We start from the raw sequence: 230,686 nt of genomic DNA, 5'->3' as shown, positions 1-230,686 counted from the left end.
AAAAACTTTTTTGAATGTGCCTCGTCTATAATTATGAAGGGGGAAGGGTTGTGGATGAAATTACAGCGGAGATCAACGAAATAGAGAATGCTGAAGAGCTGATCGATGAGATCATGAATAAATATGGACAAGAAATTTTGCAGCTTGCTTTTTCATATGTGAAAAATAAACAAATTGCCGAGGATTTGACCCAGGAGATTTTTGTGAAATGCTATAAATCACTTCATACATACAAAGGGAAATCGAAATTCCGCACCTGGCTGTGGAGGATTGCATCCAATCATTGCAAGGATTATTTAAAAAGCTGGTATAACAAGAATGTCTTCACGACTGACTATCAGCCAATTTATGATTCGGTTCAAAGTGATAGTGTCGAGCAGACAGTCATCCAGGATGAAGAGGATGGCCAGCTGGCTGCAGCGGTTATGGAGCTGCCGATTGACTACCGTGAAGTCATCTATCTCTATTACTTCGAGGAAATGTCCATTAAAGAAATTTCGACAGTGACGGATGTTAAAGAGAACACAGTCAAGACACGGTTAAAGAGGGCAAAAGAACTCCTGAAGATCAGATTGGAGGCAATGTAAATGGAAGATCGTCTGAAGAAGATTCGCAGATCAATGGAGATGTCTGCTTTTAAAGAGTTGAGCTTTACAGAGAAGATGAGGAAAGAGATCCATAAAAGAATCAATACGTCGGAAGAGACTGAAGAAATAGTAATATTTTCAATCCTGCAGCTCCTCCTTCATGAAAAAACGGGTTACGAATTGACTGGACTCCTGAGAGCCAGGGGAATCAAAAAGTTCGAAGAGAATGAAGGCTCTTTGTACACAATGCTGCACAAGCTTGAACAAAACCGGTTGATTGCATCTTTGTGGAAAGAAGACGAAGCAAAATTTTATCAAATCAGCGACAGGGGCAAAAAGTTCCTAAGAAAGCAGGAGAAAAGCACATCTGCCAACTCGATCCAGATAAAAGGATTACTGGAGGAATGATTAGGTCATGAGTAAAAGAAAGGACATGTTTTTGATAGAAGTCACAAATCATATTCGCTCTAAGGAAGCTAAGAAGTTTGTCGCCTCGGAATTGGAATATCATTTAGACGAAGTAAAAAAGGAATGGATTGGCAGAGGCTTGAGTGACGCAGAGGCGGAAGAAAAAGCGGTCGCTCAAATGGGCAGCCCGACTAAGCTTGGCCACGAATTCAATAAACTCCATAAACCAAGAGTCGATTGGTGGCTGATCACTTTATTACTCATTACAATGGCAATGAGCTTCCTGCCATTGATTACATTGGGAGATTCAATAGATGAAAGTTATTTGTTGAAGAAGATGGTGCATGTAATACTCGGCGTGCTGATATCAATAGGTTTGATGTTCATTGATTACCGCAAGTTTGAAAAACATGGCTGGACTTTTTACCTTGCAGGGGTTTTATTGCTATTTTTCTTAATAAAGTTTCCAAATATCATGATTAATGGTGTGCCTTATTTTAAAATTGGCCCATTGGATATTGGAAGTTTCATTTCACTTCCGTTCATGTTCCTGGCGTGGACTTCATTTTTCAATAATCATAAAATCAAACTTTGGCAGTACTTTCTGCTCTTCATTCTGCCTTTGATGCTTCTGATGGCCGTCCCGAATATGTCAGCTGTCTTTATGTATCTGGCTATGGTCTTTATCATGATGTGGTGGAGCAGGATAACCAGAAAAACGGCCACCAACATCACGATTGGTTCAGGGGTTGGAGCAATTGTCTTCGGTGCGATTGCCTGGTTCAGCGCAAAAGAATATCAGCTTGCTAGAATATTGGGATTCCTGAATCCTGAAAAATATCCGGATAACTGGGGGTTTATGTACCTGCAGTTAAAAGAAAGACTATCCTCAGCAGGGTGGTTCGGTTCGGCTGAGAAAAGTGAAGCATTGCCGTTTGAACACACTGACCATGTTTTTGTGAATCTAACCTACCATTTTGGTTACTTTTTCGGAATCGCTTTGTTCATGATTTTGGCGCTATTCGCAGCAAGAATTTTTGTGATCTCATCTCAACTAAAAACGCGATTTGGGAATCTCTTGCTTGTAGGAGGAGTGGTGCTTTATCTGTTTCAATTCATTTACAATGTCGGGATGATGGTCGGACTGCTCCCGATTACTTCGATTTCCCTGCCTTTTATCAGCTACGGCCTGATGCCGATGATTTTCAATGCATTTATTATGGGCGTTGTGCTAAGTGTATATCGTAGGAAGGATTTTACCCTGGATCGAGCGTAATGATGAAGAAGAAAAGAGTAAGAGGGCCATTTTTAGGAATGAGTCCTCTTTTTATTTATTGGGTTCTGTTAAACTATATTTTTTGATAAACAGATAAATAATGGAGGGAACCTTAATTAAAGATTCCCTCCGTTGTGCTGAGTCAAATCGAAATCACAATCTATAAACCCTATTGCTTATTCAGTTATAAATCGAAGGTAAGATTGCTCGTTTGAAAATTGTTCATTCCGGATGAAATCTTCTGAAATGGTGTAGGTTCCATATAAGTTGCCTTTTTTAATAATGAAAAAGCACACTTCTTTTAAAATCGGACTTTTTTGGGGTTTTATCGTATCTCTTGCAATTTCTAACCACTCATCATGATTTTGATTTGTGTCTTGATGCGTTACTCTTTTTCCCCATATTTCCCCATCGCTCTTCACGATAATAGCTATATTATGTTTATGCAAATTACCTGGATTCATATGAGCCATAATTGGGTCTGCGTATGTGGCAATAAATCCGCCCACACAGTCTATCAGTTATCGGTCAATTACTTCCTGAATCATCATTACACCCCTCCCTTGAATTGTAATAATCATCTATATTAGCGTCTTTGTTCTTATATCCATTATACAAATATCTTGGGTAAGTATTAAAAATCTACGCTGACCTTTAACAGAGACATTTGTAAAGTAAAGGAAGCTATCTAGGTCTTTACAGAAAAAACACTACTATGCTTTTATCAATTGCTGCTTTTCTGAATAGGATTTTTTGAGGGTCAGCAGGCTGGCGAGAGGATCTTCTTCAGATGCGCCCATTTCATACACTGCATCGGTGATTTGTGTCAAGATGGGGATGTCGGATATGGTTTCAAGAAATAGTTTGAATTCGTGATGGATTTCCTGTTTTTGAAATTCTGGGAGGGTTGAATTTTCGTATAGCTCGTCCAATTCCATGTAGATGAAAGACCGTTGTGACTCAGCAATCTTATTTAATTGTTTGCTCACTTCAATCACCCCTAATAAGGTTTAATAACTAAATCTAGCATTTTGATTTCCTCTATTTCATTATATCGAACGTATGTTTTTGGGTCAACGGAATAAATAGAAGATTCAAATATTTTGGTTCCAGGGAATCATTGGATGTTATAATGGAAGCACCAAACGAATAATTTCAAACTTAATCTTCAAATTTGTGGGAGAAGAGATAGTGGAATGGATAAGCTAAAGACATTGGAATTGAATCGCAAGGCAAGGTTAGCTGAAATGGCGCAACAATAATTTGATTATCCAATGATTTGATTAAGAAAGGGTGCAGACATTTGGTAAAAGAGCGGAATGAAATATGGGAATGGATTAAAGCAATTCTAATCGCGATCGTGCTGGCATTTGTAATTCGTACTTTTCTTCTAACACCAATTGAAGTGGAAGGTGCATCCATGGAACCTACCTTACATAATCAGGAGCGGATGATTGTCACGAAAATAGGTGAACCGAAGAGGTTTGACATCATTGTATTCCACGCAACAGAGGATAAGGATTATATCAAAAGAGTCATCGGGCTGCCTGGGGATCGGATCGAATACAAAGATGATGTTCTCTATATCAATGGAAAACCATACGATGAACCGTACTTAGCGGAAAGCAAAAAACACTTAATCGAGGGACCACTGACAGGTTCCTTTACGTTAAAAGAAACACCTGTAGCGAATGAAGTAGTACCTGAGGGCCATGTATTTGTCATGGGGGATAATAGGCGGAACAGCATGGATAGCCGCCATATTGGAGCCGTGCCGTTGGACCAGATAGTAGGGACCACAAAGCTTGTTTTTTATCCGTTTAAAGATATTGGATTGATTGAGGAATAAATTCGTTACGTAGACGGGTGTTCCAGCGCAGTTTTTTTTAGGGGAAATAGGGAAAAACAATGTTGTATCCTGGCAATTAGTGTTGCTGGGAACTAAATAAATTGTAGGAGGCATGCACAATGAATGATATCACAGTTTACACTACCAATACTTGACCGTACTGCACAATGATGAAACAATTCCTTGAGGGTCAAGGATTAAACTACAAAGAAGTAAATGTACAAACAGATCAAGCTGCAGCTCAGAAGTTAGTTGAAGAGACTGGACAGATGGGCGTACCACAGACGAAAGTTAACGGCAACTGGGTTCTTGGGTTTGACCCGGAAACACTGATGCAGTATGTAAATAAGTAGGATATAGGAGATGGCCCCTATGTTTCGGATGAAACAGCGGGACCGTCTCTTATTTTTTCAAAAGTAATTTCAAGAATTTTTGAACTAGCATTGATTATTTACTGTTACAATAAAGGTAAAAATTTGGGGATGACGTAAACATGAAAAACTGGTTGTATACATTCTATTTTTTTGTACTTGGAGTCATTTCTTTTATTACTCGCGAAGTCGTTACCTTCATTATGTTAGGAATTATCTTAATAAGTCTTACTAATATTCATTCAACCTTAAAAGAAATTTTGCTTGCTACGAAGGAAAAATAGAAAGTGACAATTTAATGAAGGAAAAAGGTAAGGTTCTTCTTACTGTGGTGAGTAGTGGGTGTTTCCTTATTATAAGCTATCTTAAAAACGGGGACGTTCCACTTTTATTAAAAACGGCAAAAGTGGAACGTCCCCTTGTTTTTCTAATCAATCACCATCAAGCATTCTGAAAACTCCGCCGAGCACACTGCCTTCGCCTCTGTTTTGTCCGCCTGCTTGAGGGGCGGCTGCGAACACCCTGCTTGCCAAGCGGCTGAATGGAAGTGATTGGATCCATACAGTTCCCGGACCTCTTAATGTCGCAAAGAAAAGTCCTTCTCCGCCAAATAAGGCTGTTTTGATTCCTTTTACCATTTCAATGTTGTAATCCACATTGCTTGTCATCGCAACAAGACACCCAGTGTCCACCTTTATGACTTGCCCAGGAAGAAGCTCTCTCCTATGTATCGTACCGCCCGCGTGCACAAAAGCCATTCCATCTCCTTCTAGCTTCTGCATGATGAAGCCTTCTCCGCCGAAGAATCCTGCACCGATTTTCCTCTGGAACTCAATTCCAACAGAAACTCCTTTAGCTGCAGCTAGGAAAGCATCCTTTTGGCAGATGATCTTGCCTCCAAGTTGGGTTAAATCCATAGGGATGATTTTTCCTGGGTAAGGTGATGCAAAGGAGACATGCTTTTTGCCATGACCCGTATTGGTAAATGTGGTCATGAACAGACTTTCTCCAGTCAAAAGGCGCTTACCTGCACCGAACAGCTTGCCTACCATTCCACCGCCGCCACTGCTCGAGCCATCACCAAAGATCGTTTCCATCTGGATTTGGTCATCCATCATCATCAGACTGCCGGCTTCAGCCACCACTGTTTCATTAGGATCCAATTCTACTTCTACAAACTGCATGTCATCGCCATAAATTTTGTAATCAATTTCATGGTTTCTCAAAGCTTATTCCCTCCAAAAAACAGATTGACATTACATGTACATTGTACTATTTATGGCTCGGAAATGCGCGTATGTTTTGGGTGGCTTAGTTCGAAGATTTTTCAAAAAATGAACGGAGACACTGATTGTGCATTTTTTGTTTCCTGATGTACAACATATAAGAAAAAGATGGTAAGCAGGAGGATCCTTTGATGAATCTTGATGATATCATAATTGCAAGGGAGAAGATGAAAGGAATCGTTCACATGACTCCCTTGGATTACTCACAAACATTCAGTACACTTTCGCATAATGAAGTATATCTAAAGCTTGAAAACCTTCAAAAGACAGGCTCGTTTAAAGTAAGAGGTTCCTATAATAAACTCATTTCCTTATCGGAAGAAGAACTGAAGAAGGGGGTTGTAGCGGCGTCGGCAGGAAATCACGCCCAAGGAGTTGCTTATTCCAGCCAAATGCTTGGCATCCCATGTACAATTGTGATGCCAAAGGGTGCACCGCTCAGCAAGGTTCTGGCAACAAAGCGTTATGGTGCTGAAGTCATTCTGGAAGGAGCCGTATTTGATGAGGCTCTTTCCTATGCTTTGGAGCTCAAGGAAAGGATGGGGGCAAGCTTCATCCATGCTTTCGATGATGACGCAGTCATTGCCGGCCAGGGGACAGTTGGCCTGGAAATTCTCGATCAGCTGCCTGATGTGGATGCGATCGTTTGCCCAGTAGGTGGGGGCGGTCTCATAGCTGGTGTTGCATTGGCAGCAAAAGAGAAAAAGAAGAATATTTCTGTATACGGTGTCCAAACCCTTGCTTGTCCGAGCATGAAACAATCTTTACAGAAAAATATGCCCGTTGCAGTAGAGGCAGCTCCAACGATGGCAGATGGGATCGCTGTACAGAAACCGGGTCTGCAAACATTCGAGATTATCAAGAATTATGTCGATGATATCTTTTGTGTAGATGAAATGGAGATTGCGCGGACAATGCTTATGCTGCTGGAAAGAAATAAACTGCTTGTCGAGGGGTCAGGGGCCAGCCCTCTCGCAGCCCTTCTTTATGAAAAAGTTAAATTGAAAGACAAGAAAATAGCCGTCGTCCTAAGCGGGGGTAATGTAGATGTCAATTTCATTTCCCGGATTATTGAGCGCGGCCTAGTGGAATCAGGAAGGTTTGCCCACTTTAAACTCACATTAAAAGACAAACCAGGCGAACTCCAGAAAGTATTGAGCTTTATTACTGAATTGGAGGCAAACATACAATTTGTCAATCTCCATCACATAGGAAAACATATCTACCCAGGATATGCACAAGTAGAGATTTCCGTCGAGACCAAAAATCATCAACATATCGAACAGTTATTTCACTCACTAAATGAAAAAGGCTTTAAAGCGGATATCGATAGCTGAAACATGGGGACGGTTCTCATGTTTCTGTTTTTTGTGGGAAGGTTAATCCGAAACATAGGGACGGTTCTTATGTTTTTTTCGTTTGTGGAAAGGTTATCCTGTATCGATTTTAAGGAAAGGAATTAATGAGTACTTAAGGTTATGACCAAAAAGGATTAAGGCTCTTTTATGTGGAATTAGTAATCACAGAATCGAAAAATCTCTTGAATCAAACAAGGTGTTTTTAAATGAAGAAAAAGCTTAACGTTTGGTCATTTATTTTTTCAATACTATGCCTTTTCTTATTTGTACTGACGGCTTTTTCAGATCGGGTTGACCATTCAATTCTGGGCACTCACCCACTTATCTTAGTTTTATTTTTTACTATAGTCACACTGGTTTTAGGGTTGGCAGGTTTTTCAGGTGCTCAAAACTGGAAAGGGCTGGCGAGAAGCGTCATCACGGTTTTTACTACTTTAGGTTTAACAGCCATTTTGACTATCATTCTATTTTTTGGAAAGCGTTATACTTAGTTTTGAGGAGGTATAGGATGAAGCTGTTTTTACAGGCTGTACTTGGTTCATTGGCCATTCACATCGTCTACTTCATTTCATTGATGATAATCGGTTATATCAAAACAAGAAATTATAAGCCAGATGTTGCTGAAGGGTGGAACAATGTCGAGCACCTGCAGAGTGTAGTGGCATTTAGTTCAGTAGGTTCGCCAGTCGTTTATTTACTTACTTTTTTCGGGACTTCTTCCATATTGGGATTAATAATTTTTTTAACTAAGGAACTTTCTTCGGTCCGTTAAAAAATAATAAACGCGGCAGCGCACAGTCATTTAAGTTGAGGTGAAGTATGTATAGTGCAGATGATCGAAATACATTTTTTACGAATGCAGTTGAGAAAATCAGCGAGTATAGTGCTGTTGAAGGCATCATTCAGCTGGGATCTGGTGTAGTTGGATATAAGGATGATCTTTCAGATATTGATTTGATGGTGGCTGCCTATGACCTTGAAGATGTAAGGACAGTGAGAGATGTTGTCCGTCGTTCTCTCAGTGAGTTTTCTCCAGTCTATATCAAGGAAAAGCAGCTTCGGGAGAATATATTCCTTCTAATCGTTTTACTGGAGAATTCGTTAGAATTTAATGTCTCCATTGTTCCAAGGGAATTATTATCAGTAAAATCTCCGTTGTGGAGAGTGATTGTCGATAAAACTGGTTTAGTCTCAAAAAAAATGAACGAGAAAAATGCCCATTTTAATAGCAAACTTGAAAAATATGATGTGGATATGGATCTTGTTTTTGAGTTTGTGTACGCTGCCAAGAACTTCGATAAAGAGTTGAAGAGGGCAAACATCATTTATGCGCTGAGAATGCTTGAGGCGATGAGGAACATTACTTTGATGCTGCAATCATTGAACGAGAAAAAGAAATTTCATCAATTCAAAGCTTATGAAACATTAGAATCTGGGTTTATTAGTGATTATCTTTCCTCATATCCAGAAGGACTCACTGTTGAGCATTTGGTGGATTCTGCTAAGAAATTGAGAGTGCTTTTTACCAATACTTTGGAACATAGTAATACTTTTACCATGGATCGCGCTTTAAGCCAGCTTCTGAATGAATGCTTTGCTTATAATGGTCAAACGGCAGAGAAAGTCTAATTGGATTGAATAATAAGTAGTATTTTTCAAGAAGGTTGTAAAATAGTACCGTATGTAAAAATTTTGAAACAACTCGAAACATTCCTTTAAATCTTACGTCTCATTAGTAAAATAAAGGGGTGTTATTGATGAAAAAATTATTCTCTATGGTAGTAATTGTATTGGGTCTACTCCTGGCAGGCTGTGCAAGTGGTGCAAATGGCGGGTTATCTGGAGGGAAGCCTCCTGAGTTGTTTTTGAAAATCGGCAATGAAAAGTTTGAAACGACATTAGGTACTTATTGCTGGAAAGCAACATGCGCTGACACAGCCGGACCTGTTGAGCTATTAGAAGGTGAAAAACCGATCAGCGTGAAACCAGGTGAAACAATCTCGTTTGAAATGGACTTTGAACCAAAACCTAATGAACTTCATCTTGAACTCTTTACCGATCAAGAGCAAAAAGAAATCGAGCTAAAGGATAACAGCTTCACCGCACCAACAGAGCCAGGGATCTATTATTATTCCTATGGCGCATGGTGGATGGATGAAAAAGAAGAAAATGTGTCACACGGTGATGCTTTTTACGCATTCGTAATTGAAGTAAAGTAGGAGCGGATCGGGGGGACGGTTCTCATGTTTTCTTCGTTTTGCTAAACGAAAGAAACACAAGAACCGTCCCCATGTTTGCAAGAACCGTCCCCATGTTTGAAATGGAGTGAAAATACATGCTGCAAAATTTCAATTTGCCTTTGTTTGGCAAGGAACGAAAAGTTCGGGTATACATACCCTCTGATTTTAAAGAAACAGGCAAGAGATTTCCTGTGTTATACATGCATGATGGACAGAATGTGTTTGGGAATGAAGAAGCGATTGGCGGGGTAGCGCTTGAGCTTCACGATTATTTGGAGAAGAATCATGTGAATCTGATGGTGGTGGCGATTGACCAGGACCCGGCTGGTGAGGAGCGAGTGAATGATTATTGTCCGTGGAAGCACGGGGAGTTCAGCAATAAGCTGCTGTCAAAACCTGCTACTTCCGGTGGAAAAGGCAAGGAGTATGCAGATTTTATCGTGAACGTATTAAAGCCGTTGATCGACAGGGAGTATCCAACTCTAGTAAATGAAACCTATATGGCTGGCATATCGCTTGGAGCGCTGATCACGACTTATGCAGCGTGCACGTATCCGTATACTTTTAAAAGAATTGCAGGGCTTTCTTCCGGTTTTTACCGAAACCAGGAAGAAATTGAAATGTTGATGAAAAATACTAATCTATCCCAACTGGAAAAGCTTTATTTGGATTGTGGAACGATGGAAGCAGGGGATAATCATCAACTCAGTGAATTATTCCTGCAGTCGAATCATGCGATTTTTGACATTGTCCGTAAAAGTGGGGCAGAAGCGGAACTCAAGGTCATTGAAGGAGCTCTTCACAATTACGAGACGTTTAAAAAGCGTTTTCCTGAAGTTATTTCTTATTTAATTTAGAAGCTTGGAACTTGAAATTTATTCGTATAAATACAATGAAATGGGTGTGAAAATGGATAAGGTTTTTCAAATAATTACGAATATGATCAGCAGTGAGGATAATAGAATCACGATTGGGATTTCAGGTCATGGAGCATCTGGAAAGACCACTTTTGCCAAAAATCTTTTGAAGTTTCTGGGTAATGACGAGGTGAATTATATGAATACAGATCCTTACATCATAGGCTCTGATCTCAGGAAGTTCACCAGTATTGAATATGAATACAATAATGAACATCATGTGGATAAAATGACTGCCTGTCATCCAGCTGCACATAATATATACGCTTTAGAAAGAGACCTAAAAATGATAAGAGCGGGTTTGGATTTTTTCACAGTAGGCACGCCTTATACAAAGAGCGAGTTGATTTCTTCACAAAAGAAAATAAATATTGTTGAGGGCATGAGTGTTGCCTTCACAGATCCCGAGTTATATAATTTGAAAGTTTACTTATATACCGATGGAGAAACCGAGTTGATCAGAAGGAGCATCCGTGATGTTTCTGAAAGAGGAACTGATATAAATTATTTAAGGAAATCACATGAAGAGCGCAGAATTCAATATGAATTATTTATGCATCCCTATCATCGTAACTTTGATCTGGTGATAAAAAATTCAAATGAAGATTTTATTCTTGAAAAAGGTCCTTTTGAATACCTTGAGAACTAATGTACTTAAAGAAACGGTGCACGGCTGACATATAGGGACGGGCTTCTGTTAGAAACGCAAGAACCGTCCCCGTGTTTAAAAAATTGATATTGACTTAATAAACTGTAAGGATTAATATTACAGTATAGTCAACGTCAAACGGGGGGACGGTTCTCATGTTTCCTTCGTTTGGCTAAACGAAAAAATCACAAGAACCGTCCCCATGTTTTTTTATAATATAACTGTAATTTTTATTTTTACAGTTAAAAAGGAGCTGTTTCAATATGGTAACTTTGTTTCTTACACCGAGTTGTACGTCTTGCCGAAAGGCTAGGGCGTGGCTGGAGGAGCATCAAATTGAATATATTGAAAGAAATATTTTAACTGAGCCGCTTACAGTTAGTGAGATCAAATCGATTCTGCGGCTTACGGAAGAGGGTACTGATGAAATCATCTCAACAAACTCAAAGACGTACCAGCAGTTGAATGTAGACATTGATTCTCTGCCGCTTAAACAATTATATGACTTATTGATCGAAAACCCGCAAATGCTGCGCCGGCCAATTCTTCTCGACGATAAAAGATTGCAGGTTGGTTATAACGAAGAAGAGATTCGCCGTTTTCTGCCACGCAGGCTTCGGACATTTCCTGGCGTTGACTGGGAAAAACTTGCTTATTAATACATGAAGGAGGAAAAACAATTGATTGAGGTATTCCTAACCGTTCGTTTTAAAGGGAAAAATTATCAAACGAATGTAATCACAAAGAGAGAATTGAGCTGGGATAAAATTAAACGGCTTGCTAAGGAACAAGTATCAAAGCAATGGAGCATCTAATGTAAAAAGAACAGATATTTGACTAGTCAATCTGTAACATATAATATTACAGTATCAAGAGGGATAAGCATTTTCCTTTGTTAGGAGGCAGGCTATGAATAGTGATTTTACCCTTGCCATACACAGTTTAACGTATCTTGCCCTTCAGCCAGACCGAATGTCTACAAGCGATGCAATATCTGAAAGTGCCGGTGTCCACCCGGTACGAATCCGCAAGGTACTAAGTTTGTTAAAAAAACATGGGTTCATAAAGTCGAAAGAAGGAATTGGCGGCGGTTTTATTTTTGCTATCGATCTGAGCGAAGTGAACCTTTGGGATATATACAAATTGACCTCTGAGGGTGCCCTGCAGCCAAAATGCCCTGAGTCAAATGAACAATGTCTTGTTGGTGCGAATATGCATAAGGTGCTCTTTGCCATTTTCCTCGGAGCAGAAGAACATTTAGGTGAATACTTGAAGAACTATTCCCTGAAAGAAGTGGTTGATTTGATCAATCAAAAAAAGGAATGATTTGAAGAGAGCCTAACTTCTCTTCAGTAAAAATGTAATAAAAATTATTACAGATTATAGAAATAGAGGTGAACTGGATAATGTTCAATAACAATACCGTTTTAATGACTGGTGACTGGATTAAAGGAAAATCTCGCGATGGAGAGCTGATAATCGGTTATGTGGATTCCATCGATATTTTGGAAGGAAAAATTATGGTGACGGTTACTTCAAGTGATAATCAGGACCTGGCTGGGAAAATAATTCCTATGGCAAAAGAGCAAGTGAAAAAGCTCCCTGACCCACAGGTGAAAAATAAAGATCAAATCCAGTTCCTCATCGATTTGGCGCTTGCTACTGGAGATGAAGAGTGGTTTATGGAGCTTTCCGCCAAGTTGAATTCCATGAGGGAACTTGTTAAGGGTGTGTAGACGAACTTGGTGTATAATGAAGGTGAAATAAAATGGCTAGCATTTTTTATCATCAAAGGAGAATGAAATGTCAGTTAAGGTCACACCCACAGGCGAGAAATTAATCCTTCAACAGATAGCGGGTTTGGAACAGGAATTGAAGCAAGTACGGATTGATAAGAATATTGCCTTTAATGCTTGCGGCGATGACAAACTAGCAAATCCTAATGCACATAAACTGGAGCAGGATGAACGCATTTTGGAAGAGCGAATCCAGGAAATCCACCATGCGTATAAAACTGCTGAATTCATCAGCTTCGATGAGCGTAATACGGAAAAAGTGGAAATTGGCTCAATAGTAAAATGTTCATTTGAATATCCTGATTTTACCGAAGATGAAGTATATGAAATTGTCGGATACGGTGAATCCAATATAGATGACAATAAAATTTCCTATGATACACCTGTTGCAAAGAAGTTGATCGGTTTAAAAATTGGAGAAGAAACGGTATTGTCCGTTCCTTCTGGAAAAGTGAAATGCAAGGTATTAATGATGTATGGCTCATGGGCAGAAGTAGAGGAGTAGCTGGATAAGACCATGAAGAGATATAAGCTAAGGAATGATTTTAGAGGCTTGAAAAAAGGTACACAGTTCTATTTGATTGCTGACTCAGAATTCATAGGAATCAAAGAGTTTGTGTTACGCACCATAGATTTGAAGATCAGAATCGCTATTAATGAAAGGGAATTGCATAAAAATTTTACCTTAATGAACTAAGGTAGAAGTAACCTTCCTATTGTTTATTAGTGTAAAATTTCATGGTATAATGAAGCACCTAGGAACTTTACGACTATTGTTCGTAATTGAACGGATGCCAAAAACGCCTCCGACTAGCGACAAGATATGGAGGTTTAACAGAATGAATAAACGATGGACGATAGGAAAGATCAATGAATTTGTTGATAAGAATTCGGAGAGTAAGTTATTGACGACGGAATATCACGGTTTTTCTCAAAAGTTACTATTTAAATGTGCATGCGGCAGCAATTTTGAAAGAACATTTACGAAATTCAAAAATAATAATCAGCGTAAATGTGACGTATGCCAACCGCCGAAACCATCACGCTGACCTGTAGTGAAAAATGAAGATCCAATTTTTTTAAAAAAAGAACTTCACAGTTGCAAACCCGTAAAAACCTATGATGACAAAACAAGTATACAATGCGTAAGTGTGAGGCAATAAGCCTTGCGCTTTTTTTATTTCATGAGGATAAAAAAATTCTTGGGAAGAATTAGGCTTTTGTATCAGTAGCAACACCCATCCAGTTTACATAAATTGTTGGGGAGTATTCTCATTACCTAATGTATTTACCTTATATACAGAATTTTTTTTCAAGAAAGCTCGACTGTTTTTGTTTCTCGTTCCTGAGTCGTGTGAATTTGTAGAGGAGGTTATACAAAGATGATGAATGATTTCCAAAGTGAACTTCAAAGGTTGAATGTTGGTGATTTCCAGGCAACGCAGCCTGTAAGCTGGGATCAGAGCCAGTATTACACTGCTGGGGATGAACGGATTTTTCTAGGTTTTGGTGGAATTGGAAGCTGTTTTGGCTGTTTTAGTTGTTTCGGCTGCTTTGGTTGTTTTAGCTGCTTCCGCTGTGGAGGATGCGGACGTTGTGGCCGTTGTGGAGGCTGTGGCCGATGCGGTGGCTGTGGACGCTGCGGCGGACGCTGATATCGAGGCATTGAAGCTTAAAAAGTTAGACTACACTGGCCCCTGCGGTAATAATGCAGGGGTTTTTCTTCTATATGGTCTGACATATCGGACAAAATAGGCTACATACCATGATAGTGACGGTCATTTGTTAAAGGTAATTTAGGGCGGAGGAGGAGCGGGATGGAAAAATTGGACCCTTCGATGCGATTGAAGGTGAAGAGAGATACGTTTTATCTCCCTGAACAGAATAAGGGTGTTTATTTAAGGAACAATGCAGTTTCATTTCGCCTTGAAGGAAGCGGAATCGATTTATGGGTTGAAAAGCTGCTGCCTATGTTTAACGGAGAGTATACGCTTGAAAAATTAACAGATGGATTACCGGGACCATACAAGAAACGAGTGTATGAAATTGCCGAGGTTCTCTATCAGAATGGGTTTGTCCGGGATGTTAGCCAGGATCAGCCCCATGAATTACAGGAACGCGTTCTTAAAAAATTTGCGTCACAAATCGAGTTTGTTGACAATCTGGCAGGTTCAGGTGCTTTCAGGTTTGAGGCTTTCCGCCAGGCTAATGTGCTGGCAGTTGGCTCTGGTCCAATTTTACATTCATTGATTTCATCATTGCTGGAGTCTGGTGTCGCCAAGCTGAATGTTTTCATTACAGACGATGCTCCAACCAATAGAAAAAGGTTGAATGAGCTTGTAAACCATGCATGTAAAACAGACCCGGAAGTGGTATTCAAGGAAATCACGATGAAGGATAAAGGCTGGCGTGAGGTTCTGGAACCGTTTGATACGGTCCTTTATGTATCACAGGAGGGAAACCTGGAAGAACTAAGGTACCTTCACTCTGTATGCCGAGAGGAAAATAAATCGTTCATACCGGGCATTCTTCTCGAACAGGTGGGTATTGCTGGACCATGCGTTCACCCGGAATCTGATCTGTGCTGGGAGTCCGCATGGCGCCGATTGCATTCCTCTGTTTTGGAAAAAGAACAGCCAATACCTGCGAGGTCTGCAACAACGGGGGCTTTACTCGCAAATATCATCTCATTTGAATTATTAAAAGAAAAAACTGGTGTCACGAAAGCCGATCAGAATAATCGTGTTTTCCTGCTGGATTTAGAGACTCTTGAAGGAAGCTGGCATTCAGTTTTGCCGCATCCTCTGGTAACCGACGTGCCAACAGCTAAAAGAATAGAAGACATTGAAAGCAGGTTTGAACAAGACGCCAACAGCTCGAAGCCGGAAAAGCTTTTGCAATTCTTCAGTCATATGACATCTCAGGAATCAGGAATCTTACATCTATGGGAGGAAGGAGATTTAAAACAGCTTCCATTGGCTCAGTGCCGTGTCCAGGCAGTCGATCCGCTGTCAGATGGACCGGCGGAACTAATGGGAGAAAGGGTTTGTTCTGCTTTTACACATGAAGAGGCGCGAAGAGAAGCGGCATTAACAGGAATTGAACAATATTCTTCTCGATTGGCCAGCTTACTTCAAAGCGATGATTTTATTGGAGTTGGAGCAGGTGAGACATTTGTGGAAGGAGTGGGACGAGGACTACAGAAATGCCTGGCAGACCAATTCAGCAAACGAAGCAATAATCAAAGGGAGTTCATCACCTGTGTAGACCTGGAAACGGTCGGGGATGAATGGTGCCAGTATTATTTAAATGCCCTGGCAACTATGCATGGAGCACCGAACATTGGATTGGGAAAGGAAGTCTCCGGTTTTCCAGTGGTTTGGGTCGAAACGAGGTATGGGTGGCATGGCAGCGTAGATTTAAACGTGACTTTGGCGCTAAGAAGGTCTTTGCAGCAAGCATTGTTCACATATCAAAACCATTCAGTTCCATATGATGCCATTGTGCTGGATGAATCAGCACTGCAGCTTGATGATAGTGTCAGGCAAAGCTTTGACATTCCTGCATGTGCAGAGCGAATTCAACTGGAAACGCTGCAGGAAGCGACTGAAGTTCTAAATAGGAACGGAATGCAGATTTTCGTATACGAATTAAGGATTGAGCCATTTTTTAAACAGGAACTCGAAGGAGTGTTCGGGGTATTGCTGCGAGAGGAGGGAATGAATTGAGTTCTTTCGTAGTGATTGTTGGTGAGGGATGGCTGGCTGATCGTGTGAGCGAGGAATTGTCAGCGCGCTATCAAGTGTTCAGACGTAATGATTTTGAATACGGAATTCCCGTAAATTCCGATCTGTTATTGGTTTTATATGATGCCTGGAATCCCATTGCACACCGGAAGGCGGAAGAGGCGATAAAACTGACAGGCAGTCCTTGGCTGCGGGGCTTTGTTTCGTTTGGCGAGGGAGTAATTGGTCCACTGGTTCGACCAAATACTCCCGGATGCTCACAATGTGCTGACCTGAGACGCCTTCTCGGTGGTCAGGAACGAGGAGAAATGCGTGAGGTACAGCAAAAGCTATCTGCGGCCGGAGGAATGAAAGCTGATGCATGGGCATCGGGTACCGGTCTTTTGCAAATGGCTCATTTAATTGGCGCTGAGGCAGACAGGATTCTTGAAGGAAAGCAGGCTTATTCGGAAGGACGGATGTTTTTAACGGACTTAAAAACACTGAATGGTTCCTGGCATTCCTTTCTGCCTGATTCATTATGCCCGGTCTGCAGTCAAATACCTGAAGATTCACCGGAACTGGCTGAGATCTTTCTGCAGCCAAGCTTGAAGATCAATTCGGACAGCTATCGATGTAAGCCGCTGGACGATTTAAAAGCTGTGCTGGCAAAAGACTATCTGGACAATCGAACGGGACTTTTCAATAGTAAAATGTATGATTTGATCACCCCATTCGCAGACGCGAGTGTAAATCTGCCAATGATTTCTGGGGATGAGGGGACTGCGGGGCGGACTCAATGTTATGCTGACAGTGAATTGACAGCGATCATGGAAGGTCTGGAACGGCATTGCGGTCTTCAGCCGAGAGGAAAACGTACCGTCATCCATGACAGTTATCGAAATCTGGAGAACCAGGCGCTCAATCCTTGTAAGGTGGGGGTGCATGAAGACGAAGAGTATGAAAAGCCTGGTTTCCCATTTCAAAAATTTGACCCGGACGTACCGATGGATTGGGTTTGGGGCTACTCGTTAATGGAAGAGAGGCCAATCCTCGTTCCTGAGCTGCTTGCTTATTATAGTATGGGTTGCGGTTCCTCCGGTTTTGTTTATGAAACCTCCAATGGCTGTGCGCTTGGCGGAAGCAGGGAGGAGGCCATCTTTTACGGCATCATGGAAGTGGTGGAACGCGATTCCTTCCTAATGGCCTGGTATGCACGCCTCAATCTGCCTCGTCTTGACCCTCTTTCGGCCAATGATGAGGAACTTCAATTAATGACATCGCGCATGCGGGCAGTAGCTGGGTATGATTTGTATTTGTATAATGCAACGTTGGAACATGGAATTCCAAGTATCTGGGCTCTGGCTAAAAACAGGAAAAATAATGGAGTGAATATCATTTGTGCGGCAGGGGCACATCTTGATCCAGTAAAGGCTGCAAAGAGTGCGGTTCAGGAGCTCGCGGGCATGATGCTCAATCTGGATGAGAAATTTGAAGGTAACAAAGAGAAGTATTTACAGATGCTTGAGGATGATTCGCTTGTTGTGCAGATGGATGACCATGGCATGTTGTATGGGTTGCCGCAGGCAGAAGAACGGTTAGGATTTTTGCTGGATGATCATCGACCGTTGCGAAGCTTCGATGAGGAATTCAAGTGGAAGTCTAACCATGAGGACCTTACTGATGATCTGAAGGATATTCTCCAGGTATTTCGTCAATGTGAACTCGATGTCATTGTTGTTGACCAGACCACTCCGGAAACGAGGAAGAACGGGCTTTACTGTGTGAAAGTACTAATCCCGGGCATGCTGCCAATGACGTTTGGCCATCACCTGACTCGCCTGAAAGGACTAGACAGGGTACTAGAAGTCCCGATGAAGCTTGGCTATGTGAAAGAGCCGTTGGCATATGAACAGTTAAATCATTATCCGCACCCGTTCCCATAGGAGGTAGAAGGATGAGTCTGGAAGAATTTCTGGTCAATCTTCAATTTAACATTGATCGGGCTAATCAGCCAAACTGGGAACCTGATTGGAAGGATGCACCTCTTTCCTATAAGCTGTATCGAGGTCAGCCAGTATTTCCACTGTCTGCGGAGGTCCCGCTTTCTCTTATGCAAGATCAGCATCCTGTTAAGCCAGATCTTGATAAAATAGGCCACTTTCTATGGTATGTCTATGGAATGACGCAAGTAAGCCAGTCCGTTTTTCCGGATGATACTGAAGGAGAAGAAGCAGTCCTCATGCAATCGTTCAGAAGATTTGCACCTTCAGGCGGAGCGCTATATCCTAATGAACTTTACATGTACCTAAAGATTGATGGCTTGCCCGATGGAGTGTTTCATTACAACCCGTCCCACCACCGTCTTGTGTTGTTAAGGGAAGGAAACTTCGATGAATATATTTCAGAAGCCCTTGGCCACCGCTGTGATACTTCATCCTGCTTTGGCATTGCGTTCGTGTCGACGATGTTTTGGAAAAATTTCTTTAAATACAATAATTTCTCCTATCGCCTTCAGGGACTTGATGCCGGTGTCCTAATGGGGCAGTTACTTGAAACAGCAAAACGTTTTGGATTTGCCTCAGGAGTGTACTATCAGTTCCTGGATTCAGCGATGAATCATCTGCTAGGGCTATCTGAACAGGAGGAAAGTGTGTATTCGGTGGTGCCGCTTTCAGTGGAACCGACAAACTGGTCGACAATTCGAAAAGAACTAGGTACGAATATTACGGCAGAAGCATTAAAACGTAATTTGACATCAATCGACTGTGAACATCTGGAACGGTCACAAAGGGTTTTGGAGTTTCCGAAGTTAATAGCTATGAATGAAGCGTCCATGCTGAATTCTACCAAATCATTTAAGAGAATCCATCCGCAGTTTTTTTTGAAACCAGAGGGTCGGCTATTCAGTCTTCCTCAAATGGAGCCGCTGTCATATGATCTCGCTGAAACATGTAGAAACCGATTTTCTCCCGATATCGATTTTGTTTTAGGGAAGGTAAGCCAGGAACAGCTCGCCGTTTTGCTGAATGAGTCCATGACTTCATTTTCCTATCGGAATGATGTGGATGAAATCTATTATCGCAACGAACCCAGGGTATCAATCTATGGATGTTTTTATAATATTGATGGTATGCCAAATGGTGCTTATTATTATGACCACACCGAACATTCATTGCGGGAGATTCAACAGGGTGATCACCGCCTCCAGCTGCAGTCAGGAATGTCCATGGATAATGTGAATCTGCTGCAGGTACCACTGTGCCTGCATGTTTCGGGCAGCAGGGATTTTTATAAAAATGAACTAGGATATAGAGGTTATCGGATTTTGCAAATGGAAGCAGGGATGCTCGTTCAACGATTGCTTTTAACAGCTTCAGCACTTGGATTATGTGGACACCCGCTCCTTGGATTCGATGCAAACCTGGCTGATGACATTTATGGAATGAAGGAGAATACTAGTTTAATACAGATACCAATCGGACCGTTTAGGCCGCGGCCTTGGTTAAAAGGGAGCTTGCATAGCTAAATTTAGAGAAGAGCTTGGGGAAAAAACCAGGCTCTTTTATTGTAGGTATGGAACGAAGCGTAAGCTTTTTTTCTGCTGAACGAAGGAAACAGAAGAACCGTCCCCATGTTTTACCCATGTTTTAAATTCAGTCCTTCTTCCCATAATGGGTAGGGAAGGAGTGGGCGTGTTGAATCATTATGTTTCGATTGCTGTTGAACTTATTTGTGGCTTTGTTTTTTTATTTATTGTAACGAAAATGCAGGGGAAGACGCAGTTTTCGCAGATTACCCCGTTTGATTTTATTTCGGCGATTATCCTTGGTGAGTTGCTGGGGAATGCGATATATGACCATGAGGTGAAGCTTGGGGAAATTGTCTTTGCTGTGGGTTTGTGGGGAGCTCTTGTTTATTTTACCGAGATGGTGACGCAAAAGTTCATTGGGTCGCGAAAATTGCTTGAAGGCGAACCGAACATTGTGGTGCGCAAGGGGAAAATTAAATACGATGCTTTGAAAAAAGCCAAATTGGATATTAATCAGCTGCAAAGCCTGGTCAGGCAGCAGGGCTATTTCTCATTGAGAGAAGTAGAATATGCGATCATTGAAACGAACGGCATGGTCAGTGTCCTTCCGAAAGCGGACTATGATACACCTAAAAATAGTGATATGAATATCAAATCGGATGATCCGACTTTGCCGCTCAACTTGATCATCGACGGAAAAGTTGTGAGTGAAAACTTAAAGGTAGCCGGGTTCGACGAGCAATGGCTGAAAAGGGAATTAGAGAAGCAGAAGATTCATCACTATGAAGACGTGCTTTTTGCGGAATGGATGCAGAATGAACCGATTTATGTGATGAAATATGATCAAAAGGCGAATTAATCAGGAAAAGCTGAACCGGAGCTGGTTCAGCTTTTCGATTTTAACAGGGTGAAAAGAAGTGGATTCAGGACGGAAAATACCATTATGACAATGCTAGTGATTGTACTCACTGGATCACCGCCAAGTCCCATTTCATCCACAATGATGGCGTCGTAGTAGATCACTTGAACCGCCATAGCTTCGAAAACAATGGACAAACTGAATATAACAAAGCTATTAAGGAGCTTTTTTCGTGTTTTTGGAAGGAGAATGAGCAGAAATAGAATGATAGATAATCCTAGTAAAGTAAAGAAAACGGGACGTAATAATGTATATGCCCCATCTGTAACGAAAGTTTCGTATGTATACATGATTGCCTCCTGATAGAATGTATTACTTATTTTACCATATTGTTAGTTTCGTGAGTGGGGTGACCCTAATGGCAGCTTTCAATGGGGAATATATTTGGTTAGAACCGGGACTATGTTGCACGCAACGGGACAAAATGCCGAGACTGGGGTTTAGTTCAATGTAAATGCTAGAAACAGAAAAAAAAGTTGCAGCCACAGTGAAAAAATTCGCTGAAACCGTAGATAAATTGCTGGAAACCGTTTAATTGTTTCATGGAACCGTATAATTGTTTCGAGAAACCGTATAAATGTTTGGCGTTTGTTGAAATTTAATGTTGATAATTCCATAATACTAAGGGGGAAACACGTATTAATGGATTTCCCCCTTAGTTGAAAGAGTGAAACTATAGTCGAGTATTACCTTATACATTTATTACAATCTCTCTTTGGAATGAAAGATATTATTAATTACCATTCCAATGATAGATTATTTGTACAACTCCAGAGGAGAATGTTCTGGTATTAACCATTTTTAAATTTATCCTATGTTCTATATCAATAAATAGCGGTTTTCCTTCTCCCAAAACAACAGGGTGAATAGATAATCTAAATTCATCAACAAGCCCTAAATTTATAAGTGTTGTAATGAGACTTGCTCCACCATATAGCCAGATGTCTTTACCAGACTGTTTCTTCAATGAATTTACTTCTTCAAGAATGTTATCATTGATAAATTTCACTTGATTATCAATCTCTTTTTGTGTTCTGGAAAACACATATTTCTTTTTACTATGAATCAATTTCCAAATTTCCTTTTCGGTATCAGATTCTTCATTTTTGGGAAAATATTGTCCCCATAAATCGTAGCTTTTTCTACCATATAAAATAGTATCAATTTGATCCAAGAAATCAGTGAACTCCATATCAGGGTCCATAATGCACCAATCAACTTCTCCATTTTTCCCTTCTATAAAACCATCCAAAGTAACTGCTAAATCTAATATTATTTTTCTCTGTTTTACGTTATATGTCATAAACTTTCATCCTTTTATCATTTAGATTTAGATATTTCTGCTTCGTTGAATAAGGATTACACAACGAATTTAGATAATCGTAGGCAATTATAAGTATCTTTCATCTCAAATACAAATGATGTTAGCAGAAATTTTTTAATATGCTGTTTAGTGCTTTAGTTACTACGACTATCGAAAAATAAGAACCAAGCAATGTTATTATCAATGAGGACACTCAAATCCATCATTGAAGCGAGTTTCTCTCATTTCGTTGATTAGTCAACCACCAGCAGAGGAAGAAGGTTCAACATAACGTTTAATACATTGGTAAACTTGTTCTTTTTTTGTATGTGGTAAATTGTCGATATACTGAACAATTTGCTAAATGCTTTGCTCACCTTGACATCCCCGAAAAAAATGCTGAACCATTTAGTAGCTGGTTCAGCTTTTTCACATGTTCACCATGGGTAATCGATCTTTTCCGCCAAATCTGGGAAGTCTATGAACGGATTTCGGTTGCCCTGGATATAGTAAATGGCCTGATTTCGGTGCTTTTCGTAAAGGGTGGGCGGAAATTCATCGTTCCAGCGGATCAGCAGCGGGAGGTCGACCTTCATTTTGTATTCGTTCTTCACCATTTTCGGATACCTTAGGAAAAAATATAGCATTGCCCGCGCGGAGGTTCCTTTGCCGTGCTCGGGTTCGAACTGGAAGGCGGTCGTGACACCGCAATTGTTTTGAATGGGTTCATCTTCCGATTCGGGATTGTAGAAATCAAAGTCTGCGAATGGGTAGTTGGACCGGGCGATATTGCAGTCCGGCTGGCAGACGAAAAGGTGATGGAGGTCGCCCTTCATCGGTTCAGCGCCCTCGAACCAGGATTGAGGCACAATATGCTCGGTATTCATCTTGAAGTGATCCTCAAACACCTTCAATTCCTTCACCGAATCAAATCCATTCACCTGGATTTTCCTTGAGCGACGTCTGAATTCATCGTATTTTTGCCGCAGCGTATCGTAATCCTCGATAATCAATGATTCTGGATCTTTCTTCTCGCTGGAGTAAATACTTTTCGCCGAACCATCGGGATAAAGATCGACCCAAGTGTATAAATACAAATCTTTACTGAGGAAGTAGGGTAGTTGAGTCTTGTGAGTTTGGAATACAATAGTGTGAAATTTATAGAAAAGTGCCAGTCCGGTCATATCCAAATCCTGTGCACCGCGGTAATACTGTTTGATATCTGCAGCGTCCTGCTGCGGGTCATAATAAAGCTGCTGGTTATTCTGGATTTTCCGCCGGTTATCCCGCAAGATTGTCAGCAGCTTTTTCAAATCCAGTGAATCATGCTTATGTTTCCAGTCGTCATTTGGGTGATGATGCTTTTTATAATTAGACATACCGTACTCCTTATTAAGACATCATACATTTATTTTACCCTGTGATGGATTGTCCTTCAAATACGTTTGTTTTTTGATAATAGGATTTCCCCCTCAAAATAGAAGCCAGTTTTTACCTTGAAAAACTATTTTTTCTATGTTTTGTCCACAGAGTTTGATATACTTTAAACCAAATAATCTAAGGCAAGAGGTATGTGTTTTGACTAAATCTAAAGTTCAATTTTGGCTGATTCAGATTTTGCTTATTTTAACCATTATTTTTGTGTCTACGAAGATTTCCTTTATGTTTGAGCCTATCGGGGTTTTTACCTCGACTGTTTTCTTCCCGATTCTGATTACTGGCTTTCTGTATTTCCTTTTGAATCCGGTGGTGAATTTTCTTGAACGCAAGAAGCTCCCTAGAGCATTAGCAATATTGATTATTTATGTGCTGTTTGGGGGCCTTCTTGTTCTGGCAATTGGGAGTCTGGTTCCGGCGGTTTCCAAGCAGGCGACGGAGCTTGCGAATGATCTTCCGGTCTTTGCTGATAAGACGACTGAATTTATTTATGATGTGATCGAGTCTTCGGAGTTTAAGAGTTTCAGGGATGAGCAGCAGGAAATGATCGATACCGTCCAGGAACGCATTATGGAGTATGCCAATACTCTTCCGAACAAACTTACGAACGGACTCAGAGGCTTTTTTGGAATCGTCACTAATATTGCAATCATTCTTGTTACTGTCCCATTTTTGTTATTTTACATGTTCAAGGATGGACATAAGTTTCCACATGCTGTCTCGAAATTCATTCCAAAAGATTACCGGGATGAAGGTTTGAAGATTTTAAAAGAAACAGGGGAGACACTGTCAGCGTACATCCAGGGGCAGGTAACGGTCGCCTTAGTGGTTGGGATTTTAACTTTTATAGGGTATATGATCATCGATTTGCGCTATGCATTGATCATGGCGTTAATCGTAGCATTGACCAATATTATCCCGTATGTCGGGCCGATTATTGGCGGTGCGCCAGCCTTGCTGGTTGCATTCTTTGATTCACCAACAAAAGCTCTATTGGTTGTCGTGGTCATCCTGATTGCCCAGCAAATTGAAGGGAATTTATTATCACCGATGATCCTAGGGAAAACATTGGATACACACCCGGCAACGATTATTATTATCCTGCTGGCTGCCGGGAACCTGGCCGGAGTCCTGGGTATGGTACTGGCAGTTCCGACATATGCCGTATCAAAAACAATCATCTTAAATTTAGTCAGATTTTTAAGGGCAAGAAAAAGGGCGAATGATACTGCAGAGGGAACTTGAGTTTAACTCAAGTTTCTTTTTTTATTAAATTGAAACATTTTTCCAAAATATTTCGTAATAGTGTTAAGCAAAGAAACAAGAGGTGAAAATGGTGGGAAATAAAAATCAGAGTGACCATGAAACGGAACTTGAAAATCAAGTTAGTTTAAGGAAACTATTCAATTTAATAGGGTTATTCATTTTTGGTGGACTAGCATTAACCACTGTGACAAATCCGATTTCTTTTAAATATCTTCAGGAATTTTTACTTTTTATTGGTGGCAGTGCCATGGTCTATTACTTTTTAGTTAACATATATTTCTCAGGTCCGGTTTGGCGTAAAGTGGTTATTGCGTGTCTCATCCTGATATGTCTAATTTGTTTGTGTATGTTTTTTTATCTCTTAAACAACCCGATTGTCCACTAGAATAACAATAGAAGGATTTTAAACTGAATCTGGAGAAATAGAACCATCATACATATATGAAAGTGTCTAAAGATTAGAAGGAAGGAGATTTAAGTATGATTACACAAGTAACAACAAAATTTAAAATCTATAAGTCAGCGGATGAGGTTTTTGAAGCGATCGTGGACCCAGAGAAAATCGGGAATTTCTGGTTTTCATCCAGTTCTGAAAGATGGGAAAAAGGAAAAAGGGTTACTTTAAGATATGATGAATACAACGCTGAGGGCGTAATAAATATTTTGGAACTCAAGGATGATAAGGAAATTGTCTTTTCTTGGGGAGAGGAACACAATGAAGGAACGATCGTAAGAATAACACTAACTGAGTTGGATCACACGAGTACAATCATTGAAGTGAATGAATCAGGTTTTAAAGAAGACGACCCTGAACTGCATCAAAAATTGATGGGACAAAAAGAGGGTTGGGTGTATATGCTATCTTGTTTAAAGTGCTATTTAGAAAATGGCGTTAAAGATTTAAGGGCATCTTTAATTCATTAATGGTTCTTGTTTCGAAAATTCATTGTCAACGCACAACACCCCCACATCTTCGTGGGGGTGTTGTGATCATCTATAGACACCGTCACATGTATTGGCAATCGGTTCATAATAACAATGTTGTTTGAATTGTCCTGCAAATGGCTGATTATACCATGTAGGCGGACATGGGGCATACGGATTGAAATACCATAGTGCATACTTTGAGGGATGCTGTCTCCAGTAGTCTAAGTTTTGTTTGGCTAATCTTTTTTCTACACTTCTGGCTCTGTTATAAAAAACATTCCCTTTCTGTACTGCTTCAAAAGAATAATTTCCTCCCTGGATCTGAAAAATCACACTATAGATTGACCTTAAATCTTTAAAATCCAAACAATTTGCCGTTAGTCGATTGACAATGACGTTACCGACCATCAGCATTCCCATTTTCCCTTCTCCTTCAGCTTCTGCCCTCATCATCCTTGCCATCAAAGCGACGTCACTGTCGGTATATTTTACTCTTGGCATTTTTTATCACCTCTAATGGAATTGTATTAAGAAATCCTGTAAAAATGTTAACGGGTTCAGTTCCAAGAGAGAAAATATTAAATTGCGGCGATTTGAAAAGAGTTTGGATAAGTTGTAGGGTATTTCAAGCTATCTTAGTTGAAAATGATCCGGTTTTATCCAAGAATGCAGTGCTGTTGGGGAGGGGAGAGAACAGTCTTTATTTATTGAGGAAGTGAAGGATATTAAAAGGTAGTTAATTAGATATGGGTGAAATTCAGACAATGGAAAATTAGCTGAAATCAAACCAGCCTTTTTGTGGTTTGGTAATCATTGATCAGTTTATCTAGACTTTGACTTAAAAGTAATGTGTCTGGATGGGAAAAACCTTTTTTCATTCCCACTGAAATCATTTCTTCTCGATATTTTTCTATAATCATTAATAGTGATTCTTTTTTATTTTCCACACCTAATACCTCTTCACTCGTCATTTCAAAAAATTGACATCAGTAAGTCTTATTTTACCAATAGATGATTTGGAAAAAAACAAGAAGATTTTTCCTAATAATCTTCTTGTAATGGATTGAAAAGAATGTGGAAAGCTATTAGTAAAATATGTTAGTTGGTGATTTTAATGAATGATAAATCATTGATTCAAATGACGGCGGCGGAAATGGCGATGGTGTGGACGCAATACATAAACGATACCGCATCAATCTGTGCCCTCAGACATTTTTTAGAGAAGGTTGAGGACCAAGAGGTTGAACCTATACTTAAGTTTGCATTAGATGGCTCAAAACAGAACATAGCATTCTTAACGAAACTTTTTACAGCTGAAAATTTCCCTGTACCTATGGGTTTTACAGACCAGGACGTAAAAACCGGTGCTCCAAGGTTGTTTTCAGATACATTCACATTAATGTATGTAAGGAATATGTCTGTGCTCGGAATGGCTGCAGCCAGTTTAGCAATGGGATTGGTCACAAGACCGGATCTGGTGGAATTTTTTAAACAGGTGTACAATACAGCAACAGGATTGCAGGACATGACCAGAGAGTTGATGTTAAAGCAGGGTACATATATTAAGCCACCATACATATCGATACCTGACAAAGTGGACTTTGTGGAGAGCAAGAGGTTTTTGGCGGGTTTTTTGGGTGAGAAAAGGCCACTGACTGCCCATGAAGTCACGTTGTTATTTAATAATATCCAAACGAATGCCATTGGCAAAACGTTAATCATCGGCTTTGCACAGACAGCACAGCAAAAGGATGTAAAGCAATTTTTAATGAAGGGAAAACAGATTGCTCAAAAACATATTGATCTTTTCAGTGATAAATTAAAGAAAGAAGATCTTCCAGCCCCTATGGTTTGGGACACAGCAGTCACCGATTCAACCTCGATGGTATTTTCTGATAAATTGATGATGTTCCATGTAGCATCAATGAACGCAGCTGGAATCGGCAATTATGGATCATCCATGTCAGGAAGCCCCAGAAAGGATTTAGGGGTTTTATATGCTTCTTTAATTCCGGAGATTTCCTTTTACGCAGAGGATGGATCGAAAATCATGATTAAGCATGGCTGGCTGGAAGAGCCTCCTCAAGCGGATAGCAGGAATCAAATAATAAATGGAAAATAATCTAGATCGATATACATCAAAACATTTCAAACATGCTGAAAGGAGCAATTACAAAATAGTGAAACTTAGAAACTAGTCTAAATTATTTAACATAACCCGGTGCCCACTAAAAATGGAAACCGGGTTATTTTTATTATCTTTTAATCGGCTGCTCCAGGGTCAGGATTTCATCCTCAAGTGCTGAATACTGTTGCTGGGCAACATGTATAGCATCTAAAACGGCAGCATTGTAAAAATAGGATCCTAGGGATTCTTTGATGAAATCCAGGAATCGTTCGGCCGCAAACTCAGATATTTCTTCGTCTCTTTCCTCAGCAAAAAATTTCTGAATTTGTACAATCATTTCTTCTTTATGTTCCTTTTTCAATTGATAAAACATAAACAACACTCCTCTTATATACATCCAGATAAAACAATACACTCAAAAAAATTTACATTGAAGACTATATTTTTTTAAAAATTTATGTCAAGTTCACGAAGTGTGATTACGTCCCTTTTTCCTACACAATTAATTTCGGCAGCAAGGAAGCCTTTTAAAAAATTGGGGGAGGACTTGGCATAAATGTATCGAATTGTTACTATAATCGCAATCCCGAGAGGAGAGAGTATAGTTGAACAAATCACTTTTCAAAGGGATGGAAGGTGTATTTATCCCTGTTAAAGACCCTGAAGTGTCAGCAAAATGGTATGAAGATATACTTGGCTTTCAAGTAATTTATATTGAAGAAGATGCTGCTGTAATGAGGATCGGAGAAGAATCTCAAACAGTAGTATGTCTTGTTAAAACGTTAAACCATAAGCCAATGAAGTTTCCTGAAAACCATTTTGGAGTGGGGAAATACTATAATTTTATCCCTGAAAATATTGAAGAAACACATAAAACCCTAGTCGATAAAAGTGTGAAAGTAAATCCTATTGGTGGAGAAGGAACAACCAAATTCTTTACTTTTTATGACCCTGATGATAATCCACTGGGAGTCTGCCAATAAAATATTCATAATCTAGAGGTGTGACAGTGGCGAAGTTTATTGATGATCTTGCAGGAGCAATCAAGGATTTCATTAAGTTCATTTTTACCAGTACTGGTTATTTTCTGGCCGGTATGTTGATAGTCGGTGCACTGATGTACCTGATCACTTTTTTGTTTGTGAGATTTTATTGAATCTAATAAGGTGGTTGTTTGGTAATTTAAAAAGAAAGAAGTGAAGAGTTTGATAAAATATACATGCCTTCATCATGTAAGTTTATCGGTTACTGATTTGGAAAAAGCAAAGTTATTCTATGGAGAGATTTTATGTCTGAATGAAATAACTCGCCCTGATTTTGATTTTCCAGGTGCTTGGTATCAAATTGGTGGGCAACAGCTCCACTTGATTGTCGAACCTTCATCACAAACAATTCGGCGTGACCAATCCTTGTCCAGCAGAGAAGGTCATTTTGCACTTAGAGTTGAGAACTACTATGGCACTCTTGAATGGTTAAATAAGAATAAAGTTAAAATCCTAGAAAAACCAGCCTCGAAAAGTGGATTCGCGCAAATTTTTTGTGCAGACCCGGATGGTAATCTGATAGAGCTTAATGTTGATCAAAAAGATATAAACGAAACATAGGGACGGTTCTTCTGTTCTTAAATGATTATTAAATTTTTTATGAGAGCTATTTAGTGAACAGATTAAGGGTTAAAAACTCTTGACTGTGGCGGTAGCTCTTTTTTAAGAATAATTGGTAAAATTAAATGATTTATCTATATTTGTAATAAAATTCTATATAATGGATTTATGTAAAGGCACACTAAGATGGAGGCGGAAAAACAATGTCTAACGATCAAGAGGTTATTTTAGATAAAGGAAAACAGGAGCATTCTAAAATAAGAGTTGAAAGGAAAGAAGGGGAACCAACTTCAGCTTTTAAAGGGGCATCCTGGGGAGCTTTGTTAGTGGGAGTCTCAGCATATCTTATCGGCTTGTTCAATGCTGCGATGCAGCTGAATGAAAAAGGGTATTACTTTGCAGTTCTCATCTTCGGCCTTTATGCTGCCGTATCTTTACAGAAAGCGGTTAGAGATAAGGAAGAGGGGATCCCGGTTACGAATATTTATTACGGGATTAGCTGGTTTGCACTCATTGTATCAATTTCATTAATGGCCATCGGTTTGTATAATGCAGGGAGTATTGTGCTGAGTGAAAAAGGATTTTATGGAATGTCCTTTGTTCTTAGTATTTTTGCAGCTATCACTGTCCAGAAGAATATTCGAGATACACAAAGAGCTAGGGAAAGAGAATAGTATTCAGTAATGATGATGGTCCTTCAAAACGATGGACCGTTTTTTAATGGAAAATTATTGTGCAATTTCCAGTCTTTATGTTATATTTAGTGTAAAATTACACTAATGTTGAAAGGCTGTTGAGAGTATTGATTAAAAAGGCAATTATTGCAATAGTTCTGCTCACATATTGTTTTCCATATGTCTATTTTTCAATGTGTCTAGATTACGCGAATCATTCAATGATTGGCTATGTCATTATGATTGTAGTGACTTCTATTGCTGCCTATTTCAGCAAATCTAATGGGGGCTTGGCCCTGATTATCATTGGAAATGTACTATCCGGTCTTGTTTCGTTTTATTTTATAAAAGAAATGGCTGGAGTTGACAACTGGAATGGCTACTTTAAACCATTGATGCCTTCGACTTTGTTTATTATAGTTAGTGCGCTGAGTTTGATTCCACAGCTTTTTACCTATAAAGGTAGAAATAAGAGGAAATAAATAAACATTGGCGTTCTTCATGCAAAGGGAGATGAAAAATGAGTGACAAGAACCAAAAAACCAACGTTGGGTATACATTATACAAACCCACTGGATTGAAACATAAATATTCGCATGTTGATCTTGTTAATCAAAGGGTAATCTGTATTGTTACATACAAAGGGAAAACATATATGACCGTGACTGTTGATGTGAAAAACGATTCAGTAAACGTTCTGGGAGATGTTAAGGAATTAGGCGATTTAAGCATGGATAGAGATTCTTATATTGAGATGTTCAAACATCAGGCAATGTTTTTCATTGATAATAACATCTCTGATCCTGAAAAGTATTATGAAACTTTGATTGATGGGTAAGTTTTAAACGGAAAGTCATTGAGCGGATACAGGGAATATATCAGCAGAAACAGGGATTAAATTCAAGAAAACCTGAATTATATCGGTTTAAAAAGGGATTATATTCTCCAATTAAATTTCAAAACCCTATAAATAGGATGAGTAATACTATGTGTAACCGTCAATGTGATGTGGTTTTTATAACAAATAAATCATGAGAACAAGCCTCCGGTAAAAATAGGGAGGCTTTTTACTTTTTATTTTATCGATTATGGCGCCTCGGCCCATCTAAATGTTCATCACAATAAGGGGAATGGGGTGGTTATTGTATTTTTTAGAAACACCATATGCAGCTTTATTTGATGTAGAAGTGAATCACAGTATAAAACGAATAAAAAGATCAAATCTTAAAGAAATAATAACGAAGAATTTTTCTAGTGTGATTTCTTTGAAGCAGCTAGGAGGAATTTATAGTGATTTCAACTATTATTGGCATTATATTAGCATTGGGAAGTATATTGTTTATAGCTGTGTTGGTTTTTGGTTTTTTCCTGGACATTAAAAAAGGAAAAGTGAAAGTAAAAGAAGTATTACCTGCAATGATTTTCTCCGTAATTATAGCCAGTGCCCTTGGCTGGGGTTCTATTGCTTTTTTGTCAAAAAATGAAACGAAAGAGGAACCAGCAAAAGAAGAAGTGGTTAAAAAAGAAACAAAAGAGGAATCGGCAAAAGAAGAAGTGGTTAAAAAAGAAACTGTTACATCGGATAAGGACGAAGAAGCAAAAGCAAAAGAAAAAGCTCTGGATGAAAAAACTAAGAAGGAACAGCTAAAAGAAGCATATCTGAAAGAAATTCGGCCAAAAATTGATAATCACATGAAGGTATTCGATGATAACTGGAATAATATCTGGATCCCAACCTTCGATGCAATTGCAAATGGAAGTACGGATTATTACACCGCCTATAATAATCTCCAAGTTATTAAAGATAATTATCGAGGTGGCAGAAACCTCGTTGTTGAACCTATAAAAGGAATGGACAAAGCTGAAAAAAAGCTGTTAAATACGTATGAATCAAAAATGGGAGATGCTTTTACTTTTAGGACTATGGCAGTAGAGGTGGCACAAGAAGGTTTCAATGCTGGGGAAATGTCTCCAGAGGCTATAAATAAATTGCAATCATATTTTGATATGGCTGAGAGCAGCATGATCGAAGCGGTTGCTGCGATAACCACTATCGAAGTGGGACTAGGAATAAAAAAGTAAAAAGGTTAGATGCGATATTTGCAGGAAATAATGCTAATACAAAAGGCTGAACGATCTGGTCCAGCCTTTTTCTATCCTCGATTTCTTCACATGTCAATTCACCAGCTGCAAAATCATTTCCTTATTTCTCTCTGAAAATACTTTATTATGAGATGAAACCATCGCAGATGTCTCGGCTGAAGGCTCAATGTATTGTTTTGCCTTGTTGACAGCATTGGCTGCATCCTGGAAGGTGCCGGCAATCAAATTCAATTTTCCATCGTGCTTCAGGATATCTCCTGCGGCAAAAAGACCTGGCACAGAGGTTTCCCCGGTAGATGAACCTTCTATGTAGAAATTGTCAATACGGCGGACATCCAGCTCGCTATTCTCCAGCAAGGATGCATCTTGGTCAAATCCATGGTTGATCAATACTTCATCAACAGGAAGGGAGGAAATTTCACCAGTTTTATGGTTTGTCAGTTCAACTGTAGCAATGGATGTATGACTTTCATCGGCAACTAGATTCGAAATGGATGAATGAAAAATACACTCCACTGAACTGTTCATCATTTGTGTTACTTGTGATTCATGGCCAGAGAAGCAATCTCTTCTGTGAACCAAATAAATCTGTTTCGCGACTGGTTCGAGGGAATTGGCCCAATCAATAGCAGAGTTGCCGCCTCCAGAAATCACGACGGTTCGGTCCTTAAAATACTTAAGGGAATTAACCATGTAATGAAGATTGGAAACTTCATATTTTTCTGCTCCTTCAAGCTTAAGCTTCTGAGGCTTTAAAATTCCGCTGCCGATTGCGACAATGACTGACTTAGAGTAATGGATGGTACCAGATTCTGCTTTTAATAGGAACATGCCATCAACTCGGCTAATCGAGGAGATTTTCTCGTTTAATACCACTTCAGGGTTGAATGTCATTGCCTGTTCTTTTAGTTGCTGAATCAGCTTCGCTCCTGTAATAGGGCCCATACCGCCAACATCCCAGATCACTTTTTCCGGATAGACATGAATCTTTCCTCCTAGGTCTGGCTGGGCCTCGATGATTTTCGTTTTCATCTCTCGCAGTCCGCCATAAAAGGCTGAATACAGTCCAGCAGGTCCTCCACCAATAATGGTAAGGTCAAATACTTCAATATTTTCCATCGGAAGCACTCCTCATTATGTATAAGAAAAATTTCACAAATTCGTTATTGACTAAAAAAAATAATAGCTTTATAGTATTCATTGTAACCGATACTGATAATCATTATCAATGAAAAAATGAAAAACCTTGGAGGAATGATAATGGTTCGCCTATACACAAATGAATTGAAAGTGGGATACGGAGAACGGACAATCGTAAATGAATTGACTTTGGAAATTCCCGACAAAGAGATTACCATTATCATCGGCCCAAATGGATGCGGTAAATCGACTTTGTTGAAATCCATGTCCCGAATCATTCCGCACCAGTCCGGAGCGATCTTCCTGGATGGAATGAGCATCACGAAAGAAGATACAAAAAGCATGGCGAAAAAGATGGCCATTCTCCCTCAAACACCAGAGAGTGCCGCGGGCCTTACGGTGGGGGAGCTGGTATCATACGGCCGCTTTCCTTATCAAAAAGGTTTCGGCAGGCTGACGAAAAAGGATCTTGACGTCATCAACTGGGCTCTCGAGGTGACGGGAACCGCTAGTTATAAGTACGAACCAGTTGATTCCTTGTCCGGCGGGCAGAGGCAGCGAGTCTGGATTGCACTTGCTCTAGCGCAGGAGACAGAGATGATCTTCCTTGATGAACCAACGACTTATCTGGACATGGCTCATCAGCTGGAAATTCTTGAGCTTTTGCAAAAGCTTAACCAGGAGCAAGGCAGAACGATTGTCATGGTGCTGCATGATTTAAACCATGCTGCTCGTTTCGCTGATCATCTGGTCGCTATGAAAGCAGGGAATATTGTAAAAACTGGAACATGTGAAGAAGTGATCAACAAAGAAGTCCTTCGGGAAGTATTCCAAATCGATGCGGAGATCGGGAGAGATCCCCGTACAAGTAAACCGATTTGCATTACCTATAACTTACTTAAAGGAGAAGAAGAAAATGAAGAAATTAATCATGCCATTCCTGCTAATGCTAGTGCTCTTGCTTAGCGCCTGTGGCGGAGCAGATACTACAGAGAAATCAAGCGAGAAAAAGGAAGCAAATGAGCCTAAAACAATTACCTACCAATCTGAAGGTGGTGCTGTTGAAGTACCTGCGAATCCAGAAAGAGTCATCGTCCTTTCTTCTTTCGCCGGGAATGTGATGGCCCTTGATGTAAATATGGTGGGAGTTGACTCATGGTCAAAAATGAACCCGCGCTTTGAAAAATTGAAGGACGTGGAAGAAGTGACGGATGAAAATCTGGAGAAAATCATTGAATTAGATCCAGACTTGATTATTGGTCTTTCTACGATTAAAAATGTGGATAAACTGAAAGATATCGCGCCAACTGTAACTTTTACATACGGCAAGCTGGACTACCTGACTCAGCATCTTGAAGTCGGTAAGCTTTTGAATAAGGAAAAAGAAGCGCAAGAATGGATTGATAACTTCAAGGCAGATTCAAAAGCTGCTGGCGAAGAAATCAAAGCGAAAATCGGTGAAGATGCTACCGTTTCTGTTATCGAAAACTTCGACAAAGAACTATATGTGTTCGGAGACAACTGGGCAAGGGGTACAGAAATCCTTTACCAGGAAATGAAATTGAATATGCCTGAAAAAGTGAAGCAAGCCGCTCTTGAACCTGGTTACTATGCGATTTCTCCAGAAGTTTTGTCTGAATATGCTGGTGACTATGTGATTTTCAGCAAAAATGCAGAAGGAGATACATCTTTCCAGCAGACAGAAACATACAAGAATATCCCTGCAGTCAAGAATAATCAGGTATTCGAAGTGAATGCGAAAGAGTTCTATTTCAACGATCCACTAACACTTGAATATCAGCTTGAATTCTTTAAAAAATCATTTCTAGGAAAATAAAATAAGCAGGAGGAATTCTCAAACGGAATTCCTCTTCTTGCTATCAGAAAGATGAGATGCATATGAACAACCAAACTAGCTCGCTCTCCATGCTTATTATTAAGTTCGTGGCGGGGATCCTCGTTTTGATCGCCTGCTTCCTGACAGCCATGGTATTCGGGGCGGCTGATACTTCGGTAAAAGAAATCTGGCTGGCTCTTACTTCAACTGCGAAAACAGACACGATCACTATGATCAGGGAAATCCGGCTTCCACGAGAGGTCGCGGCCATTTTTGTCGGTGCAGCACTATCCATATCCGGAGCCATCATGCAGGGGTTGACAAGAAACCCACTGGCTGACCCTGGCTTGCTCGGCCTGACTGCCGGTGCAAACGCTGCTTTGGCATTAATCATGGCCCTCAGTCCAGGTGCCGGATATATCGCGATAACTGTTGTTTGTTTTGTCGGAGCAGCAGTTGGCGTGGTTCTTGTGTTTGGAATTGGGGCGATGAGGAAGGGGGGATTTTCCCCTTTACGGATTGTCCTGGCAGGGGCAGCCGTTTCCGCCTTTTTGTTTGCAGTTGGGGAAGGAATCGGACTGTATTTTAAAATTTCAAAAGATGTGTCGATGTGGACAGCCGGCGGCCTGATGGGCACTTCATGGACTCAGTTGAAGTTCATTCTTCCTTTTATCCTGGCAGGGATGCTCGTTGCTTTTTATTTTGCAAGACAATTGACAATTTTAAGCTTAAGTGAAGAGGTCGCAGTCGGACTAGGTCAGAAAACGACTTTAATCAAGCTGGTGTTATTTTTTGTGATCGTCCTTTTAGCTGGAGCATCTGTTGCGCTCGTTGGAAATATGGCGTTCATCGGGTTAATGGTTCCCCATATTGTCAGGATGATTGTTGGTACGGATTATCGATTTGTGCTGCCAATGTCAGCGCTGTTTGGAGCCTCATTCATGCTGATTGCTGATACAATCGGGCGAACTATCAATGCTCCATACGAGACGCCAATCTTTGCGATTATTTCCTTGCTGGGTTTGCCTTTCTTCCTGTTCATTGTCCATAAAGGAGGGAAGAGCTTCTCATGATACATCCGTCGATTATTAAAAAACAAAGACTTATTGTCACGATTTTGTTCATCTTAATCTTACTTACAATCGTTGGAAGCCTGGGCTTGGGCTATTCCTCCGTGTCATACGATCGGATTTTGCCGACGATATTTGGCGGAGGTACTTTTAAAGAAGAGTTTGTCCTGTTTTCGATCCGATTGCCGCGTATTGTTGTGACGCTTTTAGCAGGGATGGCCCTGGCGATTTCGGGTGCGATTTTGCAGGGATTAACGCGAAACGATTTAGCGGATCCGGGAATCATCGGAATTAACTCCGGAGCAGGAGTCGGAATCGCAGTATTCTTTCTGTTCTTCCCGATTGATGCCGCTGCGTTTGCCTATATGCTTCCAGTTGTCGCATTTTTTGGAGCACTGCTGACAGCGGTCCTTATTTACCTTTTTTCCTATAAAAAAGGTAGCGGACTGCAGCCCGTCAGGTTAATCCTAGTGGGTATCGGATTTTCGATGGCCCTGTCAGGAGCAATGATTGTCATCATCTCCGCAGCAGAAAGAGAGAAAGTCGATTTCATCGCTCGCTGGCTTGCGGGGAATATTTGGGGAACAGACTGGCCTTTCATTTGGGCGCTGTTGCCGTGGATTCTTGTTCTAATTCCATTCACGCTTTATAAAGCAAATCGATTGAACCTTCTTGGTTTGAGTGAACCTGTCGCCATTGGAGTCGGAGTATCCCTTGAAAAAGAAAGAATCGTCCTGCTTTTGACAGCTGTAGCTTTGGCTGCTTCAGCAGTGTCGGTCACAGGAGGAATTGCCTTCATCGGATTGATGGCCCCGCATCTCGCAAAAGCGTTGATCGGACCGCGAAACCAACTATTCCTGCCAATCGCAGTGCTGTTAGGCGGATGGCTCTTATTGTTCGCAGACACAATCGGACGTAACCTGCTAGAACCAGAAGGAATCCCGGCAGGAATTATGACAGCGTTGATTGGTGCGCCGTACTTTGTTTATTTGTTGCTTCGGAAATAAGTGATTTGGCTGTTGGGCCTTGTGCCCGCAGCTTTTTTTATTGTTGAGGCTGTTAGAGAGTAGGTTTGTGCCCGGAGTGGCGAGGAAATCTGGAAACCGGTCATATAAATACCGGTTATGTGCCCGGTGTTGGGCGGAAAACCGAATTAGGGTCACCTCAATTTCTTTTAAGTATAGGTGTAAATACCATTGGGGAAAATAACCAAAATCTTAATGAGGGTGATGAAATGAATAATGTGTTTTCAATCACATTGGTTGTTATCATTACGATTATCAATTGTGGACCAGTCCAAGCAGCCACCCATGAATCCCGTCCTTTAGAAGAAGTTTTCCCGGAACTTGGATACAAAACGGTCGAGGAGGCTGTAGTAGAATTTGAACAGCACATTAAACAGGATATAAAACTTCCAATGAGAGTTCCACCCTTAGTATTCACACATATATTTGGAAGGTTCAATGATTTAGAAGGAGAGATCAATGACTCTTTAAAAATCGTGTTCATAAATGAAGTCTCTCCAAAAAACCATTACAAAATGGATATTCGGCAGGTTCGTCACAAGATTCCAATGAGAGAAAGAAGCAATTTTAAACTAAAGAACGGTAACGAAGCAACGTATACCAATGTTTCTGGCTTTAACTTGTTGGTTTTTGAAAGTGATGGGTGGCAATATATTCTTAGTGTGGATAAAAGAGTATCCGAAATAGTTACACCAGAGGTATTAGTTGAAATTGCAAATTCTATACAGACTCCTAAATAAATCAAAGTTAAAAAATGCGTTTTCCTTTCCGGATTAACGCTTTTTTTGTGCCTTCCTACATATCACTCCCCAGTGTCTGTTCCATAACAAATAGGTAAATGATATATTAAATTCAGGAAATGATCGAAAAGAGGTGCTTTATGCAGTTAACGATTCGGGCTTTTGGGGAGAATGTCCAGGTTCTTTCACATTTGTTGGCGAAAAACCCTCATAATGTCTATGAACGACACCAAAAAGGCCATGCTGTGAGGCTGTTTTTCAGCATGTTTACTGATCGGGAGGTAGAAGCGACTGTGTTTGTTGCTCCAGACTCTCTTGAACTGGTGAAAAATCAAGGTAATCAATATGATATTACCCATTACATAAATGATCGGGAGTTTGCAGTGAGCAGTATTTTCATATCACTGATCAGAACTGCCCTTGGGACCGCGTTGAATGGGCAGCCGAAGGAGGATTACGTCGAGTGGGTAAAGCATCGATTCGACCTGGAATTAAGTTTCGGGCCGGTTTCTTCAGGCCTATCGGATCAGCAAATCCTTGAGCTATTTGAACCACTAGGATTCAACGTTGGTATCACACGCCCTGATATCAATTATGATTTCACACTTAAATCGAAAAGCTCCGCGAGGTTCATTGCACTTAAAGGCAAAACGACATTGCAGATGGCTTTGAGGCAGATATTTGTGCTCATCCCGGTGCTGGACAATTACAAGCATTATTATATAGATGAAAAAGAGATTGAGAAACTCGAACGCTATGGAGAAGGCTGGCTTGATGACCACCCTCAGAAATCCTTTATCATGAAACATGCGTTGCGATTCAAAGTTGTGTACGAACTGGTTGAAAGTCAGGATAAAGATACTAAAGATAAAAACGCTCTGGTTGAAGGCCAGGAAAAAGCCGCTGCCATTCAGGAAAAGAAAAAAATCCGACTTAACGACATGCGCTATGAAAAAATAGTGGACACGGTGAGGGAACTTGCAGATAAGGAAAGCATCGTCGACCTCGGTTCTGGTGAGGGCAAGCTGAGCGCCAGATTAGGCTTCATCAACGGAGTCAAAGAAATTCTCGCTGTCGAACCTTCAGAAGAAGCTTCGATCCGTGCGATGGAACGGTTCGCTCAGGCAGATGACAAGGCCGATTTAATCAAGCCGACCCAGCTATGGGGTTCGCTTTTTTACTATGACGAGCGGTTGAAGGGCAAGGATGTCATGATTTTATGCGAAGTGATTGAACATATCGACGAGGCTCGGCTTCCAAAGGTTTTTGGGACCATCCTTCATGAATACCGTCCAAAGAATCTTCTTGTGACCACTCCGAATAAGGAATACAATGCCCTTTATGGAATGGATACGGAATTCAGGCATGATGATCACCGTTTTGAGTGGACAAGGGCAGAGTTCACGGAATGGTGCAATGCGAGAAATAGCGAAGGTGAGTACGAGTTGACTTTTAGCGGTATAGGCGACGAGCACGAAGAATTCGGCTTTCCTACGCAAATGTGTATTTTTAAGAGAAAGGAGGCAAAAGAATGAGAATCGCATTGCCTCATGCAGGTATTGTTTTGCTCGTTGGACCATCAAACAGCGGCAAAACGACGTTGCTTAATAAATGGCAGGAGGAAGGTAAAATCTCTCCTTCTGAGGTGGTCAGTTCCGATCAATTCCGCATGCTTGTCAGTGATAAGGAATTCGTGGATTTTCGGAATGTGCCAAAGCAAGAAGCAGACATTCTATTTGATGAATACAGCATGATTTCAAAGGAAGCTTTTGACATGATGGACAGTATGATTCGGGCAAGGTGCAGGCTGAACAAGCTTACCTTTGTGGATGCGACCCACCTGCAGCCTGACGATCGAAAGAGGTATATCGCGATGGCCAGGGATCATCATGTCCCAATCATGTCAATCGTTCTTGATGTACCTGAAAAAGTATTGCTTGAAAGGGACGAACAACGCGATAATCCGCGCGGCAGACGACGTATCAAGCAGCAATACCAGGTTTTCACTCGGGAAAAGCGTTTCATGAAAAAAGAAGGCATAAGGTCATTACATTTTATAAAAGAAATCGACGATATTGAGTTGACTAGACGCACCAATCCGCTGGAACTGGAAGTTGGTACTGGAATTGACATCATCGGCGATATCCATGGCTGCTATGATGAAATGATTGAACTGCTGGAAAAACTCGGCTATGAAAAAAATGGTGAAGAGTATTATCTGCACCCTGAAGGCAGGAAGTTCCTGTCGATTGGGGATGTGATGAGCAGGGGGCCAGAATCCCTTAAGAGCATGATGTTCTTTTACAGGCATGTTGAAAAAGAACTGGCATATATGATTGACAGCAACCATGGCTGGAAGATTGCCAGATGGCTTGATGGCCGGAAAGTAACCATTTCACATGGAGATGAAAAGGTTGAGAAGGAATTTTTGCAGTATGAACAAGAGCATGGAGCTGAAGCGGCAGCAGAGTGGAAAAGTAAGCTGAAGGATTTCCTCCTTGAGTCGCCTTCCCATTATATTCTGAAAAAGAATGGCATTCCTGCAGTAGTATGTGCACATGCTGGAATCAAGGATGAATATATAGGCAAACAATCGGATGATGTCAGTGATTTTTGCCGCTATGGAGATACTGATGGATTTGATGAAAAAGGAAAACCGGTGCGGAAAGACTGGTTCATCGGACACCGGACTAACCAGCTGATTGTCTGGGGTCATGACCCTAAGCCACAGCCGCTGAAAATGAATAATACCCTCAACATTGATCAGGGCGTCGTGTTCGGCGGGAAGCTTACTGCCCTCCGTTACCCGGAAACCCAGATTGTCGCTGTACAGGCGAAAGCAGATTATTCAGGAGTACCTGATAATCCGCTTCTTGAGTGGGAGCAAAAGCGTCTGAATCAGCCGAATATCGGCAAATTCCTTCATGGATATTCCGTGCTAACCGAGGAGTTTGGCGAGGTAGCGGTTCCGGCAGAAACAGTCAAGCCAGCGATTGATACGGTTTCTCACCATACAATCCCGATTGAACAGCTGCTTTATATTCCGCCAACCATGAGTCCGACACCGTCGCCATCCTCCAAGGAAATATACCTGGAACATCCTTTGGAGGCAATTGAGTATTATCGAAGCAACGGCATTGAAAAAATGGTCGCGGAAAAAAAGCATATGGGGAGCCGCGGCATTCTGTTCTTGTTCAAGGACCATGCCTCAGCGAAAAAACACATTGGAATAGAGACGTTAGGTACGATTTATACAAGAACCGGCAGGCAGTTTTTCGAGAACCATCTTGAGCTGGAGATTGTCCGCAAACTGAATGATGATTTGCACAACAATGATTATTTTACCAAGCATCAGACCGATTACGTTCTGCTCGATGCCGAAATCATGCCATGGAACTTGAAGGCAAAGGACCTGATCAGCAAACAGTATGCCCATGTTGCCGAGAATGCGATGATGGATCGGGCTATGTTGCAGGATAAATTAGCTGATGCAGCTAAGGATAATCCTGCTCTGTCTGGATGGCTTGAAGAATACAATGAAAAATTGAACAATGCCAAAGAGTTCGCAGAGGTTTTTCAAGGGTATTGCTGGGATGTCGTCAATCTTGACGATATCCAAATCGCTCCTTTCCATGTGCTGGCCCATAGCAACAGGACGTTCTTCGATGAAACGCATGAATGGCATATGAAAATGAACCATGAGTTCGCCAGCTATTCAAGCTTGTTTGTCGCCACCGAATACAAAATCATCGACAACTCATCGAGTGAGGCGGAAGTGATCAAGTGGTGGGAAGAGACGACCGAGGACGGGCACGAAGGAATCGTCATCAAACCTGAGCATTATATCACGAGAAGCAAGGGGAAACTGCTCCAGCCAGCGATCAAAGTCAGAGGCAGAAAATACCTGAGAATCATTTACGGCATGGACTATTTGCACCCCGAAAACCTAAGCAGGCTGAAAAAACGCAATACAGGCAAAAAGCAGAAGCTCGCGCTGAAGGAATTTGCGCTGGGAATCGAAGGCATCCGCCGCTTCGTAAATGGAGAATCCATCGAGAGAGTACATGAATGCGTCCTTGCCACCCTGGCAATGGAAAAAGACCCTGTCGACCCGCGGTTGTAGGGAGAACGAGGCTGTTGGGACTTGTGCCCGGCAGCTTTTTTGTTTGGATTTGGTTGTGGGTGGGAGAGCGAATGAGCGGTTAAAAGGGGGGATTATTGATATGGGCAAATATGACAAGGTGGATGTACCCGAAGTCATGAGGAAACCCGGGATGTCGGTCATATAAAATGAAATTATATGCCCGAAGTCTCGAGGAAACCCGGATGACGGTAACATAAAATGAAATTATGTGCCCGAAGTCAGAAGGAAGCCCGATGTACGGTCACATTAAAAGAATATATGTGCTCGAAGAAGATTGGAAACTTGAAGGTTAAGAGTACTGTCATATTATAAGATTTGATGTAATACGTTTAAGGTTAAACTCTATCGTTCAAAAGATAATTGTCAAATAGGATGAATTTCATGAGAGAAGAAATGACGGCAAGGTATGAACTGGATTTGCGTATGTATCACAGTTTATAAGTGTTGTTCTGATTTTTCTAAAAACATATTGCTATTTATGATATATTGGTTATAATGAATTCTAAGTTTATTTTATTTTTATGTTACTAATGTAAAAAACTACATAATGGATTTCCTTATCAAGAGAGGCAGAGGGACTGGCCCTATGACGCCCGGCAACCGCTATTACCAAAATAGAATGGTGCCAAATCCTGCAGAACACATTGTTCTGAAAGATGAGGAAGAGTGCTGGTTTATTTACCTCTTCCTATTTCCCTGGGAAGAGGTTTTTTAATTGCAGGAAACAACAAAAACACGAACATTGTTGGTGGTATTGAAATTAATATACGTTTTTTGTTGTATTCAAGCTAAGAATCAATTAATCTAGTAATGTAGAAAATATAATAAGCGAACATTAATTTTAGGGGGATCATCATGAAAAAACTTTTGGCGTTGTTTACAATTTTAGCAGTTCTTCTAGTGGCAGGCTGTGGAGCTGACGAGTCTTCCAAAAAGGCGGATGGAGAAGGAAAAGAAAGCAAAAAGAGAATCGCGCTTGTTCTGCCAGAGAAAATTGGTGTGAACCCTTTCTTCCAGCAGATGGATGAGGGAGCAAAAAAAGCAGCAAAAGAGTTTGGCGTGGAAGTAAAGACAATTGAATCGACTGATCACTCAGCAATTGAAGAAAACCTTCGTGTAGCTGTTGCGGAAAATTATGACCTGATCATCACTTCTTCTTTCGAATCGGAGGATGCATTGAAAAAGGTAGCGGCTGAAAACCCGGAGCGACAGTTTGCGATTATTGATACGATTGTAGATTTACCGAACGTACAAAGTGTCAACTTCCGAGAATATGAGGCAGCTTACTTGCTTGGTGCAGCGGCTGGTCTGTCAACTAAAACAGATAAAGTAGGAATGGTAGCTGCAATGGACATTCCGCTTTTAAAGAAATGGACAGTGGCTTTTGAAGAAGGCTTGAAAGAGACAAATCCGGATGCTGAGTTTCTTGTAAACTATGTTGGCAGCTTCACAGATCCTGCAAAAGCGAAGGAATTAGCCTTCCTTCAGGCTTCAAGAGGAGCAGATTTCATTGCAGGAGCAGCTGCTGTAGGTGACCTTGGAGTATTTGAAGCAGCGAAAGAAAAAGGATTCTTCACAGCAGGCCAGGACGTAGACCGCACAGAAGTAGACCCTGAGCATGTCGTACTTTCACAGCTGAAGGGTACGGACGCAGCAGCTTACGAAACGGTAAAAGCATTTACAGAAGGTACTTTTAAAGCTGGAATCGTTGAGTATGGTCTTAAAGATAAGGGTGTGGGTTTGACTTATGTGACTCATGAAAGCAAGACACCTTTGAACGCATTCGTTGGCCAGGAAGTCATCGACAAAGTCAAAGCTCTTCATGATGAAATCATATCTGGTAAAAAAGTAATTAAAAATCCATTAAACAATTAATTTGAGAAAAAAATGAACCGACTGCGCTTGTAGTCGGTTTCCATTTGTACCGGGGAGGGAAGGCAATGACCTATCGCTTAGAAATGAAATCTATGACCAAGAAATATGGTGATTTCCTTGCTAACGACGACGTATCAATTAAGCTAAAAAAAGGGGAAGTACTCGCAATTGTTGGGGAGAACGGCGCTGGTAAAACGACGTTGATGCGAATGCTCTATGGACTCGAACAGCCGACGAGCGGAGACATTCTGCTTGATGGGAAATCAGTAAGATTTTCAGGCCCCCAGGATGGGATTGCGCATGGAATTGGCATGGTTCATCAGCACTTCATGCTTTACCCCGATTTTACAGTGACAGAGAATATCGTCATTAGCCGCGAGCCGCGCACCTTTGGGTTTTTCAACCGAAAGGGAGCAGCTGAAGCTGTCCGTCAGCTTGCAGAAAAACACAGGATTTCGGTTAACCCTTCACGTAAAACAGGCGAGTGTTCTATCGGGGAGCAGCAGCGGATTGAAATCCTCAAGGTTCTATATCAGGGCGCAGATATTATCATCCTCGATGAGCCGACCGCTGTCCTGACACCATTGGAAGTGGATGAACTGTTAGCGACCATTCGTTTCCTTGCCAATCAAGGGAAAAGCATCATCCTGATTACCCATAAGCTGCGAGAAGTCATGAAGGTGGCGGACCAGATCACGGTTCTCAGGAACGGAAGGGTAGCAGGTCATGTTCAAATATCAGCAACAACTGTCGATGAACTGGCAAAGTTAATGGTGGGCAGAGAGATTAAGGAGCTTGCTGACAGGTCTAAGGTGAAAGGGGAAATTCTCCTTGAAGTAAAGGAACTGACCATAGGTGCGAAAGGTTCCAAACCTGTTTTGGATAATGTCAGCTTAAGTGTACATAGAGGGGAAGTCCTTGGAATCGCAGGGGTTTCTGGAAATGGACAGTCCGAGCTAATCCAGGCTATCTCCGGTTTAAAAAATGTTGATCATGGCTCGATTCTTTTAGGAAGTCAGGATGTAACAGGTACATCCGTAGCTTTCAGACGCGATGCAGGATTATCCCATATTCCTGAGGATCGATATCTGTGGGGAGCGGCAAAGGAAGCCACAATTGTAGACACTGGATTCATGGGCTACTACAAGCAAAAAAAGTTCAACCGACGTTCTATTTTGAATAAAAAGGCTTTCCGCAGCTTTGTCAGTGAATGGATTTCAAAGTATGAAATCAAGACATCCTCAATGGATGAAAAGGCAGCGAATTTATCAGGCGGAAATTTGCAGAAATTGATCGTCGCAAGGGAATTAGGTTTTGATACGGATTTCTTGATTGCTGCTGAGCCAACACGAGGAGTGGATATTGGTGCAATGGAATATATCCATGAAGCAATTTTAGCCAAGCGAAATAATGGGGATGGCATCCTGCTCGTATCATCCGAATTATCTGAGATTTTAGCATTATCTGACCGGATCGCTGTCATGTATGAGGGGAAAATCGTGGGAATGCTCGATCGAAAGGATGCAACAGAAGAAAAGCTGAGTGTGCTTATGGCAGGAGGGAAAGTCAATGAAGGTTCAGAGAAAACTGCAACAGTCGTTTAGAGGATTGGTTCAGCCGCTGTTCGCGGTGATGATCGGGATCCTTACCGGAGCGCTGGCCATCAGCCTGATAGGTGAGTCAGTTGCAGAAACATACAAAGTGATGTGGAATGGAGCGTTTGGAAGCTTTTATTTCGTAACGGCGACCTTTGCACGTGCGACTCCAATTATTCTTATTGGAGTCGGTCTTGCATTGGCTTTTCGCGCTGGGGTTTTCAACCTGGGTGCAGAAGGTCAGATGGTATTAGGAGCTATTGCCGCAGCTTTAACTGCACTCTATGTACCAGGCCCAGGTTTTTTAAAAATGATTTTGGCATTAGTCGCCGGTATATCTGCAGGCGGGCTCTGGGCTTTATTTGCAGCCTGGATGGAAGCGAAGTTCAAGGTTCAGCTCCTCATATCGACGCTGCTATTAAACTACGTTGCTGTTTTGTTTACAGGCTTTCTTGTAGCTAAGCCGTTTCAGGATAAATCGGGCTCAGCAGCTCTGGCACAAACACCAATGGTTGATCAGTCAGCATGGCTGCCAAAGCTGTTCCCGGGCATGAGCCTTCATTTTGGGTTTATCCTTGCAATTTTTTGTGCAGCCATTTTGTATTTTGTGCTTAAATACACATCAGCTGGTTACGAGGTCCGGATGCTCGGCCACAATCCGTTCTTTGCAGAATATGGCGGAATCAATAAAACGAAGGTACTATTTTTCAGTATGTTTTTCAGTGGTGGGATTTCGGGGCTGGCAGGTTCGGCAGAGGTCCTTGGTTCTCAATACCGCTATGTAGAAGGAGCTTTAACAGTCCCGGGGTATGCTTGGACTGGTTTGATGGCAGCCCTTTTGGCGAATTCGAATCCACTCGGGACAGCAGTCGCTGCGATATTGCTGGCAGCCTTGCAGACCGGTGCAATGGGCATGGAACGCAACACGGAAGTGCCTTTGGAAATTGCCAGTGTCATACAGGGTGTCTTGATCCTATTCATTTCAGCCAGGTTTGCGTTTAAATGGTGGAATTTAAGAAAGAAAGCAGGTGCAGCCAATGGATCTCTTTGATTATTCGCTGTTTGTATCAGCTATCCGCATGGTAAGTCCGATATTGCTGGCGGCACTTGGAGGCGCGCTATGTGCCAGGGTTGGGATATTTAACGTAGGACTGGAAGGACTAGTCCTTGCAGGAGCCTTTTCAGCTATTGCCGGAAATTATTACAGCGGGAGCATATTTGTAGCAGTACTGTCCGGAATTGCCGGCTCCGTCTTTGTTTCACTGCTCTTTGGTGTAGTGACAATTAAATTTGAGGGAAACCCTATCGTGGCGGGAATCGCCATCAATTTCCTTGTACTAGGATTGACGACTTTTTTACTAAGGGCGCTATTTGATGTAAAAGGAGCCTTTTACGATAAAAACATGGAGGGTCTGCCAAAATGGGACATTCCGCTGATAGAGAATATTCCAGTGATCGGGAAGGTGCTTTCTGGCCACTCTCCACTTGTGTACATTGCGTTCTTAGCCGCCATTCTTCTTTATATTTTCATGTATAAAACGGTTGCTGGATTCCGTTTATTAGCAGTAGGCAAGAATTTATCCGCTTCAAAAAGCCTGGGCCTGAAAGTGACAGGTATTCAATTTGGGGCGATCGTAATGAGCGGTGTGCTTTGCGGTTTAGCTGGGACACAGCTGTCCCTTGGCCAGGTGACGATGTTCACGGAAGGGATGACTGCAGGCCGCGGCTTTATCGCATTAGTCGCGATGATGCTCGGACAGTCCCATCCAATTGGCATACTTGGTTCTAGTCTGTTGTTCGGACTTACCGACGCATTGAGCATAAGAATGCAGGGATTCTCGATGCCAACTCAGCTGACCGCCATGCTTCCTTATATCATCACGATTGTGGCGATGTTCTTTTTGAAGGATAAAGGAGCAGCATCACAGCTGTCAGGACAGCAAAGTACAAGATAGGGGGATGACGATGAACTTGAACAAAGCAGAACGAATCAAACGAACGAGAGTACCGGCTGTTGACCCGACTCTTGCCAAAAGACTGCCGCCTGGTCAGGCATTAACCGAACGCTTTCCAATTCTCCATGAAGGGGAAGTGCCTGTTTATGACTTGAAAACATGGAATATGAAGGTTTTCGGTGCTGTCGAGAAAGAGGCGGTCGTAACGTACGACCAGATGCTGAACATGCCGCAAACCTCTGTAACCGTTGATATCCATTGTGTGACACGCTGGTCCCGCTTCGATAATACTTTTACAGGAGTGAGGTTCACCGATTTCATCAAGGAGCTCGGAATTCAGCCGAACAGTCAGTATGTCATGCTGCATGCAGACCAAGACTATACCGCGAATCTTCAACTGAGTGATCTTGTGCGCGACGATGTGCTTCTCGCCCATTCCTTTGAAGGAAGTCCGCTGACAGACAAGCATGGCTGGCCGTTAAGGCTCATTGTTCCACATCTCTATTTCTGGAAAAGTGTGAAGTGGATTCGCGGGATTGAATTCATCGATGAAAATAAACCAGGCTTCTGGGAGCAAAACGGGTTCCATATCAATGCTGACCCATTTAAAGAGGAACGCTTCTCAGGGGAGGACCTGCCGATACCAGAGGACGAATGGGAGAGAAAAGACTTTGACTAAACAACTGCCAAATTTGAAAATTGATTCAGAAATGCTTCCTGAAAGAGTCATTGTTTGCGGTGATCCATCCCGTGCTAAAAAAATTGCTTCGACACTTGCTGAACCAAGCTTATTAGCTGAGAATCGGGAATACCACAGCTACATAGGAAAATGGAAAGGAAAGGATGTCGCTGTCGTTAGTCATGGCGTCGGTGCACCTGGGGCGGCAGTCTGCTTCGAAGAGTTGATTATGGGTGGAGCAAAAGCCATCATCCGCGTTGGCACTGCAGGCTCTTATCAAAAGGAAATCGCGCCAGGAAGTCTTGTCATTAGTACCGGTTCCGTAAGTTGTGATGGGCTTACAAAGCAAATTGTGCCACCGGGTTTCCCTGCTGTAGCAGATCGAACGATTGTTGAAGCACTATCCCGAGCGACGTCCAATATTGCGGATAAAATTAAGGTGAGCGAGGGCATTACTTTGACACTCGATGCCTTTTACTCAGGAGTAATCGAATTCCCGCACCAGCTCTACAAAAAAGCTGGAGTCATTGCTGTAGAAATGGAAAACTCGGCCTTGTTTGTCATCTCGGCATTAAAAGGCGTGAAAAGCGGTTCGATTTTGGCAATCGACGGATTTGCTGATGCCGAGCTTAGAGAGGAATACAACCCGCATACTGAGCTAGTAACAAGTGCGGTTGAAGCAGAAGCTGAAATAGCGTTGAATGCAATCATCAGTTTATAACGTATAGATTTTATAGCCCCCATACCGAACAGGAATGGGGGCTATTCGAGTAGAATCACTTAAAAGTGTATATGTGCCCGAAGTCGCGAAGAAATCTGGATGACGGTCACATAAATGAGGAATATGTGACCGAAGTCGGTAGGAAATCCGGTTATCGGACATATAAGTGAAGGTGCCCGGAGTCGCAATGAGATCCGAAAACCGGTCACATAAAAAGGGATTATGTGACCGGTTTGTATCCAATATTATTTAATGTTGTTTATCCAAAGCAAGCTTCAATCCAAATCCGACCAAGACAAGCCCGGTTGCTTTATCCATTATACTTTGTACTTTTGGCGACATTAGCCATTCGCGTAAATAGTTAATGAAGAAGACGTAAACGAAAAACCAGGTGATGGATAGCACTGTATAAATGACACCCATCATAATTAGCTGTTGGGTTGCGTCTGATCCATTTTTAACAAATTGGGGCAGAAATGTTAAAAAGAACATAGCAACCTTGGGATTTAGCACATTAGATAACACCCCTTGTTTAAATGCTGACTTTTTTATTTCGGGATTAGTTGGTATTTCCTCACTGATCTTATTCTTGTTTTTCCTGGTGATAAATGAGGATACTCCAAGGTAAATCAAGTAGAGGGCACCAAGGTATTTAATGATTTCGAAGGCAACTGCAGACTGCATTAAAATCGCTGAAAGTCCAAAGGCTGCTGCAAATGTATGCACCAGAGAGCCGGTTGTTATACCGAGGGCCATTTTATAACCGTCGTTTCTTCCATCTGAAATCGTCCTTTTTGTGATGAGTGCTGTATCGATGCCTGGACTCATCACAACGAACAATGAAAGAATTATAAACGTAAAGAAATCACTCATTTTCTCCACTCCTCACTGACTTGTAAAATGACCGATAATAAAATATAGTTGTAAATTATTAAATACAGTTTAACATAGGTCTAGAATGTTTTTAAATGTGATTTAATTAAGTTTAATAAATTTTAATTAAGGAGTACGATCATGGAAAATATAGATATCGGCAAAAAAGTTGAGAAACATAGAAAAGCTAAAGGATTAACGAGTAAAGAGTTAGCCCAAATAGCTGAAATAACGCCTTCAATGTTAAGTCAAATTGAGCGAGGGCTGGCTAATCCATCAATCCAAACTCTAAAGGTCTTAGCGAAAGCACTTGATGTGCCGACCTTCAGTTTTTTTCTTGAAGAAACGAATACTAAAGATTTAGTAGTTAGGTCAAATGAACGCAAGAAAATGGTTGTTGACAACATTTCTTTCGAGTTGTTGTCCCCTGATTTTACTGGAACAATGGCGACAGCGATTATGCATCTCCCTCCAAATACATCATCATCCGAGAGTCCATTGGAGCACAAAGGGGAGGAAGTGGCGTTGGTTTTAGAGGGGAAAATTAAAGTGATTTTAAAAGAAGAAGAATACATATTAAATGCAGGAGATAGTGTCAAAATTCCAGCACATATGAAGCATAAATGGGAAAATAATTCTAAGGAAAAGGCTTCGATACTTTTTTCAGTCACGCCACCTGCATTTTAATTGCTTTGTGATTTTTCAGGAGGTGGTCCAGCAATGATCAAGGCTGTAATGTTCGATTTGGACGGTACTTTATTAAATAGAGATGAATCTGTAAAAGTGTTCATAGAGAAACAGTATGACAGATTGAATAGAGTAATAGAGCATGTGCAAAAAGAGGAGTACGTGAGAAGGTTTATTGAATTAGATAATCGTGGGTATGTTTGGAAAGATGAAGTGTATCGCCAACTGGTTAATGAATTCGAGATTACGGATCTATCATGGGAGGAATTACTTCAAGATTACATATCACATTTCAAGAATAGTTGTATCCCTTTCCCAAATCTTATTACTATGTTAGAAGCGTTGCGTGCAAAGAACCTGGTGCTGGGGTTGATATCCAATGGAAAAGGGCAATTTCAAATGGATAATCTAAAAGCGTTGGGAATTGAAAGGTATTTTGATACTATTTTAATTTCTGAATGGGAAGGGATTAAAAAACCTGACCTTGATATATTCATTAGAGCTCTGAACCAACTTAATGTTTCACCTAACCAAAGTATATTTGTTGGAGATCATCCTGAAAACGATGTGAAAGCTGCCCAGAATGCAGGGATGAAAGGGATTTGGAAGAAGAATGATCAGTGGGAAAATGTCCAGGCGGATTTTATTATTGATGATCTGATGGAATTGCCTTTGATTATTGAACAATTAAACCAACAAAAATCAATTATAGAATGCGTTGGTCCATGAAGGGTTGACGCATTTTTTGTTGAATTTCTTATTATGCTAACATCACAAACAGTGCTGTTTTTGGGTTGTATTTAATGGAATAATAAGGGGGCGAATTTTATTAAAAGAATAGGTAAAATACTTCAGTGGGTTGGCTCCATTATCGGATATGTAGTACTGCTCTTAGCGGCTAGTTACTATCCTATATCAAAAAGCACACTGGCAATCATAATGATCATATCTATCACTTTGGCAATCATTGGTGTTCTTTTGGGTGATTGGAATAAAATGGCCATTGTTTCCCTAATTCTTGCATTACTTGCAGTGCTAATTTATTTCTTCATTAGTAATGGGATATTATTTAAATTATGCGTGTCTACTAGTCTACTATTGGTGGCTGTTCATTTTGTGAAAAAATGGTCCAGACCTTGATGATTCTTGAACTTACTTCTTAATTAAAATCGAAAAAGAATCCAATCCAGAATCACCCTCCAATAACAGGACATCCTATGCAAAGGAGGGATGTCCTTGAGAACCAGGAACTTTTTACTGTTGATTTTCTTTAGTTTTCTTATATCTATGGATGTGAATGCTGAAACCCCGCTTATTGCTGCTTTTGTCCGTGATCATCAGCTATGGATCAAAACGGGTGAACAGGAAATGCAAGTGACAAAGAACCGTTATGTCCATTCTCCGAAATGGTCTTATGATGGCCGCTTTATTGCCTATATTGACGGTGATGCACAGGGAGAGAAATCGGACTTATGGATTTATGATACGAAGGAAAAAGAAAACTACCAGCCCTACATACAAGTTGAAACTGCTGACTTTAAATGGTCACCGATTAAGAATCAGTTGGCCTACAATGTGCATGGTGTATTGAACGTCACGAAAATGAAGAATGGCAGGCCGGAGGGGTTTGAGAATGTTTCCTTAGGGGTCAGCGGGTTTGAATGGTTCCCGAATGGCAGAGAGTTTATCGTTTCCTCTCAATCCAGCTTACGTCCAACTGGTTGGGGACCAATTCCGCTTTATAAAATTCCCGTGAACGCAAACCTTGATAAGGATAAAATGGAATCATTTTATACTATTGAAACAGATGAATCTAATTTGTTTGGGATCGATGCCGACTTTTTTAAGTGGAGTCATGATGGGAAATGGGTTGCGTTTATCGTAATTCCAACTGCTTCCTGGGCAATGGATAGCAATTCATTATGTGTCCTTTCAGACAAGGGAGAACAATTCCAGGAAGTGGGGAAAATGCTTGGATACAAAGACTGGATGAAATGGGCACCATCTGCCAACCAGCTTGCCTATATTTCTGGAGAAGGCAGATTTTTGGTAGAAAACAAGAAGACGACAATCGCAGATATGCCAACATCCATCCAACAAAAGCAGTACACTCCAGAAGGCTATGTTGATTTGGATTTATCATGGTACTCTCCAGACAAAGTGATCGTAGCCCGAGCGAAAGAGAACAAAGAATGGAGTGAAGGTCCGGTACCGACGATGTATACAGCGCTATACGCCATTAATCTAAAAACAGAAGATCAAATACAAATTTCTCATCCAAAGAACAATGAAATAGATATTCAACCTCAAGCAGTTGGCTCCTACATTACTTGGTTACGAACAAATGATACTCAGAGCAATTTATGGGTAAAAGATGGTTTGAGTGGGCGAGAATATAAATGGATTGAGGATATTGAGACAGCTCCGGCGTTTTTAAAATTAACAGCACACCTTTGATCGCGCAGTCCTGCTTATCAATAGAAGAAAAGTTGGCAGCTTTTTTTAATAATACAGGTTAAGCGTTGATCCTTGGAGGGATTAACGCTATTTTTGTGGAATTAGTTTATTTTGCAATTAAAAATAATGCTTTATGGCAAAGGAACCCTTTGTTGCATATCGATTGCATCGAGTTTTAAAAACATAGATATAGTTCGTTATGTTAGTAAACAGCTAGTTAATAAAGGGTATGTTCAAACATATGATTGGACCAAAAATGAACGAGCTTTAACGTTTGAAGATTTGAGAGAAATTGGGCAACAAGAAAAAGAGGCTGTTTTGGAAGCAGATTTCATCATTATTTTATTACCAGCAGGAAAAGGAAGCCACATAGAATTTGGAATTGCCCTTGGACAAGGAAAAAGGATTTATCTATATTCACCAGATGACGAAGTAAACAGATTTGAAACAACGAGTACGTTTTATCATTTACCGGAAGTTTATAAATGTATTGGTACTATTGAGGAGTTAATTTTGACAGTCACAACTGAGCAGAAATCTGGAGGGGCTTTAAGTGATAGATGTAGAAATTAGAAGGCCAAAACTTGAAGACGTTGAACAATTAAAAGCATTTTTTAGAATCGTGATCGTTGATACATTCACCAAGGAAGGTATTGGGGATCTGGTCGATGATCTTGCGAAGGAAATTGAAATAAAAGAAAAGTACTTAGAAGAGGATCTTGAAAACAATGGTGAGGAAAGGTTTTTTTTGATCGCCTTGGATGGTGATAAAATCATTGGCTCTATTGAATATGGGCCAGCAAGTGATTTAATTAGGGATCATACAAATGGGAATCTGGAAAAGCTAATTGAGGTTGGTACAGTCTTTGTTCATCCTGACCACCAGAGAAATGGCGTAGGGAATTTGTTATTGATGAACATGTTTTTAACTTTAAAGGATAAAGGAATCGATGAATTTTACCTGGATAGTGGATATAGAAATGCCCAAAAAATATGGCGAAAGAAATTTGGTGAACCTGATTGCTGGTTAAAGGATTACTGGGGAAAAGATTTTGACCATATGATTTGGAAAATCAAAGTTAGCGATTGGGTTTAACGGGGGTTAGGTTGGATTGAAGAAACTTGAAAAAATAATTTCGTGGGTTGAGGATATAAAAGAAAAGAATAAGAGTAGTGCTTCATCATTATACATTCTGAAAGATAATGAAGTAATTCTAGAACACTATAATGGTAATCACTCTAATACTGAAGACGCAGCTCCAATCACGTCATCCTCCCAATTCAACGTAGCCTCTGCAAGGAAAAGCTATCTTGGGTTAGCGATTGCATATGCGATTTATGAAGGGAAAATCAACAGCCTGGATGACTATGCAATTGATTATTTTGAAGAGATGGATGAAGAATTGCTTGGAAAAACAACAATACGCCATTTAGTCACTCATTCACATGGTTTACATGTAAAAGAGGATGGTACTATTTTTCGCGAGTTTGATCCAGGTCAAGGCTGGGCTTATAGAGGGATCAATGTGTTAATGATGACCAGGCTGATTAATCGACTATATAACAAGAGTTTTCCGGAACTTTTAAGAGAAAGAGTATTTTCACCTCTAGGTTTTAAGGAAACAGCCTGGCAAACGGTAGGGAATGCTTCATTAGTTAAACAAATTGATGATCCGGAAGAAGAAGGAACATACAATATTGGGCGTCTTGACGATGGAATGGAATCAAACTTACATACTTCAGCCAGGGAGTTTGCACAATGGGGAAATCTTCATTTGAATAAAGGGTTTGCAATGGGGAAGCAGATTGTTCCAAAAGAAGTAATAGAAATGGCCACACAAGTTCAATGCCCCCTCTATAAAAATAATAAACTGCCACAAAACGGTTTGTTCTGGTTTGTGCAAGGACGGCCAGCAGCTTATAGTGAGCTTGGCGATCGAGTGCCAGAAGGTTCCTATCAGATTTTAGGGGTAACTGGTCCCACCCTTCTAGTCATTCCAAAATACAATCTGGTTGTTGCGAAAATGTATAACAAGCGCTACAACTATGGCGGAGACAATTATCTTTATTATTTAAGAGAATTCAGTAATTTAGTGGCGGATACATTTAGAAAGTAAGTGCTTGAAAAAACTGTGCGTTAATCCTGGAAGGGATTAACGCTATTTTTGTGGAAATACTTTATTTAACAGGCGGGGCAGGATAGTGTTTAAAGAAAAGATACGAGAAAAAGGTGGGGGAATATCATCAATAAACCAATTGTTTTATTTCTATTTACGATTGCGTTCTTCAGTATTCTGACTGGCTGTAGCGCTGATGGCGGGAAAGTGACTGCAGGGGATGTTCTTAAGCGAAATAAAGATGCGGATGTCTTAAAATATAATGGTTTTATGTATAATAATGTCACTGACCTTGAATGGTTTGCTGAAGATATTGATAGATTTCAAAAAAACAATAAGATTGGGGAAATCAAGAAAGTAACGACTTCCAGTTGGTTCTTTACCAATTTTTCAGCGACAAAGTTACCAAAAGGTACGGTCTTGTATGATACGAATGATGGGAAAACCGGGATTATTATAGTAGAAACAGAGGATGGTGAATTCTTATATTATATGCAATTACTCGAGGGCTGAGTTCAGCTCGATAAAGGTGGATACCAGGATGATAAGAAAAAAAATCAACGATATTTTAGATAGTTTACCAGAAGAGGAGTTAAATGAGGTTTATTGTTCAATCTTGCCAATTCAGGAGAATTATCTGTTTACAAAGAATTTAACTGATAAAGGTGTATTGATCAATGAGATCATAGAGGAAGCAGAGGATATTTTAGTGACCTGGGAACAGAGTTTTGCAAGAGATATCAGTGAGGAGATGAAAGAGTCCATTTATTACGAGCAGTATAAATGGCATCTATTTAGCTATGAAAAACTAGATTGCTTGAAGGAAAGCGATGCAAGGGAAGCATTTAATCATGTATCATAGGATGAATTGTATGTGATGTACGAGAATTCCCCTTGGGTCTACCTATACAGGAACGCAGGCAAAGTTGTGGCAGAGGATTTTGATTCTCAGGAAGACATCTATATATTGGATAAAAACTTCACCTGGACATATGTTCATACACATGAATCAATGTGTGGTCCATATTTTTATAGTTTATCTCGCTAGTTGGTATGTTTTTTTAGGAGGACTTGTTTGATGAAAAATCGTGTCATTGGAAAATTTGGATTGAGGATACGTTCAATGAGTGAGGTTGAAGATTCATTCAGTTCAACAGTCTTTAAGTGTACTTTAGAAAATGGTGAAAATGTTTTTGTGAAAATCCCATATACCAAATTGAAATTCCAGCAGGAGTTAGAAGCCTATGAGATTTTATAAGGTAATGTTTCCATTCCTGAAATGCTGGATTATTGGTCTGGTGATGAAGAGTGTCCTGGGGCTTTTTTGTTGTCTGAATTAAAGGGAAAACCGTTAACGACTGAGGCTTCGCCAACTATAGCGTTTGAAATTGGAGTACTTCATGCTAAGATGCATTCGATTCAGCCGCCTGCTGGGCAAGAACTAGCGGGCATTCAAAATGAATTTCCGAATTGGTCTGGTTTTATTGAAACCCAATTTAATAGTTTTGCTGAAGATGTAAAGGACGTTTTGGAAGAGGGATTATATAAACAGGCCATTGGAAAATTTGAAGATATGAAGAAACAGCTACCTCCACCAGATGGACCAAGCTTTGTACATATGGATTTTCGTCCAGCAAATATCATTGTAGATGAAAATAGCGTTTCAGGCATGATCGATTTTGAAAGCGTGCGGTTTGGTTCAACAGAAATTGACCTCACCAAGCTGAATCGTGATTTTCTAAGCTTCGATCCTGCCTTGTATGAAGCCTATCAAGAGGGCTATAACACTATCAGACCACTAATTAATCTAGAAGTCGTATTGCCTTTTTATCAATTTACAGACGCCTTCAACAGTATTGGATGGTGTAAGCGGCGAGGACTTGAAAAAAACGCATTATTTTTAGAGAGAAATTTAGAGATTTTAAAGGCTTTTCTACAATAAAATCTGGCTAGATTACGCATTATGGAAAAATGGATTTAAGGAGTGGGATTATGTCTGAGAAAGTAAGAGAACGATTAAAATCAAAAGAGCAGCATAAAAATCCAGGAGCTGCCTTAAATAATGCGTGGGCACAAGCCACTACTGGGGTACCAAATAAGGGTTGCTTAGTAAATGTCATTTCCATCCTTATTGTCATAGGCTTTATTTTATTAATAAGAGCGTGCACAAACTGATAGTAGATAAGTAGGCAAGAACTTTTACACCAGGACTCACTAATGATTTGATTTTTGCCATTAGTCCTTAACAAAATGGCAAAACAGCATTTGTATATGTCACGCATTTAAATTAAGGAGGGAAAGCCTTGAATAAGTCCAATATTATTTTCTTTGAGCGAAAATTTCCTAGTGCCAACATGATCCTCATCAAAGATCAGCTTCCGATCCTGATTGATACAGGGTTTGGAAGTAATGTAAAGGAAACTGAGCAATTAATAAAAGAAGCAGGCGTTTCACCAGAGGAATTACACCTAATTGTGAACACCCACTATCATAGTGACCATGTAGGCGGGAATTATCATCTACAAAAAAATTATGGTGTTAAAATTGCTGCTCATAAGTGGGAAGCCAATTTAATAAATTCTTTGGACCCTGAAGCCTGCAGTGCGGAATGGTTAGATCAGCCTGTAGAACCTTATCGAGTCGATAAAATGCTTTCAGATCAAGATGAAATTCATACAGGATGCAGAACCTTGAAAGTTTTACATACTCCGGGCCATACTTTAGGTCATATTTCGTTATATGAACCTGAAGAACAGATATTGATTTGCGGGGATCTTTTTCATAAAAATGATATCGGATGGCTGAATATCTTCCGAGAGGGAGTTTCATCTATCCAACGATCTTTAGAAAGCTTGGATCGATTGTCGACTCTTCAGATCCAACAGGCCTATTCAGGGCATGGACCGCAAATGGGGAATCCAATGGCCGCCATTGATGCAGCAAGGAAACGGTTTGAAAAGTGGCTAACAATGCCGGAAAAAATTTCATGGCATGCTATCAAACGGATTTTTTCCTTCACATTAATCATAAAAAACGGATTGGCAAAAGAAGATATTGATAATTATTTGCTAGGATGTGGCTGGTTCCAGGATTTTGCACGCCACTCTTTCCAGCATCAATCTGAAGAATTTATTCCAGTTTTACTGAATGAAATGATACGTTCCGGAGCAGCAAGCTGGCACAATGACTATTTGATTGCTGCAACCCCATACCAGGCTCCAGAAGAGGAATGGATGAAAAAGAACATTAAGCCGAAAGATTGGCAAGCACACAATTTCCTCGTGTAACATCCGAACATTACTTAGCCATATATTATTTTTTTGCAATATTCGGATTTCTAAAACCTTAAGGGAGAGATTGTTATGTCATTAAAAGTAGGGGACATCATTACTTTTGAACGGACTTTTACGGAAAGGGATGTTGAATTATTCACAGAGATATCAGGGGATGAGGGGATTCATCATAAAACTCCCGATGAACAGGGGAGACTTGTCATTCAGGGGTTATTAACAGCCACACTGCCAACAAAAGTAGGTGGGGATCATAATGTATTGGCCCGATATATGAATTTTGAGTTTTTACGACCTGTTTTTACAGGAGATACAATCCTTTGCGAAGTTACAATACAAAAATATGCAAAGCAAGAAAATGATAGAACAGCAATCAGTACAACCTTCTCATGTACAAATCAGAATGAAAAAGAAGTGTTAAAAGGTAGTTTTTCTGGTGTGATACTTTGAATTTCTTATAACTTATTCAACTAACTTCTCAGATCCCCAAGGAAAGATAAGGCCAGCCCCGAGTTAGATAAGTGGGGCTGGCCTTGCTTTTTATAAACCTAATGAAATGTATTTTACTTCTAAAAATTCCTCGATGCCATAATGGCCACCTTCGCGTCCAAGGCCGCTTTGTTTGAAGCCCCCGAATGGTACTTGCGGCGTGGAAGGGAGACCGTCATTTAGGCCGATGATTCCATATTCCAATGCCTCTGTGATTCGGATCCCGCGTGATATGTTCTCTGTGAATACATACGCAGCAAGGCCGAAGATGGAGTCGTTGGCACGGGCGATTGCTTCTTCTTCAGAGCTGAAGGTTGTAATAGGTGCGACTGGGCCAAAGGTTTCTTCTGTCATACAAAGCATTTCATCAGTGACATTCGTGATGATCGTGGGGGAGTAGAATTGGTCTTTCACCAGTTCGCCTCCAGTTGCAATCTTAGCCCCTTTTTGAATCGCATCTTCAATATGGCGCTGCACCTTTGCGACTGCTGCATCATCGATCAACGGACCTAAATCGACACCTTCTTCAAGACCGTTTCCTACGCGGAGAAGCTGAACTTTTTCAACAAATTTGCTGGTGAATTCTTCGGCAATATTCTCATGTACATAGATTCTGTTGGAGCAGACACAGGTCTGGCCCGCATTCCGGAATTTAGCTGCAATCACACCATTTACTGCTTTTTCGATATTCGCATCATCCATAACAATAACAGGTGCATGCCCGCCAAGTTCAAGAGAGACCTTTTTGACCGTATCTGCAGAGCCACGCATCAACAGTTTGCCAACTTCTGTTGAACCGGTAAACGTCAGCTTTCTGACCCGTGTGTCTTCAAGCCATACCTTTCCAATCTCCTGTGCATTTCCTGTTACAATGTTGATCACTCCCTTAGGGAAGCCTGCTTTTTCAGCAAGCTCAGCAAGCTTGAAGGCAGTGAGGGGACTTTGTTCTGCCGGTTTTACTACAACTGTACAGCCTGCAGCTAAAGCTGGCCCTACCTTCCTTGTAATCATCGCAGCAGGGAAATTCCAAGGTGTAATGGCTGCAACCACACCGACTGGCTGCTTCTGGACAAATAGACGCTTGTCTCTTCCTGTGGCAGGGATGGTCTCGCCATATATTCTTTTTCCTTCTTCTGCATACCAGGAAAAGAATCCATTAGCATAAGTTATTTCTCCTAGTGCTTCTTTAAATGGCTTTCCCTGTTCCATGGTAAGTGTCCTGGCAAGGTCTTCTTTATTCTCATTGATCAGATGGTGCCATTTCCAAATGAGTTCCGCTCTTTCATATGCGGAGTACTGGGACCAGGTCTTGAAGGCTTCAGCTGCTGCATCTGCTGCCTGTTTCGCTTCCTCAGCGCCTCCGTTAGGGACTGTTGCAATCTTTTCCAAAGTAGCAGGATTGATGACGTCAAAAGTCTCCAGTTCTTTTCCTGTCCATTCTCCATTTATAAATAATGAATATTTTTCCAATGTAATGCCTCCTTATGGCTCAATTAAAGCAACGTTAAAATACGCTTCATTGCTCTAGCGTAAAAAAATATTTATGAAACGTTCTTCAAATCTGATTCTCCTGCATCTTTCGTAAAGGTTTGATCGTTTTCTCCAGTGAAGAAACGCTTTCCATAAATCAGCAGACATAACAGGATTCCGACTGCAAACGCCCATGTTGCACCTTTAGTAGCCAGAACAGCCCCTGTTATCCCGGCGATGCCAAGATCACGCTGGCTGCGAGCCTCAAGAATACCAATCTTGACACTGACATATCCCTGGATCAATAACGTCAATGCAAGAGCAATCCCAAGAATTGGCTGAACAAGGCTGACGATTGGCAGCAATAACAGACCGGTGTTTGTTCCCCAACGGAAAGAACCTGAGCCGCCAAAAATAGAGTTCATCGCTTTTTTGCCTTCTTTAAAACGCTCTACAACTACAACCTGCATGGCAGCCCACATAGGCCCGCACATCGTTACATCAGGCCCGAGAATGCTCATTAAAGCGTTACGTCCACCAAAAATTAAATGTGCCCTGTTTGGATTATAATCGATTTTTTCATCCTTACGGGTATCTGCTGCTTCATCGACTAATGCCTTGCTTTGGAGGACATCCCCAAAAAGGACAATATAGGTAGCCAAAACGGTTGGCAATCCTGTTACAAACATCATTAAAGGAGGAAAGCCTAATCCAAAGACTGTATATTCATTCCAAAGGGTAGCAAAATCAGGAGTACTGATTCCCCATTCAATTTTCGGCCATGGTGCTTCTCCAAAAATAGGTGCGATAATAATGGCTAAAACAATGATTGGAAAAATACCAAGCTTCGAAAAGAGCATCCAGAATTTGCTCCGTAATTTTAGTTCTTGAAAATGCTGAGAGAAAATTAAATAAAATGCAATACCAATAGCAATTGAAATTGTCCAGGGGAATGACTCAAATCTGCCGCCTACCTGGAAGACAGAAATAACGGCTGCAAAACCAGCTCCCATGATAATTCCTGATTTCAAAGCGGGAGGAACAAGATTGACCACTTTTTTTGCCATCCCTGTAATACCCAGCAGGATTGAAAAGAGTCCCAGTGTCAATTGGAAACCAACGAGGGCATACACTCTTTGATCGCCTTCTGGGAAAGTGGAGACGTAGGTCATGATTAAGGGAATGGCAGGTGTGATCCAACCTGGAACGACCGGGTCGCCGAGCAAGTGGTGGGTAAGATAAAGCAATCCATTCAGCATGACAACAGCCAGGGCAACTTCAAACGGCATTCCTAGCAATTCGGTCATCAAAGGGATGGCTGCTAAATCAACAGCACACAATAATAACCCTTGTACATAATCAGGCCACTCAAAACGATAGTGTATAAATGGCAGCCTCAGTTTAAAAGGACCGAAAGGGATATATGGTGATTCTTGCATATCTTCACGTTTTTTCCACATAAGTGATTCTCCTTATAGTTTAATAGGCAGATTGATAGATTGCCTCTATATCATCTGTTGATAAAACTCTTGGGTTGTTCTTTAATAGTCTGGTAATTTCAGAGGCATCCTCTGCCATGGAACGGATGTCTTCCTCAGGTATGTCGAAAGCTTTCATGCCTTTTGGAATATTGACCATTTCACATAATTGGCGCATTCTCTTTACGGCTAAATCCGCTGCCTCTTTATCGGAAAGCCCGGTCGTATTCTCTCCAAGTGCGTCAGCGATATCGCGGAATCGCTCCGGACATGCGATTTTATTCCAATCCATCACAAAAGGAAGCAGAAGGGCATTGCTTACACCATGCGGAATATGGTACCGGCCGCCAAGAGGGTAGGCGAGTGCGTGTACAGCGGCAACCCCGGCATTGCCAAAAGCCATGCCCGCCATCAGGCTTGCTGTCGCCATAGACTCTCTGGCCTGAATGTTATTTGGATTTGCATAGGCTTTGGGAAGATCTTTGGCAATCATTTTCATCGCACCGATAGCCAATGCATCTGTAATCGGGGAAGCGTTGATAGAAATATAGGCCTCAATGGCATGGACTAGCGCATCAATCCCGCTCGCTGCTGTCACGGACTTCGGCATCGTAAGGGTCATTTCCGGTGAAACGATTGCCACATCTGGAAGTAGGTAATCGCTTACAATTCCCTTTTTTAATTGTGCTTCTGTGTCTGATAAAATAGCAATATTGGTCACCTCTGAGCCAGTGCCTGCTGTAGTCGGTATGGCGATAATAGGAACGCCTTTTTTAGGTACAAGATCGGTTCCAATTAAGTCCTGGAGCGGTCCTTCAAATCCAGCAAATGCTGAAACGGCTTTTGCGATATCAATCGCGCTTCCCCCACCAAGAGCTATCAGCCCATCATGGTTTCCAGTAACAAATACATCCTTACACTCCTCTACTAGCGCAAGCTCTGGTTCAGGCTTCACTCCTGTATAAACACCACAAGAAAGCCCTTCCAAAAGATGGGTAACTTTTTCAGTCACACCTATTTTTTCTAAAATTTCATCGGTAACAATCAGAGGATTTTTCATATTCAGTCTTGCTACTTCCTCAGGAAGTTTTGTCGTTGCCCCATTTCCTGTAATCAATTTGTTTGCAATCTTAAATGTAGAGATCGAATTCATGCTTACATCTGCTCCTTTCCTTCTTTTTAGATACATGCAAGTTGCGTGCCAATATTTAAACATTCAGAAAAAAGCCTTAAAATAGACACATTTTAAGGCAACAGAAGGTTCATATTCAATATGATTGATTAGAAAAATAATCAAGAGAAGGGTTTTGATTAAATATTTAATCAGACAAATTCCATTTCTTCATTTTCTGTACAATTGTACCCTGGCTAACCTGCAAAGCCTCAGCTGCTTTTCTAGTCGTTTTGTATTTTATTAGGGCTCGCTTGATTAATTCCCTTTCCACTTGTTCGACCGCTGATTTTAAAGGCATAATGTTAGATTTATGAACAGGGTGGTGAGGAGGGTAATTTCTTAATTCTTCCGGCAAATCGCGACCCTTAATTTCATCGTCCATCGTTGTGACGACAAGCCGCTCCAGGATATTCATCAATTGCCTGATGTTCCCGGGCCAATCATAATCAATCAAGGAATCAATGGCTTCAATCGTGAGCGTCTTACTGGATTGATATTTTTGATTGAAAAATGCTAAGTAGTGATCAATTAAGGGAACCAATTCCTTTTTTCGTTCTCTTAGAGCAGGAATGGTAATCGGGACGACACTCAGGCGATAATACAAGTCTTCGCGGAAGGTGCCTTCAATCACCATCTGCTTCAGATCTTTGTGAGTAGCTGCGATAAACCTTACATCCACTTCTTTTGTTTTTGTTGATCCGACCGGAATGAATTTTTGCTCTTCTATGACCTTAAGCAATTTGACCTGAAGCTCAAGCGAGAGATCACCGATTTCATCGAGAAATAAAGTTCCATGGTCTGCAATTTCGAGCAATCCTTTCTTGCCTTTAGCCGAAGCTCCAGTAAAGGCACCAGGTTCGTAGCCAAATAGCTCAGCTTCGATGAGGTTAGGCGGGAATGCACCACAGTTCACTTCAATAAAGCTGCCATCGGAGCGTGAGCTGTTTTTATGGATAAATTTAGCGATCAATGTTTTTCCCACACCGGTTTCGCCAAAAAGCAAGACCTTTACATCGGTTTTAGCGACATGCTTAGCAAGATCATAAACTTTCTTCGTTTCTTCAGTTTGTATGATTGAATCAAGATTATAGCCAGTATTGTTCAGGTCCCTCGATGACTGCCGCAAGTCCCTGATTTCCTGCAAATCCTCAATTTCATGCTTTAAATGAAGCAGTTCGGTAATGTCCCGCACATTATTAATGACATATTGCACCTGCTTGTTTTGATTGAGGATCGGAGTTCCGGAAACAATGACATTCCTTTTATTATGTAGTGTTTGCATCATTGTAATTGGACGCTTTTCTTTGATCACTTGAGTGGAAACGGATTTAGAAATATAACCGGCTTTGACGAGTTCATCCATATGGTACCCGACCAGCTGCTGCTGTTTAATTCCGGTAATCCGTTCATATGCTTTATTCACCTTAATCGTCATACCTGTACCATCCGTAATATAAATTCCGTCATATGAGGAATTGATAATCTCCGTGAAGGCATCACTTGAAATCAGATGTGTATATTCTGTATCTGAACTGTTTGAGAATTCGTTTTGAGTTCCCATAAATGCAGGAGAGCTCATTAACTCAGAGATAGGTTCATTGATCTTGCCTTTTTCGATTGCTTCATGCAAATGATTAATAGTGAACAACCCGGTTGATTCACCGTTTTCGTTCACGACCTCAAGGACATCACTTCCTGAAGAAATAAACAATCGCATAGCTTGCTGGACAGAATCAGTCGTCTTCAAATTCATTACGTTCACCATCTTCTTTTAAATCATAATTTATAAATATAGCATTTCTTTATTGTAGACAAGATCCTGTTCCCTGGCAAAGCATGGACCAAGTCTAATAAAAGAAATTGTTGGTCAAGAGAGGGGAGAAGCTTCTAATTCAAAACGGTTGGGATTGACGAAACTTTTTCTTAAAGAAATAGGTAGAGGGAATCAGATGGGGATTAAAGAGAATGATAAAGAAGGAGATTAAGAAGCAAGTGAAGAAGCAAATAACAAGGAAAGCTGGAAAGACTGCTGAAAACATAATCATAAAGTGATGATAAAGTTTTAGATTTTGTGAGAAAAGATGAGGGTATTCCGCAAAATAAACAAACAGCTTCGTACGTTAAGAGCAGGGAGTTAATGTGGCTCTTTCTTATTAAACGGTGCAATTAATTAAGTAATGGATTGGAGGTGTGAAAATTGACTACTACATATGTAAATTGGGGAGAAGCAAGAGTTAAATTAATGTGGAAATGTACCAACAAGCTGCCGCAAATTGATCTCGTAACAAGTGTGCACGGTTTTTGTTTTAAGGATAACCAATTATTATTAGTTGATTTAAACCATCGAGGATGGGATTTTCCAGGAGGACATATTGAATACGGTGAAACACCAGAGGAATGCTTTATGCGAGAAGCCATGGAAGAAGGATATGTTGAGGGGAAATGCGGACTGCTGGGATACATAATTGTTGATCACAGTGATAATCCACACTGGAACGAAAACAGCCCCTATCCTAAAGTTGGATTTCAGGTATTTTACAAAATGAATATAACCAAATTACATCAATTTGAAGGTAAATATGAATCTGGAAAACGCATTTTTATAACCCCTGATAAAGTATCTTCATATTATTCTGATTGGCATAATCTCTATCAGGAAATACTAGATTACGCATTAACAAAAACATTTTGATACATAACCGTAGGCAAAAGCCTGTGAATCTGCATACTTAAACAGGTGCGTTGATCCAGAGATTTTTGTGGAATTTCAGTATCGAAAAGGGGAAGCACTTTTTTTTGAAGAAGGAAATTTTTTACTTTATGTAGAAAAAATAATGTACATGAATAAGGATGTGATTGTTATTAAAGCAGTTATTTTTGACTTTGATGGTACACTTGCGGATACATTACCGATGTGTTTCTTAGCATTTGAATCTGTGTTTAAGAAATTTGATAATCGTATGGTAACCTCAGAAGAAATTAAGGCTATGTTCGGTCCCTCGGAGACTGGTATTATCCGTGAAAATCTTAAGAATAATAAATATGAGGATGCCATTGAGTTATATTATGAAATATATAAGGAACGACATGAGAATACGGTTCAAAATAATGAGGAAATAAACACCTTGCTTAGACTGTTAAAAACAAAGGAGTATAAACTTGGAATAGTGACCGGAAAAGCCAAAAGAAGTCTAGACATATCTTTAGATTGTCTTGGGTTAAATAACATTTTTGATGTAGTAATTACGGGCGACGACGTTGAGCTTCCAAAACCCCATCCAGAGGGAATCAACAAAGCATTAGAATATCTAAATGTGACACCCAAAGAGGCTGTTTTCCTCGGAGATAGTGACGCGGATATCATGGCTGGTAAACAAGCGAATGTACATACAATTGGAGTACATTGGCTGCCGAATTATCAGACAAGTGATTTTAGTGTTCAACCAGATGAAGTATATAGCGATATTAATGACTTTTTAGCGACCCTTTTAGATAATAAGTTAAACGTGGTTTAAAATCTAATCTGCTGCCAAAATTAGGCGGCGTTTTTTCTGTACTAAGGATGCAGATAGTTTTGATCTTACCAAAGCAGGAATGAAACTTTTTGTGATAAAAACCGTAAAATTATTGACCATCCATTAAAGTTACTAAATAGGAAGAGGGAATAAGATGGGATTAAAGAGCATGATAAAGAAGGAGATTAAGAAGCAAGTAAAGAAGCAAGTAACGAAGAAAGCTGGAAAGTCGGCCGGAAAAATAATTGGAAAAATAATGAAAAAGTTTTAGATCTGTGTGAAACGATGAGGTTTTTCAAACAGCTTCGTTTGTTTAGAACAGGGAGTTGCTGTGGCAGCTCTCTTACTTATTTGGTATATGAAGAAGAACACCTATATGGAAATTTTGATACTTATGCTATGCATTGAATGTACTTGATAGAAATGGGAGAGGAAAATTTGAGGAGACTGTTTGAATGAAATATTTAGTAGATGATGATCAACGGGATGTAATTGGCTATGCTCAAATATTATAATTAGAAAAATAAAGACTTAGTATTGTACTTAAAGTAACGGTAGCGTTGATCCAGGTAGGATAATCGCATTTTTTGTGGAACATACATATTGAACAAGGTGGCAGAAAAAAAACTTTGATAAGTAGGAGTTTTAAAATTATCATTCTAGATTTTTTGTTTTTCTACAAAAACTTACTTTTGAGGAATTTTATGTATTATAATTAAATTCAAATAATACACAGGAGATTTATCGGATATGATTATATGTGCATCTGAATCGCCACTTATCAATTGTATAAATAAAATGAAGTCTAAAATGATTGAGTCTGCTACAATTAATGGTTATGGTAGTGAAGAGACGATAAAATACAGTCAAAATCTGGATGAATTAATTATCAAACATATGAGATTCTGCTGCAATAACGATATACACACAATGATAAATGCCTCTTGAGAATTATAGAAGAGCCAGGAGTTTCCTGACTTATATAGGGTGGTCATTTCGGTGCTTCACTTTTTTTATTGACATTTCTATTTGTACATTTGGCCAAGGGTTTAAGTTTTATTTTTTTAATTGGCAGACAGGACTTTAAGTAGGAAAAACTTAATTAAAGGAAAGTGACTGACGTTGATCCATGAGGATTAACGTTTTTTCTATACGGAGAAACTACTCAAGTTAATTTAATTTATAAATAGAGGATATCTAGGTTCTTGTGAAGAAGTCCTATTTATCTACAATAAAACATAAAATATAGTAAAAATTATTGGGAAGTGATGTACATATGAAAAAAATTGCATTACCTCTTCTTATCTTATTCATGAGTGGACTTTATATCTTTTTTATCCCCGAAGATCCTGCACCTCTGAAAATCACTTTTAAGCTCATTCCTATGGTATTAATCATAACTTATGCCTACCTGCGTTGCGATACTAAACCTAAACCTACTCAATGGATTATACTAACTGGATTGTTTATCTGTATGTTGGGAGATGGTTTAATTGCAGGTTCTTTTATTTTTGGATTAGCTGCATTTTTGACAGGGCATTTATTTTACGTATTGGGATTCACTAGAATATGGACGTTCTCTAAAACACGTTTTGCAATGATCATTCTTATTTTTGGTTACTCTTTCTTAATTGGGAACGAACTGGTGAAATCTTTGGTAGAAAACGGAAACAGTAATCTCGTTATTCCTGTTATTGCTTATGTTTTTGTGATTTCTCTTATGGCCTGGTCAGCCATTATGACAGGTAATAAATGGGCAATTGCAGGAAGTTTTTTATTTGTCCTTTCCGATTCTATATTATCTTGGAATATGTTTGTAGCTGATGTACCACAATCAAGTTTACTCATCATGTCTACTTATTACACGGCTCAGTTTTTAATTGCCCATAGTCTAGGTTCCTTATTTAACAATTCTAGTAAAGAAGGATTATAAAGTATTCTTACAAAAAAAGTTTAGCAATAGGAGTTGTAGTAGGTTTAGTTGTTTTTTGTAAGGTTGGAGTTGGGGAGTTTGCAGCAAATATAACAAAGTAACATTTTGTAAGATATTGTGTTGATTGAAAGGGGAAAATCATTTTGAATCAAATATTGTTAATTATTGATGCCCAACAAGAATTAATTGATGGAAATCAAGAAGAGAGTGCTGTTTTTAAAAAGGAACAACTTATCAGGAATATCAATTTAGTAATTGAAAAAGCAATAAAATCCAGTGTACCAGTTGTCTTTGTAAGGGATTTAGATGTTGCAGAAGGGAAAGGTAAAGGATTTCAGGTTCACGAAGAAATTAATGTGCCTGCGGATTCGAAGATTTTTGATAAATCTGCAACAAATTCTTTCCATGGAACAGGACTACTGGATCATCTAAAATCTCAAAAGATTGAGCATGTTGTTATAATGGGGTGTAAAACCCAGCACTGTATAGACAGTGCGGTCAGAACAGCCACTATTAGTGGGGTGGATGTCACCTTAGTAGGTGATGGACATTCAACAACGGACAGCCGTGCTTTAAGCGCAGAACAAATTATCAAGCATCATAATGAAACTCTTCATGGCCATTACAATGTGGAACACTTTTCAGTTGTCAGAAAAGCAGTGGAAGACTTGTTCCATCCAATTCATGATTCATATAGGTAATTGAAAATATTGTATTGAAATATTCCGTATCTATGAATGAACAATGGTTTTATGATTAGGTATGGTTTTATGAATTGACGTCTATTAAGCTCCTGAAAAAGTGAATAGCACACTTAAAATCTTAAAATACTAAATTTAGATAAGGAAGATAAAAGGATAAATGAGTAATATCGATAAAAGGAATCGTTTAGGTGAAGAACCTTTTAATTTTCGCGTGACAAAAGATAACACTGTCTTTTTAGATTATTATGGTAGACAGGTTAAAATCTTAAAAGGAAAAGAAGCTGAGAAATTTCTAAAGAGAATGAAAGTTGCCGAAAATTCAACGGAAGCACAATTAATCATGGCGAAGATCACTGGAAATTTCAAAAGAGGTAATGAACGAAAAACTGAAGGATAACCATTATTATTTGTTTTTGATTCAACCTATTAAAACCTTCGAATACAATGGAATAATTATGAAAGTCGCTGATATATATCCATAGAGAAATTCCAAATGTAGAATAGACTAAGTTAGAATCAAGGTAGATATTTTTTTCGCCAAAATGTTGCGGTGCTTTAAGAAGCATCGCATTTTGTTTTATAATTATGGATTTTGTGAACAATGCTTCCTGAACGTTATATTCTCGTTAATTTATCCGTTCTGTATGAAGTCCAAGTCGGTACTCTTTATTAAGTCCATAAAAGTCTTTCCTAGAATAAATTCCTTATGTTCTTGAGGAATGTCTAAAGATTCGACCCAACTCCTTTTATCCGAGTAATCGTACTCATTAAATTTTTTCATTCCATATGGTCCATCGCAGCCATACAATACTTTACGATATCCAAGTGCCTGAACAACATTTCTTACGATAGTGGGGGTAAGGTAATCACTTGATGTGTCCACGTAAACATTGGGTTTTTCCTTTGCATATTTCCACATGCTTTTCCAAAAAGGAAGTCCTGCATGAGCATAAATAACTTTGAGTTTGGGATATCTGTCAGGTAAGTATTTGTAGGAATCTGGTTCTGAAGATAGATGAATAATCATTGGGATACCTCTGTTTTGGCATAAGGCTCCAATGGAATCAAGTTCTTTAATACTATACTTATGCATAAATGGATGGGCCTTTACTCCAATAAAACCAGGTAGGTTAAGGTATGTCTCTAATGTCTCGACAGATTCTGGAACAGTTGGGTTAACTGCAGCCCAGCCTAGAAAACGATCAGGATAGCGTTTTATCGCATTTGCTACCATGTCATTATTGGGCTCGGTAAAAATCTTAAAGCTTCCATTGACTTTAAAGTAACCTTCTTTAACTAATCCGTCATAAATTTTATTGCCTATTTTGGGGAAATTCATGATTAAAAAGCGGAATAAGTGGTGTAGGTTATGCTGGTATTTACTTTCTTTTTCATACATGGTTTCATTAAAAGGTGGAATTAATGCGGTTTTCTCAACATTGTTTTTATCCATCTCTTGAATCATTTTTTCTAGCGTTAACATCGTTTCATCAACATGAAAATGGCAATCAATAATCATTTGTAATCTCAGTCATCCTTTCCTATTAAGGTTAAAAGTGTAAAAATTTGAATATTTATTATATAAAGCTTATGACTTTCCTGTTCAAGTTACAACAAACCGGATTAGGTCTAATTAGAAAATTGTCATTAGGTTAATGTGCAGTAAAGAGATACTCCGCATTTAATAGCCAGCTTTTTGTGCCAACTTTGTGCCAGAATGTACTTAAAGTAACGGGTGCTGGTTTAGAGTGAAAGTAGTAAAAAAGACCATCAACCAGCTATAGATATGATCCGCTATCTAATAGGTATACTGAAAATCTTTTCACTAAAAAAGCAAAGGGAAGAGAACATCCCTTTGCTTCCATATCATTCAAATCGCTTTTCGCCATTCTCAATAACAAATTCCTTTTTATCCTTGGTCCGAACGATGATTTTATAGGGATCTTCCTTAACAAATGGCCATATTTCGTCTGACTTGATAAATTCTTCGGCCATGGTGTATAGGTCGTTGGCGTGTTCGGCTGCTCCATCGTCGGTGCTCTTCATTTTCATTGTGATGAAGATTCGCATCAATCCTTCTTTACTTTGATAGCCGACACCGGACACTTTATATTTTTTATAGGTTTTAAATTCATGGGCGATGCCTGAGACTGCATTGCTCCAGCGTGCGTATTGCTCTCGTTTGGCCAGGTTGAACTTCCTGATTTTGACCTCTACATTATCCTTGCCGTTCTCAGCAAGAGCATCCTCTACGGCCTTCTTTATTTCGTCCACTTTTTCCTTCTTTTCAGTGCTAGGGATTTCAAGTTCAACCGAATCAGAACTATAACCAATGCTGTTAGTAAAACCAAATGGTTCCAGGGCAGCATGGACGATTTGGAACACTTCTTCACTTTCCTTTTCGATTTGAGCTTGCTCCTGTTTCCATTTTTCAGAGGGTTCTTTATGTTGTCTAACTTTTATGAAATAATCCTCGATCCTTGTTCCTTCAAACTCCTTGCTCTGGACCATGGAAAACCCTATTTTTTTTACACCAGCTTCCATATCTTTGACCTGCTTTTCAGATGCATCCAATGTTACGGTGATTCCTTCGTTTTTGCTCCCGACAAACTGGTTTACTTGCTTGACTGGGTATCCTTCTTTTTTCAAAGCCTGAGTTAAGCGCTCCGTCAGATTTTGTTCTGGACTTTCAAAAATCGAGCTTAACGGGGGAATCTTCGCGACCATCTTTGCCATTGTTGGGGATACAAACCCTGAACCGATAAATAACAAGAAGCTGGCAGCTACTGCAGCTGTTGCCAGTCCTGCCTTTTTCCAAACTGTCCAATGCTTTTTCATGGCTTTATTAAAGCCTGCAAGTTCAATGGCAACCCGATCCATCCTCGCTTCGTCAAATTCTCCAGCTGCGAATCGTTCGGGTAAATTCTTTGTGAAATTCTCAAGCGTCACAGGGATTAGCTGTTCATCCTTTTCATATCCCATAAGATTTTTCCTCCATTTGAAAGTGGCTTTGTTTTTTCATCAGTTCACCTAGCTTTTTCCTGCCGCGGGCTAACCTGGTTTTTACAGTATTGCTATTTTCATTGAGAACCAGGCTGATTTCCTTGACAGATAAGTTTTCAAAATAAAACAGCAGGAGAGGGAGTCGCTGTTCATCCTTTAAATTGGTAATCAACTTCATCAGTTCATTCTTTGTTTCTTTTTCAACTGCTTTTTCCTGGGCAGACTCGGACATCATCTTGGCGATCGCCTCTGGATTATCCTCAATATCAGTAAACTGATTTCGCTTTTGCTTCCGATAAACATCAATTGAACGGGTATAGACGAGCCGGTAAAACCATGCCTTAAAATGGCGAATTTCCATGTTTCGCATAATACTTAGATAACAGTCCTCCAAAGCGATCTGGATAGCATCCTCAGCCAGTTCCCTTGAACCAAGTATGAGATAAGCTGTCTTATAGGCTGAAGAAAGCAGATCTTCAACCAGATGGCTGAACGCTTCTCCATTTCCTGCCCGGATTTGATTTAATAATTTCTGTTCCTCACTCAACTGGGCAACCTCCATTTGTTATTTTCACTAGTATGTCGTTCCGAAAGGGTATGTTGGTTTCATTTTTTAAAAAAAATATGTAAATCCATCCCATTAACCATAATCCATTATAATCCAATTAACCTTTAATAATTTTAAAATATTCTTTTTTTCTAGAATAAGGACATATGTCCTTCCGGAAATCTACCGTCCTGTCTTTTAATGGATTTATAGATTAAGGATTGGGGAGAAAAGGAATGAAAGGTTTTGTCTTCGCTTTTTTAGGGGGAGCATTTATAACGCTGCAGGGTGTAGCAAATTCGAAAATCAGTGAGGACATTGGTACATGGCAGACTGCTACGATTACTCAGTTCACTGGGTTTTTAGCTGCTCTAGTCATCATGATGTTTGCCGGAAGCGGAAGTTGGCAAGGGCTAAGGAAAGTGAACCCGCTGTATTTAATTGGCGGCACGTTTGGGGCGATGGTTGTTTTCGGTAATGTTACGGCGATTCATTTAATCGGTGTCACCCTTACTGTTTCAGCGATGCTGATTTCGCAACTTGGGATGACTGTCCTGATTGACGGTAACGGATGGTTCGGCATCAAAAAGCAAAAAATGAGGATGCCGCAGCTGATTGGGATTACAATGATGATAGCAGGTGTAATGATTCTTGGTTTATAATCGTCCTGTGTAAAGTGTGAAAAGAGGCAGGGAATTCTATATGAAAGAAATGAGAGAATCAAAACAGATAGAAGAGTATTTACGGTCTTATAAAATTGAATCGTTGTTTAAGGAAGAAATCATGCCGTATTTGTCACTATACGAGTTTGATAAAGGGGAGCAGATCTGTTCTCAGGGAGAAGCAGTCGAGAACTTATACCTTCTGGTCAAGGGGAAAGTGAAGATTTTCACTACTTCCGAAGAGGGAAAGACGCTGATTCTTTCATTTAAAACACCACTTGAGGTTATTGGGGATATTGAATATGTACAAAAAATCGACACGATCAATACCGTCGAGGCCGTTTCCCCTGTAGTAATGATAGGAGTCCGGCAAAATGTTGTGAGGGAATACTTAAAGGAACACTCGCCATTCCTGCAATTTTTGCTTGAAATTATCACAAGGAAATTCTATATCAAATCGCAGTTTATGCGTCATAACATTATGTACCCTGTGGAAACACGGTTAGCGAGTTATCTTGTATCGGTTGCCTATGATGAAAATGAAAAACTGGTAAATGGAAATGTTAGTGCATCGAACCTTACCGACATTGCCAATTTAATCGGAACAAGCTACAGGCATCTTAACCGGGTCATAAAGGAATTCTGTACAAATGGATTGGTTGTGCGCGCGAAAGGTGCGATCATCATTAAGGATTTAGAAGGGCTCAAGTTGGTCGCTAAGGAAGATCTCTATGAGTAAGTTAAATGGTTTGGAGGAAATCGTATGATTCTTGGGCTTATATTTGCAATCATGGCTGGGACGCTTGTCAGCCTACAAAATATTTTTAACAGCAAGGTCAATGAGAAAGCAGGGTCATGGACGACTACGACTTTGGTACTGGGGCTGGGTTTTCTCGCTTCGTTCATCCTGGGCCTAACGGTTGAAGGCGCACAGCTTTTTAATCTGGAAAAAATGCAATGGTGGTACTGGCTGAGCGGATTGCTAGGAATCGGCGTCATTACAGGCATCGTTCAAGGAATCAGATACCTGGGTCCAACGTTTGCAATTTCAATCGTGTTGACCTCACAGCTGGGATTCGCGGTATTGTGGGACTCAATGGGCTGGCTGGGATTAGAGCAAGTTCCTTTTACGCTAAAACAATTCGTGGGTGTTATGGTTATTTTAGGCGGTGTGATTGTTTTTAAGTGGAGTGAAGGACGGGGAGAGGAAGCGGAACTTTTAGAGGCTGGGCATGATAAAAGGGTGGAAGCATCTTAAAATAGGTATAAACGAACTTTGGCAGTTCCTTAATAACCAATAAAAGAGCATTTGCCCGAAATGGGGTAGGATTCAGGATGACGGTAACAAGAAGAGTGAATTTTTGCCCGTAAAAGAGTGAAACCAGGCATGACGGTAACAAGAAGTGGAAGTATGTGCCCGTAAAATAGTGAAACCATCGATGACGGTAACAAGAAGAGGAAATTTGTGCCCGTAAAAGAGTGAAACCAGGAATGACGGTAACAAGAAGAGGAAATATGTGCCCGTAAAAGAGTGAAACCAGGCATGACGGGAACAAGAAGAGGAAACATGTGCCCGTAAAAGAGTGAAACCATCTATGACGGTAACAATAAGAGGAAATATGTGCCCGTAAAATAGTGAAACCAGGCATGACGGGAACAAGAAGAGAAAACATGTGCCCGTAAAATAGTGAAACCATCGATGACGGTAACAAGAAGAGGAAATTTGTGCCCGTAAAAGAGTGAAACCAGGCATGACGGTAACAAGAAGAGGAAACATGTGCCCGTAAAAGAGTGAAACCAAGAATGACGGGAACAAAATGAGGAAACATGTGACCGTTAAAGAGTAGAACCAGGAATAACGGGAACAAGAAGTGACCGAAAAAGAGTGAAATCAGAGAAAACGGGAACAAATAAGAGATTTCTGAGTCTTAAAGAGAGCAGGAATGTAAATTTTGATAATAAGGATCAAAATATAAAGACCAACAGTTTGCAACGTTGGTCTTCTCCGATCAGTTTTGCATTTCACGTTCCAATCGTAAAATCTTTTGTTGGATTTTAATCAGGTTTTCTTCGGATTCACGAATTTGTTGTTGAATCTTCAATTCTTGTTGCTTCATCATCTCAATCCGTTGTGGATTCGTATCTTTCCCGACCATTGACATTTCTACAAACTGTTTTATTTCCTTGATCGGCATGCCAGTATCTTTTAAGCATAGGATAAATTCCAGAAATTTAAGGGCGTCATCGTCAAAAACCCGATCACCTTTTTCCGTTCTTTTTAGAAAAGGGAAGAGCCCCTGATTATCATAGTAGCGTAATTGAGAAATGGATAAATCATTCATTTTTGCGACTTGGCCAATTGTATAGTTCATAGTGGTTTCCTTATCTGATTACCATGGAATGATTCCATTGTTATTAAGAATTTTACCATTATAATTATTCTCACTTACTGCATATTTAACAATGATTTGAGCACCTTCTGCCGTCGTTTTGCCGCCTGGAGCATTACCATTAAGATCCGTAGTGGTAAAGCCTGGTGTTACACTGAAAATTTCCTGACCGTGAATGCCAAATTCTTTTCCAAAGGACAGTGTTAAGGCATTTGCAGCTGTTTTTGATGAATTGTAGCCTAATAAATTCAGGTGCCCGGCCTGGCCATTGTCAAACATTGTTTGCGAAGCCATATCAGTTGTAACATTTACAATTTTCCCGCGTTGAGAATTTTTTATGAGCGGTAAAAACGTTTGAATCATCTGGAACGTTCCAAAGAAGTTCACATTGAATTCATCGCGCAGCGTTTCAATTTTTAATTCAGTGGGGGACATGCCAAAATCGAGTGCAATCCCAGCGTTGTTAATTAACAAGTCTAAGTGATCTGTTACTTCAAGGACCTTATTTTTTGCGTTTTGAATGGATTCCGTGTCTGTTACATCTATTTGTACAAACGAAATATTGGATAAGCTTAATGATTCTACAGCTTTGTTCCCGAGTTCTTCATTTCTTGCTCCTAAAAATACAGTGTATTTTTCCTCTGCCAGTTGGCGGACAACCTCATAGCCAATTCCTTTATTGGCCCCAGTTACAAAAGCAAATTTTTTCATACTCTTTTCCTCCGATATTCTTTTTATTAGGTTCAAATAAAAAGATACAACCTCAACCTAAGTTGAGGTCAAGGTTTTTTTATGAATTTTTATCGCTGTTCGATCGTTGATCGCTGAAGAACGTATTCAACATAATTCTTAGCATTTTCAGCAAGCTCCTGATCTGAAACATGCATAACTCCATTGAGGACAAATAAAGGTAAAAACTTCGTGCCGATGAGATTGCTTGTTTGCTGTAATGGAGTAGTTAAGGTCTCCATCGTAAAATGATTGTAGCCAGTAGTCTGGTAAGAATCTTCCGGTCCGAAGGTTGAAATCGCAAGGCCTAGTTCTTTGCCGTGAAGCTTGTCACCGCCTGGACCATATGCCCATCCGTAAGAGAGAACTTCATCCTGCCATTGTTTTAACAAAGCAGGCGTGCTGTACCAGTAGAATGGGAATTGTAGAATAATGCGGTCATGCGATTCCAGCAGGCTTTGTTCATGCGCTACGTCTATTTTTCCGTCCGGGTAAGCTTGCTGAAGAGTATGAATTGTAATTTCTTCGTGTTTTTTCAGTTCTTCCATCCAGGTGCGGTTAACGCGAGATTGTTCCAAGTTTGGGTGAGTGATGATGACAAGAGTTTTCATAAATTATTCTCCTCTAATTTTTCAAATTTTTTTTAAAAAGAAACATTTGTACATACAAATGAAATACGAAAAAAATTTACTTTTCTTCATATATCATTTCTGTTTCCATTCGATTAACGTACATGTCATAAAATGCTTTCGCTATATTTTCAGCAGAAAAATAAGTGCCTTCTTGTACAAATCCATTAATCGTCAATGTTCCAACATATATCCCTTTAGGACTCAATTCTTGGTGCAAGCTGTAAGTCAAATTACGAATTGCCGCTTTTCCAATGGCCAATGAAGCATAGTCAGCATAGGGGTGAAGGGCTAATCCGCCGCCTGTTAACAAAATTGTTCCATTTTCCATATGGGGAATCACTGCTTGAACACTGGCAAGCGCTCCAGCTACACTGATTTTAAAATCATTCACTAATTGATCCACGTTTATAGTTGTTGGTTTTCCTGGGTTTACTGCAGCAGCATTGTATAAGAGTACATCGATTTTGCCATGAGCTTTAATTACCTGATTAATAGCTGCTATTAAAAATTCTTCTGAAGAGGCATCTGCTTGGAAACCTTCTGCTGCAATCCCGTCATTTTTAAGTTCACTTACATGTTTCTGTAATGACTCCGTACTTCGGGAAATCAGGGCAACCTTAAAGCCTTCTTTTCCGAATTTCTTTGCGGTGTTCAAGCTAATCCCTGGTCCTGCACCGACAATAAGTATTAATTTATCAGACAAAATATCAGCCTCCTTGCTTATTTGTATATGCAAATGAATGGTTAAAAAAAATTAAAGATCTTTTTCCAGCTTATTGCTCGCTTCGTGCAGCATTTTGCTTAAATCCATACTGAATTCTCTTCCTAATACGCTCGAATAGCTAGTAAACATTTCTTTTAAATTAACCCGGAATTGATGATAGACTTTTTCTCCTTCATCAGTTAAAGAGATTAATGATTGTTTTCCATCCATTTTTCTAGTGACCAGTTTTAGTTTCTCTAGTTTATCAATAAACCTTGTACTGGTCGAAGGGGCAATGGATAGCTTGTGGCATAGCTCCTTTTGTGTAATATCAGGATGGAACTTCACAATCATAATCATGTAAAGATAGGAAGGGGCAAGGTCATCAAATTCAAATGTCTTTTCGGCTAATTTCGTAATGTTACGAGCAAAGCGGCTAGCTGTAAAATAAAGACAATGGATTAATACCTGTTCTTCTTCATTCATTTGATCAAATCCTTTTATTCATTTGCATATACAAATTAACATGTAATTGTTTTCAAGTCAAATTAAACAAATTTTTTCCCCTTCAGGTTGATTGTATCTCAAATTTTGGCTAAGAAAAATGTATCTCGATTTTAAACCAGTGAAAAAACGGACAGGGGCTTGCTATTGGAAATCTTCCATTTCGCGGTTTGGCATCGACCAAAACATGATTTTATTTCTAGTTATTAACCTAACCGTGGTATAATCTAGTAAAAATAAAATAGAGGAATTTTTACAGGAGCTGACAACGTGAATCCAGTCGAAAGATTTGCAAACCACCTAATTGAAAATGCAGAATCAATCAGTAAAGAAATCGTAGATTATAATATAAGGAAGCTGGAAATCGAGCTTCCAGCCGAAATTATTGAACAGTCAATCCAAACAAACATACAATTCCTGGGGTTCCTTGGGAAAACACTGAACCTTACTAAAGAGGAAGTGGCTGAGAAGTTTCTGGAATGGTTTAAGGTAGTACAGGCAGATCAACCGAAGTATCAATTCGGTTACGAGGAAATAGCCAGTATTCTTAAGCCATATGCCGAAACACGCCTTCAGCTGATCGAAATGCTGACAAAGGAATCGATTGGAGAGGGGCTTACGACAGAGGAAGTGGTTCAGGTCAATAACCGATTGAGCTACTTGCTTGATTTAAGCATCACCGAGACGATGATCGATCGTGAAAGGCAAGCGAACGAACTGCACAAAAAGAACGAGAAAATCATCACTGAGCTTTCATCTCCAGTCGTTCCGATTGAACAAGGAATGGCCATCCTGCCATTGATTGGTGAATTCGATTATGAACGAAGTGACCATATCATGAACCATGTCATTCCAAAGATCAGTGAACTGAGGATCAAGACACTTATTATTGATTTCTCCGGTATCGCCACGATCGATGCTGAAGTCGCAGCGCGAATTTTCAATATCCATAAAGTCCTGAAGCTGATCGGATTAGAGACGATGCTAACAGGCATACGCCCTGATCTGGCAATCGATGTCATCAATACAGGTATTGATTTCTCGAAGTTAAACACTTACGGAACGGTACAGCAGGCTATAGTTGCGAATGCGAAATAATACAAAAAGCTAATCTCATATCAAGTAACAAGTAAAAAGCACTGCTACCGCAGTGCTTTTAACATTCTTAGGCTTGTTTTGAAATTGCTTGAAATCTTGCGTCATATAGCGGAATATACAATTTATTCTCGTTCCTTTGGCCAAGAGCCTTGTTGTTTGCGGATTAAGACAATTTGCCCGATATGGTATACGTTGTGTAAAATTTGACGAGCCAGACCGCCAACAAGTTCCTCGTCCAGCTGACTGTCATTAACTTTTGCCAGTGAATTACGCAAGTTTTCACAAATTAGGTGAGTTTCTGCCAGGACTGCTTTCCATTTTTCAGAATCTGCGGGATCCCCGATCTCTCCAAATGTATTCACTGCCAGGACTTCCTTCCATTCAGAATCTGCTGGTTTCCCTATATCTCCAAATGAAGGCTTGTGGTTAGATGCCTTATCTCTAGGCGTTGTGTCATTGATTTTTCTAACAAGTAGGGCGTTGTAATAGTTTAGATGGTTCACAGTTTGCCAAACTGTATTCCCTCCACCAGGCGGCTGCCAGTTTGCATCTGTGGCATTCAAACCCTCAAGAGCAGATTCTAAAGGGGCAAACCAAGTTTCAGTATCCCAGCTAAAGTCATATTCCATGCGGAAAATATCCATCAGTTCTAGTTTCATTTGCTTTCTCTCCTCGTCTAAAGTTAATAATATTCAGATGTTGAGAATAGCTAAAACATGATCACAGGGACCGGTCAATTTTTCAATACAAGATAAAGCACTACCAACACTCTTTTATTTTTTAATTGATTGGTTTAATAATAAAACAACTCCAGATGATTTTCATCTTACCTGTAGTTAGCAGCACTGGAGTGCTAAATTCGAACAAAAAACCAAACGTTGATATACCGACAAAAATAAGCCAGCTTATTCATATGCGAATTAGCTGGCTATTTGGATTGCTTTTTCTGTTTTGTATTCGTTTTATCTAGTAAAAATATAATAAATAACGTATAACCAACTAAAGAACCCGTGAATTATGGCCCAGAGAACGGATTTATGAATACTCCAAGATATTGTAATGGCTAAAGCAGATCCAAAAGTAATGGCACTTTTAGAACCCATTGGAACATTTACTCTTTTTTCTTTCCTTTCTTTCACACCCTAAACCCCCTCTGAATCTATGTTTACTTTTCTTTATGTTAATATTTATTCTTAATTGAAAAGGTTATTCCTATTAGTATTCTCCAATGACTTCTGTAACTCTGCCAATAAGGGAGAATAGGGGGCTTATTCATCTTGGTTAAAAACCCATTAATATCAACTAAAAAAAGCAGTCCCATCAATAGTGATTGGACTGCTTCTTTTATGTTAATTAAGTTTTAGTTATCCAAAACCGAACCGCCGTTTTTTGAAAGGAAAATCCAGAGAATATTTCCGTTTATAAATCAATTAAGATAGGGTCACTTGCCCGAAGCCATTTATCTATCTTCCATCATTCCCAAAATTCATATGCTCATAGCGTCCACGGATGATCTGATAGACCCCATATAAAATCAGGCCAACTGCCACGATCGCCAGCAGAAACTGTCCGAATGGCTGGTCTGCTAATTCTGTCAGAGCACCGCCAAGTCCTTTTGATTCATTGGGATTGTTTGTGTAGGCTGTGCGAATGAAGAAAAAACCGACCATACTGAGAACAATCCCTCGTGATATCAGTCCTATTTTACCTGACCATCGTGCGATCTTGCGTTCTTTTTCGTTCATTTCATAGGTTTTGAATTTAGACATGAATTTCTCTTTTGCACCGCTATAAAGTTCGTAAACACCGTACCCAATAATAATGGCTCCCACTATTCCAACCAACCATTCGCCAAAAGGCTGTTCCATTAACTTGGCCGATATCGTTTTCTCCGAGTTTCCACCACCAGCGGAACCGGTGTTGCTGGCTAATTTTATGGCACCAAATGCTAAATTCGCATAAATCAGGCCACTGATGAAATAACCAGTTCTCTTAACAAGACCTTTAGCATCATTTCCTTCATTCTCAGGATCCTTAATCGCTTTTATAAAATCCCATAAGATATAGCCGATTAATCCAATTCCGATGATCCATAAGACGACTTCACCAAATGGCATTTCGGCGATTGATTGGAGAGCACCATGTGTCCCAGTTGTTTCGCCTTTGGGCCCAAAAGCCGCTAAAGCTGCGAGGATCCCAATCATCACATATACAAGACCTTTAGCGATATAACCCAATCGGCCAAAACGACGCACCCATGGTTTCACTTCTCTCATTTTTTCGTTCACTTTTACAGCTGACGTCGAATTCATCTCATGTACACTTCCTCTACAATTCTCTTACTATATGAAGTTCCCGTTTTTCAGCTAAAAGAAACAAGTTTTATCTTCCAGCTAATGTAATAGAATAATCAGTTAAAATGATGGAGGGGGTTACAGTGTCATCATGCAATATGGCACCTGATTGTGATCACAGCTTCGATTATGCACTTTTTTGCAGTGTTGACTTTGTTGCCTAGAATGGTTACATACCATTAAAATAAGACCTTTAATAAGGTCTTGTATAGTTGGGTATAAATTTTTAAGTAATGTTCATTTTTGTTTAGCCTTTAATCGTTTTATTTCCTTTTATGTGTTCTTATGGCTGTTTGCTTATCTTTTAAGCTAGTGGTAATGACTCCATTACTTTCTACCACCACCAAATTATTCAGGTCCGCCTTGATGATTTCGATAGGAAATAACCAGAAATATCATCCTTCCTTTTTGAATAATATTTGCTTTTCCTTAATTTTTTTTAATGTTTAACACCAACTGAATGCTTACGATTATTCTAGCTTTTATTTTTTAAGATAAAATTAAGAACCAATTACGTTTTCTTTAATTTATATATTTTTAGATCCTAGTCCTGTGACTCAAAATTAAACAAGGGAATTAGAAACATATGTCTCTAAAAAGAGACTAGTGAATTTTCATATGAACCCCTGCAAGTTTATTTACAGTCAATCAGGGAATAAACTAAATGAACAAATACTGCAAAAGGAGATGACAGAATATGAAGTTCAAGAATGCACTATTGTCTATCCCGTTAGGTGCAGGAATTATATTGGCCGGTTGTGCTGCAGAGGAAGATGCGCCGCCGGAAGATGAAAATAACATGGAAAATATAGAAGAGCAGGAAGATAACCAAGAACCAGATATGACGGAAGAGCCTAATGAAGAAAAACCTGATGAAGAAGAACCTGATTTAGATGAAGAGCCGAGTGAAGAGAATAACAATTAGTAAATGATCAGCTTATTCGAAGAACGCCTGTAGTTGAATACAGGCGTTTTTTGTGGTCACGAAACAAAGGATTTGTTCGAGTTTTGCTCTTTATTAAAAGTAAAAACTGGAAATTGGATTATTGCACTAGTTTCATATAGAATTAAACTAATTCAGATCATTAAGGGAGAATAAGAATGCCCAATTCCAGCCATAAGTTTCAATTGAACAAAAATGAGTTTATATGGGACAACAAGGAAGGACAACTGACGTTTGATGGAGCTCCTGCATTGCTTTTTTGGGATTCAGCGATCGAGTTGTTCCTAAAAACGATTGAAGAAATATCCGGTAGTGACGTTTCAAAGACGGTCTATGAAGTGACCGGTTATCGCATGGGTCATCTTGTAAGCTCCTATTACGAAGGCAGGACCGATGTGATACAGCTAATGGAGGAATACAAGGATATCTATAAAAACGCGGGCTGGGGAATATTTGAGATTCATGAGTACTCCTTTGAAGAGAAAAGGGCAGTTGTGCGAATCCGCAATAGCTGGGAACACCGCATTTTCAAAATTGCTGATAAAAATAAAGCTGGCGTGCTGCTGCCGAGCCATTGGGCAGGCATATTCGGCGGACTCTTCAAGCAAAATATGTGGTATAAAATGTTGAAAAGCCAGTTGGAAGGCCATGATTATGATGAATTGGAGATTTTCCCATCCAATCTGACAATCTCGCACAATATCCATGAATTAGCGAGAAAGAAAGAGCAGGAAAGCATTTTGGAATTAGAAAAAAAGGTAGAGGCACGGACGGGAGAACTTTCCTCTATGATTCAGGAGCTGTCCTCCCCAATCATCCCAGTTTTAAATGGGATCCTCGTCATCCCCTTGATTGGCAAATACAATGAAGAGCGGCTCAGCAACATGGTCGAAAAAGCTTTGGTTGAAATCACCAGACTGAAGGCTAAATACTTATTAATCGATTTAACGGGAATTAAGCAAGTCGATTCCTACACAATACATGGCATCCAAAAAATGATTCAATCGATCCGCCTGATCGGAGCTCAATGTTTCATCGTCGGCGTATCAGCTGAACTGAGCATCCAAATCTTACATTCAGGCGTGAACCTTGAAGGAATCCACTCGTTCTCAAATCTGCAGCAAGGGGTGGAATTTGCCATCCAGCAGAATGGGTATGAATTGGTCAAAAAGAAATAATCTAGAGGCTGAACAGGAAAATTGCCTGTTTCAGCCTTTATTTATTTTTGCTCAAACAACCTTTTTTCCTGAAAGGAAAATAAACATTCAGCACAACTTTCCTTTACCATTTTACAGATTGGCAAGAAACGAATTAAAGGTATTTATCATCGGAAAGTAGAATGAATAATAAGTCATCCAAAGAGGAGGCACTAAATGGACTTTTTTCAAAAACTAAAAAGCAAGAAAATACAAGTCAGCATTACAGACGAATTCGGATACGATATAAGAAAGAAGTGGGAAGAAGAATTTGCCTCCCATTTAAGTCCTTTGGATAAAAGGAAAATTAACCTGCATTCTTATAGTGGAGCAAGCGGCTACCTTTGGCATGTGTTCAGTTATGAAAAAAGGAAATGCGAGAAGGAAGAACAAGCAGCGCTGGCGTTCGATAAACAATACAAAGATACTTGCCTGATTTTCTTTCAGCATGCCGATGACGTATGGCTCGTAGAGGATGCATCGGATTTGAAGGCAAAAGACCTGCTGCTGGCTGATGGCGAGTATGCTGATTTATACGTAGTCGACCAAATGTTTAAATGGACATATGTCGTCACCCATGAAAGAGGGTGGATCGGACCGTTTTTTTGTAAAAGGTAAATCCTGGTGAGGGGGAATGGAAATGTTTCTAAGAAAATTAATCTCTGCTTTTGGCGCAACGGTGTTGATGGTCATGCTGTTTTCAGTACTTGAGGAATTCGGGGTAGGGCTCTTTTTGGGCATGTACATCCTGCCAATTGTATTAATCTATGGAATTCCATCCTCCATATTATCTGATTTTCTTACCAGGAGAACAGCTGGGCTAAAAAGACTTGCAGCTGCAGGATTTCTTCATGTTGTCCTCGGGACTTTATTTGTTGCAGTGCCAACACTCGTGCAGGATGTAGAACAGGGGAACTGGCTCACCAGTCTACGGAATAATGGTTTCTTCTTTTTCAGTTCAATCGTGTCTGCTTTCTTCTTTTGGTGCTCTGATGAAGTACTCAAAAGTGAGTGGTTGGATGGACTAAGAAGAAAATGTCTTGGTGTATGTAAAAGGATTGGGAATTTGAGGATTTAGCCAGAAGCAGGGGCAATGCCGTCTTCTTTTTTTGTCAGGTGAACAATGATTGTATATCAGAATGAATCTCTATTATTGGGGGAGTTAGTTTGTAGACGTAACAAAAAAACACCAACCCTTTATAAATGGAGTCAGTGTCTTGATTCTTTATTATTTCCGCAAAATCTTCTCCATTGCTTTACCCTTTGCTAACTCATCGATCAGCTTGTCCAGGTAGCGAATTTCCCTCATCGTTGGTTCTTCGATGTCTTCGATTCTGACACCGCAGATCACACCTTTGATCAAAGCCCTCGAAGGATTCAGTTGGGGAGCTTCCGCAAAGAAGGTCTCAAAGTCTGTCCGTTTTTCCAAAAGTGCTTCCAGCTCTTCCTGGCTATACCCTGTCAGCCAAGTGATGATTTCATCGACTTCTGTTTTCGTACGTCCTTTTTTCTCCGCCTTCGTCACATAATGTGGATAGACACTTGCGACACTCATTGAATAGATCTTATGTTTGCCCATGATCCATGCTCCCTTATAAGATTTTCTTCATTATAATACGAAAAATAAGCCGGTTCAAACTTGTAATTTATTAAAGAAATCAAAGGAAATTGACCCAAAGGGAAGAATATTAAAGTATATGACATTGTGAATCGGGAGAAAAGGGGTGTGGTTGATGGCTGAGACAGGGCTTTCCAACAAGGGAAGAAGATATCGCAAATCCCTTTTTGGAGAAATCACTTTTTTACGGATCATCCGCTTTGTATTCGTTCTTTCTCTTTCCTTATTAATGGTGTACATCTACTATCTCCATCTTAGAGGCAACCTTCAAAAAACGATTCTTGATATTTGGATAAATCATCAGAAGAGCATCATAGCTCTTTCGATTTTCATTTTATATTCAGCGGTTATTTTTCAAATAGGTGTCTGGAGAGGGAGAAGAAAGTAGGACAATGAGAATGATTAATCTATGAAAGCAGGGGGGTAGCACTCTCTGCTTATTTTTATTTGTTGGGCCAAGGAGAGATTTATTTACTTAATGGATTTTTAATGCCGCTAATTAATGCTAGAATACATTCCTGTTTTCATATGAGGAGTAAGATCTTTCAGGTATTATCATTCTTTTATCCTAGCCATTTCCGAGCCTTCTTTACCCCTTTGGCAAAAACAGATAGTATAAAAGATTCAAAATTAAGATAATTCTGTTAAATATTTGCTATTACGCTTCTTTTTCCCCTACCATAATATTGAAATCAAATTTGAACAGGAGGGATTCATTTGAAAAACTTCTTACGAACCGGGCTATTTGCTATGCTTAGTATTCTGTTGCTGGCCGGCACAATGCCTGCAGCAGGACAAGCTAAAAAACCGCAATTCAGCTATGATCAGTACAGCCAGGTCGATGTGGGCGAGGATGGAATGGTAGCGACTGCCCACCCGCTGGCATCCGAGATCGGTGCCGAGGTCCTTCGCAAGGGCGGGAACGCGATTGATGCTTCCGTTGCCATCCAGTTAGCACTGAACGTAGTAGAGCCGATGATGTCAGGAATCGGCGGCGGCGGTTTCATGATGGTTTATGACGGAAAAACAAAGGAAACCACCATTGTGAACAGCCGTGAGCGTGCTCCTGAGGGTGCGACTCCAGACATGTTCCTGGATGAAAACGGGAAGCCTATTCCTTTTTCAGAACGGTCAACAGGGGGAACTGCAGTAGGAGTGCCCGGCACATTGAAAGGTCTTGAAACAGCGCTGGAAATGTGGGGAACACGACCACTGCAGCAGCTGATCGGTCCAGCCATTAAGCTCGCTGACAAAGGATTCCCAATCGATTCTGTCCTGGCAGACGCGATTGCCGATAATCAGGACATGTTATCAAGATCAGCAGCCGGGGAGGTTTTCGTGCCTGATGGCAAGCCGCTAAAAGAGGGAGATGTCCTAGTTCAGGACGACCTGGCCAAAACCTTCAAGCTGATCCGTTCAAATGGTGCTGATGCACTGTATAAAGGAGAGATTGCAGAAGCAGTTGCAGATGTTGTCCAGGATTTCGGTGGATCGATGACTCCCGAGGATTTGGCAAAGTATGATGTAACAATTGATGAGCCAGTATGGGGAGACTATCAAGGTTACGAAATTGCCAGCATGCCTCCGCCAAGCTCAGGTGGTGTCTTCCTACTGCAAATGCTGAAAATACTGGACGGTTTCAATCTTTCCCAGTATGATGTCAAATCTACAGAAAAATATCATCTTTTAGCCGAAGCGATGCATCTTGCCTATGCTGACCGTGCGGCATACGCTGGGGATCCTGAATTTGTCAATGTTCCTGTAAATGGACTGCTGCATCCTGATTACATCAATGAGCGACAGGAATTGATCAGTCTGGATTCGGTCAATCAGAATCCAACAGCCGGTGACCCTTGGAAATATGAGAACACCGAAGCCAATTATTCAGCGACTAGCCAGCCAAATGACAGGAAATATGGCGAAACAACCCACTTTACTGTTGCTGACAGATGGGGAAATGTGGTCAGCTACACAACAACCATTGAACAAGTGTTTGGAACGGGCATCATGGTGCCTGGTTATGGATTCATGCTGAACAATGAATTGACCGACTTTGATGCAGTGCCTGGCGGCGCCAATGAGGTTCAGCCAAACAAGCGTCCGTTGAGCAGCATGACACCGACCATTGTATTTGAAAACGGCGAACCAGTCTTGACTGTTGGCTCGCCAGGAGGTCCAACCATCATTACCTCAGTGCTGCAAACCATCCTCCATGCCATCGAGTATGATATGGAGCTCAAGGAAGCAGTTGAGGAGCCAAGAATATACACCAATAATCTTAATTCCTATCGCTATGAAGACGGGATAAGCTCTGAAACGCTAAGCGAACTGAATGCCATGGGCCATAAATTTGGTCTGAGCCCGACGACCATCGGTAACGTCCAAAGTATCCTGATTGACCGTGAAAACGGTACTTTTAAGGGAGTCGCCGATTCAAGCCGAAATGGCGCAGCCATTGGAGTAAATCTAAAAGGCAACCGAAAATAGACATTAAGAAAGGAGCGGGATATTTCCGCTCCTTTTTCATATGATGCTTTTATCTTTGCTACAAATCCTTTTAGATATTAAAGTCATAAGTGATATACTAATGTTCTAATATAATAGAAGAAACGGATCAGGAACTCCGTTTGTCATATAGAGCAAAGGAGTCAACAGTATGGCGGATGTACATATATTTACGAAAAGAGAAGAAATCGCAAATGCGATTATCCATGGAATCGGGGGTTTATTAAGTATCGCAGCCCTCGTCATCCTGATCGTATTTGCTTCACTGTACGGAACAGCGTGGCATGTCGTGAGTTTCACCTTATTCGGTACTACCATGGTTCTGTTATACACCTCCTCAACCCTCGTCCACAGTTTTCCACCCGGCAAAGCAAAGGACGTCTTTGAAATCATGGATCACTCATCCATCTATTTCTTCATTGCCGGCACCTACACACCATTCCTATTCATTGCGGTAAAAGGAGCATTAGGATGGACACTGTTCGGTATCGTCTGGGGCCTATCCATCGCAGGAACAGTATTTAAATCCTTGTTCGTCAAACGCTTCCTGCATACATCCACAGGGTTATATGTCCTAATGGGCTGGCTGATCGTCTTTGCGTGGGGACCACTGACACAAAATGTTTCCTCAAAGGGATTGCTGTTTCTGGTGACCGGAGGAGTCCTGTATACAGTAGGAGCAATCTTTTACGTCTGGCGCGGGTTCCATTACCACCATGCAATCTGGCATCTGTTTGTTATTGCTGCTTCCATTATGCACTTTTTTGCGGTGTTGAGCTTGCTGCCTTGATTTAATGCATACAGAAGCTGCAGTTATAGTAAGTTGTTCTTTAAGGTGAATGCGACAAAATGATTATAAAAACACCTCTGATTTCGTATGGTAAAACCTATACGAAATAGAGGTGTTTAATCTTTTTTTCGAAAGCCTAAAGGAAAACAGTTTTGCAAGAGTACTATTTTTCTGTCTGTACTTGTAGTGTTGCTCTCCGAACTAGCGCAAAATAGGAAAGGAGAGCGAGTAAGCTTGCTGATAGAATCACCACACCCATTGGTATCGCTGAATATTCTCCTGCAATCCCTACTAATGGTGACGTAAGTGAACCAAGAACAAATGGCAGTAAACCTAATAGTGCTGAGGCACTTCCGGCAATATGTCCCTGAGTCTCAATTGCTAATGCGAAGGAAGTGGTTGAAATAATCCCAATGGAACACACTAAAAAGAAAATCGGTATTGCAACTGCTAGAAGTGGTGCTTTTAACAGAAGAGCTACCAGTAAAAAAGTGCCGGCGATCGTGGAAAGAAATAAGCCGAATTTCAAGAACGTTTTTTCCGGAATAATATCTGCTAAACGGCCAACCAACTGGGTTCCGATTATCAAAGCCAGGCCATTTACTCCAAAAAGTAAACTAAATACTTGAGGAGATACCCCATAAATATTCTGATACACAAAAGGGATGCCGGACACGTATGCAAAGATACCTGCTATAATAAATCCTTGTGTAAGTGCATAGCCAAGGAATTCTCGGTCTTTGAATAAAGATCCAAAATTCTTTAACACTTGAGTTAGGTTGCTTGGAACCCGCTTTTCCATCGGTAATGATTCTTCAAGTTTGACGGAAACCGTAAGAACCAATACCAAGCCGACAAGTGCTAGAACAAAAAACACTCCATTCCAATCCGTAACAGCAAGGACTCCACCACCCACAATCGGTGCCACAATAGGACCAAGGTTGCCAACTAACATTAATAAAGAAAAAAACTTGGTCAATTCCCTGCCATTATAAATGTCCCGGACAATCGCTCGGGAAATTACGAGACCACCCGCTGCTGCAAATCCTTGCAGGAATCGAGCTGCAATAAAAAGATAAATAGAGGGGGCAAGGGCACATGTAACAGAAGCTATTAAATATAAGGTGAGAAATATAAGCAAGGGCTTTCGTCGACCTTGTACATCACTCATTGGACCGATAATTAATTGTCCCAATCCTAGTCCTAACAGACATGTTGTTAAACTGATTTGAACCAAGGATGCAGTGGTTCCATAGTCTTTAACAATCGTAGGAAACGATGGTAAATACATATCAATCGTGAATGGTCCAAGGAGTCCGAGTGATCCTAAAAGTAATGCAAGTTGTAATCGTTTTGTTCCTGAAAGTTTATTCAAGTCGTTCTCACCTTTCTGAAAATCTTTAAAACAAGAAACTGTTCCTTAGTATCTTACTTGAAAACTGCCCCTTTACTCCAGCAAAGTACTTCGGCTCCCTAAATGATTTAAAAGAGTAAAAGGCTTTTTAATTCTCAATGATACATATGAACCGTCCCTATTTCTCCTATTCGTGATCTTCAATACGCATATAGTTAGGAAAGATGATTTACTGTATATGGAACGCATATTCAGTAGTCCACTTAAAAGCTATTGAAACATTGTCATAATCACTAGCCTTATCCTTGAGGGATAAGGCTTATTTTATTATGACCCTAGATTTACTGTTTCTTTTAGGCTACTCCCAAGTTATAACCCACAGGATAATATTGGGTCTTTTGATTCGTTTTTCTTTCTATGGAATAATCTTGAAGGAATGCGAATTTTTATGCAGAAATAGAAAGTATTAATATTTCGGAATACGTAATAGATTAAAACGCAGTTTTAGGGATACATTTGCTGTGAAGATATGTAAAACACGCAAACTAATTTCGGAATATTCGCAAATATTGCAGGAGAAATGTCAACAAAATTTCATGGAATCTATTAAATCCTTTATGGAATCATCAATAGAATTCCCCACCTTGCAAACTTCCGATTTAAGATTCTTTTATTTTTAAAATCCAAACAGAGTCATATTTTGTAAGACTTATCAGATTTAATCGCGGTTAATGAATTTGAAGGAGGTGATAAACCCAGGTACGGCATCAAGCTGTGAATGGAGGCGATAAAAGGGCTTTTAACAATAAGGAAAATGTCGACATAACGAAATCTTCAAGGTAATTAAAAATTAAAACCTACATAAAAAGGTAGGGACTTTTACTAAATGGGAGGAGAATACATTTGAAGTTTAGAGGTAAAATTGCAGCCGCCACTACCACAATAATGATAGCGTTTTCTTCAACAGCCACTTTTGCTGCGGAACCAGGTCTGGAAAAAATGCCTGACCCAGTGGATTCCCAGTCATGGGTGAATCCAGATGATATGACCTGGAATGATTATAATCCGATACCAGGTATGGACTGGAATTCAACGAATATTCAACCCGAAACAGAACTTAAAGGTGCCTTGATTCTAGTCGACTTTCCAGATCAGGAATTTATCTTGACTCAACCAAAGGGTTCAGAGATTGCCGGCAATCCACAAGTGGATGCTGTTCCTCGTGAAGAACTTGGGGAATGGTGGGAGGATTTTCTGAATGTCCCTAGCAAACTCAACAACTATCAGACGATTGATAGCTTTTGGAAAGAGAACTCCCAAGGAAAATGGGGCGTATCCCTTGATTCTTATGGTCCCTACCGCTTAGATAAAAACGAATTTCAGTATGGACTGAACTATATGAATCCTGGTTCACTTCCACCTCAATATAGTGGTGGTAACCTTTTTCAGGATGGGGTAAATGCAGCAGCAGCAGACATTGCTGCAGCTGGAAAAGAATATGACTTTGCATTCATCGTACATGCTGGTTATGACGAATCAACTGTATGGCAAGAATTCGGCGAAATGATGTTTCTTAATCAAGACTCGGTTTCTGATGAATTTGGTCCGCCGGATTTACCTGGATTTGAAAACATGCCGAACTGGGCAAAAACTCGTTATGTTCCCTGGACTTCCTGGTATGCAGGCAAAACGATCTGGTCGGCGGCATCTAGTGCAGACATAAATGGCAAAAGGATTCGTGTCTCTATCCAAGGCGAAAGCGATGGCATGGGTACATTCGCTCACGAATTTGGCCATCTCCGCGGTCTTGGGGATAATTACAATAATGCAAGTCTTGACCCTAGAACCTATTCGGGTTATTGGGAGACGATGAGCCGTGGCTCATTCAATGGACCTGGCGGAACGCACACTCGCTGGATGATTCCATCAACCCTTGGTGCTTCTATACCGGCACCACATATGCTTCGGAATAAGATGAAACAGGGATTTGTATCAGATGATGAAGTCTTGAAGCTAAACCGTGATGAATTAAAGGAATCAGGACCGGTGTTTGCGGATATTACCGCACGTCAAGCACCAATTGGCAGTCAATTCGGCCGGACTGGGGTCCATGGTATCAATATCAGCATGGACGATTCTACTCCAACAGATTACCTGGCCGGTGACTGGCGGAACGATATTCATTCCAACAGATTGTACAATAACTACACCCTTGAAGTGGTTGACCGCGTTGGTTCGGATTCCTTCGCAGCTGATTCTGGCGTCTTGATTGCCAAGACAAGAAATGCAGAGACTGCCCCGAATATCTGGGTAGTTGATTCACATCCTGAAGATATCAATCTGAAGGACTTTACTAGACCTGACGGCACCACAGCGATGGTTGCCAAAGGTGATCCACGGCAAACCCTGGATGCTTTATTCAAAGCTGGTAATGGGACAAGTTTGGTTGCCGGACAATTTGATGGTTCTATTGACAAAGACACGGTTGTCAGTGAGTACATCGATCCTTATAATAAACTTCATTTCTACATTTTAGGGAAACAAAAAGACAATGATGGGGTGCTCCGCTATCAGGTTGCCGTCCGAAACACGGAAGGCGCAGGTGCATTCGAGCGAGGAGTAAATGTTAGCGCAACCACTGTAGAGCCCGCTGTACAGGATAAGGTGGCAGTCTACCAATTTAATGTCACTAATACCGGTGAAGCAAAAGACCTTATTCGTGTCAATGCTTCTGCAGGTGATGATTGGAAAGTTCAACTTGAACACAACGTAATTGCGGTGGAACCAGGTGGAACTATCGCTGTTCCAGTTTATGTGAAAATCCCGAAAGGAAAGACAGCGCCTACCAAACTTACCTTTACGGCCACTTCAGAGACAGACGCTAATCAAAGCTTTACAGATTACAATTTCTTACCTGGCAGCCTAAGTTCAGCAGGTATAAGTTCTGTTATTGATAGCTTTGCAAATGATGGATCTATAAAAGTAGGTACAGCGCAAGCATTGAAGGCACATATGAAAACTGTAGAGCAATTTGAAAAGAAAGGTTCTGCTGATAAGGTTATCAAACACATCAATGATTTTAAAAGATTCCTAGAACTCAAAAAAGAAGCTGATCAGATTTCTGACAAAGCATATACCAGTTTGAAAGCATATGCTGATTCAATGATTGAACTTTGGGAATAGGCTAGGTCCATAGATCACTATACTTTCCAATGCCTGGGATGGAATTAGAATATGGGGAAAATAAAAGGCTGGGACAGTTATCAGACTGTCCCGCCTCTTTAAAGCTGGTTCATAATCAGGCATTAACTATAAGGTAGGGTGCAAGGAGCAATGATTTTAGGAAGTTGTCAAAAATAGGAGTGAAGATAATTGAAGAGTATAAACAAAATTGCTGCCGTTTTTTCATTGTTGCTTTTACTTGGTGCCTGTTCGACTCTAACTTCTGGAGAAGAACCCGAGTTACTTGTTAAAACGGAATACGGAAATATCTCAAAAGATGATCTATTTAACGAAGTGGCAAATTCCGAGCGGGGAAAAGAATTGATTCAGAAGTTGGTTTATATGCAAATATTAAAAGGCAAATATAAGGTATCTGATACTGAAGTGAACCAGCGGCTGGACGAAATAAAGAAACAGGTCGGTGGTGAAGAAGCATATACAATGTTCCTACAAAAACAGGGCTTTAATAACGAAGAAGAGTTAAAGGACTATATCGAACAATCCCTTTATTTCTTTAAAGCAACAACAGAAGGGGTGGAAGTCTCAGATAAACAAATAAAGGATTACTATGAACAGCATAAAGATCAATACACGGAGGTTAGAACCAGCCATATTCTCGTGGATGATGAGTCAACTGCTAAAGGAATAGAGAAGGAACTAAAGAATGGAGCCGATTTTGCAGAATTGGCCAAGAAACAATCAACTGATCAAGTGTCTGCAGAAGAAGGCGGGGATTTGGGTTATCTTTCCGGGCGAAGCAAGGAAATGGATCCTACATTTCTTGCAGCGGCTCTGAAATTGAAAAAAGGTGAAGTGAGTGAGTCGATCAAAACAGTATTTGGTTATCACATCATTAAAGTAATGGATAAAAAGGAGACGCCATTAAGTCAGGTGAAAGATCAAATTAAACAAACGCTAATGGAAAAAGAGGCAAAACCGGTACAGGAGATATTAAATAAATTGAATAAAGAAATTGAGATAGAAGAAGATGCTTTTAAAGAAGCATTTAAGGATGTAGAACCAAAATAACCAAATACTTTTCCTCTAGGTTAAAATGTAAAACTCTAGTGTAGAAGTTGGTATGCTTAACGTCGAACTTTATACTAAATACATAGTTATATGCCATCACGACTATGGTGAGAACTAGACGAAACCGGAGTCTTTAACCAGCTTCCAGGTTTCCTGGTATTCTTTGATCAATAAGATATAAACGATACTACCTATAATAGCAGTAGATAGAAAAGGCAAGCCTCATGTTGTATAAAAAGGCTTGTCTTTTTTTGCAGTAGTAATTCTTACTGAAGAAAACCCACTGGTGTAACTAGAATATATAGCAACCATTAGTAAGTTATTGTAAAAGAGAAAAGGGTATCTAACTTATAAGAAAGCTTCCCAATAAAAAAACAGAAAGGATAATGTGCAGTAGCTATAGCGAGAGATTTTTTCATAGCGTTGTCAAAAAATCAGTTATTAAATGCTAGTGCAAAAAAATGGGGATTCAAACTCGGGGCGGAAAGGTTGTTGCAGGAACGGACACAGATGGAATGATTCAATCGGTGAAGAATCTAAACTCTCATGGTATTAGTGCAACAGTAGACCATCTTGGTGAATTTGTTTCTTCTGAGCATGAAGCAATAGAAGCCAAAGAGAATGTCCTAAAAACTTTGCAAGCCATTAAACAATCAGATGTAGACGCACATCTATCAATTAAATTAACACAACTGGGATTAGATGTTGATCAAGAATTTTGCCTGAAAAATATGCAGGATATAATGAAAGCAGCAAAAGAATACGGAATATTTGTAAATATAGATATGGAAGATTACAGTCATCTCCAAATGACCTTTGATATATTAGAAGAGTTGCGTTACGAATACGACAACATCGGAACGGTTATCCAGGCATACCTTTACCGTTCAGAAAACGATCTTGAAAGACTGAAGCATACGCGCTTAAGACTCGTAAAAGGTGCTTATAAGGAAAATGACCAAGTCTCTCTGCAAAAAAAGGAAGAGATTGATGCCAACTAAACTGATCAAAAAACGACTGGAACATCCAGGCTTCACATCAATCGCGACACATGATCATAATATTATAAATGAAGTAAAAAAATTTGTGATGGAGAATGATATTCCGAGAGATAAGTTTGAATTCCAAATGCTATATGGTTTCCGAACAGATATGCAGCTAGAACAAGTAGAAGAAGGATATTCCTTCTGTACCTATGTACCATTTGGGCATGACTGGTATGGATATTTTATGAGAAGACTAGCAGAACGTCCACAAAATTTGAATCTCGTTTTGAAGAGTTTAGTGCCGAAGTAAAATGCTTGTGGATTGAAAGGAAGATGGGGAGAAGCAAGGGGACGTATCCCTTACATTTTGTTTAGTTATGTAAAAAGAGGATGATTTCCAACATTGGAACATGGCATGGAAGTACTGCTGTTATTCTGTTTGGAAGCATTAGGTACGTCCCTTTGCTCCCCTTAAAGAGGTGCATAATGAGTATTAATAAATCTGCTATTGAAACGATGAAATATCGTCAATCTATCAGAACATATGATACAAAAAAGCTTTCTGAAACTGATTACGAAAGGATCAAAGAATACATAGCATCTGATGATAATTTAATAGGACCTTTTGGCAATAAAGGCCGAATTGAGCTTATTCAGATTACCAACAATGTATCAGAAAAAGGAATCAAGCTTGGAACTTATGGATTTATTAAAAATCCGCAGGTCTACCTGGTCGGTCTGTGTGAAAATAAGAAATACTCCTTGCTGGAATTCGCTTTTACATTTCATAAGCTGGTGATTTATTTGACAGAGCTTGGACTGGGAACATGCTGGATGGGAGGCACCTTCAGCAGGAATTCCTTTGAAAGAGAAATTCAGCTTGCAGAAGGAGAGTTTATTCCATGTATCACGCCATCGGGCTATCCTCTACAAAAACAAAGAGTATTTGATAAAGCGCTTCGGTATGTAGTGAAAGCTGATAACAAAAAAACGTGGGATCAGTTGTTTTTCGACAGAAGTTTTGCAGATCCGCTTGAGAAAGCAAATGCCGGACAATTTGAGATTCCCATCGAAATGGTGAGGCTGGGTCCTTCAGCATCAAACAAACAGCCATGGAGACTAGTATTGTCGGAAGATCGGGAAAAGTGCCATTTTTATATAGAACATACCCCGAATTACAGTACAAGGCTTGGATATGATATGCAAATACTGGATATTGGCATTGCGATGGCTCAGTTTGAGTTAGCTTGCGATGAACTTGAAATCAAAGGCCGATGGAAAGTTGAAGACCCCGGACTAGAGCTCCCGGATAGTGTGACAGAGTATATGGTTAGCTGGACACAGGATTAAAAGTAAAAATACCGGGACTTGCCAGGATTTATAAAATCTTTGCTATTAAATTTGAGCTGAAGAAATCACTGAGAAAGCATGTATTGTCCTTGTTACATAAAAAGACCATTTATAATGCATAGCTTGATGGGATACTGATTAAATTTTTATGAAACACAGGGACGTGTTATGGTTAAGGAACTTTCCCATTAATCATTTGGATATGATCAATCAGAGACGGCAATTTAATCACTGCCGTCTTTTTGCATGAACACAAAAATTAAGCAAATGAAGCATTATGTAAAATGTTAAACGAACTTCTAGCGTAAACCTTCCCGAAATTTAAGATAATAGAAGACACTAATCGAAAAGAGCATCTATACTGATGTTTCTGATCATAATGTAAGTTCGAACTTATTCAGAGCGAACATGGTCCTGCTCTGCACATCCTCAACACTCGTTCACAGCTGTCCTCCCGGCATAGCAAGGGACACCTTTGAGATATTAGACCATTCTTGTAGCTATTTCTTTATAGCTGGTACATTTATATCATTTCTATTCATTGCTGTAAAACTAGCCCTGGGATAGACTCTTTTCGGAATAGTATGGGGCCTTTCTATCGAGAAGAGTTCTTGAAGGATTACAGATTTTTTTATGGAATATTATTAACTTAATGGATACCTTGGAAAACCATTACGCTGATTCCACATGGAGTTGCTGGGAAAAATGAAATCAAACTAATCACAACTGCCATTCAATGGAGGCTTGTCATGAATAATGAAAGTATAGTAGATGTAAAAGGTTTGAAAAAACGATACGGCAGCTTTACTGCTGTTAAAGGAGTTTCTTTTCAGGTGAAAAAAGGAGAAATCTTCGGTCTGCTTGGTCCGAATGGTGCTGGCAAGACGACCACCATTGAAATGTTAGTCGGCCTGAGAAAGCCAGATGAAGGAACGGCAACACTATCGGGCTTCGATGTAATTAAAGAAGTGAACAAAGTTAAAGAGGTAATCGGGGTACAGCTTCAGTCCACCTCGTTGTTCGAATTGTTAAAAGTAGAAGAAATTTTGCATTTGTACGGAAGCTTTTATCCGAGTCACGTGGATATCGATGATCTAATCGGTGATATGCTGCTGACAGAGAAGCGGACTGACAGAATTAAAGGACTATCAGGGGGGCAAAAGCAGCGACTTGCTATTGCACTTGCGCTGATCCACGACCCGGACATTGTATTCCTCGACGAACCAACGACCGGGCTTGATCCACAGGCAAGAAGGACTCTTTGGGACATCGTCCTCCGATTGAAAGAGCGGGGAAAAACCATCATTCTCTCGACACATTATATGGACGAAGCCCATGTGCTCTGTGACCGAATCGGAATCATGGATCAAGGAGAACTGATTGCCCTTGATACGCCAATGAATCTAGTGAAAAAACTGCAGTCTACAAGTTCAGTGGAATTCCATCTGAGCAATCCGCCAGAGCGAGGCTGGTTTCTGAAAATGGAGGGAGTAGAGGAAGTGTCGATCAAAGACAACTTTGTCCAGTTATATACGGATGATGTTCAAGTCACCCTGACCTCCTTGATTCATGCATCAGCAGAACATCAGTTCAAAATTGAGGATTTGCAGACTCGATCAGCGACATTGGAGGATGTATTCATCCATATGACTGGAAGGAGCATCAGGGAATCATGAGAGCTTATTGGCAATTAACACTGGCACAATTAAGGATTTTTGCACGAAATAAACAGGTTTTGTTTTTTACCTTGCTTTTTCCGATCATTCTTATGCTTGCACTTGGAACTTTTGCAGGAAATGACAGCAATCTATCTTTATCAGTAGGGCTGATCGACCTCGATCAAACAGCTGCTTCAAAAAACTTAACAGAACGCTTTTACAAAAATGAGGGCCTTGAGGCTAAAAAATTCAAAAGTATTAAAGGCGGGAAAGAAGCCCTGAAAAATGGAGACATCCAGCTGTTCATGGAGATTCCAAAAGGATATGAAGCAAAACTGGAGGAGCAGAAAGAACCCTCTAAACTTCCAGTCTATTATAATGAAAAAAATCTCACGACGTCAGAGCTCGGCCTCACTGTTGTGAACGGAATCATTGATCAGTACAGCAAGGAGCTTGCAGACTACGAGCCGGTCGTAACCATTGAAAAAGTGGGAATAAAAGCACTCACCATCCGCTATGTTGACTTCCTCGTTCCAGGAATCGTCGCCATGATGATCATGAGCAACAACATGAACGGAGTCGCCGGCCAAATTTCTGCCTGGCGTGAAAGAGGAATTTTGCGAAGAATGCAAGGAACGAGACTAAAAGCCTCCACCTTCATCGCGGCACAAATCACCGCCCGCCTGCTGCTTAATGGAACCCAGGCACTGCTCGTCGTCCTCATCGCTCATTTCGTCTTTAGCATTCATGTCGCTGGTTCCTGGCTTGCCTTAATCTTCTTCATCATCCTTGGCACACTAGCTTTCATGGCACTCGGTTTCATTATTGCCGGAATCGCGAAAAACCCAGAAAGCGCAGGCCCGATTGCCGGATTCATCACATTCCCGATGCTGTTCCTTGGAGGAGTGTTCTTCCCGATTAACAATATGCCAGATCTCATCCAGCCAATCGTGAAAATCCTGCCAATCGCCCATTTGAGTTCCGCATTGAGGGAGACAATGAATCTCGGTACACCATTCCTCCAATTAGGTACAGAAACACTAATCCTGGGTTCTTGGTTAATCGGCGGGTTTATTGTGGCAAGTTATGTTTTTAAGTGGGAGTAGGGCAGGGATGTGTGGACTGAGACCTCTATCACAATACAACCAAGCATCTCACTGAATTTTGCGTGTTGGCAGGGAAATCATCATTTGCTTTCTTGGAAAAATAATATTGAAAGTTATGCGACAGTTAAGAATTTGCAGGTTTTTCTAGTTGAGTTTAAAAATTTCAATAATTGCAATGATTCCCGAATGAAATAAAAGAATCGTCCCTGTGTCTCTTCCTGAAGTAAAAAATAATTTGATAAAATACGCCTATTGTCAATTCAGTATGTTATACTGGAAACAAACCTTTTTATCTTTAAACCTTTTTACATTACCGGTTCCATCTCCCTGCTCAAATTTTGATCAGGGTTTTTTATTGAGAATTATTTTATTTTAAGCAATATAAAAAACAGGCTCTATATATAGAGCCTGTTCGTATGAATGATTTAAGATTAAGCTTTTTGAACGTTAGCAGCTTGAGCTCCACGAGCACCTTGCTCAACGTCAAATGTAACTTTTTGACCTTCGTCTAAAGATTTGAAACCTTCACTTTGGATAGCTGAGAAGTGTACGAATACGTCGTCTCCACCTTCGCGCTCGATGAATCCGAAGCCTTTTTCTGCATTAAACCATTTAACTGTACCTTGTTCCATTTTTGTTGCCTCCTAGTGCGTTATCGCACAACGTATTACTATCCTTGCCCAAAGTGATCATCAAGACGAAAAGTTGATACTTATACTATCCTTTACACCGAACAAAAATAATTCTTATTCATCATAACAGGAAACGTAAGATATAGCAAATCATCTCTGCCTCAACTTGAATAGTACATTATTAACTGTGACCATGCTAGGCTGCTTTAATGGTTCTTGAACGAACATATGCTTTAAACCAGGACGGATTAACATTTTTTGTAGATTACCTTCTTAACATAAGTAGTAGGAAAGTTGAAGAAGGATTAATTTTCAAAAGCTATAAAAAGAGAATAATGTAATCTCTCCAAGTGAGAAGGGTCAAGTAGTTGGTTGGAACGGTTTCAGTCGATTTTTTATGTCTGGCGCAGGTTCCATTACCATTGTGCAATATTGCATGTTTTTTATTAGCTAGAACAGTCATGCATTTTTTGGGATTCTGAAATTGTTTCCATAATTTTATATTTTTAGATATGAAAATGGAAAGCGGCAGTTAGTATATTCTGTTGCTTTTTTGTTTGAGAATAATTGGTTTTTTTAATTAAATTAAATGTAAAATAAAAGAAGGTTGATAATCTACTAGGGAGAGAATACTATGGCTAGTTCAATTACTATTTTAAAGAATGATAAGCTTCAATTCGAAGCGGAGAGTATTCAAGAAGCGGCAAGATATTTGGCAGAGCACTTTAAAACTTCCAAATATAAATTTTATGATCATATAGAAAGAGGGTATGTTTATAATATTCCTTTTTATATTGAGGAAGATGAATATCGCTTTGTTGCACCTGAAAAAATTGCAGTTAAACGACGTAAAGAACTTGAGGAAACTGGTCATAAAAATGCTCGTCGCATTTGGTTAATACCAGCTAATCCAAATGATTATGATGTTGATGGAGCATTTGGTTATTATGATACCATTGACTGGAAACGCTCCTATAACTATGAAAATGGCGATATTATTTTTATCTATATCTCAGGTAATATTAAGAAAGTCCGTTATAAGGTGGAAGTTATCGAAGGGTTAGTTACAGATCATGATATTATATATGATAATTCTTTTTGGAAAGATGAAGAAAAATTTAAGCAATCACTAGAATACGATCGTGCACGTATTCGACTATTAGATACAGTAGATACTCCTGAATTATCTCTTACTAGATTACGTGATAATGGTCTGAAAGGGAATATACAAGGTGCAATGAAACTCAATGGAGAACTCCTAGATTATATAATGTCCTTCTTTAAACACGACTTGACGGAAGGATACTTTCCAAATGAAGTTCCGGAATCGTTAATAGAAGGAAAGAGTAGAACCGTCACAGTTAATATTTATGAGAGAAATCCAATTGCCCGTAAGCTCTGCATGAATCATTTCGGTGTCCAATGTCAAATTTGCAATATGAACTTCGAAGACATATATGGGGAAGTTGGAAGAGATTTTATACATATCCATCACATTGTTCCGCTTCATGAGATACAGCGTGACTATGTAGTGGATCCGGTAAAAGATTTAATCCCAGTTTGTCCTAATTGCCATGCGATGCTTCATCGGAAAGAAAACGGTGTCTATTTGTCTGTAGAAGAGTTAAGAAACCGTATTTCTGCTAATGATTTAAAGAATCACAAAATACATTCTTAATCTTGGAGTAAGGAAGGTGGTAGGTTATGGAGTTTAAGGATTTTTTAATGAAAGAATATAAGATTGGCGAAAAATCAGCTAGAGATTATGTCGGCCGTTTTAATGGAATAGTGGAAAGAGGAATTTATAAAGGGGAAAGTGAAATTACTTCTCGAATGAGAATGGATATAGAAAAGGAATTTCCTAATTCAGTAAATCACTACCTCCTTACCCTTGAAAGATACATAGATTTTAAACAGAAAAATGGATAGGTAGTTGGATATGTTTATTCGTGTAAAGTTTGATTTATTATTTGGTTCACCAAAAACATAGTTATATCTCACTTGCTTGTAAACTACATAAATAAATATAAATATAAATACACTAGCGACAGTCATAGACTGCCGCTTTTTAGTATGAGTTTTAAAAAGTTGCATAAAGGAAACAAATGTCTAATTATATACGTGTTCCAATTTAATCAATAGTTATCTAATGGTCTTAAAAAGGAGTTTTCCCTTGGATCACGAAAAGACCAAACAGATCATTGTGGTAGGTAAGATTATTGAAAAGCTGCGAAGAGAACAACTACTTAATCAAGAAGACTTAGCTGACTTAAGCAATAAAGACCGCAGAACCATTAGCAATTTAGAAAGAGATCAATATAAACCATCACTTGAGACTTTCTTTAATTTGGCAGCTTCTTTAGAATTGAAACCATATGAACTAATGAAAGTAATTTATGAATTAAAAGAGAACCAAGAATACTACAATGCAGCTCTCAAGGAAGTAATACAGAAGAAAGTTATTCTTAAAAAGAAACGGAATACTAAAAAGACGAGTAAATAATAGGTTGGAGGAACCGAAATGTATTCAATAGAATATATCGGTCGAAGGGTTAATAGGTTCACCAATGAATACAATGATGAAATTGAAATGGAAATCATTAAGTATCAGGATCATTATAAAGTAGTTGTGACGATATGCCAGGAAGGGGCACCTTATAAGGATTATATTGGGGTAGGGATGGATAAAAGGAGTGCGAGGAGTGCGGCTAGGAAAGCTTTAAAAGGTTTATATTTGGAAGCTTATAGTGAGGAAAAAAATCACTGACCTATCTATCCAATGAGAATAAATTTTTTTCTGTTGTATACATTCCTCGTACTGTGAAGCCAATCCCAAGATTATAAGATCAAAAATATTAAAGCCTTATTCGTTGATGGATCAAGCTTCTTTAGTAAAGAGTTTTCACAAGATTTATATCCTTTAAATCTATAGAAACTTACTTTTATGGAGAAAGTATTAATGAAACTTATAGATCAAGTGGTAGTGTAGCAAGAAGATTATACATAGATTTTATTACATTCTGGTTAAGGTATGATAAAAATAATATTATTTTTATTTCAGATGCAGATATGAAGAAACTCGAAGACGCATGAGCATCAGACTATTAAATGTGCAAAGAGGAGCCAAAAAAAGGGCTCCTTTTTTGTATAGACAAGTTTTGTCTATATATTTTACTTAATACCATAATAGGCGGTACTTTTATCAAAACAAGAAGTGAACTTTCAAAAGTGCTTTTAAGAATTTACTATATACATATTAAAACGTTAAGAAAAGCTAATAAAAAAATCACAGAAACAAATGTAACTGTTACATTTGTTTGATATACTATAGTAAATGTGATTTTTGGAGGCGAAAAAATGGATGAAATTACATTGCAGGTAATAAAAACTATTCAAAAGCAAACTACTACATATATCGGCTATTTAACTAAAGAGGAAGCAAGTGTCTTGTTATATTCAGATCATTATCCACCACAAAATGATAGATTGGGATACCAAAGACCACCTGATCTAAAAAGAGCAGAGTCTTTCGCGAAATATCTTAAGGACAGTGATTCAGCATTTTCAACACCAATATTACTTAATGCTAAAACCAAGTTGCGTTTTGAAGAGATATCAAACGATTTTGGATATATTAAATTTCCGATTAATGAATGTTTATCAATTGTTGATGGACAACATAGAAGTCTAGGTATTATTAAATTTTATGATGATGACATCAAAATACCATTTATGCTTTTTGACAACATTAAGGACGACCTAGAACAAGAATTGTTCATTACTATCAATCGTGAGCAAAAAAAAGTTTCTATGAGTCATGTTCATTTCATTGGAAGGAAAAATGATGCGTATTCCCAAATTGCGATTAAGTTGGAATCTGATAAAGAAAGCCCTTGGTATCAAAAAGTAAATCTAGTAGGAGCAAGAGGAACTAAGAGGCCAGTTTCTTTGCAGTCATTGAGGAGTTCACTAATAGAACTTTTTCAGGCTGGTGAAGTAAAAGTTCTAGGGTTTCAGCAGAAGTACCGTATTGCGTTAGATTTTTGGAATGTTGTGGCAGAAATTTGGCCAGAAGCTTGGGTAGGAAAAAAAAATTCATTATTAACTAAAGCAATTGGTACCTTGGCCTTAAGTAAGTTAGGGGGATTTCTAATTCCTAATTGTCTAAACGAGAAAAAAGATGGTTTGGATAGAGATAAGTTAAAAAAATATTTAGTTAAAACTCAAAAAGTGAATTGGATGAGTGATGGTGATTTTAAAGGTTATTCAGGAAGGCATGGTGCAGACCTAATTAAAACTGAACTGGATTCTATAATTTTTAGGGACTGATGAACATTGCAATTAGAAGAAGTCTGGAAAGGTGAATTTCCAAAATACTGGGATATCTCTGGTTGGGCAGAAATTCACGAGGATAATTTATTCTCACTAACTAAAACTGATGGTAAACGTAAACTTTATGTTAGGAATTTAGTTAATTCAAAGATATCTGAGTTTAATACTACGGCTAATATATTATTGGGTTTTTATAAAAATTCAATTATACTAGGTAGGTTACAAGATGCCAGATCACACATTAGCCTAACTAACTTATATGCATTCGACTATGTAAATAATGAGATAAAGTGGAAAAATAAAAACAATTATCTTTTCGAAAAATATAAGATCCCAGTAGCTGAAAATACATCTTTTATTAATGTAGGAAAGGATTATATTAACCTTGATACTGGCGAGACGACACAGTCACCATTAAATACTACTCCTCAAAAAAGTATATCAGATGATTTCAAAGATCGATTAAATAAAAATTGGTACTTAGGTTCAATTAATAATACCTTGTACTTTTATGACAGAGTCAATTCGATTTATATGCTAAACACAAAAACTGGTGTAGAACAAAGAGTCGACCTTGAAGATTTAAAAATAGTTTCTAGTAAAGCGAGCGGGACATTTACAGAACGAAAATATTCCTTTAAGGACAGAACCTTGTTTGATGCAGTTATAAATAATGAATACATCGTTTGGACAAATAACGAGAATAATTTAGTGATTTACTCACAAACTCAAAATTCTTCAATAGTAATACAAAACACCAAAACAGACCTGGATTTATGCTTAGGGTCTATTACTAATAATTACATATTGCTATATGGAATAAAAAATTCCAGTGAAGGGTCAATTTTTATTATAAAGTTGGGGGATTCAAATGAAAAATACAGTCAGTAAAACAAATCGTGGAACAAGGTTTGGAGGAATTAGCCCATCTGTATTAAGGGAATTATCTGGTGTATATCAGCCATTCGTCAAAGCTGTTAAAGAGATCGTCTCTAATTCTTACGATGCAGATGCTAAAGAGGTACACTTGAATTTTATTGAGGATTATAAACATTTATTAATTGAAGACAACGGACATGGAATGAATCCTCTAGAGTTTATTCGAGAGTATATTAGAATAGGAAAAAGTACCTCTAAGAGTGAATTCACAAAATTCGGGAGGCCGCGAATAGGAGGGAAGGGAATTGGATTCCTTGCTCCAGCAAGATATTGTGAAAAATTAGAGGTAGTTACCAAAAGGACAGGGGAAGTTCATTCCTACTTAAATATTTATTTGTTTAATGAAACAAAAGTAGACTTCTCAGAGTTAATACTTGATAAACTGGGTGACTCAAAAGTTTTACAATATATTGAAATTAATAAGGTAACTGATGTTCTTGGTAATAAAATTGAAGCAGAAATAAATGATTTAACTATTCATTTACCTAATCCAATGAATGAGTTAAAAGTAGAATATACATTTGATTCTTCAATGATAGAGCTTCAAGCCGTTATTGATTTTGACCGCTTATTTTCACTCGATTCAGCGAAAAGCTTAGAGGATATTGAGAATTTTTGTGAAATTTCAATTAGTGAAGTAGTGGCCGAAGATAAAGGAAAATCATATACAAAGATAATACTAACTAACATAAAAGAATTTGTTAGAAATGAGCTCCAAAAGAGAGGGAAAAAAGGTGCTCGTAATATTGAGAGCTATAAAGGAATCGACCAATTCCTTTGGAGTTTAAGTCGAATTATCCCAATAAGATCTGATATACATGAAAACATACCAATAGAGTTGGCAGATTTTATAAGAAACGAAATTGATGGAGAAGAAAAGGGGCACGTTTTAAATGTAACTTATAATATAGATGACCTTTTAATTAAGCCCTTGGAAAGACAAATAATCCAACCAATTGAAAAGCTTTTCTTAAACTACGATAAGGATATAATTAAAAAACTAGATATTTCAGATGAAAGATATGAAATTAAAGGATTTCTAATTGGACAATCATCAACAATTTATCCAGCTGAGTCCCGAGGGATTCTAATTAGAGTTAAAGGTGTAGCGATTGGTGAGCCTACATTTTTTGATTTGGATAAAAAACTAACTGGATCTTCAAAGGTGGCTTTAAGTCAAATCTCTGGTGAGATAAACATTTTACGCGGTACTAATGCTATTGAAGATATAAACCCTGGTAGAGAAGGTTTTTATAAAGAAAGTAAAATCTATAATTATCTAAAAGAATACCTTATTGGAGAAGATCCTGATCGTTTAGTTGGACCCCTAAAAGATGTAATTGATTCTATAATAATGCGAAGTGAAATAAATGCTAGTATTAATAATTTTGTAAAAAAATACGAAGGGCAGAGAACAGCTATAAGAGAAGCTGCCATGACAATCGGAGAAATGGGGATATCAGATCCAAATATAGAAGGTAGGTTTTTTGAAGAAAAGAAATCATATGAAATGGCTCTTTCTAAAGCAGTTCAATATAAGGCTGAGGGTAAACTAGCATCTTATGAAGTGAATCTAGTTGATAATATTGAAGGTACTCACAAGATAGATAATGCCAACAAAAGAATACTTTTAAATAAAAATGCTGACATATGGAAGCGAAATATCAATATTCGAGGGTTAAACTTTGATATTGTTTACAAACACGCAAGAAATTCTAATTTATTCTGTGAAGTTAATCCTAAAGCTAAAAAAATATTTCTGAATTGGGACCATCCAATGAGGTCCAGCATGGGAGATAATACGTATATTAAACATTGTTTAGCTACAGTTGCATCAGATTTGCCTCAAGAGAATTTAAATACTTATATACATCTACTTACAAAGAAAATTTAAGAGGGTGAACCGCTTTGATAACTATATCACCTAACGAATGGTTAAATTCCATAAGTTCAGAAGATAGCATCCTGTTAGTGAATCCACCAGTATCTGAAGTTAGATATGCCTGGTTAAAATGGAATCAGCCAACTGACCTACTCCTACTAAGCGATTTATTGAAAAATATAATAGGGTGTAAAGTGGAACTATTGGATTTTATGTTACCAGATGAAAATGGCCGTGTATCAAATCGTGAATTGAGTCGTAAAAAAATTAATAATGATGAATACAAAACAAGGTTATACGGAGCTTCTTTAGATAACATTTCTAAAAATCTAGATGAAGTATCTTCTATTTGGAAACCAAAGTACATTGTAATAACCTCATTAACTTCTTATTGGTATGAGTCAATTATCAGGTTAATACCATATTTTAAAACTTACTTCCCTGAGGTTAAAATTGTTCTAATGGGATCTTTCCCAAAGGTTGAAACGGAAGAAGCACTAAAAATTGGTGCTGATATTGTTATTAAAGACTTTTTTGATTTCTCAAACAATGTACCTGATTTTAACATTTATTCCCAGGGCATTACAAAAGTTCTTAATGACAAAAAGGTATTAAGTTTTGGGGGTATTAAATTCACCCCAAAAAACACTTTAGATAACATTCAAGGTCAAATCAAAACATTGATAGAGAATAAAGTTAAAAATATAGTAATTTTTGAAGGTGATTTATTTAAAGACGATTCTTCAATTCTTAACGAAATGATTCAATACATCGAAAGAGAGAATATTAATATTAACTTTCATGGTATTTGTGGAATAAATCCATCGAAGGCTCGAGGGGATATATATCATAGGATGTTAAGAGCTGGTTTCAGATCGTTTTTTCTAGAATACGACCTATTCGGAAACGAACTTAATATAGATAGTTATAAGAAAGTATATTATGAACTGATTAAAAATAATCCTGTTAGGAAAGTAGCTTCCGGTAGTTTAGCAGGATTTCTAATGATCGGTACACCACAGGATAACCTTGAAAAAATGTTTAAACACAGCTTTAATATATTGGAAACATGCGGATCATTAATACCAAAACCATACACACCTGTTCCAGGTACACAAGAGTACAAAAAGTACTCTAACGATTTAGGCTTAGATAAATTATCACCACACTTGTTTCCATTAGCAGAGACCAATGGGATAACAAGAAATGACTATAAAGAGTTTTATCAACACGCAGCTTTTTTAAATGAAAAACGAAGTGGTAATTCATTTAATTACTTCGATAACTCGCATACTAGCATTTCTTTAAGAAAGAGTTTGGGAAAGAAAGTTGGAGTGTTATGAAAAAGAGAAATAAATTAGGTATCCTTATCAATCCTCCAGTTTATGATACTCAATATTGGGCAAGATGGAGTATGCCGCATGGTTTATTAAAGATTGCTACCTGGCTACGTGAGGAAGGATATGAGTTAAAACTATTTGATTGTTTAAATCCATATGGCGAAGATAGTGGAATCTCTGGTAAGGATATTGATTTTGAGAGTTACGATGCTGTAAGAAAAGAAAAGAAATCAGTGGTTGTTCTTGGAACAAATATTGAACGGAATGAGCCAAGTACTTATAAGTTAAATAGTAATGAAAAGTGGAAATATATATTTGGTATGCCTACTTTTATACTCGAGCAACGTTTAGAAGAGTTGAAAGAAGATATTAAGCACAAAGAATATCGAGAAATAGAAATTTGGGTTACTTCGATAATGACATATTGGTGGGAAAGTACCAGGGATGTTATTCAAGCAGCACTTAATATTTTTCCGAATGCAAAGGTAAGGGTAGGAGGAATATATCCTACCTTGACCCATAAATATAACCATCCTCAGACAAAGCTTGGAATTAACCCTTTGGTTATTAAAGGAGACCAAATCGATCTAGATAATGATGAACAAATGGCTAATCATCTAGTTGTATATAATGAAATTACCGATGCTTCAAATAGATGTTTAGCTCTGGACCTTTACCCAGATGGGGAAAAGCCTCCATACACTATATTAACTACTTCTAGAGGCTGCCCACATATTTGTGCTTATTGTGCTTCTAACATATTGAATGACGGTACTAAAGTAAGAAATAGAACACTAGATGATGTAATGACAGAAATAAAAGAGTTATTCCGTCATGGTACTAGAGTTTTCTGTTTCTATGAAGATAATTTATTAATGAAAATGCAAGAATTTAAGAATATAATTAGGGCGGTAATGGCTGATAAGTCTTTGCATGGAATAAAATTGTTTGCACCAGAAGGAATTGAAATAGGAGTCGCAATGGGAGACCGAAAAAGATTTCTCTTAAAACTTCGTGATGAGGATAGAATAATTGCGACTTTAACAGTAGAAAGTGAGTTCAAGTTAAAACTAGATAAAGGGTTACCGACCAATAGTAGTGTCGATAAAAAAATTCTAAAAGTAAGTATAGATGAAGATTTAACTCAAGGTGCAGTAGAGTTACTTGAAGAAAATGATGAATACGTTAAGCTTCTAGTAGCAGATACGGACGAGTTATTATTAAGTAAAGTATATAAAGATAGTGGAAGGCACGAGTTGGTATACGAAAATAATACAGATAGTAGTCTAGGGCTCTATTTAGTAGGTGTTCCTGAAGTTATATACCTAATGCATCAAGCCGGTTTTGAAAGGATATACCTCCCTCTAGAAACTATAAAAAAGGAAACAAACGCTCGTTGGAATAGATCGTGGAATAGTAATCTAGAGAGGTTTGAAGCGCTTTTACAAGCTCTTACAGAAGTTGGGTATGATCCGAGAAGGCAAAACATTAATGCATTTGTAATGTTTGGTTTACCTGGTGAAGACATAGAAGAAATATATGACACAGCTTTATATGCATCCGAAAGAGTTGGCTCTGTAATACCAATGCTGTTCACACCAGTACCATCTACCCAAGTATTCGATATGTATAAGGATTATATAAACGAAAATGGCTTTGACTTACAACACTTAAATGGAAAACTCTTACCGTTTTATAACTATCTAAGGGATCAATTAAAAGAAAAAGATCCGGACCGAGAATTAAAAGTAGAAGATTATACTAGACTTGAAAGCTTTATGCAACGTATTAACACTAAAGTATTGGGCGGCTCGGTTAATATTTATGGAGATTCAAAAGTATCGAATACATTTAGAAAAGTTTATGGTGATTATCAATCAATTTTATAAAATGCCTTCAACCTGTAGACAAACACGATGAATATCGTGTATGTTTACAGGTTTTTAATTTTGTTAGAATGATACATGGGAGTGACCATTATTTTAATGAAATTTGCCTTTGGACAGAGGAGAGACATGCTCGGATAAATTAAGGTCTATTGGCTACACGAAAAGACGCTGGAATTAGCAAAGTAAATAATTTATTGAAATTTGCTGGACATCCCTTTAGAGACCCATAAACGCGTTGTTTACTTTAGAAGTGATGAATTTGCATTATGGCTAATTGACCCAAAAAGGCCCTGTAAGAGGCTTGGTTTAAAGCACTCTTGGTCAAATTAAAAATAGAATATAAGGGTATTCCGAACGCCTTACGTCGAAAGCTTGACATAAAGAGTTCTTTCTTCCATATTTTTATAATTAAATTTTTTCCGTGATAATGTGATAGAAAACAAATAAATACGTTCTATTGTTATTGCAAGAGGGATGTACTCTTTAATATATCTTTGGTAGTATTTAAAATGTAAGGATTTAACTTTTAATATGGGAGTGAAAGCATGACATCACCTATAAACATATTGGCTCAATTAAATTTTGGCTCTGCTTCAGCAATAAGTGAAAATATAGATGAACAACTAAGAAATCACCTTTATGTGGAAACACAATTAGATACGAAATTATTAAAAGAAATAGAAGAAGATAAGTACGACTTAGTTCTAATTTCGGGTAATGCAGGAGATGGAAAAACTGCTTTCCTTAAACAGTTAGAAAATAAAACCAATATGGTCACAAAAAGCGGAAAACAAATAGTTATTGATTTTGATGCAACTGAATCTTCGTCCCCTTTAGAAACTCAAGCTCAAAAGTTAACAGGGTTACTAGCAGATTTTTCAGATGAGGCTTTCGAAAGAGGAACCCAATTACAGGGAGTTTATGTAATTGCAATTAATACAGGGATGATAATGCACTTTTTTAATAACTCGGAAAAATTCTCCCAGTTAAGAGAAGTAATCATAGGAAAACTTAAAATAAAGACTTCTGATTCTGAATTAAGTCCCGATGCAAATCCATGGAAAGTTTTGTTGATTGACCTTAATAACAGATCTTTGATTAATACCTATAATCCGACTATTAATAAGGACTCTCAATTAAATTCAATGTACGATAAAATAGTTGATAAATTATACGACCCTAATAATTTCATTTGGGAGAAGTGTGAAGAATGTACCATAAAGGATAAATGCTTTGTTCAGTTTAATGCAAGAAGTTTAAATAACAATTTAGTATCCGAAAGATTAAAATTACTCCTGAATTTTGTTCATTTTGATAGTGAATTTCATGTTACGACCAGGAATTTATTAAATATTTTAAGTTATTTAACGATAAGCCATTATTCTTATTATTATACGAAGAATTTTTGTGATCAGATTAATAAAGAAGTGAGTGAACTACTTAGTTTTAAAAGCCTTTTGGATAATGGAACACTAAATTTTTTATCTTCTGAAAAAGGTGTCATTTATAAAAAGACATTAAATCACTTAGCTAACTTCACACAAAAGCTCTACTATAATTTAGCTATGAATGACCAAGAATTATTTTCTGAAGTAAAGCTTCTTAATAACACCTCCTATGAACTAGGTGGTCAACTAATAAAGTTATTGAATGGCGAAAATTTTATTAATGATTTTGCAAATCGGAGTAATCAAAAAGTGGATAATATTTCATCAGACATTTTCTTTAATCTTGATTCAATTTTATTAGGCCATACTGAAATGGAATTTGCCCCATTTGAAAGTTTTGTGTTTGAAATATATGGTAAAGTGTTAGAGCAAATAAAAATAGAATTGTCTACTATGGCTACAGATGTAAATGAAGATATAGAAAATGAAATATTAGACGAACTTAAAAAAATATCTTTGCAATTATTTAAAGTTCTGAAAAGAAGGGAGTTTTTTACTAACCAAAAGTTAGAAATTGGTGACCTTTCTCGTTATAACTACTTTTCGGAGTATGTTGAACTTATAGAAAAGATGTCTCGCCTGTTTACACCAGAGGGTGAGGAAGATGATGATTTGTTTGATGATATTAATGAACAGATATATACGAAAATAAGCGCGTATCTAAGAAAAATAATTCATAAACATCAGGGCTTACAAAATTGGGAGGATGAGAGTAATTCTTTTTACCTCATTAAAGATAAAAATACTGATCGAAGTCTTTACCGAGCATATCAAGAGGCCGAATTTAATATAGGGCCAGAACCTTCCTTTGAGCCAAGTCAATCAATTTATATGGACACTTTATTAAGATATCTTACATTAAACGTTAATGATGGCTTGGTTACTTTTACGGTTAACTTAGGCTTTTATGAATACTTACGATCAATTTCCATTGGTTATGAACCTATGGAATCTGAGTTACAGTCTTTTAGCCAAGTTAAAATTCTTGTTGAAGCGTTAAAGAAAGTTCCTGTAAACGTGAAAAATATGAATGAATTATTTATAATGGATGATTCTATGAAGGAAAATTACAAAGTATATTACCGGACTGCATTGAATCGAAAAACTCTTATGGTAGAAAAAAATCGCTAGGTAGGTCTTAAATGATGAATAAACAAAATGTCAATAGCTATTTTGATAACTATAAAAATCTCGTTGACTCTAGAGTGTTAGAATTGAAGGATAATGTAGTTTATTACCCAAGTGGATTGAAATTTACAATTCCCATGAATTCTAGCAACATGGGTGCTTATCATTCAACAACAGAGCAGGATATTATCCCATTATCGATACGTGCAAACCATATTGAGGATATATTTAATCTATTTTGCCAAGAGCTTATTACCGGGGGTGCAAGATTATTAGGAACTAAAGGCAAAAAGAATTCTGAAAGTACTCAAGAAGAGAAAGTCCTTCCAGAAACGTATTATGAATTATTTAATGAAGTAAGCGAGTTTCACCGTTTAAAAGGTGATGAAGAAATTAAGGATGTACTATCTCTCTGGTTCAGTGAAAACTATAATGTGATTACTGATAAAAGCTTAGAAGGTGCGCTAAATGAAATTTTTTCAGAAAAGAAAAGATATGAAGAGTTGGATAGATATGAACGAATTCACCTTTTTAAAAACCAAAATATTGATATATTGGAACCATCGCATTTACTTTTAGTTAAAGCCTATCCAAGTAAGAATGGACAAAGGTATGGCAAGTTTTTATTTTCTTTATTAACAACGATGTATGAAGAGAATTTGGATGTTTCATTACTTGAAAAAATTAGAGATTACTTTATAGAAGAGGAACATTTGGGATTCGAAACAAGGTTAATTTTGGATTATTTGAAAAGTAAAATTGGTATGGACATTGAGCAATTTGATAACTTTAAAAAATCATATGTTCCTCCTTTTTGTCCAGCTCATGCAAAGTTATTAAGAGAAGATTTAAATTCGTTATTTGAAATGGAAAAAAGTTACAAAGAAGTTATTTTATTCGTCTTTTATATCAGGTGCTATCATTACATCTTATTACCTATGTAGTAAGAGTACTGAAAGCACTCAGGTATTGGGTAAAAGAAAGTAGGCAACAATTATTAGACGGAACTAGTCCTCAAAAAGATGTATTGAATGGGTTTCGTACAGAGAATTATAATTTAACTTTGTGTGGTTTTTCACCACAGATAAGATTATTTTGTGGTCCAATAGCAGAATTAAAAACAACAGACCCTATTTTTGAGGATTTTGAAAGGGATTTAGATTTATTACAAGCTTCTGGTATGGACTTTGTTTTTATAGCTCTCACCAGAAATTTGTTAAGAGAAGCAAATATTATTAGTAAACAAGAATCTCCGAACATATCCGTTTTTATAAATGCTTATCAAAAAAATGAAGACTTTAAAGAATTCGTTGAGCTATCTTCAGGGTTCATGGCTGCATTTTATATTGATTGGATGACACAACAAAATAATAGAAAAAAAAGTAAATATCCTCATGGGAATTCATCATACTGGAAAGTATTAGAAAAAAACTTTTGGAATGATATTAACAATCCTGAGGTAAGCAATCTCGAAGTACTATTATCTTTAATTGAAAAACATAATGCTACGCGAAAAAGCGACCGTGAAACGTCATTTTCCTGGAAAAGTGCTTATTATCGTCAATTTAAAGAAGCTGGAAGTATAATACAAGAAATTAAAAGAGGAAGACGATCTGCAATTGGTTATTTAGCAACAGATGAATTTATAACATTATCTGTTCACTTAGCGGCAATACAAAACAATAGAGTGCTTACTTTAGAACAATACGAAAGTTACTTGAATAAAAGAGGTATTTATATATCTAATAATAAAAAGGATTCAGATATTAATCGTTTACATTTGAAAAAAAGACTTAAGGAATTGGGAATGTTTGAAACAGTTTCTGATTCCAAAGAAGCTCAGTTCATAAGAACTATATATATTTAAGGGTGGGAATTAAATGGATGTTGAAAATCAAGTTGCTTCTATAGTAATAGAAGACCTCTTTGAAAGGATAAGTAAAACTAAGGTCAATGAAAATCAGGTATTAATAATATCAGACTTGTCTTTTAATGTACTTGAAGCTATATATAATAAATTAATTAATTCATCGAAATCAAGTATTAATGTAAAAGGCAATAATGTACCGACAATTATCTATAAAAATAGTGAAATAATACCTTATCTAATTAATGAAAGAGAGGGACATGTTAAAAGGTCTCAAGCATTTGCGGGTAAACTCAGAAACTCACTGGAAACAAAAGACGATATTGTAAAGTGGCTGGTTATAATTGGGGAGCCAGAATATGTAGAAATAGATACCTTCACAACAACTGGTCGATCAATAGTTGAAAAGGTTAATAATAAAAAGTCGTATTTTGATTTCTTATTCGAAAAATATATTAAGTCATCTACCCTAAGTGATTCTTTAAAGATTAAAGCCCAAGAGCTAAGAAGTACGATCTTTGCAAACAGTTTAGATGAACATTCTCTAAAATTATTAATAAATTACTTTCAGAATGTAATTTCTAATGGTAACAATGAGACAGCAATGTCTAGAAATTTATCTGATCTTAAGTTATTACCAAGTGAAAATGAAGATGCATTAAAATCGTATAATATTAAAAGGAATTTAGAGTTTTGTTCAGAATTAACGAGCCAATTAAATAAGTTAGAAGATTTAGATTTTTGGGTTGAAGAAAATGTCAACTCTGATGAACGAGAAAATTTTAGAAGCTTACTTAGAAACCATCGAAATGACACTCAAGAAATATTAGGTAAAATTTCTCAGGAGATGAAGCTTGAGCGTCTAATTAATTTAGATCAACCTGATGAATCACCATTGTTTTTTGTGAAAAATATTGGAATAAACATTGTTAATGGTGTAAAGCCCTTTATACCAGGGAATACTAACGTTTTAGAACTTATAGATGAGAAAATAGTTATAAATTATTCTTTTACAAGGTTACCGGACCCTGAAACAAACCAGATAGGAATTAGCATAAATGATAGTGAGTGTATCAGTATTTCGGGGTTTGATAATAAGGAAGGTATTGTTGAACTTGATTTAAAGACATTAAATATTTTAGAAGAAATTGAGGATTCAAGAATTCATAAGTTGACTATAGGCATAGTAAATCCAGAAAAACCTTATTCATTTAAAAAAAATGACAGAGGAAAAGTATCGCGATTTGAATTTGTTATATACCCTAACTTGCAACATCGTTCTTGGAATATATATGAGGTAAATGAAGCTTATACAGTTAAAAATAAGCAATGCATATTTCAATGGAATGAACAATTAATTTTTAATATTATAGGTGACTCTGAAAAGTTAAAAGCAGAGTTATATGTTGAATCTGAAAATATAGTCAATGAATCTGATGAAGGTGAAAATTCACGTAAGTTGATTTCTACTATGGATATTCATGATAATCAAGTGATTATTGGACCATCTGAATTGAAACAAATTAGAAAAATTGCATTCTCAAAAGAATCTGAAAAACAAGAGGCCATTGTCGATTTAGAAGTCTCTGATTCTGTAGGAAACCTTTTGATCATGTCGTTTTTAGTTGGACCAGAGTCAGATCTAAAGAGTAGTACACAAGTAAAGAGTATTCAGGAAGGAATTATAAGGTACTTACACCAAGACAATAAGGTTCAAATGGAGAAAGACCAAATCTTAAAAAAGTACCCTTCCTCATTTGAAATTAAGATTCTTGGTACTTTTGGTAACCATATTAGATTCAGACTTTTACAGAAAGAAAACGAAGATAACAATTCTCATGTTTATTCTATATATTATCCTCTTGTAATAAGAGATATTGAGAAAGACTTTTTAAATAACCCACTTGATCCTTTCCCGAGGACTTATGATGCTACAAATAACGAGTTATTTAAAAAAAATAATCCAAATTGGGATAAGAATTTTACAGGAATAATTAATGAGAAACTTGAGTTGTTTTTAAATACACGGAAAAAGATATTTGAAACCATTATAGAATCATCAAAAAATTTTAAAGGTCTAATATCTGTCGACTTACTATCAATTGAAGAACTGGTAGATGATTATTTAAATGATTTTTACTCATTAATGAGTGCAATTGCCAGGGATAAGGTTCTGGAACAACATAGCAACATTCTTATGATTGATACTGTATTTGTTAGCGATGAAAAAGTGATATTACTATCTCCTACTCATCCTTTAAAGCTAAAAGCAGCCCTCTTATTGCAAAAACATTGTTTACCGTTACAGAATAACGAACAGAAACCAAGAAATTTTGCCTATACTTTAGGAAATATTCAATTATGGAATCATCAATATACCCCACCGTTTTTAAAATTGAAAAGCAATTATTATAAGGCTTCACCTTCTTCATTATTATTCTGGGGAATCTATGAAAGAACTGATGGGGAACCTGTAAATTTTGAACAAAACAAATTGCTAAGTTTATTTAATATTTCAGCAAATGCTAATATTGGTTCAAGATTTACAGAGGCTATAAGAAATAGAATAGAAATATTTCTCACAAGTTATCCATTTTTAGAACAAATGCACTTACCAATAAGTATAAATTGTTTCTTAACAAATGAAAGTACCAATGTAATAGAGGCTATTTATAATTTAGCTAAGAACAAAGGGAATTTAGCATGGAAGATAAATTTTATTATTCCTAAAGCATTTGACTCCCATAATTTAAAAGAAAGGCTGAAAAATAAAATTAATAGTTTTAGGGAAAGTATATCTATTAATGATGAAGAATTATCTGTTTTGAAAAAAATTGATTACACAATTCAGGAGGTTGACCTTGAATTGTGTAACCAACATGATATTCCCTATGCTCATATTTCTTTATTATCAAACCTATTTGAAACTACTATAACTCAAAGAGCTGTTAATTCATTTACTTCCTCTTTAAAAAACGAAAGTCTAACTGCTATACCCAAGACATTTTATGCTTATGAAGAGAAAAGTTACTACACTGGTATAAGTCTTAATAATTCTGAAAACTTATTCGAAAAAACTTTAGCTAAATATCTAAGTGTCATTGCTTGCTATGATTTACCTTATCAAGAGGGGTTAGCCCTTTTTTCAAGGACAAATCTTCAACCTAATGAAATGAAGAAGGTTGACAAAATTGTACAACGATCAATTTGGGTTTGTTTTTTAGAAAAAGAAATTGGGATTGAAAAATTTGATAATATTAATGATATAAAGAATTCCTACTATCTTGTAGATTATTTAAATAAATATAGTTCAAAAATCGAGGGTTATGACTTACTTACCATAACTAACAAACGTTCAGAGATAATCTCTTTAATTAAAAATCATCTAGTAAGAGAAAAATATAATCTTGAAGCTCGTACGGATGTAGCAGAGGAACTTTTAAATGCAGTTAACTGTTTGTCAGGAAGATGGGCAATGAAGTTAATTGGTGGAGGACACTCAGAAGTTAGTGGATTAATTGGCAGCCTGCAGGTATTTATGTTTTATAAAAAAATCATAAAAATGTTTGAACCAATCTTCAATGAAGATAATAAAGTGGTATCAGTCATGGTACCATTAGATGAATATATGGCAGTATCACCAAGAAGACGTGATGGTTGGTTCGAGGAAAATAAAGAAGAAAATTTTAAGTCTTGCTCAGATGATTTTCTATTAATCAAGATTGAAGAAAAAACTAGCAAGGTATTTATTACAGGTAAAATAATAGAAGTAAAGTTTTCTAAGGAGCAAATTAGTGGTCCAATAATTACTAAGGCAAAGGAACAACTATATAATTCAAAAAGGATCTTAGAAAATCGCTTTATTATGAATAAGTTTAATAAAACCTTCAAACAATCAGAATTGGCTGAACTCATTTATTTCCACGTTATGAAATTTATGCGTAATGACATTTATGGAAAGGATGAAAGAATTAAAAATAATGTAAAGGACTTTATCCAGGGTATTTTTGGGAAAATTCTTGAAAACAATTATAGTATAGACTTTTCTTACCAAGAGGGAAGCGAGATTTTAGAAGGGGAAATTGTTGCTGTTAGCCCTGGAACCCACCATTCTGAAGGCTATGCCATGTATGTATCTGACAATCGTAGGATAATTTATTTATATGATAAAATTATTAAAGCAATATTTAACCAGGATGAAGTTAATACTGGACGTTTTAATAATATCAAAAGCTTGATTAATCCTATTCAGATTGAATCACCAGCTACTTTTCATAATACTACTAATCTCAATAATAATATTAGCAATAACGATATTGATGAGACGACTGATGAAGTTAATAATAACAGAGAAGATATAGGTGAAGTACCGAACCAAGAAGCCAAAAACTCTAATAATAAACTCATAGGAATTTACACTGAAAGAGAAAGTGATGGATTCAGTAATAATCCTGAAATAGCTCAACAGCAAACCGAAAAAGAGAAGAACTATATCGAAAATGAAAAGTTACTTTGGATAGGCACAGACAATAAAGGTGATAGGGTTCTAATTCCTCCCCAAATATTAACAAAACATATGGCAGTATTGGGATCTACTGGATCCGGAAAAACAAGGTTTGCAAAGTCTTTTATTGAAGAACTAACAAGGCAGGATATACCTTCACTAATAATTGACCCTCAAGGTGATATCGCAAGATTAATTGAATTTAAAAATAGTGAAACTCCAGAAGCACTTAAATTTTTCGAGAAAGCGGAAGTTCGTATTTTTACTCCTGCTTCCAATAAAGGTATCCAGTTTTCTTTTAACCCTATCCAGATGCCCAAAGAGGATATTTTATCAAAACTAAAAGACTCATTTGAACGTGAGGAATATCTAATAACTGTGTTTGATAGTACTGCAACAAACCTTCTAGCAGTTTTATCTAAACAAGACGATCAAGCACACGCATTCCTTGTTATGGTACTTGAAAAGCTATTTAGAGTAGGTATTAGTGACCTTACGATAGAAAATTTAGCTAATTATATCTATAACAATGATCATTTCCCATTAGAAATGCCAGATGATGAGTTAGAAATGTTTATTTCTAAAGGAAATAAATTAAACTTAGTTAGAGAATTAAACAAGTTAACCATTGGGACAAATCGTTCATTATTTAATTTAGGCTTTAAGTTTAATATTGACCAACTATTAAAACCTGTACATCCTGGAAAGGTTCCTGTAAATATAATTTATTTAAATTCACTTGATACTGATCAAAAAAAGCAATTTTGTGTAAGTGTTATTTGTAACGAATTATATAAATGGATGTTGAAGAATCCTTCTCCAAATTTGCAACTTGCCTTTTATATCGATGAAGTAGGACCTTATATGCCTCCTCAAAATGTTAAAAAACCAGCATCTAAGGATATACTAATGAGGCTATATAAAGAAAGTCGAAAATATGGTATAGGTTGTATATTATGCACACAACAACCGGGGGATGTTGATAGCAAAATTTTAAACAATGCAAACACTTGGGCTATTGGAAAAATACTTCCTAAACATTTTGAAAGTATAAAAAAATTAATTAACGACTCAGGGTCAAAAGAAGTGCCCGGAATATCAGAGGTATCAAATTTTCCATCTGGGGAATTTATAGTTTTATCAGGTGAGGCTTTTCCCGAAACCCAGTTTGAAAAATTTAAGGTGAGAGACTTGTATACCGAGCATAAATCACCTTATACATTGGAAGATTTGGAAGATGTTATTCCTATTGAATTCAGAGAGTTTTTTGCTAAATAAATAGACAGTTTGCTAAGAGTTATATCGTTTCTGTCCAAATAAAAACCCTCCATTATAAACTGTACCCCAGATGTTAGACATATAGTCTAACATCTGGAGGTGCAGTTTTTATTAAGGCTAGGTTTACTCCGAAGGAGAAAATACAAACTGTAAAAAAGTATATAAATGGAACAGAAGGACATAAAACAATTGCGAAGGACTTCGGAGATTCCCGTGGGGGGTTTTTTCCATGGGTCCAATAGTATCAACAGGAACAAGCTTTTGAAAAAGAATATACAACTTATACTGTAAAAAATAAACTGGAAGTAATTCAATATATGGTGGGATGTCTGTAAGGGAAACAGCTGCGACCTTTAATATTCCAACGCATTCTTCACTTTAAATGTGGCATGAACATTTTGAGCTGGGAGGAGTAGACGCCCTGAAGCCAACCTAAAGAGGAACAGCTGGTAAAATATAGGTTTAAATTATGTGTGCTAAATTCTTATACATCATACAGTGGAATTTTATTGTTCAAAACGCAGGCAATTCTATATATGGTTTTCGGAAAAGGTAATTTTTTGCAGCTGATAGGTATATATCTAATTTTAACCTTCCTTTTATCGGAGGTTTATTTTTGTTGTAAGAATTTGTTAAGATATAAATAAATTAATTGTACTAAGTGGGGGTGAGTTAATGATAGAAGATTTAATTATTAATCTTACTAATAGGATATCCAACTTTAGAATTATTGGGTCAAACAAGCTAATTAAGATTGTTTATAGAGATGAAAAAGGAATTTATTTAGTTCCAGCAAATAATTTTAATAATAGTCAAAAGGATGGCACTTATGAGCTCGTTTCATTTCATTCTATTCTACAATTTTGGAAAGAATTTAATATTGCTAGTCAAGCAATTTCAAATACCAACCATAGAACGAATGAACAGTCATCAGTTATTATTTCTCTATTCTCAAATTTACCTTTTACCGAGGTTGTTAATCTTAATAATAGTATAGGAATAAAATTAAAGGAATATCAAACTGACGATTTACCAAGTGAGCAGTACCAGAAAGTGAAGATATTCTTAGACGAAGTGTTAGAAGGTAAATATGACCCTAAAAATTTAAGTGAGCAGATAGATGGAAATTTATATAGAGTGAAGTCTAGAGGGAGACAAGATTCAAGGTTATTAGGATTTGTGGATGAAAACAACAATATTAACAATATTCAACTTGACTTGTACAAGGACGCTGATAATAAGGATGAGTACATAAAGAGCATTTTAATTAAAATAAATTACTTTAAAATGACTTTAATGATTTTAGATCTTTTAAGGGACTTGCCGAAAAGAGAAAAGAAGGCTGCCATTGAAGAGATAGGGATGTTAATTGTTAGGAACTCCCGGGGAGATAATATGATGGTTGAATCAGTTGCTAAAGAAAGAACACATAATCTTCTCATGTGGCTGGAGAGTACAAATTTAATAGACGAAAATTGGACTCCATATGAATGGTACTTTGACGTTTTTAATAAGAGGGAGAACGGCATGGATAGTAAATTAAGAGAAGGCTTAAAAAAAATATTGAATGATTACTTGCAAGCAAAAAGAGAGCCTTTTGGAAGTCATCCACTCGGAACGTTTGTAAGAAATGACGTACCAGTAGAGTTTACTCGATTACCTTTTGTACCTCCAACTGATTATGTTGTCACTGGCTCTGTAGGACAAGGTGTATGGGCTCATGTACCTTGGATTGCAATAATGAATAGGTCTGTCACAGTGTCAACCCAAAGAGGCTATTATATTGTTTACCTCTTCAGTGAGGATATGAGTAGTGTATATCTGACTCTTGCACAAGGTGTTACCGAAACTTCACGAGAGGCCATGTATAAAATAAAAGAAGAAATTCGTGAATCTGTTCCCCTTTCCAGCAAAGTAAGGAAGGATGATGATCTTTATTTAGGCAATAGCCCAAGGGCAAAGGCTTACGCGCAATCTACTGCACTTTATATTCCTTATGATTATGAAAACATGCCGGATGAGAGTGAACTAGTGGCAGACCTAGAAGAAATGATTAATATTTACGAAAACTTTATTTCGATTAAGAATGGCAGTGTGCCTTCTAGGTATGAAGGAGATATTATGAGCGAAAATCCACATGATGTAACTAGAGAAAAATTCGAATATCTCTCGTATAATGATCTAGTTTCTCATATTTATTCTTTTATTAAGGGAAAGGGTTTCTATTACGAAAAGGACGAAATCATTAATCTATTCTTATCCCTAAAAACCAAACCTTTCGTCATTATCTCAGGTATTTCTGGCACAGGTAAAACAAAAATTGTTCAATGGTTTGCTGAAAGCGTGGGAGCGACAGAAAAGAATGGGCAATTTAGTTTAATCCCTATCCGTCCGGATTGGAATGATGGATCTGATCTGCTTGGATATGTTGACATAAAGGGTGAGTTTAAAGAGGGGCCATTAACTAAGGTAATCAAGAACGCCCATCAAAATCCTTATTTGCCTTATTTTGTTCTTCTGGATGAGATGAACCTGGCACGTGTTGAGTATTATTTTAGTGATATTTTAAGTGTGATGGAGAGCCGTAAGCGGGAGAATGATGTTGTAGTTTCTTCAACACTTCTCTCAAGTGATGTTTATGGGGAGGATCTTACTCTTCCAAATAATCTTTATATCATCGGAACGGTTAATATGGATGAAACGACGCATCCGTTCAGTAAGAAGGTATTGGATCGGGCAAATACGATTGAATTTAACCGTGTTAATCTTGGTAACCTGGCCTTTTTAACAGAGCAGGAAGAAGTGGAGCCGAAAGTCATTGGTCAGGATCGATTTGCTTCTGGATATCTTCATTTGAAGGATGTATATAAAGAGAATCAAGAGATAGTGGCCAGGGCTACGGATGAACTGGTTAGGATTAATGAATCTCTTCAGTTGATTAATGCACATGTGGGTTACCGCGTCCGGGATGAGATTTGTTTTTATCTTGCATACAATGAAGAATCAAGTTTAATGAAGTTTGAACCTGCATTTGACCACTGCATTTTGCAGAAGGTCCTCCCGCGAATTGCAGGCAGCGACACAAGAGTGGAACAATTGCTCAGGGGACTTTATAGTCTGTTTGCGAATCAAGACTATGAAGAAGATGGTCAAAATGACATTCAAAGTGCCAAGTATCCACGAAGCGCAGCAAAGGTTGCTGAAATGCTTGGGAGGTTAAAAAACGATGGCTTTACTTCCTTCTGGATCTCGTGATGACGTTGAATTAGTTAAAATTGAGACTGATGATCTCTCATTAGTGATAAAGGGAAAACCTTATCATGAGCGGTATGAGGGGTTACGGCAGTATAAGGCTATGGATCGCCATGATGTGATGGATTTTACGGTAACTGGAGATGGAATTCAGGAGATCAAGGTTTATGATATCGCCAATCAAGAACTGGTAACTCCCTCTAAGCAAAGGCCAATCTTCTTTGAAAATGGGGTCTATCAGCTGATTGTCGTTCCGAAGGATGATCGAGAGTTCACTTTTTATCACGAGTACCCTCTTATCAGACAAGCCGTCTCGCCTGTACCAATTGGCAGCCAATCGATTCTAATGGGGAATCTGCAGTTCCAAAACGAGGTTGGTTTTACAACGTTTGAGATAAGGGCGGATGGTAAGGCAATCCTTGAGGTTACACTTGAGATCTTTCCTGTAAAGCTTGATTATAAAAAGGATTATCAAAAACTATTAGAAGAAGTAAACGATGAAATTTATAACCTTGCTTTTCACTTTATCCGAAAAACGTATTTGGGTGCCAGGTTAAAGCTGGAGGGAAGTCCGTCGAAAGCGGAATTTTACCGGCTGATCAGTGAACATTTTCATCAATTTCTCCAGGCTGTTGCGAGAATTGAATTTCAACCTCATCATAAATTGGAGAAGACGTATGAAAGAGCACGCGGAGACCAGTTGAGGAAGCAAGACTCTGTCAGTAGGAATTTTTTGCGGAAGCGTTCGAATGTCTTTGTCGATGTATCAAAAGGGATTGCTGTTCATGGCAGGACTGTCATGCCTACTGAAGGATTAAAAATCAAAAAAGAGCTTACATATGATACATTGGAGAACCGCTATGTTAAGTGGATGATTGAGCGAATTAAACAAAAGCTTGATGATTTATTGGACTCTATTGTGAGCAAGAACAGGTGGAACAGAGAGAATCTAGATTATGATTTAGTTGAGAAAATTAAATCGATGTCCAAACAGTTAAAATCAAAGCTTAGCAGTCCATTCTGGAAGTCTATTGGCAATCTGGACCGATCGGTTATGAGTCTTGTTCTGCAAATGGCACCTGGTTATCGGGATGCTTTTCAAATTTATTTAACTGTGTCTAAAGGGTTGATGCTGCAAGGGAAGCTGTACCGAATGTCAGTGAAGGATGTTGCCACCCTCTATGAATATTGGACTTTCTTGAAGCTGGGTCAAATTCTTGGCCGCAAGTATAAGCTCATCAGCCAGGATATTGTACAGGTTAACAAGGAAGGGTTGTTTGTAAATCTGGAAGCAAATAAAACGGCAAGGAGAATATTCAGGCACCCTGTTACGAATGAGGAAATCATCTTAGCTTATCAAAAGCGGGAAAGTAGCCTGCCCACTGTTTCGCAAATCCCTGATATGATGCTGAGCATTGAGAAAAAGGGAAAGGGTTATAAGTACCATTATATTTTTGATGCTAAGTATCGGATCGATTATGCTCAGGAAGACAGCTATTATAAGAAACGATATAAAACATCCGGACCGATGGAAGATGACATTAATACAATGCACCGTTATCGGGATTCAATTGTTGCGACAAGTGGGGGGCCATTTGAGAGAACCGCTTTTGGAGCTTATGTGCTATTCCCATGGTTTGACGAAACCATCTATGAAGAGCACCATTTTTACAAGAGTATCGATAAAGTGAATATTGGCGGGCTGCCGTTTCTGCCGAATGCCACGACTATGGTTGAACGGTTTGTAGAAAGATTGATCGATAAGAGCCCAAAAGAGATTCAAAATGAAGGTATCCTGCCAAGGGGTGCACATGAAGAATGGAAGTCGAGCCTAGATCAAATGGTGATGGTTGGTCTTGTTTCCGATCAAGAGAGCTACGGTCAATTCATCAAGGAAGCCTATTATCAAATTCCTGTAAAGCAATTGAGGAAAGGCTGGCAGGACGCTGAGTATATAGCTTTGTATGTTAAAAATAGCTTGAATACTGAAAATGGCGTTCAGCTTTACGCAAAGATTAAAGATGTCAGGCCTGATCATGATGGTACTAATGAATATATGCTTTTTCATGTAGAAACTTGGTCTAGGCTGAAGCAGAACGTAAGGCCTGTAAATTACGGCATATCAACCTATGTGATGACGACTTTAAATACTCTAAAGGAAGCGCAGGAACTTCCTGAATTATTTTTGAAGTCCAGGGAAGAGATGGCGATTTGGCGAATGCTTAGAAGGGTCTCTGATCAAATCATGATTGATTTGGATCACGAAAATCTTGATCGCGCTTCTAGAATTTTAGAGTATAAGATAAATGATATCAAAGTGATCATGGATAAGCAGGAGAGGGAAATTCGGTTTATTCAAAATGGCGCAGAAGAAGCAATTTCAATAGATCGATTAGAGAGGAATCCTTCAGGGGTTTTTAAGAAGTTGATGGAGATGCTTCAAAAATAACAATTGTATTGATATAATTTTGTCGAAAATTAACATCTCCTTTTATTTGTGTTCTTTTAATCATAATATTCATACGGAAGGAGAGTGTAGTATGCCCATTTACAATAAGCTGGTTCGGGACCGAATACCAGAGATAATCACCGTTACCGGGGTGAAGTTTTCATCCGCAATTCTAGAGCAGGATGAATTTTTAATAGAATTAAGGAAAAAAGCCTACGAGGAATTTAAGGAATACTTGAATACTGAAACAAAGGAAGAGGCTATTGAGGAACTCGCGGATATACTGGAAATTATCCATTCATTAGCAAAGTCTCATGGATCATCCTATGATGAGATCGAAAATGTCCGAAAAGAAAAGGTTAGGAAACGGGGCGCCTACAATAACAAGATATTTTTAATTGAGGTTGAAGGTGAGTAATCAGTATAGGAATCCGTCTACTTATGACGTGATACTAATACTAAAGAAGCCCCAAAATGGGGCTTCTTTGCAATTTTAAACTCTCTCCAAAACTTCCTGCGGCACCCTGCCAAGGAAGTAATCCTCAATGTTTTCCCAGAATTCGTCTGTTTTCACTTCGTTTTCGAACAAGTAAGAAAGCATTTCTACCGATATTTTGTGTCGTTTATGGACATTGTTCAAAATTGTATTCTGGTAGTTTTCTGCATTCTTTATTGTGTTCTCGATTTGCAGCTTGGAGTTGATCCTGACGAAAATTTCTGGGTTGTCTCCACCCTTAACTTCATATAGAAGAAGGTCAAACATTTCAAATAGGCCGAGCGAAATGAATGATTTTTCCGCTTCGAAACGGTTTGCTTTTGTTAAATAGACCTCTTTGCTGTTGTTTATAGGGTTGGTTACTGACATCTGGACTAGTTTTTTGACATGTGTGCTAAGGAAATTGGTGAATTCATTGATACCCGGGTAAACCTGATACTTAGTGTTTTTCTGATTTTCTCTTTCAGAGATCATTTTTATTCGGTGATTCCGATTCACATTTACTGTGCTCTGATAGCTTATTATACTCTGAATAATTTGGTTAGCTATTGCTTCTGATTGGTATTTTGATCTGTTAAATAATTGCTGAACAGAAACTACGAGATCGTTAACGGTAAATTGTGTTTGATTTCTGACGTAAGGACTGAATAGCTTTTCAATCTTTGCTACAACATCATCCACTTTCCAAAGGAAGTTATGTTCTTTCTCTTCTTGGATATTCAGGTCAAGAATGAAAACAGATTCCATAAATTCAATGTATTTAAACTTTAAAGAATCGTCCTTTTGATACATTAGGTATTTGAACTTAGGGAAGGAAAGATCTTTATACTTTTCTTCCCATAAATTCTTAAGATTGAATTTGTATATGCCTCCAAAGTATACATCATTTAGTGTCTTAATTTTTTCTACAAAAGGACCGTAACGAGAAACGAATTCCTTTTCAATTTCCTTCTTAACCTTTACGTACTCAATGGAGAAAACACTTCTTGGACGCGCAATAATCGGCGAGTATCCAATTCTGTTAATAAAATCCTTCTCAATAATAAGCAAAGCTGTCTTCAGCTTATTATCAAGATCATCATCCACATCTGACTTGCGGTTGCGGTCGAATATATACCTAAATTCTTCTGAACTGATCAATAGATTACGAGCCTGTTTTTTATTTAAGTCCTTTTTATAAAGTTGCAGGATCTTGTCCATTACCTGAATCAACTGTGTTTTTCTGATAGTGCTGATTCCATGCAGTCGTTTTACATGGTTGAAGTCCTGAGGCAGGAAGTCAAAGAATGCTTTTCCTTCTGGCAAATCTCGCGCTGCACGGCCGATTTCCTGGATATAATCACAGACATTCCCAGTAGGTGCAAAGTGTATGATGGTACTGATATCAGAAATATCAATTCCCATTCCGAATGCCTTTGTTGCAAGCATGATCTTAGAATCATTTCGCTTATATTTCAGGAAGCTTTCGTTTTTCTCTTCTTTTTTCAACGTCCCGTAATACATTGAAATCATTGATGCAAGTTCTTGGTCAGCATTCAGTTGCATAAATTCATTGAATTGCTTTAGAAGTGAAACAAATGGGAAGTAAATTAGCACTTTTTTATTTTTGGCATAAAGTCTTTTTAGTCGTTCATGTAAAAGGGCGTACTTCTGCTGCCTGTATTCCTGGTCACGCTTAGCTGCTGATTTTATATGATTAAGCGATACCTTGATATCATCCCTTTTCACATAACCAAAGTAATTGATTGGGCTTGTCAGCATAAGGCTGTCTCTAGTTTCAGAGTACATATCCTCCACACCACCGTAAATTGCTGTTGCCGTGAAGGTTGCGATTGGGAACTGCATTTCCTTGCGCAGTTTTTGAAGATAGCTGCCAAGATACCAATAATCCGAGCGGAACGCTTTTCCCCAGGTGGTTACAATGTGTGCTTCGTCAATAACGAACAGTCCAACTCTTCTCTCACCTATCAAGATCTTAATGTCAGACCTGCTTAATAGTGTTTCTGGTGAGATATACAGTATAGAGATCTCTCCATCAGCAATGCGCTTTGTAATATTCATTTTTTCAACAGGGGAAACCTCAGAGTTAATCGTTGCAGAGAAATGAACGTTCTTTTCCTGCAATCCATATACCTGGTCCTTCATCAGACCGATCAGAGGAGAAATAACAATCGTTAAAAGATTATATTTCTCTGCGAGGTATATGGCTGGAACCTGGAACATGACCGATTTACCTGCACCAGTAGGAGAGGTTACAAAGATATCTCTATATGATTCTTCATCTTTTGCAGCCTCAGCTTGAATAACAAGGTCATTGATGATTTGTGCTTGAGATATATAGGTGATTTCCTTCGGATTATTATAATCATCCACGTTTTTGTACATTTTCAATGGTCGGAAATCATCATACTTCCAATACGTTTTCAGAATCTCTTTATATTCCTGCTCGCGTTCATTCTTTACTTCCACCGTCTTTTTTTGGTGTTCGTAAATTGTCACATCTGGATACAGAGATTGAATGAGTTTGATCCTGTCCAGGTAGTTTTGGCTGAATCGCTGGAGATTCCCTTTCCACGAAAAGTAAATACTTTGCTGATTATATCTATCGTTCAAAAGCTCATTCAACAAATCGAGGAATGGTTCTTCCACATCCGATAATTCGATAAAGCTGACAGCTTCAGTGTCGATTGGCATTTGATACAATTCATCAGGAACAGGGAAGAGATCGATAGAATGATTTTCGTCTATATAGGATACGAAGAAATCACCATTACTTGTTTTTATTATATTGCCATAGTATGCGGTGATGTACTGTATTTCATCAGGTACCTGGCTATGCTTATCGATTTCATCAAAGTATTCACTATAGATTGAATCAATATTAAGAATCTCATAGTTCAATGGATAATAATGCTGATACAAATTATTATTCACGATTGTAACCTTACTGAAGGGTTCGATTGTCGTTGTTGAAACGGTTGCCAATTCTTCAAAGGTACACCAATAAACTCCGGGTGATTGATTAAAATTCATGACAGCTTCTGTAATTAACGTTGTTGTGCTATTGTTTAATTCCACAAGCGAGACATCTAATCCGCTGCTGAATAGCTTCTTGATTTTAAGGTCGGTAAGCCATTTTGACGGGAACCCTTTAAAGACGATCAATTGGTTTTTGTCTGTATTTTGCGTAGTAATTAAATGGTCAATTTGAAATACCAAATTTTCAAACAAAAAAATCACTTCCATTCTGTTTCCATTGTGATAAATTAATACTAAAATAGAATTAATAAAGTTTCAACAGGAAGTGAGATTATGCATAAAGAACTAGCTGCGACTATAGCAAACTACCTAGGCAAATATTCAAAATCCGATCAAATAAATGTTCAATGGCTTCAAAGGATTATTGAAGTCAATATAAACCGGGCTGTGCCAGAGAAATTCATAATCGATTACCTCAAGGAAAAGGGATATCAGAACTATATTCTTAACGAACAAAAGAAAGCGGAAACAAAAAAGCCGATTGAAACAGTGGTACCAGTAAAAACAGTAATCGCAATGGATGACGATGATGACGATGACGACTTTGACCCGAACCAATTCTTGGAGGACAACAAGGAGAAAATCCTGAATGCTGCGCTTCCGACTAATAACTTCGGCGACAATATTTGGCTGATTGAAAAATACCAATCTACTAAGAGCGATGAATTTTTATCCCAGATTGTAAGGCTTAATCAAGGCCTTGTTGAAAAAGTTGCTGGTAAATACCAGAACACCAGCCGTCATAAGCTTGATTTTGATGACTTGGTTAGCATCGGTAAATTCGGCCTTTTAAAAGCGATCGATCGATTCGACCCTAATATGGGATATCAGTTTTCTACCTATGCAACATGGTGGATAAGACAGAAAATAACAAGGGCGATTTGCGATGAAGGGACAACGGTTCGAATACCTGTACATATGCACGAGAAGATAAAGAAGGTAATCAGGCTGGAGAATGAGTGCTTTTGGGAAAAAAGCTACCTGGACATAGAGTGGGTTTGTGAGCAAATGGATATTACTGAAGAACAATATTACGAATTGAAGCAGGTAGATGAAAAGTTCATAGGGATGAAATCTTTACATAGCATTGTTTCTCAAGAAGATGAGGATAGCTTGTTAATTGACTTCATTGAATACAGCCCTGACCATGTTCTCGGTGAAATCAGCATCGATCTGCGGGATCCCTATGAAAATATGGTATCAACAAATCTGAGGTATCAATTAGAAGTCGTACTAGATGGGTTAAAGGAAAGAGAAAGCGATGTAATCAAGCATCGAGTAGGATTTGACGGAGGTAAGCCTAAAACATTAGAAGAGATTGGGCAAATATATGGGCTGACAAGGGAACGGATTCGTCAAATTGAAACAAAAGCCATTAATCGATTGAGAGCAAAATTCCGCAAGCTGAAAATCAAATATGAAGATGTATCTTTGGAAGCTTAACTGTTTTAAAAATAGCAAACGGTTGTTTTTTTGAGAAAATATCAAAAATATATTAAAAATCCTGCATTCGGATAATAGTAATTGTAGTGGGATAAAACGTAATTTAATTGGTGGGATAAGCAATCCTTTATGGAAAACAAATGATTAAGCATACCCATTTAGAAAGGGGTATGCTTATTTATAAATTGACAGGCGTCTAATTTTTAAATCATATTGTTGTGCAATAAAGTCTCAAACAATAACACTGTCTCGAACGTAGCCAAATAATCAACTATTTCGTAGTCAGTATGCTCATGTTGATATCCTGCTGACAAGTTGACTGAGGGTATGCCATATTGGGCAAACACTTTAGCATCGCTTACTCCACCTGGGGTTGTCTGCCAATCTTCCATGCCAGCTAGTTTGCCTGCCTGTTCGAATAGTTTCCCGAAATCTTCAGAGCAGAATGCGAAACCTGCATTAGAAGTCACGATATCTCTATTGCCTCTTCGGTCAATCACTATCGCTGCATCAACATCCTCAATGAAATCCATGTTGATTTCACGTGATCCGCGGCATCCGATTTCTTCTTCCACTGTGAATGCAACTTTTATCGTTCCATGGAAATTGGTTTTTCGCACTCTTTTCAAAATGGATAGGATAGCGGCGATTCCTGCACGGTCGTCTGCACCTAGGATTCCTTCCGAGCTGCTTAAAGTGGTGCCTTCTTCCATAATATTTCGATCAGCTGAAATTTTCTCCACTGTATCCATATGAGCAGAAAGGAGGATGGTTGGGCCGGTTCCGCACTCCATATACCCTAGTAGATTTCCTTTTTTATCAATGAATGAATGGTCGAGAACACGATGTAATTTGTTTTTTAATGTTAAGCGAATGGCCCTTTCATCTGTACTTGCACCTGGAATATTGAGTAATTCGATCAAATCAGTTTTAAAGTGTGCGGCTTGAAGTTCCTTGATATAGCAGGGATTTTTATGAAGTCGATAAAGATTCTCTGCTAACTCAAGTAAGAGTATTTGATTGCCTTGATGATAATCAAAGCGTACATTCTTTCCGTCAATTCTGCATTTCAAACTTGGTGGAACTGCAGCCTTTAATAGGTCAATTTGATTGCTGTTCGGGAATTTTTTAAGAAAAATGTGTGCAGGTCTTTTCCCGTGTCCATCACATGAACCAAACGTATGAATGCCTAACTCATTTAACCAGCGAACGACTCCGCGGATATAAGGGTCAATGTCCGTTAGCGGCAATTCTCCTCCGGCCGGGTCAATCAGCATTCCTGGACCAGGAGAGTTAATCTCTTGGCTGGCATCATGTATTGCTTTAATCATGTCTAAATCGTTCATTTCTTCTTTTAATGATTGTGCCGCGGTTTTAAGATTGATTAATAATTGTGCAGCAGTTCCTTGAGGTGAGTTGTAGAAATCGTCCTTTTGTAAACCATGTCTTGCTAATAAAATGTTATTCTTCATTCAAAATCATCTCCCATTTGTTTTTGTAAGCTTAGTTTAGCAAGCGTACTGTGACACGGTGTCACAGCAGGAAAGAAGGATTTTGGATACATAAGTGGAAATTTATATTGAGGTGAAACACGATGAACGGAAGAGAGAGGGATGTGCATCCTCTGGATGAAGAAATGCGGTTAAAGAACGATTTAATGGAGGCAAGGAAGGAGAGAGATCGAGAAAGGCAAAGATTGATTGAAAAGAAAATCGTCAAGCTCTATGTCTCCCAGGCAGAATACTTCAAAATGGCCGAAAAGCCGGATCCTTATATAGCAACAAAGTATCTGAAGAAAGCTATCCGGATTCGGGCTGACCATCCTGTTGCCAATTACCGGCTGGGTTATCTGTTTTACCGGAAGAGGGAGTACACTAAAGCCATCCTTCACTTTGGAAAGGCACTGGACGGAAGCGAGACAGAGGGACTAAATGATACGCAAACCCTTCTTGCGAATATGTTTTTGGTGAATTGCGGCATAAGAATCGCGAAAGAATCTATCCTGGAAGTTCAGAGTATCGAAGAGAATCTGTATTCCGATCTGGAAAAAGACAGGATCGAAAAATATCGGAAAGAAATTCTTGTTTTAGATGAAGATGTATTTGAGAGAATGTTTTATAAAAAAATTGAAGATGGAATTGCTTCCAGAATTAATGAAGATGAATTTAGTTCTTATCATCCAATGAGAAAGCAGATTGTATTGAAAATCTCGGACCAAGGCAGGGAAATCATTTTTCCGGGCGGATTGAAATATAGTTTGAGCCCAGTTGCTTTCAATATTTTTTACGCATTATTAACAACAAGCGAGTTTTTAACCTATCGAGATTTAAAACAAAAAAGCGAGCTGGAAGTGAATGAAGACAATATACGCCAACTAATCAGCCGTTACTCCAGAAATATTCCTGTATGGAATGAATATTTTCAATCTGCAAGTGTAGTGAATCCGGAAACGAGCAGGCAAGTGGCAGCCTATAAGTTAGCTGAAGGGGTCCGATCCTCCATTTTATGCAGAGGGGATGAGGAGCTGCCGGGGGTTTATGCATGAGGAATGAAAATCAAATAATATAAGGACGTTTCATAAAATTATGCAAAAAATGGTACTCGATACCACACTATCCAAAACGAGAGGGAAGAAAAATCCTTTGCATATTCTTCTCTTAACGGAGGATCTTGCTTAATAGCTAACAATATGAATACAAACGGCTCGGCCTATCTTCCATTTTGAGGTGACAATTATTGGATAATGTAGAAACGATTAATTTAGTACCTAATTTTTTATCTTTTTATCAAATGGCAAATAACCTGATATTGATAATGAGAGAAGATGGGCTCTCTGGAAGGAATATTATAACTTTGCTGCTGTTCCTCCTGGAGAGTAGGAGAGAACACTAGCGAGGAATTTGCTGGACTCAACTTGGGAAAATTATGCTGGTCATTTGTCGTTTATTGAGGCATGGAAACCAAATGAGGAGAAAGTTAGTCATTACTTAAAAGAAGTTAAAAAGTTGTTTGGGTATGAGCAACCGATTCATTTAGTTGTTGTTTATTTCGTAGGGGGATTCGAACATAATCCTTTTGTTGCACCCTATGACGAGAAACGTTTGGCACTTTGTCTTCCAATTGAGAATGGAGATTCAGATATTTTTCTTTCACGCGAACTGACACATATCGTACATAAACAAACCGCAGAGAGGGAACGAACGATTGCCTCAACGATCTTACAGGAAGGATTAGCGACTCAAGTAAGCAAGTATTTTGTTCCTGGACATCCAGATGAATTATATCTTGAACATAAAAAAGGTTGGCTTCAATCTTGTAAAGAAAACAGAGTGAAAATCATGAATGGAATCGTTCCTTTTTAGAAGATAGTTCTTCAAAAGCGGTAACAAAGTTTACATTCGGGAATGGAACCACTAACTATGAGAGGGAAGCATATTATGTTGGTTGGGAATTTGTTGGATTGCTATTAGCACAAGGGGTAACTTTTAAGGATATGGCTAGTATTCAAGAAAAGGATATTCTAAGTTATGTACGAGAATTTTTCCATGTTAACTCTAAAAGATAGAGCCTGTAAATGCGTAGGCTCTATGTCATTTATCATCTTTCACAAGCATAAATTATCCTTATCCCGGTCGTCTTTGATTGATAAGCCAGGTGGGTGGAAGGTACACCGTTAGGGTACACTTTCCTTAATTCAATGAAGTTTGTGAAGTATTATGGCTGGCTGTTTGATGAAGGTGCGGTTGTGTTTTGAGCCGGCAAAATTACCTTGCATTCAAGTCGTAGTGATATGAGGATCCCCCATAATCAGGTGAAGAATCTCAAAATGGCTACCTAAAAGCTAAATAAAGTAATAATCCCACCTGGGGAAACTTTTCCATCGGTGAGTTGATTACCATTCCACATAAAAATTTTTCGGGAATTTTATACAAATCATTCCTTCTGTCGACATTGTTTGTGTATAATGAAATTCAGCGGAAAATTTTATACATTAAGAATCTGGTGTCTTATAAACGGCTTGGCCGTTTATAGACTTAATAGGGAAGTTGGTTAAAATCCAACGCGGTCCCGCCACTGTAAATGGGAGCTTCAAGCAAATGCCACTGTACTAAGTATGGGAAGGTGCTTGAAAGCTATGACCATGAGCCAGGAGACCTGCCTGATTCTTCGCGCCACAACCTACGAGGATAGGAGGTGTTTGGAAGGATTCTGGCTTTTTGTTAGAGGAACCGATACAAACATCTCCATGTACATTATGGAGGTGTTTTTTTAGTTTGATAGACTGATAGTTCATAGGATACGCGTAATGAAAGTGTTTGCAGACAAGCATGAGTGTAATGATTAATTAAGATTTGAAAAGATGATTCGGAGGAATGAGAGATGAAGAAGTTTAATGCATTTTTAGTTGCGCTTTTATTAACAGTTTTTGCGCTGGCAGGATGCAGTAGCCCTGATCAGCAAAAGGTAGATACTGCATCGAAGAATGAAACAGCAAAGCAGGTAGAAACGAAATTCCCTGTCACAGTCACTGACGCTATGGAACAAAAAGTCAACATTGAAGCGAAGCCTGAAAAAATCGTTTCCCTGATGCCGAGTAACACGGAAATTGCTTATGGGTTGGATTTGGGAGAACAAATTGTTGGCGTCTCTGATTTTGATAATTATCCAGAAGAAGCAACAAAAAAAGAGAAGATTGGCGGAATGGAATTCAATGTTGAGAAGATTATTTCTTTAAAGCCTGATCTTGTCCTGGCACATGAATCCAGTGCGCAAACTGGCAAAGCTGGACTACAGCAGCTAAGAGATGCGGGGATTGCGGTTCTTGTCATTAACGATGCTGCAAAATTCGAGGAAGTATATGAAACAATCAGTTTGATTGGTACCGCTACAGGTAAGCAGGAAAAAGCGGAAACGTTAATAGCTGATATGAAGAAGAAAGTGGAAGACATCAAAACAAAAGCCCAGGCTATTCAAGAGAAAGACAAAAAAACGGTGTTTGTTGAAGTATCACCAGCGCCAGAACTTTATGCCCCTGGCAAAAATACCTTCATTGATGAAATGCTTCAGATCATCAATGCAAAAAACACGGTAACAGAGGAAGGCTGGCCAAAGATGGAAACAGAGGCGATCATTAAAAGCAATCCACAGGTGATCGTCACGACTCATGGATACTATACGCCAGACCCTGTTGAAAATGTAACAAGCCGTGAAGGCTGGCAGAATATCACCGCTGTAAAAGAAAATCGTGTAGTCGATGTCCATTCTGATAAGGTTACGCGTACGGGACCGAGGCTGACAGAGGGAGTAGAGGAGCTTGCAAAAGCTGTTTACCCGGACATTTTTAAATAATGAGTTCTTCGCCAGTGAAATTCCCGCTTCCCAGTCAACGTTGTTTCCTGAAATTCTTTCAGAAGGAGCAGAGCAAGTGATTATTGGTCAAGGGCTTCTACAAAGTTCTGAAGAGTTCGTTGTTTTAGAATCTCCTATACTATTAAAAACGATGTCTTCAGGTGTAGTCGGCTCGGGAACCGGATGGTACAGTACCTTCGAAAATCGGCATGTGAACAAGGATTATGACTGCAGCGACCACCGGGAAGATATGGTGCAATATCTAAAGCAGCATGGATTCGACCCGGTCAAAACAGTGGGGATGATGACAGCGGTGATATTGGAGGATGTCAGCTTTAAGCTGTACCAGGAAAATGGGTTCTCGGTTTTTATCGTTGTTACCGCAGGTGTAGGAAATGCTGTTGAAGCGTCTAGAAGCGGTCAGAATTCTTATGAAAAGTCGCCTGGAACCGATCAATACCTGGGTATTCGTGAACGGTGAGCTGACAGAGGAAGCCTTTATCCAGAGTATTATGACGGCGCCGAAATCATTTCTTTAATCGGCCGGATGTTTGCAGGGAAAAAGGCGGTCATTGTCCAGCCAACATTCTCTGAATATGAAGAAGCGTGCCTGGTGAATGGGTGCCAGGTCCAGAACCAGAACCATCAATTGCAGTCAGACAGGTGGGAATGGACGGATGATGGTTTAAGTGGAAAACTTCAAAACGCGGATGCTTTATTTCTTTGCAATCCTGATAATCCGACCGGTGTCTACTATCCCAAATCTGTTATTCAACACTTGTTGGAGGAGTGCAGAAGGCACCAATGTCTTTTGATTGTCGATGAGGCTTTTTACGATTTTCTCCCGGAAAATGAACCTATTGCCCAGTACATAAATGATTATCCCAATTTACTAATTATCAGGTCGATGACAAAAATGTTTGCCATCCCTGGCCTGCGACTAGGCTATTTGCTGGCTGATCCAACTGTGATCAAGAGGGTTGCTGCGTTCCAGCCTCATTAGAGCACGAATGCCATTGCACTAAAGGCAGGTGAATGGTGTCTCGATAGTGAATCATACATAACGGAAACCATTACTTTAATCGAACAAGAAAGACAGCGACTATTTCAGTTTTATCAAGAGCGGAACCTGCAGGTTTCACCTTCCCGGATCAATTTTTATTTACTGAAGGACTTTTCTATTAATGATCAGCTTCCTTTTTTGCAATACCTGATTAAAAGAGGGGTTATCCCGAGACACACTATGAATTTTCCAGGACTTGAGGGAAGATGGCTCCGATTTGCCATCAAGGGACGCAGCGATAATGACAAATTGATGGAGGCGGTTGATGAATGGCTGAGAAGTCGTCTTTAATTTTTATTAGCGGTGGTGTCCGGAGCGGAAAAAGCCGTTTTGCCGAAATACTTGCAGGTATTTGGAAAGAGCAAATATCCGGGCAGCTGCACTATGTCGCTGCAGGCCAGCCAAGCGATCAGGAAATGAAGGAAAGAATCATGCGCCACCAACAGGACCGTGAATACAGCGGTTTACATTGGAGGACTTGGGAGATTCCCAGGAATCTCTCCCCGCTTTCAAGTGTACTTTCGAAAAAGGATATCGTTCTGCTCGACTGCCTGACAACCTTATTGAATAACGAATTTTTTCATGAGGAAGGCCGGTGGAAGGACAAGGACTTCACGGAAACTATTTACCATAAGATTTTAGGTGAGATTAAACAAGTAGTGAACCAGGCCAGAGCGACAATTGTAGTCAGCAATGAGCTCCTTTGGGAACCAATGGCGGATCAAGGGCTGGTTTTTTCTTATTCAAAGGTACTTGGCCTGCTTCATCAAGCACTCGTAAAAGAGTGCGATGATGCTTATTTAGTGGAGGCAGGAATTCCGATTTTGATGAAGGGCGAGAGTAGACTATGAAAGGAATCATGATACTTGGTACAGCTTCAGATGTGGGTAAGAGCCTGATTGCGACAGCTATTTGCCGTGCATATGCCAATGAAGTTATTCTGGTCGCGCCGTTCAAGTCACAGAACATGTCCAATAATTCCTATGTAACCATAGAAGGGAAAGAAATCGGCAGAGCACAGGGAATTCAGGCCGAGGCTGCAAAGACAGCAGCAACTGTCATGATGAATCCGATCCTGCTGAAGCCCAGGCCGGACCAGCAGGCAGAAATTATCCTTTTTGGGAAAGCAATCGATACGATGTCAGAAAAGACGTATCGGGATGCTTTTTACGAACAGGGACTTCAGGCAATTCATACGGCTATTGAAATACTTGCTCAAGAGTTTGAGCTGATTGTCATGGAGGGGGCAGGGAGCCCGGCAGAAGTCAATTTGAAGGATCGGGAGCTTGTCAACATGAAGGTGGCCGAAATTGCTGACGCACCTGCAATACTGGTGGCTGATATTGACAGAGGAGGGGTATTTGCCAGCATCATCGGCACTCTAGAACTTCTGACGCCTGAAGAAAAGTCACGTGTGCAAGGGCTGATCATCAATAAATTTCGCGGGGACGTGGCCTTGTTCGAGGATGGCGTAAAATGGCTGGAGTCTAAGACGGGCATTCCCGTTCTTGGTGTCCTTCCGCACCTCGAGAACCATATGATTGACGGAGAAGATTCTTTATCCATACCTGCTTCAATGTACAAGTCTGGTCTGGATATTGTGGTGATCAAGCCTCCTTACCTTTCAAACTTCAGTGATATCGAACCTTTGTATTTTGAACCGGATGTCTCGATCCGCTGGGTTAGCAGAATGGATGAAATGGGTGACCCGGATGCCGTCATCCTGCCTGGTACAAAGAGCACGATCCGGGATCTTCAGTATTTCAAGACAGCAGGGGTTAACAGCTGGCTCGTTCATTATGCGGCTAAAGGCGGTTTTATAGCTGGTATTTGCGGCGGCTATCAAATGCTCGGCCAGAAGCTCTTTGATCCTTATGGAAGTGATACTGGTTTGGTCTCTACCCAAGAAGAGGGACTGGGAATCATCCCGGCAGAGACGACTTTTTTACCAAACAAGACAACGGTTCAAACAAAAGCGGCAGTTCACCCGGGAACAGGATTAAATCTGTCAGTTGAAGGCTATGAAATCCATCTGGGTGAAACCGTGCTCTCATCGGAATGTCAGCGATTTCTATTGCTAAAGGATGGCAAGGAGGAAGGCTATTATGGACAAGATGGACGCATCATTGGCACCTACCTGCACCATCTTTTCCACAATGATGAATGGAGAAATCACTGGCTCAATTCAATTCACAAGGCTAAAGGCCTGCCTGATCGCGAACCCGTATTTATCAGCAGGCTAAAGGAGCAGAAGTACGATGAATTGGCGGCCCATTTTAAGCGTCACGTCGATTGGGACAAGCTGAAGGAAATATCCGAAAAATGGAGAACGAGACATGAGTTGGATTAAGGGATTTTTAATTAACCTGCAATTTTTTACAACGATTCCAATTCGGTTCGTTTTGCCGATGGACAAAAAGCACCTAGAGAAAGCGATTCAGACATTTCCATTGCTAGGTTTGCTGCAGGGAGGGATATACGCAGGAATCCTTTATGCCATGGTTGAATGGACACCCTTTTCCGCTCTGGCGGCTGCATTCGCACTTTGGCTTGCAACCATCATCGTAACCGGTGGAATCCATCTCGACGGCTGGATTGATTCCAGTGATGCGTTTTTCTCATACGGTGATAAAGATAAACGGCTGGAAATCATGAAAGATCCGAGGACAGGTGCGTTTGGAGTCTTATCTGTAATAGTCCTGTTAAGTACAAAATTCTTCTTTATATATGAAATTATTACAAAATTCCAGAGTGCTACGTACCTGCTAGCAATTGCTATCCCTTTTGTTAGCAAGATGTTAATGGGCATCCTGCTCGTCTTGGTAAACCCGGCTAAAAATGAAGGGCTTGGGGCTTTGTTCAGAAATGCTTCATCAATAAGGACTTTATGGATCTACCCTGTTTATCTTCTGCTTTTTGCCGTAACTTCATTTTTAACAGGATTATCTATTTGCTTTGCCAGCTATGTCCTTGCTGCCATTCTCATTTTCCTGTTCCTTCGGAAGAAAATTATGGAATGGTTTGGAGGGATGACGGGTGATACCCTTGGCGCAAGTGTCGAATTGACGGAGGTTTTGCTGTGGATGACAATGTGGTTATTACATTATTTCGCCATGGGGTGACAGAAGAAAATAAACGCCAGGCATATCTTGGATGGACGGACTCTCCTTTGATCCCAGGGCAAGTTTTTCCTGAGGTTCCTGTTTGTTATGAGCAGGTCTATTCAAGTGACCTTGGCAGATGCAGGGAAACCGTGAAGGCTCTTTTTCCTCAAAGCGTTCCAGTGATTGTGCCAGAGTTCAGGGAACTGCATTTCGGCGATTGGGAAGGACATACTTATGAACAACTCAAAGACCAGGCAATGTTTCAAAATTGGCTTTCCGAACCTTTCAAGGTCATCCCACCGAATGGAGAATCGTTTTCTGAGTTTTCTCACCGGGTGGAAGATGGTTGGCGTAAAATAGCCCAGGACATCGTTGAACGCGGATTAAAAGCGTCAGCGGTAGTAACCCATGGCGGTGTGATCCGATATTTATTAGCCCGATACGCAGTGGAAAAGAAAGATTTTTGGGAATGGAGAATTCCTCATGGTCATGGCTATGATCTACTTTGGAAAATTGAGGGATTAAGGAGGGGAGAACGGTGCATTTCGTTACAGGAGGTGCCTTTAATGGAAAATCTAAATGGGTCAGGGAGCAATATGGACTAGACGAAAATGAGCATTTATGGAATTCAGCATATAAAAATGATCCCATTCCTTCCCCAGACAATGTGAAAATAGTTGTTTTCGAAGGGTTGGAAGTCTGGCTTAGGGAATGGACTGGCAGCATGGAATCGGTCGAAATCAGGCAAAAATGGCGGTCATTAGTACGTGAATGGATTGAGTGGGAAGGTCAGTATCCCAAGCGAAAAATCATTTTAATAGGCTGTGACATATCAAAAGGGATTGTTCCGATGGCTTCAGAGGATCGCAGCTGGCGGGACATGACCGGATGGGTCTACCAGGATCTTATGTCTGTTGCTGAGCGGGCAGATGTCATATGGTATGGAATCAGCCAAAAACTAAAATAGAGGGGTTTTGAAAATGAGATTATATACAAGGACTGGCGATAAAGGCCAAACGAGTATTATCGGTGGCAGAGTGGAAAAAGATGATATTCGGGTTGAAGCGTATGGAACCGTGGATGAAGTCAACTGTTTTGTAGGCCAGGCTGTAACCCAGCTGGACCCTTTAATTTTTCAAGATGTATTGGAGGACCTTGAGAAAATCCAGCATGAACTTTTTGACTGCGGCGGAGATTTAGCCAATGTGACAAAGACAAGGGAACAGAAACTGACAAAGGATTCGGTTGAGTATCTTGAAAAGAAAATCGATGAACTGATTGCTGAAGCTCCTAAGCTTGAAAAATTCATTTTACCAGGAGGAGCTCTTGCTGCCGCTTCGATTCACATTGCCCGTACGGTTACGAGAAGAGCAGAGAGATTAGTTGTTTCATTGCTGAAGGCTGACCCGGAAGTTTCAGAAACGGCACTTCAATATTTAAATAGATTGTCTGATTACTTCTTTGCCCTTGGCAGAGTGATCAATTTCCGTCTCAACCTCAAGGATGTTGAATACGTCCGCAGCGCCAAGGTTTTCAGAGGAGGGAAGCGCAAGGAGGAAAAACAGGGTGAAGAGTAGGAAGATGTCCTGGACCGCCATGCTTATCGCCCTTTCTGCGGTAGGGGCTTCTATCAAAATACCAGCGCATATCGGTAGCGTGGCATTGGATTCGTTCCCTGCATTGCTGGCTGCTGGCTTGTTTGGAGGACCTGCAGGAGTGGCAGCAGGCAGTCTTGGCCATTTGCTTTCAGCTATGATTGGCGGAATGCCGCTCGGCCCTTTTCATATATTGATTGCTGGCGAGATGGCCCTGTTGGCCTATCTGTTTGCTTTGCTGTATAAAAATGATAAACGCTGGTATGCCGGAATTCTATTTATCATTGGGAACAGCTTTGCCGCGCTGCTTCCATTTATCGTATTCATGGGAAAGGCTTTTTATCTCGCGATTGTGCCCTCCCTTTTTGCAGGTTCTGTTTTAAATATAGTGCTAGCTTTCCTTGTATTACCGAGGATCGCCAAAGTGTTGGAACACTCACAGCCCTTCTCAAGGGAGACATAGGCAGAGCTTGCGAAGCTGAAACTTACTTGAAAGGAGGGTTTTCGATTGCGGGATGTATTAATGATTCCGTTTAATGAAGATGAAAACCTCGTTATTGCCAGTGATAATAGTGGTTCAATCGGATTGAAGGAGATGGATGCACTACGAGTGCCTTATGAAACCGTTGCTTACTATTCTTTCAGGGTCGCTGTCATGGAGTGCATGAGTGCTGGTGCCGAGCCATTTGCTGTCACCATGCAGAACTTCTGTGGTGATGATGCCTGGAAGGCTCTCTTTAAAGGAATTGAACAAGGCATAGCGGAGCTTGGGAAGTCGAATTTAAGCATAACGGGAAGCACGGAGAGCAATTTTTCCTTACACCAGTCTGCTGTTGGTATAACCGTACTCGGGAAAACGAGAGGAAGAAAAGCAATCGATAAGCTGACGTACAACAATCAAACCAAAATAGCAGTAATTGGCCTCCCGCTTGTAGGACCAGAAGTGGTCGAAATAGAAGGTGGAGTTGTCTCATTAGCAGTTTTCGAACAGATTTGCGGGCTTGAAAATGTTGTGACGATTCCGGTTGGCTCGAAAGGTATTCTCTTTGAACTTAATGGCCTTTTTGCAGATTTACAGTTTACGAAGGAGAATCTGGAAACGACCCTGGATATGACCAAATCCTCAGGCCCTTCAACCTGTTTTATTGCCGTCTATCCCGAATCTATCTATGCGAAGTTGACTTCCTTAGCAGGGCGGCACTTTCATGAAATCAACTTTTTGGGGTGAGACCGTGCTTCATTTGTATGTAATCAGACATGGTGAAACAGAATGGAATAAAGAGAAGAGGAGTCAGGGACGCCTGGATTCTGCACTTACAACAAAAGGGGAAGAAGATGCCCGCTTATTGGGAGAAAGACTAAAATATACAGAATTTCTGCAAATCATCTCTTCCCCAAGCAGCCGAACGTTGGAAACAGCAAGATTGGTAAAAAGAGAGCGGCCAACCCCTATAACAACAGATGACAGGCTGATGGAGATTGATCTCGGTCCGTGGCAGGGGAAAACGGAGGCGGAGATTAAAGTTCAATATCCAAAAGCCTTCGATGCCTACTGGAACCAGCCTGAATCATATATTAGTGAAGGTGGAGAAACATTTTTACAAGTACAGCAAAGACTTAAGCAGTTCCTGGAGGATCTTGAAGAAACAATCAAGGATGGAAATGTGCTCATTGTTACTCACGGAGTCGTAATCAAGACGCTTTATCTCCTGTGCCGAAACGCTTCGATCAAGCAAGTATGGGATCCGCCGTTTATCTACGGCACGAGCTTAACCATTTTAACAATCGGCGATGGAAAAAAAGAGCTGAAGCTTGAAGCATGTATATCGCATTGTTCCTGATTGTGAATTATGAGTGTGTTAGGGAATTATATGAGATGTTCCTATACTTCGTCTAAGGATGGACAAAAGGTGCTTGAATAGAATTGTAGTTTCACAAATGGAAGATGTGGTTGGAATATTGAAAGACTAGAAGAAAACAGAATGAGAAGCTGATTATCTAAACAACTTAGTGACAGAAAAGGAAAAACTGTTATTACATCTGGAGAAAAGAATACAAAAGAAATTAACCGTCTTTTAAGTAAATTAAGAAAACTGACAACGGAGATATAAATATCTTTCTTCGATTTAGTTAGACAAAAAGAGAGCCTCAGGCTCTCTATTATGATCATCTTTCACAAGCATAATTATCCTTATCCCGGTCCATCTTTGATTGATAAGCCGCGTGCGTGGAAGGTACACCGTTAGGGTGCACTTTCCTTAATTCAGTGCAGTTAGCAAAGTATTCTGGCTGGCTGCTTGATGCTGGTGATGTTGTGCTTGGAGCCGGCTGGGAAGTACTTGCTGCTGGCTTGCTAGTAGTTGTTGTTGCAGGTTTACTGGCTGTTGTCCAATTTTTAGCAGACGCTTTTGTGTCCAGGTCACCTTTGGTTGTTCCTTCTGTTCCAAATGCCCATAGTCCTTTTTCAGCTTCACTTGCTTCTCTTGCGAACTTCACGAAGTACTCGCTGTATTTTACATCAGGCGGGAAGGTGGATGGTTCTGCATATCCGTTCAGGACGAGGTCTGCATTGAACATTTTTGAACGAATTTCGTATTCGTTCATATCGTTTGTTGGAATGGCGAGCCAGATGATCCGAAGCTGACGGCCGTAACGGTCGGTGTCACTGACATCTTTTTGCATCCAGATTTTTTTGCCGCTTAGTTTTGAGTTCGTGTAATTGCTGGCTTCTTTTCCATACGTCTCTTTTCTTGTTGTGGATTCTGGTGTATTTACGCCAACGAATCGTACTTTACGGCCATCGGTTGTTTCAATCGTGTCACCATCAACGACACGGCTAACTGTTACTGCTTCCAAACCAAGATTGGCGAGTAATGCTTCCTCTTTTTCCTTCGCTTCAGGTTCAGCCTTAGCCTTGGCTTCTTCTTCGGCTTTTGCTTTTGCCTCAGCCTCTAATTTCGCTTTTTCCTCTGTTTCTTCTTTAGCCTTCTTCTCGGCTAATTCTTTTGCCTTTTCTTCTTCTTTCTCTTTTTCAATTTGCTCATTTTTCATTTTCTCAGCATCTTTCTTAGCATGCTGCTCTGATTTTAAATCAGCGGTTTTATCTTCAGGAACTGGCTCAACAAAGATCATAACCAGGACAATGGTCGTGATGGCGCCAAGGGTCAGGAACATCCAAGGCTTTTCAGCGTAACTTTTTCCTTTGTTCTTTTGGTTATTGAGCCACATACCGGCAATATAGATGGCAACACCGATTAAACCGATCGGAGCGGCTAGTGATGAAATCAGCAGTAATAACAGAACTGCAATGATAAGAATCAATTTAACCAGTTTCATTTTTTATCCCCCTTAGTATTTCCATATGGTATTATACCAGTTAGCTGGAAAAAGAGGGGCGGATAATTGATTTTTCTCGTAAAGTCTGATTATAAAAAATGATTATTAGATTATGCAAAAGCTCATTTCAAAAAGCTCGCCAAAATATATATCCTGGAACTTCTTGTTCAGGATGCCAGTATAGTAAGCGACAGGATTTTTTACCTTAACCGTTGATTTAAGTTTACGGACAAGCTGTTTGAATGATTCCAGGGAGACGGACAGTATGGTGTCTGTCTCGGTCTCCTGGTTATTTTTATAGGCTGCGATCGTCGTCATTCTCCAGAATTCCTCGATTGTTTTTGCAGCTGGGAAGAAGCATTTCACCAGTTCCACGAATGGCGTTGGGATTCTGTCGCTGACGAATTGATGGTCTTCTGGTGTGTAGGTAAGGTTTGCTTCTGAATTTTGGTCATACAGATTGCTTGATTGTGAATTTTCACTAGAGGCTGTTTCTTCACGTTTATTACTCTTTAAATTATTAGTTTCAGAAGGAATGATAGTTTTATTATGGTGGTTCAATTTTTCCTTCTTCGGTGGTTCATTATTGGGAAAACGATTGAATACATACAGATTGCTAGACTGTGAACCGTTCTTACGTGATGTCTCATGTACGGTGAAGATTCCTAGATCTCTTGCTTTGATGATCATCCTTTTAAATGTGGAACGGGAAATGCCGAGCTCGTGGTACTCTTCATGAATCGCTTTCAGCATCGTCCCAATTTTTGCGTTGCTGACGCCAGAAACTTTAGCAGCAAACCTGGACAGTCTCTTTAATCCAACCAACTCTCCCTTTGAAAAATCACGCTTGTACGCAGCCATCCACATCTCCAAATGGTGGTTGAACTCCTCCAGCGAACTAAATTGCGAATACCCTTCAAATTCTTCAATGACCCCTGATTTAATCGTCATTATTTTGCACCGCCCTTTCACTGTCTATATACAGATGGGGTAGGATTAAAGGACAGGTTGGTTAAGGGATTAATGTGTCCGTTTTGTGACGATTATCCATAGGGAAAAGTATGTACCTTCCCTTGAATAGTAAATTAGATTATCTTTCAAATATTTACCGTAATATTCCATCACGTTGGTATAATAGAACTAGATGGAGAGAATGGAAATGCGTTAGCAAGCATATGTATGAGAACAGATTGAATCATTTCCAGACGCCTTACCTGTATTTTTTTTTGATTTATTAGGGGGAGTTCGTGTGAAGGTTTTTTTGAAGGTGGCGGCAGCGGTATTGATTGGTTTAGGCTTTTATTTGTTTTGGAGCACTTCTCAAGCTGACTTGGAAGAATTCATTGATCGAAAAGCAGCCGATGTAAATTTAAACGGAACGATTCTTGTAGCGAAAGGCGATGAAATACTTTTTCAAAAAGCTTACGGATTTGCAAACAAAGAAGAAAACATTAAACACACCATAGACACCGTATTTCCGATTGGATCCCTAACAAAATCGTTTACAGCAATTAGTATTCTTCAACTAGAAGAAGAGGGGAAACTATCGATCGAACAGCCAATATCAGCCTATGTTCAGGGTCTTCCGAACGGAGATGAAATTACCATTCATCATTTACTTACTCATAGTTCCGGGATCCCAGAGCTCTTAAAAGTGGTTGACAATGAAAAAGAACAAACACCGAGTGAAATAATCGCACAGATTAAAAATAAAGAATTGGAATTTAAACCAGGTGAAAAATATGCTTATTCTAATTCCAATTATCTTCTTTTAGGATCAATCATTGAAAGTGTTTCCGGTCAAAGCTATCAGGATTATGTTGAAAAGAATATTTTTGATAAAGCCAATATGAATAGCAGTGGATTCTTGAACAGATCTGCTGATTATGCAGTTGGATATGAAAATATGGAAAAACCAACAAGGACCTTCCACGACAGCTTAACATTTGCAGCAGGCGATGTTACTAGTACTGTCAGTGACATGGAGAGATACAATCAAGCAATTAACAATCACGTGTTATTAAGTAAAGTGGCAACCGACAAAATGCAGACGGGATACATGAAGAGTGCTCCATTAGGCGCCGCTAATTATGGATACGGGTGGAATGTTATCGATAATAAGATTAGTTTTGATCATAAAATGATTCAGCATTCTGGTGGGCTTGCAGGACACAAAGCTGAGTTCGCTCGATTTATTGACGGTGATCTTACCATCATTATTTTGACTAACAATCAAGGGAAGACAAAATTAGGCACATTTTCACGCGAGATTGCATCGATTGTTTTTGGGAAAAGATTTTTTAATTGGCAGAGGTTAATTTAAGATTTGAACCTGAGGATTAGGGATATTTAAAGTTTTATAGAAAAGGTTCATATGAAAGATGATGAAATTTTATTTAACGGTGAGAGAGGTGGCTAAGACTCAGTTAATTGACGGCAGACTCGGCACCTGATTGCCAGGCAGGACATGACGATTTCCAAGACAGTCGGTGAGTATAAGAAAATAGCGGTTCCGCTACCAATCGACTCCTTATTCGATCGAGATCGTATAGCTGCTGATAGAAATGAAGACATAATTTATGTAGTCAATTAAATTGTAACAAGGAGCATTCTATGATTTCTTATAAAAGGAAGCTAAGGTTGAAAGATTTAGAAATCTTCATGCTGTTTAAGAATAATGTTTCGTTAGGGTATTTGATTATTGAAGATTTAAGAAGACCTTTATCCTTGGAAGATGTTGAAACAACATTCCAGTACATGACAGAAGAAGACGTTGGGGTATATAAAAACATTATTAAAGTGGATATTCTTTCAGATGAAAAACTGAGCAAGGAAGATGCGTTGGTATTTGAAAAATTCGCTGACGACTTAGTTGATACCAAAGATTTTTGTACTACAATCTATAACTTTACAGTGGATCCGGATTTATTCGAGAAATTGCCTTTGGAAGAGGAGATTGAAGGGTATAAAAGGATCCTTGGAGCAGTTCAATCCACTTATGATATATCCCATATTAATTTGAATAACTTAATGTATCTTTCACAGGATTGATTTCAGGAGACAGTTAAGGAATCATTTTTTGTACTTATGATGTAATCTATAGAAAAAATAAAAAGCCAGAAGGGACCAAGTTTTGAATGAAACTTGGTCCTTTTAGTCTTTTTTAATTCACGTTAAGTAATATGTGTTTTCGTGAAAAGTTTGTTTTCTTTTGATACTGTGTATTTTCGTCGTTAAATGTATAAATTAATGACAAACAACTAAAGATGGTGACTAAAATGAAAACGGTATGGCTGTTTCTTGCTTTAGCTATTTTATCTCTTATTTCCTTGTACATCTTGAAAAAGAAAATGAACGTCACTAACTTCTTGGGATGTTATTTTTTCTCCAATATTCTTATTACAAATTCAGGTGTGATCATTAATTTAAATTTAGAACTGACAAAGCAAGATCCATCAAGTCAATTAATTTTTTGGACCCAAAAAATTCCTGAGTTAACACTCAAGCCAGCGTTACTATTATGGATCATTTATATTTTGTTCTCTAATAGAACTATTTTAAGTAAATGTATTCATTATTTCATCTTCTTAACAGCACTTATTTTAATTGAAATCTATTTCGTTCATATTGAATATTTACAATGGGTAAAATGGAATGTATTTTATTCATATCTGAGATACAGTCTAATTATTTTGTTATTGGCTATTTATTATTTTTGTTTAGAAAAACTTATTTTTAAGGACAAAGAGGTGAATACGATATGATTTTACCTCTTCCTGACAAATTTGATGCAAATGAAATATTCATTATTTCTTCCACAGTAGTTACTTTGACCCTAATGGTTATTTTACCTAGACGCTTGTCTGCTGTCACCATCACGATTATTTGGACATTTAATATCTTTCTTGCTTTGTTAGCTGATATTACTATCAGTGTGAAACCTTATGACTTTTACTATACGATTGATCATAAAACGCATGAACTATTTGATGTAATCGTGCACTTTGCAACTTACCCTACGCTGCCTTACTTTGTAGTAAACTTCTATCAATATAAGCAACCCAAAGGTCTAAAGCTTGTAACTTATGTAATTTTTTGGGCTGGCGTAGCGATCGCCATCGAATGGATTTCGGTGAAATTTCATGTTTTTACATATACGGGCTGGAAATTGTATTTATCCTTTTTGGTTTATTTGGTTGTATTTGCTCCTAACATTTGGCTTTCGACCTTTATTGAAAAGAGACACCCATACAAAATGGTTGATTCTAAGAAAATATAAAGGTTTTACGGCATTAAGGTAAGGATCGTTAAGTAAAAAACTCACTCTCAATAAAATAGAAATTCTTCATTTAGATCCTTCACAGTAATTCGTATCAAAAGTTAAGCATATAACAACTGTTGTATTTTCTTGTTATTCAGCATTTGGGCGCGTTGATCCAGAAGGATAACGGCCTTTTTTGTTGAATCCATTATTAAACAAACGATGCAAGATCGTTAAAGAAGGAATATACATCATTAAACAAGAATGATAGAAGCTAGGTATTTAATTTTTCAATTTTAGAGGTGATACTCGTGAAATTTCATATATCAGGCGATGATACCAAAATAGAGATTGAAGTAATTTCTAGAAGTCACCCTAATTTTACTGATTATTGGGATGGTAATTGGATCACGTCAACAATAAAAATAGAAATCCCAGGTTATAAAGCTCAATTCAATGCAGATCTAAGAACAGACGAATTAAAGGATTTTGTCAATGAGCTAAAAATGATGGATGAAAAGTTAAAAGGAAAAGCTAGCCTTATCAATATGGATGGGTATCTTGAACTCGAAGGTGAACTTGATAAAAAAGGCAGAATTTTTTGGCAAGGTGAAACTTGCTTTCCAGCAGGGATTGGGGCTGTTTTAAAATTTGATTTCAGTTCAGACCAATCCTATTTAACAGGAATAATAAATGAAATAGAATCCATTCTATCTGTCTATCCCGTACTCGGGAAACCATAATTCATACTGTTTGGCGTATTCCATTATAATCTTAGGTACGAAGGTTTATTATGAAATTAGAAATGCCACTCAATATAGGTATGCAGAAGTATCAAAAGAAATAGACAGAATTTATCGCTGTAAGCAATATTTTTAAAAAAATAAGTAGAATTTTTACCTAAATATCGGTGCCACGCTATTTGGATATTGAGGGGGTTAATTTTATTAAAGTAACGGGTGCGTTGATCAAGGAAGGATTAGCCGCCTTTTTTTTAATTTCCTTATTAAACAAACGAAGCAGTTTAGTTCAATAAGAAAAAGGCTGCGTTTAAAATTTAATGAACAAACTACTACAGCAAAACAAAGAAACCGCTTAAAAAGAGGTTTCATCTATATCATTTTCAATGACTTTATTAATAGCTGAAAGAGTAGAGTTAATATCATGATATGCTTAACCCCTGGTATTATTGAAATAAGTTAGTGTAAGAAAGGAGTTAGCTATGACAGAAAATATGAATGAAAAATTATATAAAGCAATGATTGAGAATAAAACGGCTCTAGCTGATCAATGGCTACAGATGAGAGAGAAGAGGTCTAACTCCATCTACTCAGCTGATGCTGATGAAAAGTATGAAAAGCTTTTGAGAGAGCAGAATGCTTTGACAACAAAAGCAATTGCCAGCTCGTTATTGGATGATAAGAAAGAATATCATAAGAATCTTGAGCAATGGGCAACCATTGTAGCCCAGAGCAGGGCAGATTTGGGTACTCCCATTTATGAAGTGCTTGAAGCTGTCCATCAATTCCGAACAGTCATTATGGACTTTTTGGATACCTATGTTGCGGAGCAGGAAGTTTCCATTACCAAGCAGCATATACTGAAGTGGAATCATTCCATTCATTCTGCGTTTGATTTTTTAATCCAGGAATTTTCTAAAATGTACTATCAAATTACAAGGGATCATATGAAAGCTCAGCATGAATTAATCACTGAATTAGGTGCGCCGATTATTCCTGTAGGAGATACTATTGCTGTTCTGCCGCTGATAGGGGATATTGATACGGAACGGGCAAAAAGGATCATGGAAACTGTGCCAGCCAAATGTATGGAGAAGCAAGTGGACAAGATATGCATCGACCTATCCGGTGTCCCCGTTGTCGATACCATGGTTGCACAGCAAATTTATTCCATCATTCAGACGTTATCCCTACTTGGCATCCAAACGGCTCTATCAGGAATTAGGCCGGAAGTGGCAATGACATCTGTCCAGCTTGGTATTGATTTCAAAGGTATCAACACTTTTAACACATTGCAGCACGCCCTGCAAAAGATGGGTCGGTAGATATGTTCTTAGCTAGTCAAGATAAAAAGTAACGTATTCAGTAATCAAGGAGAAAGCTGAAATAACACATAATCGCAGGACGAATTCTCTTTGTATTTCGTTAAATTGCAATGTTAAAATAAATAAATATTAAAAATGATTATATTTTGTAAAGTGGTGAATTAATGAATATTTTAGAAAAGTTTGCTGATGTACCTAAAATAGAAACGGAACGCCTCATCCTTAGAAAAATCACATTAGATGATGCAGAAGATATGTATTTATATGCTTCGAATGAAGAAGTAACGAGATATGTAACTTGGGATACTCATTCCTCATTATCAGATACAATTGAATTTATAAATACGTTTATATCTCAATATGATGCTCCATGGGGGATTGAGCTTAAAGAAAATGGTAAATTCATTGGAACAGTTCACTTTGTTTGGTGGCAGCCAGAACACAACAATAGTGCTGAAATTGGATATGTTCTATCTAAAGAATACTGGGGAAAAGGGTTAATTACCGAAGCAACAATGGCAATCATTTCTTTTGGATTCGAAAGTATGAACTTAGTTCGTATTCAGGCGAGATGTTTTTTAGAAAACAAGGGTTCAGAGCGTGTTATGGAAAAGTTAGGTATGTCTTTTGAAGGTATAAGTAGAAAAGTAATGTATGTTAAAGGGGAACATAAAGACTTAAAGGTGTACTCTATATTAAAGTTTTAATTATTTTATCAAATATTTAATGCAGTAAAACAAGTTATGTACTGCGTTTTATTTTTTATGTTTTTACATATTTCAAATGATAACTGTTATTTTATAAAATTGGATTATGTGTTTAATAGATTTGTGAAGATTTACACTTAAACGAATGGGTTTGAAGAGTACAAAGCAACGCTTATTGGACGTTGCTTTTTCTCTTTATTAAAAATACTTCTGGTAAAACTCCAGTCTAAGCCTTCCGCTCAGATGAGTATATATCCTTTCACCTATAATGTTGAACTCCTTATTTAACAAACCGGGCCGGCAGCTTAATAAGAATGAAATTTTAACCGTATAAAAAATTAGGTCGAGGAGTGATGTTCTTGGTGTTCGTGAAGTATTTCCTGGTAATATGTTTATCCATAATCGGTATGTTAATATCAATAACTCTTTAGGGAATTGAAAAAGTGTACTTAGTAGCTGGAACTTTAGGTTTTCTTTTTATCGGCATTTCAATGGTAATGTCAGGATCAACAGTAAGCGGAGACAGAATGAGGGCAAATTTCGCTACTGAATCAGTTGAAGACAGAAAGAACCGAAACAAAACAACATTAATCTCCTTGCTACTGGGCTTACCCAGCCTTTTAACCCCAGTTTTACTTTATTATTTGAGTACCTGACGTTTAACAATCCCATTATGCTACAGAATTAACGTATGCACTTACTGCCAGTCCATAGCAATACTTTTGTTGTTTGGTACAGTTTAGTTGAAGAACTAAATCAAAAAAATCGACAAAATATTTATGTGCAAAATATATTAGAGAAATTAAAAAATAGCGGTGAGAATTGTATGATTTATTTATTGGTTTCCGTTCTTATTTTTAATTTAATAGCTTATTATGTTCCAAAAAATATTAAGAAACAAGAAATCTATGCTACTGCTTGGTTTTCTTTAACATTAGGACTCATCTCTGATATTACGCTTGATTTAAAGCATAACTTATATGGATACTTTGAAAAAGGGCTCCAATTAAAAGGATTTCTTCCAATAGTTGGTTTTTTTCCTGCCTCTGGTATTCTTTTTCTGAACTTTTATCCAAAAGAAAAATCTCTTTTTAAAAGAATAATCTATATATTTTTTTGGACTATGTTTAGCTTATTTTATGAATGGACTGCAATAAAAAGTGGGTTCTTTTATCACAATAAGTGGAACTTTTTGTATTCGGCACTAATATATCCTGTTCTTTTATGGATGCATTTACTTCACTTGGCTTTGTTCAGGTACTTAAAAGAATAATAACCAACAATATAAGTGGGCGGTTAGTAATTGAACTAACGGATGCAAGAGTACAAAAGCAACGCTTGATCAGCGTTGCTTCTTCTCATTTGTAAGAAATACTTCTTATAAAACTCCTGTCTGGGCATTCCACTTAATTGAGCATATTTCGGAGTAGTTTCGCTTTTCTAGAGGCCCAAAAGGTTTTGAATGACTTCTACTGGTGCTCCATTGTTTCATAAGTGGGTGGCATAGCGGTGTCAAATTTGTTGGATGGATTTCCCTATTTATGCCAGCACGAGCTGAGATTTTCTTTATGCTGTTTCTAATCTGGGCAATACTCTCCTGTGTGGCTTCTTCTCCATTAAAAAAATGGCTGGAGCCTTTTTTGGCGGCTATCTAAGTATAGTGATAGCCAGAGCTCAGCTCGAAGATATTAACAAATGTAAGAGAGTTGACCTGTTTATTCTTGAAAGATATGGTGTAGATAAAAAGTGACTATAGGGATATTAGTTAGCATAACTAATTCAATCGCTATTCAATTAAAGAATAAGAGGTAAATGGCGTATCAATCGTTTTCAAATTTCCATTTTCCAACAGTTAGTCCCCAGTGAGATTAAATTGAAATACTAGGAGTTTTCAACCGCTAAAGGATAAAGGACTGAATAGAGTAATTGGTTACCTGAATTACTTTCAAAGGCATAGATATTAGTACCACTTTCTGCTTTTCTTCTTTCTGCTTCTCTTCTTTCTGATTCGTTTCTTAACTAAGTTACTGTTTTCAATGAATGTTTCAAAGTTTCCCGTATAAGTGACTAAGTGGCCATTACTCATTAATTCCTCATCAGAAATCTTCCAAGAATGATTATCTATGCTATGCCTTACAACTACAAAATGTTGATCATCAAGTGCATGAATTGGATAACCATATTTTTTGGCTTGGTCAATAAAAAAGTAATCCTCTGCACGGTTTACTTTTTCGAATCGTACTTCCTTAAATATCTCCTTCCTAAACACTAAAGTTGCTCCAGCAACAGTTTCTGTAACACTATTTACTTCCCCAGGCACAAAAAATAATGCTTTTTTATTGTTGAAGTAGATATAGTAAGAACTTTTCCCTGCTATCATAACTTCCTTATTTTCAAAAGCAATCATAGCATTAGATAAATATTGTGAACCATAATAGTCGTCGTCATCAAATTTAGCGATTATATCATAATTGGATTGAAGAATTCCAAAATTTAAGCAGTCGCCTAAGGTCGCTTGTTCATGAAGTTGGTATACTCTTATATTGGAATAATAACTAGCCTTTTCTATCCATTTATCTATATTCATAGAGTCTTTATTCAGCACAATAATCAGTTCTTTATGATCCAAATTTTGCTGAAGAAAATTCTTAAATACATTTTCGATGAATTCTTCTCTCATAGTGCAGGTTATTACTGAAATCAATTTTTATCCCCTCCTTATGATTTAATTAATTTTTCTATAAATTCTATTAGATTTATATATTCATTAGATTTTTTTAACGATTGAATGTCTTTTACCAGCTTATTTACTTTGTCTTTGCCATAACCAGCTGCTTCTAAAATTTTTATATGCCTTATATCGATTTGAAGTAAGAGGTTTATCGCTGTTAGGAGATCTACTAAATTTTCTTTAAATCCGTTTAACTCGTTGTTTCTTATAAGCTGGTTATATTCATATAGAATAATATTCATTGTGTAAAAATCAGTAATTTGTGCTAGTTCTATACCTAGGATCATTACTTCTACATCTTTATGCTTAGATGTGAATAATTGAAAATTTTCTATTGCCTCATTCCATTTACTTTCGCCAATCGGATGTTCTTGATGATAAGTTATCAAATTATCCCCAGCAAAATACTTGGCCCCCATTTTATATAGACGATAGCCTAATTCCCAGTCTTCATACCCATATTTAATAAAATCTTCATCAAACATTCCTGCTTTAACAATAAAGTCCTTAGTAATTGACACATTACCAGTTAAAAATGCCATCCAAGGAAACTGAAATCCTTCTAAGTCGTTTCCATAATTTTGGACAATGCGTTGATACCAGCCTTCTCTTAAAATGATGCAATCTTTATAAGATTGATCTGAGATATCTAACTTATCTAGGAGTGGGTAGGGTAAATCTGAGGAAAGATCATAATTTTTTATAAGATTAGTAATTTTGGGGTTTGTGTTAGCTGCAAGCATTTCAAATGTAGAAGATTTCGTTTGTGGAAAAATACAGGAAATTATATTTTTAGAATGCATGACTCCCGTTACTATTGCCTTTTTATTTTCTTGGTGGTAATGATAATGATTAATTACAAAATCTGGTTCGCAAATCATTTCCGCATCCAAAAAGATAAGGATATTCCCTTTAGCTGATTGAATTCCTAGATTCCGAACCCTTGCTCTTCCCAAGTTTTGTTTATTTCTAATGTACCTAAAATGGTATGAAGGTTGGTAGATTCCGAGTACTTCCTGAGTTTGATCAGTTGAAGCATCATCAATGAAGATTACTTCCAATTTGGAATGGTCAAATGTCTGGTTCTCAAGGGAATAGAGAGTAAGTAAATTTAAAGGATATCGATTATAAGAAGGTATAATAATACTTACCTCAATGTTTTGTTCGCTGTTTAACAAAGTATCACCTCATTTAATAATTCTGATTTCTTAAGTTGTCCTGTCGTACCTTTTACAGTATGAGATGTCTCCCAATGTTGACAAGGCTTGTGTCCAAATTATTATCAAATTGATTAATATGCTCACAAATAAGCTGTTTTTTAAAACATATGGAGGAGTTATTACTAAGAGGAATTTTTCGAGGGATTTGGAAACAACTTCTGAAATGATAATACATTAGATTCATGTATAGCTGACATGGGGACTTTTATGAATTTACAATGATTGTTTCAGCTAGTGATTCTATCGTGAATCGTGGCTACAAGTAGAAAGCAATGTGTTTTTCGAATGGGGGAGTATTATTTAAGAACTAATTTTTCGAGCTACAACATCATTTTCTTAAGTGGTGGCTAAACGGGTGCGTTGATCCAGGCCTTTTTTATTCATTCCATTATTGAACAAACGGGTTAGGCTTAGTGAAAAAGTGTCTAATTATATGGCGGTGTAATATGAATAAAATTATTGATACCAAATCTTAATTTGAAATATAAAAAAGCAGTATTTTACGTTGAAATCGTAAAATACTGCTTTTTTTTATACATCTAGATTCACAGAATCCGATTGAAAAAAATCAAATCCTGTGTTAAATTTATATAGATATGCATTGTATATTTATTATTAGTTATAATTATCCTTATTTTAATTATACAATGAAATCAGTTCGTTAGTCAACTCTTATATAAAAAAATTTTAGGGGTGTTGCTATGAATAGGGAACTCAAGCAGGAGCAAGGCCGGTTGGACATTGTAATGGAGACCATTAAGGATGATATCAACCGTTTGGAGGAGGAAACTGCCAAGCGCAGGAATGAGGTTGTTCAGATCCGCAGGCACTTTTGGGATGAAGTCAGGGTGAACACGGATACCTTTGATGATTTCCTTGAGACCATCATTGGCTTAAGGCAAGAGGCACAAGCTCTGTCCGTAAGCCAAAGTACTCACAGACATGCATCCAAGCGTTTGTCTACGCTCCGTCGAATGCGGGAGATTCCTTACTTCGGACGAATCGATTTTAAGGAAGAAGGTACTTCCACTCCGGAACAAATCTATATTGGTATCTCCTCGCTAACTGATGCTGAAGGCGAAGATTTCTTGATCTACGACTGGAGGGCTCCAATTTCAAGTGTTTACTACGATTACCAGCCAGGTCCGGCTGAGTATCCAACACCAGAAGGTATAATCCAGGGGAAATTAGAGAAAAAGTGGCAATATCTTATTCGTGGCGGCGTTCTTCAATCTATGTTCGATACGAGCGTGACAATTGGTGACGAGATTTTACAGCAGGTTCTCGGCAAAGGGACTGACAAACAAATGCATAATATAGTCGCTACCATTCAGCAGGAGCAGAACCGGATTATCCGCCATGATCACGGCAAGCTGCTGATTGTTCACGGTGCGGCCGGCAGCGGCAAGACATCGGCTGCCATGCAAAGGATTGCTTATTTGCTTTACAAATATCGAGAACAACTGAATGCTGATCAAATCATTTTGTTTTCGCCGAATTCGATGTTTAACAGTTACGTGTCTAATGTGCTGCCGGAGCTCGGGGAAGAGAATATGCAGCAGGTCACATTTCAGGAATATTTGGATCATCGGCTGAGTAAAGAGTTTGAAGTCGAAAATCCATATGACCAATTGGAATATGTTTTAACGGCAGAGGATACTCCGTCTTACAGGTCAAGGGTTGCGAGTATCCGGTTCAAGGCATCTGCCCAGTTTTTTGAGGCGATTCATTCATACAGGAAGTCGCTGGAGTTATCTGGAATGGTTTTCAAGAGCATTAGCTTTAGGGGAGAACCGATTGTTACCTCTGAACAAATAGCAGACAGATTTTATGGCAGCGACTCCTCATTACGCTTCCATAGCCGCCTTGAAAAATTGAAGGAGTGGCTCACCAAGCAAATCGATGAAGCTGAGAAGCGCGAACGGACGAAGCCTTGGGTACAGGAGGAAATTGAACTGCTTAGTAATGAGGAGTACCATAAGGCATATACCCATTTAGCGAAAAAACGCGGCTTTACAGGGGAGTCGATTCATGATTATGAAATCGAAGATGATGCCCTAGCCCGCTTGATTGTTCGCCAGAAATTAAAGCCCTTGCGAAAACGGATCAACGCATACCGTTTCGTCAACATTAAGGGAATTTACAAGCGGTTTTTTACTGATTCCGTCATGATCAAACAGTGGATCGACGGGGATATACCTGAGGAGTGGCCGGAGATTTGCCGATCGACTGTGGAGATGCTGGATGAAGGTAAACTGTTTTACGAAGATGCCACTCCGTTTCTGCTGATGAAAGAGCTGATTCAAGGTTTTCAGACGAACAGTTCAATCAAACACATCGTTGTTGATGAGGCACAGGATTATTCACCATTCCAATTCGAGTTTTTAAAACGTTTGTTTCCTGCAGCAAGGATGACCGTGCTGGGCGACTTTAACCAGGCAATTTTCGCTCATGCCAGCGAAATGGTTGATTTTCAAACACTTACCAGCCTATACGGACCTGATGAAACCGAAGTGATCAATATGGCAAGGAGCTATCGGTCGACAAAACCGATTATCGAATTTACCCGAAGACTCGTACCGAACGGCGAAAGGATTATTCCTTTTGAACGCGACGGCGAGCGCCCTATGCTGACAAAATTAGAACATCACGCAGAACTGCACAGCTGCATTGCCTCCAAGGTCGAAGAATTGCGAAGTCTTGGTTACCAAAGCATTGCAATTATATGCAAATCTGCTGAGGAAAGTATCAGTGCTTATGAGTCCCTGTCCGGCATTGAGGATCTTAAACTCATAAAAAGCGGCTCGCTTGAATATGAGCAGGGAATCGTTGTCATCCCGTCGTATTTATCTAAGGGAATCGAATTTGACGCCGTCATCATTTATGATGCATCTGAGAATGTATACGGTGATGAAAGCCTGAGGAGAACATTCTACACCGCCTGCACCAGAGCGATGCATTATTTGCAGCTCTACAGTGTAGGTGAACCGAGCCCGTTTTTGCGGAATGGTTTGCGGGAAGGGTTTATCAGTGAGTGAGTTTTATTAAATCCTTGAGAGGACTGTTTTGCTTCGTTTTCAGGTACTTGGCTTTATTATAAAGTGGAGTAGTAGTCTTTCAGCTGGAGATTTTCATTGAAGCTTAAGATATGCAATGGTCAATGTCTGCATATCTTAAGCTATTACTGTGTCAGTGGTGGTTTGCCATTTGTGGAGGTTCTTCTGGGAATTCATGTTTAATTCTGATGTTGACACCTTTCAAGGGTATGTGAAAAGGTGTTTTTCGCAAAAATAGTCATCTTGGTTCTGCATCAAGGATATTTATTGAGTCAGAACAAAGTTAAGAAATCTAGTTTATTTTCCAGTTGATATGGGGGCATCTAGATGTTTGGGAATTTCAATTTTGACATTATTTATGCTGAAAGAAATATTCATACCCCGCTAGTTGTCATGATGTGTGGGGTGGCTGGGTCCGGGAAAACGACCTTTTCACAGCAATTAGAAAAACAAGGTTTTGTCCGCCTTTCTATTGATGAAGAAATATGGAAAACTCATGGCCGTTATGGAATTGACTTCCCTTGTGAAAAGATTGAGGAATACAAGAGGGAAGCAGAAAGCAAATTGCGCAACCTTTTAGTGGAATTGATCCGCGATAAGAAACAAGTGATTATTGACTTCAGTTTTTGGGAGCAAGCAAGAAGGGTGGAATATAAACAACTAATTGAACAAGCCGGCGGAAAGTGGAAACTCATTTATCTAAAAGTTCATCCCGATAATTTGCGTGAACGGCTCAGGATTCGAAACAAACGTCTAGATGCGAATGCTTTTCCTGTAACGGAAGAGTTGTTACATTCCTATCTTAATGGTTTTGAAACACCAAAAGGTGAAGGGGAAATCGTGATTGAAAATTAGATTAGATTTACCAATGCACATATGCAATAATGTTTCTTTTTTAAAAGCAACAATCATTTACTAACATACTTGAGGTGATCCAGTGTCGATAAAAGGGATTAATCATTTGTTATTTTCGGTTTCCAATTTAGAAAATTCTATGAAGTTTTACAAAAATGTATTTGATGCTAAATTGTTAGTAAAAGGCAGAAGCACGGCTTACTTTGATTTAGATGGAATGTGGCTGGCTCTAAATGAAGAGAAAGATATACCCCGTAATGAAATAAATAATTCTTACACACATATCGCTTTCTCGATAGAGGAAGCTGACTTCGATCCTATGTACGAAAAATTAAGAAACTTGAATGTTAACATCCTCTCAGGTCGTCCTAGAGATGAAAAAGATAAAAAGTCCATTTACTTTACGGACCCAGATGGTCATAAGTTTGAATTTCATACAGGTACGTTACAAGATCGACTGGATTATTATAGGCAAGAGAAAAAACATATGGAGTTTTTTGAATAAGTGATTCCTATTTAACAAGGCGTTGATCAAGGGAGGATTAACGCCTTGTTAAAATCGGGCCATATTTCGATGTTAAATAGTCGTTATTAGTACACCAGGTTCTATACAATAAGCCTTCAGGGGGAAGCATATCTTAAGGTTTGCTATAATAACCTCTATGCAGTCTTGATTTTTAGGGAGGAATTATGGAAAATAACGTTTTTGAACAGATGGCAAAAAGATATGATACTGAGGAACGGATTGATTTAGCGAAAGTGATCGTGAAGGAAGTTAGATTGGAATTACAAAATAGTAAATCGAAATCTTTAATAGACTATGGGAGTGGTACTGGCCTTATCAGTTTGGAACTATCCGATTTGGTAGATTCGATTTTGTTGGTAGATTCATCACAACAAATGTTGGATGTTGCGGAAGCTAAAATTTCCCGCAAAGGAATGACCAATGCAAAAGTTCTTTATTCAGATTTTACTCAAGAGACTCCTGAACTAAAGGCCGACATTGTTTTGATGTCACTAGTGCTTCTTCATATTCCGGATACTGAAAAAATTCTACAAGAATTGTTCACCCTTTTAAACGATGGCGGCAAGCTGATTATTGTTGATTTTGACAAAAACGATCAAATCGATCATCCGAAAGTTCATAATGGGTTTCTGCATGAAGAACTGAAGAAAAGGTTATCCGAAGTTGGATTTACCTCCATTGAAATAAAGACATTCCATCATGGAAATCGGATTTTTATGAATCAGGATGCTTCAATGTTCATTTCCAGTAGTGTAAAGTGATTTCTGATTCTATATATACATGCAGCGGGGTGAAGGCTTGAAACGTTTTCATTATAGTTGGGTTATTTTATTCATCGCTTTCCTTTCCATTCTTATTGCAGGTATTATTCGGTCATCATCAGGGGTCTTTATCGTGCCTTTTGAAGCTGAATTTGGATGGGCACGCTCAACAATCTCATTTGCTTTTGCGATCAGCCTTCTTCTATACGGAATATCTGGTCCTTTTATGGCCGCTTTAATAGAGGTAACAGGCTTAAAGAAAATGATGATTTTAGCAATGACGACATTATTGGTCGGGGTATTGTTGACCTTTTTTATGGTTAAACCCTGGCAATTAATTTTGATTTGGGGAGTTATCATAGGTTTAGGTTCTGGTTTATTCCTGACGGTACTGGGCCCCTACATAGCAAATACATGGTTTGAAAAAGGAAAAGGACTGGCACTTGGTATATTAACAGCGAGTACGGCAACTGGACAATTAGTCCTCCTGCCAATGCTTGCGATCATTGTAGAAACGCATTCATGGAAATGGGCCATGGCTCTTATTCTTGTTCTCAGTGTCATTATGCTGGCAGTCATCCTATTATTTATGAAAAACTCACCAAAAGAAATAGGACTCCTTCCGTATGGGATAGTAGAGGAATTGAGTATAACGGAAGAAGTTCAAAAGAAAAATCCTGTCATTATTGCCTTTGGAACCTTATTTGAGGTGGTAAAAGTCAAGGAATTCTGGCTGCTGGCAGCAAGCTTTTTTATCTGTGGACTATCAACTAGTGGATTAATCGGTACCCACTTTATTTCTTACTGTATAGGCTTTGGCTTTACTGCTGTTGCGGCAGCATCCATGCTTTCATTGATGGGCGTGTTTGATTTAATCGGAGCTACTCTTTCTGGTTGGCTATCCGATCGATTTGATAATCGATGGCTGTTGTTTTGGTATTACGGGTTGAGAGGAGCTTCACTTGTATTTCTTCCTTTTGCTCTTTCTGAGGGATCAATGACACTGCTTATCATATTTTCAGTCTTTTATGGATTAGATTGGATCGCAACTGTCCCACCAACTGTCAACATCTCAAGGCAAATTTTCGGAAAAGAAAAAAGTGGAATTGTATATGGGTGGATCTTTGCATCTCACCAATTAGGTGCAGCGGTTGCAGCTGGCGGAGCAGGGGTCCTATATAACTTATTCAATTCCTATTCATGGGCATTTACTCTAGCTGGAATGTTCTGTGTAGTTGCGAGTCTATTTGTAATCGTGATAAAGAAGCAACGTATTGAAGTAGCGGTTCAAACTCATGCAGCGAATTAATTTATATGTGGAATAGAAGAAGGGAACATATGCAGCTTTTATGAAAAATGAAATGCTTACGTTCCCTGTTAAAGTAGATAGCTATCACCAAATGGATGAATTTATTGAAACCGATTATTTTATCAATGTGACAGCCATCTATGCTAAAGCATTAAATGAATTAAGCCACTTATAAAATTAAAGGCCAGGTATGTCGTATAGCCAACAGGTCAACCAGAAAAAGTAAAAGTACCCTATAGAGTAGACACTAAAATGAGTCTGCCCCATAGGGTACTTTTTTGTCATGATGAAGGAATAAATGCTGAATGACCCGAATAAGTCATAGTGTTCATGGTTTTGTTGTATTGTGAAAGTAAATGATTGGAGTATTTTATTGAGAATGTTTATTCGTTATATATCCGACAGTCGAAAATGAAGGATATTTTATGCGTATGAAAGATTACACTAAACAGTGAGGAGATTGGTTGTATGAAAATTGTAACCGAAATGTTTTTAGAACAACTCGACATGCATTGGCATGAGAATGATTGGTTTGCATCCATGGATCAGGCGCTTGATGGAGTCACCGCAGCTGAGGCAGCATGGACAAGTTCGGGAATGAGCAATTCGATTTGGCAGATTGTCAACCACTTGACATTTTGGAATGAAGACGTAATCCACAGAATTAAGGGCACAGAGAATCCGCATAAGGCAGAAGACAATGAAGAAACCTTTGGGAATCCGGGGAATTCAGAAGACGAATTTGGGTGGGCCCAGACAGTGCAGCGCCTTAATGAAGTCATGAATAAATTAAAAACGGTCATTACGGACCTTGACGATGAAAAGTTAAAAGCTCCGTATGCAGCTAACAGGTCATCTATTGAGTGTTTACTCAGCCATATCATGATGCACGATACTTATCATCTCGGGCAAATCGTTCTGTTGCGAAAGTTGCAATCCACTTGGGCTGGTGTTGATTGGTCCTAAACCACCATCATTCAGCGACCTTCCTCGCCCGGCCGAAGAAGCGGTCTAGGCGGTGTGAAGCTTCTTCATTCTCTATTTGTGAAGATGGTGATTTTCCTGCTTATATTTGAAATGTATGAAAAAAGTAGAACAGAAAAATGGCGTGTCAAAACTGTTGTCAGTTTACACGCCATTTTCATTGATATGCATCCTAAAACGGAATGGGTCATCCTAACATAAGTACTGGATTTTTTTAAAAAAAACACGTTCTTTGAAAAGCACTGTGAGTTAATCCAGGAAGGATTAAATGGATTTTTATTGAATAATAAATTGAAGCAATTAGTAAAAAATGCGGAGGCAAAAGCTTTGAAACTAGAGAAACAACGTATTGGTAAAGTCAAAGAAATCTATAGGTTTCCTGTGAAATCAATTTTGGGAGAATCTTTATCCTCTGTTTATTTTGGTGATCGAGGTATCATTGGAGATCGTTTATGGGCCATTCAAAATGAGCATGGGAAATTTGGCAGTGGTAAGACTACCAGGCGCTTTCAACATATGGAAGGCTTATTTAACTATAAAGCTAGATATGAAGGGGATACTCCAATTCTAACCATGTCCGATGGAACAGTATTTCGGGGGGACGATGAGAAAGTAAATGAAGCATTATCTGAGCTGTTAGGGTATCAGGTGACTTTGGTAAAAGAAGCATCAATCTCACATTTTGATGAAGGGCCGGTAAGCATCATTACCACATCTGCTCTAAGAACGTTAAGCCAGGAAATAGGAGAAACTGTAGACCCTCGTCGCTTTCGAGCCAATTTGTTAATCGAAACAGAAGAAAACACGTATCGAGAAGATGAGTGGGTGGACCGACTCATTCAAGTAGGACCAAGTGTTTCTTTGAGGATTGTTGCACAGCTTCCAAGGTGCGTCATGGTAAACAATTCTCAAGAGGAACTCAAACAGGATCATCGCATTTTAAGAACTTTAGTAAATAAACATGATGCAATGTTTGGAGTTTGGGCAAAAGTAGAACGGTCTGGTGAGGTATGTGTCGGGGATGGGATGATGGTGCTGGAATAATTGTAATAAGTGTTTGTTGTGAAAGAATATGAAATTATTAAATTATTAAATGAAATAGAGAGGTGGCTTCTGTGCTTTTTCATTATCATTATTGGACTCCATATGTAGAAGAAACAGAAAGATTTTATCTGAATAATGGCTTTCGTATTTCTCAACGGATCGGAAAATACCAGGGAGAATTTCAGGATTTTGATCCGCCCTTACAGTGTGATGATTTCCGGGAAAAAAACATTCTTTTTCGCATTATCGAAGCAAGAAAAGGAGCTTTGAATATCACTTTTGGATACGGGAAGAAGGTTATTTTCGACCATGTTGGATTTCTGGTATTAGAAAATGAACAAGATACCATTTGTGATAATGCAGTTCAACTGGATTGGAAAGTTGATCGTGGAGAACGAAGAACTTTTATTACAACACCTTATGGTTTTAGAATCGAACTGCAAACAAACAAAGACATGGTAGATTCGATGGCGGATAACACAAGAATTCAAGAATTACATATAGAAACAAAGATAAAAGGGTTAGAAAATGACATAGACATTTTATTTGGAAAATCTGTTAACACAATTAAAACAGTGATAGGTGATACTGTTCGAATCAGGGAAGCAGTGCTAAAGGATTTCCCGCTAAAACAGCTAGAGGACCCCAATGGCGTAAAAATATTGGGTTGAAGTTTTCAGTTGTGGGCTGCCAAATAAGGGCAGCTTTTCTTGTTGTGTTGAAGGGGGAAAATCGTTGAAGAAGGATTATCTTATATATCGTAATTATTTCAAAAAGGAGAGTAAATAAAATGAATCAATATCTGATAGGGATTTATAAAGGTCATTTACCAAATTCTCTACACAATAAACTAATGGAATTAACCTCCAATTTCACAAAAATAACTTCGATACCAATCTCATCCCCGCAAAATTTGACCTTAATTGTAGCAGAAGAAGAGACACAACTTTCTGCGGGTCATACAGACCAATATTTCTTACTAACTAAGGAACTCCAAAAACTGAAACAATATGAAGATGAATTCTATTTTGTTTATGATTATAGGAATAGAAAGTTAATCGAAAACCCCATGGCTAAATGTTTTCCTTTAATAAAAGTATCAATTAGTGGTTCCAAGTTAGCTGACCTAATTCAAACAGTTAAAGACATAAAACAAGATGTTTTTGCAGGTTTCAAAATAAACTCTGGAAAATCAGGCTTACTCATCGTTGAAGTTCTTCTTACCTCTACGATGTTAGAAATAATCCATAGGGGTGAAATCATACCTGAATCCTCACGAAGCGATCAACATTATTGTTATTTAAGCAAATTAACAGAATTACTTTCTGATTCTGCAATATGTCACTCGATCCTAACAAAGGCAATAAGAGGTAGAGAATTATTTGAAGAAAAAAGAATTGACTGAATCTTTAATGGATTAAAAACGTATTACTTTTAAAAGGGGAGGGAAGTGTAATGCCTAAAAAGAAGAAAAAAATAATATCCATACTATTTTTGGGGTTAATGTTAATCACATCAGTGCTTTTCATGGCTGCTTGCTCAAAATCTGAGGAAACAAACAAAGAAGCAATTAATAAAGTTCTTGAGCATGAGTTCAATGGTCCAGATGAGAAGTTAATGGATCTAATGTGGAATCCTAAATATAGAACTGTTGATAATGATATAGAAGAAAATAAAGAACTTGATCAGTATTTAGAAAAGATATACGGGCCGTACTTTACAGATTCTGGACTTCATTCTTTCATAGCAGCGTTTGGAGGCACTCAATACCAAACTTTTGCTCACAATGCTGGTTACGCGTTAAGTTTTAAGGGCGTGACATATGAGCAAATGGAGAATGACCCTGATAAGTATACTTTTGTTGCAAAGGTCGGATATAAGAAAAGTGGAGAAGAAGAAAAAACGGCAAATGTAGAAGGTGAAGTCCGTTTTTCTACAAAAGAAGAAGAAAAAATCGGTACATTCAAGTACGGAAATGATGGCGGTTTGTCGGATTTATTGAGAAAATAAACAATTCGTTGAGGCGGTATATAATAGATAAGTATTGCTAGTGCTGAAAATCACCTTGCTTATAGGGTTGGAGATAGTAATAAGGCTATTCAATAAGTCTGAAATCTGAAAGGACATAACTTTTTAGTCATATAAAAATGTTATGTCCTTTACTTTATTTATATTTTGTTAATTATAGTTTTTGATAAAAATATGCTCCTACTCTTTTTACTTATTGATATAAACTATAACGGATTCAACAAAGAAAGTCTTATAGCCTGGATCAGGATTTTTATTTCATTGTATTAGTTTAGAGCAGAAGGGTCATAGTATTTTTGTTGAGAAAAATAGGGTAATTAGATCATTTACAATTAAACCCAATTTCTTTAAGCTTTAATTGAGGTGGTAAAGATGATTTGGTTGGTAATTGGAGCACCGTTAATTGTTTTGATCATTATTGCTTTGATATTGGAAAAGAAAACAGGGGCTGTTCCCCCAGAGCCACGCCACAACCACGGTATTGAATCTGATACAATTCAAAATCAGTATTATAACACTCCACATAGTGGAGGAAGTGAAGGTAACCCCCCTCAAGGATAAGATAAACCCTCAATGAAGATATTTGATTGGATGTATTTTTTACTGCCAATTAATGAATTCGGAAATAAGGTTATTGTTAGTGATAGAAAAAATATTATGGGGGTTATTGAATTGAGAAAGTATTTAGTAGGTTTATTTGCTTTATTTTTAATTTTTAGTTTAGTTGCTTGTTCATCTGAAAGTTCGAATACCACAAAAGCAGAGGTTAAGAATGAGGAGAAGAATTCTGAGGACAAAGTAAAGGCAGAAACAGAAGCCAAAGCGAAGGCAAAAGCAGATGCTAAAGCGAAGGCAGAAGCCAAGGCGAAGGCAGATGCAGAAGCCAAAGCGAAGGCAGAAGCAGAAGCGAGGGCGAAGGCAGAAGCAGAGGCCAAAGCGAAGGCAGAAGCAGAGGCCAAGGCGAAGGCAGAAGCAGAAGCCAAGGCGAAGGCAGAAGCAGAGGCCAAAGCAAAGGCAGAAGCAGAAGCCAAAGCAAAGGCAGAAGCAGAAGCCAAAGCAAAGGCAGAAGCAGAAGCAGCTGCAGCTTCAAGTGGAGGATCAGAGTTCTTTGAAAATTGTACTGAATTAAGAAAGAAATATCCAAATGGCGTTCCATCTGATCATCCAGCCTATCAAAAAAAAATGGATAGAGATAAAGATAATTTTGCTTGTGAAAGATAGTGTATAATCACTTAGTAGACCTTTTTAGGTATTGAATTATGAATAATCCCTTCTCATCTAATGAGATGGGATTTATTTTTTGTAGTTCCTTATCAATCCTTAACCCCTAATTGATATGTCCGAATGTAGATTAGAGTCGTATGTTATAGAAAAGTAGAGAACAATTTGAAACTATTATTGGAGAGTCCTAAAATGAAAATAAAAATTTTAATGAACTATTTAATCTTACTTTTAACGATCATCATTATGGTTGGTTGTAGCGACGTAGAAGATGAATCTATTACAGATGGAGAAACAGATCCACAAGAAGTTACCACAGTTAATACAAATGAAAATAGTGAAAAAGAAAAAACTAACACTACAGTTGTTGATGAACCAGTAGTAGAGGAAACACCAACCCAATCAAATAAAAAATTGTTCTCAGGATACAAACTAATTGAAGTTGATGGTGGTGATTTGTCTGGTTATCGTGAACCTAATGTCGTCGTTGACATAGGTTATGGAGACCGTGAATATTGGGCATTTACTAATGAATACGGGCAACTAGTACGTGTCATTGCTGACGAAATCATTCTACAAGATGACAGTAACGAACCAGTATTATCTTCTGGAAGATACTATGCAGATGAGGCAAAGGTTCCCGGTGTCGTAAGTGACGTTTTAGATGAAGGACATATCATTGCTGATTCTCTCGGAGGGGTATCGAATGCTTATAATATTACCCCACAAGATAGTACGCTCAACCGACATGGTGATCAAGCTTATATGGAAAACGTGATCCGCAGCGCAGGTGGAGCCACTAATTTTGAGGCAATTATCACATATCCGAATACGGAAACGCAGATTCCTTCAAGTTATAAGTATACCTATACTTTAATGGGTAACGAAATCGTAGATACATTTGACAATGGCAACCCTGATGAAATAAACGCATCACTCGGTATAACAGGCAGTGAGCCTTCCGATTCAACTGGTTCAAACACTAACGGTGATATTTCTAGTGTTGATACAAACGGTAATGGACAGGTGACGATTAAAGAAGCAAAAGCAGCAGGTTTCAGTATGCCAATAACAAGTGATCATTGGTTATACCCATATATGGACGATCGTGATAACGACGGTATGGTTGGTGAGTAAAGCCCTTGAACTATTAGGCAAAATAAATGGACCAAAGAACATTTTCCTCGGCGGACGATTTATAACAATCCGTAAATGAGTGTCTGTACAGGAACAACTGAAGTTAATGGTCATATCATCTAAAATGATGAAATTACAGTTATCCTTAAATAACGAATGCGTATCCCGCAGGATTAACGGCCTTTTTTGTTGAAATATACCCCTCGCTAAAGAGGGGTACATCTTATTTATCTTGTGCAAGTTCTTTTCTATTGGGAGCAAGTGGCGGCTGTTCTAACCACTTGTTTTTCACCATAAGATCGAACCAGTTTTTGGTGATTCCCAGTACTTTTAGAACTGCTTTTTCATAAGCAATTGCTAGGTCTGTTCGCATGGCTCCTGCTAGACCTGTCCCGTAATATACTTGTGCAGTTTGAGCCAGGAAACCCATATGATACAACATTAGTTTATCTGAAAACGGAGAGTCTGTTGACGTTGTAATCTCTGATTCCCATGACATCGGAACTGGTAAATTATCCTTGTGCATAATCTTTGAGAGGGCTTGCAGGTTTTCATCTGCGGTTCTTCCTAAATCCTCAAGAAACTTTCTTGCTTCTTTCGATTCTGTGACTTGACTGAAACCGATTGAAAGAGCCTTTGCCATAACTCCTTTTTTAATGTTAAGAGAAATACTGATTATTTCTGTAGCAGATAAAACTCTCCCTTTACCGAAAAATCCATCAGTAAAATTTTTGGTAGAAATGATATCAGGGTTCTCATCAGGATAGAAATAGGGGTCTCTTTGGAATTTCCCTTTTTCAAGCAATAACTCAATAGTTAAGTCGTACATATTTTTAGCATCATTATCACATGAATTGTAAAAATCCCGTAAGTCCTTTCTGACCGAAACACTGAATGCAGTCGTATGACCTAATAGCCCGTGTATGGTCATAATATGTAAATAATTCAAACAGAATGTGTCGGAAAACAATCTCTTTGCACCTTTATTAAGGTCGGACTCAGTAAATCCAATCGGAACTGGAAATCCATCCTTCTCAATGAATGAAACAATCTGTTTCTTTTGCTTCTCCCAAATCTCAATGGCCCTTTCAAAAACATTTTTAATTGATTCGTCTTCTATAATAGAAATCATATACCTATTTACGATCTCGGCCATTGTTCCGTTTACATATTCACCCCATAGTGTCCCTATTTCGGAAGATGTAAGTTTTAAATGATCATTTTCCATTTGAATTCACCTCTTCCGTATTTTTTACTAACACAGAAATAGGTATGCATTTCTTTGGACTTTTACCTCTCAAGATTTATCTCCTTTAAAAATGGAAAAATAATAACTCTCCTGATTTCTTTGTGTTAAAATAAGAATATACGTTCGGTTCAGGAGGATGCTATATGTTAAAGAATAAAGATGATGTCATAAAACTAATTGAAGCTGATGATAAAATGTTGGATATTATCAAGGCTGCAAGCACGCTTAATTTGCATGACTGGTGGATCTGCGCAGGGTTTGTCCGCTCGAAAATCTGGGATGCTTTGCATGGTTTCAAGGAGCGAACGGCAATTCCGGATGTCGATGTGATTTACTTTGATCCCGCTAATATCGATGAGGAGTACGAAAAGGTCTTAGAGGGAAAATTGAAGAGTCTATTTCCTGATATCCCATGGTCAGTTAAAAACCAGGCAAGGATGCATGTCATAAATAATATTGCTCCCTATACTTCCTCAAAAGATGCTATTTCAAAATTCCCGGAAACAGCCACGGCACTTGGGGTGAAAATGGACAAGGAAAATAATTTGGTTCTTGCCGCTCCCTGTGGAATAGAGGATGCCATTAATCTGGAATTGAAGCCGACACCTTTTTTTACAGAAACAAGGGAACGTGCAGCCATCTATGAGGACAGGCTGATCAAAAAGAATTGGAAAGCTATTTGGTATGAGGTTAAAGTCCATCAAATTTAAACTACTTATAGTGTCAGCATACGGTAGAAAATGAATTGTTGGAATCGTTTCTTTCAATTACGTATTCAATTATCCCTAAAATAGCGAAAGATAAATAAGATCCCGCACTGATGTATTTCTGTTTTTAAAGAAACAATGAATGAGTTACTTATTTTCCATTAGAAGAATACTGTCTACTAACAATTTATAAGAGTTAATGGTCACTAAATAACAAATGAGTAATAAATAAAATCACCACATTTTGCAAATAATGCAATATAGAAGTATAAGGTGGTGTGAATATCATGTCCAATAAGCTGATTTTATGGTTATTATTTATTATTCCATGGTTAACAATATTTTTAATGAAAAAAGAGGATATCAAAAGGTACATGCCAGTAGCAATATTTACTGCATTATTAGTAACCATCGTCTATGAAATAGGATATACATATAAGTTGTGGGAAATCAAAGAAGCGATTGTGCCCTGGGGATACATAACAAATGTGAGCTTTGCGTATGGAGCATTCTTCATAACTACATTATGGATTTTTTATTTTACATTCAAGAACTTTTGGTTATATCTTGCAACAAATATTGTTATTGATACATTGGGTGCTTGGGTGATACTTAAATTTGTTGAAGCAAGAAAAATGACTTACTTTACAATAAGTAGTTTAAATATATTTTTAATTTTTGTTACATTAGCCTTAATCGCTTATCTTTTTCAAAGATGGTATGAAAAAATTTAAAATATTGAATAACAGTGTGTACATTACATAAAGCAGAAGAGTTATTGTGAGGTCTTTATTTTTTTAATGATAACCCTTCTTCTTCTAAGGAAGTTCTCATAATTGGTAAGGAAGCTGGTCCAATACCATGAATTTTTAATATTTCTTTTTCAGTGTATGTTGATAGTTTTTTCAACGTGTCTATTCCTTCGTGAACCAATGCATTCCTTGCAGGAGCGCTGAGTTTCGAAAGGAAGCCGCTTTTAGGATTAATTTTTTTATCACAGGTAGGGCAGCTTTTACACTCACTGCTTTTGTAAAACGTATGTCCCTTTTCACAAATCCTTAAACTTTGATCTGCTGTCAAAATAATTCCTCCAAACAAATTCTAATCCTGTACTATATATTATTAATTGTATTTTATATATATAAACCCGATAAAAACTTTGAATGTCACCATTCAACCAACCTACCTTTTCTTAATGAGGTACTCAATAAAAAGATGACTCAACCCTTTCTGGATTAACGCAGCGGTTAGTGGACTATATAACTTCAATTAACGTGCTGTTGTGTTACCTCTTAACTTAAAAAAAGTTTGATCAACAAGTGTAAGGCCATTCACTAAAGTAATAAAACTTGCAACAAAGAAACCAATTGCATATCTAGGAATATGCGCTTCTTGTACTTGGTCATTTATTTCTATTCCTAAAAAGTATACTCCAATGCCGTTACATCCACATTTGTCCCAAAAGACCATAAATCTAACCCTTTTTTGACCATTAAAACAGTAATGAACGCAAGAAAAATTAAAACAAACCAACGATTAATAGCCTTCATTTTATAATCCTCCTCACTTTAGAAATACCATATTATACTATTTTTTTCTAATTGCTTATTGCACTAACCTGCTCTGTTCGTTGTAGTACAAGAATTAACTATCTCTATTTTTAATCCATATTTATCATTATATCGGCTATTACATTTGAAAATATCTTGTACGTAAAACTGATCCCAAAAAATTTAATTCCAAAGTGGCAATCAAATTGACGGTTTATGTACTTACATATGTGTTTTTTCATGTTCAACCCAGCACATTAAATTTGAATTAACAAACAAAATCTGATACGATTTAATCGCACACGATATAAATTGGTGATTTAGGAGGGAATATTGATGAATACCGTTTATGATTTTACAGTTAAAAAAACGAATGGCGAGAATAAATCGATCAGCGATTATGAGGGGAAGCTGCTGTTAATAGTTAATACAGCTAGTAAATGCGGGTTGACACCTCAATTTGAGGGCCTACAGGGTTTGTATGACAAATATCATGAAAAGGGCTTGGAAATTCTCGGCTTTCCTTGCGGGCAGTTTAACAATCAGGAGTATGACAATATTGAGGAGACCACTGAGTTTTGCCAGTTGAATTATGGTGTGTCGTTCCCGATGTTTGCGAAGATTGATGTGAATGGTTCTGGTGCAGATCCTCTTTTTCAATTCTTGAAGGAACAAAAGGGCGGAATCCTGACGAAGGATATTAAGTGGAATTTCACGAAGTTCCTTGTCGATCAGAATGGCCAGGTGGTCAAGCGCTATGCTCCGACAACTGAGCCTGGTAAAATTGAGGAAGATATCGCAAAATTATTATAAGCTGTGTGAAGGATGAGTGTTTTGAACGATTTTTTAACACTTGAAAACCAATTATGTTTCGCTGTCTATGAGGCGGGGAGCCAGTTCAATAAATTATATTCCAAGGCGCTGGAATCTTTCGCGATTACCTATCCACAGTATCTGGTGTTATTGGCATTGTGGGAAAAAGATGGTCTTTCGGTAAAAGAGCTCGGAGAGAAGCTGAACCTCGGTACTGGAACGTTAACCCCGATGATCAAAAGGATGGAAACGAACGGCTGGGTGAAGCGGGAGCGTTCCACTGCCGACGAAAGAAAGGTTTGCATCTTCGTTCAACCGAAAGCAATGAAAGAAAAAGAAGGCATTGTAGAAAAAGTGGCCAGTGAATTGAAGTTATGCAATATTGAGTTTGAAGAGTATGAGCAGTTGTTGACGCAGCTGCGTGTGCTGCGGAAAAAATTAAATGCATACAATACCAGCTTTAAATAAGGATCAGTCGAAATCATCTGAGCATGATTTCGGCTTTTTTGTGATGAAATATATTACAGAAATCGAAATTTTCGGATACAATAAAAAAATAGAGGTCAAACGAAAGCAAGGAGGGGAGAAACCATGATCCGAAGGCTTGCAAACGCGCCAATCTTGCTTTTGGTGGTCGCTGCGCTTTTCTGGGGCGGCAATGCGGTGGCTGGGAAGTTTCTTGCTGGTTCCCTTCCTCCGGTAACGATTTCCTTTACGCGGCTGGCGATTGGGGTCCTGATTATGTCTCCGTTGATTATCAGGCTGTTCAAACGGGAAATGCATTCATTTCGGGAACACTTTAGGCTGCTGTTTTTCCTGGCACTGACGGGAGTGATTGGGTTTAATCTGCTGATTTATTGGGCGGTCCATTACACGACGGCGATCAATGCGACTTTGTTGAACAGCACGAGCCCTTTATTCATCTTCCTTTTATCAGCGTTACTGATCGTGGAGAAAATGGAGACGAAGTATTGGGTGTCGCTGGCGATTTCAATGATTGGGGTGCTCATCGTCATTACGCACGGCTCCGTTGAAAGATTGCTGGCCTTGCAGTTTAATATCGGTGACTTGATCATGGTGATGGCTGTGATTTCGTGGGCTCTTTATTCTATTTTCATTAAAAAGCTATCAGGAAAGCTGCCTTCACTGACGATTTTTGGCTTTACGCTTGCAATTGGGTTTATGGTGATGATTCCAGCCGTGGTGATTGAGTTGTCGTTTGTTCCTGTAGAAGCGATTAATCTAGCAGATTTGAGTGCACTCTCTTACATAGGGATTTTTCCATCGATCTGTTCGTTTCTGTTATGGAATCGCGCGGTTGCGCTGATCGGGCCATCTAAGGCTTCGATTTCTTTGAATCTCATTCCCGTGTTTGGTTCGGTTGCAGCGTTCTTAGTTCTTGGTGAGGTCATTACCGCTCCGCAGATTATTGGCGGATGCCTTGTTTTTATCGGTGTATTCTTTACATCTTTTACTAGAAAGAAAGCAGTTCAGTTGGCTGAAGATGCTTAATAGGGGGATTGGATGATGTATGTAGAAGGTTTTGTTGAGGTTACCGGCGGGAAAGTCTGGTATGAAATTTACAATAAAGATGCGAAAGGCACACCTGTGGTTATTTTACATGGAGGGCCAGGGTCTTCCACGTATTCATTAAAAGGGCTGAAGGCTCTTGGCAAGGACCGACCGGTTGTCATGTATGATCAGCTTGGCTGCGGGAAGTCGGACAGGCCGGATGATGTTTCTCTATGGCATATCGACCGGTTCGTTGAGGAACTTGGCAAGGTTCGGGAGGCACTGATGCTTGATGAAGTCCATATTCTGGGCCATTCATGGGGTACAACGCTTGCAGCAGCGTATGTACTGACAAAGCCAAGTGGTGTTAAGAGTGTGATCTTTTCAAGCCCGTGCCTGAGTGCGCCGATGTGGGAAGAGGACCAAAAGCGGAATATTGCGAAGCTGCCGGTTGAAGTCCAGGAGACGATCAGGCGCTGTGAGGAAAATGGCGATACCGATTCCGAGGAGTTCAAGGCGGCGATCAGAGAGTTCAGCAAGGAATTCGTATACCGCGGAGAGCCTGATCTGGAGTGGCTGAAGGCCGGTGTGGGAATGAAAAATCCAGTTGTCTATCAGACGATGTGGGGTCCATCTGAATTTACGGTACTGGGAAATCTTAAGACCTTCGATTGCACGCAGCAATTGTGTAAGATTGAGTGCCTAACATTGTATACATGCGGCCGATATGATGAGGCGACTCCTGAATCGACGGAGTATTTTAGTCGTCTGACGCCTGGCGCTGCGTTCCATGTATTTGAGAAGAGCGCGCATATGCCCTATATGGAAGAACCGGCGGAGTATCTGCAGGTGATTGGCGAGTTCCTTGGAAAAGTTGATTCCCAAGTGTGACTTTTGCTATACAGCTTTCTGAAACCTTTATGCTATTTTATAAATGAGATACAAGCTTAAAGGAGTTTTATTTCATGAGCTGTGGTTGTTCAAGGTTGGAAGATGGCAAAGCGATTGTCGATCATGTAAGGAATAAGGGAAAGGAAAAGTTGAAGCCGCGGGTCACGCACAGGATTGCGTGTGAGTGCGGAGATTTATTCACGATGGAAACCGTTGTGATGAATTGCCCAGGATGCGGCATGACATACGGCGTCACACCCTGCAGTTCCGGGGATAGTAAGAAGATCAAGGCGGCCGGAATTCAATATTTATGATGGGAAAATCTCTCGCGATGACGAGGGATTTTTTTGTGGAATATCGTTATAAAAATCGAATTGAAATTACTCGGAAATAGAATAAAAAATCCTCAATTTCAAAAAATAACCAAAAGGAGGTCTGTTAAATGAAAAAACTGTTTTTGCTTATTGGTATCGTAATTTTTTCAATCGGTGTTAACTACTTACCTGTAAGTGCTGAAAAACGGCATAAACACGATTCAAAAGGTATGGAACAAGCGATGGACCATTTTATCTTAAGCCAATTTCACGATGAAATGGTACAGGCGGTAAAAGATTATTATAAGAAGGATGTCAGGATTCAATATAATTGGTGGGATGAAAATTATGATGTGGTAGAAATTGACCAATTTGAAAAAAGAAATGAATTAAGTCACCCGTTTATTATGAAATTTACAGTTGAAACTTACAACAGTGATAAAAAGGGGAGACTCGGAACAGATACTATAACGTTTGGTATTACACCACTAGAGTTTAACAAAGAAATGGAGCAAAAAAATTTAGCAGGCTCTAAAGTTGAGTTCTTGAATTTTACTCATAGAGAACCTGGAAAGAACAACTAAGTTTTCATACTTAATTTGGCTGTTGGTGAGGGAGACTAATTTATTGAAAAAAGTGCATTAATCCTTGAAGGATTAGTGCACTTTTTTTGAAATTCTTGTTATGGTAAAGGGAGTAATAATTGATTGATTTTATAGATGACGCAGAGAATTTTTAATCTTGATTTGCGGATAAAAGCTGATCAAAATATGAAGAGGAGTCCAACTTGATGACAAATAGCAGAATGAATCCAAAGGTTGATGAATTTTTAAAGAAAGCTACTAAATGGAAGGAAGAATTTGAGAAGTTGAGAATGATCGTTCTGGACTGTGAGCTGACTGAAGAATTTAAGTGGATGCATCCTTGTTATACTTTCGAAAACAAAAACGTCGTTTTAATACATGGATTTAAAGATTATTGTGCGCTTCTGTTTCACAAAGGAGTGTTGTTAAAGGATGAGCATGGTATACTCATCCAACAAACAGAGAATGTACAGGCGGCGCGCCAGATTCGGTTTACCAATGTTCGAGAAATAGATGCAATTGAAAACATCTTGGCGAAGTATATTTATGAAGCGATTGAAGTTGAGAAAGCTGGATTGGAAGTGGATTTTAAAAAGACTACAGAATACAGCATCCCTGAAGAATTCCAAAGAAAAATCGATGAAAACCCGACCTTGAAAACTGCATTTGAAGCATTGACACCGGGACGTCAAAGGGCCTACATTCTTCATTTTTCACAACCGAAGCAGTCCAAAACGCGAGAATCAAGGATTGAGAAATGTATGCCGAATATTCTTAATGGCAAGGGTTTAAAAGATTAGCTCGTAAATAAATCGGAGCGGTTGGATAAGAAGGAAGTGCAATTGATTAGGATTTATACCAAAAAAGAGCATTGATTTCCAATGCTCTCAAGTTGCCGATTTTGTCTGGAGTAATTTAATCCCCATTGCAATAAAAACAATTCCTGTTAGTTTATTTAAAACAGTAGAAACTTTGGAATTGCCTCTTAACTTATTAGTTGCCATTGATGAGAAATATGCAGTGATTAAACACCATATTCCTCCAGTCAAGGTAAAGGTAAGCCCAAGGATAATAAAGGGTGTCGGTGTTGAAACACCAGCATTAGTATGGATGAATTGCGGAAGAAAAGCTAAGAAAAACAAAGCAACCTTTGGGTTCGTCACGTTCGTGATCATCCCTTGCAGGAGGATCTTTTTATTGCTTTGATTTGGCAATGATTGCTGTTCTTTTGCTTCATTTTTTGCAATGATCATCTTTATGCCTAAGTAAGCCAGATAGATGGCACCTGCAATTTTGATGACATTAAATAATAAAGCCGATTGCATTAAAATCACAGATAGTCCAAATGCTGCCAGAAAAGTATGTACTACGACACCCGCGCTAATGCCTAAAGCTGAATATATCCCAGCAGTCCGGCCTTGAGAGATACTTCTGCTCACGATGTACATCGTATCTGTACCTGGAGTTAAATTCAGCAAGATTGCCGCCACTAAAAACACTTCAAAGTTAATAATTCCAAACATCATTCCACCCCTTTATTAAGTTATCTTAATGTATAATGAATTCTGAAATCAATACAATTTTTAGCATCGTAAAAAATTTGAGAGTTTATGTTTTTTAACGACAGGGTTCGGGATCGTAATAGCTGACTTTTATAGTAGGAGGGACGAAGATTGAGTTTCGAAAGGGCGAAAATGTATCCTGATTGTCCAGTTATAAACAGAACAGTAAGCGTTGGTGGACTGACGAAATCTCAGCTCAACCAGAAATTGCAACAATCTTCTATCATGATGAATGAGTATGGTGAAACGTTGTTAGCTGATGATAGATTTATAACTTCTGTGATTTACTATACCATTCAAACGGTCGAACTCACTGTTTGCAATCTTGGCTTTTCTGATGGAGCTACATTGCCACAAATCTTTTCCAAAGCCAGGGAACTTGGATTGGAATTGTGCCCGCTTGAACTGGGACCTTATCTGAGGCTAGAATATCTGGATCAGCCTGAAAGTCACTGTGGAGATTCTTTGCAGCGAAACCAGGCTCCGTCTGGCTCCATCACAATAGCCTCTGAGGTCTTGACTGAGGACGATCATTTTCCGAAAGGCTTTTACCTTAGAAGAATTGATGGCGTGTTGTGGCTGCGAGGATACCGTGCGGATGATCTCCACATTTGGAATCCCCATGACCATTTTGTTTTTTGTCAGAATAATAAATAGACAAAGGTCACATACCTTTGTCCATTTGGTATTTTTTATATTTAATGTAGTCATAGTTTGATGTGGGAACTTGTTTTAATAGGTTGCCGTCTTTATCCTTGTAGACTTCATACTCTCTGTACGTTTCAATGATATACCCATCCACTTCCTCGTCGAGATATTTTTCGTGTTTATATTCTAATTCAGGCAGGATGAGCTCCAAAATGTCCTCACTTGTTTCGGAATCATTTTGAGCACTGGCATCTGTTTCTAAAGATTCGATGTTGGAGTTTTTCTGAGAACCTGGAGTATTGGTGAATACCAGATAAATACAGAGGAACATAAGACCTAAAAATCCGATTATTTGTTTCAATGATTTTTACTCCTTTGATTGAAGTTACTTGTACACAATATGCCTGTCCATTGATGAATATAACTTAGTCATTTCAAATCTTAAGGAAAGGATTTCCCTGAAATCTGTTGAATTTTTTATGAAAGGAAATTTCTAATTTAAGGGGGGATGGTTTATGTATATTCCTAAACATTTTAAAATCGAGGATGAAGACACAATATATGATTTTATTGAAAAGTATAGCTTTGCGACTTTATTTTCTCAGCACAATGGGGAACCCTGTGCTACACATCTGCCATTGATGTTAAAAAAAGATGAAAATGCCTTATATGGTCATTTTGCACGACCGAACGGACAGTGGCAGGATCTAGAGAATCAAGAAGTTCTTGTGGTGTTCCAGGGTCCCCATTGTTATATTTCACCTTCCTGGTATGAAACGAACAAGGCTGTACCTACCTGGAATTATATGTCGGTTCATTTATATGGAAAAGTAGAGTTTATTGACGATGAAAAAGTCATATTCGATTCTTTAAATGACTTGGTCAAAAAATATGAAAAGCCAGATAGCACCTATAATCTATCCGATGTAGAACCTAGTTATATCGAAGGAATGACGAAAGGAATTGTTCCGTTCAGAATAAAAATCACGAAAGTAGAAGCAAAAGCGAAATTAAGCCAAAACCATCCTGTCGAACGACAGGAATTAATCATCAACAATTTAGAAAAAACAATGCAACATGATAATATACAAGTAGCCTCTCTTATGAAGAAAAATTTACTAATAAACAAGTAAGAGTAGTTGATGAAAAATTAGGAGGGAACAAAAATGTCTAAAGGAAATGCAATCAGCAAAAACAAGGAGTTGTCTGTAGAACAACGAGTAGATTTATTATTACTATTGAAAGCCCGTTTTGAGAAAAATATGAACCGCCATGAAGGTCTTGAATGGGGTCAAGTTCAAGCGAAATTGGAAGCTAATCCTGAGAAGCTATGGTCGCTCAATGAAATGGAAAATACCGGCGGTGAACCGGATGTTGTTAGGTATGACCAAGAGAAAGATGAATACATATTTTATGATTGCGCAGCAGAAAGCCCTAAAGGCCGCAGAAGTATTTGTTTCGACCGTGAAGCGCTCGAGTCAAGGAAGAATCATAAGCCAGAAAATAGCGCAATTGATATGGCAAATGCGATGGGCATTGCATTATTAACGGAAGACCAATACCGGGAGTTGCAGAAACTAGGGAATTTCGATTTGAAAACGTCCAGCTGGGTGCAAACTCCTTCTGATATTAGAAAACTCGGCGGAGCTCTTTTTTGTGATAAACGCTTTGGGCACGTCTTCCTTTATCACAACGGTGCGGAGTCTTACTATGCTGCCAGAGGGTTCCGGGGTTCGTTACGCGTCTAATAATCGAATAATTAGAGAAAGAGTTTTTGGGGGACCTCAGGGAGGGAATTTATGAGCGATTCTATGTACAGGATTCTTCATCTGGTAGGTTTAGTTGTCATTGGATTCTTACTTTTTCGTATTGAAACAGAATTAGACCGAATTGCGAACCAGATTTGGCAGCTAAATAATATGTAAGATTTGAAGGGGGCCTCTATAAAGTGGTTTAACACTACTTTATAGAGGCCCCTTTTTATTGGCAACGTGCAAACTGTGGGCGACATAAGGTTCTTTAATCTTCTGTATCTAAAGAATCGATATTTGGTACTAAAGTAAACCATGAGCAGCTTTGCCTGAAACCCTCCAGGATGAGAATACTTCAATTTGTTTATCAGCTTCATGAAATTTCCGGAAAATGTTGTTTCCTTAAAGTGTATTTTCTTTAGATACCGAGTATTTTCGTCATATAAGGTATAAATTAATTACAAATAAATAAAGATGGTGACTAATATGAAAACCGTTTGGCTTTTTCTAACTTTAGCCATAATATCTCTTATTTCCTTGAACATTTTGATAAAGAAAATGAACGTCACTAACTTTTTGGGCTGGGGTCGCGATAGCTATCGAATGGATTTCAGTGAAATTCCATGTTTTTACATATACTGTTTAGTTTATTTGGTTGTTTTTGCTGCTAACATTTGGCTTTCAAATTTTATTGAAAAGAAACATCGAAAAAAATTGACTTTAACCGGTTGATTCGAAGGGAAACTAAGGATTTAACGGCATCCTCGATTAACATATTCCAAATTCAGTGTGTTACTATTTCTTGTTTGAAATTCACTTATTATTTTTCTCCATATTTATGGAAATACTTAAAGTAAATATGTGATGGGAATGAGAATTAATGGTAGAACACAAACCCAAAATAACCTCTTCTGAAATTTCGATGTTATGGAGTACATATATAGGTGACAGCATGTCAATTTGTGTAATGGAACATTTTTTGCGTACTTGTGAGGATGAGGATATTAAACCTATTATTAAGCTTGCTCTTGATTATTCAAACGACCATGTCACTCAAATATCAGATTTATTTATAAAAGAAGGTATTCCTCTTCCTAATGGATTTGGGGAACAAGATGTTAACTTGCAAGCAAAGAAGCTTTTTTCTGATGTGACTTACCAGCGTTACTTGCACCATATGGGAAGAACTGGATTGAATTCATACAGTTTAGCTAAGTCAATTTCTGCTCGTAAAGATATCCGTAACTTGTTTAAACATTTTTTAAATCAGGCAGAAACGTTATATGACCGTAATACAGAACTGATGCAGGAAAAAGGGATCTTTATCCGATCACCTTATATTGCTTATCCTGATAAAGTGGAGTATGTTACAGAGCGGAAGTTTCTTGGTGGATTAATAGGGCATCGAAGGCCGCTGCTTGCAGTCGAAATAGCCCATTTAGGAATTAATATTGAAGTGGCAAATGTAGCCAAAACTTTCCTTTTAGGATTCAGTCAAGTCGCTCAGTCAAAAAAAATCAGTGACTACTTTAAAGATGGATATGAAATAGGGAAGAAAATGGTTGAAGATTTTATGATAAAACTTAAAGAAGACGATAATTCTTATCCATCTACATGGGATTCTACTATTACTAATAGCACTGAACCACCATTCTCGGATAAATTAATGCTGTTCCATACAAATGCCCAAAGCGCCATCGGTATTGGAGATTTTGGACTTGCCATTGCTGCATCACTTCGGAAAGATATAACGGTGAATTATGAAGGTTACATCCTTAGGATTGGTACCTATGCAGAGGAAGGTGCAAAACTCTTAATTGATCATGGATGGTTTGAAAAGCCTCCCCAATCCATTGACAGAGAATTGATTAGAAACAAAAATAAATTTTAAATTGTAGCAAGACTGATAAGTCGAGGATTTACCAAGTGTACAGATTGATTTTTGATACATATGTTTAATATTTAGTCATCAACGAGTGCTTTAATAATGTGGACGAAACAGAGGTTAACTGTAGAGAAGTGTGTTGTGACAACCATAAATGAAACAAGCCTTGTGGGTTGATTTTCCACAAGGCAGTTTTGACTTTAGTACAAGGTAGGGACTGGATAACAGGCAACGGTTTCAATAAATCTTCCATCGAAACCATAAAATGTCCAGAAGGTACCGGTCCATCTATATCCAGAAACTGCGCCATACTCAACGCTAGTTGGGTAAAACCAAAAGCCTTCTCCATTTATAAGCCAAACATACGTGAATTGATTTAAACAGTCGATAATATAGTGTGAAGGAAACGGTTTAGGTGGAACGTATGGCGGTGGAGGGGATTGAGGTTGTTGTCTTAATGGACCCTGTGGTGGATAAAATGCCATATAATTTCACTCCCTTATTAGATAATTACCCAACATAATATGCTGGAAAATATTGAAGAGTTAAAATTCGGGGGAAAGGTGAATTAGGAAGAACATTCCCAGATAGTGAAAAGTTATCCTTAATCCAATGGGTGCCTTGGTCAAAAATTAACGCCCTTTTTACTGAATTCCTTATTAAACGAACAGTGCAGGATAGTTCAATTAAATACAATGAAAATCTACAAAACAACTCAATAACTAAATTGGTTATATTTTTTTGAAAAAAAATTAAAAGGTATGAGTCTGGATAGACTCATACCCTGTAACTGATGAAAGATTCTTTTCTTACATTTCGCCATCCTTACCATGGGGCTCAACAACAAAAGCAGAGAATGTTAAAATTAACCTCTACATTCTTCGTTCAATACGGCAACTTCAGCTGTAACCTCTCCATTGGCATTAAAAGTCGTATGGAGAACTGCATGAATTGTAAAATTTGGAGCAGGCCCCTTTGAAATGATATTAAGTGTAAAGTTAGATGAAATTTCGCTTTGGTTAATATCTCCAGGTTTAGTTTCGCCTTTGAAGTTTGCATTGCTCGTGTTAATACGCACATCATTATAAACATAGTTGTTTCCTAGATTTCCTGTTCCCTGTCCATGCAAATAAAAATGAATTGTTTGATGAATGTTGTCACCGGAAGGAGAAGTACCTGACTTAATAAAGGAACTTAGTGTACCATTAAAAGTGATAAATTCACCATTACATGGGTTAGTTGCATTAAAGCTAAAGGGTATTCTTTCCATTAGTAATCACCTCCATTTAATAAATGAAATTCGATACAAAAGCAATATATTTATCATAAACAAATTTAGTAACGGCGCTTGTCCAAACTTTTAAATTATTCCTTCAACATTACTAGGGAGTTGAAGAGGAGTTTCACTTAAATTTGCAGAATGATAATTTGAAGAGCTTTATATGCGCCTTCCTAAATGCGATGGCTTTCAATTCTCGTGAAATAACCGAAATTAGATCATCGGCATTTACTGACTCTACCAGCATCAGCATCATCGATGTCATTTCCAAACAAAGATCCTAGTAAGATCGAATGGAAATTGTAGTAGCTGATGCAACAGATACACTTACAAACATATCCAGCTCAATATAGCAAAAGTATAGGTTTTATGCCCGGAGTTGCCGGTTCGACTATCCAGGTGATAGAAATATTTGCACCACATTCCGTGATGTCAGAACCAGCAGGGTTGGTAACAAAGTATTCCTGAGCAAAAGGTAATGAGTTTATAAATAAACTTAAGAGCCTAATTTGTCTACGCTCATTTAGATTTTAATTTTTAGAGTTAATAAGCCATAAAAAATAAAGCTTTGGATTTCCAAAGCTCTTTCTTAAAATTATACTGTTTTAACTTGCTCAATTTTTAATCCGAAAATTTGAGGAGGTTCAATTTTGTTTATCTGCAAATAAGTAGAGAGTTGTCCACGATGATGGATTTCATGTTCTGGAATTGCCATAAGTATTCTCCAAACACTAACTTCATGACCATGAAGTGTTAAAACCTTTTTTGTCAATGCATCATTGCCAACTTTTAATAGGCCCTCTGTTAGTTTAATCTGACATGCCTCTAAATAATTTGAAATATCCTCAAGAGAAGCTCCCTTACCAGGATCATGTCCTGGGTATTTCCACGAGCCATGTTGAAATATCCCTAGAAACATCACTCGAGATGATGCGATATGTCTCAACAAATCACCTGTAGAAAATTTATCTTCAGAAGGCTTCCAATCTAGGAGTTCATTAGGTATTGCTTTCACATATTGCATCGTTCGCTTATGAATCCCATCTAAATATTTTACATATTCCTTAATATCATGGATCATATTTCCACTCTCCAATTTTTCAGACTTTTATTACTTTATATTCTCAATTCAGTGAAAATAATCCTGTAACGACCCCGTTAACGACTGAATTAATTATTCAACTAAAGAAGCAGGTTAGTGGAAGAAAGGAAACTTTTACTCTATATGTCATATAAAGGGTAACAAAAAATAATTATGTTTTGGGAGGTGTAAAGATGGATTACGGATTATTGGTTATTGGTATATCTGTTTTACTTGTGTCGTACTTAGTAAGATTGAAGGGAGTTGTACCCTTATGCAACGGATAAAACTTATGATTAAAGTGTTTCTGAATGAGCCTTTGTGGTTCAAAATACTAATTTCTATAACTTTCCTTGCTTCAATTATTTTAAGCAGTTCATTTTTTTCAAATCATGCTTATTTAAGAAGTTGTTCCAAATTAGCAGCGGCTATCTTCTTTTGTGCTTACGCTATTAAATTTAGGAGGAATTTTAAAACGGCTTTACTCTTCTTTGCTTGCTCTGTAATATGTATTTTCCTATCTGTTAAGTCATTATTTTAGTTTTATAATAGATTGAAATTAGCATATAAAAAAGATGAAAATTAATAGACCTTCTTTAACTAACAGGTGCGTTGATCCAAGAAGGATTAACGCACTTTTTGTTGAACTTACTTATTGAACTAAAGGGGCAGGATAGCATAAAAAGAAATTGAATAAATAGGTAGTATTTAAAGAAAGTAATTTTATTGTTCCAAATCAGAATAGTTCAGTAAAGATTGATTAATAGGGAGCTGAAAGATGAAATATAAAAAAAGAAATAGAGGCGGCTTTTTTAAAGATACCCTAATTGAACTAATTGGTGAAGTCGTTTGGAACATGTTAATGTTTATACCAAGATTGATAATTCGCTTAATAAGTAACATTTGGTGAAGCAGTTAGTCAAATTGGACTATGGCGCTGACTGTGAAAATAACAATTAAATTTATAAAACGGGTGCGTTGGTCTAGAAGAATTAAGCCCCTTTAAAAGTCTTATTGAACAAAGGAAGCAGTAATCTTTATTAAGGTGATTTGTTTTTAAAAATGAAACTAATAATGGATAGGGAGTGAGAATATTGAATTTTCTTAGTTGGTATGATTAAATTACACCCACTAATCCATTTGCTTCATTATTTTTCGGCGTCATATTTACAGTTATTATTGGAATTACTGTCTGGATAGATACTAAAAAAGTTAGAACTACAACATTAGCTATGGCAGTAGGGGTTTTTATAACTATATTCGGAGTGACATTATTAAATTTGATAGGATATTATGGTTAATTGAATTAACAGGTGCGTTGATCCAGCAGGATTAGCGGCCTTTTTTGTTGAATTCTTTATTCAACAAAAAAGGCAGTTTAGTTGAAAAAACTAATCCAAAGGTACGTAAATATGAATGCTTTGGAACTTATAATAATTGATAATCGTATTTGTTAGAAAGGAGGTAATAAATTGAAAAAAGTTGGAATGATTTTAGGTTTATTTATAGCCGTTTTTGCAGTGATCATATATGTAAATAAATTGCATTATCCTTCTCTTCCGATAGATGATATGTCTGCAAAAGAAGCGATTGATATACTTGGAGAATCGGAAAGTAAAATAGCAGAAATTGCAGTAGAAGGCGATTTTATTTGGTATATCACACGTAGTGAGAACAAAGGTATCGCGATTGCTGATGAAAATATAAAACATATGATTGGTTCAAATGGATGGGAATTTAAAGAAAAAGATGGTGCTGGTCTGTTCTTTGAAAAAGACGGAAGGAGATTAATTGCCACCACTCAAATGTGGACTAAAAATTATGTTCTCGTTAAAATTCCAAGTAATTTTAAATAATAGAGGTTTTTTATTAAGCTAACAGGGTGCTTTGTTAAAGATGGCTCGACCAAAAATAAAAATCGCTTAAGGTTACTGTTGAGTGATTTTTTTATTCCCCAAATCATTTCTGCTAGCAAAATTGCAGGTTAAACTGTACCGTAATTTGCACTCTTACAGAACTTTCTGTTAGTCTTCAATTTGATGGTCTATTTGCATTGCATAATTAATTTTGTGACAGGTAACTGAACCCGTTAACTTTATATACTCATTTTTAGAATTTTGCTCAGCAAGGATGATTGTGTGTTTAATGATGGATTTCCAGATTATTTAAAGGATGATGAGACAAAAGCGGTTGCCCTGATTCCTGATCAAACTTACCATAACGTTGCAATTGGTGTATCCCAGGATTATATTCAATATTATCAAGATAATAAAATGATTAGGTTTCCTTATCGCATGTATTTCATAGATGATTCAGATCAAATTATCGACAATTTAAGTGCAAGGCAAAAAATGATTCTTCATTGCATTTATTCAAGAAGCTGTGACGGGGTTGTTCGCCAGAAGCATATTTATTCATTGCTTCAGATGGATTATGAAGATTGGGCTATTCCTTATATCGTGAAAATCTGTGATGAATATGTCGTAGAAATAATAGAGATGACCTATGAAATTTTAAAAGAAGAGGATACAGAACGGATTAAGACATTTTGTCTTGAAAATGTTGAATCGTTGTGTAAAAGCTATAATCGGATGATTAGTTACTGGAACGAATATCACAGGTCAAAATACAAAGATTTTCATCATTACATTGGCAGGAAGTTATATAGGGATTGTTTCGGTTACACAAGGAAACTCGAACGCAGAAAAAACAGTACACTTAAATGAACAAGTGCGTTGGTCCGGGATGAAGGATTAACGCTTTTGTTATGTAAGTCTTCAATCGATATTTGCTAGTTGATTTATGGAATTATTATAAGAATAAGAAATACCTGCAAGGTTAGAATTATGATATAGGGTCTATAAGAATTCTAAATGGAGGTTTTTTATGAACGACAAAATAACAGAAATTGAGTTTCAAGAGATGATCGGCAGAAGAAGTAACGGCGAGTTAAGCTTTCCCCAATTTTTAGAAGAATTGTCCCAAAGAGGAATTACTGAATACGAAATAGAGGTCGCTACAGGTCAAGCCACATATAAAGGCATCCATTCAGAGTTTAAAACAGGTCCTCAAGTAAATCTGATTGTTTCAGAACAATTAAATAAAAATAAGCTTCGTGAGGCGATCGCAAATATTTCTCTTCCATTTGTAGATTTTTTAAAAGAGATTGCTGATGCTGGAATTGTAAGCTACCGGGTGTTCATACCTGAGAAAAGGGTCAGATACATTGGTATAGGGGAAGAAGAAACTGACGAACAGCTTACTATTTAAATAACTTTTTAAAATCGCAGTGCAGACATCAGGGAGAACCAGTGTCTGCCATTTTGCCATTTAGGAAAATATCCAACAATGAATATGGTAAAATAGTAGATAGATTTCATTCGGGGGATTCAATATGAATACAAATACATATTTTTATCAATTTTTAGAGCCGATTTCCAAGGAACTGGCGCTGGTTGCGAAGGAATTGGAGAATAGCATTTTTACGAGCCCGCGCACGATGCTGACTCATTCGCGGGTGTTCATTGAGAATATTTTGCAACAGGTGACGAAAGCGGAAGGGATTGTGGAGGATCCGCGGACTGGTTTGAAGGAAAGGCTTGATCTTCTTAATGATCAGGGGTACCTTATTCCGGAGATCCGCGATGCGCTTCATTTGGTGCGGAGACTGGGGAACCAGGCGGCACATGATGCACGGATGTTCCGCTATTCTGAGGCCCTTTTATCATGGGAAGCTTTGTATAGCATAGTGAAATGGTATGTTGAAGTGTACGGGCCAGTCAATGTGGAGGTGCCTGACTATCAGGATCCATCTCCTCAGGTGGAGAAAGTGTTTGATATGACCGAGCTTGAGGTGAGATTGAAGGGGCTTGAAGAGTTGCTGAAAAATCCGATAACTGCACCAGCCGAAGCTGCTGTGAACGAAGAAGTGGCCGCAACGGCAGAAGCTCCTGCGGTTGAGGTGCAGGAGACACCTGGGTTCACACCGATCCGGACGATCAGATATAAAGGAAGATCGCTTGACGTCCCATATTTCCTGCGTGACGCATTCCTTTTGCCGCAGCGATTCGATAAATCGGAAACCTTCCTCATCCGCCTTGGTGCCGAGCAGGAAGCCCGTATCATGAGTGAGCTGCCAAGCAATCTTGAAGGGCTCCATAAAAATGTGAAGCGATATACTGAGAAGAATGATGAGCAGTTTTTCGAGGAACTAGGGAACTTCATTGAAGAGGAGAAGGCCCGCAGGAACCTGACATTGAAGCGGCCAGGGGAACTGTTCTTCTTTTACAAAGCCAACCATCTCGTTGTCACGGAAGAGCTGTCGAAAGTTCCGCTGACTGCCGGGGAATTCACTGGAATCCCGAGCTTGTTGAGACAGCTGAATGAAGACCAGATCGAAACGGTCGGCCAGCTTCCGAAAGAGCTAGTGATTTTGGCGAAATATGAAAATGTCGGAGTTGGGACGGTTGAGAAGCTATTTGACCAGTTGAAGGCGAAATTGCAGGAAAGTGCCGGCGCAAGTAAAGATGAGAGTTATAGCGAGGAAAAAAAGAGCTATAAGAAGTGGGAATCGCTGTATGTGAACGTAACGTATGGAAATACGCAAGGCGTGATTCGCGGTGAAAGTGTTCCTTCCATTTGGAAGGAAGCGTTGAAATGGATCGAGGAGCGAAGACTGCCGCTTCATGACCTTGTCAAAGAGGGCGTGATCCTTGGTTCAACTGACAACGGCAAACGTTATGCCATCGCACTTGAACCGATCCATCCTGATCAAAGGCATTTCACGCAAATTCATACCTATGAATCTCAGATTATAGGGGAAATTTATTACCTTGAGACGAAAATCAACCCGAAATCCGGACTGGAGACACTGGGGAAACTTCTCAGCAGACTGGGCGTAAAGGTGGATATACCGTTATTGAAGGGTGAATAAAGTGATGAAAGCCAGGGATCATTCGATTCCTGGCTTTTTGCTGGTTTATTCTTTATCCACCAATTGGCATTGTTGGACATCCAAAGACCAAAGTCCAGAATTCAAGACAACGCCAGACTTAGTCAAATTCACTCTTTTATGAAAAATAGGACCATCCAGTACGAATGTGTGGTATTCACCTAATTCTCCCATCACGCATAAATCAAGCTTCTGAATTTCAGCGGAAAAGCTGCTGTTTAGAGATCTGCCAGCCCACGATGAGTCAAAATGTTTTTCTGAAGCGCGGCAAACAACCGCAGAAAAACCGAGTGATATGAACTCCTCTAGAAGCTTGGTTGATTCCTCCGGCGAGATCCAAACCGGAAAGAGAGGCTTGAGCCCTGCTTTAGTTGCGATTTCCTCATTCCATTTACGATCCTCCATGGAATACAAACTGCCAAAGGCAATTTCGGTTAGGCCCTGTTCCTCTTTAAGTCGAGTCAATGCATGGATCAACGATTCTTCATAATTGCCTGCAGAATCGACTAAAACTAATGGGATACGTAGCGCTTGAGCTTGTGATTTCAGGATTTCTAATTTGATGCCATGTGCATGATTTCGATCATCTTTTTTAGAGACCATTGATAGCAAACAGGCGACATTCTTGTTTTCTTTTAAGAGACGATCTAAAGCCAGACAGGCATCCTTCCCGCTGCTCCAGCATACAGCAACCTTCGTTTCGGCCAAAATTCTTCACAACCTTACTAAATATCTTTACTTACATTATAAGAGCAGAAATCAAATATTACCATGGGAAGAAAAGTGGAATAAGATTTTCATATACAAGCATATCTTACATAGTGCATAGTGGATACAGTACATTTTTTAACATTGTGTATAGTGCAAAGGTACAGGCAAAAAAGTAAAATATACTTAAGTTTCTAATTATTCAGAAAACATTGGAAGGGAGAGTAGTAGATTACATACTTACTCTACAACAAGAAAATTGTGACGCTTGCTAAAAATAGTTGTAAGCGCTTACAAAAAACGACATCTATTTTAACTTTTTTATATAAAAGGGGGAACTGAAAATGTCGGATAAAGTAAAAATTGGTCTGATCCAGGCTTCTAATGACGTTGATGGCCGGGAGCCGGTAGAGGTTCATAAGGAAAAGGCAATCGAGAAGCATATCAAATTGGTCAGGGAAGCAAAGGATAAAGGTGCGCAGATCATCTGCCTGCAAGAGATTTTTTATGGACCTTACTTCTGCTCTGAGCAAAATCCGAAATGGTATGATGCCGCGGAAGAGATTCCAATCGGGCCAACGACCAGGCTTTTTCAGGATCTGGCGAAAGAGTTAGGCGTCGTCATTGTTCTCCCTATTTATGAGCGGGAAGGGATCGCTACCTACTATAATACCGCTGCCGTGATTGATGCGGATGGCTCGTATCTAGGAAAATACCGAAAGCAGCATATTCCGCACGTTGGGGTTGGCGACCAGGGCTGCGGTTTCTGGGAAAAATATTATTTTAAGCCTGGAAATCTGGGCTACCCGGTATTCGACACGGCCTTTGCCAAGGTTGGGGTCTATATTTGCTATGACCGCCATTTTCCAGAGGGTGCGAGATTGCTAGGGTTAAAAGGTGCCGAGGTGGTCCTGAATCCGTCTGCAACTGTCGCGGGGCTGTCCGAATACTTATGGAAGCTTGAGCAGCCTGCCCATGCGGTTGCGAATGGCTACTATGTAGGTGCAATCAATCGTGTTGGCATGGAAGGCCCGTGGAATATGGGCGAGTTTTACGGCCAGTCTTACCTGGTGGACCCACGCGGGAATTTTGTGGCGATGGGAAGCCGCGACCAGGATGAGGTCATCATTGGCGAAATGAATAAGAAGCTGATCAGGGAAGTGCGTGACACATGGCAGTTCTACCGTGACCGCAGGCCGGAAACGTACGAAGAAATGACTGCACTTTTACCATAACAAATAACTGCTTCATAAAAGGGCTTTACAGAATGTGACGTAAAGCCCTGTTTCCGATTTTATCAGAAGGGGGTTCGTTTGATGAGTAAAGGAAATCTCGCGAAAATCTCGTATGACGATTTAAAAGTAAATTTTCAGGAAGTGCATCCAGGATTGACGAATCAGGAAGCATTTGAGGAAGCGAACCGCTGTTTGTACTGCTATGATGCTCCGTGTATTCAGGCATGTCCGACGGGTATCGATATCCCGACATTCATTAAGAAAATCGCGTCGGGTAACCTGAAGGGATCTGCGAAGACGATTATGACTGCGAACCCGATTGGTGCAAGCTGTGCGCGCGTCTGCCCGACCGAGGAGCTTTGCGAAGGATCATGTGTGCTGAATCATTCGACAAAGCCAATCATGATTGGCAATCTGCAGCGGTATGCAACCGACTGGGCAATCAGGAATGATCAAGTGCTGTTCCAGGCTGGTGCAAAGAATGGGAAGACAGTCGCGATTGTCGGCGGCGGTCCGGCTGGCTTGTCGGCAGCACGTGAGCTGGCGTTGCTTGGATATGATGTGACGATTTTTGAAGCGGCGGAAAAAGCGGGCGGATTAAACACGTACGGAATCGTCTCCTTTCGATTGCCTCAAAACATTTCCTTCTGGGAAGTGAAGCAGGTGGAAAGTCTTGATGTTAAGATTCGTACGAATACCAGAGTTGGCTTTGATATTTCTGTTGATGAAATCATTGATCAGCATGACTTTGTCATTTTAGCGGTGGGGATGTCTAAGGTGCCGGATCTTGGCATTGATGGCGAAGATTTAGATGGAGTGTATGACGCGATCGACTTTGTCAAGGCGACGAAAACGAAGCCGATTGACAATCAATTTTTAGGTAAAAAAGTCGTTGTCATCGGTGCCGGGAATACGGCGATTGATGGTGCTACCTGCTCAGTGCGGCTTGGAGCTGAAAACGTTAAGATCTTGTATCGCCGAACAGTGGAAGAGATGACGGCGTACGATTTTGAATATGAATTTGCCAAGCAGGATGGCGTCGAGTTCCGCTGGCTGACTGCTCCTGTGAAGATCATTGGCGACGGAAATGGCAAAGTGAGAGGAATTGAATGTGTAAAAATGGTGCTCGGGGAGCCGGGTGAGGATGGACGCCGCAGACCTGTAACGCTAGAGGGATCTGAGTTTATTTTAGAGGTCGATGCGGTCATCAAGGCGATCGGTCAATCGAGATATGTAAGTTTGCTTGAAGAGTTCGGTCTGGAGCATGATGGCGGTGTCGTGAAAATTGACCCTAATACGTATCAAACATCGAATAAGAAAGTGTTCGCTTGCGGCGATGTGATTTTTGGCAAGGGCCAGGGAGAGGCAATGGTCGTGTCTGCAGCACAGCAGGGAAAGGATGCGGCATACGCGATTCACCAGCTCGTGTCGAGTTCGGTTCCGGAAACAGCCTAATAGACAAAGGGAGGTAAGTGTATGGCAGATTTACGTATCAATTTGGCAGGAATTAAGTCACCCAATCCGTTTTGGTTAGCTTCTGCTCCTCCAACCAACTCGGGCTATCAAGTCCAGCGCGCCTTTGAGGCTGGCTGGGGTGGTGCGGTATGGAAGACGCTCGGCGATCCAATCCTGAATGTCTCTTCCCGCTTTGCGGCGGTAAGTTTTAACGGGCAAAAGGTAGCCGGGTTCAACAATATTGAGCTGATCACCGACCGCCCGCTTGAGGTGAATTTAAAAGAAATCTATGAAACAAAGAAAAAGTTCCCGAACCACGCGATCATTGCTTCGTTGATGGTCGAGCCAAAGCAGGATAAATGGCATGAGATTGTCAAGCGCGTTGAGGATGTGGGTGTCGATGGCCTCGAGCTCAATTTTGGCTGTCCGCACGGAATGGCTGAGCGTGGGATGGGCGCTGCTTCAGGACAGGTGCCTGAGCTCGTGAAGATGCAGACGTATTGGGTAAAAGAAGTCGCGCAGACTCCGGTAATCGTCAAGCTGACACCGAATATCACCGATATCACCGTCACGGCCGAAGCAGCGTGCGAAGGCGGAGCCGATGCGATTAGTATGATCAACACAATCAACAGCCTGGCTGCGGTGGATATCCATACCTGGGATACGGTACCGCATGTAGGCGGAAAAGGTGCGCATGGCGGCTATTGCGGACCGGCGGTAAAGCCGATTGCACTTCATATGGTTGGAGAATGTGCACGGAATCCGCGGATCAATGTCCCGATTTCCGGAATTGGCGGTATCTCCAACTGGCAGAATACCGTTGAATTTATGCTGATGGGCGCAACGGGAGTGCAAGTATGTACGGCGGCGATGCACCACGGCTTCCGAATTGTCGAGGACATGATTGAGGGCTTGAACAATTACCTCGATGAAAAAGGAATTGCCTCGGTGATGGATCTGGTAGGCAAGTCGGTTCATAAATACTCCGACTGGGGCGATCTTGATTTGAATTACAAGATTGTCGCCAGAATCAATAATGATACATGCATCAACTGCAATAAATGCCATATCGCCTGTGAGGATACCTCGCATCAGTGTATCGATATGCTGAAGGACGCGAGCGGAAACAGCTATCTGAAAGTGCGCGAAGAAGATTGCGTCGGCTGTAATCTATGCTCGATCGTTTGTCCGGTAGACGGTGCGATCGACATGGTCGAGCTCAAGAGCGAGCTGCCGCCAATGACCTGGAACGAGCGCCAGGCCGCGCTTGGCGTGCTGGCTTGTGGTGTGGATCCGGTTGTTAAGTGAGATGGAGATTGGTGAGGCAAGAGCTTGAGTTAGGAGCAGGACGGAGTTTCGGAGTGAAAGAGTAGTAACTTAGAAGAGCTCTATGATCCCAAACTTGTGCTGAGCATGGGAAAGGGAACATAGACCCGGTCTATGTTCCCGATCAGGGTGGCGAAGTGTAAGAAAGGTAACTTAGAAGTTTGGTATGTGTCCGAACTTGAGGTTGTAGGTCAAGATCGGGCACAAAAAAGTGTTTTCATTGTCCGATATGTGGTGATTGGAGCTTGAATGGGAACGCAAACCAGGTTTCATTGCCCGAACGAAGGAGAATGGAGCTCGAATGGGAACGCAAATTCATTGCCCGAAATGTGGTGTTTGGAGCTTGAATGGGAACTCAAACCAGGTTTCATTGCCCGAACGAAGGAGAATGGAGCTCGAATGGGAACGCAAATCAGGTTTCATTGCCCGAACGAAGGAGATTGGAGCTCGAATGGGAACGCAAATCAGGTTTCATTGCCCGAACGAAGGAGATTGGAGCTCGAATGGGAACGCAAATCAGGTTTCATTGCCCGAACGAAGGAGATTGGAGCTCGAATGGGAACTCAAACCAGGTTTCAATGCCCGAACGAAGCAACTGTAACTTCAAAAGGGTTCTCAATCAAACTAGGAAAAACAAAATAAAGTAAATCTTACTCAATTCTTTAACAAATATGAAACTTTACTTCACTACAGCATTCTTTTTAGGAGGTATATCATGAAAAAGGTGATTAAGAACGGAACGATCGTAACAGCTACGGATACGTACTTGGCGGATGTACTCGTTGAGAATGGGGTCATCAGCATGATCGGAGAGAGTCTGCCCACGCAGGGAGCGGAGGTTGTGGATGCGAAGGGATGTTATGTGTTCCCTGGCGGCGTGGATCCGCACACTCATTTTGATATGCCGTTCGGCGGGACGGTTACGAAGGATGATTTTGAGACGGGAACGATTGCTGCTGCGTTTGGCGGGACGACAACCGTTATTGATTTTTGCTTAACAAATAAAGGGGTTCCACTGAAGGATGCAATCGAAACGTGGCATGCAAAGTCAAAGGAAAAGTCAGTCATCGACTATAGCTTCCACTTGATGATTGGGGAGATTAATGATGATGTTCTCGGACAGCTTCCTTCTGTCATCAATGATGAGGGCATCACATCCTTCAAGGTGTTCATGGCCTATAAAAACGTCCTGCAGGCGGATGACGAAACACTTTTCAAAACGCTGCTGGCGGCAAAGGACCTGGGAGCACTTGTCATGGTCCATGCTGAAAACGGCGATGTCATTGAATACCTGACAAAACAGGCACTGGCACAGGGCAACACGGATCCGATTTATCACGCGTTGACAAGACCTGCTGAAGTGGAGGGAGAGGCAACGGAGCGGGCAGCAACATTTACTGGTCTGGCGAATTCCCAGCTTTATGTCGTTCACGTTTCCTGTGCTGATGCGTCAAGGAAAATTGCTGAAGCCAGGAATAAAGGCATCGAAGTTTGGGGTGAAACTTGCCCACAGTATTTGGTGCTTGATCAGTCCTATCTGGAGAAGCCTGATTTCGAAGGTGCGAAATACGTATGGTCACCACCACTTCGTGAAAAATGGAATCAGGATGTTCTGTGGAACGCGTTAAAGACTGGCCAGCTGCAAACTGTAGGCTCTGATCAGTGTTCTTTTGATTTTAAGGGGCAGAAGGAATTAGGAAGAGGAGACTTTTCTAAGATTCCGAATGGTGGACCAATCGTTGAGGATAGAGTATCCATTATGTTCTCTGAGGGAGTTTTAAAGGGAAGAATCTCGCTCAACCAGTTTGTTGATGTAACCTCCACACGGGCTGCAAAACTGTTTGGCTTGTATCCTAAGAAAGGAACGATCGCAGTCGGTGCGGATGCAGACATTGTCATTTTTGATCCATCTGTGGAGAGAACAATTTCTGCTGAATCTCACCATTTGGCTGTTGATTACAGTGCTTTTGAAGGAATGAAGGTGACAGGGGAGCCTGTATCTGTTTTATCAAGAGGGGAGTTTGTTATTCGGGATAAAACGTTCGTAGGAAAACCGGGTGCCGGTCAGTATCTCAAGCGGGCGAAATATGGTGAAGCAAAAACGAATGAAAATAAAACACTGACCTTCTAATCTAGCAGACACCCAGCAAAAATACATGAAGAATTCTCAGAAACCATTCCTTATGAATCATTCCATCGCCACAGTGAGGGAGCCAACTCCCTTGCTGTTGGCCATGTCATGATAGTTTATTAAATTCAGTGTTGACTTTTTTGTTAAAAAAGGAGGTGGACCGGAAGAATTTATTAATAGGTCAATTGAAATTCTTCTGCTTTTTGAATTCAGAAAATTGTGTATATTTTATTTTGGGGGTGTCTGAATGAGTAAAAATGGTAATTACTTAAAGTCTCCTGACTTACTGCCAATTTCACACGATAAAAGGAATATTGGGGCATTTGGTTTTTCTGTCATTTGGATTGGTATGGCGATTGTACTTGCAGCATTCGCAATTGGCGGTGCAGGGATCCAAACGCTGCCGCTTGGATGGGTAATCGTTGCAACGATTGTTGGTTCGGTAGCGATTGGGATATTTATGACAATCATCGGGGACATTGGGGTAGAGCACGGACTCTCGTTTCCGGTGTATATGAGAGCACCTTTCGGAACGATGGGCACCCATATTCCATCACTTGTCCGTGGTGTGGCGGCTTCCTGCTGGTTTGGGATCAACACCTATTTTGGTGCAACGGCTATTAATGGAATTTTAAACTTACTCTATGGTTATGATAATTGGTTTATCTGTTTCGTGCTATTTGCAGTTGTGCAGCTTGTGAATACAGCACTTGGAATCAAAGCGGTTGAACGATTTGCCGACCTGGCAGCACCAATCATCATCATCATTTCCTGCTGGATGTATGTGTCACTTTCAGATAAGGCGATGGCAGAAGGCAGAGACATTTGGGTGTGGGTTGAAAGCCCGGTTACTGGGGGAGCGGCATTCACAGCATTTATGGTCGTTGTTATGGCGAACATGGGATTCTGGGCGACGCTAGCAGCTGATATGCCTTCGCTATCACGTTTCTTCAAGGCTCCTAAAAACGAGCGTAACTGGTTCAAGCGCAACAAGGCTCAGATTGCTGGCAGCGTGATTACGATGCCTATTGTAAATACGTTTATGGTGATTATTGGAGCTGTTTCTTATGTTGCAGTATTGAATTATGACCCGATTGTTGGGCTTCAGCAAGCGGCGAGCGGCTTCATTCTCGGAATTCTCTTATTGATGATTGTTCTTGCACAATGGTCGACGAATACATCTGCTAACGTAATACCGGCTGCGACGATTTTCTCCAATATTGGCGGTCCCAAAGTTCCATTCTGGGTGGGAGTAATCTTGGCTGGTGTTGTAGGTATTGCGGTCCAGCCATGGAGTCTATTCGGCATCATCATACCGGCTCTGCTTGTCATAGGTGGTATTCTGTCAGCAATCGTTGGAATCCTGTTCACTGATTATTATGTCCTTCGAAAAAGGAGAGTAAATGTGCAGGAGTTATATGAAGATCACGGACAATTCAGGTATATGAACGGATTTAATCTTGCTGGCTTGATCGCATGGGTTATTGGCGGAGCAGCAGCTTACTATTTCCCATCCTATTCCTTTATAGTAGGTTTTCTCGTAGGTGCCGTCATCTATTATTTCCTGGCAAAACACTGGTGGTTTGTGAAATACAAGCAGGCTGAAATTGAAGATCCGAGCGATGAGAAATATCTTGGGATTACAGTTGGCCGGGATTGGACGATTGAAGAAGGTCTTGATCCGGTCGTTATTCCGGAAGCGACAAATCCAATTAACACATAATTGAAAGGAGAGTGACATCTTTGTCAGAGTACCAGGAATTTTTACAAGAAAGAGACCGGATGGATTTTATGATCCAGCAGGGCTTTCGAATCAAGAATGTCGTGGAGAATTTGAGCGGCGCGTTCGTTGAATTCGAAAATGCTGAAGGTGAGAACGAAACACTGCAGATTCTTACACCCGATGCACGGAAATATTTTTCGGTACTTTTATTGAAGCAGCAAAAAGCTGGGGCTTAGAAGGAAGGGGAGGGTTGAACAATGGAATATTTCTTAAGATGCCGGGATAATGTTTTTCCATGTGAAGTCACGATTGATGAGGATAACGGGCGGTATATGATCAAAAAAGCAGACTCCAGCGGCGAGGTGTTCAACTCTTCGACCGAGCTGGTCCATTGGATTTTGAATAACTGGGAGACCGAGGATTTTCACGATGAAGCCCAGTTTGAGGAAATGCTAAAGGAGATTCAGGAAACCCTTCTGGTAAAATGAAACAGGGGGACGGTTCTTGTAAATCAGGGGTACAAAAACAAAGGGACGGTTCTTGTGTTTCAGATAACGGTATTCGTTTAGTTTTGAGTTTAGCTGATTGACCTGTTGGAGGTCGGTCAGCTATTTTTGTGGAACAGGGGGACGGTTCTGGTGTTTCAGATAACGGCATAATTTTGGTCGTGTAAAACAGTAGAACCGTCCCCAGTGTTTTAGGTACAATTAATTCGGGATTTATTATTAAAAAAATTACAAAAAACACAACCTTTTTTAAATTAATACGTCTAAGTATTATGTTTTTTAACAGGGAGAGAATTTGCATGTTCGATTATAGAGAAGAGGAGATTAACGAATGGTACGATCAGTATCATCAGACAATCTTTAAGTTTATTTTGATGTTAACGAGAGATTATCAGCAGGCTGAGGATCTGACCCAGGAGACCTTTTTCAAAGCATATAAGTATCATCATACATTTAAGGGAGATTCAAGTGAAAAGACCTGGTTGTTCAGTATCGCTCATAATGTGACGGTGGATTATCTTAGAAAACAAAAGCCGATCCAATTTTTCAAGGAGTTCTTTCATCCTCCAATTGAAAGCAAGCTTTTACCTGAAAATGTTGTACAGATAAAAGAAAGTTCAAGGGAAATTTACGAAGCCTTAGGAAAACTAAAGCCAACTCACCGGGAAGTCATTATTCTTAGAAAGATAAAAGGGTTCTCAATAAGTGAAACTGCGGAAATCTTGAATTATTCGGAAACCAAGGTGAAATCCACTTTGAGTCGTGGATTGTCAGCTTTGGAAAAAATCCTGAAGAAAGAGGCGGTACTACATGAATATACAAAATGAAACGAAAATATTTGACCGCGCTCTTCAGAAGGTAGAATTTGATATGGAATGGAGCCTGAATCAGTCGGATATAGTCAGAAATAAGTTGGACAGAAAGATTAAAAAGGAAAAATTCAAGTCGCATACATATAAACTGATCAGATTCGTATCGACCATTGGTGTTGCCTTGGCATTCCTATTTTTAGTTATCGTTCAAGTAAGCAGTCCATCGAGCTTGCTTCAAAAGTCATTAGTCTCATTAAGTGAATCCAACAGTAAGAAACTATACACAATGGAACTCATTAATGGCAAAGAAACTCCGGTGTTAACGAAAAAAGGAATGGAATCTGTTGTTTACCCCATGGATGCACATAAGAAGATCGACACCATCATCGGGGAACCAAACATTGTGCCTGTTATTGTGAATAACGGAAATAAGGAAATATTATTTATCCAGGCTTTTTATCCAACAAGTTCAGAAGGAAGATTTATCAATGTTCATAATACAGAAAATACAAAGAAATCTGTAGAAGAGATGATGGTCCTTTTCCTGCCTGAACAGCCGCTTTACGGCAGGATCATCAGAGAAGTAAATGTCGCTGGCCAGCGAGCAGTGCTTTACGAGCCAACAACAAAATATGGCTCAGCCCAGTTATTCATTATTACAGAAAAATATATATACTATATGTCGAATGAAGGCCCTGTAGATAAGCCACAGGGCGATGGAGAAGAATTAATCCAACTTGCAAACCTGTTCAATTTTTGAACAAGGGGACGGTTCTGGTGTTTCAGAATCTGGTGTGAACTAAAACAGAAGAACCGTCCCCACGTTTTTCCCCACAATTACTTCCTCTTTTGAGCTTTCAGCTTGTTCATTTCAAGTTCCGCAGCATATTCCTCTTGTGATTTTCCTTGTTTGAAACTTTCAGATTGGATTTTCTTGAACTTGTTGTCATTTTGATTTGGCATGGTGACACCTCCTTTTCAGGCACATGGGGACGGTTCTAGTGTTTTTAGAAACTATATAAAATATGTTTGATGAAACAGAAGAACCGTCCCCTTGTTTTCCAAAGGTATTTTGCACAAAGGGGGGAGGTTTATTCGAGTTCATTGCGATTGGGTGAAAAAATGAAACCTTAAGGGATTTCAGTCGTATAGTTACAAATAATGGAATGGGTTTAGAGCTAATCACATTTGGGAGGTATTTTGGTGAAAGCATTATACAGGTCCACGAATGACAAACAGCTATCAGGCTTACTGGGCGGCTTAAGTGAAATGTATAACATTGATGTTAGTATTCTTCGGATTCTGACCGTATTATCTGGATTCTTTACTGGCGGTCTCATCTGGTTTCTTTATATTGTTGCAGCATTTATTGTTCCAACTGACAAACAAGTAAAGAAAAAACTTTAACCAATTGAGCTATTTTTGCAGGATTCATACGACGTGAAGGAGAAATGATTCTTTTTTATAAGTGGATTGGAGGGGAATTATGGTCACTCTTTACATAACCCGTCCTGGAGAAACGGCTTGGAATAAAAAGAACAGAATGCAGGGCTGGTTGGAGCAGAGGGGGAAGGTTTAAGTGTTTTTAGAGAATAGATCCGATGAAACAGAAGAACCGTCCCTGTGTTTTAAAAATGGCGGGTTAACCGTTCGTCTATTGAGTGAAAATGATAAACACCTTTTAGTTAAATGGCTCTCAACCCCTGAGGTTCTTGAATTCTATGAAGGCAGGGACAATTCTTTTGATTTGCAAAAAGTCTCCGACGTTTTTTATTCTCCTGATGATGAGGATGTTAAATGCATTATTGAGTATGACGGCAAAGAGATCGGTTATATCCAATTTTACGAATTAGATGAGACTACTAGAAAAGTATATGGATATGAAAAAGGGCGGATTTTTGGGACGGACCAGTTTATCGGTGAAGTGGATTATTGGAATAAAGGGATTGGGTCATTATTGGTTTGCTCAATGACAGCCTATCTTTTTGCCAAAAAAAATGCAGATAAAGTGGTCATGGATCCTCAAGTCAGGAATACAAGGGCGATTAACTGCTATGAAAAATGCGGATTTAGGAAAGTGAAGCTGCTGCCCAAACGAGAGCTCCACGAAGGTGAATACCGTGATTGCTGGTTGATTGAATGAAATAAATGAGTTGTTTTTAGAGGTATTAAGGGAGTGGAAAATAGTGCATCGATCCAAAAAGGATTAATGCACTTTTTTGTTGAATTTCTATATTACTAATGTGAGTTTGGGAGGTTTCGCGTGGAAATCAAATTAAATAACAATGAAATGGCATTTATTCGCCCATATGTAAAAGATGATTTCAACCATATTCAACATTTAAATAAAGAAGAGGGCTGGACAAACTTAGTGGAAAAATCCATGAATACAAGTCAGGGATGGGAAAAGTCGAATATAGCTTTTGTGGTAGAATCAAATAACCGAGGAATAATCGGGTATATTCGCGGTCTTACTGATAGCCATATAAGTCTTTATATTTGTGAATTGCTTATTGATAAAAATTATCGGGGATTAGGCTTGGGAAGAAAGTTGCTTGCGTACGTACATGCTCTGTACCCCGAAACTAGGATCGAAATGCTTGCGAGTAGTTCTTCCCAATCCTATTATGAAGGTTTAGGTTATCGTCCTTTTTATGGATATAGGAAGGCGTTTGGTGAATAGAAGTTCAGCTGCATAAAAATTTTTTTTTGTTAGGAGTGGAACAGTGAGAGAATTCATCTATATTTTAAAATTAATTCCTCGATTATATGAAGAACAGAATTGGACCGATGAAGATCGTGAAATAGTCGGTCAGCATTTTATTCGACTGAAAAATTACTGTGATGAAGGGAAAGTCATTACTGCTGGAAAAACGGATGGAGAAAGTGAAAAAACCTTTGGAATCGTTATTTTTATTGAAGAAAACGATGAAATGGCAACGGTATTCATGAATGAAGATCCTGCTGTTAAGCATGGGATTATGACGGCTGAGGTGTTCCCTTATCGAACAGCTCTTATGAAGACCTCGTCCAATTAAATCTATTGATAGCATTCACAATAGATAATCTTGAACATAGTAAAATTTCATGAAAATGTAAGGGGAAGTATTAGATGAATGAAATTGTAAAAATAATGAAATCGGATCCGGAGATTATGTCTACTTTTAGTACCTTTAAACAACTTCGGCCACATCTAACAGAAGAAGAATTTTTAAGTAAAATTAGAAGATTACAAGATGATTATGGGTATCAATTGGTTGCCCTCATACAAAATAATGATGTTAAGGCAACTGCTGGTTACAGGATTACTGAATCCCTGGCCTGGGGGAAATATATGTATGTAGATGATCTGATCACGAATGAAACAAGCCGTCGTAAAGGGTATGCAGGAATCCTCTGGGAATGGCTGATCAAGCAGGCAAAGGTAAATGGATGTGAGCAATTTCATTTGGATTCAGGTGTCCAAAGACACGATGCTCACAGATTTTATCTAAAGGGTGGCATGGATATTACTTGTCATCATTTTCAAGTGACACTTTAAATGGAAAGGGGCTGCACAGTCAATCTGACGGATTAACTGTGCAGCCTTTTTTTATTTCGATAAATTAATCAATGAAAACGAAAAATATTTATTGAAAAACGATAAATTATCTGTTAAATTAATTTTGACAATATTTAAATGGGGTGCTTTTAATGAAACAAGGAACAACTCTCTTTTTAAAGATGGCTGTTATTCTTATTGGACTTCCGGTTCTTGCTTTGTGCATATTTGTGGTGCCTGAGATTGCAAATTTCATGGTGGAATTGGTACCAGGCCATCCTTATTTGAAATATCTCATATTTATCGATTTATATGCTGCGGCAATACCTTTTTACTTTGCTTTATTACAGGCCTTTAAACTTTTGCAGTACATTGACAGGAATGAAGCTTTTTCTGATCTATCCGTAATGGCATTGAAAAAAATCAAAAACGCTGCCATCACAATCAGCATCTTGCTTTCAGCGGGGATGCCACTCTATTATCTGATGGCTGAGTTTGACGATGCCCCTGGTATCATCCTAATTGGATTAGTGCTTATTTTCGCTTCAATGGTGATCGCAGTCTTTGCTGGTGTTCTTCAAAAACTGTTAAAAGAAGCAATTGAAATAAAGTCAGAAAATGACTTAACGGTCTGAGGTGAAAACGATGGCAATGATAATCAATATTGATGTGATGCTGGCTAAAAGGAAAATGAGCGTAACCGAACTTTCGGAACGGGTTGGAATTACCATGGCCAATCTTTCTATTTTGAAAAATGGCAAGGCTAAAGCGATTCGGTTTTCGACGCTGGAGGCAATTTGTAAAGCTTTGGATTGTCAGCCAGGAGATATTTTGGAGTATCAAAATGATGATGAGATTGAAGAATAACAGCCAGTCAAATGGTGGAGGAAGTCTCCTTGGAAATGCCCATGGAGTAAAATTGGAGGGGGAAATGATGAGAGCAATTAAGCAACTCGTTCGTTTTGGCTGGGAACAGGCTCTTTCCTGTTTGTTTCCTGTTGTTATTTTTGCCTCATTAGCATTGACACAAATCATGCCACTTCCCTTCCTTCCGCGGTATGACTGGCTGCTCATCATCTGCCTGCTGATGCAGTGGTGGATGGTGCGCTCAGGACTGGAAACTCGGGATGAGTTAAAAGTGATTACATTGTTCCACATAATTGGTCTGGTTCTTGAACTATTTAAGGTACATATGGGGTCCTGGTCATATCCAGACGAAGGATATTCCAAGATTTTCGGAGTGCCATTGTATAGCGGATTTATGTACGCAAGTGTGGCGAGTTACCTTTGCCAGGCGTGGAGGAGATTGAAGGTTGACCTTGTTGCGTGGCCGCCTTTTTTGGTCGTGGTAGCCCTAGCATCGGCGATTTATTTGAATTTCTTTACTCACCATTTTTGGATTGATGTACGCTGGTGGTTATCAGGACTTGTCATTATCGTTTTTTGGAAGTCATGGGTCACTTACGATGTGGGCGGTACTCGTTACCGCATGCCAATCGCACTTTCATTCGTGCTCATCGGATTTTTCATCTGGATCGCCGAAAATATCGCCACATTCTTTGGAGCTTGGCAATATCCAAACCAGACCGATGCATGGAGCCTTGTTCATTTAGGAAAAGTGAGCTCATGGCTTTTGCTGGTGATTGTCAGCTTTTTAATAGTCGCAACGTTAAAGCAGGTTAAGGGGGCGAATGCCACTCTTCCAATAGTGAAGGACGAATTACACAAAAATTGAATCAAAGATAGATTAAGTAGACAGTCATAGAAATTTAAATTCTATACTGTCATTTTTTTTTGCAACACGAGTACTAATGTTTCTTCATTGATGAATATTTATGATTCACCGATCGATTCAATAAAAAAGGATTATCGTTCCTGTTTGTTGAACATATTCCTTATATGGAAAGATGAGCTTTAAAATATACTAGGAGTGAATGAACTTGAAGGCCAAATACCTATTGTTACTCATAAGTTTTATCGGGTTTTGTATCATAGGTGTGATCGTACATATTGAGCATATAAAAGCAGATGAGTATGCAAAGTTTGATGGTAGTTTGCAAGCAGAGTATAAGGCATTGAATTTAGAAATAATTGATACAATTTATTTCCCTTTTATTGTTGTCAGTTTTTTGATTCTATTTATCGTTTTGAAATTTTATGGCAAAAGGATCTCTTTTTCCAATAGAGTATAGCTGCTTTCAATGGAGGGTTGGAAGATTTTTAAAGAGGGTGATTTGAAGTGAAGTTGTTCAAGTCCGGAAATAAACATAAGCGTATTGAAAATTGCGATACAACGGTCCAGACACCCCTTGGTAATACTTCTTTTGGGATTAGACTCAATGATGAAGATCTATCAAATATTTTTACAAAAGAGACTTATTACCGATTAGCAAACGGAGGAATGTCTATTTGTTATTATCATTCGGACTTTCTTGCAGAACTGGTAATCTGTGAGCCATCGATCAATATTCCAGCCAATATGAATGTGGAAAAGGTGTTTGGTGCTGTTTGGAGAGTTAAAGCCCTTGTTGATCATTTTAGATGTGATTTTTACGGAAGATTAAATCCAATTGATGCAATAGAAGTTGATGGCCATCCTGACAGTGGAGAAGGCTTGGATGCGATCACATGGGACTATGATAAATACCGCCTTACACTTGGAACGGAAGATGGTCCTAGTCTTGTACAGCGAGCAAAGATCAAGCGTTTGATGCCAGATCGTTTCAACATAAAAGACGAAATCGCTCAACACGCTATCGTTGAATATTTGCAAAATGGTCTTTTGGTGCAAATTCCAGAATTACCGAAGAATGAATGCTGCCAGGTTCATTTTGTTTTGGCATGGAACCAGTCCGAAGGTTTTGATGACAATTCAACTTGGTTCGCAGTGGATATGAAGGCTGAAAATATACTGGGTACTGAGTTTTTGTCTTAAATTGAAAAAGGATATATTAAAAAAATAATGGGTATTAAGGAGAATTATGAAAATAATCATTTATGTGTACAACGGTATAACAATGCTCGATGCTATTGGACCATATGAGGTTTTAAGGAATATGACAGATGCCGAAATATACTTTGTTGCTGAAAGAACAGGTGAAATAAAGGCTGATTCTGGTTTTATCGATATTAATGTAAAGCATAGTATTGCTGATGTGAAAGAGGCGGATGTTTTAGTCATACCAGGTTCAACGATAGGATTTATTGAGGAAATGAAAAAAGAGAATGTTTTAAAGTGGATAAAGGAAATCGATAAAACAACAAAATGGACTACATCTGTATGTGCTGGTTCTATGTTACTTGCTTCAGCAGGTTTACTCAAAGGATTAAAAGCCACTTCACATTGGAAGCCAATTAATCTATTAAATGATTTCGGCGTGATTCCGACAAGAGAAAGAATTGTTGAACAAGGAAAATATATCACTGCCGCTGGTGTATCAGCAGGTATAGATATGGCTCTATTTTTAGCGAATAAAATTGTCGGAGAAGATGAAGCTAAAGCCATTCAACTTGTAATAGAATACGATCCACAACCAATTTTTCATTCGGGCAATTATTCTAATGCTGAAGAAAAAATAATAAAGATTGCCGAAAAGAAATTATCAAAAGCTGCAAAAAAAGGACTGGGGTTACTAGGTTTGTTAAAACATTCAAAAGATGTTCTTAAAATAATGAAATAGTTCAGCTTCTTGCTATATTCAGAGTAAAAGAGAAAGTAGAATAGAGTAAAAACCACAAAGAGGATTATGTTCTTTGTGGTTTTTGTTATTTTTTCTTGCTAATTTATATGGGAATTTCATTGTGTTTTCTTCTGTTAATTGCTATGTTTCTGCATTTTTCCCGACATGAACTGAACTACTTAATGAAATATAACGGCTTCTGATTTCGAGTGCAAAAAATTAATTGGAACTCAAATTTGGCAGTCCTAACCCAATAAAAATGGATTGCTTCTTATTGTTGTTATATTAAAATGGTAAATTAGCTTAGTTAAACAAGCAATTTTGCTCGTTAAAGGGTTGGATGTTTTACATATAATGAATATAAATGGTATTAATGGTTTAATTCTATGTCCTCAGCTAGTGAAATTGATATAGAAAAAGTTTCTAATTCATTTAAAGAACTATTAAAACTATATAATCACTAGTAGAATTGAGAGAAATGAAGAATAAAAAGCAAATTGTGAATAAGACAACTGTAGATCAAAAGCTAAATTATCCAAATCAGCCTTATTCTATTCAGGTAGAAGGGGGGGTTAAACCCAAAAAGTTAAAAACTTCTTTCCGGTTCATTTTCCAAATACTATTTATATTAAGATTGGCTGGGGTGATGTTAGCTAAAAATGACCCTGAACTTGGACTATCAGTTTCTTTAATTGTATTAGGCGGATTATTTATAACTTCTTTGCTGGAGAGAGGGATTTTTTAAGATACAGTATTATTCCGTCTCTTTTTGCTGGACTAACGGGTCTTATGATAAATGTTCAACAGTTAAAAAAGAGCAGCGAATTTAATTGCACCATTTTAGCATTGTTCCAGTTAAGGATTGGTGCTTGGTATTCGAAGATTTGCATAACTACAGAATAGGAAGATAAGGTAATATACAACAAGCATCTTTAGAATAAGTAGTTAATTAAATTATGCAGGAATTAATTTGTAAACTTTCAGTTGGTAAGGGAGGAGGACTTTTCACCGAGGCAAAAGCCTATCTCTATGTGAAGATGATAAAGTAGGACTATGCAAGATATACGTGGGAAAGTATGATAGAGTAAGGTTGAAATTAGGTATATTCGAAGTAAAAAAAAAGAAAATTTCTTAATTTTTATTTTCAAGTATTTATTAAGCATTTATCTTTAGAGGAATGAAATGCCTAAGAAATAAAACTTGGCAAATTATTATGGATGTGAATTAGAGTGTATTGTCATAATTGTGGTCAATTGCTTAATCAGAATTTAAATTATTGCAAAGGATGTGGGTTGTTAAATCATAGCCAACCCAATTTAGAATATAAATTTAGTAGACAAGTAATAACTAGATACCTGAACCCTAGTAGGTTTAAAAAATGGTTCGTTTTTTTATTGGTAATCAGTTTTATATTATTCTGTATGTACGGATTTTGGAAACTTACAAATTTAACTTTAAGTTCAAGTTTACTACAAAAAATACATAATCAAAAACTCAATGGAGACGATGTTATTACAGTTGTTTTTGGTGTATGTTCATCTATTTTAACATTGGTAGGCTTAGTAACAATCTTTGTTTCAATTAATAGTCAACATAGGATTCAGAGATGTAGAGAAATCCTTTGGGAACTAATGGAATTTCCGTACCGGTGTTGGGGTAACAGGGGGAACTTTGAATATGACTTTTCTATTGAGCAAGGAATTCGTCAGCGATTTATAGCTTATCAGCAGGTACTTAAGAGTGGACGTATATTTAATTATATAATAGTTTTCTTTGTTTTTATGATAATAACTATAATATCATCAATTATTACAACAACTATGGAGTCTCTGAAATTTGTTTATTTTTCTAATCAGGGAGAGTTTACTTATATTTTTAGAGTAGTTCTAATTGGTGTAATAATGATGTTGTGCTTTGCTGTTTTGGTGCTTTCACTTGCACGTATTACTTTGATTGCTAGCTTACCAAAATTAAATGAACTACTAGATACAAATCACACCAGGAGTGGAGTACCTAGTATTTTACTGTCTGCAATGTGTGTAAGAGTAATTCCAACTAAAATATTGATGATTCGATTTACGTTTCCTTTTCAAAACATTAAAATTTATCCTTGGATCGTAGGTACTTTGAAAGGGACAAACGAGGATGTTCTTATTAAGGGGGGGCCTTTTGAACAAACTGAATATAGAAACCCCTTAACGATGTGTTATATCGATACTAAACGTGCACATAGGCTTCATTATTTGATATCAAGTGATTTTAATGCAAAACTATATTCCAAAATATCATACCAATTTGAGCTGGAAAGTAAACAGGGGAACGTATATGTTAAATTTGAGCAAAAAATAGATAATAATACTATGACAGAAGATTGGCTAGCTCCTATAAGTTTAATACCTAAATTAAAAATAGAAAATGAACTGTTTAAAAATAATCTCTAAATCCTTGCTTAAAATAGGAGAATTATATAATAAAATCGCAATTGGATGTTGAACTACAAAAATTAATTGTAGCTTCTTTACCTAAAAGGGTGCTAATGTTGAAGAAAAAAAGCAAATAAAAATGGTTGGAGATTAGTTGCTCCAACCACTTTTATTTAAAAATTCACTTACTTTATTCACGTTTATTATAGTACGAATTTCTATGTGGTTAGCACTCTTTATTCTAATTTTGTACTACATAAGCGAATCTGTGAATCAAAATATTCTCTGCTTTTATGTGAAATATATGTAATTGTATCACCGGGGTACTAAGGTTATTCTTGTTCCTATTCCTTCAGACTAAAAGTATACAATTTCAGTTCTTCCGTATCATTAGGAAGTGTTACATAGCCTTCGAGCAGCATTCCGAGTTTTTCCAGCAGTTTTGAAGAGGAAGCATTGTCTTTTGTGGTGATGGCAACAATCCTTTTCAAACCTAATCTTCTGGCATAATCCAATGTTCCTTTTGCCGCTTCAAAGGCATATCCTCTGGATTGATGTTCTGCCAGGAAGGCAAAGCCAAGGTCCACATCCTCAAGCCCATCGCGTTTGATCAAGCCGCATAAGCCAATCGGTGTCCCGATTTCTCTCATCTCAACGACAAATAACCCAAACCCAACACGTTCGTACATGCTCCTCGGGCCGGTTAGGATATAATTCTCCGCATCCTCAAGTGACCGAATGCCCTTATCACCTATATACTGAAGCCAACCTGGTTCATTCAGCAATTTAAAAATAAACTCTTTATCATTCACATCCAGCTTGCGGACATTCAATCGCTCTGTATCAAAAACCTGCACATTCCATACCTCATTTCAGCCAATAATGTGTTGTTTCACCTGCTTTTGATTATAGAAGAAATAGAAAAAGAAACAAGAGGCCGTTTGAACGTTTATGAACTGCTACATTTTCACTTTGTTCGTGTTGTCTAAGTTCATCTCAGAGGTATTACTGATCGTTTTTGCTATAGTCCGAATAACGGAGTACACAAACCGAACACTTTTCGCTACCAACCCTCTTGAGTTAAAACTGCCAATCACATAAAGATCGAATGTAGGATTATAAAGCATAAATGAACCAAGAGAGCCTAAACCTCCCCATACATTGTATTTTTCCGTAAACGGCATCATCCTGATTTTCATCAATCCGTATCCATAATCGATTCCAAGCCATAATTTGTTCCACTTCATCATATTCTGAAGAGATTCTTTCGAGAGTAGTTGATGTTGTACTAGTGCTTTCATGAATACTAACAAATCTTCAGAGGTACTGACGGCCTGACCGCCGGCATAAATACTGCTAAAACTAATATGCTCCTCAACGTTGATTGGCTTATTTTTCAGAAAAACTTTGGCTACTGGAAGTGCGGTTTTTTCTGCTGGACATGAGTATTGGGATAAATAAGAATGCTTCATATGAAGGGGATTTAACAGGTATTCATGAAGTGCTTCATGGTATGGCATTGAAGTGACATTCTCAATAATCAAGCCTAATAGATTATAAGCTGTATTTGTATAATGACATTTCTCTCCAGGTTTGAATCGAGCCTTAAGGTTTTGCTTAGTCCATGAGATTGTTTCTTCGGCAGTCCAACGTTGTTTTGGATCATCAAGGATTATGTCAATGAAAGGTTTGCCTTGCTTTGGTTTTTCTTCAAAGAAATCAGGCAGTCCGGAGGTATTACTTACTAAATGTTCAATACGGATATCGTTTGAATAGTCTGTTCCTTTATAAATATGTATTCCATCCATGAGCTCATCACTTAAATACTTGCAAATTGGGTCAGAATAATTGATCTTTTTTTCTTGAACCAATAAGGCAATTAAGGTTGCTGTGAAGAGTTTAGCAATACTAGCAGTATGATAAGGCTGATCAGCGTTTGCAGTTTCCGGATAAGTGTGTGAATGAGCCATTTTCCAATGGATGGAATGCCGATCAGAGTGCACTAACAGATACCCACTGTGAATATTACCACTAGAACTAACCACTTTATTAAACTTTTCTTCAATTTTATCTTTCGCTTTATTTAAATTCATGCCTTTGCCTCCTTAGTATTTTATGTCCGGATCTATCACTGAGGGTATAATTCGATATTGCTAATTTTTTTCCTTTATCTAGTGATAAATCTGCAGGAAAAAAGGTAATATAAGTGGAATTTCTTTTTAAAGAAGGGTGTTAAGAGGGGTGTTTTTTTGAAAAAATGGAGATGGATTTTCATCGTGATACCATTAATTTTGATTTTATTCTTTGCAGGGACTTATATACCGCATAAAGTTGTTGACATAGACCCGTCTACGGTATCTAAGGTCACTGTTTTCGATGGTAACACCGGCAATGACATCGAAATCACTGATGATAATGAAATTACTCATATCATCAATAATTTGAATAAAATCACATTCCAAAAAGGGAAATCTTCATTTGGATATATGGGATATCGCTTTAGGACAACTATTTTTAACGAAGAAGGAGAGGCGATTAAAGAACTCATCATCAACTCAGATGACACCATCAGGTATAAAGGTTTTTTCTATACAACAGTAGACCGTTCCATTGAATATGATTATATAGAGGAGTTATTTAGCAAGAATTCAGAATGACATGATCTTTTAAGAGGTGTGAGAAGATGAAAAGGAAAAAAGTTTTAATTGGAGCAATACTGATAGTGGCAGTACTGATTATGATGGGAAAAGACTTCTATTTGGCTAAAGAGAACAAGGCACCTAGGTTTTCGATTCTAATAGACACCTATAAAGACGGGGGAACAAAAGTTTACTTAGGCCTGGGCTATAAAGTCATTGATTATAATCAAATGGATGGCCGCAATGATGTCGCATTTATTCCATTTTATATTGATTTGTTTGAAATGAAGTAACGATTATTGTCTGAAACATAAGAACCGTCCCTGTGTTTTTATGATAATCAACCTAAAACACGAGAACCGTCCCTGTGTTCCTGAAACGCAAGAACCGTCCCTCTGTTACACCCCCTTATCTTCGAATTCATGGATTTCCTTATTATGGCCTAACACGATGAGGATATCGTTTGAGCAGATGACTTCTTCTGCGGAAGGGGAGACGATGAATTCTTCTCCGCGCTGGATTCCGATGATATTACAGCCGTAATTGGCTCTGACATCTAGTTCATTTAATGTCTTGTCGGTTACTTTTTTTGTCGAGATTATTTCTGCGATGCTGTGGTTCTTGGAAAGCTCGATATAATCCACGATTTTATCAGATGTAACGTGGTGGGCAATTCGCTTGGCCATTTCTCTTTCTGGATGAATGACACGGTCCGCTCCGATTTTTTCTAAAACCTTCTGATGATTCATACTTAATGCTTTTACCCAAACTTGTTTGACCCCTAAATCCTTAAGCATCAATATTGTGAGGATACTCGCCTCTATATTGCCTCCGAACGAAACGATTGCAAGGTCGACATTTTTCAGTCCCAATTCCTTTAGATTATTCTCGCTGAGCCCGTTGGCCACTACCGCATGGGTAGCCATATCGCTGAAATGATTTACTTTTTCTTTATCCAGATCCACAGCAAGCACTTCATGGCCAAGACGATGAAATTCCTCAACTAGACTTCCGCCAAAACGCCCAAGGCCGATCACTGCAATTAACTTTTTCATTGTAAAGTTCCTCCTGATTTTCAAAAAGGGTTCCATATAAAAGAAAAATGTGAATTAATCCTGTTCCCGATTATTATATCCACGATAGACGTTTAATAAATGAGGCTTCAATTTTATTCTCCTTCAAGCAGTAAAAAATAAAGGCTGTCGAGGAATTCGACAGCCAAAAAAATTATCCAATTAGTATTTTTTCTTCGGCATAGCGGATATGCTTTTCTTTGTTTGCTTTTAAAGCTAAAGCGAAAGCCATCGTCAAAGGTCCGACTCTTCCTATGAACATCATGATTGTGATCAGAATTCGTCCAGAAGGGCTTAGATCCGGAGTAAGTCCTGCACTCATTCCTACTGTTCCAAAAGCAGAAACGGTTTCAAAGAATAACAGCGACATCTCCACTCCTTTTTCCGTTATGGTTAAGAGGAAGAAAATCACAAAGATAAAAATAATTCCTGACACAGCTATGGATAGGGCCCTGATTACCTGGGATGAAGGAATTCGGCGTCTGAAAATATTGATATCATCCTTGTTGGTCAAGACTGCCCACAGAGCTAAAAGTAATATAGCGAATGTGGTAATCTTTATTCCTCCACCGGTTGAACCTGATGAAGCCCCGATAAACATCAAGCCCATCATATAGACTTGTGAACTTAAGGTCATCTGTCCAATATCAATGGTATTAAAACCAGCTGTTCTAGGAACAACTCCCTGAAAATAGGCAGCCCACCATTTATCCGAAAGATCCAAGGCACCCAGGGTTGATGGATTATTATATTCCAGCAATAAAATTATGAGTGTACTCACCGTATTAATTAATATAGTAAAGACTACGGCGATTTTTGTATGCAGGGAAAACGATCTGAACTTTCTTTTTTGCAAAACATCTGCCACCACAAAAAAACCAATTCCTCCAAGGATGAATAGTGATGTTATCACGATGTTTACTGTAGGGTCGCCTACCCATTTACTTAAGCTATCTGGTTCAAGGCCAAATCCAGCATTATTAAATGCGGAAATGGAATGGAAAATTCCATAATAGATAGCTTTGCCAACACTCATTTCCTGGGACCATCTGATTGCCAGGGCAATCGCCCCAAGAGCTTCCACGATCAATGTGATGATGATGACTCGTTGTACCAGTTTCACAACACCTTGGACTGTAAACGTGTTTAATGACTCCTGAAGAAGCAATCGCTGTTTTAATCCGATCTTTTTCCCTAAAATGATAAACATCAGTATTCCACTGGTCATGAATCCCCATCCACCGAGCTGAATGAGCATTAATAATACGATTTGCCCGAACAAAGTAAAAGTCGTACCAGTATCTACGACTGCCAGACCGGTTACACAAACAGCGGAAGTTGCCTCAAACAGCGCATCAATAAGGCTAAGGTGGTGTCTGTCTTTGGTTGCTGCGGGGATCATGAACAAACAAGTTCCCAAAATAATCAGACCCAGGAATCCAAGGATAAGTGTATGGGCGGGATGGAGCTTAAAAGTTTTGATTTTGAATTTGCTCATCAAGGAATCATCTCCATAATGTATGTACTAATCCCATTTTTTGAATGAATATAGATATGATTATATTACAGAACCTGTTAATAGGATATTTCCTGATATTTATTTTTTATAAAATGAAAGAAAAGGATTAATAAAATCGCTGCTGCCGGGTATACGGGAACAGAATACAAAAGCTTCCAGCCAGTGTAAATCAGCGCTTTATTTTTCACACATATCCATTCGTAAATTAGGGAAAACACTGTCCACCCTAATATATACCAGGCTGTTTTCTTGCCATATAGTTCGAACTTGTCGTATATGTACAGGAAAACCAATGAAGCACATGGGTACATGAATAAATGGAACAGGGCACCGGACAGTTCGTATGTTGGATTATCACCAAAATAGTAGGCTTTAAAAGGTGTTGCGATTAAAAAGTAGTCAATCGTTGAAACGAGAAAAATGTTATAAATCCAAATCAGGAGGACGATCACAGGCGAGAAGTATTTTCGGATGGGCCAGAATGTTAATAATGCCGCCACGGAAGAGATGAGAAAGAACCATTCATTCCAATCGTATTTGACATTCATTTGTATTGTCCTCCTTTATAGAGCAGGATGCGGAATCCCTTCATGAACCCAATAAGCAATATGAGAGCCCCAAACCAAATGGATGGTGACCACCAGAACTGCCAATTCACATGGATCAGCACCCCTAAAAAGTGATTTAGCCATTCTACGCTTGTTAATATAGCTACAAACAAAATGAATAAAGACAGTTTTTTGTACCATTTATCTGTTACGAGGTAATAGTCCAAAAAAATAACCATGATTGCAGGGTAGAGGTTCGTTCGACTGAAAAAATGAGACAGTTCAAGAGGCAGTTGCTCTGGAATATGCAGTGTCTTGAAATTCATATAACATATGGCGGAGAAATTTTGTGCCAGGTAGGAAGCAAGAAACCAATAAGCAGTGAGCTCAAGAATGTGCAGATTCTTCTTTTTCCTGATAAAAAAAAGCAGAGCGATTCCGTTCATTAAGAGATAGATAAATAAGACCATGTTATAATCTCCTCATTTGCTCATTGATCAATTCCATAATGGCTTATTGTTTCCTGGAATTATGTCAAATATGTTTGCTTCCTTAAAAACGTTTCAAGAATTTTAAGTATTTTAAAAATACAGAAAACGACAGATTTCTCGCCGCTTTTCCTTTATAGTATGATGTATAACTTTTTGGTAAGGGAGATTTGGCTTTGAATTCTTCTATCACTGTACAAGATCTTTTACAAAGAAAGCATTTTGAAAACATAGAAGTAGTCGCTGGGCACAAGGGGCTTGGCCGTGTCGTGAAGTGGGTCCATGTTGTCGATGTGACGAAAATCCGGAATTTGTTGAACGGGAATGAGTTGATTTTATCGACCGGGCTTGCCTGGAAGGGGGACAAGGAGTTATTCCTGTCTGTTGTGGAGCAGTTAATCGACTCGAATGCAGCAGGGCTTTGTATTGAAATTGGTACATACACGACACTTCTGCCTCCGGAAATCATCGAGCATGCCAATGAGCATCAATTTCCAATCATTCTTTTTAAGCAGGAGGTTCCGTTTGTAGAAATCACCCAGGATATCCATACTCTCCTCATCAATCACCAATATCAAATGATTTCAGACTTAGAAGGCTATTCACAGGCATTGAATAAGAAGCTTTTAACGATTGAAGATCATAATGAAATCCTCACCTTTATCCAGCAGTATTTAAAACTTCAGGTTGTCACCATTTTCAGCAATCACGAAATCAAGTTCACACCAAATGTGAATGAAAAAGAGCAAGATGAATTATTGAATATCATTGAAAACCATGCGATGGGACCCTCGTCACCATCAGTTGCCAGCATTCCGATCCAGCTGCTTGGCGACAATCAGGCAGAGCTGATCATCTTATCGAAAGACAGGGCTTTGACCGATTTTGACCAGCTGATTCTGGACAGAACGGCAACGGCTCTTGCCCAGTTTTTATTGAGAAAGCATTATGTCGAGGAAAAAAGGCGGGCAGAGGAAACGGAATGGCTGACAAGCTGGCTTGACGGCGAATACAGTGAGGAAGCGATCCACGAATATCTAGCCTACCATACTCCGGCTGTAAAGCCGAAAGGGGCTTTTGTCTGCCAATGCAAGCTTGATCCATTCGAGAAATATTCAAATATTGATCTAACGTATTTCAAGCTTTATTTTAGGACTGTATTCGAGCAGCAGGGCTTTACGCTGTTTTCCATTGAAAAAAGAGATTCGCTGATTTTCATTTTTTTGAATAAGAGAAATTCCTCGACATGGAAGCAGCGGATGAAGGAGGGAATCCAAAAGCTTGCCCAGCAGGATCTCAAGGTTGGGAAGCATAAGTCCAGGCCAGTGATGGGAATTGGTAAATATGTCGAGGAATTAAACCATATCCATCACAGTTATCAGACGGCGATTGAAACGATCCGCATCCAGAACCGCTGCGGCCATCATGAGGCTAGCCATTTTTACGATGACTTACATATTTATAGACTGATTTCGCATTTGAACCGGCATCTCGACTTGAATGAAATTGTCCTGGAATACCTTGAGCCGGTGATCAACTATGACAAAAAGTATAATGGCAAGCTGTTGGAGACATTGAAAACGTATTTTTCGTGCAATGGTTCGAAGCAGGAAACGGCCAAGAGGTTATATGTTGTCCGCCAGACGCTCTATCACCGGATTGAAAAGTTGGAAAAACTGCTCGGAAATGATTTTATGAATCATGAAAAGCGGCTTGCGATTGAATTCATGCTTCACTCCTATGAATTTTTGCTGTCTTCGAAGCAGGTGAAAGCTGTAGAACAGGAATCTTTATAGCCTGCTAGATGATAGCAGGTTTTGCTTTTTTCATTTTGTGAAAAAAACAACCCGAGTAATTTTACATTGTGTCTAATGAAAGCTTGTTGGAAATCAAAGATAATTTTACTATAGTAAGTTTTTTAAAAATTGTGACAAAACAGGAGGCGTGCATGAAATATGACAGTAATCAAAAATGACACCGCTGTATTGAAGAATTTTATTAATGGTGAATGGGTTGAGGCGCAGAGCTCGGAATCACTGGATGTCCCTAACCCGGCTACTGGCGAAGTCCTGGCAAAGGTGCCGATTTCTTCGAAGGCAGATGTAGATCTTGCTGTAAGCGCTGCCAATGAAGCGTTCAAAACGTGGAAAAACACTCCGGTTCCCAAGAGGGCGAGAATTTTATATAAATACCATCACCTGCTCACCGAAAACCATGAAAAACTGGCGAAGCTCATCGTGCAGGAAAATGGCAAAGCATACAAAGAAGCACATGGCGAAGTCCAGAGGGGCATCGAGTGTGTCGAGTTTGCAGCAGGTGCGCCAACACTCATGATGGGTGAGAGCCTCTCCAATATCGCGGAGGACATCGATTCGGAAATGTTCCGTTATCCATTGGGCGTTGTCGGGGGAATTACACCATTTAACTTCCCGATGATGGTTCCTTTGTGGATGTTCCCGCTGGCGGTCGCATGCGGAAATACATTCGTGCTTAAGCCGTCTGAACGGACGCCGCTGCTGGCGAATGAGCTGGTTGAGCTGTTTAAGGAAGCAGGCGCACCGAATGGAGTGCTGAACATCGTCCACGGAGCCCATGATGTAGTGAATGGTTTGCTGGACCATGAGGATGTAAAAGCGATCTCTTTCGTCGGTTCACAGCCAGTTGCGAAATACGTGTATGAGCAGGCAGCTGCACAGGGGAAGCGGGTACAGGCACTTTCCGGTGCGAAGAATCATCATATTGTCATGCCGGATGCGGACATGGAAAAAGCGGTCACTCATATCGTCAGTTCCGCTTACGGCAGTGCTGGTCAGCGCTGTATGGCGTGCAGTGCAGTCGTAGTCGTTGGCGAAGGAGACAAATTCGTTCAGGCATTAAAACAGAAAGCAGATGAACTTGTCATCGGAAACGGATTGGATGATGAGGTCCTTCTCACGCCGGTGATCAGGGATTCGCATCGTGAGAAGGTGCTGGGCTATATCGAAAAGGGTGTTGAAGAAGGAGCGACCCTGCTTCTGGATGGACGGAATGAAATAGATGAGTTTAAGGACGGGACTTTCCTCGGGCCGACGATTTTTGACCATGTGACACCGGAAATGACGATTGCGAAGGATGAAATTTTTGCGCCGGTATTAAGCTTGCTGAGAGCGGAGGATTTGGATGAAGCACTTGAATATATTCGAAAATCCCGTTACGGAAATGGTGCGACCATTTATTCAAAGGATGCAAAAGCCATACGACAGTTCCGAGAAGAAGCAGATGCAGGAATGCTGGGAGTCAATGTTGGCGTTCCGGCAACAATGGCCTTCTTCCCATTCTCCGGGTGGAAGGACTCCTTTTACGGAGACCTCCATGTGAACGGCAAGGATGGAGTCAATTTCTTTACCCGCAAGAAGATGATCACATCCCGTTTTGATTATTAGAACCAAAAGCAAAGGAGGAGGGCAGGTATGACAAAGATTAAGCAAGGCGAGGATTTCCTCACGAAGGATCGCGATTATGTCTGGCATTCGATGAAGCCTTTCAGCCCGGACAGCACCTTGATCGCCGAGAAGGCAGAGGGATCATGGGTGACGGACCATAATGGCAAAAGATTTTTAGATGCCATGGCAGGTTTATGGTGTGTGAATGTTGGCTATGGACGGACCGTGCTTGCGGATGCAGCATATGAGCAGTTAAAACAAATGGCTTATTTTCCGCTCAGCCAAAGCCATATTCCGGCGATTAAACTGGCAGAAAAGCTGAATGAATTGCTTGGGGAAGAATACGTCATCTTTTTCTCCAACAGCGGTTCAGAAGCGAATGAAACAGCCTTTAAGTTAGTGAGGCAATATCACCAGCAAAACGGCGAGCACGGCAGATATAAATTCATTTCACGCTATCGTGCCTATCATGGGAATTCGATGGGTGCCCTTGCGGCAACGGGCCAGGCACAGCGGAAATATAAATACGAGCCATTGGCACCGGGATTCCTGCATGTAGCGCCGCCGGATCTGTACCGTGGTGTCGACAAGGATGATGCTGATGCAGCTGAATTAGAATCCGTAAAGGATATTGACCGGGTGATGACATGGGAATTAAGTGAGACGATTGCCGGTGTGATCATGGAGCCGATCATTACAGGCGGCGGGGTCATCGTTCCTCCTGACCAGTATATGAAAGGTGTTAAAGAGGTTTGTGAAAAGCATGGCGCATTGCTGATTGTGGATGAAGTCATTTGCGGCTTTGGGCGGACGGGAAAGCCTTTTGGCTTCATGAATTACGGTGTCAAGCCGGATATCATCACGATGGCGAAAGGAATCACGAGTGCTTATCTGCCTCTGTCGGCAACTGCCGTGCGCAAGGAAATCTATGAATCTTTTAAAGGCACTGAGGAATATGATTACTTCCGCCATGTAAATACATTCGGAGGTAATCCTGCTGCGTGCGCCCTGGCATTGAAGAATCTAGAAATCATGGAAAATGAACAGCTGTTCGACCGTTCCAGAGATCTAGGGGACTATTTGAAACAAACCCTTGCTTCAAGGCTGGGTGACCATCCGTTGGTGGGAGATGTAAGGGGGAAAGGGCTTCTTGTCGGAATCGAACTCGTTTCCAATCAGGATACGAAGGAACCGCTCGGTACGGATCTTGTGAACAAAGTGATTGCCGGATGCAAGCAAAAGGGCCTGATCATTGGTAAAAATGGCGCCACCGTAGCAGGATTTAACAATGTGCTGACACTGGCACCGCCGCTGAATATCGAATCTGAAGACCTTGATTTTATCATCGAGACGCTCACGGCTGAGCTAAAGGCGATCGTGTAGGGATTCTGAAAAACTTTAAAGACACTCGTAATCCTTGAAGTATAGGAGATTACGAGTGTTTTGCACAATATGTTCAGTATTTTACCAGAGAGGCAGATGGACGATGAGAATTGGAGTACCCAAGGAGATTAAGAACAATGAGAACAGGGTTGCCCTCACACCGGCAGGAGTGATGCAGTTAGTGCAGCACCAGCATCATGTCGTGGTCGAGAAAGGGGCAGGGCTGAATTCAGGGTTTATCGATGAGCTTTATATGGAAGCCGGTGCGGTCATTATAGAAACAGCTGAGGAAGTTTGGAAAAGTGAAATGGTCGTTAAGGTAAAAGAACCAACGCCTGAAGAGTATCCATATTTCTATGAAGGGCTCATCTTATTCACGCATTTGCATCTTGCAGCGGACCGTGCCTTGACAGAAGCATTGGTTGAGAAGAAGGTCGTTGCTGTCGCCTACGAAACGGTTCAGCTTCCAAACAGGACATTGCCTCTCCTGACGCCAATGAGCGAGGTGGCCGGCAGGATGGCGACACAGATTGGTGCATCTTTTCTTGAAAAGTCACGCGGGGGAAAAGGTGTTCTGCTAGGTGGAGTTCCTGGGGTAAGCAGGGGGAAGGTTACGATCATTGGCGGCGGAGTCGTTGGGACGAATGCTGCGAAGGTAGCGGCAGGTTTGGGGGCACAGGTGTCGATCCTCGATGTCAGCCCGGACCGGCTGCGGGAATTGGATGACATTTTCGGCAACAGTATTACTACCTTGATGTCCAGTTCATACACAATCGCTGATACCGTTGCCGAATCGGACCTTGTAATCGGAGCGGTGCTGATTCCAGGAGCGAAGGCACCGAAGCTGGTTACGGAAGAGATGGTTTGCCTCATGCAGGAAGGCTCTGTCATTGTCGATGTGGCAATCGACCAGGGAGGGATTTTTGAGACAGCCACACATGTCACTACCCACGCCAATCCGACATATGTCAAACATGGCGTTGTCCACTATGCAGTCGGAAATATGCCAGGTGCTGTACCGAGAACCTCGACGATGGCTTTGACAAATGTGACAGTCCCATATATTTTACAAATCGCCAACAAAGGGTACGAGCTGGCTTTTAAAGAAAACGAAGCTTTGCACAAGGGCCTCAATGTTGTAGATGGCAGAATCGTTTATGAGGAAGTAGCCAAGGCTCATCAGATGGCGATGATTTGAATGCTAGGTTCAGTGCTCGATGTTAAAGGAGGGAAAACAAATGGAGTTGCAAACATTGACGATCAATAAGCAGCGGCTGGAACAGAGAATCAATGAGCTGGCTGAAATCGGCAAGATCGCCGAGACGGGTGTATGCCGCCTGACCTTATCGAAGGAGGATCGACAGGGTGTTGAGCTGGTGAAGAGCTGGATGGAGGAAGCTGGCCTGACAGCAAGGATTGATGACTTCGGGAATTTGATTGGCCGTTTTGAAGGAGAAAATGCTGACGCGCCGATTTTAATGCTTGGCTCCCATATCGATTCGCAGCCATATGGAGGCCGATTTGATGGCGTGATCGGGGTGCTTGGCGCCATTGAAACTGTCCAGACGATGAAAGAACAGAACCTCATGCCGAAGATGCCGATTGAAGTCGTTGCTTTTAGCGATGAGGAAGGCTGCCGCTTCAATAAAGGTTTATTTGGGGTAAGAGGAATTCTTGGCAAGCTGGAAGAAGGCGAGCTCGACCGTATGGACAAAGACGGGGTCACCAGAAGAGAGGCGTTGGTCGAATTCGGTTGCGATCCTGATCGATTCAAAGAATCACAGTATCCAGAGGGAAGTATTGGTGCGTTCCTGGAAATGCATATTGAACAGGGGCCTGTACTTGAGAAAAACAATTTGCCGGTCGGAATTGTCACTGGAATTTCAGGTCCATTATGGCTGACGGTTGAGTTGGAAGGGTTCGCTGGACATGCCGGTTCGGTGCCGATGCCGATGAGGCAGGACGCACTGGTCGGGGCAGCCAAGGTGATCGTCGCCCTGAATGAACTGGCGAGTGAAGATCCGGATGCGCCTACAGTAGGTACGGTAGGAAGTTTGAAAGTGTTCCCGGACTCACGGAACATCATCCCTGAAAAAGTAAGTTTTACCGTGGATTTACGAGATATCGATATTGATAGAAGACATCGGATCGAAGAAAGATTAAGAGCCAGGATCACAGAAATCACTTCCAAGCACGGCTTGACATGCAGGATCTCCGAGGATACGAACTCCGAGCCACGCTATTGCTCCCAGGACATCATGAACGTCATGAGAGCAGAAAGCGACAAGATGGGTCTCGATACGATGGAACTGATGAGCGGCCCATTCCATGATTCACTTGCCATGTCCTATGTCTGCGATTACGGAATGATCTTCGTCCGCTGCAAAGACGGCATCAGCCATAATCCCAAAGAATTTTCTACTTTTGAAGATATTTCATTGGGAACTGAACTGCTTTATCGCACGACTGTCAAAATGGCAGGAGAATGATTTAGAAAAAGGAGATGAGACAGTTTGAGCAAAACGAAATTTAACACCCTTTATATCGCAGTTGGGTTAATTCCATTTTTAATGCTCGTATTTCCATTATTTGAGTTCGCGAACCGGGCAACTCCGATCCTTTTCGGCTTACCCTTTTCATTTTTCTGGGTAATCCTGTGGATCTTCATAACATTCATTGCATTGGTTGTTTTATATCGTTTTGACCCAGACCAGGATGAGGAGGAGGATGTATAATGCCAGGATGGCAAGTCGCACTCTTAATGATGATCTTGTATCTAGTCATCGCTCTTATTGTTGGAGTCATGGCCGGGAGAGGAAGAGATAGCAGTTCTCTAGATGAATTCGCCGTAGCTGGCGGGAAACTTGGATTGTTTGTGATGTGGTTCTTGATGGGCGGAGCCGTTTTCAGCGCTTTCTCCTTTTTAGGAGCTCCGGGATGGGCTTATTCTAAAGGCGCACCGGCCTTATACATTATTACTTATACGGCATTTGCCATTCTGCCATGGTATATCATTGGCCCCAAGATCGGGAAAATCGGGAAGAAGCACCGCCTCTATACTGTTGCCGGGTTCCTGAAGGGACGTTTCAACAGTCCTGCGCTAGCCGTATTGGTGGGCTTGATCGCATTGTTCGCTTCGATTCAATACCTGGCTACGCAAATGTCAGGAATGGCGATTATTTTTAACATCATGACAGAAGGCAGAATCCCTTTCTGGTTAGGTGCACTTGTATCTTATGGAATTGTTGTAGTATATGTAGCTACAGGCGGACTGCGTGCTGCTGCATGGTCGGATGTGTTCCAGGGATTGCTGATGATCATCATCTCATGGGTGGTTGGATTGACAATCGTCTATCAGCTCCATGGCGGAACGACGGATATGTTTGCTTCGATTGCACGGGAAACACCTGAGTTCCTGCAAATCGGCAAAGAGGGTTCATCCATGGGAACCGTTGCTTATACGACGACCATTCTCGTTTCTGTCATTGGATTCCTGATGTGGCCGCATTTATTTTCTAAATCGTATGCTTCCAGTTCACGGACGATAAAAAAGACCGTGCTTGCTTATCCGATTTTTGCCTTGTTTTTAGTACCGCTTTTACTTGTTGGCTTTGCCGCAAAAGGAGTCGTAGATTCCGGACAGCTTGAAAGTGCCGATCAGGTTTTGCCTTACTTGATCACCACCGTCATGAATTTGCCTGGCTGGCTGTATGGCCTTGTAGGGGCAGGTGCATTGGCTGCAGCGATGTCGACTGCTGATGCTATCACACATAGCGCCTCATTGGAAGTGACCGATGGTGTAGTAAAGTCGATTTGGAAAAACCTTTCCGACAAGACTACACTTTTGATCATGCGAATCGGCGTATTCGTAATCGGAGCATTAGCTTATTATATTACCGTATTTGGCGGACAAGGATTGATTGCCTTGCTTTTAGGTGCATATGGATCGATTGTCCAATTCGCGCCAGGTGTTTATAGTGCGTTATTTTGGAGACGGGCAACAACTCAAGGTGTTGTTTCAGGATTAATCGTAGGCACATTGGTGAATTACTACTTCCAGTTAGTCGCAACCTCCACTCCGTTTGAAATTCATGCCGGTATTCTTGGCTTGATTTCCAATATTGTCATAATGGTGACGGTGAGCTATATGACAAAAGCGCAAAATGAAGAAGAGGTAAATAGATATGTTGATGTAGCATAATTTAATAAAATCGCCAGGATGCTCGTTTACTAGATACGAGTCTGGCGATTTTTTTGCAATAGAAAGGAGAAGCGATGAAAGCAGATATTATTTTTATTAATGGAGAAGTCATTACGGTCGATGGAGAGAACTCTCTTGCAGAAGCTGTTGCGGTGAGGGATAACCGGATTATAGCAGTGGGGACAACGAATGAGATAAAGGAATTCGCGTCAGAGCACACAAGAGTCATTGACCTGGACGGCAAAACGCTGATGCCTGGGATTATTGATGCTCATATCCATTTGACGATCTATGGAACGAATCTCTTGGGTGTAAGCTGCATTGAGCCGCATATTCAATCTTTGGACGACCTGTTTTATGAACTTAAGAAAAAGGCGGAAGAAACTCCAATTGGGCAATGGGTCAGAGCCTGGGGATTTAAAGAGACAAATCTAACAGAGAACCGTTATCCAACAAAAGATGATTTGGATGCTATTTCAACAGACCATCCGATCGTCATCATTCGAACGTGTAACCATACTTGCGTTGTCAACAGCAAGGCATTGGAGATTGCGGGCATCACGGAGGCCACTCCGGATCCTGAAGGGGGAATCATTGAGCGTAATCCAGATGGGACCCTGACAGGACGGATGATCGAAAACGCCCATATGCAGGTCTTTCAATATGCAAGCTATAGTAATGAAGAACTAAGGATGGGAATGAAGCTCGCTTCTGAGGAGTTTATCAAAGCGGGAATCACCAGTATCCATGATGCAGGGGGTTATGGTGAAGGTGCTGAGACCATCAGAATCATGCAGCAGGCAATCAAAGCAGAAGAGGTAAAACTTCGTGTGTATGCGATGATCGGCTCCCTGACCAATTCCCATGAATTTGTGAAAAAAATGGTGGATGCAGGTCCGATTTCTGGTTTAGGAAATGATTATTTTAAAATCGGCCCAGCGAAGCTATTTACCGATGGAAGCAGTGTTGGACCGACAATCGCCACTCGAGAAGGGTATTCACACGCTCCTCAAGACAAGGGCATCATTTATTACAGCCAGGAAGAATTGAATCGGATATTGGGTGAGGCGCATGAAAAAGGTTTTCAGTTGACCGCGCATGCACAAGGCGACCGGGCAATTGAAATGCTGCTGGATTGTTATGAAGAAGCATTGTCCAAGCATCCTCGTGATAACCACCGGCATCGGATGGAGCACGCTGGAATTGCCTCACCAGATCTGCAGGAAAGGATGAAAAAGCTTGGCGTGGTTGTAACGCCTAATCCGGTTTTTATGTATGTGAATGGTGACAAATACCTTGAATATTATGGAGAGCGTGTTAATGTGATGTATCCTGCGCGCGATTATTTCGACAAAGGCATCATTGCAGCATTCGGTTCCGATGCACCCGTGACATTCCTTGATCCAATACTCGGGATCCATGCCGCGGTGAATCGGCAATCCATCGAGGGAAGACCCGTTGGAGAGAACCAGCAGGTCAGTGTAATGGAGGCTATCAGGGCATACACATGGAACGGGGCATATGCAAGTTTTGAAGAGGAGATTAAAGGCAGCATCGAAGTTGGCAAATTGGCGGATTTAGTGGTTTTAGATAAAAGTATATTGGATGAGGCTATTACGAGGATTAAAGATTTAAAGGTTGAAATGACGATGATTGATGGGAAGGTTGTTTATGATTCTCATCGACTTAGTTCGAGTAATATCTATCATATGCAATAAGTATATAAGTAGGAGTAACCAGGCAGGAATCTCGTTTCCCCGTCTGGTTTCTTTATGTGAAAATGTCAAATTTTTCAATATAATTTTGCTATTCCGGATTCATTGAAAGCGCTTGCTATGTGAAACTATTCACAAGTATAATGAGAGTGTAAATAAACATTATTCATTTCCGGGAGGAATTACAATGTTAACTGACCTGATCTACGAATTCAAAAGCTGGTGGCTAGGAGATCTGCCAAAGGTCGGAAACGAAGAATTCGAAAGAATCGAATCAAAGCATACAAGAGTACACCATGATGAAGATATATATGAAATCATACGAGTTCATTGAAACATGGGGACGGTTCTCGTGTTTTAAAAAAGGGATAATAATGATGAAGATGCAGTGTTTAATAGACATTTTGGATGCTTGCTGGAATGAAAATGTCTAAAAAACAGGGTTTAATGGACATTTTGGATGCTGGTTGGGATGGAAATGTCTAAGAAACAAGTTTTAATAGACATTTTGGATGCATGTCGAGATTGAAATGTCTAAGAAATAGTCGGACTCTAACTGTGATTACAAGTTCCAAATCAAAAACTGAAGAACCGGCACATCAATTTAGGCATGATGCAAAAATCTCTCGAGATGTCGGGGGATTTTTTTGTGGTATTGGAAATTTTCATATGAGAGATGGCCAATTTGCTATAAAAATTTCTTTTTTGATATTAAAATGAAAAAAACGCTATTTGTATCTATCGCTATAAGGTTAAAAAAACAAGTAAAGTGTAGTTTCTAAAACCCTGTTTTACATATTTAATGAAAGGGGGGACTCCATTGTCCACATTTGAGCTTAGCAGAGAAACAGAAAGATTTTTAACTACATATAAGCTATTTGAAACGGATGAAATACAACAAGTTCAGTTGCAGCATCGATTGAATCTGGTAAAGGCTTTTGAGATTAAAGAAGGGATGACTGTATTAGAAATCGGCTGTGGCCAGGGTGACACAACTGCAGCATTAGCAGACGCGGTAGGGGAGGATGGCAAAGTAATAGGCATTGATATAGCCAGCCGAGATTACGGATCGCCGTTATCTTTGGGTAAGGCAACAGACCGTATCAAGAAGTCGGCATTAGGTGATCGCATTACCTTTCATTTTGAAACGGATTTTGCCTCATTTGAGTCCAAAGAGGTCTTCGATGTCGCAGTGTTGTCTCACAGTTCCTGGTATTTTAAGAATCCTGATGATCTTTTCTCTTATTTTATGAAATTGCGAAAAATGACGAACTCCATTTGCCTGGCAGAATGGGATCTAGACTTTACTCATAGATCACAGCGTGTGCATTTTTTTGCGGCATCCATTCATGCCCTGTATTCAAGCTTTGTAAAAAATGATGGGAACATCCAGAACCTTTTTTACAAATCACAAATTAAGGAGTTACTTGAAAATGCTGGTTTTCAAATCGTAAAACAAGGTACCGTCGATGCTACCTATTTACAGGACGCACAATGGGAAAAGAGTTATATCCATTCCATTCGCAAAGATTTCGATGGCGTTCCTGAAAAGGTGCAAACATTGGTGAAGAGCTATTATGAACTGATGAATTTGTCAGGAGAAGAGGAGCAGTCAATGAATAGCTTCTTTCTTTGTGCAAAGTAAGAGTTTAATAAGTGACTTTGGGACTGGGTATGGACCATAGAAATAAAACTAATGTGTAGAAGCCTTCCTTTAGGGGAGGCCCTTTTTTTCTGAAACCAATTTCTGGGTGGTTCGTATATGTAATAACAAATTTTCAGGAGGTACGTCATGGCTGAAAAGAATTTCGTTTGTAAAGAATGCGGGCATACAGAGAGCAAGGTAGGGAAGATTGGGAACTCAGGCTACGATAAGGTGAAGCCGCCTGGCTTCAATGCGTTTAAAATGGGGACGTCATTGTTGATCACCTGCTGTGCGAAATGCGGAGAAGTATCTTCCATGAGAGTAGAAAATCCTAATGCTTTATAGCGGAAATATTTCTCGGGAAAGCGCAAGATTTGACTTTATTTTTGCTCTTTGTCAAAAGTTGCAGCTTTATAGCGAATCGTAGAATTGCATTTTAAGAGAGGAGGAAATTGGCTTGCCAATTTTGTTGAAGTTAAAAAATATAACTGGCTATATTATTTGTATATTTTTTATCATAGTAGGCTTCATGGGAACACTTGAAATCATTAAAAATCCAACTGTGGGTGGAGTCATTGCTTTTGTGATAGCCGGATTAGTACCATTTTGGCTGGGATTAATTTTGATTAATGGTAAAGAAATGTTAAAGCTCAATAAGGACAACTTGTTCGGTCTAAGGTTGTATCTAACTCTGACCGTGCTCATTCCAATCATACTTCAGCTGATATATAAATTTGCGCTTGATCATGAAGGCAGAGTTGGGAATTCAAAAGATGTCTATATGACGCCGGTTTCTCAGGAATGGATGGGCTACACAATGGTTTTTGCCGGATTGCTGGCCGCTTTCCCGGGCTTAAGGATGCTCTTAGTCGGATGGAAAAAAACAGAAAATCATTTAAGATGGATGTTTGTGATCGGATCTCTTGTCGCGGTTATTTTTGGTTTTATTACCCGAAATGATTATATGTCTGTCAGGACGGATGGGATTGCTGTTTCAAAGCTTGGGGAAAAAGAAGAGATTTCATGGTCAGAGGTTGATTATGTTGAAATTGATGGACATGTGGGAAGCGATGGCTTTAGCCGAACTTCAGGCTCTAGTTTTAAATGGTCGTTCTTTTTCCGGCATAAGGATGGCCGAGTGATCGAAATCGGGGATTTCAGTTATAACAAGTTTAATTTGACAGATTCGCTGGCAATTAAGGATGTTTTAAAAGAGAATAAAATTCCTTGGAAGGTGCATGGTCTAACAGAGAAAGAATGGGAGTTTGTTGAAGTTGATATGGATTATGAAGAAGGAAATCCAAAAGACTTTTATAGGATATTCCAATATGACCCGAATACTAAGGAACCGTATGATATCCCATTTGAATAAGAACTGCATATAATGTCGAGTGAAAAATCCCATTACTTCCTGGACAATTTGGAAGATATTTGTTTATGATTTTAAGATAGACAGAAATTTCTAAAAGATTGGGAGAGGGGTAAACTGATGAAATTTAAGAAACCAGATGTTGAGAATTTTTATCGTACCTTTAATATTCAAGCGTTCACGGTCAGTCCTGATGAAAAGCAGTTGGTTTTCAGCACGAATTTGACTGGGAAATACAATCTGTGGGCAATGGATTTGCCGAATCAGTATCCATATCCACTCACCTTTGTTGATCAGAGCTGCCAGGCTTTGAGTTATTCTCATAATGGGAAATTTATGGTGGTTGGCTTTGATCATGATGGAGATGAAAATGGCCAATTATATGCGCTTCCTCC

235 protein-coding genes, 5 pseudogenes and 2 riboswitches (1 of these 242 cut by a window edge) are annotated in these 230,686 nt (G+C 39.1%); of the genes and pseudogenes, 190 read left to right on the top strand and 50 right to left on the bottom strand.

Translation table 11 applies throughout. The features are described from left to right. The first annotated feature begins 50 nt into the window (after positions 1-50). From ACXAEA_RS13965 to ACXAEA_RS13955, 3 genes are read left to right on the top strand one after another with little or no spacing between them, the layout of a single operon-like run. Entirely contained in the window at positions 51-587 is a 537-nt protein-coding gene (locus tag ACXAEA_RS13965) for a sigma-70 family RNA polymerase sigma factor (RefSeq protein ID WP_475096487.1), read from the top strand. Continuing rightward, positions 588-995 carry a PadR family transcriptional regulator gene (locus ACXAEA_RS13960; protein ID WP_475096486.1) on the top strand — a complete coding sequence of 136 codons (408 nt, stop codon included), beginning with the start codon at positions 588-590 and terminating at the stop codon, positions 993-995. A 7-nt stretch (positions 996-1,002) separates the two neighbouring features. Further along, entirely contained in the window at positions 1,003-2,271 is a 1,269-nt protein-coding gene (locus ACXAEA_RS13955; protein WP_475096485.1) for an FtsW/RodA/SpoVE family cell cycle protein, read from the top strand. Positions 2,272-2,447: 176 nt separating this feature from the next. On the opposite strand, the gene ACXAEA_RS13950 is transcribed toward ACXAEA_RS13955, so the two are convergent. Both ACXAEA_RS13950 and ACXAEA_RS13945 read right to left on the bottom strand, forming a co-directional pair. Then, positions 2,448-2,744, bottom strand: a complete 297-nt coding sequence (locus tag ACXAEA_RS13950) for a hypothetical protein (protein ID WP_475096484.1) — start codon at positions 2,742-2,744, stop codon at positions 2,448-2,450. Between the two features lie 240 nt (positions 2,745-2,984). After that, positions 2,985-3,260, bottom strand: a complete 276-nt coding sequence (locus ACXAEA_RS13945) for a hypothetical protein (RefSeq protein WP_475096483.1) — start codon at positions 3,258-3,260, stop codon at positions 2,985-2,987. 314 nt (positions 3,261-3,574) lie between these two features. Between ACXAEA_RS13945 and lepB the strand changes: the two genes are divergently transcribed. Together lepB and ACXAEA_RS13935 are read left to right on the top strand one after the other, a co-directional pair. Next, positions 3,575-4,120, top strand: a complete 546-nt coding sequence (gene lepB / locus ACXAEA_RS13940) for a signal peptidase I (protein WP_475096482.1) — start codon at positions 3,575-3,577, stop codon at positions 4,118-4,120. A 119-nt stretch (positions 4,121-4,239) separates the two neighbouring features. Then, positions 4,240-4,473, top strand: coding sequence for a glutaredoxin family protein (locus tag ACXAEA_RS13935; RefSeq protein ID WP_475096481.1), 234 nt, complete (start codon positions 4,240-4,242; stop codon positions 4,471-4,473). Positions 4,474-4,922: 449 nt separating this feature from the next. Here ACXAEA_RS13935 and ACXAEA_RS13930 read toward each other — a convergent pair whose 3' ends face one another. Then, positions 4,923-5,717 (bottom strand): TIGR00266 family protein, encoded by a 795-nt coding sequence (locus ACXAEA_RS13930; RefSeq protein ID WP_475096480.1) that lies wholly within the window; start codon positions 5,715-5,717, stop codon positions 4,923-4,925. Positions 5,718-5,908: 191 nt separating this feature from the next. Between ACXAEA_RS13930 and ilvA the strand changes: the two genes are divergently transcribed. The 18 genes from ilvA to ACXAEA_RS13840 all read left to right on the top strand — a co-directional run bounded on the left by ilvA (position 5,909) and on the right by ACXAEA_RS13840 (position 20,853). Then, positions 5,909-7,114, top strand: coding sequence for a threonine ammonia-lyase (ilvA, locus tag ACXAEA_RS13925; RefSeq protein ID WP_475096479.1), 1,206 nt, complete (start codon positions 5,909-5,911; stop codon positions 7,112-7,114). 227 nt (positions 7,115-7,341) lie between these two features. Next, positions 7,342-7,626 carry a hypothetical protein gene (locus ACXAEA_RS13920; protein ID WP_475096478.1) on the top strand — a complete coding sequence of 95 codons (285 nt, stop codon included), beginning with the start codon at positions 7,342-7,344 and terminating at the stop codon, positions 7,624-7,626. A 17-nt stretch (positions 7,627-7,643) separates the two neighbouring features. After that, positions 7,644-7,907, top strand: coding sequence for a hypothetical protein (locus ACXAEA_RS13915; protein WP_475096477.1), 264 nt, complete (start codon positions 7,644-7,646; stop codon positions 7,905-7,907). 47 nt (positions 7,908-7,954) lie between these two features. Then, positions 7,955-8,764, top strand: a complete 810-nt coding sequence (locus ACXAEA_RS13910) for a hypothetical protein (protein WP_475096476.1) — start codon at positions 7,955-7,957, stop codon at positions 8,762-8,764. Positions 8,765-8,892: 128 nt separating this feature from the next. Further along, entirely contained in the window at positions 8,893-9,354 is a 462-nt protein-coding gene (locus tag ACXAEA_RS13905; protein WP_475096475.1) for a hypothetical protein, read from the top strand. Positions 9,355-9,470: 116 nt separating this feature from the next. After that, the gene (locus ACXAEA_RS13900) at positions 9,471-10,232 is read left to right on the top strand and encodes an alpha/beta hydrolase (RefSeq protein WP_475096474.1); all 762 of its coding nucleotides are present in this window, start codon (positions 9,471-9,473) and stop codon (positions 10,230-10,232) included. 52 nt (positions 10,233-10,284) lie between these two features. Continuing rightward, the gene (locus ACXAEA_RS13895; RefSeq protein WP_475096473.1) at positions 10,285-10,941 is read left to right on the top strand and encodes a uridine kinase family protein; all 657 of its coding nucleotides are present in this window, start codon (positions 10,285-10,287) and stop codon (positions 10,939-10,941) included. A 263-nt stretch (positions 10,942-11,204) separates the two neighbouring features. After that, positions 11,205-11,600, top strand: a complete 396-nt coding sequence (spxA, locus tag ACXAEA_RS13890) for a transcriptional regulator SpxA (RefSeq protein WP_475096472.1) — start codon at positions 11,205-11,207, stop codon at positions 11,598-11,600. A gap of 21 nt (positions 11,601-11,621) precedes the next feature. Beyond that, a complete protein-coding gene (locus tag ACXAEA_RS13885) occupies positions 11,622-11,756 on the top strand; it encodes a BA3454 family stress response protein (protein WP_475096471.1) in 135 nt (44 codons plus the stop codon). Positions 11,757-11,850: 94 nt separating this feature from the next. After that, a complete protein-coding gene (locus tag ACXAEA_RS13880) occupies positions 11,851-12,267 on the top strand; it encodes an RrF2 family transcriptional regulator (RefSeq protein WP_475096470.1) in 417 nt (138 codons plus the stop codon). Positions 12,268-12,347: 80 nt separating this feature from the next. Further along, positions 12,348-12,677, top strand: coding sequence for an IDEAL domain-containing protein (locus tag ACXAEA_RS13875; protein ID WP_475096469.1), 330 nt, complete (start codon positions 12,348-12,350; stop codon positions 12,675-12,677). Between the two features lie 67 nt (positions 12,678-12,744). After that, positions 12,745-13,242, top strand: a complete 498-nt coding sequence (locus tag ACXAEA_RS13870; RefSeq protein ID WP_475096468.1) for a GreA/GreB family elongation factor — start codon at positions 12,745-12,747, stop codon at positions 13,240-13,242. A 334-nt stretch (positions 13,243-13,576) separates the two neighbouring features. Then, entirely contained in the window at positions 13,577-13,786 is a 210-nt protein-coding gene (locus ACXAEA_RS13865; RefSeq protein ID WP_475096467.1) for a hypothetical protein, read from the top strand. 333 nt (positions 13,787-14,119) lie between these two features. Next, positions 14,120-14,392: a heterocycloanthracin/sonorensin family bacteriocin gene (locus ACXAEA_RS13860; protein ID WP_475096466.1), complete on the top strand. Its 273-nt coding sequence runs from the start codon at positions 14,120-14,122 to the stop codon at positions 14,390-14,392. 162 nt (positions 14,393-14,554) lie between these two features. Continuing rightward, positions 14,555-16,465: a putative thiazole-containing bacteriocin maturation protein gene (locus tag ACXAEA_RS13855; protein WP_475096465.1), complete on the top strand. Its 1,911-nt coding sequence runs from the start codon at positions 14,555-14,557 to the stop codon at positions 16,463-16,465. After that, complete coding sequence (locus ACXAEA_RS13850) at positions 16,462-18,408, top strand: TOMM precursor leader peptide-binding protein (protein WP_475096464.1); 1,947 nt, start codon at positions 16,462-16,464, stop codon at positions 18,406-18,408. Before ACXAEA_RS13855 ends, ACXAEA_RS13850 begins: the two co-directional genes overlap by 4 nt. Positions 18,409-18,419: 11 nt before the next feature. Beyond that, positions 18,420-19,991: a SagB family peptide dehydrogenase gene (locus tag ACXAEA_RS13845; RefSeq protein ID WP_475096463.1), complete on the top strand. Its 1,572-nt coding sequence runs from the start codon at positions 18,420-18,422 to the stop codon at positions 19,989-19,991. A gap of 169 nt (positions 19,992-20,160) precedes the next feature. Further along, positions 20,161-20,853: a DUF421 domain-containing protein gene (locus ACXAEA_RS13840; RefSeq protein ID WP_475096462.1), complete on the top strand. Its 693-nt coding sequence runs from the start codon at positions 20,161-20,163 to the stop codon at positions 20,851-20,853. 26 nt (positions 20,854-20,879) lie between these two features. Here the strand turns inward: ACXAEA_RS13840 and ACXAEA_RS13835 are convergent, their stop codons facing one another. The 4 genes and pseudogenes from ACXAEA_RS13835 to ACXAEA_RS13820 form a co-directional block, all read right to left on the bottom strand. Then, entirely contained in the window at positions 20,880-21,203 is a 324-nt protein-coding gene (locus ACXAEA_RS13835; RefSeq protein ID WP_475096461.1) for a hypothetical protein, read from the bottom strand. 443 nt (positions 21,204-21,646) lie between these two features. Continuing rightward, positions 21,647-22,216 (bottom strand): dihydrofolate reductase family protein, encoded by a 570-nt coding sequence (locus ACXAEA_RS13830; protein ID WP_475096460.1) that lies wholly within the window; start codon positions 22,214-22,216, stop codon positions 21,647-21,649. Positions 22,217-22,477: 261 nt separating this feature from the next. After that, positions 22,478-22,593: pseudogene (locus ACXAEA_RS13825) on the bottom strand (IS1595 family transposase); the annotation flags it as partial. 60 nt (positions 22,594-22,653) lie between these two features. Continuing rightward, positions 22,654-23,595, bottom strand: coding sequence for an endonuclease I family protein (locus ACXAEA_RS13820; RefSeq protein WP_475096459.1), 942 nt, complete (start codon positions 23,593-23,595; stop codon positions 22,654-22,656). A 199-nt stretch (positions 23,596-23,794) separates the two neighbouring features. On the opposite strand from ACXAEA_RS13820, the gene ACXAEA_RS13815 reads away from it, so the two are divergent. Both ACXAEA_RS13815 and ACXAEA_RS13810 read left to right on the top strand, forming a co-directional pair. Continuing rightward, positions 23,795-24,898 carry an AI-2E family transporter gene (locus ACXAEA_RS13815; protein ID WP_475096458.1) on the top strand — a complete coding sequence of 368 codons (1,104 nt, stop codon included), beginning with the start codon at positions 23,795-23,797 and terminating at the stop codon, positions 24,896-24,898. A 501-nt stretch (positions 24,899-25,399) separates the two neighbouring features. After that, positions 25,400-25,843: an SRPBCC family protein gene (locus ACXAEA_RS13810; RefSeq protein WP_475096457.1), complete on the top strand. Its 444-nt coding sequence runs from the start codon at positions 25,400-25,402 to the stop codon at positions 25,841-25,843. A 66-nt stretch (positions 25,844-25,909) separates the two neighbouring features. Here ACXAEA_RS13810 and ACXAEA_RS13805 read toward each other — a convergent pair whose 3' ends face one another. Both ACXAEA_RS13805 and ACXAEA_RS13800 read right to left on the bottom strand, forming a co-directional pair. Then, entirely contained in the window at positions 25,910-26,347 is a 438-nt protein-coding gene (locus tag ACXAEA_RS13805) for a cell wall hydrolase (RefSeq protein WP_475096456.1), read from the bottom strand. 281 nt (positions 26,348-26,628) lie between these two features. After that, positions 26,629-26,793 (bottom strand): Spo0E family sporulation regulatory protein-aspartic acid phosphatase, encoded by a 165-nt coding sequence (locus ACXAEA_RS13800; RefSeq protein WP_475096455.1) that lies wholly within the window; start codon positions 26,791-26,793, stop codon positions 26,629-26,631. A 167-nt stretch (positions 26,794-26,960) separates the two neighbouring features. Here ACXAEA_RS13800 and ACXAEA_RS13795 point away from each other — a divergent pair, with 167 nt between their 5' ends. Next, positions 26,961-27,968 (top strand): DUF3231 family protein, encoded by a 1,008-nt coding sequence (locus ACXAEA_RS13795; protein ID WP_475096454.1) that lies wholly within the window; start codon positions 26,961-26,963, stop codon positions 27,966-27,968. 133 nt (positions 27,969-28,101) lie between these two features. On the opposite strand, the gene ACXAEA_RS13790 is transcribed toward ACXAEA_RS13795, so the two are convergent. Continuing rightward, positions 28,102-28,347: a DUF2164 domain-containing protein gene (locus ACXAEA_RS13790; RefSeq protein WP_475096453.1), complete on the bottom strand. Its 246-nt coding sequence runs from the start codon at positions 28,345-28,347 to the stop codon at positions 28,102-28,104. Positions 28,348-28,603: 256 nt separating this feature from the next. Here ACXAEA_RS13790 and ACXAEA_RS13785 point away from each other — a divergent pair, with 256 nt between their 5' ends. The 7 genes from ACXAEA_RS13785 (at position 28,604) to ACXAEA_RS13755 (ending at position 32,334) form a co-directional block, all read left to right on the top strand. Beyond that, positions 28,604-28,957: a VOC family protein gene (locus tag ACXAEA_RS13785; protein WP_475098132.1), complete on the top strand. Its 354-nt coding sequence runs from the start codon at positions 28,604-28,606 to the stop codon at positions 28,955-28,957. Between the two features lie 26 nt (positions 28,958-28,983). Further along, complete coding sequence (locus ACXAEA_RS13780) at positions 28,984-29,130, top strand: hypothetical protein (RefSeq protein ID WP_475096452.1); 147 nt, start codon at positions 28,984-28,986, stop codon at positions 29,128-29,130. A 49-nt stretch (positions 29,131-29,179) separates the two neighbouring features. Further along, positions 29,180-29,578, top strand: a complete 399-nt coding sequence (locus ACXAEA_RS13775; RefSeq protein ID WP_475096451.1) for a VOC family protein — start codon at positions 29,180-29,182, stop codon at positions 29,576-29,578. A gap of 203 nt (positions 29,579-29,781) precedes the next feature. Continuing rightward, on the top strand, positions 29,782-30,252 hold the full coding sequence (gene yiaA, locus ACXAEA_RS13770; RefSeq protein ID WP_475096450.1) for an inner membrane protein YiaA: 471 nt from the start codon (positions 29,782-29,784) through the stop codon (positions 30,250-30,252). Positions 30,253-30,473: 221 nt separating this feature from the next. After that, positions 30,474-30,734 carry a hypothetical protein gene (locus ACXAEA_RS13765; RefSeq protein WP_475096449.1) on the top strand — a complete coding sequence of 87 codons (261 nt, stop codon included), beginning with the start codon at positions 30,474-30,476 and terminating at the stop codon, positions 30,732-30,734. Between the two features lie 38 nt (positions 30,735-30,772). Continuing rightward, a complete protein-coding gene (locus ACXAEA_RS13760; protein ID WP_475096448.1) occupies positions 30,773-31,090 on the top strand; it encodes a hypothetical protein in 318 nt (105 codons plus the stop codon). Between the two features lie 452 nt (positions 31,091-31,542). Next, complete coding sequence (locus ACXAEA_RS13755; RefSeq protein WP_475096447.1) at positions 31,543-32,334, top strand: hypothetical protein; 792 nt, start codon at positions 31,543-31,545, stop codon at positions 32,332-32,334. A gap of 93 nt (positions 32,335-32,427) precedes the next feature. On the opposite strand, the gene ACXAEA_RS13750 is transcribed toward ACXAEA_RS13755, so the two are convergent. Further along, a complete protein-coding gene (locus ACXAEA_RS13750) occupies positions 32,428-33,474 on the bottom strand; it encodes an NAD(P)/FAD-dependent oxidoreductase (protein WP_475096446.1) in 1,047 nt (348 codons plus the stop codon). Between the two features lie 141 nt (positions 33,475-33,615). Here ACXAEA_RS13750 and ACXAEA_RS13745 point away from each other — a divergent pair, with 141 nt between their 5' ends. The 13 genes from ACXAEA_RS13745 to ACXAEA_RS13685 all read left to right on the top strand — a co-directional run bounded on the left by ACXAEA_RS13745 (position 33,616) and on the right by ACXAEA_RS13685 (position 49,136). Continuing rightward, entirely contained in the window at positions 33,616-34,461 is an 846-nt protein-coding gene (locus tag ACXAEA_RS13745; protein WP_475096445.1) for an ABC transporter ATP-binding protein, read from the top strand. Beyond that, complete coding sequence (locus tag ACXAEA_RS13740; protein WP_475096444.1) at positions 34,412-35,332, top strand: iron-hydroxamate ABC transporter substrate-binding protein; 921 nt, start codon at positions 34,412-34,414, stop codon at positions 35,330-35,332. The genes ACXAEA_RS13745 and ACXAEA_RS13740 overlap by 50 nt, the downstream gene beginning before the upstream one ends. 62 nt (positions 35,333-35,394) lie before the next feature. Beyond that, the gene (locus tag ACXAEA_RS13735) at positions 35,395-36,405 is read left to right on the top strand and encodes a FecCD family ABC transporter permease (RefSeq protein ID WP_475096443.1); all 1,011 of its coding nucleotides are present in this window, start codon (positions 35,395-35,397) and stop codon (positions 36,403-36,405) included. After that, positions 36,402-37,409 carry a FecCD family ABC transporter permease gene (locus ACXAEA_RS13730; RefSeq protein ID WP_475096442.1) on the top strand — a complete coding sequence of 336 codons (1,008 nt, stop codon included), beginning with the start codon at positions 36,402-36,404 and terminating at the stop codon, positions 37,407-37,409. Before ACXAEA_RS13735 ends, ACXAEA_RS13730 begins: the two co-directional genes overlap by 4 nt. Before the next feature lie 65 nt (positions 37,410-37,474). Continuing rightward, positions 37,475-38,167, top strand: coding sequence for a hypothetical protein (locus ACXAEA_RS13725; RefSeq protein ID WP_475096441.1), 693 nt, complete (start codon positions 37,475-37,477; stop codon positions 38,165-38,167). Positions 38,168-38,307: 140 nt separating this feature from the next. Further along, complete coding sequence (locus ACXAEA_RS13720; protein WP_475096440.1) at positions 38,308-39,702, top strand: 3' terminal RNA ribose 2'-O-methyltransferase Hen1; 1,395 nt, start codon at positions 38,308-38,310, stop codon at positions 39,700-39,702. Beyond that, positions 39,699-42,290: a polynucleotide kinase-phosphatase gene (locus tag ACXAEA_RS13715; protein WP_475096439.1), complete on the top strand. Its 2,592-nt coding sequence runs from the start codon at positions 39,699-39,701 to the stop codon at positions 42,288-42,290. Before ACXAEA_RS13720 ends, ACXAEA_RS13715 begins: the two co-directional genes overlap by 4 nt. 575 nt (positions 42,291-42,865) lie before the next feature. Next, a riboswitch (SAM riboswitch) is annotated at positions 42,866-42,974 on the top strand. A gap of 192 nt (positions 42,975-43,166) precedes the next feature. Then, a complete protein-coding gene (locus tag ACXAEA_RS13710) occupies positions 43,167-44,186 on the top strand; it encodes a BMP family protein (RefSeq protein WP_475096438.1) in 1,020 nt (339 codons plus the stop codon). 65 nt (positions 44,187-44,251) lie between these two features. Continuing rightward, positions 44,252-45,790 carry an ABC transporter ATP-binding protein gene (locus ACXAEA_RS13705; protein ID WP_475096437.1) on the top strand — a complete coding sequence of 513 codons (1,539 nt, stop codon included), beginning with the start codon at positions 44,252-44,254 and terminating at the stop codon, positions 45,788-45,790. Next, positions 45,756-46,832 carry an ABC transporter permease gene (locus tag ACXAEA_RS13700; protein WP_475096436.1) on the top strand — a complete coding sequence of 359 codons (1,077 nt, stop codon included), beginning with the start codon at positions 45,756-45,758 and terminating at the stop codon, positions 46,830-46,832. The genes ACXAEA_RS13705 and ACXAEA_RS13700 overlap by 35 nt, the downstream gene beginning before the upstream one ends. Then, positions 46,819-47,736 carry an ABC transporter permease gene (locus tag ACXAEA_RS13695; RefSeq protein ID WP_475096435.1) on the top strand — a complete coding sequence of 306 codons (918 nt, stop codon included), beginning with the start codon at positions 46,819-46,821 and terminating at the stop codon, positions 47,734-47,736. Before ACXAEA_RS13700 ends, ACXAEA_RS13695 begins: the two co-directional genes overlap by 14 nt. A 16-nt stretch (positions 47,737-47,752) precedes the next feature. Beyond that, entirely contained in the window at positions 47,753-48,415 is a 663-nt protein-coding gene (locus ACXAEA_RS13690) for a sulfite oxidase-like oxidoreductase (protein WP_475098131.1), read from the top strand. A gap of 31 nt (positions 48,416-48,446) precedes the next feature. After that, the gene (locus tag ACXAEA_RS13685; RefSeq protein WP_475098130.1) at positions 48,447-49,136 is read left to right on the top strand and encodes a nucleoside phosphorylase; all 690 of its coding nucleotides are present in this window, start codon (positions 48,447-48,449) and stop codon (positions 49,134-49,136) included. 249 nt (positions 49,137-49,385) lie between these two features. Here ACXAEA_RS13685 and ACXAEA_RS13680 read toward each other — a convergent pair whose 3' ends face one another. Continuing rightward, positions 49,386-50,009, bottom strand: a complete 624-nt coding sequence (locus tag ACXAEA_RS13680) for a LysE family translocator (protein ID WP_475096434.1) — start codon at positions 50,007-50,009, stop codon at positions 49,386-49,388. Positions 50,010-50,150: 141 nt separating this feature from the next. On the opposite strand from ACXAEA_RS13680, the gene ACXAEA_RS13675 reads away from it, so the two are divergent. The 13 genes and pseudogenes from ACXAEA_RS13675 to ACXAEA_RS13615 all read left to right on the top strand — a co-directional run bounded on the left by ACXAEA_RS13675 (position 50,151) and on the right by ACXAEA_RS13615 (position 59,010). After that, positions 50,151-50,696, top strand: coding sequence for a helix-turn-helix domain-containing protein (locus tag ACXAEA_RS13675; protein WP_475096433.1), 546 nt, complete (start codon positions 50,151-50,153; stop codon positions 50,694-50,696). A gap of 33 nt (positions 50,697-50,729) precedes the next feature. Beyond that, positions 50,730-51,425, top strand: a complete 696-nt coding sequence (locus ACXAEA_RS13670; RefSeq protein WP_475096432.1) for an HAD family hydrolase — start codon at positions 50,730-50,732, stop codon at positions 51,423-51,425. Between the two features lie 507 nt (positions 51,426-51,932). Next, positions 51,933-53,153 carry a translocation protein TolB gene (locus tag ACXAEA_RS13665; RefSeq protein WP_475096431.1) on the top strand — a complete coding sequence of 407 codons (1,221 nt, stop codon included), beginning with the start codon at positions 51,933-51,935 and terminating at the stop codon, positions 53,151-53,153. Positions 53,154-53,279: 126 nt separating this feature from the next. Beyond that, on the top strand, positions 53,280-53,726 hold the full coding sequence (locus ACXAEA_RS13660; protein ID WP_475098129.1) for a group-specific protein: 447 nt from the start codon (positions 53,280-53,282) through the stop codon (positions 53,724-53,726). Next, the gene (locus ACXAEA_RS13655; protein WP_475096430.1) at positions 53,707-54,249 is read left to right on the top strand and encodes an N-acetyltransferase family protein; all 543 of its coding nucleotides are present in this window, start codon (positions 53,707-53,709) and stop codon (positions 54,247-54,249) included. Before ACXAEA_RS13660 ends, ACXAEA_RS13655 begins: the two co-directional genes overlap by 20 nt. 16 nt (positions 54,250-54,265) lie before the next feature. After that, the gene (locus ACXAEA_RS13650) at positions 54,266-55,270 is read left to right on the top strand and encodes a serine hydrolase domain-containing protein (protein ID WP_475096429.1); all 1,005 of its coding nucleotides are present in this window, start codon (positions 54,266-54,268) and stop codon (positions 55,268-55,270) included. Between the two features lie 207 nt (positions 55,271-55,477). Next, positions 55,478-55,783 carry a hypothetical protein gene (locus ACXAEA_RS13645; RefSeq protein WP_475096428.1) on the top strand — a complete coding sequence of 102 codons (306 nt, stop codon included), beginning with the start codon at positions 55,478-55,480 and terminating at the stop codon, positions 55,781-55,783. After that, positions 55,743-56,318 (top strand): annotated as a pseudogene (locus tag ACXAEA_RS13640) (DUF4275 family protein). Before ACXAEA_RS13645 ends, ACXAEA_RS13640 begins: the two are co-directional and overlap by 41 nt. A 30-nt stretch (positions 56,319-56,348) precedes the next feature. Next, a complete protein-coding gene (locus ACXAEA_RS13635; RefSeq protein WP_475096427.1) occupies positions 56,349-56,528 on the top strand; it encodes a hypothetical protein in 180 nt (59 codons plus the stop codon). A gap of 21 nt (positions 56,529-56,549) precedes the next feature. Further along, a complete protein-coding gene (locus ACXAEA_RS13630) occupies positions 56,550-57,212 on the top strand; it encodes a phosphotransferase family protein (protein ID WP_475096426.1) in 663 nt (220 codons plus the stop codon). A 50-nt stretch (positions 57,213-57,262) separates the two neighbouring features. Beyond that, positions 57,263-57,445, top strand: a complete 183-nt coding sequence (locus tag ACXAEA_RS13625; protein WP_475096425.1) for a hypothetical protein — start codon at positions 57,263-57,265, stop codon at positions 57,443-57,445. 128 nt (positions 57,446-57,573) lie between these two features. Further along, positions 57,574-58,557: an MBL fold metallo-hydrolase gene (locus ACXAEA_RS13620; protein WP_475096424.1), complete on the top strand. Its 984-nt coding sequence runs from the start codon at positions 57,574-57,576 to the stop codon at positions 58,555-58,557. Positions 58,558-58,632: 75 nt separating this feature from the next. Beyond that, on the top strand, positions 58,633-59,010 hold the full coding sequence (locus ACXAEA_RS13615) for an FAS1-like dehydratase domain-containing protein (RefSeq protein ID WP_475096423.1): 378 nt from the start codon (positions 58,633-58,635) through the stop codon (positions 59,008-59,010). Positions 59,011-59,100: 90 nt separating this feature from the next. On the opposite strand, the gene ACXAEA_RS13610 is transcribed toward ACXAEA_RS13615, so the two are convergent. The 4 genes from ACXAEA_RS13610 to ACXAEA_RS13595 all read right to left on the bottom strand — a co-directional run bounded on the left by ACXAEA_RS13610 (position 59,101) and on the right by ACXAEA_RS13595 (position 64,924). Continuing rightward, positions 59,101-60,519 carry an NAD-dependent succinate-semialdehyde dehydrogenase gene (locus ACXAEA_RS13610; protein ID WP_475096422.1) on the bottom strand — a complete coding sequence of 473 codons (1,419 nt, stop codon included), beginning with the start codon at positions 60,517-60,519 and terminating at the stop codon, positions 59,101-59,103. Between the two features lie 71 nt (positions 60,520-60,590). Further along, the gene (locus tag ACXAEA_RS13605; RefSeq protein WP_475096421.1) at positions 60,591-61,979 is read right to left on the bottom strand and encodes a hypothetical protein; all 1,389 of its coding nucleotides are present in this window, start codon (positions 61,977-61,979) and stop codon (positions 60,591-60,593) included. A 19-nt stretch (positions 61,980-61,998) separates the two neighbouring features. Then, positions 61,999-63,150: an iron-containing alcohol dehydrogenase gene (locus ACXAEA_RS13600; protein ID WP_475096420.1), complete on the bottom strand. Its 1,152-nt coding sequence runs from the start codon at positions 63,148-63,150 to the stop codon at positions 61,999-62,001. A 166-nt stretch (positions 63,151-63,316) separates the two neighbouring features. Further along, entirely contained in the window at positions 63,317-64,924 is a 1,608-nt protein-coding gene (locus ACXAEA_RS13595) for a sigma 54-interacting transcriptional regulator (protein ID WP_475096419.1), read from the bottom strand. Between the two features lie 444 nt (positions 64,925-65,368). Here ACXAEA_RS13595 and ACXAEA_RS13590 point away from each other — a divergent pair, with 444 nt between their 5' ends. From ACXAEA_RS13590 to ACXAEA_RS13565, 6 genes are all read left to right on the top strand, one after another. Next, entirely contained in the window at positions 65,369-65,863 is a 495-nt protein-coding gene (locus tag ACXAEA_RS13590; RefSeq protein WP_475096418.1) for an NUDIX hydrolase, read from the top strand. A 148-nt stretch (positions 65,864-66,011) separates the two neighbouring features. Beyond that, on the top strand, positions 66,012-66,686 hold the full coding sequence (locus ACXAEA_RS13585) for an HAD family hydrolase (RefSeq protein ID WP_475098128.1): 675 nt from the start codon (positions 66,012-66,014) through the stop codon (positions 66,684-66,686). A gap of 750 nt (positions 66,687-67,436) precedes the next feature. Next, entirely contained in the window at positions 67,437-67,634 is a 198-nt protein-coding gene (locus tag ACXAEA_RS13580; protein ID WP_475096417.1) for an aspartyl-phosphate phosphatase Spo0E family protein, read from the top strand. A 328-nt stretch (positions 67,635-67,962) separates the two neighbouring features. Next, positions 67,963-68,619 carry a lysoplasmalogenase gene (locus ACXAEA_RS13575; RefSeq protein ID WP_475096416.1) on the top strand — a complete coding sequence of 219 codons (657 nt, stop codon included), beginning with the start codon at positions 67,963-67,965 and terminating at the stop codon, positions 68,617-68,619. 143 nt (positions 68,620-68,762) lie between these two features. After that, positions 68,763-69,320, top strand: coding sequence for a cysteine hydrolase family protein (locus tag ACXAEA_RS13570; protein ID WP_475096415.1), 558 nt, complete (start codon positions 68,763-68,765; stop codon positions 69,318-69,320). A 160-nt stretch (positions 69,321-69,480) separates the two neighbouring features. Continuing rightward, positions 69,481-69,720, top strand: a complete 240-nt coding sequence (locus ACXAEA_RS13565) for a hypothetical protein (RefSeq protein WP_475096414.1) — start codon at positions 69,481-69,483, stop codon at positions 69,718-69,720. A gap of 234 nt (positions 69,721-69,954) precedes the next feature. Here ACXAEA_RS13565 and ACXAEA_RS13560 read toward each other — a convergent pair whose 3' ends face one another. From ACXAEA_RS13560 to ACXAEA_RS13550, 3 genes are all read right to left on the bottom strand, one after another. Beyond that, entirely contained in the window at positions 69,955-70,842 is an 888-nt protein-coding gene (locus tag ACXAEA_RS13560; RefSeq protein WP_475096413.1) for an amidohydrolase family protein, read from the bottom strand. 347 nt (positions 70,843-71,189) lie between these two features. Next, a complete protein-coding gene (locus ACXAEA_RS13555) occupies positions 71,190-72,305 on the bottom strand; it encodes a DUF4179 domain-containing protein (RefSeq protein WP_475096412.1) in 1,116 nt (371 codons plus the stop codon). Then, entirely contained in the window at positions 72,295-72,873 is a 579-nt protein-coding gene (locus tag ACXAEA_RS13550) for an RNA polymerase sigma factor (protein WP_475096411.1), read from the bottom strand. Before ACXAEA_RS13550 ends, ACXAEA_RS13555 begins: the two co-directional genes overlap by 11 nt. A 236-nt stretch (positions 72,874-73,109) precedes the next feature. On the opposite strand from ACXAEA_RS13550, the gene ACXAEA_RS13545 reads away from it, so the two are divergent. Genes ACXAEA_RS13545 through ACXAEA_RS13535 form a run of 3 tightly spaced genes read left to right on the top strand, consistent with a single transcriptional unit; the run spans position 73,110 to position 74,793 of the window. After that, positions 73,110-73,535: a DMT family transporter gene (locus ACXAEA_RS13545; protein ID WP_475096410.1), complete on the top strand. Its 426-nt coding sequence runs from the start codon at positions 73,110-73,112 to the stop codon at positions 73,533-73,535. Between the two features lie 40 nt (positions 73,536-73,575). Next, positions 73,576-74,274, top strand: coding sequence for a Crp/Fnr family transcriptional regulator (locus ACXAEA_RS13540; protein WP_475096409.1), 699 nt, complete (start codon positions 73,576-73,578; stop codon positions 74,272-74,274). A gap of 24 nt (positions 74,275-74,298) precedes the next feature. Further along, complete coding sequence (locus ACXAEA_RS13535) at positions 74,299-74,793, top strand: DMT family transporter (protein WP_475096408.1); 495 nt, start codon at positions 74,299-74,301, stop codon at positions 74,791-74,793. A 751-nt stretch (positions 74,794-75,544) separates the two neighbouring features. Here the strand turns inward: ACXAEA_RS13535 and ACXAEA_RS13530 are convergent. The 5 genes from ACXAEA_RS13530 to ACXAEA_RS13510 form a co-directional block, all read right to left on the bottom strand. Further along, positions 75,545-75,907 carry a MerR family transcriptional regulator gene (locus ACXAEA_RS13530; RefSeq protein WP_475096407.1) on the bottom strand — a complete coding sequence of 121 codons (363 nt, stop codon included), beginning with the start codon at positions 75,905-75,907 and terminating at the stop codon, positions 75,545-75,547. 18 nt (positions 75,908-75,925) lie between these two features. Continuing rightward, on the bottom strand, positions 75,926-76,636 hold the full coding sequence (locus ACXAEA_RS13525; RefSeq protein WP_475096406.1) for an SDR family NAD(P)-dependent oxidoreductase: 711 nt from the start codon (positions 76,634-76,636) through the stop codon (positions 75,926-75,928). Positions 76,637-76,725: 89 nt separating this feature from the next. Next, positions 76,726-77,265 carry an NAD(P)H-dependent oxidoreductase gene (locus tag ACXAEA_RS13520; RefSeq protein WP_475096405.1) on the bottom strand — a complete coding sequence of 180 codons (540 nt, stop codon included), beginning with the start codon at positions 77,263-77,265 and terminating at the stop codon, positions 76,726-76,728. Between the two features lie 76 nt (positions 77,266-77,341). Further along, on the bottom strand, positions 77,342-77,989 hold the full coding sequence (locus ACXAEA_RS13515) for an SDR family NAD(P)-dependent oxidoreductase (protein WP_475096404.1): 648 nt from the start codon (positions 77,987-77,989) through the stop codon (positions 77,342-77,344). A gap of 51 nt (positions 77,990-78,040) precedes the next feature. Further along, positions 78,041-78,475 (bottom strand): MarR family winged helix-turn-helix transcriptional regulator, encoded by a 435-nt coding sequence (locus ACXAEA_RS13510; protein ID WP_475096403.1) that lies wholly within the window; start codon positions 78,473-78,475, stop codon positions 78,041-78,043. Positions 78,476-78,763: 288 nt separating this feature from the next. Between ACXAEA_RS13510 and ACXAEA_RS13505 the strand changes: the two genes are divergently transcribed. Further along, positions 78,764-79,591, top strand: a complete 828-nt coding sequence (locus ACXAEA_RS13505) for an STAS domain-containing protein (RefSeq protein WP_475096402.1) — start codon at positions 78,764-78,766, stop codon at positions 79,589-79,591. A 122-nt stretch (positions 79,592-79,713) separates the two neighbouring features. Here the strand turns inward: ACXAEA_RS13505 and ACXAEA_RS13500 are convergent, their stop codons facing one another. Then, a complete protein-coding gene (locus tag ACXAEA_RS13500) occupies positions 79,714-80,250 on the bottom strand; it encodes a DinB family protein (protein WP_475096401.1) in 537 nt (178 codons plus the stop codon). Positions 80,251-81,054: 804 nt separating this feature from the next. Next, positions 81,055-81,903: a DUF1206 domain-containing protein gene (locus tag ACXAEA_RS13495; RefSeq protein WP_475096400.1), complete on the bottom strand. Its 849-nt coding sequence runs from the start codon at positions 81,901-81,903 to the stop codon at positions 81,055-81,057. A gap of 739 nt (positions 81,904-82,642) precedes the next feature. Between ACXAEA_RS13495 and ACXAEA_RS13490 the strand changes: the two genes are divergently transcribed. The 4 genes from ACXAEA_RS13490 to ACXAEA_RS13475 all read left to right on the top strand — a co-directional run bounded on the left by ACXAEA_RS13490 (position 82,643) and on the right by ACXAEA_RS13475 (position 85,162). After that, positions 82,643-82,870, top strand: coding sequence for a hypothetical protein (locus ACXAEA_RS13490; protein WP_475096399.1), 228 nt, complete (start codon positions 82,643-82,645; stop codon positions 82,868-82,870). Between the two features lie 176 nt (positions 82,871-83,046). After that, positions 83,047-84,066 carry an STAS domain-containing protein gene (locus ACXAEA_RS13485; RefSeq protein WP_475096398.1) on the top strand — a complete coding sequence of 340 codons (1,020 nt, stop codon included), beginning with the start codon at positions 83,047-83,049 and terminating at the stop codon, positions 84,064-84,066. Positions 84,067-84,261: 195 nt separating this feature from the next. Further along, complete coding sequence (locus ACXAEA_RS13480) at positions 84,262-84,702, top strand: DUF4275 family protein (protein WP_475096397.1); 441 nt, start codon at positions 84,262-84,264, stop codon at positions 84,700-84,702. Between the two features lie 22 nt (positions 84,703-84,724). After that, on the top strand, positions 84,725-85,162 hold the full coding sequence (locus ACXAEA_RS13475) for a hypothetical protein (RefSeq protein ID WP_475096396.1): 438 nt from the start codon (positions 84,725-84,727) through the stop codon (positions 85,160-85,162). Between the two features lie 150 nt (positions 85,163-85,312). Here the strand turns inward: ACXAEA_RS13475 and ACXAEA_RS13470 are convergent, their stop codons facing one another. Further along, positions 85,313-85,663 (bottom strand): DUF2200 domain-containing protein, encoded by a 351-nt coding sequence (locus ACXAEA_RS13470; protein ID WP_475096395.1) that lies wholly within the window; start codon positions 85,661-85,663, stop codon positions 85,313-85,315. A gap of 154 nt (positions 85,664-85,817) precedes the next feature. On the opposite strand from ACXAEA_RS13470, the gene ACXAEA_RS13465 reads away from it, so the two are divergent. The 3 genes from ACXAEA_RS13465 (at position 85,818) to trhA (ending at position 88,997) form a co-directional block, all read left to right on the top strand. Beyond that, complete coding sequence (locus ACXAEA_RS13465) at positions 85,818-86,090, top strand: hypothetical protein (RefSeq protein ID WP_475096394.1); 273 nt, start codon at positions 85,818-85,820, stop codon at positions 86,088-86,090. Between the two features lie 362 nt (positions 86,091-86,452). Continuing rightward, positions 86,453-88,189, top strand: coding sequence for a gamma-glutamyltransferase (gene ggt, locus ACXAEA_RS13460; protein ID WP_475098127.1), 1,737 nt, complete (start codon positions 86,453-86,455; stop codon positions 88,187-88,189). Between the two features lie 169 nt (positions 88,190-88,358). Next, a complete protein-coding gene (gene trhA, locus ACXAEA_RS13455) occupies positions 88,359-88,997 on the top strand; it encodes a PAQR family membrane homeostasis protein TrhA (protein ID WP_475096393.1) in 639 nt (212 codons plus the stop codon). Positions 88,998-89,160: 163 nt separating this feature from the next. Here trhA and ACXAEA_RS13450 read toward each other — a convergent pair whose 3' ends face one another. After that, positions 89,161-90,372, bottom strand: a complete 1,212-nt coding sequence (locus tag ACXAEA_RS13450) for a Bcr/CflA family multidrug efflux MFS transporter (protein ID WP_475096392.1) — start codon at positions 90,370-90,372, stop codon at positions 89,161-89,163. Between the two features lie 882 nt (positions 90,373-91,254). On the opposite strand from ACXAEA_RS13450, the gene ACXAEA_RS13445 reads away from it, so the two are divergent. From ACXAEA_RS13445 to ACXAEA_RS13415, 7 genes and pseudogenes are all read left to right on the top strand, one after another. Further along, on the top strand, positions 91,255-93,534 hold the full coding sequence (locus tag ACXAEA_RS13445; RefSeq protein WP_475096391.1) for a M6 family metalloprotease domain-containing protein: 2,280 nt from the start codon (positions 91,255-91,257) through the stop codon (positions 93,532-93,534). Positions 93,535-93,723: 189 nt separating this feature from the next. Next, the gene (locus ACXAEA_RS13440; protein ID WP_475096390.1) at positions 93,724-94,602 is read left to right on the top strand and encodes a peptidylprolyl isomerase; all 879 of its coding nucleotides are present in this window, start codon (positions 93,724-93,726) and stop codon (positions 94,600-94,602) included. 399 nt (positions 94,603-95,001) lie between these two features. After that, positions 95,002-95,898, top strand: a pseudogene (locus ACXAEA_RS13435) (proline dehydrogenase family protein). Between the two features lie 176 nt (positions 95,899-96,074). Beyond that, positions 96,075-96,938, top strand: coding sequence for a nitroreductase family protein (locus ACXAEA_RS13430; protein WP_475096389.1), 864 nt, complete (start codon positions 96,075-96,077; stop codon positions 96,936-96,938). A gap of 342 nt (positions 96,939-97,280) precedes the next feature. After that, positions 97,281-97,505: a hemolysin III family protein gene (locus tag ACXAEA_RS13425; protein ID WP_475098126.1), complete on the top strand. Its 225-nt coding sequence runs from the start codon at positions 97,281-97,283 to the stop codon at positions 97,503-97,505. A gap of 182 nt (positions 97,506-97,687) precedes the next feature. Then, positions 97,688-98,614, top strand: coding sequence for an ABC transporter ATP-binding protein (locus tag ACXAEA_RS13420; RefSeq protein ID WP_475096388.1), 927 nt, complete (start codon positions 97,688-97,690; stop codon positions 98,612-98,614). Next, positions 98,611-99,702 (top strand): ABC transporter permease, encoded by a 1,092-nt coding sequence (locus ACXAEA_RS13415; protein ID WP_475096387.1) that lies wholly within the window; start codon positions 98,611-98,613, stop codon positions 99,700-99,702. Before ACXAEA_RS13420 ends, ACXAEA_RS13415 begins: the two co-directional genes overlap by 4 nt. A gap of 431 nt (positions 99,703-100,133) precedes the next feature. Here the strand turns inward: ACXAEA_RS13415 and cspC are convergent, their stop codons facing one another. Then, positions 100,134-100,334, bottom strand: a complete 201-nt coding sequence (gene cspC / locus ACXAEA_RS13410) for a cold shock protein CspC (RefSeq protein WP_044394619.1) — start codon at positions 100,332-100,334, stop codon at positions 100,134-100,136. Between the two features lie 634 nt (positions 100,335-100,968). Between cspC and ACXAEA_RS13405 the strand changes: the two genes are divergently transcribed. From ACXAEA_RS13405 to ACXAEA_RS13330, 16 genes are all read left to right on the top strand, one after another. After that, the gene (locus tag ACXAEA_RS13405; RefSeq protein ID WP_475096386.1) at positions 100,969-102,012 is read left to right on the top strand and encodes an HNH endonuclease; all 1,044 of its coding nucleotides are present in this window, start codon (positions 100,969-100,971) and stop codon (positions 102,010-102,012) included. A 26-nt stretch (positions 102,013-102,038) separates the two neighbouring features. Then, positions 102,039-102,263 carry a hypothetical protein gene (locus tag ACXAEA_RS13400; protein WP_475096385.1) on the top strand — a complete coding sequence of 75 codons (225 nt, stop codon included), beginning with the start codon at positions 102,039-102,041 and terminating at the stop codon, positions 102,261-102,263. A 244-nt stretch (positions 102,264-102,507) separates the two neighbouring features. Next, on the top strand, positions 102,508-102,837 hold the full coding sequence (locus tag ACXAEA_RS13395; protein ID WP_475096384.1) for a helix-turn-helix transcriptional regulator: 330 nt from the start codon (positions 102,508-102,510) through the stop codon (positions 102,835-102,837). An 18-nt stretch (positions 102,838-102,855) separates the two neighbouring features. Continuing rightward, the gene (locus ACXAEA_RS13390; protein WP_475096383.1) at positions 102,856-103,101 is read left to right on the top strand and encodes a hypothetical protein; all 246 of its coding nucleotides are present in this window, start codon (positions 102,856-102,858) and stop codon (positions 103,099-103,101) included. Between the two features lie 590 nt (positions 103,102-103,691). Beyond that, positions 103,692-104,663, top strand: a complete 972-nt coding sequence (locus ACXAEA_RS13385) for a DGQHR domain-containing protein (protein WP_475096382.1) — start codon at positions 103,692-103,694, stop codon at positions 104,661-104,663. A gap of 6 nt (positions 104,664-104,669) precedes the next feature. Then, on the top strand, positions 104,670-105,557 hold the full coding sequence (locus ACXAEA_RS13380) for a hypothetical protein (protein ID WP_475096381.1): 888 nt from the start codon (positions 104,670-104,672) through the stop codon (positions 105,555-105,557). Continuing rightward, positions 105,538-107,499, top strand: a complete 1,962-nt coding sequence (locus ACXAEA_RS13375; RefSeq protein WP_475096380.1) for an ATP-binding protein — start codon at positions 105,538-105,540, stop codon at positions 107,497-107,499. The genes ACXAEA_RS13380 and ACXAEA_RS13375 overlap by 20 nt, the downstream gene beginning before the upstream one ends. A 14-nt stretch (positions 107,500-107,513) precedes the next feature. Further along, a complete protein-coding gene (locus ACXAEA_RS13370) occupies positions 107,514-108,830 on the top strand; it encodes a radical SAM protein (RefSeq protein ID WP_475096379.1) in 1,317 nt (438 codons plus the stop codon). Continuing rightward, the gene (locus tag ACXAEA_RS13365) at positions 108,827-110,716 is read left to right on the top strand and encodes a radical SAM protein (protein ID WP_475096378.1); all 1,890 of its coding nucleotides are present in this window, start codon (positions 108,827-108,829) and stop codon (positions 110,714-110,716) included. The genes ACXAEA_RS13370 and ACXAEA_RS13365 overlap by 4 nt, the downstream gene beginning before the upstream one ends. Positions 110,717-111,261: 545 nt before the next feature. Beyond that, positions 111,262-113,295: a hypothetical protein gene (locus tag ACXAEA_RS13360; protein ID WP_475096377.1), complete on the top strand. Its 2,034-nt coding sequence runs from the start codon at positions 111,262-111,264 to the stop codon at positions 113,293-113,295. Positions 113,296-113,306: 11 nt separating this feature from the next. Further along, positions 113,307-114,236 carry a hypothetical protein gene (locus ACXAEA_RS13355; RefSeq protein WP_475096376.1) on the top strand — a complete coding sequence of 310 codons (930 nt, stop codon included), beginning with the start codon at positions 113,307-113,309 and terminating at the stop codon, positions 114,234-114,236. Further along, entirely contained in the window at positions 114,206-115,159 is a 954-nt protein-coding gene (locus tag ACXAEA_RS13350; RefSeq protein WP_475096375.1) for a hypothetical protein, read from the top strand. Before ACXAEA_RS13355 ends, ACXAEA_RS13350 begins: the two co-directional genes overlap by 31 nt. Before the next feature lie 13 nt (positions 115,160-115,172). Further along, complete coding sequence (locus ACXAEA_RS13345) at positions 115,173-120,941, top strand: ATP-binding protein (protein ID WP_475096374.1); 5,769 nt, start codon at positions 115,173-115,175, stop codon at positions 120,939-120,941. A gap of 675 nt (positions 120,942-121,616) precedes the next feature. Further along, positions 121,617-124,196 (top strand): MrcB family domain-containing protein, encoded by a 2,580-nt coding sequence (locus ACXAEA_RS13340; protein WP_475096373.1) that lies wholly within the window; start codon positions 121,617-121,619, stop codon positions 124,194-124,196. After that, a complete protein-coding gene (locus ACXAEA_RS13335) occupies positions 124,168-126,642 on the top strand; it encodes a DUF2357 domain-containing protein (RefSeq protein ID WP_475096372.1) in 2,475 nt (824 codons plus the stop codon). Before ACXAEA_RS13340 ends, ACXAEA_RS13335 begins: the two co-directional genes overlap by 29 nt. A 91-nt stretch (positions 126,643-126,733) precedes the next feature. After that, positions 126,734-127,060, top strand: coding sequence for a nucleoside triphosphate pyrophosphohydrolase (locus ACXAEA_RS13330; protein ID WP_475096371.1), 327 nt, complete (start codon positions 126,734-126,736; stop codon positions 127,058-127,060). A 75-nt stretch (positions 127,061-127,135) separates the two neighbouring features. On the opposite strand, the gene ACXAEA_RS13325 is transcribed toward ACXAEA_RS13330, so the two are convergent. Continuing rightward, on the bottom strand, positions 127,136-130,369 hold the full coding sequence (locus ACXAEA_RS13325; protein WP_475096370.1) for a DEAD/DEAH box helicase: 3,234 nt from the start codon (positions 130,367-130,369) through the stop codon (positions 127,136-127,138). A gap of 81 nt (positions 130,370-130,450) precedes the next feature. Between ACXAEA_RS13325 and ACXAEA_RS13320 the strand changes: the two genes are divergently transcribed. Beyond that, entirely contained in the window at positions 130,451-131,620 is a 1,170-nt protein-coding gene (locus ACXAEA_RS13320) for a sigma-70 family RNA polymerase sigma factor (RefSeq protein WP_475096369.1), read from the top strand. A gap of 203 nt (positions 131,621-131,823) precedes the next feature. On the opposite strand, the gene ACXAEA_RS13315 is transcribed toward ACXAEA_RS13320, so the two are convergent. Next, on the bottom strand, positions 131,824-133,092 hold the full coding sequence (locus tag ACXAEA_RS13315) for a M20/M25/M40 family metallo-hydrolase (protein WP_475096368.1): 1,269 nt from the start codon (positions 133,090-133,092) through the stop codon (positions 131,824-131,826). A gap of 122 nt (positions 133,093-133,214) precedes the next feature. On the opposite strand from ACXAEA_RS13315, the gene ACXAEA_RS13310 reads away from it, so the two are divergent. The 14 genes and pseudogenes from ACXAEA_RS13310 to ACXAEA_RS13245 all read left to right on the top strand — a co-directional run bounded on the left by ACXAEA_RS13310 (position 133,215) and on the right by ACXAEA_RS13245 (position 144,572). Continuing rightward, positions 133,215-134,165 (top strand): tetratricopeptide repeat protein, encoded by a 951-nt coding sequence (locus ACXAEA_RS13310; RefSeq protein ID WP_475096367.1) that lies wholly within the window; start codon positions 133,215-133,217, stop codon positions 134,163-134,165. A gap of 355 nt (positions 134,166-134,520) precedes the next feature. After that, on the top strand, positions 134,521-134,982 hold the full coding sequence (locus ACXAEA_RS13305; protein ID WP_475096366.1) for a hypothetical protein: 462 nt from the start codon (positions 134,521-134,523) through the stop codon (positions 134,980-134,982). A 621-nt stretch (positions 134,983-135,603) separates the two neighbouring features. Further along, a riboswitch (cobalamin riboswitch) is annotated at positions 135,604-135,797 on the top strand. Between the two features lie 203 nt (positions 135,798-136,000). Next, positions 136,001-136,969 carry a helical backbone metal receptor gene (locus tag ACXAEA_RS13300; protein WP_475096365.1) on the top strand — a complete coding sequence of 323 codons (969 nt, stop codon included), beginning with the start codon at positions 136,001-136,003 and terminating at the stop codon, positions 136,967-136,969. Next, complete coding sequence (locus tag ACXAEA_RS13295) at positions 136,935-137,450, top strand: adenosylcobinamide amidohydrolase (RefSeq protein WP_475096364.1); 516 nt, start codon at positions 136,935-136,937, stop codon at positions 137,448-137,450. Before ACXAEA_RS13300 ends, ACXAEA_RS13295 begins: the two co-directional genes overlap by 35 nt. 45 nt (positions 137,451-137,495) lie before the next feature. After that, positions 137,496-138,323: pseudogene (locus ACXAEA_RS13290) on the top strand (aminotransferase class I/II-fold pyridoxal phosphate-dependent enzyme). Then, positions 138,302-138,883: a bifunctional adenosylcobinamide kinase/adenosylcobinamide-phosphate guanylyltransferase gene (locus tag ACXAEA_RS13285; RefSeq protein ID WP_475096363.1), complete on the top strand. Its 582-nt coding sequence runs from the start codon at positions 138,302-138,304 to the stop codon at positions 138,881-138,883. The pseudogene ACXAEA_RS13290 and the gene ACXAEA_RS13285 overlap by 22 nt, the downstream one beginning before the upstream one ends. Continuing rightward, positions 138,880-140,382: a cobyric acid synthase gene (locus ACXAEA_RS13280; RefSeq protein ID WP_475096362.1), complete on the top strand. Its 1,503-nt coding sequence runs from the start codon at positions 138,880-138,882 to the stop codon at positions 140,380-140,382. Before ACXAEA_RS13285 ends, ACXAEA_RS13280 begins: the two co-directional genes overlap by 4 nt. Further along, a complete protein-coding gene (gene cobS / locus ACXAEA_RS13275; RefSeq protein ID WP_475096361.1) occupies positions 140,369-141,154 on the top strand; it encodes an adenosylcobinamide-GDP ribazoletransferase in 786 nt (261 codons plus the stop codon). Before ACXAEA_RS13280 ends, cobS begins: the two co-directional genes overlap by 14 nt. Next, entirely contained in the window at positions 141,112-141,741 is a 630-nt protein-coding gene (locus tag ACXAEA_RS13270; RefSeq protein ID WP_475096360.1) for a histidine phosphatase family protein, read from the top strand. Before cobS ends, ACXAEA_RS13270 begins: the two co-directional genes overlap by 43 nt. Continuing rightward, the gene (locus ACXAEA_RS13265) at positions 141,675-142,103 is read left to right on the top strand and encodes a bifunctional adenosylcobinamide kinase/adenosylcobinamide-phosphate guanylyltransferase (protein WP_475096359.1); all 429 of its coding nucleotides are present in this window, start codon (positions 141,675-141,677) and stop codon (positions 142,101-142,103) included. Before ACXAEA_RS13270 ends, ACXAEA_RS13265 begins: the two co-directional genes overlap by 67 nt. Before the next feature lie 13 nt (positions 142,104-142,116). Continuing rightward, positions 142,117-142,713 carry a cob(I)yrinic acid a,c-diamide adenosyltransferase gene (locus ACXAEA_RS13260; RefSeq protein WP_475096358.1) on the top strand — a complete coding sequence of 199 codons (597 nt, stop codon included), beginning with the start codon at positions 142,117-142,119 and terminating at the stop codon, positions 142,711-142,713. Beyond that, complete coding sequence (locus tag ACXAEA_RS13255) at positions 142,703-143,194, top strand: ECF transporter S component (protein ID WP_475096357.1); 492 nt, start codon at positions 142,703-142,705, stop codon at positions 143,192-143,194. The genes ACXAEA_RS13260 and ACXAEA_RS13255 overlap by 11 nt, the downstream gene beginning before the upstream one ends. Positions 143,195-143,239: 45 nt before the next feature. Further along, positions 143,240-143,959, top strand: a complete 720-nt coding sequence (locus tag ACXAEA_RS13250) for an ATP-binding protein (protein WP_475096356.1) — start codon at positions 143,240-143,242, stop codon at positions 143,957-143,959. After that, a complete protein-coding gene (locus tag ACXAEA_RS13245; RefSeq protein WP_475096355.1) occupies positions 143,937-144,572 on the top strand; it encodes a histidine phosphatase family protein in 636 nt (211 codons plus the stop codon). The genes ACXAEA_RS13250 and ACXAEA_RS13245 overlap by 23 nt, the downstream gene beginning before the upstream one ends. A 325-nt stretch (positions 144,573-144,897) precedes the next feature. Here ACXAEA_RS13245 and ACXAEA_RS13240 read toward each other — a convergent pair whose 3' ends face one another. Next, on the bottom strand, positions 144,898-146,067 hold the full coding sequence (locus tag ACXAEA_RS13240; protein ID WP_475096354.1) for a thermonuclease family protein: 1,170 nt from the start codon (positions 146,065-146,067) through the stop codon (positions 144,898-144,900). A 105-nt stretch (positions 146,068-146,172) separates the two neighbouring features. Further along, entirely contained in the window at positions 146,173-147,018 is an 846-nt protein-coding gene (locus ACXAEA_RS13235; RefSeq protein ID WP_475096353.1) for a hypothetical protein, read from the bottom strand. A 298-nt stretch (positions 147,019-147,316) separates the two neighbouring features. On the opposite strand from ACXAEA_RS13235, the gene ACXAEA_RS13230 reads away from it, so the two are divergent. From ACXAEA_RS13230 to ACXAEA_RS13195, 8 genes are all read left to right on the top strand, one after another. Continuing rightward, positions 147,317-148,390 carry a serine hydrolase domain-containing protein gene (locus ACXAEA_RS13230; RefSeq protein WP_475096352.1) on the top strand — a complete coding sequence of 358 codons (1,074 nt, stop codon included), beginning with the start codon at positions 147,317-147,319 and terminating at the stop codon, positions 148,388-148,390. 290 nt (positions 148,391-148,680) lie between these two features. Next, positions 148,681-149,118, top strand: coding sequence for a hypothetical protein (locus ACXAEA_RS13225; protein WP_475096351.1), 438 nt, complete (start codon positions 148,681-148,683; stop codon positions 149,116-149,118). A 709-nt stretch (positions 149,119-149,827) separates the two neighbouring features. Next, positions 149,828-150,346 (top strand): hypothetical protein, encoded by a 519-nt coding sequence (locus ACXAEA_RS13220; RefSeq protein WP_475096350.1) that lies wholly within the window; start codon positions 149,828-149,830, stop codon positions 150,344-150,346. Between the two features lie 293 nt (positions 150,347-150,639). Further along, entirely contained in the window at positions 150,640-151,071 is a 432-nt protein-coding gene (locus ACXAEA_RS13215) for a WapI family immunity protein (protein ID WP_475096349.1), read from the top strand. 479 nt (positions 151,072-151,550) lie between these two features. Further along, a complete protein-coding gene (locus tag ACXAEA_RS13210; protein ID WP_475096348.1) occupies positions 151,551-152,393 on the top strand; it encodes an STAS domain-containing protein in 843 nt (280 codons plus the stop codon). A 164-nt stretch (positions 152,394-152,557) separates the two neighbouring features. Beyond that, entirely contained in the window at positions 152,558-153,100 is a 543-nt protein-coding gene (locus ACXAEA_RS13205; protein WP_475096347.1) for a GNAT family N-acetyltransferase, read from the top strand. 443 nt (positions 153,101-153,543) lie between these two features. After that, complete coding sequence (locus ACXAEA_RS13200) at positions 153,544-153,756, top strand: DUF5316 family protein (protein WP_475096346.1); 213 nt, start codon at positions 153,544-153,546, stop codon at positions 153,754-153,756. A 35-nt stretch (positions 153,757-153,791) separates the two neighbouring features. Next, positions 153,792-154,373, top strand: coding sequence for a CBO0543 family protein (locus ACXAEA_RS13195; RefSeq protein ID WP_475096345.1), 582 nt, complete (start codon positions 153,792-153,794; stop codon positions 154,371-154,373). A gap of 687 nt (positions 154,374-155,060) precedes the next feature. On the opposite strand, the gene ACXAEA_RS13190 is transcribed toward ACXAEA_RS13195, so the two are convergent. Both ACXAEA_RS13190 and ACXAEA_RS13185 read right to left on the bottom strand, forming a co-directional pair. Continuing rightward, positions 155,061-155,804: a glycosyltransferase family 2 protein gene (locus ACXAEA_RS13190; protein ID WP_475096344.1), complete on the bottom strand. Its 744-nt coding sequence runs from the start codon at positions 155,802-155,804 to the stop codon at positions 155,061-155,063. A 14-nt stretch (positions 155,805-155,818) separates the two neighbouring features. Then, a complete protein-coding gene (locus ACXAEA_RS13185) occupies positions 155,819-157,009 on the bottom strand; it encodes a glycosyltransferase (RefSeq protein WP_475096343.1) in 1,191 nt (396 codons plus the stop codon). A 743-nt stretch (positions 157,010-157,752) separates the two neighbouring features. Between ACXAEA_RS13185 and helD the strand changes: the two genes are divergently transcribed. From helD to ACXAEA_RS13120, 13 genes and pseudogenes are all read left to right on the top strand, one after another. Further along, positions 157,753-160,089, top strand: a complete 2,337-nt coding sequence (gene helD / locus ACXAEA_RS13180; protein WP_475096342.1) for an RNA polymerase recycling motor HelD — start codon at positions 157,753-157,755, stop codon at positions 160,087-160,089. Positions 160,090-160,434: 345 nt separating this feature from the next. Continuing rightward, a complete protein-coding gene (locus ACXAEA_RS13175; RefSeq protein WP_475096341.1) occupies positions 160,435-160,962 on the top strand; it encodes a P-loop nucleotide/nucleoside kinase family protein in 528 nt (175 codons plus the stop codon). Positions 160,963-161,044: 82 nt separating this feature from the next. Beyond that, complete coding sequence (gene fosM, locus ACXAEA_RS13170) at positions 161,045-161,467, top strand: FosM family fosfomycin resistance protein (RefSeq protein ID WP_475096340.1); 423 nt, start codon at positions 161,045-161,047, stop codon at positions 161,465-161,467. A 185-nt stretch (positions 161,468-161,652) separates the two neighbouring features. After that, positions 161,653-162,249: a class I SAM-dependent methyltransferase gene (locus tag ACXAEA_RS13165; RefSeq protein WP_475096339.1), complete on the top strand. Its 597-nt coding sequence runs from the start codon at positions 161,653-161,655 to the stop codon at positions 162,247-162,249. A 37-nt stretch (positions 162,250-162,286) separates the two neighbouring features. Beyond that, positions 162,287-163,558 carry an MFS transporter gene (locus ACXAEA_RS13160; RefSeq protein ID WP_475096338.1) on the top strand — a complete coding sequence of 424 codons (1,272 nt, stop codon included), beginning with the start codon at positions 162,287-162,289 and terminating at the stop codon, positions 163,556-163,558. A gap of 468 nt (positions 163,559-164,026) precedes the next feature. Beyond that, positions 164,027-164,524 carry a DinB family protein gene (locus tag ACXAEA_RS13155; protein ID WP_475096337.1) on the top strand — a complete coding sequence of 166 codons (498 nt, stop codon included), beginning with the start codon at positions 164,027-164,029 and terminating at the stop codon, positions 164,522-164,524. Positions 164,525-164,821: 297 nt separating this feature from the next. Beyond that, complete coding sequence (locus ACXAEA_RS13150; RefSeq protein WP_475096336.1) at positions 164,822-165,586, top strand: MOSC domain-containing protein; 765 nt, start codon at positions 164,822-164,824, stop codon at positions 165,584-165,586. Positions 165,587-165,657: 71 nt separating this feature from the next. Then, positions 165,658-166,257, top strand: a complete 600-nt coding sequence (locus tag ACXAEA_RS13145) for a VOC family protein (protein ID WP_475096335.1) — start codon at positions 165,658-165,660, stop codon at positions 166,255-166,257. A 119-nt stretch (positions 166,258-166,376) separates the two neighbouring features. After that, the gene (locus ACXAEA_RS13140; protein WP_475096334.1) at positions 166,377-166,991 is read left to right on the top strand and encodes a hypothetical protein; all 615 of its coding nucleotides are present in this window, start codon (positions 166,377-166,379) and stop codon (positions 166,989-166,991) included. A gap of 50 nt (positions 166,992-167,041) precedes the next feature. After that, positions 167,042-167,596 (top strand): hypothetical protein, encoded by a 555-nt coding sequence (locus ACXAEA_RS13135; protein ID WP_475096333.1) that lies wholly within the window; start codon positions 167,042-167,044, stop codon positions 167,594-167,596. 390 nt (positions 167,597-167,986) lie between these two features. Next, positions 167,987-168,175, top strand: a complete 189-nt coding sequence (locus ACXAEA_RS13130) for a hypothetical protein (RefSeq protein WP_475096332.1) — start codon at positions 167,987-167,989, stop codon at positions 168,173-168,175. A gap of 531 nt (positions 168,176-168,706) precedes the next feature. Further along, positions 168,707-168,835 (top strand): annotated as a pseudogene (locus ACXAEA_RS13125) (excalibur calcium-binding domain-containing protein); the annotation flags it as partial. Positions 168,836-169,027: 192 nt separating this feature from the next. Next, positions 169,028-169,972 carry a DNA/RNA non-specific endonuclease gene (locus tag ACXAEA_RS13120; RefSeq protein WP_475096331.1) on the top strand — a complete coding sequence of 315 codons (945 nt, stop codon included), beginning with the start codon at positions 169,028-169,030 and terminating at the stop codon, positions 169,970-169,972. Between the two features lie 223 nt (positions 169,973-170,195). Here the strand turns inward: ACXAEA_RS13120 and ACXAEA_RS13115 are convergent, their stop codons facing one another. Further along, a complete protein-coding gene (locus ACXAEA_RS13115; protein ID WP_475096330.1) occupies positions 170,196-171,200 on the bottom strand; it encodes a DUF3231 family protein in 1,005 nt (334 codons plus the stop codon). Between the two features lie 164 nt (positions 171,201-171,364). Between ACXAEA_RS13115 and ACXAEA_RS13110 the strand changes: the two genes are divergently transcribed. Together ACXAEA_RS13110 and ACXAEA_RS13105 are read left to right on the top strand one after the other, a co-directional pair. After that, positions 171,365-171,931, top strand: coding sequence for a nucleotidyltransferase family protein (locus ACXAEA_RS13110; RefSeq protein ID WP_475096329.1), 567 nt, complete (start codon positions 171,365-171,367; stop codon positions 171,929-171,931). A gap of 284 nt (positions 171,932-172,215) precedes the next feature. After that, entirely contained in the window at positions 172,216-172,662 is a 447-nt protein-coding gene (locus tag ACXAEA_RS13105) for a hypothetical protein (RefSeq protein ID WP_475096328.1), read from the top strand. 55 nt (positions 172,663-172,717) lie between these two features. Here ACXAEA_RS13105 and ACXAEA_RS13100 read toward each other — a convergent pair whose 3' ends face one another. Both ACXAEA_RS13100 and ACXAEA_RS13095 read right to left on the bottom strand, forming a co-directional pair. Further along, positions 172,718-173,008: an RNA polymerase alpha subunit C-terminal domain-containing protein gene (locus ACXAEA_RS13100; protein ID WP_475096327.1), complete on the bottom strand. Its 291-nt coding sequence runs from the start codon at positions 173,006-173,008 to the stop codon at positions 172,718-172,720. 338 nt (positions 173,009-173,346) lie between these two features. Beyond that, entirely contained in the window at positions 173,347-173,478 is a 132-nt protein-coding gene (locus tag ACXAEA_RS13095; protein WP_475096326.1) for a hypothetical protein, read from the bottom strand. Positions 173,479-173,814: 336 nt separating this feature from the next. Here ACXAEA_RS13095 and ACXAEA_RS13090 point away from each other — a divergent pair, with 336 nt between their 5' ends. The 7 genes from ACXAEA_RS13090 (at position 173,815) to ACXAEA_RS13060 (ending at position 178,392) form a co-directional block, all read left to right on the top strand. Continuing rightward, on the top strand, positions 173,815-174,291 hold the full coding sequence (locus ACXAEA_RS13090) for a glutathione peroxidase (protein WP_475096325.1): 477 nt from the start codon (positions 173,815-173,817) through the stop codon (positions 174,289-174,291). A gap of 21 nt (positions 174,292-174,312) precedes the next feature. Further along, positions 174,313-174,759, top strand: coding sequence for a MarR family winged helix-turn-helix transcriptional regulator (locus tag ACXAEA_RS13085; protein ID WP_475096324.1), 447 nt, complete (start codon positions 174,313-174,315; stop codon positions 174,757-174,759). A 123-nt stretch (positions 174,760-174,882) separates the two neighbouring features. Further along, positions 174,883-175,803 (top strand): DMT family transporter, encoded by a 921-nt coding sequence (locus ACXAEA_RS13080; RefSeq protein WP_475096323.1) that lies wholly within the window; start codon positions 174,883-174,885, stop codon positions 175,801-175,803. A gap of 12 nt (positions 175,804-175,815) precedes the next feature. Then, positions 175,816-176,694 carry a proline iminopeptidase-family hydrolase gene (locus tag ACXAEA_RS13075; RefSeq protein WP_475096322.1) on the top strand — a complete coding sequence of 293 codons (879 nt, stop codon included), beginning with the start codon at positions 175,816-175,818 and terminating at the stop codon, positions 176,692-176,694. Between the two features lie 74 nt (positions 176,695-176,768). Then, positions 176,769-177,008: a hypothetical protein gene (locus ACXAEA_RS13070; RefSeq protein ID WP_475096321.1), complete on the top strand. Its 240-nt coding sequence runs from the start codon at positions 176,769-176,771 to the stop codon at positions 177,006-177,008. A 128-nt stretch (positions 177,009-177,136) separates the two neighbouring features. Further along, complete coding sequence (locus ACXAEA_RS13065; RefSeq protein ID WP_475096320.1) at positions 177,137-177,592, top strand: DUF3888 domain-containing protein; 456 nt, start codon at positions 177,137-177,139, stop codon at positions 177,590-177,592. A 206-nt stretch (positions 177,593-177,798) separates the two neighbouring features. Beyond that, the gene (locus ACXAEA_RS13060) at positions 177,799-178,392 is read left to right on the top strand and encodes a YdeI/OmpD-associated family protein (protein ID WP_475096319.1); all 594 of its coding nucleotides are present in this window, start codon (positions 177,799-177,801) and stop codon (positions 178,390-178,392) included. Positions 178,393-178,479: 87 nt separating this feature from the next. On the opposite strand, the gene ACXAEA_RS13055 is transcribed toward ACXAEA_RS13060, so the two are convergent. Beyond that, positions 178,480-179,115 carry a LysE family translocator gene (locus ACXAEA_RS13055; protein ID WP_475096318.1) on the bottom strand — a complete coding sequence of 212 codons (636 nt, stop codon included), beginning with the start codon at positions 179,113-179,115 and terminating at the stop codon, positions 178,480-178,482. 171 nt (positions 179,116-179,286) lie between these two features. On the opposite strand from ACXAEA_RS13055, the gene ACXAEA_RS13050 reads away from it, so the two are divergent. After that, a complete protein-coding gene (locus ACXAEA_RS13050) occupies positions 179,287-179,811 on the top strand; it encodes a helicase (protein WP_475098125.1) in 525 nt (174 codons plus the stop codon). Between the two features lie 7 nt (positions 179,812-179,818). On the opposite strand, the gene ACXAEA_RS13045 is transcribed toward ACXAEA_RS13050, so the two are convergent. Beyond that, on the bottom strand, positions 179,819-180,163 hold the full coding sequence (locus tag ACXAEA_RS13045) for a hypothetical protein (protein WP_475096317.1): 345 nt from the start codon (positions 180,161-180,163) through the stop codon (positions 179,819-179,821). A gap of 154 nt (positions 180,164-180,317) precedes the next feature. Between ACXAEA_RS13045 and ACXAEA_RS13040 the strand changes: the two genes are divergently transcribed. The 4 genes from ACXAEA_RS13040 (at position 180,318) to ACXAEA_RS13025 (ending at position 183,444) form a co-directional block, all read left to right on the top strand. Then, entirely contained in the window at positions 180,318-180,935 is a 618-nt protein-coding gene (locus tag ACXAEA_RS13040; protein WP_475096316.1) for an FMN-binding negative transcriptional regulator, read from the top strand. A 33-nt stretch (positions 180,936-180,968) separates the two neighbouring features. Continuing rightward, positions 180,969-181,550: a DUF4256 domain-containing protein gene (locus tag ACXAEA_RS13035; protein ID WP_475096315.1), complete on the top strand. Its 582-nt coding sequence runs from the start codon at positions 180,969-180,971 to the stop codon at positions 181,548-181,550. A 51-nt stretch (positions 181,551-181,601) separates the two neighbouring features. Continuing rightward, on the top strand, positions 181,602-181,727 hold the full coding sequence (locus tag ACXAEA_RS13030; RefSeq protein WP_475096314.1) for a hypothetical protein: 126 nt from the start codon (positions 181,602-181,604) through the stop codon (positions 181,725-181,727). A 706-nt stretch (positions 181,728-182,433) separates the two neighbouring features. Continuing rightward, positions 182,434-183,444 (top strand): DUF3231 family protein, encoded by a 1,011-nt coding sequence (locus tag ACXAEA_RS13025; protein ID WP_475096313.1) that lies wholly within the window; start codon positions 182,434-182,436, stop codon positions 183,442-183,444. An 859-nt stretch (positions 183,445-184,303) separates the two neighbouring features. Here ACXAEA_RS13025 and ACXAEA_RS13020 read toward each other — a convergent pair. Together ACXAEA_RS13020 and ACXAEA_RS13015 are read right to left on the bottom strand one after the other, a co-directional pair. Beyond that, positions 184,304-184,708 carry a hypothetical protein gene (locus ACXAEA_RS13020; RefSeq protein WP_475096312.1) on the bottom strand — a complete coding sequence of 135 codons (405 nt, stop codon included), beginning with the start codon at positions 184,706-184,708 and terminating at the stop codon, positions 184,304-184,306. A gap of 604 nt (positions 184,709-185,312) precedes the next feature. Next, the gene (locus ACXAEA_RS13015) at positions 185,313-185,798 is read right to left on the bottom strand and encodes a DinB family protein (protein WP_475096311.1); all 486 of its coding nucleotides are present in this window, start codon (positions 185,796-185,798) and stop codon (positions 185,313-185,315) included. A gap of 1,472 nt (positions 185,799-187,270) precedes the next feature. Here ACXAEA_RS13015 and ACXAEA_RS13010 point away from each other — a divergent pair. The 4 genes from ACXAEA_RS13010 (at position 187,271) to ACXAEA_RS12995 (ending at position 190,731) form a co-directional block, all read left to right on the top strand. Beyond that, positions 187,271-187,654: a hypothetical protein gene (locus tag ACXAEA_RS13010; protein ID WP_475096310.1), complete on the top strand. Its 384-nt coding sequence runs from the start codon at positions 187,271-187,273 to the stop codon at positions 187,652-187,654. A 282-nt stretch (positions 187,655-187,936) separates the two neighbouring features. Continuing rightward, the gene (locus ACXAEA_RS13005; RefSeq protein ID WP_475096309.1) at positions 187,937-188,524 is read left to right on the top strand and encodes a hypothetical protein; all 588 of its coding nucleotides are present in this window, start codon (positions 187,937-187,939) and stop codon (positions 188,522-188,524) included. A gap of 160 nt (positions 188,525-188,684) precedes the next feature. Then, the gene (locus ACXAEA_RS13000) at positions 188,685-189,068 is read left to right on the top strand and encodes a DUF1398 family protein (protein WP_475096308.1); all 384 of its coding nucleotides are present in this window, start codon (positions 188,685-188,687) and stop codon (positions 189,066-189,068) included. Between the two features lie 124 nt (positions 189,069-189,192). Further along, positions 189,193-190,731, top strand: coding sequence for a DUF4145 domain-containing protein (locus ACXAEA_RS12995; RefSeq protein ID WP_475096307.1), 1,539 nt, complete (start codon positions 189,193-189,195; stop codon positions 190,729-190,731). A gap of 45 nt (positions 190,732-190,776) precedes the next feature. Here the strand turns inward: ACXAEA_RS12995 and ACXAEA_RS12990 are convergent, their stop codons facing one another. After that, positions 190,777-191,457 (bottom strand): Dph6-related ATP pyrophosphatase, encoded by a 681-nt coding sequence (locus tag ACXAEA_RS12990; RefSeq protein WP_475096306.1) that lies wholly within the window; start codon positions 191,455-191,457, stop codon positions 190,777-190,779. Between the two features lie 344 nt (positions 191,458-191,801). Here ACXAEA_RS12990 and ACXAEA_RS12985 point away from each other — a divergent pair, with 344 nt between their 5' ends. From ACXAEA_RS12985 to ACXAEA_RS12940, 10 genes are all read left to right on the top strand, one after another. Then, positions 191,802-192,692 carry a nitrilase-related carbon-nitrogen hydrolase gene (locus ACXAEA_RS12985; protein WP_475096305.1) on the top strand — a complete coding sequence of 297 codons (891 nt, stop codon included), beginning with the start codon at positions 191,802-191,804 and terminating at the stop codon, positions 192,690-192,692. Positions 192,693-192,773: 81 nt separating this feature from the next. Continuing rightward, positions 192,774-194,147 carry an NAD(P)-dependent oxidoreductase gene (locus tag ACXAEA_RS12980; protein ID WP_475096304.1) on the top strand — a complete coding sequence of 458 codons (1,374 nt, stop codon included), beginning with the start codon at positions 192,774-192,776 and terminating at the stop codon, positions 194,145-194,147. Between the two features lie 21 nt (positions 194,148-194,168). After that, the gene (gene preA, locus ACXAEA_RS12975) at positions 194,169-195,455 is read left to right on the top strand and encodes an NAD-dependent dihydropyrimidine dehydrogenase subunit PreA (protein WP_475096303.1); all 1,287 of its coding nucleotides are present in this window, start codon (positions 194,169-194,171) and stop codon (positions 195,453-195,455) included. Positions 195,456-195,774: 319 nt separating this feature from the next. Next, positions 195,775-196,074: a hypothetical protein gene (locus ACXAEA_RS12970; RefSeq protein ID WP_475096302.1), complete on the top strand. Its 300-nt coding sequence runs from the start codon at positions 195,775-195,777 to the stop codon at positions 196,072-196,074. A gap of 114 nt (positions 196,075-196,188) precedes the next feature. Then, complete coding sequence (gene hydA / locus ACXAEA_RS12965) at positions 196,189-197,604, top strand: dihydropyrimidinase (protein ID WP_475096301.1); 1,416 nt, start codon at positions 196,189-196,191, stop codon at positions 197,602-197,604. A gap of 247 nt (positions 197,605-197,851) precedes the next feature. After that, positions 197,852-199,327 carry an NCS1 family transporter gene (locus tag ACXAEA_RS12960; protein ID WP_475096300.1) on the top strand — a complete coding sequence of 492 codons (1,476 nt, stop codon included), beginning with the start codon at positions 197,852-197,854 and terminating at the stop codon, positions 199,325-199,327. Positions 199,328-199,338: 11 nt separating this feature from the next. Next, complete coding sequence (locus ACXAEA_RS12955; RefSeq protein ID WP_475096299.1) at positions 199,339-199,563, top strand: hypothetical protein; 225 nt, start codon at positions 199,339-199,341, stop codon at positions 199,561-199,563. Between the two features lie 21 nt (positions 199,564-199,584). Further along, positions 199,585-199,815, top strand: coding sequence for a hypothetical protein (locus tag ACXAEA_RS12950; protein ID WP_475096298.1), 231 nt, complete (start codon positions 199,585-199,587; stop codon positions 199,813-199,815). A gap of 317 nt (positions 199,816-200,132) precedes the next feature. After that, a complete protein-coding gene (locus ACXAEA_RS12945; RefSeq protein WP_475096297.1) occupies positions 200,133-200,660 on the top strand; it encodes an RNA polymerase sigma factor in 528 nt (175 codons plus the stop codon). Next, complete coding sequence (locus ACXAEA_RS12940) at positions 200,644-201,405, top strand: hypothetical protein (protein ID WP_475096296.1); 762 nt, start codon at positions 200,644-200,646, stop codon at positions 201,403-201,405. The genes ACXAEA_RS12945 and ACXAEA_RS12940 overlap by 17 nt, the downstream gene beginning before the upstream one ends. Positions 201,406-201,482: 77 nt before the next feature. On the opposite strand, the gene ACXAEA_RS12935 is transcribed toward ACXAEA_RS12940, so the two are convergent. Continuing rightward, positions 201,483-201,608 carry a hypothetical protein gene (locus tag ACXAEA_RS12935; protein ID WP_264188227.1) on the bottom strand — a complete coding sequence of 42 codons (126 nt, stop codon included), beginning with the start codon at positions 201,606-201,608 and terminating at the stop codon, positions 201,483-201,485. Between the two features lie 240 nt (positions 201,609-201,848). Between ACXAEA_RS12935 and ACXAEA_RS12930 the strand changes: the two genes are divergently transcribed. The 12 genes from ACXAEA_RS12930 to ACXAEA_RS12875 all read left to right on the top strand — a co-directional run bounded on the left by ACXAEA_RS12930 (position 201,849) and on the right by ACXAEA_RS12875 (position 210,307). Then, entirely contained in the window at positions 201,849-202,052 is a 204-nt protein-coding gene (locus tag ACXAEA_RS12930; RefSeq protein ID WP_475096295.1) for a PspC domain-containing protein, read from the top strand. Between the two features lie 214 nt (positions 202,053-202,266). After that, the gene (locus ACXAEA_RS12925; RefSeq protein WP_475098124.1) at positions 202,267-202,788 is read left to right on the top strand and encodes a GNAT family N-acetyltransferase; all 522 of its coding nucleotides are present in this window, start codon (positions 202,267-202,269) and stop codon (positions 202,786-202,788) included. A gap of 120 nt (positions 202,789-202,908) precedes the next feature. After that, the gene (locus ACXAEA_RS12920) at positions 202,909-203,328 is read left to right on the top strand and encodes a GNAT family N-acetyltransferase (RefSeq protein WP_475096294.1); all 420 of its coding nucleotides are present in this window, start codon (positions 202,909-202,911) and stop codon (positions 203,326-203,328) included. Between the two features lie 43 nt (positions 203,329-203,371). Beyond that, positions 203,372-203,683, top strand: a complete 312-nt coding sequence (locus ACXAEA_RS12915) for a YciI family protein (RefSeq protein ID WP_475096293.1) — start codon at positions 203,372-203,374, stop codon at positions 203,681-203,683. A gap of 74 nt (positions 203,684-203,757) precedes the next feature. Then, complete coding sequence (locus ACXAEA_RS12910) at positions 203,758-204,186, top strand: GNAT family N-acetyltransferase (protein ID WP_475096292.1); 429 nt, start codon at positions 203,758-203,760, stop codon at positions 204,184-204,186. A gap of 152 nt (positions 204,187-204,338) precedes the next feature. Further along, on the top strand, positions 204,339-204,821 hold the full coding sequence (locus ACXAEA_RS12905; protein ID WP_475096291.1) for a DUF2975 domain-containing protein: 483 nt from the start codon (positions 204,339-204,341) through the stop codon (positions 204,819-204,821). Positions 204,822-204,831: 10 nt separating this feature from the next. Further along, positions 204,832-205,053, top strand: coding sequence for a helix-turn-helix domain-containing protein (locus ACXAEA_RS12900; RefSeq protein ID WP_475096290.1), 222 nt, complete (start codon positions 204,832-204,834; stop codon positions 205,051-205,053). Between the two features lie 67 nt (positions 205,054-205,120). Then, positions 205,121-205,921 (top strand): DUF817 domain-containing protein, encoded by an 801-nt coding sequence (locus tag ACXAEA_RS12895; protein ID WP_475098123.1) that lies wholly within the window; start codon positions 205,121-205,123, stop codon positions 205,919-205,921. Between the two features lie 504 nt (positions 205,922-206,425). Next, positions 206,426-207,121, top strand: coding sequence for a hypothetical protein (locus ACXAEA_RS12890; RefSeq protein ID WP_475096289.1), 696 nt, complete (start codon positions 206,426-206,428; stop codon positions 207,119-207,121). A 46-nt stretch (positions 207,122-207,167) separates the two neighbouring features. Then, a complete protein-coding gene (locus tag ACXAEA_RS12885; protein ID WP_475096288.1) occupies positions 207,168-207,866 on the top strand; it encodes a DJ-1/PfpI family protein in 699 nt (232 codons plus the stop codon). A 478-nt stretch (positions 207,867-208,344) separates the two neighbouring features. Next, positions 208,345-208,611 carry a hypothetical protein gene (locus ACXAEA_RS12880; RefSeq protein WP_475096287.1) on the top strand — a complete coding sequence of 89 codons (267 nt, stop codon included), beginning with the start codon at positions 208,345-208,347 and terminating at the stop codon, positions 208,609-208,611. Between the two features lie 547 nt (positions 208,612-209,158). Beyond that, complete coding sequence (locus ACXAEA_RS12875) at positions 209,159-210,307, top strand: hypothetical protein (protein ID WP_475096286.1); 1,149 nt, start codon at positions 209,159-209,161, stop codon at positions 210,305-210,307. Positions 210,308-210,633: 326 nt separating this feature from the next. On the opposite strand, the gene ACXAEA_RS12870 is transcribed toward ACXAEA_RS12875, so the two are convergent. Continuing rightward, entirely contained in the window at positions 210,634-211,146 is a 513-nt protein-coding gene (locus tag ACXAEA_RS12870) for a GNAT family N-acetyltransferase (protein ID WP_475096285.1), read from the bottom strand. A 102-nt stretch (positions 211,147-211,248) separates the two neighbouring features. Next, positions 211,249-212,382 carry a serine hydrolase domain-containing protein gene (locus ACXAEA_RS12865; RefSeq protein ID WP_475096284.1) on the bottom strand — a complete coding sequence of 378 codons (1,134 nt, stop codon included), beginning with the start codon at positions 212,380-212,382 and terminating at the stop codon, positions 211,249-211,251. Between the two features lie 156 nt (positions 212,383-212,538). Between ACXAEA_RS12865 and ACXAEA_RS12860 the strand changes: the two genes are divergently transcribed. Both ACXAEA_RS12860 and ACXAEA_RS12855 read left to right on the top strand, forming a co-directional pair. Next, positions 212,539-212,946 carry a hypothetical protein gene (locus ACXAEA_RS12860; RefSeq protein ID WP_475096283.1) on the top strand — a complete coding sequence of 136 codons (408 nt, stop codon included), beginning with the start codon at positions 212,539-212,541 and terminating at the stop codon, positions 212,944-212,946. A 26-nt stretch (positions 212,947-212,972) separates the two neighbouring features. Next, a complete protein-coding gene (locus tag ACXAEA_RS12855) occupies positions 212,973-213,221 on the top strand; it encodes a hypothetical protein (RefSeq protein ID WP_475096282.1) in 249 nt (82 codons plus the stop codon). A gap of 105 nt (positions 213,222-213,326) precedes the next feature. Here ACXAEA_RS12855 and ACXAEA_RS12850 read toward each other — a convergent pair whose 3' ends face one another. From ACXAEA_RS12850 to ACXAEA_RS12835, 4 genes are all read right to left on the bottom strand, one after another. Further along, positions 213,327-213,983, bottom strand: a complete 657-nt coding sequence (locus tag ACXAEA_RS12850) for a potassium channel family protein (protein WP_475096281.1) — start codon at positions 213,981-213,983, stop codon at positions 213,327-213,329. A gap of 172 nt (positions 213,984-214,155) precedes the next feature. Continuing rightward, entirely contained in the window at positions 214,156-215,499 is a 1,344-nt protein-coding gene (locus ACXAEA_RS12845) for a TrkH family potassium uptake protein (protein ID WP_475096280.1), read from the bottom strand. Between the two features lie 77 nt (positions 215,500-215,576). Next, positions 215,577-216,068, bottom strand: a complete 492-nt coding sequence (locus ACXAEA_RS12840) for a hypothetical protein (protein WP_475096279.1) — start codon at positions 216,066-216,068, stop codon at positions 215,577-215,579. Beyond that, positions 216,065-216,538 carry a hypothetical protein gene (locus ACXAEA_RS12835; protein WP_475096278.1) on the bottom strand — a complete coding sequence of 158 codons (474 nt, stop codon included), beginning with the start codon at positions 216,536-216,538 and terminating at the stop codon, positions 216,065-216,067. The genes ACXAEA_RS12840 and ACXAEA_RS12835 overlap by 4 nt, the downstream gene beginning before the upstream one ends. A gap of 188 nt (positions 216,539-216,726) precedes the next feature. On the opposite strand from ACXAEA_RS12835, the gene ACXAEA_RS12830 reads away from it, so the two are divergent. From ACXAEA_RS12830 to ACXAEA_RS12770, 13 genes are all read left to right on the top strand, one after another. Further along, on the top strand, positions 216,727-218,352 hold the full coding sequence (locus ACXAEA_RS12830) for a PucR family transcriptional regulator (protein WP_475096277.1): 1,626 nt from the start codon (positions 216,727-216,729) through the stop codon (positions 218,350-218,352). Positions 218,353-218,511: 159 nt separating this feature from the next. Further along, on the top strand, positions 218,512-219,978 hold the full coding sequence (locus ACXAEA_RS12825) for a CoA-acylating methylmalonate-semialdehyde dehydrogenase (RefSeq protein ID WP_475096276.1): 1,467 nt from the start codon (positions 218,512-218,514) through the stop codon (positions 219,976-219,978). A 27-nt stretch (positions 219,979-220,005) separates the two neighbouring features. Next, positions 220,006-221,361 (top strand): aminotransferase, encoded by a 1,356-nt coding sequence (locus ACXAEA_RS12820; RefSeq protein ID WP_475096275.1) that lies wholly within the window; start codon positions 220,006-220,008, stop codon positions 221,359-221,361. Between the two features lie 103 nt (positions 221,362-221,464). Beyond that, entirely contained in the window at positions 221,465-222,559 is a 1,095-nt protein-coding gene (gene ald, locus ACXAEA_RS12815) for an alanine dehydrogenase (RefSeq protein WP_475096274.1), read from the top strand. 40 nt (positions 222,560-222,599) lie between these two features. Continuing rightward, positions 222,600-223,850 carry a M20 family metallo-hydrolase gene (locus ACXAEA_RS12810; RefSeq protein WP_475096273.1) on the top strand — a complete coding sequence of 417 codons (1,251 nt, stop codon included), beginning with the start codon at positions 222,600-222,602 and terminating at the stop codon, positions 223,848-223,850. A gap of 24 nt (positions 223,851-223,874) precedes the next feature. Further along, positions 223,875-224,096 (top strand): DUF3311 domain-containing protein, encoded by a 222-nt coding sequence (locus tag ACXAEA_RS12805; protein ID WP_475096272.1) that lies wholly within the window; start codon positions 223,875-223,877, stop codon positions 224,094-224,096. Continuing rightward, positions 224,096-225,562, top strand: coding sequence for a sodium:solute symporter family protein (locus ACXAEA_RS12800; RefSeq protein WP_475096271.1), 1,467 nt, complete (start codon positions 224,096-224,098; stop codon positions 225,560-225,562). Before ACXAEA_RS12805 ends, ACXAEA_RS12800 begins: the two co-directional genes overlap by 1 nt. 74 nt (positions 225,563-225,636) lie before the next feature. Next, positions 225,637-227,280 (top strand): amidohydrolase, encoded by a 1,644-nt coding sequence (locus ACXAEA_RS12795; protein ID WP_475096270.1) that lies wholly within the window; start codon positions 225,637-225,639, stop codon positions 227,278-227,280. Between the two features lie 184 nt (positions 227,281-227,464). Continuing rightward, positions 227,465-227,611 carry a hypothetical protein gene (locus ACXAEA_RS12790; RefSeq protein ID WP_475096269.1) on the top strand — a complete coding sequence of 49 codons (147 nt, stop codon included), beginning with the start codon at positions 227,465-227,467 and terminating at the stop codon, positions 227,609-227,611. A gap of 486 nt (positions 227,612-228,097) precedes the next feature. After that, on the top strand, positions 228,098-228,922 hold the full coding sequence (locus ACXAEA_RS12785) for an SAM-dependent methyltransferase (protein ID WP_475096268.1): 825 nt from the start codon (positions 228,098-228,100) through the stop codon (positions 228,920-228,922). Between the two features lie 147 nt (positions 228,923-229,069). Continuing rightward, complete coding sequence (locus ACXAEA_RS12780; RefSeq protein ID WP_475096267.1) at positions 229,070-229,267, top strand: hypothetical protein; 198 nt, start codon at positions 229,070-229,072, stop codon at positions 229,265-229,267. A 112-nt stretch (positions 229,268-229,379) separates the two neighbouring features. Continuing rightward, positions 229,380-230,294, top strand: a complete 915-nt coding sequence (locus ACXAEA_RS12775) for a hypothetical protein (RefSeq protein ID WP_475096266.1) — start codon at positions 229,380-229,382, stop codon at positions 230,292-230,294. Positions 230,295-230,411: 117 nt separating this feature from the next. Then, positions 230,412-230,686 carry the beginning of a S9 family peptidase gene (locus ACXAEA_RS12770; protein ID WP_475096265.1) on the top strand. 1,528 nt of this gene lie beyond the right edge of the window, so 275 of the gene's 1,803 nt are visible here — the first part of the coding sequence; the start codon lies at positions 230,412-230,414; the stop codon falls past the right edge of the window.

Source organism: Mesobacillus sp. ABV4_180 (assembly GCF_056158485.1).
Note: the sequence above shows the minus strand (reverse complement) of the source record. Positions and strands in the feature narration are given on the sequence as shown.

Excerpts from the sequence above, each read along its gene's own strand:
- ACXAEA_RS13960 (WP_475096486.1), top strand. The coding sequence starts at position 588 with ATGGAAGATCGTCTGAAGAAGATTCGCAGATCAATGGAGATGTCTGCT.
- ACXAEA_RS13955 (WP_475096485.1), top strand. The coding sequence starts at position 1,003 with ATGAGTAAAAGAAAGGACATGTTTTTGATAGAAGTCACAAATCATATT.
- ACXAEA_RS13950 (WP_475096484.1), bottom strand. The coding sequence starts at position 2,744 with ATGGCTCATATGAATCCAGGTAATTTGCATAAACATAATATAGCTATT.
- ilvA (WP_475096479.1), top strand. The coding sequence starts at position 5,909 with ATGAATCTTGATGATATCATAATTGCAAGGGAGAAGATGAAAGGAATC.
- ACXAEA_RS13920 (WP_475096478.1), top strand. The coding sequence starts at position 7,342 with ATGAAGAAAAAGCTTAACGTTTGGTCATTTATTTTTTCAATACTATGC.
- ACXAEA_RS13915 (WP_475096477.1), top strand. The coding sequence starts at position 7,644 with ATGAAGCTGTTTTTACAGGCTGTACTTGGTTCATTGGCCATTCACATC.
- ACXAEA_RS13910 (WP_475096476.1), top strand. The coding sequence starts at position 7,955 with ATGTATAGTGCAGATGATCGAAATACATTTTTTACGAATGCAGTTGAG.
- ACXAEA_RS13905 (WP_475096475.1), top strand. The coding sequence starts at position 8,893 with ATGAAAAAATTATTCTCTATGGTAGTAATTGTATTGGGTCTACTCCTG.
- ACXAEA_RS13900 (WP_475096474.1), top strand. The coding sequence starts at position 9,471 with ATGCTGCAAAATTTCAATTTGCCTTTGTTTGGCAAGGAACGAAAAGTT.
- ACXAEA_RS13895 (WP_475096473.1), top strand. The coding sequence starts at position 10,285 with ATGGATAAGGTTTTTCAAATAATTACGAATATGATCAGCAGTGAGGAT.
- spxA (WP_475096472.1), top strand. The coding sequence starts at position 11,205 with ATGGTAACTTTGTTTCTTACACCGAGTTGTACGTCTTGCCGAAAGGCT.
- ACXAEA_RS13880 (WP_475096470.1), top strand. The coding sequence starts at position 11,851 with ATGAATAGTGATTTTACCCTTGCCATACACAGTTTAACGTATCTTGCC.
- ACXAEA_RS13875 (WP_475096469.1), top strand. The coding sequence starts at position 12,348 with ATGTTCAATAACAATACCGTTTTAATGACTGGTGACTGGATTAAAGGA.
- ACXAEA_RS13870 (WP_475096468.1), top strand. The coding sequence starts at position 12,745 with ATGTCAGTTAAGGTCACACCCACAGGCGAGAAATTAATCCTTCAACAG.
- ACXAEA_RS13865 (WP_475096467.1), top strand. The coding sequence starts at position 13,577 with ATGAATAAACGATGGACGATAGGAAAGATCAATGAATTTGTTGATAAG.
- ACXAEA_RS13860 (WP_475096466.1), top strand. The coding sequence starts at position 14,120 with ATGATGAATGATTTCCAAAGTGAACTTCAAAGGTTGAATGTTGGTGAT.
- ACXAEA_RS13855 (WP_475096465.1), top strand. The coding sequence starts at position 14,555 with ATGGAAAAATTGGACCCTTCGATGCGATTGAAGGTGAAGAGAGATACG.
- ACXAEA_RS13845 (WP_475096463.1), top strand. The coding sequence starts at position 18,420 with ATGAGTCTGGAAGAATTTCTGGTCAATCTTCAATTTAACATTGATCGG.
- ACXAEA_RS13835 (WP_475096461.1), bottom strand. The coding sequence starts at position 21,203 with ATGTATACATACGAAACTTTCGTTACAGATGGGGCATATACATTATTA.
- ACXAEA_RS13830 (WP_475096460.1), bottom strand. The coding sequence starts at position 22,216 with ATGACATATAACGTAAAACAGAGAAAAATAATATTAGATTTAGCAGTT.
- ACXAEA_RS13820 (WP_475096459.1), bottom strand. The coding sequence starts at position 23,595 with ATGTCTAATTATAAAAAGCATCATCACCCAAATGACGACTGGAAACAT.
- ACXAEA_RS13810 (WP_475096457.1), top strand. The coding sequence starts at position 25,400 with ATGATTACACAAGTAACAACAAAATTTAAAATCTATAAGTCAGCGGAT.
- ACXAEA_RS13805 (WP_475096456.1), bottom strand. The coding sequence starts at position 26,347 with ATGCCAAGAGTAAAATATACCGACAGTGACGTCGCTTTGATGGCAAGG.
- ACXAEA_RS13795 (WP_475096454.1), top strand. The coding sequence starts at position 26,961 with ATGAATGATAAATCATTGATTCAAATGACGGCGGCGGAAATGGCGATG.
- ACXAEA_RS13790 (WP_475096453.1), bottom strand. The coding sequence starts at position 28,347 with ATGTTTTATCAATTGAAAAAGGAACATAAAGAAGAAATGATTGTACAA.
- ACXAEA_RS13785 (WP_475098132.1), top strand. The coding sequence starts at position 28,604 with ATGGAAGGTGTATTTATCCCTGTTAAAGACCCTGAAGTGTCAGCAAAA.
- yiaA (WP_475096450.1), top strand. The coding sequence starts at position 29,782 with ATGTCTAACGATCAAGAGGTTATTTTAGATAAAGGAAAACAGGAGCAT.
- ACXAEA_RS13765 (WP_475096449.1), top strand. The coding sequence starts at position 30,474 with ATGATTGGCTATGTCATTATGATTGTAGTGACTTCTATTGCTGCCTAT.
- ACXAEA_RS13760 (WP_475096448.1), top strand. The coding sequence starts at position 30,773 with ATGAGTGACAAGAACCAAAAAACCAACGTTGGGTATACATTATACAAA.
- ACXAEA_RS13750 (WP_475096446.1), bottom strand. The coding sequence starts at position 33,474 with ATGGAAAATATTGAAGTATTTGACCTTACCATTATTGGTGGAGGACCT.
- ACXAEA_RS13745 (WP_475096445.1), top strand. The coding sequence starts at position 33,616 with ATGGTTCGCCTATACACAAATGAATTGAAAGTGGGATACGGAGAACGG.
- ACXAEA_RS13740 (WP_475096444.1), top strand. The coding sequence starts at position 34,412 with ATGAAGAAATTAATCATGCCATTCCTGCTAATGCTAGTGCTCTTGCTT.
- ACXAEA_RS13735 (WP_475096443.1), top strand. The coding sequence starts at position 35,395 with ATGAACAACCAAACTAGCTCGCTCTCCATGCTTATTATTAAGTTCGTG.
- ACXAEA_RS13730 (WP_475096442.1), top strand. The coding sequence starts at position 36,402 with ATGATACATCCGTCGATTATTAAAAAACAAAGACTTATTGTCACGATT.
- ACXAEA_RS13720 (WP_475096440.1), top strand. The coding sequence starts at position 38,308 with ATGCAGTTAACGATTCGGGCTTTTGGGGAGAATGTCCAGGTTCTTTCA.
- ACXAEA_RS13715 (WP_475096439.1), top strand. The coding sequence starts at position 39,699 with ATGAGAATCGCATTGCCTCATGCAGGTATTGTTTTGCTCGTTGGACCA.
- ACXAEA_RS13710 (WP_475096438.1), top strand. The coding sequence starts at position 43,167 with ATGAAAAAACTTTTGGCGTTGTTTACAATTTTAGCAGTTCTTCTAGTG.
- ACXAEA_RS13705 (WP_475096437.1), top strand. The coding sequence starts at position 44,252 with ATGACCTATCGCTTAGAAATGAAATCTATGACCAAGAAATATGGTGAT.
- ACXAEA_RS13700 (WP_475096436.1), top strand. The coding sequence starts at position 45,756 with ATGAAGGTTCAGAGAAAACTGCAACAGTCGTTTAGAGGATTGGTTCAG.
- ACXAEA_RS13695 (WP_475096435.1), top strand. The coding sequence starts at position 46,819 with ATGGATCTCTTTGATTATTCGCTGTTTGTATCAGCTATCCGCATGGTA.
- ACXAEA_RS13685 (WP_475098130.1), top strand. The coding sequence starts at position 48,447 with ATGCTTCCTGAAAGAGTCATTGTTTGCGGTGATCCATCCCGTGCTAAA.
- ACXAEA_RS13680 (WP_475096434.1), bottom strand. The coding sequence starts at position 50,009 with ATGAGTGATTTCTTTACGTTTATAATTCTTTCATTGTTCGTTGTGATG.
- ACXAEA_RS13675 (WP_475096433.1), top strand. The coding sequence starts at position 50,151 with ATGGAAAATATAGATATCGGCAAAAAAGTTGAGAAACATAGAAAAGCT.
- ACXAEA_RS13670 (WP_475096432.1), top strand. The coding sequence starts at position 50,730 with ATGATCAAGGCTGTAATGTTCGATTTGGACGGTACTTTATTAAATAGA.
- ACXAEA_RS13660 (WP_475098129.1), top strand. The coding sequence starts at position 53,280 with ATGCTTTATGGCAAAGGAACCCTTTGTTGCATATCGATTGCATCGAGT.
- ACXAEA_RS13635 (WP_475096427.1), top strand. The coding sequence starts at position 56,349 with ATGAAAAATCGTGTCATTGGAAAATTTGGATTGAGGATACGTTCAATG.
- ACXAEA_RS13630 (WP_475096426.1), top strand. The coding sequence starts at position 56,550 with ATGCTGGATTATTGGTCTGGTGATGAAGAGTGTCCTGGGGCTTTTTTG.
- ACXAEA_RS13625 (WP_475096425.1), top strand. The coding sequence starts at position 57,263 with ATGTCTGAGAAAGTAAGAGAACGATTAAAATCAAAAGAGCAGCATAAA.
- ACXAEA_RS13615 (WP_475096423.1), top strand. The coding sequence starts at position 58,633 with ATGTCATTAAAAGTAGGGGACATCATTACTTTTGAACGGACTTTTACG.
- ACXAEA_RS13605 (WP_475096421.1), bottom strand. The coding sequence starts at position 61,979 with ATGTGGAAAAAACGTGAAGATATGCAAGAATCACCATATATCCCTTTC.
- ACXAEA_RS13600 (WP_475096420.1), bottom strand. The coding sequence starts at position 63,150 with ATGAATTCGATCTCTACATTTAAGATTGCAAACAAATTGATTACAGGA.
- ACXAEA_RS13595 (WP_475096419.1), bottom strand. The coding sequence starts at position 64,924 with ATGAATTTGAAGACGACTGATTCTGTCCAGCAAGCTATGCGATTGTTT.
- ACXAEA_RS13585 (WP_475098128.1), top strand. The coding sequence starts at position 66,012 with ATGAATAAGGATGTGATTGTTATTAAAGCAGTTATTTTTGACTTTGAT.
- ACXAEA_RS13580 (WP_475096417.1), top strand. The coding sequence starts at position 67,437 with ATGATTATATGTGCATCTGAATCGCCACTTATCAATTGTATAAATAAA.
- ACXAEA_RS13575 (WP_475096416.1), top strand. The coding sequence starts at position 67,963 with ATGAAAAAAATTGCATTACCTCTTCTTATCTTATTCATGAGTGGACTT.
- ACXAEA_RS13565 (WP_475096414.1), top strand. The coding sequence starts at position 69,481 with ATGAGTAATATCGATAAAAGGAATCGTTTAGGTGAAGAACCTTTTAAT.
- ACXAEA_RS13560 (WP_475096413.1), bottom strand. The coding sequence starts at position 70,842 with ATGATTATTGATTGCCATTTTCATGTTGATGAAACGATGTTAACGCTA.
- ACXAEA_RS13555 (WP_475096412.1), bottom strand. The coding sequence starts at position 72,305 with ATGGGATATGAAAAGGATGAACAGCTAATCCCTGTGACGCTTGAGAAT.
- ACXAEA_RS13545 (WP_475096410.1), top strand. The coding sequence starts at position 73,110 with ATGAAAGGTTTTGTCTTCGCTTTTTTAGGGGGAGCATTTATAACGCTG.
- ACXAEA_RS13540 (WP_475096409.1), top strand. The coding sequence starts at position 73,576 with ATGAAAGAAATGAGAGAATCAAAACAGATAGAAGAGTATTTACGGTCT.
- ACXAEA_RS13535 (WP_475096408.1), top strand. The coding sequence starts at position 74,299 with ATGATTCTTGGGCTTATATTTGCAATCATGGCTGGGACGCTTGTCAGC.
- ACXAEA_RS13530 (WP_475096407.1), bottom strand. The coding sequence starts at position 75,907 with ATGAACTATACAATTGGCCAAGTCGCAAAAATGAATGATTTATCCATT.
- ACXAEA_RS13525 (WP_475096406.1), bottom strand. The coding sequence starts at position 76,636 with ATGAAAAAATTTGCTTTTGTAACTGGGGCCAATAAAGGAATTGGCTAT.
- ACXAEA_RS13520 (WP_475096405.1), bottom strand. The coding sequence starts at position 77,265 with ATGAAAACTCTTGTCATCATCACTCACCCAAACTTGGAACAATCTCGC.
- ACXAEA_RS13510 (WP_475096403.1), bottom strand. The coding sequence starts at position 78,475 with ATGAATGAAGAAGAACAGGTATTAATCCATTGTCTTTATTTTACAGCT.
- ACXAEA_RS13500 (WP_475096401.1), bottom strand. The coding sequence starts at position 80,250 with ATGAAACTAGAACTGATGGATATTTTCCGCATGGAATATGACTTTAGC.
- ACXAEA_RS13495 (WP_475096400.1), bottom strand. The coding sequence starts at position 81,903 with ATGAATTCGACGTCAGCTGTAAAAGTGAACGAAAAAATGAGAGAAGTG.
- ACXAEA_RS13490 (WP_475096399.1), top strand. The coding sequence starts at position 82,643 with ATGAAGTTCAAGAATGCACTATTGTCTATCCCGTTAGGTGCAGGAATT.
- ACXAEA_RS13485 (WP_475096398.1), top strand. The coding sequence starts at position 83,047 with ATGCCCAATTCCAGCCATAAGTTTCAATTGAACAAAAATGAGTTTATA.
- ACXAEA_RS13480 (WP_475096397.1), top strand. The coding sequence starts at position 84,262 with ATGGACTTTTTTCAAAAACTAAAAAGCAAGAAAATACAAGTCAGCATT.
- ACXAEA_RS13475 (WP_475096396.1), top strand. The coding sequence starts at position 84,725 with ATGTTTCTAAGAAAATTAATCTCTGCTTTTGGCGCAACGGTGTTGATG.
- ACXAEA_RS13470 (WP_475096395.1), bottom strand. The coding sequence starts at position 85,663 with ATGGGCAAACATAAGATCTATTCAATGAGTGTCGCAAGTGTCTATCCA.
- ACXAEA_RS13465 (WP_475096394.1), top strand. The coding sequence starts at position 85,818 with ATGGCTGAGACAGGGCTTTCCAACAAGGGAAGAAGATATCGCAAATCC.
- ggt (WP_475098127.1), top strand. The coding sequence starts at position 86,453 with ATGCTTAGTATTCTGTTGCTGGCCGGCACAATGCCTGCAGCAGGACAA.
- trhA (WP_475096393.1), top strand. The coding sequence starts at position 88,359 with ATGGCGGATGTACATATATTTACGAAAAGAGAAGAAATCGCAAATGCG.
- ACXAEA_RS13430 (WP_475096389.1), top strand. The coding sequence starts at position 96,075 with ATGAGTATTAATAAATCTGCTATTGAAACGATGAAATATCGTCAATCT.
- ACXAEA_RS13420 (WP_475096388.1), top strand. The coding sequence starts at position 97,688 with ATGAATAATGAAAGTATAGTAGATGTAAAAGGTTTGAAAAAACGATAC.
- ACXAEA_RS13415 (WP_475096387.1), top strand. The coding sequence starts at position 98,611 with ATGAGAGCTTATTGGCAATTAACACTGGCACAATTAAGGATTTTTGCA.
- cspC (WP_044394619.1), bottom strand. The coding sequence starts at position 100,334 with ATGGAACAAGGTACAGTTAAATGGTTTAATGCAGAAAAAGGCTTCGGA.
- ACXAEA_RS13405 (WP_475096386.1), top strand. The coding sequence starts at position 100,969 with ATGGCTAGTTCAATTACTATTTTAAAGAATGATAAGCTTCAATTCGAA.
- ACXAEA_RS13400 (WP_475096385.1), top strand. The coding sequence starts at position 102,039 with ATGGAGTTTAAGGATTTTTTAATGAAAGAATATAAGATTGGCGAAAAA.
- ACXAEA_RS13390 (WP_475096383.1), top strand. The coding sequence starts at position 102,856 with ATGTATTCAATAGAATATATCGGTCGAAGGGTTAATAGGTTCACCAAT.
- ACXAEA_RS13385 (WP_475096382.1), top strand. The coding sequence starts at position 103,692 with ATGGATGAAATTACATTGCAGGTAATAAAAACTATTCAAAAGCAAACT.
- ACXAEA_RS13375 (WP_475096380.1), top strand. The coding sequence starts at position 105,538 with ATGAAAAATACAGTCAGTAAAACAAATCGTGGAACAAGGTTTGGAGGA.
- ACXAEA_RS13365 (WP_475096378.1), top strand. The coding sequence starts at position 108,827 with ATGAAAAAGAGAAATAAATTAGGTATCCTTATCAATCCTCCAGTTTAT.
- ACXAEA_RS13360 (WP_475096377.1), top strand. The coding sequence starts at position 111,262 with ATGACATCACCTATAAACATATTGGCTCAATTAAATTTTGGCTCTGCT.
- ACXAEA_RS13355 (WP_475096376.1), top strand. The coding sequence starts at position 113,307 with ATGATGAATAAACAAAATGTCAATAGCTATTTTGATAACTATAAAAAT.
- ACXAEA_RS13345 (WP_475096374.1), top strand. The coding sequence starts at position 115,173 with ATGGATGTTGAAAATCAAGTTGCTTCTATAGTAATAGAAGACCTCTTT.
- ACXAEA_RS13340 (WP_475096373.1), top strand. The coding sequence starts at position 121,617 with ATGATAGAAGATTTAATTATTAATCTTACTAATAGGATATCCAACTTT.
- ACXAEA_RS13335 (WP_475096372.1), top strand. The coding sequence starts at position 124,168 with ATGGCTTTACTTCCTTCTGGATCTCGTGATGACGTTGAATTAGTTAAA.
- ACXAEA_RS13330 (WP_475096371.1), top strand. The coding sequence starts at position 126,734 with ATGCCCATTTACAATAAGCTGGTTCGGGACCGAATACCAGAGATAATC.
- ACXAEA_RS13320 (WP_475096369.1), top strand. The coding sequence starts at position 130,451 with ATGCATAAAGAACTAGCTGCGACTATAGCAAACTACCTAGGCAAATAT.
- ACXAEA_RS13315 (WP_475096368.1), bottom strand. The coding sequence starts at position 133,092 with ATGAAGAATAACATTTTATTAGCAAGACATGGTTTACAAAAGGACGAT.
- ACXAEA_RS13310 (WP_475096367.1), top strand. The coding sequence starts at position 133,215 with ATGAACGGAAGAGAGAGGGATGTGCATCCTCTGGATGAAGAAATGCGG.
- ACXAEA_RS13300 (WP_475096365.1), top strand. The coding sequence starts at position 136,001 with ATGAAGAAGTTTAATGCATTTTTAGTTGCGCTTTTATTAACAGTTTTT.
- ACXAEA_RS13285 (WP_475096363.1), top strand. The coding sequence starts at position 138,302 with ATGGCTGAGAAGTCGTCTTTAATTTTTATTAGCGGTGGTGTCCGGAGC.
- ACXAEA_RS13280 (WP_475096362.1), top strand. The coding sequence starts at position 138,880 with ATGAAAGGAATCATGATACTTGGTACAGCTTCAGATGTGGGTAAGAGC.
- cobS (WP_475096361.1), top strand. The coding sequence starts at position 140,369 with ATGAGTTGGATTAAGGGATTTTTAATTAACCTGCAATTTTTTACAACG.
- ACXAEA_RS13260 (WP_475096358.1), top strand. The coding sequence starts at position 142,117 with ATGAGATTATATACAAGGACTGGCGATAAAGGCCAAACGAGTATTATC.
- ACXAEA_RS13245 (WP_475096355.1), top strand. The coding sequence starts at position 143,937 with ATGAAATCAACTTTTTGGGGTGAGACCGTGCTTCATTTGTATGTAATC.
- ACXAEA_RS13240 (WP_475096354.1), bottom strand. The coding sequence starts at position 146,067 with ATGAAACTGGTTAAATTGATTCTTATCATTGCAGTTCTGTTATTACTG.
- ACXAEA_RS13235 (WP_475096353.1), bottom strand. The coding sequence starts at position 147,018 with ATGACGATTAAATCAGGGGTCATTGAAGAATTTGAAGGGTATTCGCAA.
- ACXAEA_RS13225 (WP_475096351.1), top strand. The coding sequence starts at position 148,681 with ATGATTTCTTATAAAAGGAAGCTAAGGTTGAAAGATTTAGAAATCTTC.
- ACXAEA_RS13220 (WP_475096350.1), top strand. The coding sequence starts at position 149,828 with ATGATTTTACCTCTTCCTGACAAATTTGATGCAAATGAAATATTCATT.
- ACXAEA_RS13210 (WP_475096348.1), top strand. The coding sequence starts at position 151,551 with ATGACAGAAAATATGAATGAAAAATTATATAAAGCAATGATTGAGAAT.
- ACXAEA_RS13205 (WP_475096347.1), top strand. The coding sequence starts at position 152,558 with ATGAATATTTTAGAAAAGTTTGCTGATGTACCTAAAATAGAAACGGAA.
- ACXAEA_RS13195 (WP_475096345.1), top strand. The coding sequence starts at position 153,792 with ATGCACTTACTGCCAGTCCATAGCAATACTTTTGTTGTTTGGTACAGT.
- helD (WP_475096342.1), top strand. The coding sequence starts at position 157,753 with ATGAATAGGGAACTCAAGCAGGAGCAAGGCCGGTTGGACATTGTAATG.
- ACXAEA_RS13175 (WP_475096341.1), top strand. The coding sequence starts at position 160,435 with ATGTTTGGGAATTTCAATTTTGACATTATTTATGCTGAAAGAAATATT.
- ACXAEA_RS13165 (WP_475096339.1), top strand. The coding sequence starts at position 161,653 with ATGGAAAATAACGTTTTTGAACAGATGGCAAAAAGATATGATACTGAG.
- ACXAEA_RS13155 (WP_475096337.1), top strand. The coding sequence starts at position 164,027 with ATGAAAATTGTAACCGAAATGTTTTTAGAACAACTCGACATGCATTGG.
- ACXAEA_RS13140 (WP_475096334.1), top strand. The coding sequence starts at position 166,377 with ATGAATCAATATCTGATAGGGATTTATAAAGGTCATTTACCAAATTCT.
- ACXAEA_RS13135 (WP_475096333.1), top strand. The coding sequence starts at position 167,042 with ATGCCTAAAAAGAAGAAAAAAATAATATCCATACTATTTTTGGGGTTA.
- ACXAEA_RS13130 (WP_475096332.1), top strand. The coding sequence starts at position 167,987 with ATGATTTGGTTGGTAATTGGAGCACCGTTAATTGTTTTGATCATTATT.
- ACXAEA_RS13120 (WP_475096331.1), top strand. The coding sequence starts at position 169,028 with ATGAAAATAAAAATTTTAATGAACTATTTAATCTTACTTTTAACGATC.
- ACXAEA_RS13115 (WP_475096330.1), bottom strand. The coding sequence starts at position 171,200 with ATGGAAAATGATCATTTAAAACTTACATCTTCCGAAATAGGGACACTA.
- ACXAEA_RS13110 (WP_475096329.1), top strand. The coding sequence starts at position 171,365 with ATGTTAAAGAATAAAGATGATGTCATAAAACTAATTGAAGCTGATGAT.
- ACXAEA_RS13105 (WP_475096328.1), top strand. The coding sequence starts at position 172,216 with ATGTCCAATAAGCTGATTTTATGGTTATTATTTATTATTCCATGGTTA.
- ACXAEA_RS13095 (WP_475096326.1), bottom strand. The coding sequence starts at position 173,478 with ATGAAGGCTATTAATCGTTGGTTTGTTTTAATTTTTCTTGCGTTCATT.
- ACXAEA_RS13090 (WP_475096325.1), top strand. The coding sequence starts at position 173,815 with ATGAATACCGTTTATGATTTTACAGTTAAAAAAACGAATGGCGAGAAT.
- ACXAEA_RS13080 (WP_475096323.1), top strand. The coding sequence starts at position 174,883 with ATGATCCGAAGGCTTGCAAACGCGCCAATCTTGCTTTTGGTGGTCGCT.
- ACXAEA_RS13075 (WP_475096322.1), top strand. The coding sequence starts at position 175,816 with ATGATGTATGTAGAAGGTTTTGTTGAGGTTACCGGCGGGAAAGTCTGG.
- ACXAEA_RS13070 (WP_475096321.1), top strand. The coding sequence starts at position 176,769 with ATGAGCTGTGGTTGTTCAAGGTTGGAAGATGGCAAAGCGATTGTCGAT.
- ACXAEA_RS13065 (WP_475096320.1), top strand. The coding sequence starts at position 177,137 with ATGAAAAAACTGTTTTTGCTTATTGGTATCGTAATTTTTTCAATCGGT.
- ACXAEA_RS13060 (WP_475096319.1), top strand. The coding sequence starts at position 177,799 with ATGACAAATAGCAGAATGAATCCAAAGGTTGATGAATTTTTAAAGAAA.
- ACXAEA_RS13055 (WP_475096318.1), bottom strand. The coding sequence starts at position 179,115 with ATGTTTGGAATTATTAACTTTGAAGTGTTTTTAGTGGCGGCAATCTTG.
- ACXAEA_RS13050 (WP_475098125.1), top strand. The coding sequence starts at position 179,287 with ATGTATCCTGATTGTCCAGTTATAAACAGAACAGTAAGCGTTGGTGGA.
- ACXAEA_RS13040 (WP_475096316.1), top strand. The coding sequence starts at position 180,318 with ATGTATATTCCTAAACATTTTAAAATCGAGGATGAAGACACAATATAT.
- ACXAEA_RS13035 (WP_475096315.1), top strand. The coding sequence starts at position 180,969 with ATGTCTAAAGGAAATGCAATCAGCAAAAACAAGGAGTTGTCTGTAGAA.
- ACXAEA_RS13030 (WP_475096314.1), top strand. The coding sequence starts at position 181,602 with ATGAGCGATTCTATGTACAGGATTCTTCATCTGGTAGGTTTAGTTGTC.
- ACXAEA_RS13025 (WP_475096313.1), top strand. The coding sequence starts at position 182,434 with ATGGTAGAACACAAACCCAAAATAACCTCTTCTGAAATTTCGATGTTA.
- ACXAEA_RS13020 (WP_475096312.1), bottom strand. The coding sequence starts at position 184,708 with ATGGAAAGAATACCCTTTAGCTTTAATGCAACTAACCCATGTAATGGT.
- ACXAEA_RS13015 (WP_475096311.1), bottom strand. The coding sequence starts at position 185,798 with ATGATCCATGATATTAAGGAATATGTAAAATATTTAGATGGGATTCAT.
- ACXAEA_RS13000 (WP_475096308.1), top strand. The coding sequence starts at position 188,685 with ATGAACGACAAAATAACAGAAATTGAGTTTCAAGAGATGATCGGCAGA.
- ACXAEA_RS12995 (WP_475096307.1), top strand. The coding sequence starts at position 189,193 with ATGAATACAAATACATATTTTTATCAATTTTTAGAGCCGATTTCCAAG.
- ACXAEA_RS12985 (WP_475096305.1), top strand. The coding sequence starts at position 191,802 with ATGTCGGATAAAGTAAAAATTGGTCTGATCCAGGCTTCTAATGACGTT.
- ACXAEA_RS12980 (WP_475096304.1), top strand. The coding sequence starts at position 192,774 with ATGAGTAAAGGAAATCTCGCGAAAATCTCGTATGACGATTTAAAAGTA.
- preA (WP_475096303.1), top strand. The coding sequence starts at position 194,169 with ATGGCAGATTTACGTATCAATTTGGCAGGAATTAAGTCACCCAATCCG.
- ACXAEA_RS12970 (WP_475096302.1), top strand. The coding sequence starts at position 195,775 with ATGGGAACGCAAATTCATTGCCCGAAATGTGGTGTTTGGAGCTTGAAT.
- hydA (WP_475096301.1), top strand. The coding sequence starts at position 196,189 with ATGAAAAAGGTGATTAAGAACGGAACGATCGTAACAGCTACGGATACG.
- ACXAEA_RS12960 (WP_475096300.1), top strand. The coding sequence starts at position 197,852 with ATGAGTAAAAATGGTAATTACTTAAAGTCTCCTGACTTACTGCCAATT.
- ACXAEA_RS12950 (WP_475096298.1), top strand. The coding sequence starts at position 199,585 with ATGGAATATTTCTTAAGATGCCGGGATAATGTTTTTCCATGTGAAGTC.
- ACXAEA_RS12945 (WP_475096297.1), top strand. The coding sequence starts at position 200,133 with ATGTTCGATTATAGAGAAGAGGAGATTAACGAATGGTACGATCAGTAT.
- ACXAEA_RS12940 (WP_475096296.1), top strand. The coding sequence starts at position 200,644 with ATGAATATACAAAATGAAACGAAAATATTTGACCGCGCTCTTCAGAAG.
- ACXAEA_RS12935 (WP_264188227.1), bottom strand. The coding sequence starts at position 201,608 with ATGCCAAATCAAAATGACAACAAGTTCAAGAAAATCCAATCTGAAAGT.
- ACXAEA_RS12910 (WP_475096292.1), top strand. The coding sequence starts at position 203,758 with ATGAATGAAATTGTAAAAATAATGAAATCGGATCCGGAGATTATGTCT.
- ACXAEA_RS12905 (WP_475096291.1), top strand. The coding sequence starts at position 204,339 with ATGAAACAAGGAACAACTCTCTTTTTAAAGATGGCTGTTATTCTTATT.
- ACXAEA_RS12900 (WP_475096290.1), top strand. The coding sequence starts at position 204,832 with ATGGCAATGATAATCAATATTGATGTGATGCTGGCTAAAAGGAAAATG.
- ACXAEA_RS12895 (WP_475098123.1), top strand. The coding sequence starts at position 205,121 with ATGAGAGCAATTAAGCAACTCGTTCGTTTTGGCTGGGAACAGGCTCTT.
- ACXAEA_RS12885 (WP_475096288.1), top strand. The coding sequence starts at position 207,168 with ATGAAAATAATCATTTATGTGTACAACGGTATAACAATGCTCGATGCT.
- ACXAEA_RS12880 (WP_475096287.1), top strand. The coding sequence starts at position 208,345 with ATGAAGAATAAAAAGCAAATTGTGAATAAGACAACTGTAGATCAAAAG.
- ACXAEA_RS12865 (WP_475096284.1), bottom strand. The coding sequence starts at position 212,382 with ATGAATTTAAATAAAGCGAAAGATAAAATTGAAGAAAAGTTTAATAAA.
- ACXAEA_RS12855 (WP_475096282.1), top strand. The coding sequence starts at position 212,973 with ATGAAAAGGAAAAAAGTTTTAATTGGAGCAATACTGATAGTGGCAGTA.
- ACXAEA_RS12850 (WP_475096281.1), bottom strand. The coding sequence starts at position 213,983 with ATGAAAAAGTTAATTGCAGTGATCGGCCTTGGGCGTTTTGGCGGAAGT.
- ACXAEA_RS12845 (WP_475096280.1), bottom strand. The coding sequence starts at position 215,499 with ATGAGCAAATTCAAAATCAAAACTTTTAAGCTCCATCCCGCCCATACA.
- ACXAEA_RS12840 (WP_475096279.1), bottom strand. The coding sequence starts at position 216,068 with ATGAATGTCAAATACGATTGGAATGAATGGTTCTTTCTCATCTCTTCC.
- ACXAEA_RS12835 (WP_475096278.1), bottom strand. The coding sequence starts at position 216,538 with ATGGTCTTATTTATCTATCTCTTAATGAACGGAATCGCTCTGCTTTTT.
- ACXAEA_RS12825 (WP_475096276.1), top strand. The coding sequence starts at position 218,512 with ATGACAGTAATCAAAAATGACACCGCTGTATTGAAGAATTTTATTAAT.
- ACXAEA_RS12820 (WP_475096275.1), top strand. The coding sequence starts at position 220,006 with ATGACAAAGATTAAGCAAGGCGAGGATTTCCTCACGAAGGATCGCGAT.
- ald (WP_475096274.1), top strand. The coding sequence starts at position 221,465 with ATGAGAATTGGAGTACCCAAGGAGATTAAGAACAATGAGAACAGGGTT.
- ACXAEA_RS12810 (WP_475096273.1), top strand. The coding sequence starts at position 222,600 with ATGGAGTTGCAAACATTGACGATCAATAAGCAGCGGCTGGAACAGAGA.
- ACXAEA_RS12800 (WP_475096271.1), top strand. The coding sequence starts at position 224,096 with ATGCCAGGATGGCAAGTCGCACTCTTAATGATGATCTTGTATCTAGTC.
- ACXAEA_RS12795 (WP_475096270.1), top strand. The coding sequence starts at position 225,637 with ATGAAAGCAGATATTATTTTTATTAATGGAGAAGTCATTACGGTCGAT.
- ACXAEA_RS12790 (WP_475096269.1), top strand. The coding sequence starts at position 227,465 with ATGTTAACTGACCTGATCTACGAATTCAAAAGCTGGTGGCTAGGAGAT.
- ACXAEA_RS12780 (WP_475096267.1), top strand. The coding sequence starts at position 229,070 with ATGGCTGAAAAGAATTTCGTTTGTAAAGAATGCGGGCATACAGAGAGC.